Below are 230,686 nucleotides of genomic sequence, written 5' to 3' on the forward strand. Positions count from 1 at the left end.
AGCAATATTCAAAGGATGTAAGGATTGAGAAGAAATTTTCTGCCAGGGCAGATGGAGAATTGATTAAGATATATCAGATCTGGCATGGTTGGGAGATGGTGGAGATAGGACAGTTATGTGGTGAAATGGAAAGAAATCAGCACCTTGTTTAAATATCTCCCGTCTTTTTTATGTTTTCCTTCTCTTTTATCTCGCTTTTAGAATCTTTAATTTTTCATTTTAAGGCCAGCTAAAGCGCCTTAAACCCTCAACTCTCTTACCCTTAACCTTTAAAGTCTCAAACCTCTAAAAGGGGGAAGGAGGAAATGGGTTGATGGGTTAATGAGTTAATGGGTTTATCCCCTAAAAGCGGGGCAGTCATTTGGACCTTGAATCGAATGATCGCTATATAATGTGGGAATGTCTCAAACCCCTAAAAGCGGGGCAAGTTTGCTGACCCTTACCCTATTTAGCCCTTGTGTGTCAAGGGCCGAGAAGGTAAAATCCGTCCATGTCCTCAAAAAAAGCGTCCGGTCGATTTTTTGACGCTTAAATTTTGCATAATTTTTAATGTAACCATTTAAAATTATTAGTAAATTCAAAGTTCGTCCATCTATTTTGGGCTTATCTAATAATTTCAGTAGGTTGACAAAAATTGTCACTTGTTCCAGATCATGGACGAATTTTTGTGATTTGGAACAATTTTGTATTGTAAATCAATTAATAATATTTCAATATAGATAAAATTTTTAGTAGTTGTGGTTTTGCTCTGTTCACGAGTCAATTATAATAGTTGCAAAATATTTGATATTGGCTCAAAATTAGATAAAAAAATAAGAGGGGAATTAAATGCAATATGATATAGCATCAAAGGTGATATTGACACATTGCAGGAATGCTATATTGCGTAGGTTGTGTGGATTAGAGATAAAGGATTCGGAGTTAGTAGATGTGCGTCCCCAAGAGACTGCGTCGGTAAGGAGATCAGATTTTGTATTAAGGGCATCTTTTGAGGATGGGACACAGAGGCTAGTGTTATTGGAATTGATAACTCAGTGGAAGAAATACTTGCCTTTAAGGACATTGGAGACAAGATGCAGGCATATACTTGAAGAGGATTTGGAGATAGAGACAGTAATGATAGAGTTAAAGAGGTGTTATGGGATAGTGGATTATTATAGGGACAATGAGGTAGAATTTAAGTATAAAGTAGTAAAGCTATATGAGCTAGAAGCAAGAGAGGTATTAAAAGAAGGGATTGTGTGCTTGTATCCATTTGTACCTTTAATGAAGGGAGGTATAGGTTTAATAGAAGAAGCGGAGAAAGGGATATATGAGGTAGAGGAAAGCAGGCAATATAAATCAGATTTATTAACAGGGATGGCGATATTAAGTGGTTTAATATCTAGGGAAATCCCTATGGAATTAATAAAGAGGAGGAGGGATATAATGATAGAATCAGCAGCATATGAGATAATAAAAAGAGAAGGGTTTGAAGAAGGGATCCAGCAAGGAATTCAACAAGGAATTGAGCAAGGGATTCAGCAAGGGATTCAGCAAGGAATCGAGCAAGGGATTCAGCAAGGAATTGAGCAAGGGATTCAGCAAGGAATCGAGCAAGGAAAACTTGAAGGTCTTTTAGAGGCCATAAAATTTGGTTTGGAATTAAAATTTGGAAAAGAGGGTATAAAATTATATCCTGAGATTAAGAAGATTAAGGATTTAAATGTATTAGAAGCGATAATAGAAATTATTCGGCTGGCTGAAAGTGTGGAAGACGTAAAAGAAATATATCAGAAGGTTTTGAAATAACAACTCTCTTAATTCTTTTATTAAATAGATTTTTAAGATAAGGTGTTTTAGATGAAGAAGATTCCCTATGGCAAATCAGATATAGTTCAGATTTTAACTGAAAATTACTATTATGTGGATAAGACAAGATTTATCCCTTTAATAGAGCAGGCAGGGGATTACCTCTTTTTTCTTAGACCAAGGCGCTTTGGAAAATCTTTGTGGTTAGCAACACTAGAGACCTATTATGATATTTTAAACAAGGATAAACTTACTGCAATATTTAAAGATACGTGGATAAGTGAAAATTTGACTCCTGATGCAGGGAAGTATTTTATCTTGCGTTTTAATTTTGCTATGGTTGATCCAAATCCAGACAGAGTGGAAGAGTCATTTAACATTAGATGTGAGCAAAGTATTTCTTTCTTTTTAACCAGATATCAAAAGCTCCTGCCAGAGGAGTTAATAAAAAAGATAAAGTCCTATTGCAGATATGATGATATGTTAAGTGCGTTGTTATCTCCTGATTTTTATTATTTAACAGGGGAAAAGATTTATCTTTTAATAGATGAATATGACAATTTTACAAATACGATACTGTCAGAATATTCATCAAAGAGGTATCATGAGATAACGCATGGTTCAGGTTTTTTAAGGTATTTTTACAATTTGTTAAAAGGAGCTACAACAGGACCAGATGCACCAGTTGGGAGGATATTTATAACAGGTGTCTCTCCAATAACCATGGATGATGTGACTAGTGGATTTAATATAGCCACTCCAATAACTTTATATCCTCAATTTAATGAACTTGCAGGATTTACAATAGAGGAGGTAAAGGAAATTTTTGAATATTATATTGAAGAGGGTTGGTTAAATCAGCCATTGGAATTACTTTTAGAGATAGCATCAATCTGGTATAATAACTACAAATTTGAGGCTCATAGCTCTGTTTATCTATATAATCCTGATATGATTTTTTATTTTGTAAGGGAGGTAGGTACTTATAAACGCATTCCAGATATGCTAATAGATGACAATGTAAAAATAGATTATAATAAACTAAAACACCTTGTTATAATTGATAAGAGATTTAATGGGAATTTTTCTATTCTTCAAAATATTATTCAAAAAGGATATATTCCAGGAGAGGTGGCAAGTTCCTTTCCTCTGGAAGATTTACTGGAAGAAGAGAATTTTACCTCCCACTTGTTTTATTTGGGATTACTCACCTTTGAAAATGGAGGTCTCCTTAAGATACCCAATCAGACTATGTGGAAGATACTCCATGATTATATTCGTAGGGCCTATAAGGATTTAAAGATTTTTAAACCGCATATCTGGCAGCTTCAACAATATTTAAAGGAGATGGCTTATGAAGGTAGATGGGAACCGGTTTTTGAGCTATTGTCCAGAGAGATCAAAAATCAAAGTAGTATAAGAGATTTTTTAAAACATGAAGAGAGCATAAAGATATTTTTGGCCACGTATATAAATATAATGGATTATTTTATAGTACGCACAGAGACAGAATTAAATAAAGGATTTGCAGATATATATCTTGAGCCCTTTTGGGAAAGGGATGAAAATGTAAGGTATGGTTATTTAATAGAACTAAAGTATATTCCCCGTTCAGAGAAGATAACAGAAGGGCTGCTAAAAGGACTAAGAGACAGGGCCAGGGAGCAACTGGAGCAATATTCAAAGGATGTAAGGATTGAGAAGAAGTTTTCTGCCAGGGCAGATGGAGAATTGATTAAGATATATCAGATCTGGCATGGTTGGGAGATGGTGGAGTTAGGGCAGTTATGTGGAGAAATGGAAAGAAATCAGCACCTTGTTTAAATATCTCCCGTCTTTTTTATGTTTTCCTTCTCTTTTATCTCGCCTTTTTTTAGAATCTTTAATTTTTCATTTTAAGGCCAGCTAAAGCGCCTTTTTGCTCCCCTATCCCAAAAGGCAAAAAAGCTCGAGTCCCAAATCCCTAAAAAGGGGGAAGGGGTAAATGGGTTGATGGGTTAATGAGTTAATGGGTTTAACCTGTAAAAGCGGGGCGTGGTTTCTGACTCATTCGGGTGCAAATTGGAAGTCGGTGGTTCGAACAGTCTCAAACCCCTAAAAGCGGGGCAGCTTTTCTGACTCTTACCCTATTTAGTCCTTGTGTGTCAAGGGCCGAGAAGGCAAAATCCGTCCATGTCCTCAAAAAAAGCGTCCGGTCGATTTTTTGACGCTTAAATTTTGTATGATTTTTAATGTAACCCTTTAGAATTATTAATAAATCCAAAGTCCGTCCATCTATCTTGAACTTGCCCAATAATTTCAATATGTTAATCAAAAACAAAAGTTTTGCAAGATCATGGACGGATTTTTGGAGTGTTGGACAATTTTGTAACTTTTAATAGTTGTAGTTTTGGTATTTTCGGATATTGCTCAATTAATAATAGTTGCAAAATATTTGAGATTGGCTCAAAATTAGATAAAAAAATAAGAGGGGAATTAAATGCAATATGATATAGCATCAAAGGTGATATTGACACATTGCAGGAATGCTATATTGCGTAGGTTGTGTGGATTAGAGATAAAGGATTCGGAGTTAGTAGATGTGCGTCCCCAAGAGACTGCGTCGGTAAGGAGATCAGATTTTGTATTAAGGGCATCTTTTGAGGATGGGACACAGAGGCTAGTGTTATTGGAATTGATAACTCAGTGGAAGAAATACTTGCCTTTAAGGACATTGGAGACAAGATGCAGGCATATACTTGAAGAGGATTTGGAGATAGAGACAGTAATGATAGAGTTAAAGAGGTGTTATGGGATAGTGGATTATTATAGGGACAATGAGGTAGAATTTAGGTATAAAGTAGTAAAGCTATATGAGCTAGAAGCAAGAGAGGTATTAAAAGAAGGGATTGTGTGCTTGTATCCATTTGTACCTTTAATGAAGGGAGGTATAGGTTTAATAGAAGAAGCGGAAAAAGGGATATATGAGGTAGAGGAAAGCAGGCAATATAAATCAGATTTATTAACAGGGATGGCGATATTAAGTGGTTTAATATCCAGGGAAATCCCTATGGAATTAATAAAGAGGAGGAGGGATATAATGATAGAATCAGCAGCATATGAGATAATAAAAAGAGAAGGGTTTGAAGAAGGGATCCAGCAAGGAATTCAACAAGGAATTGAACAAGGGATTCAGCAAGGGATTCAGCAAGGAATCGAGCAAGGGATTCAGCAAGGAATCGAGCGAGGAAAACTTGAAGGTCTTTTGGAGGCCATAAAATTTGGTTTGGAATTAAAATTTGGAAAAGATGGTATAAAATTATATCCTGAAATTAAAAAGATTAAGGATTTAAATGTATTAGAAGCGATAATAGAAATTATTCGGCTGGCTGAAAGTGTGGAAGACGTAAAAGAAATATATCAGAAGGTTTTGAAATAACAACTCTCTTAATCCTTTTATTAAATAGATTTTTAAGATAAGGTGTTTTAGATGAAAAAGATTCCCTATGGCAAATCAGATATAGTTCAGATTTTAACTGAAAATTACTATTATGTGGATAAGACAAGATTTATCCCTTTAATAGAGCAGGCAGGGGATTACCTCTTTTTTCTTAGACCAAGGCGCTTTGGAAAATCTTTGTGGTTAGCAACACTAGAGACCTATTATGATATTTTAAACAAGGATAAACTTACTGCAATATTTAAAGATACGTGGATAAGTGAGAATTTGACTCGTGAGGCAGGGAAGTATTTTATCTTGCGTTTTAATTTTGCTATGGTTGATCCAAATCCAGACAGGGTGGAAGAGTCATTTAATTTTACATGTCTTCAAAGCATAAAAAAATTTGCCATAAGATACGAGAAATATTTGTCTGGGGAGCTAAGGGAAGACATTTTAAATCAGAAAAAGGCAGATGAAGCATTAAAGATATTGTTTTTTAGTAATTTGTATGAAACCACAAGATACAAGCTCTATGTCTTAATAGATGAATATGACAATTTTACAAATACGATACTATCAGAATATTCCTCAAAGAAGTATCATGAGATAACGCATGGTTCAGGTTTTTTAAGGTATTTTTACAATTTGTTAAAAGGAGCTACAACAGGACCAGATGCACCGGTTGGCAGGATATTTATAACAGGTGTCTCTCCAATAACCATGGATGATGTGACCAGTGGATTTAATATAGGAGATCCTATTTCCTTAGAACCTGAATTCAATGAAATGGCAGGTTTTACTTTTGAGGAAGTAAAAGAGATTTTTAAATATTACGTGGAAGCTGGATGGCTAAATCAACCCCTGGATAAGCTATTAGATATAGCTTCTCAGTGGTATAATAATTATAAGTTTGATAATAACAGTGAAGTAACTTTATACAATCCAGATATGATTTTTTATTTTGTTAGGCAAACAGGCCGTAGAAAGGGCATTCCAGATATGCTAATAGATGATAATGTAAAAATAGATTATAATAAACTAAAACACCTTGTTATAATCGATAAGAAATTTAACGGGAATTTTTCCATTCTTCAAAATATTATTCAAAAAGGATATATTTCAGGAGAGGTGGCAAGTTCCTTTCCTCTGGAAGATTTACTGGAAGAAGAGAATTTTACCTCCCACTTGTTTTATTTGGGATTACTCACCTTTGAAAATGGAGGTCTCCTTAAGATACCCAATCAGACTATGTGGAAGATACTCCATGATTATATTCGTAGGGCCTATAAGGATTTAAAGATTTTTAAACCGCATATCTGGCAGCTTCAACAATATTTAACCCGACTTTGATAGTTAAAAAGTTTAAAAATCAATTATATTAGCATGTTATAATTTTAAAAATGAGGGAATTTTACCTACAAACCTTTAGAGTGATGGAAAGAGATATTTTTTCATTTCCTCTTCAGACATTATGTGTTTCATATTTTTTATTTTAAAAATTTCAAACATCTTACTTGCCAATTTATTATGTTTGGTTTTGAGATAATATTTCTTACCATTTATGTCTGTTTCTATTGCATTTATCTCTTTTAAAGCATTTATTATACCAGCTGAAGTAATTACCATGTCCTGAGTTTTTTTATTGTATTTTAATCTATGTTCTATATGTTTTAATAAAAAATAGGCTAAAAACGAGACTATAATATGACCTTTTATCCTTTTAGGAGTGTAATGATAAATAGGCCTTATATTCAAATCAGTCTTTAATTCTCTAAAAGCACTTTCAACGTTATATATTTGCTTATGGATTTTTATCACTTTTAGTGCTGGCATATTAACATCTGAACACGCCAAAGTATAATATCCGTCATATTTTTTATCTTCTTCTATTTTCTTTAAATTTAATCTATATCTAACTTTGCCACCATCACAATATTTTTCTATATATTTTTCTTTACCTTTTATTTTATTTTTTTGAAGCTTTTTTATAACTTTATTAATTAATTTATCTCTTTCTTTTTTGTCTTTTAATGTCCTTTTATCTGAATATGTAGCTACTATTTTATGATTTAATTCAATCTCTTGATAACTTTTTGAAGTCTTTACCTTTCTTTTTTCTAGGACCTCAAATTCCTTATATGCATAGACTCCTTCTTTCTCATTATATGTTATAACTTCATATCCTTCTTTATCTAATATTTTATCTTGGATTTTAGTATTTTTGAACTTATATCCTACTATATATTCATATCCCCTTTTTTTAATCTCCTTTAAATTCAAAGAATTACTTATACCCCTATCGGCAACTACGATTATTTTTTCTAATTTATACTTCTTTTTTAGCCTATCAAGACTGTCCAACAACGTCTTACTTTCTGCTTTATTTCCTTCATATATATCAAAACTTATAGGAAATCCATCAGAATCTATCAATAATGAGAGAACTATCTGAACTTCATTATTTTTATGATCTTTACTTAAACCATATTTCCTTAATTCATCTTCTTTTTTACTCTCAAAATATAATGTAGTTACATCAAAAAAACATACTTTTAATTCCCTATCTATTAATTTTAAACTCCTGTGAAATAAATATTCTTCTAATTCCTCTTTGCATTCTTCTAACATATCTAAAGTTTTGTATAAATCCTGAAGAGATAATTCTTCATTAAGATATAAAAACATATCTTTATTATTAAAATACCCTAACTTAGATAACTCGCTTACTAACAATCTGTTTATCACCAAAGTAAAAACCGTTTTTACAAAATCAAAAGCAACTCTTCTTTTTTTTAATAGACTCGAAAAAAAATTACCCAATTTATATTTATTCCAGATTTCTTTAATAATAATATAAGAATAATTTTTAATACAAGCCTCTTGAGTGTTAATTTTATCAATAGAAGTAAAAACATTTTGGGCATAGAGTTCGAACAATTTTTCAAAAGCAGGAAACATAAGATGGAGCTTGTCGGCCCTACCGAGATTAGCCACGGTTTTATGTCTAACTTTATTATCTTCAGTTCTATAAGAATAAACAATGCGAACATATTCATAGCCTTTGACCTTAGAAACTTTAAGGAACATACTCCCCCCTTTAGTTAGACTGCATAGATATGTTAATAAATTCTTTATTTTTAGTCAATAAAAAAGTATTAATATTGTAAAGTTAGGACTACAAAATTTTTTGATAAAAAATATATGTAACTGATCTGATTAAACTTTTATAAAAAAATACCCCCAAATTCCACTAATTTCCTACTCTAACTGTCAAAGTCGGGAGATTTACTGGAAGAAGAGAATTTTACCTCCCACTTGTTTTATTTGGGATTACTCACCTTTGAAAATGGAGGTCTCCTTAAGATACCCAATCAGACTATGTGGAAGATACTCCATGATTATATTCGTAGGGCCTATAAGGATTTAAAGATTTTTAAACCGCATATCTGGCAGCTTCAACAATATTTAAAGGAGATGGCTTATGAAGGTAGATGGGAAGCGGTTTTTGAGCTATTGTCCAGAGAGATCAAAAATCAAAGTAGTATAAGAGATTTTTTAAAACATGAAGAGAGCATAAAGATATTTTTGTCCACGTATATTAATATAATGGATTATTTTATAGTACGCACAGAGACAGAATTAAATAAAGGATTTGCAGATATATATCTTGAGCCCTTTTGGGAAAGGGATGAAAATGTAAGGTATGGTTATTTAATAGAACTAAAGTATATTCCCCGTTCAGAGAAGATAACAGAAGGGCTGCTAAAAGGACTAAGAGACAGGGCCAGGGAGCAACTGGAGCAATATTCAAAGGATGTAAGGATTGAGAAGAAGTTTTCTGCCAGGGCAGATGGAGAGTTGATTAAGATATATCAGATCTGGCATGGTTGGGAGATGGTGGAGATAGGGCAGTTATGTGGTGAAATGGAAAGAAATCAGCACCTTGTTTAAATATCTCCCGTCTTTTTTATGTTTTCCTTCTCTTTTATCTCGCCTTTTAGAATCTTTAATTTTTCATTTTAAGGCCAGCTAAAGCGCCTTTTTGCTCCCCTATCCCAAAAGGCAAAAAAGCTCGAGTCCCAAATCCCTAAAAAGGGGGAAGGGGTAAATGGGTTGATGGGTTTATGAGTTAATGAGTTAATGGGTTTAACCTCTAAAAGCGGGGCGCGTTTTCAGACTCTTACCCTATTGAGCCCTTGTGTGTCAAGGGCCGAGAAGGTAAAATCCGTCCATGTCCTCAAAAAAAGCGTCCGGTCGATTTTTTGACGCTCAAATTTTGTATGATTTTCAATGTCCGTCCATCTATTTTTTGCTTATTTAATAATTTCAGTAGGTTGACAAAAATTGTCACTTATTCCAGATCATGAACGAATTTTTGTGATTTGGAACAATTTTGTATTGTAAATCAATTAATCATAGTAACCCTTTAGAATTATTAATAAATTCAAATTTCAATATAGATTAAAATTTTTAGTAGTTGTGATTTTGCTATGTTCGGGATATTGCTCAATTAATAATAGTTGCAAAATATTTGAGATTAGCTCAAAATTAGGTAAAAAAATAAGAGGGGAATTAAATGCAATATGATATAGCATGGAGGGATGGCGATACTAAGTGGTTTAATATCCAGGGGAATTCCTATGGAATTAATAAAGCGTAAAAGGGATATAATGATAGAATCAGCAGCATATGAGATAATAAAAAGAGAAGGGTTTGAAGAAGGGATCCAGCAAGGACTCGAGCAAGGGATTTAACAAGGAAAAGAAGAATGAAAAGTTTACTTCCTCAATACTTGTTTGATCATATAAAAATAGCAAAACTTCGCTTTATTTTTGAGAAAAATGGTAAAAGGAAAATCAAGGGTTATTCAGGCTCTGCCTGGAGAGGGGTTATTGGAAAGACTTTAAAGAAGATCTTTTGTTGTTTTAAAAACAAACCCTGCGATGAATGTCTGGTAAAAAACAATTGTCCCTATTATAACCTGTATGAAAGACATAGTTTGGAACCTGGATTTTCAGATCTACCCAGACCATATATCTTTTATCCTCCACCTGTTACTGATAACAGATACTTAATATTGGATGTCACTCTGTTTGCCTATGGCTGTGATTTTGTCCCTCATATTATTATGGCATGTGAGGAGGCGGGAAAGCGGGGAATTGGCTTTGAGAGGATCCGTTTTTGTCTAAAATGTGTGTTACAAAACACATTGAAAAAAGAGTGGATACCTGTATATGTACCGGGCAAAGTAAAAGAAACTTATGATACAAATTTTTTATTAATTGACTGGCTTAATACTCTTCCCTGTGTACCAAAGAATGGATCCTGGAAAGTAGAAATAAGATCTCCATTGCGACTTAGAAAAAATAAAAAATATTTGAGATATGCAGATTGGGGATGGGCATTTGTCTCTCTTGCAAGGAGATTATCTCTTTTGAATTATTTATGTGGAGGCTTTAAACTAAATTCTGAACAATGGCTTGAGATAAAAAGTTTTTTGAGCCAACCAGGAAAGGTTGAAAATGAGATATTCTGGTATGACTGGAAACGTTATTCATCCACTCAGAACAAAAAAATCCCAATGGGCGGTGTTATGGGCAGGGCCTTTGTTGATGCCCCTCAATCAACAAAAGATATATGGTGGTGCTGGTGGCATGTGGCAAATATATTTCACTTAGGAAAAGGCACAAGTATGGGGCTTGGGAAAATAGAAATCCCTCAGGAAAATTTAAATTTCCTCTAAGTAAGACAACATGTTATTAAACCTTTGCAGAAACTAAGATAATCTGCCATCCTTTATTTGCCAGTGATTCTAACAGATTTCTGGTCTTCTCTATCCTTTGATAATCAAAGTATGCAAAGGGCTCATCTAAAAGCAAAAAAGCAATATTATTTCCAAAAAATGTGGAAATTAGTGCGAGCCTCACAGCTAGAAGTAATTGAGTTTTTGCACCATCTGACAACTCATCAAAATCAAAAGTTACCCCCTCATTTGAAACTACGCTCCAGGCCCTTGAGAAATTTTCCCGTCCAGAATATATAGTGCTATCGTTATAAATAACCTGCACATATTTCCCTCTTGTTATTTCAGAGAAATATTTTGTTGTAGTTTGAGATAAAGAACTTAAATATTTTTCTTCAATCATCTTACGAAGTAATTCCATAACCTGCCTGGAACCCCGCAATATTTTCTCAATCCTATCCAGTGCTGAAAGTTTTATCATACACTCGTTTAACTCACTTCGTTTTTCCTCTAACACCTTTTTATCAGGAACATGAGTTAAAATACCTTTAAGCTCTGAGTATTCTGCTGACAATTTCTTTTCATTAGCAGTTGCCCTTTTTAATTCATTATCTAAATGGTGTTCTAAATCTTCTAATTTTTCTACCTCATAAGAATCATATTTTTTTACCAATCCAAATGGAAGGTTATTTATTTTTGAATCTATATCTTTTAGTTTTTCAAGTTCCTTTTTTATTGCTTTAGCTTCATTTTGTAAAAATTTGACCTTTTCTGATAAGGCAGATTTCTTATAGTTAAATTTTGATGTTTTTTCTGTTATATTTTTAAGATGATTCTTATTTGTATTTATTTTATCTTCAATATCATCTAAGGAAATTTCAGTAAATCCATTTTTATCTATCTCATTAAATAATTTATCTATTTCTAATCTTAACACCTGTATATTATCATCAATTTCCTGTAAATCCTTTTCCTTTACAGCAATCATGCCATTATTTTTTGAAATGTCCTTTTCTATTTGTCTAATTTTCTTATTAAAACTTTGGAGTTCTTTTTTTAATGCTTTTTCTTTTTCTTTAAGATCTTTAAATTCTTTTAACAATTTTTCTTCTATTGAGATATCCTTTTCTATTTTTACTTTATCATTTAATAATCTATTTAAATCTTGATTAATTTTATTTAAATCTATCTCACTATATTTTAGATTAATATTTTTATATTGTTCTAATTTTTTTATTACGTCTTTTAAATATTCCTTGGATTTAAAGTCCTTAAAAAATGGATCTAATCTAGACTTTATGTTTAAAATTTCCTCATTTGTAACAACTGTAGCACAGAATTTATCATGGGCCAAAACAGCCTCGCCTTCAAATAAAAACAAATCGCCCTCATTTAATAATTTATCATTTACATATATTGATCCTTTTTGAACTTGAATTGTGCCTTTAGATCCTTTGATTAGACCTTCAAATACCTCTACATCAGTAAACAATTTTTTTAGAAAATTAATGTCATAATTTAGATAATCTTTTATCTGGCTCTTTAGATTGTCTAGTTGCGATTTAATATTTTCTGCTTTTTTTATTTCATTTTCTAATTTTGCTATATCTTGTGAAATAAACGAGAGTTTTTCTTTATTTATGGAAATATTTTTTATTTTATCTTGTAAAGATGTATATTTATCATCTATCTCTTGTAAAATATTCTCTATTTCTTTTATTTTTGATGATAAATCATCCCTTGTTCTTTTTATCTCTTTGTTTTTATTTGACAGATCAATGCAAGAATTTTTTATGTCCTCTTTTAATTTTTCCAGTTTACTTAACTCTTTTTTCTTTTGTTCTAAGTTTTCCTTTTTTTTCTGAACAATCAAAAGAGATTGTAAATATTTGTCTTTTTCTTTATATTCATTTTCGAGGTTTTTAATTTTTGTATCTAATTCTTGCAATTGATTTTTTATTTGATCGATTTCTTTTAAATTTTTGTCAAGCTTCTCTTCATAATCTATTTTTCTCTTATATTCCATTAATAATTTTATTGCATCTAATGTATTTTGATCATTTTTTATTTTTTTTGTAATTTTCTCTATTTCTTTACTTAAATTATTATATCTTTCTAAATTTTTTGAATATTTTTCAAAATCATGTTCTAATGAGATAATCTCATTTTGTAAATTTTTTGCTTTTTCCATTAATTTATTTTGTATCTTTTTAAATTCACCAGCTTTAAAGCCTTTATTTTTTAAAAGTATTTTATCAGTAATTCCAATTAATTGATTGATTTTTTCAACATTTAAAATATCTTTTGTAAATTTTCTAAACTCAGCAGAATCTGCATTAATTGAAAGATCTCTCTCCTGCAAGTGGAGCAAATTTTTTACAACATAAGAAAGTAGATTAAATCCATGTTTTTGAAAAAATGCTTTTATACTATTTGGAGAGCTGAGATATGTTCCATCTTTACCTTTCAGTAACACACTATTATCCTGAGAATTTAAAATAATAGTATAAGGATTTTTATTTAACTCAAAATCCAGTTCAATCACAGGCCCTTTATTTGAACCCTTTGTTGATTTATCCATAAGAGATGCTGGATTTAAAGAAAATGCATCTGTAATTGCTGACAGTATTGTACTTTTCCCAAACTCGTTGTGTTCCTTTAACTCATAAATGGGATAACCAAATTCAAGGACAAAATCCCTATGAACTAAATAATTAATTAAATGGATACTGTTTAATTTTATCATGACAAATACTTGTTTTTTAAAAATTCTTCTATTTTTGGCTTTGTTAAATTACCCCTTATGTTTTTTAGAATAAAGACCTTAATATCATCAATTAAATCCTTTGCAAAACCCATATCCATTGATAATATCTCATCAATGGTATCTTCAATAATACCGTAAATTCCATCCCTTTCATACTCAATAACACCATCACTCAATTTAATATTTGGAGTCTCTAAGAGATTTTCTACCTTGGTTTTTAGTTCCTTAACATATCCAATAATTTCCACAAAATCACCCTTCTGTATTTTATCTTCTATCCATTTGATATCCTCTAAATCTAATATCTCTTTTTTGTAAAATCCAGGGGCATCTTTGAAAATGCGATAATCAATATTTAATTCAGATCCAATTGTCACGCATATATAACCGCTAGATGATAACCTTTTTTTTGAAAATTCATATTGTACCAAAGATCCTGAATAAGCGCATTTGTTAAATTTTTTAAAGGAGTGGTAGTGACCAAGACAGATGTAATCAAAAAACATACTTTCTAACTTATCTACTGAGATCTCGTCATGTGTTGGGACATCACTAAATGGTCCATGCACAACTCCAATGTGAAAGGCTGCATTTAATTTTGAAACATTTGGTATTTCAAAAAAACCACCATAAAATGCTATATTATCTATCACTTTTGATGGTGAGTCTGGTGATAGAAAGATTATATTTTCTCTATTTAAATATTGTCTAACATCTAGTCTGCGATATACAGAATCCATTGTGTATGCATCGTGGCCAGTTACTTCTTGTCTGTGACTCTTTCCACCACCAGGAATAATCACTGTATATATGTCATTGTAATATCCAATAATCTCAAAAAATTCTTCTACTAAATTTGACCCCACATAATTTGAGTCAAATACATCCCCTGCAATTACTATATATTTTACATCCTCATCCCTTGCATTATTATACAGTCTTTTTAAAAATTTCTTTTGCTCATCAAATAATTTATCTCCCAGATATCTATTTCTAGCTCCAATATGTATATCAGATGTATGAAAGAGTTTTAACATAAGCTCAATAACTCCCTTTATAATTTGTGCCTTTAAATACTGAATAAATCCTGTAGCTATTTTTACCAATCTTAGATTTTATCTCTGCTATTTTTATAACTTTATCAAACATTTTAATCAGCTCTTTTCCCGTTCTACTCCCTTTACGCAGGATTAAACAATCCTTTCCAGTCATATTAATTCCATGAGTGCCCCACACTTCATATTGATCTTTGACAATATTTGGAGTTCTATCAATCTTATAAATTACAGGATGCTCCTCCATATAAAAAGCCATCTCTGATATTATATCCCTTTTTTTGCCTAATATAAAAATATCTTTTTCCTGTTGCTTATAAATATCGCTAAGTTGTATAGCTAAGTTTTTCCAACCCTTTCCCCGCTTTGTTGGGTCTATCTTGGTTCCACTTATTGTTTCAATGGTAAATATAAATGGCGTTATATAAGTTAAAAATACAAAGACATAAGCAACAACAAGCCCTCTATTTATCCATTTAGTTATATATTTTTCTTTGATGTTTTTTAAAAACCATGCAACTGAGAATATAATTGCTGGAGGATAAAAAAGTGCAGGCCAATTTGCATTTACCCTTTGCTTTAAACTTAAAAACAAAAAAATCACCAGATAAATAGGTCCAAAGAAAAATAAAAATCTTGATTTTGTATCAAGTTTTCTAAAGTTTAAGATAGCCTTATATATTGAAAAATAAATAATAACTGCAAATATTGGTGTAATAATTAAAACCTGTCCACCTACATATTCAAAAAACGTTGAAATGGTTTTTAATATAGATGGATTTGAAGATATATGGTGAACAGTCTCCTGAAATGTTACCCAATTGTGTTTATAATTCCAATATATAGGGAGGGATATTAATGCAAAAGAAAAAAACAAAAACAAAAAAATTGCTGGTGCAGAGATGTTTGATCTATATTCTTTTTCATAAATAAGAAAAATGGCTATAGAAATAAAATATACAATCATCATTTGTTTACTTAAAAATGCTAGTCCAAAACTTATACCTGCAAGGGTAAAAGATAAAATTTGTCCATTTCCCTTTAAGTTTAGTCCCTTCCAAAATAAAAGGAGAAATAAGGTGCCAAAAAAGATTAAAGGTGGATCTATGGTCATGACAAATGAAAGTGCTGCATTTGCTGGAGTTAGCAGGGAAAATAAAAATGAGATCATAGCGACTCTTTCATCAAACATCTCCTTTGCCAGCATATATACTATTCCAGCAGAGGCTGTTCCAAGTAATGCTGCAAAAAATCTAACCCCAAATTCATTTATTCCAAAAAGATGTGTTGATAAATAATTTAACCAGGCAATCATGGGTGGTTTGCTATAATAGCCAATATCAAGGTGTCTTGACCAATCCCAATAATAGGCCTCATCTGGAACAAGCTCAAGAGGAACAATATAAATATAGGCAAGCCTAAATATAAATACTATTGCCAAAAATCCCCAAACACTTTTTGTTGGAAGTTCAAAGGAAAGTCTCAATTTGCAGTCTCTCTTTTTTTCTTTTTATGGATCAAATATAAGTTTCTGGAATATATAAAAATACCACTCCCCTGACCTAACATAAATACAGGATCCTGTCTCCAGGTTGCGTATAAAAAAAGCAAAATTCCTCCCAACAGGCTAATATACCAAAAGGCCTCAGGAACAACACTTTCTTTTGCCTTTTCTGAAGCAATCCACTGAACTATGAATCTTGAAGCAAATAATGCCTGGGCAAAAAATCCTATCCCCAGCCAGATTTTGTCTGAAACCATCAATTTCACCCCCAACATCTATGGTCTTAAAAATCTTTTACATCTATAAGCTCATTACTTATCTGAGAAATTTTATATCTAAATGTTCTTTTTTTAAACCACCAAATGCCAATGAGATCCATAATTCCCACCCATAACCTATTGGATATATTGTATTTACTAGCACCTTTTTTTCTTGGACGATGATTAACAGCTATTTCTGCCCATGAAAAACCCTGGTAGTGTATTATGCTCGCCAAAAAACGGTGCATGCCCTTAAAAGGAGGCAAAAACTCCACACATTCCCTCTTAAACACCTTAATTGCGCATCCAGCATCTTTTACAGTTTTTCCTGTAATCAAGTTCCTAAAAAAGTTTCCTATTTTGGATGAAATCTTTTTTATATTTGAGTCCTGTCTATTTTTTCTATAACCAGTTACAAAGTCCACCTTTTTTTGTTTCATAACATCGAGCAAAAGAAGAAAGTCATTGGGATCGTTTTGTCCATCACCGTCAATTGTCAAAAAAATCTTACCACGAGCAAATTTAAATCCAGCATATAAGGCAGCTGACTGTCCCATATTTTGTTCAAAGGAAATAAATTTATGTCTTTTATCTTTTTTAGATAATTCTTTTAATATCTCTAAACTTTTATCCTCTGATCCGTCATCAATCCATATACACTCCCATTCTTTATCAATTCTATTCATTGCCATATTTATCTCATTGTAGAGGTCTCTTATATTTTCTTCTTCATCCTTTATTGGTATTATGATTGAATAATAAACATCATTCATTTATCTCTTCCTCCAGAGAAACATCATAGAGTTCAAAATCTATCTCCATTTTATCCAGATTTACATTTACAACTTTTACATCTACTTGATCTCCAATTTGATAAATTTTACCACTTCTTTTACCCACTAATCTTTGATATGTATGGTCATAGATGTAATAATCATCTATAAGAGAAGATAATCTAACCAACCCTTCTGCCATTGCCTCTTTTATTTCCACAAAAAATCCAAAGTCCATTACAGATGATATAATACCTGTAAATCTATCTCCAATCCTGTCTTTCATAATTAACACTGTGAGCCTCTTTAAAATATCCCTTTCAGCATTAAGGGCTATTCTTTCCCTTTTACTTAAGTGTTCTCCTAGGGTTTTCATCTTTTTTGGCTTTAAAAGTCGTGAGTTTTCTAATCCCAGATAAGTCTTTAATATCCTGTGCACAATAACATCGGCATATCTTCTGATTGGTGAAGTAAAATGGCAATAACAATCTGAAGCAAGTCCAAAATGCCCAGTATTTTTAGGATCATAAGTAGCCTGCATCATGGACCTTAAAACAAGTCTATTTACCAGGAACTCAAAATCCTTACCTTTTACATCCTCAAGTAATTTTTGGATTGTTTTGCTGTCTATTTCTTCTGGGATTTTATTACTGATCTCAGTTGTCTCAAGTATGGCAAAAAGAGAAGCGAGTTTTTCCTCATCAGGTTCTGGATGTATCCTATACATGCATGGGAGTTCCATTTCTGTCAAAAAGTTTGCTACAGCTTCATTTGCAGCAATCATAAATTCTTCAATAATTTGGTGTGAAAAATATCTTTTTTTGGGTTTTACTATAAAGTTCCCAAGCTCAGCCTTATCAAGGTCCTGAAATATTACTTCAGGTTCAGGTATGTCAAAATCAATAGCACCCCTATTTGACTTTCTTTTATAAAGTAGCTCTGCGAGATTTTTGGCTATATCCAACATATTACATATATTATCGCCAATTTTCTTTCTCTCCTCTACATTTTTTTCAATAATTGCCTCTTGGACCTGGGAATAGGTGAGCCTTTTTTTACTTTTAATAACAGCACCATAAAATGTGGCCCTTTTCATCTCACCCATTTTATTGAAATCCATTTCCACAACTATTGCCAATCTATCTTCTCCAGGATTAAGACTACAGAGGTAGTTTGAGAGTTTTGGAGGGAACATTGGCTCAACAGAAGTTGGAAAATAATAAGAATTTCCCCTTTCTCTGGCTTCTAAATCAAGGGCTGAACCCCTTTTGACATAATGGGTAACATCAGCAATAGCCACATATAGCTTAAATCCACTACCAACCTGGTCTACAAAGATTGCATCGTCAAAATCCCTGGCATTTTTTCCATCAATTGTAACAAAATCCAAATGTCTTAAATCTTTTCTTTCAGCCAGATCTTTTTCAGTTATTTTTAAATTAATCTTTTCAGCCTCAAATAAGGCTTCCAGGGGGAATTCCCTTGGAATTGAATGAAAGATCTTTACAATTTCTTCTTGCACAGAAATTTTATCTGCTCCCCCAAGAATCTTGATAGCTTTTGCAAAAAATACATTTTTTTCATAAAATTCAGTTGGTCTGATTAGGGCCACCTGATTTGTATCAACAAAATTATCCTTTACCTCGCTAATATCTACTATAAAATCAAAGGGAAGCTTTGTATCACATGGGCGGGCTAAAAAGATATTTTCAGAGAGTTTTCTAATAAGATGAGCTGGAATATCTTCAATGCTTTTTTTAATAACCCTAACTACCCTGCCTTCTGGGCTTTTACCCCTTGAGTCTGGAAGCAAAGCCACAACCACCTTATCTTTGTGCCATGCATCCTTTAAATTTTCCTTTGAAATATATACATCCTTTCTCCTTTTATCATCAGGGATCAAAAAGCCATAACCATCTGAGTGTAGCTCAATCTCACCTTTAACAAGTTCCATCCTCTTAACCAGGCCATAAGCCCTGCCATATCTTATTGGAATTATTTCTCCATCTTTTTCCAGACTGGCCAAGATTTGCTGAATTTTGGTCTTTTCCTTTCTTGAAGGAGATAGTTTTTTATAGATATCTTTAAGGGTTATGGGCCTGGAATAGTTATAAAATATTTTTAATATAACTTTTTTTGTTATCTTTGATTTTGCCATTATAAATCACATCCTTCATTGATATTTATTTTATATAGCGTGTGTGCTATTAAAATAACTGTAAAATATTTGGATATTAAAGAAAAGATAAAAGAGTTCACGAGAATAACGACTTTGGTATTAATTTTTGGCGAGGAAAAACCAAATCTTTTTAAAGGGTTTATATTAGATTTACATAATAGTAAATTTTTTTCCTCCACTTAAAATGTGCAAATAGTCAGATAAAAGCCATCCAGAAATTGCAATACATTCCATGTCCAATATCTTATCTGCATTATCCTGAAAAAGTATCCTAGCCTCTGCTGGAAACTCTTCGTCTTGATCATTAAAGACCAGAAGGATTTCAAATCTAGGTACTACTAAAAATTTCATTATGAGTTCGTAAGAAAGATCCATATCAGTAATCACATGACCTCCCAGGATCTGGCCAGCCTTTTTAAGCTCATCGATCCTGTTTAAAAAACGTTTTTCTATCATCCTTTCTACATTATTGGAAAAGGCACCAGCAAAAGGAGCTGCATCTTTAAAATCTTTATAAGTTACCCAACCCTTTGACTCAGGGACATGTTCTTGAGCCATCAATAAATATTTTGCAACTACAATGCATTCGGAATACAAAGGTTGTTTACCCTTTTCATCATACATACCTGATTTATTGACCTTAATAATTTTATTGAAAAAAGGCACATAGATGGAAGTATGGTCTTTTTTTAGTCCCAAAATTTTTGCTATTTTTAAAAGATCAAGTTTGCTAATTTCTTTTAAATAGTTCTCATAATTTTTTTTAAATACAGGAGCCTTTTTTTCCATAGTAACTCCACTATTCTTTTATGAATTTCACATAGACCTTTCTTTTTCTAGGCCCATCAAATTCGGCAAAAAATATACCCTGCCAGGTACCTAAAACTAAATTTCCATCTTCAACAAAACAATTCACAGAACATCCAATTAATGATGATTTTATATGGGCATCACTATTTCCTTCAATATGTCTATAATGACTGGATAAAGGTATTAATTTTTTAAGTGTCTCTACTATATCATAAGCTACAGATGGATCTGCAGATTCATTTATTGTGATACCAGCTGTAGTATGTGGTGTATAAATGTATAAAACTCCATCTTTCCAGCTTTTTTTAGACACCAATTCTTTTATTTGACTTGTTATATCTATTAACTCTTCTCTTTTGTTGGTATTTATATTTAATATTTCCATATTTCACTCCTTTTTAAATACTTAATTTAATCATCTCCATAAAATTACAATCTTTTTATATCTTTGAGACTAACAATAAAATAATACCGCCAATAATTCCAGCTGCTATATCATCAATCATTATGCCAAATCCTCCAGAAAATTTATCTTCTATTTGTTTTATTGGAGGTGGTTTAAATACATCCAGTATCCTAAATAAAATAAAAGCAAAAAAGACATAAACAAAAGAAGGCTTTGTAATAAATGTAAGGGTGATAAACTGGCCAGCCACCTCGTCAATTACTATTGAGCTAGGATCTTTTTCCTGTAATTCATTTTCTGCATAATCTGCTGCAAACATTCCCAAAAGAGAAATTAAGATTATAATAATTATTTTAATACCAAGATTAACATATAAAAGAGGATACCCAATTATACAGGTTACCAGTGAAGCCCATGTTCCTGGTGCGAATTCTATTTTTCCTATACCAAATAACTGCGCAATGGACATAAATTTATTTTTAATCATACTCTAAACCCCTATAGCAGAAATTTTTAAAAGGTGTTTTACCAGCTCATTTAAGGGAAGACCTATTACATTTGAATAGGACCCTTTAATTTCTTTTATTAAAAAAGAACCAATACCTTGAATTGCATAACCGCCAGCCTTGTCCATGGGCTCACCAGTATCAACATATTTTTCTAAAATATTATCATCAACTTTATCCATTAACACATGTGATTTAACATAAAATTTTTGGACATTAATATGTTTATTAGTACTATCTATTATATAACACCCTGTATAAACCTGGTGCCAATTACCCATAAGTTTTTTTAATGTCAATATTGCATCTTCTTTGTCTTTTGGTTTACCTAAATACACTCCATTTATTGTTACCAATGTATCTGCAGCAACAATAACACCCTTGACCTTTTTTCTCAAAACACTTTCTGCTTTGGCCCTTGCATTTTCTAACACCAAGATTTCAGCTTTATCTCCATCTGTTTTTTCTTTTCCGTCACTGACCATTACTTCAAAATATATCCCCAACTTAGCAAGAAGGGCCTGTCTTCGTGGGGAAGCTGAGGCCAGGATTATATTTTTTAAATTTTTAAAAGGTCCTTTTATTGAGTGCATTGAGTTATTTTAAATATTATTAATTAATAATCAAGAAAAAAAATCAATTGAATTATAATACTATCTGCCTATGAAAAAGAAATATTGTATTGTAAAAACACTCAAGTTTTAAATCAGGAAATTGGTAATATTTAAACCGCATTCTCATTAACCACCTCATGCCTAGGATTTAAGTAGCATTCTTAAGGCTAGTAAAATGAGGATTCCTGCAAATATTTTTTTAAACATACCTGTTGATACATGTTCTAAGGCTCTTGCTCCAATTTGAGCACCTATTATTCCACCTATTCCTAGTAACAATCCAATTTTGTAATTAACATTTTCAAGTCTGCTATGGGCGATAAGGGCGGATAAAGAGATTATTACTATTGCCATAAAGGATGTGCCAACAGCTTGCTGCGCATCATATCCTAGAAAAAGCAAAAGCGGCACCATTAAAAATCCTCCTCCAAGCCCACTGAAACTTGCTAAAATTCCCACTACTACGCCAAGTGCTATAAATATAAAGTTTTGTATACAAGATTTTTGCATATTTTTTAAACCCCTTTAACTTTAGACAACCTGAATTTGTAAAACAACAAACTCAGGTTGTCTATATTTTTGCTTTGGCCTTTAGTTAAATTTTTATTAAAATTTCAGGATAAGATCGCTTTGGATTCTGTCTTCTCTTTCCCTCGATTTGTTTTTAGAAAAGGTTGGAGAATTAACATCCCAATCATTTACAGGTTTTGTATGAAAATAGGCTAAACCAAATTCAACATTATCTAATAGCATGTAGCGTAGTTTAATTTTATGTCCTTTTCTGTTTGCTCCATAAAAATCTTGATCATTTAAAGAACCTACTACTGCATCATTTTCTATATAAGCATATTTATAACTAAGACTAAGATCACCTTTTTTCTTTCTCTTTCTCTTTCCAATCACACCCCCTAAATAATATGCACTATCCTTGTCTGAAGGCACATCATCAGCAACATTTTCCACATAGTCAAAGATGAGTTTTATAGATATATTTTTAATTTTAAATTTCAAAAAAGAAATACCTTCCCAAAGGTCATAGTCATAAGCATAATCTAGCTCTCCCTTTTTTAAAACATAAGTATTTCCGCCTCCTTTTTTGTAGTCTCCATACCTGAGATATTTTGATGCTTCTAATCTATACCAATTATAATAACTGCCAGCTATAGTCCATTTGATGTTTTTAAAATTAACATCTCCTCCAAATTGATAAACATAAAGGTAAGCATCTTTTCCTTTATTTACTTCATTTACTACCATTTGACCTAAATGTATAAAGGGCTGAAAGGTTTTAAACTTTGAGTATTGATATCTTTCATAAGCTCCTTCTGGGTTAACATCAGGGTCCCACATTATGTCTGTATGTAGAAAGGTATTTTTAAATTTGCCTGCCCCGAGCTCTAATCCTTTTAACCATTTGGGCTTATAAACTGCATAGGCCCTATGGATATAAATACCTTTATCATTAAAATCATCTGAAAAGCTCTGATTCGTAGTAGTGGCTTCTTTGTTTTTGTCCTGATTACTGCAGAGCATAAGATGGGCTGAAAGCTCATCAGATAAAGGGGCATCGAAAAATAGCCTTGCCCTAATTCTGTATCTTTCACGATCCTTTATATCCTTTAAACTCCCATCTCTTTGTTTTTCTTTTCTGTTAAAAATACCTTCATATCTAAGTCTTAAGTCTCCAGAAACTTTGATTTTTTTTATCCATGATGGAATGTTCTTTTTTATTATATTTTGTTGAAGTGCCACTTTTTTCTCAACTTCTTTAGTCTTTGTTTTTTGCTCGTTTAAACTCTGTTTTTGTACTTCCAATTCTTTTTTGAGCTGTTCTATTTCTTTTTGTTGTTGCTTGATTATTTTAAGAAGATCATTCAATCTTTTTTCCATCTCTTCCCTACTCATATAACCGTAAGAAAAAGAAGAAAAAACAAAAGTAATAATACCTAGAAATAAAATTATTTTTTTCATTAAAAAACCTCCTTTTGTTATAGGTTTACAATAAGTTATATTTCCCCATCCTTAGTCTAATTGTGGTCATATTTGATGGTTTTTATTCGAAGATACATTGGCACTTTCCGGTAAAGCTGCTTGGCCCATTGCTCGGGAAAATGATTACTTCCAAAAAGGGATATCTCAACTCTATCTTTTTCCTGGCTGAAAGAAGTAATATCATGGAAGGTGTTACAATATGTTTCCAAAAAAGTGACAAATTTATGGGGAGTCAGTTCAAAATATGAGCGACCTTTATTGAATCTTATATTTTTCCAACCTATATCTGAGCTGTCGGGGATTTAATCCAAGGATTTTGGCAGTCTCTTTTTTGTTTCCATGGGTCTTTTGCAAGGTCTTAAGGATTATTTTTTTGTCAATTTCTTCTAAAAATTCATCTAAGGTTATTTCGCCTCTAAAAATTCTATCTATGTCTTGTTCTTTAGAACTTACTGATTTTTCGTATATTATTATAGATGATGGTGTGATATATTTGCCTGTTTCAAGGGCTACTGCCCTTTCAATCAAATTTTCTAATTCCCTTACATTCCCAGGATAATCATATGTCATAAGTTTTTTTTGTGCCTTTTTTGAAAACCCCTTAATGGGTTTATTTTGTTCTGTAGAAAATTTTTTTAAAAAATATTCAGCTAAAAGGAGTATATCTTGCTCTCTTTCTCTTAAAGGTGGTACACGTAGTATCATTCCACTTAATCTGTAAAAAAGGTCTTCTCTAAAAGTACCATTGGCAACCTCTTGTTCTATGTCTTTGTTAGTGGCTCCGATAAACCTCACATCTACTTTGATTTCATCCAGCCCTCCTAGAGGGATAAAGGTGCCATCTTGAATACATCTAAGGAGCTTAATTTGTATATTTTGTGAGATCTCACCCACTTCATCTAATAAATAAAAAGGTGCCTTTGTCTGCCTTTTGTAATAGTCCTTTTTTGGATTGCACAGCACCAGTAAATGCCCCTTTTCTATATCCAAAAAGTTCACTTTCTACCAGCTCATCAGGAACACCGCCACAGTTAATTGCAACAAATGGATATTTTTTTCTAGGACTATTTTCATGGATTGCCCGGGCAATTAATTCTTTTCCAGTCCCAGATTCCCCGGTTATCAAGACATTTATATTTGTGGGAGCAATTTTATTTATTAAATAAAAGATCTCCTGCATCTTGGGACTATTTCCAATAATCTTTCCATATTTTTTCTGGAGTTGATCCTTTAACCACAGATTTTCTTCTTCTAATCTTGATTTTTCAATGGTCTTTTTTACAACCAGCAGGAATTCTTCAATGTCAAAGGGTTTGGGAATATAGTCCTTTGCACCAAATTTCATTGCCTGTACTGCAGTTTTTGGATCGGCAAATGCAGTTATCATTAAAACTGGTAAAGAGGGAAATTCCTTTGAGATAAACTTTAATAGATCCAATCCATTTTCATTGCCAAGTTTAATATCCAAAATAACCAAATCCATTATATTTGAGAACAAAATCTCCTTAGCTTGTTTGATTGTTTTGGTAGTAAAAATCTTAAATCCTTGATTTTCTAAGGCAATTTCTAGAACATCTAAAATGCTTGGGTCATCATCTACAATTAATATCTTAGTCATAAAAAATTGGCCTCATGTCATTAAATTCATAAATAAGATGGCCCTTGCAAAAGTTTGCTGTAACCTTGCCTTTTAGTTTTTGTCCAAAACAAGGAGTGTTTTTTCCCTTTGAAATCATTGTATTATCATCAACTCTCCACTCAACGTGAGTATCAAATATGATAAAATTTGCAGGATGGTCTTTTCTAATTCCATGTATATCTAAGGAAAAGATTTCAATTGGTCTTTTGTGCATGCACCTTATAATGTCTTCAATGGATAATACATTAGTTGAAACAAGTTCAAATAATAGACAAAGGGCAGTATCCAGCCCACTAATCCCATTTGGTGCCAAGGCAAAAGGGACTTGTTTTTCAAATTGCGCGTGCGGGGCATGGTCTGTGGCAATGACATCAATTATTTTTTCTCTAACTGCCTGTCTTATTGCCTCTACATCATTCTTAGTCCTGAGTGGAGGGTTCACCTTGGCATTGGTATTATAATCTTCTAATATTGATTCATCCCATACAAGATAGTGTGGACATGTTTCTGCTGTAATCTTGATTCCTTTTTGTTTTGCCCAATATATGAGCTCTACAGACTGTTCACAACTTATATGGCATAGGTGGATTGGTATATCTAAATAACTTGATATAAGTATATCCCTTGCCACTTGAATGGCTTCAGCTATTGTAGGTTGCCCTTTGAGTCCTAATCTATCGCCAATTTCCCCTTCATTTATGCACGTATCTTTAGCAAGGTCTGGGTCTTCACAGTGGTCAAGTACCAACAGATTGGCGTTTGAAGCATATTCTACTGCCCGTCTAAAGATCTCATTATTTTTAACAGGCATACCATCGTTAGATGCAGCAATACATCCAGCCTCTTTAAGTTCGTATAAAGGAGCCAGTTCTTTGCCTTGAAGTCCCTTGGTAAGCGCAGCTACTGGATAGATGTGTGGACCATTTGGAAAATGTTTTTTTGCTTTTTCTATAATATATCTGGTTACAGGAGCTGTGTCGTTTACAGGGTCAGTATTTGCCATTGTAAATATATGGGAAAACCCACCTGCTAAAGCTGCCTTAAGACCAGAAATTATATCTTCTTTGTATTCCTGTCCTGGATCTCTTAAATGTGTGTGAATATCAATTAAAGCTGGTAAGACAATTCCTTTTTTTTCTATCTTTAATACTGAATCGGGGATTTGGTTTTTTGGCAGGATGTCAACAATTTTTCCCTCTTTTATGTATATATTTTTTTCTTCATTGTTTATCTTTGTACCTGTAATTATAAATTCTCTTTGTTTCATAATAGTGCCCTATTATTTTTAAGTGAGAAAAAGATAAAGTAAGGCCATCCTTATTGCAACTCCAGCAGATACCTGATCTAAAATAAGACTATTTTTTGAATCAGCAATATCTGAAGATATTTCAACACCCCTGTTCATAGGTCCTGGATGCATGACTTTTACATCCTCTTTTGCCAACTTGAGGTGTTGTTTTGAAAGTCCATAATGTATTGAATATTCCCTTAAAGAGGGTAGGAGTCCTGCTTCTTGTCTTTCCAGTTGTAGCCTTAGACATTCTACTGCATCTATTCCCTTTACGGCTTCATTTAGGTTGTAGAAGACCTCTACATTCCAGTTTGAGATATTTTTTGGCAATAGGGTTTTTGGACCACAAACCCTTACTTTTATGCCAAGTTTATGGTATAGTTTTATATCTGATCTTGCCACTCTGCTGTGGGCTATGTCTCCTAGTATGAGAACAGTTTTGTCTTTAAAATTTTTCCACTCCTTATACAAGGTGTAACCATCTAACAATGCCTGTGTTGGGTGTGCATGGGAGCCATCACCAGCATTCACTACAGAACAATCCACTTTTTCTGAAACAAATTTTGCAGCACCACTTTGTTTGTGTCTTATAACTATGAGGTCTGGATGCATTGCCTGAAGTGTAAGCACAGTGTCTTTTAAACTTTCTCCCTTTTCTTCACTTGATCCTTTACTCTGGAGGGAAAAGACATCTGCAGAAAGTCTTTTTGCTGCTATATCAAAAGATGTTTTTGTCCTGGTGGATGGCTCTGAAAAATATAAAATTACACTTTTTCCCTTTAAGGTAGGTATTTTTTTTATTTGCCTTAAATTTATTTCTTCAAATTTTTGGGCAAGTTCAAATATGTAGTATATTTCATCTAGTGTAAGTTCATCTACATCAAGCAGGTGTTTATGTTGCCACTCCACGAAATTTCCTCCGATTTTTTAAATTATTAATATTCAATTTTAAAACTGGTTGTGTCTTGAAGTATAATATTTTCTGGATTCAAACCCATTTTTTTATATTTATCTTTGTACATTTTTTTATATCCAAAAAGCTCGCCCTGATATTTCTTTGGAATGTATAATTTTTTTATAGACCTGTTGGTCAAGATAAAATAAGTAAAAATGATTTTATACAGGATGAATGAGCGCACCATACTACCATATGCAGGAGACCATGGACCTGCAACCACATTTTTTTCAAGGCTAAATTCATTGTGAAGACCGATTCTTATAACTGGAATGTTGTTTCTCCAGAGTCGCACAACTCCCCTTGCTATTAACTTAATAGAACGGTGTAAGTCTAGTGGTTCATAATCTTTTTTTAAAAATTTTTTTTCAAGCACTGTCCCTTTTAGCACAATACAGGGATAGATTCTTACCATGGCAGGTTTAAGCTCTATTGTCTGCTTAATATCATTCATCCATATCTGGCTTGTAAAGCCAGGAAGACCTGGAAGGAGTTGGATTCCCAAATCTAACCCTGTTTCCTTGATTAAATAACAGGCTTTTAAAGCAGTTTCTTGATTATATCCCCTGCCTGATAACATCAATATAGAATCATCAAATGATTGTATGCCAAGCTCTACTAAATCAATTCCCAATTTTTTAATTGTTGTTAGGATTTCATGATTCACATAATCGGGCCTGGTTGAGCAACGAATTCTGCTTAAAATACCTTGCTTCTTTAGCGGCAAAGTTAAGTTTAAAAATCTTTCAATCCATTTTTTAGATAGGCCAGTAAAAGTCCCTCCATAAAATGCCAGTTCTACAGGATTTGTCCTATTTTTTAAGGTCTCAAGAAGTTTTTTAAAGTCCTCAAATGTTTTTTCAATAGACTTTGTTTTAGATCCTGTTTGGAGGTTTTGTGCACAATAAATACATTTTCCAGGGCAACCCAGAAATGGTATGAAAAAAGGTACAATGGTCTTATTCTTTTTCTCTGGCTCTGGGTGTGAAAAGGACAAAATCCTCATTTTTTCCAAAAATAAAGTTAAGTTACTTGAAAAATAAAAGTTAGTTGATTATATATAATCTAACGTAGTTGTTGTATATTTGATTTAGCTTAAATAGGATCAATTTACAAGTTTTTGTTCCAAATTGTTATGTCAAAAAATGTTGTTGCGTACTATCAAATTTGTTATGAAAGAATAATAATATTTGATGATGAAGAAAAACTTGTTAAGCAAGGGTATAAATTGGGGCCTAAAGAGGGATTCAAGAGTTTGTTGAGAAAATTTTAAGCCAAGAATTCAGGTTAAAAATACAGAAGATGGCATAGAATTAGTGACAAATTTAGATAAAAGTGTGGAAGTAAAATAAAAAAGAAAAAGTAAAGATTACTTTAAGATTAAAGACCTGGCTTTTGTCATCTCCTAATTAAATGGTCTATCAGATGGCGTTTCACGCCGCTGTTGAGTTTGGAGGTTATGATTGAAAAAATTTACAAAAAATCAAAAAGGTGGTCAGAAATGTTAAGAATAGAAGAAATAAAATCAATTATTGAGAAATTGTCTAAAAAGGAAGATATATAAAGGGACTTGTACGTTCATTAATTTGGTTTTAGGAAATGTTTTAAAATTAAGAGACTTATAGGAACTAAACAACATTTTAAATTTGTGATATCTTTACGGTTATGTGGAGTGAGGTTATAAAAAAATGGAGGTAGCTTCTGCCCATATTCTAATATTGGAGGAGTGCACTATGGCGACAATAACTGTGGAAATCGATGACTCTAAGGCCATAATTCTTAAGGAAAAAGCCAAGAAACTTGGCTTGAAGCCCGAGCAATTTGTTTTGGCAACAATTGAGGACCTTATAGGGCAGCCTGATGTTGATTTTAGGGCGGCAATGGAGCGAGTATTGTCAAAAAATAAGGTACTTTACGAGCGACTTGCCTAATGCGTTATCTTTCTCTTATTGAGATTCTTCAACTTCACGAAGCGATAATATCCTCTTTTGGTGGAGCTCGTGGAATCCGAGATCTTAAAGCCCTTGAATCTGCTATAAATCAACCACGTGTAACGTTTAATGAGATAGACCTTTATCCTGACATCATTTCAAAGGCAGCTGCCCTTTGCTTCTTTATTGTAAAGAGTCATCCTTTCATTGATGGTAATAAACGGGTAGGTCACGCAGCTATGGAAACCTTTCTAGTGTTAAATGGCTATGAAATAAAGGCAACAATTGATGAACAAGAAAAGATTATTATGGACCTTGCAGGAGGAGGCATTAAACTTGAAGAATTCACAAATTGGGTCAGATCGCATATAATTCACATAACAAGCGACTAAAGGGGGACTGGCAAATCCGCTTAGCTTCTTTGCCAGCCACTTAGCCGCAACCCTTCTTTTTTTCTGGCTCTGGGTGTGAAAAGGACAAAATCCTCATTTTTTCCAAAAATAAAGTTAAAGTTACTTGAAAACTAAAGGTTAGTTGATTATATATAATCTAACGTAGTTGTTGTATATTTGATTTAGCTTAAATAGGATCAATTTACAAGTTTTTGTTCTAGGAAATTGTTATGTGAAAAATATTGTTGCGTACTATCACATTTGTTAGGAAGGAAATATAATATTTGATGATGAAGAAAAACTTGTTAAGGAAGGGTATAAATTAGGGCCTAAAGAAAATTTTAAGCCAAGAATTCAGGTTAAAAATACAGGAGATGGCATAGAATTAGTCACAAATTTAGATAAAAGTTTGGAAGTAAAATAAAAAAGAAAAAGTAAAGATTACTTTAAGATTAAAGAGTTAGCTTTTGTCATCTCCTAATTAAATGCTCTATCAGATGGCTTTTCACGCCGCTGTTGAGTTTGGAGGTTATGATTGAAAAAATTTACAAAAAATCAAAAAGGTGGTCAGAAATGTTAAGAATAGAAGAAATAAAATCAATTATTGAGAAATTGTCTAAAAATGAATTTCTTGAGTTAAAAAGTTGGATTTTAGAGAAAGATTGGCAACAATGGGATGAAGAAATTGAAAAAGATTCTAAAGAAGGTAAATTAGATTTCTTGATAAAAGAAGCTCTAGAAGAAAAACAGCAAGGGAAGCTAAGGGAATTTTAGTGCATAAAGCTACTACCCATTTTTGGAAATATTTTGATGCTCTTCCAAAAGAAGTTCAACAAAAAGCAAGAGAGCAATTTGAGCTTCTTAAAAGCAATCCTTATCATCCATCTTTACACTTCAAGAAGGTTGGAAAATTTTGGTCGGTTAGAATTAGCAATTTTTACAGAGCCTTAGCAATAAAAGATAGAGAAAATTATATTTGGGTTTGGATTGGCACACACGAAGAGTATGAAAGAATGATAAAAAATATATCGGGCGGGTGAATTTGACCGTTGGATAGAAGGAAGATAAAAAGATTTAAGGAGTTCAAAGAAAAATATGGAAGGGAAGCTTTCAAAAAGTTGAATGAATTTTTTATATAAAAATGGAGGACTAAGCTATGGAATGTATATTTTGTAAAATAGTGAGAGGCGAAATTCCCTGCGCTGAAGTTTATTCAGACGATAATATCTTGGCCTTTTTAGATATTGCTCCTATATCTAAAGGTCATACCCTTGTTATTCCCAAAGATCATTATGAAAATCTATTTGATATGCCAGAGGAATTGGGTAATCATTTTTTAAAAGTAATGAAGATTCTAGGTTTAGCCATAATGAAAACAACTGGTGCTACTGGGATAAATGTAGTTATGAATAATTATTCCTCTGCTGGTCAGGTTGTTCCCCATGCACATTGGCATCTGGTTCCAAGGATAGAGGGCGATGGATTGTTTAGACTCAAGCAAAATAAATATGATTCAGACGAGGATATGGTTACATTAGCCACAAAAATAAAGGAATATATATAGTAAAAAAGGAGAAATTTTTATGTCCAATAAGACTCTCACAAAAGCGGAAATAGTAGAAAAAATATACGAAAAAACAGGATTTAATAGGTCCGATGTAAAGGATTATGTAGAATCTCTGCTTTCAATTATGAAGAATGCTATAAAAGAAGATAAAGTATTGTTAATTAGTGGATTTGGCAAGTTTGAAAGCTACTACAAAAAGGCAAGAAAGGGCAGAAATCCACAAACAGATGAAACAATAACTCTGCCACCAAGAAATGTATGTGTTTTTAGGATTTCAAGAAGGTTTAGGGCGGAGCTCAACGAGCAAGAATAAAGGAATTTGGATAATATTTTTCTAATTTTTTGAGGGCATATTTTGCCCTTTTTAAGGATGGGAATTCACCGGCCTGAACTCGCCAGAAAATCTGGCCCTGTAATTTTATTTTTATAAGACGGGATTTTTTATACCCCATCTTTTGAAGGGCAAAATATGTCCTGTATGCATTTATTTTGCTAGTAAAAGAACCTACCTGAATAAAAAAGATTTGTCTTTGAGAATGAGGAATATTAATTACCTTTAAAAGAACTGGAGCAGTACCAGTGGCTATCATCTGAATTTTTTTCGCTGCCAGATAGGATAGATCAATTATCCTGTTCTTAACAAATGGTCCTCTATCATTTATCCTCACAACTACCTGTTTATTGTTGGATAAATTTGTGACCAATACCCTGGTGTTAAAGGGAAGAATCTTATGCGCAGCAGTTAGTGCATACATGTTATAAATTTCTCCACTGGCTGTTTTTTTCCCATGAAAATTTGGTCCATACCATGAGGCTATTCCTCTTTCTGTATAATTCTGAAATTGTTGTTGTAACTTGTGTCTGTATGGAGTAGGATAGTGGGTAACTGGTTTGGAACAACTTAATATAGTAACCAAGATGAATGCAAAAAGAATAAAGACAATACTTAGTGTTGATCTTGGCATAAAAACAGGTTTAGCCCTTTTTTCAGAAAATGCAAATCTTTTGTGGTTTTGGTCCCACAATTTTGGCAATAGAACCAGGTTAAAAAAGGGTGTTAATAATATCCTTTTTAAAATTTCAAAGAAGTGGAAGCTAGTTCTTATAGTAATTGAAGGAAGCAGGGATATTGGAAAGATTTGGAAAAAAAAGGGAATTAAATTAGATGTGCCAGTTATAGATGTGTCTCCTGAAAGATGGAGACAAGATATTCTGGGGTCAAGGAATCTGCCAACTAAAAACTCCAAAAAATTGGCTGCACTCTATGCAAGAAATATTATAATTGAATCTGGTCTTTCTCCCCCAAAGCTGGTAAATTTTGACGCTGCTGAGGCAATTTTAATTGGGCTTTGGGGAGTAAAACACTTTTTACACAAAGTTAATCAAAAGGAGAAATAAAGAGTGATAAGTTATGTAATAGATGAAATAAAAAGAGGTGATATAGAGAAAATAAGGAGGTATTTAAAAGAAAAAAACTATAAAAGTCCAATAGAAGATATATTTTGGATTGATATACCAAAGGAACTTTTAACACCTGAACAAAAAGAACATTTTGCCACTTGTGGACCATATATATTTTCTTTAGAACTGGGAAAAGAATTTATAAAATTAGAACTGCTGGTTAGATCAACTAACAAAATAAGATGCAGTTGCATTTCTTTTGCTACCAGACAACAAAGAGATTATGCTATAAATTTAGTTGATGAGATCTATTTCTCAGCAATTAATGGAAAAAAGACAAGTTAAACAATCATGAAATTAATTGAGTCTTTAAAAGAATTAAAACCAGAAGATGTTCATCTGGTTTTAAAGGTAAAGAAATTTATTTTAGATGAACTTAAATTATCTCTAAGAGACAAAAAAATAGTCCTGGCTGTATCAGGTGGAGCAGACTCAATTGCCCTGCTTGTTATTATGAATATTTTGAAAAAAATATTATGCTATAAAATAGTGGTTGCTCATCTAGATCACAGGCTCAGAGATGTGTCACAAAGAGAGATGGAATTTGTTAAACAACTTTGCAAAGAAAATAAAATCCCCTTTATTTCTGGTTCATCAAAAATAGCTATTTACAGTAGATTAAAAAAAATTGGAATTGAAGAAGCAGCCAGGATTATTAGATACCGTTTTTTGGATGGTGTACGGGAAAAAACAAGAGCTGATTTTATTTGTACAGCCCATCACTTAAATGACCTTGCAGAAGATATTTTAATGAGACTTACAAGGGGAGTTGGCTGGCCTTCATTGGGTGGCATGGATGCAATTAATTTTCAAAAAAAAATCTTCAGACCCCTGATATTTATCCCTAAAAAAAAACTTATATGTTTACTCAAAAATTATTCAATAAAATGGATGGAAGATGAGTCAAATTACGACTTAACATATAAAAGGAATAGAATCAGACACAAAATTCTGCCTTTGTTTTTACAGGAAAATCCAAATTTTTTAAATGCAGTGAAAAATTTATGGACTTTATCTAAAATTGATTATGATTTTTATAACCAGGAATTAAATAAATTGAGAAACAAAGAAATAATTAATAATGGAGAAATTTGTGTAAAAAGAAATGATTTTATTGAGCTTCCACAGGCAATTCGTTTAAGATGGTACAAAGATATATTAAACCATTTAGGTTATAATGCATCTCTTTTTGCAAATTTACTCAATTTAGATGAATCTATTGTAAATTATAAAGGACCTCGCATAATCCAATTCCCTGGTAATAAAAAAGTAGAGGTAAGAAAAAACATGGTTATCTTTCTTAAGATTAATGAGTAATTTTTTAATCATTGATTAGTGAATAAAAATTGTTGAGTAATTACTTAATAGGATCAATTATATTCCCTATGGCTCGGGAAGGATGTGGCCTTGATAGGATAAAAAGGGGTTTTTTTGCGGATGGTTTAGAAAAACAAAGTTTTTTATGTAAATAATCTTTTTAGCTTCAAAAATGTGATCGATTTGTCTTAAAAGGTCAATTTGACTTAATTTTAAATTGTTATTTATTTAGGTTAGTTAAACAGTGTTTTTTTTACAAAAAAGACAAGTTTTCCGTTTATTTCGTTTCTAAATATGTCCTGAATCTTTCTCCAAAAATACAAAAAGCTTTTAAATTGTAGACAACTTAAGTATATTTACCAAATTGATTATATATGGCATAGGTATTGCTTTAAAAAATGTGTATATGGACGATTTTTTTTACCGTACGTTCAGTAAAAAAATACTAAAATTTATACAAAGTTAAAATGTGAGTTGCATGGGTCGGAATATCAGAATAAAATAATAAACAGGCCAAATTTCAAAAAAAGATAAATGTGAGTTTTTACTCGTAATGAAAAATTTCAAATATTGAGGGTGATTTCTCCATTCAGGCATATAAAATTAAGCCTTAAAATTGTGACCAAGATCCTTGTGGCTAAGGGTAAGGGTGATAAGTAATCGCTAGAAGGATCAAGGTCAGAAAATTGGGTCATGGAAGATAGTGTTAAATTTTAAACAGTTAAGGAGGGCAAAGATGGAAAAGAGTGTAAAAAATCAAGAACTGGATAAGAGCGTTGAGGAGCTCGAAAAAGAGCAAAAATGGTGGTTTGTGGCGGAAAAAAAGCGTTCAAAACGTTTAGACTATCTGAGAAAGGCGGTTTGGAAAAAGGGAGCTATTGGAGGGAACTATAATCCTGGAATAAAGATAGACCTCGAGAGACCCATACTCTTGACAGAGGCATGGAAAGAAAACGAGCATGATCCTATCATGTTGAGAAAGGCTAAGGCCCTTGCCCATGTTTTAGATAATATCACAATCTTTATTACAGATTATGCTCAGTTAGTGGGCTATGTTGGAAGTTTACCACATACATTGCAGTGGTTTATCGAAGGGGCCAGTATGGTAAATGAAGAAGTTTACAATGAACCAGGTATTATACCTGAACCAGAAGAAGAGTCGCTAAAAATCATTGCAGAACTCAATGATTATTGGAATGGTCAGACTGCAGTGGATAAGCTCGCAAGAATTCTGGACCCAGAAGATGCTGTAAAATTTGTAAGTGGAGCAATTGGTTGGGGAGCACCTACTTCAGCTTACGGGTATTCTGGAAAAGACTATGAATATTTTATGACGGGCAAACGGGGTTTTGAAGATATTTTAGATGAAATTGATAGAAGGATAGAGGAGGCTGAGGAAAAAATCACAGGGACTCCTGGTCCAGATATTTTGCCTCTATATGACCGCATTCAAAATTGGGAGGCCATGAGGATTATTTTGGAAGCAGCTATTCGCTATGCAAATCGTTATGCCAGACTTGCCCGAATCATTGCTGAGAATTTTGAGACCGATCCAAAAAGGAAAGAAGAACTTCTACGCATTGCTGAGACCTGTGAACGTGTACCAGCAAAACCTCCTAGAACACTTCAGGAATCCTTCCAGTTTGACCACTTTGTGCAGGTAATATCAAGATTTGAGGCTGGGGAAGGGGCCTGGCCAGCACGTCCTGATTATTATCATGGACCTTATTATGACAAAGACGTAAATATTGATAAGAGATTAACAAAAGAAGAGGCCCTTGATCTTGTGGGCGAGTTTATGATTAGAACCTATGAGGTTGGGATATTTGCCCCTAGATGGGCAAGAGAAGGACTACAGGGTATTACTGGTACATGGGTCTGGACATTGGGAGGAGTCAAACCTGATGGGAGCGATGCATGTAATGATTTGACAATTGCCTTTTTACAAGCAGCTAGACTTGTGCGAGTCTCTAATCCCACCTTTGGTTTTCGCTGGCACCCCCATGTAAAAGATGAAGTAATGCGGGAATGTTTTGAGTGTATACGCCATGGATTGGGTTATCCATCAATGCGGAATGATCCCATTTTAATTGCTAATACCATGCACTGGTATAAACATCCTTTGGAAGAGGCAAGGCTATGGGTACATCAGGCTTGCATGTCTCCATGCCCTACTACCAAGCATGGTTTTCAACCTTTTCGTATGGCCTCGGCCACAGCAAATACAGCTAAAATAATAGAATATGCCCTTTTTAATGGTTATGACAATGTAGTGAAAATGCAGATGGGGCCTAAGACAGGAGATGCAAGAAAATTCAAGGATTTTGAAGAACTTTTTCAGGCCTGGGTAAAACAGATGGAATGGCTGATGAACATTTTGGTACGCACGATCAACCTAGGCAGAGTCAAGGATCCTGAATTTTACGGACGTCCTTTCCTCTCAGCTATTTCACAAAGGTCTGTTGAGACCGGTCTTGATATAATAAATCCAGAGGGAGAGAGAGGAAATGCATGGGTAACCTTCTTCACATGGGTAGAGAATATAGATAGCCTTGCAGCGGTAAAGAAACTTGTATTTGAAGAGAAGAAATATACCATGGATGAGCTTTTAACAGCACTAGAAGCCAATTGGGAAGGATATGAAGAGATGCGTCTTGATTTTGTTAAAAACGCACCTAAATGGGGCAATGATGATGACTATGTTGATGAAATTATGGTACGTTGTCTAAAAGAAGTGGCCCGTCATTCCAAAGAGATAAAGTGTCCTTCAGGGAATCCCTGGCCAGCATTACCTGAGAACGTAAGCGGTAATATCCACTATGCAAATATTGTAGGAGCCCTTCCCAATGGTCGTAGACTTGGAGATGCACTCTATGACGGTGGAATATCCCCAGGACCTGGTCTGGATAAAAAAGGTCCAACTGCAGTGCTTAAATCCTGTGCCAAAATAGACCACGTAGGACAGGGACGTGCCTTTTTGCTAAATCAACGTTTGTCACCTACTCAACTTGCAGGAGAAAAAGGATATCAATTATGGAAGGCTTATATGAAAACTTGGGCAGAGCTTGGATTAGATCATGTTCAATTTAACATGGTGGATGATGCAACTCTAAGAGCAGCACAGAAAGATCCTGAAAAATATCAGGAGGTCATAGTGAGAGTTGCTGGTTACAGCGCCCATTTTGTGGATATAAGCCGTAAAACACAGGATAACATAATTCAAAGAACCATTCAAGAATTAGGGAAATAAAAATATATTACCCCTGTCTCCTAGACAGGGGTAATATATTTTTAAAGCCACACAATTAATGAAATCTCATGCTTGGCAACAGCTCCAACATCTATTTATAAAAACAATTCTTTTCAATGTTTCCTTAGTATTTTTTGAGCTTTTTTCTTTCTTAAATCATATCTTTAATTCAGCCCATCCCAAAAATTTTAACAAATTTTACATTGACTTTTGAGAGCCTTTCAATATAATCTTCTCTAGCTTTTTTTCAATTCAGAAAGAAAGTAAGTAATTACTTACATTTTTTAATCATGCAAAATTTAAGTACAAGACAAAGGATAATTGAGGCCGCTTATACCCTGTTTTCAGAAAAGGGTTATCATGGTACCAGTACAAGGGAAATTGCCAAGGCAGCTTCGGTTTCAGAAGTAACACTTTTCAGGAAGTTTGGTAACAAAGAAACATTATTTAAAGAAGTTTTAAACAGCAAATCAATTATCCCAGATTTGCTCGATGCTGTAAAAAAAATAGAACAATCAAATTTAGAAGATGTATTATTTTCCTTGGCAAAAAAGTTTTATAATACGCTGGTATCAAAAAAGAAATTTATTATGATAACATTTTCCGAAATAAATAAATATTCAGAAAAGATTATAGATATTCATCAAAAAATAATAACTCAATTAGATGATTTTTTGGTAAATATCTTTTTAAAATATCTAGACAATAATAAAAAAAAGTCTGATTTAAAAATTTTAGTCATGGCATTTAGAGGAATGATTTTTGATTTATTTTTAACCAATGAAATCTTTTTAAGAAAGAAAAATTTAAAATCTAATATTAACGATATACTTTTATCTTATGTAAAAATAATCTTAAATTCATTGAATAAACACTATGTTTAAAAAATTCTTTTAAAAAAAAATTTAGATAAAGTGGGGGGGGTGTTTTATGGAGAAAAGATACATTTTGCCATATTTTATTATTTTTATTTTTTTATTATCTGGATGTAAACAAACAAAAAAAAATCCAGAAAAGATGCAAATGAAGCTTCCAGTGGTATCCTATATATTAATAAAAAAACAAAGAGTCACTCTGATAAAGGAATTACCAGGAAGAGTTGCCTCATATAAAAGCGCAAAAATAATCCCACAAGTAAGTGGAACTATAATGAGACGGGTCTTCAAGGAGGGTTCATATGTGAAAAAAGGGGAACTATTATATATCATTGATCCAAGACCTTATGAAGCTGCCCTTGAAAGTGCTCAGGCTGCTTTAAAGGCAGCTGAAGCCAATGTTCCTTCATTATCAAAAAAGGTTAAAAGATATTCGGTCCTTGTAAAAACAAATTCTATTAGTAAACAGGTGTATGATGATACCAAGGCTGCATTAGATAAATTAAAGGCCAATATTGAGCTATACAAAGCACAGATAAAATCTGCAAAGATCAATCTGGATTATTGTTATATCAAAGCCCCTATTGATGGTATAATAGGACGCTCATATATAACAGAAGGACAGGTTGTTTATGCATATCAACCAAATCCTTTGGCAATAATTCAACACTTTGATCCAGTTTATGTGGATGTGCCAATCTCAACAAAAGAATTATATGAACTGAAAAAAAAGAGAAAATCAAAATTATTAAGATTTTCACCAGATATGGATAAAAATGTAGAGCTTATTTTTGAGGACAATTCTATTTATCCTGAGAAGGGAGTTTTAGAATTTAATGAAGTTACAGTGGATAAGACCACAAGCTCGGTCATTTTGAGGATCAAATTCCCAAATAAAAACAAAGTATTGCTTCCACAGATGTTTGTCAGGGTGAGGATTATTGAAGGTATTATGGAAAATGGGATGCTGGTACCTGAAGAGGCGATAATGTTTGATACCAGAGGAAAGCCGTATGTCTTTGTTGTGGATAAACAAAACAGGGCAGTTACAAATCCTGTGGTAATTGATAGAAGCATAGGTAACAAGTGGCTGGTTACCTCAGGGCTGAAGGAAAATGATAGAGTTATAGTAAAGGGTCTTCAATTTATAAGACCAGGAATTCCAGTAAAAGCTGTTCCAAATACCCCTAATACCAGAAGATAATTGGATATTCCAGAGGAGGGACTAGATGTTATCTCGTTTTTTTCTAAAAAGACCGGTTTTTGCCTGGGTAATTGCCATATCACTGATGAGTTTTGGTTTGCTTGCCATTAAATTTTTACCAGTATCCAAGCATCCAGAACTAGCTCCTCCAGTAATTAGAGTTGAGGCAAGGTATCCAGGTGCATCAGCTGAAACCGTTGAGAGCACAGTTACCCAGGTTATAGAGCAGAAATTAACAGGCTTAGATGGTCTCTGGTATATAAATGCCAGGTCTACTTCAGCTGGCATATGTAGAATAGAGCTCACATTTTCTCCCAAGACCGACCCAGACATAGCTTGGACCAAGGTGCAAAACAAGGTTCAACTTGCTATGTCCCGTTTGCCCGAGACAGTGCGAAGACAGGGTGTAGATGTATATAAGTCAACGAGAAACTATTTACTCATAGTTGGCATTATCTCTACTGATGGTAGATATAATGGAAATGATTTACGGGATTATGCAAAATCAAATATTGAAAAAGTTTTATCAAGACTTCCTGGTGTGGGTGAAGTGCAGACCTTTGGGACAGAATATGCTATGAGAATCTGGTTAGATCCTGATAAGTTAATAAAATATAATCTAACTGTAGAAGATATAATTTTTGCTTTAAAAAAATACAATGTAGAAGTTTCAGCAGGGCAGATAGGCGGAGCTCCAGCAACTAAAGGGCAAAAACTAAATGCAGCAATAATAGTTCAACATTACTTAAAGACACCAGAGGAATTTGCTAAAATTCCTATAAGAATAAATAAAGACGGCTCCAGGATTTATATCAGGGATGTGGGACGTGTGGAACTTGGAACAGAGTTCTATGACGTGATAGCAAGATATAATGGAAAACCCGGTGCATTTTTAGCTATAAGAAAAATGGCTGGGGCAAATTCTCTAGAGGTTGCAGATGCAATAAAAAATAAATTAAAGGAATTGAGCAGATATTTTCCTGAGGGAGTCAAAGTTGTTTATCCTTATGATACCACTCCATTTACAAGGGCAGCTATACATGAAGTTGTAAAGACCTTGTATGAGGCAATTATACTTGTGTTCATTGTAATGTTTATATTTTTAGGAAGTTTTAGGGCAACTATAATCCCCACTATTGCTATTCCAGTAATTGTGCTGGGAACATTTGGTATAATCTGGGTCCTTGGCTTTACTATAAACATGCTTACCATGTTTGCAATGGTCCTAGCCATAGGACTTTTAGTTGATGATGCCATTGTTGTGGTAGAAAATGTAGATAGGATCATGGAAGACGAAGGCCTTTCACCAATGGAGGCTGCTGCTAAGTCAATGGATGAAATATCAGGGGCATTGATTGGTATTGGACTGGTTTTATCAGCAGTGTTTTTACCAATGGCTTTTTTTCCTGGTTCAACAGGAATAATTTACAGACAATTTTCAGTAACAATTGCCGCAGCAATGCTCTTATCTGTACTGGTAGCCCTTGTTTTGACCCCTGTATTATGTGCTACCTTTTTAAAGCCTTATCCAAAAGGGACTCCGCCTTATGAGAGGTCCTTCGTTATTTTTAGACCTTTTTTAAAAATTTTTGATAGGATTTTAAGAAAGGGCAGAGACCTATATATTTCAATGGTTAGATATACACTTGCCAGAAAGATAAGGTTTTTTATTATTTATGTGTTGGTTGTTTGTATAACAGGCTATTTATTTCTGAATATGAAAACCGGATATCTGCCAAATGAAGACCAGGGTATATTACTTGTGCAGGCAATTTTGCCTTCAGGCTCAACCCTTCAGCAAACAAAAAAGGTTATAGAAAGAATAGAAGGATATATAAATAAACAGGAGCAAAAGACTATTAAATCCTTTGGTGCAGCACTTGGTTATTCCTTTGCTGGTCAAGCACAAAATGTAGCACTTGGATTTATTCGTCTTAAGGATTGGAGTCTGAGAAAGGGGAAAGATTTATCACCTAGGGCTATAGTTAACAGGCTTATGAGGGAATTTTCTACATATAACGATGCAATGGTCTTTGCCTTTCAGCTTCCACCTATAATTGAGCTTGGTAATGCAGCGGGGTTTGATTTTGAGCTACTTGATTATGGAGGTGCAGGCTATAAAAAATTAATTAATGCCAGAAATCAATTACTTTATATGGCATCCAAAGACCCCCGGCTTATACGTGTGAGGCCAAATGGAATGGATCCTGTAGTGCAATACAAGATAGATATAGATTGGGAGAAAGCAGGGGCCTTAAATTTACCTATTACCTCAATTCACAATAATATTGCAGCAGCAATTGGGTCAGCATATGTGAACGATTTTGTAAAAAGTGGGCGGGTGAAAAAAGTATATGTCCAATTTGATGCACCATACAGGATGATGCCAAAAAACATGTTAAAAATCTATATTAGAAATCTTGAGGGGAAATTAGTCCCATTTTCAGCCATTGCAAAGGGCAGGTGGATTTATGGTGCTCAGGTATTAGAGAGATATAATGGCTTTCCCTCTATAAATATATGGGGAGAACCAGCTCCAGGCTTTAGTACTGGTGATGCAATAAAGGCCATGGAAGACCTAGTAAATAAGCTTCCTAAGGAATTTGGGTACGCATGGACTGGTCTATCTTTTCAAGAAAAGATGGCTACAAAACAAGGGCCCCTTGTGTATGGATTTGCAATCTTTGTAATATTTCTGGTCCTTGCAGCATTATATGAGAGCTGGCCAATCCCAATTGCAATATTACTTTCCATGCCCCTTGGTGTAATTGGTGGCATCCTTGCGACAAATTGGAGAGGATTTGACAATGACGTATATTTCCAGGTTGGACTTGTCACAGTACTTGGTCTTACCACCAAAAATGCAATATTGATTGTTCAATTTGCAAAAGAAAGGATCGATGCTGGTTATGAATTGATTCAAGCAGTGCTTGAAGGTGCTAAACTTAGACTTAGACCAATTCTTATGACTTCATTTGCCTTTGGTATGGGAGTACTTCCCCTTGCAATAGCATATGGTCCAGGATCTGGAGCGCAAAATGCAATAGGCACAGTAGTGATTGGTGGGACAATTTCATCCACTTTTATTGCTACAATCTTGATACCTCTATTCTTTGTAATTGTATATAAACTATTGGGACAACGCAAAAAACAAGCTTAAAATATAGTTATGTTTATTAAAAAGGAGATGATAGATGGGAAAAAATATAACTATAGTATATGTGATTTTACTTTTCATATATAGTTGTTCTTTTATTCCAAAATATAAGAGACCTGGAATGCCAGTTGAAAAGAAATTTCCAGATAAAAAAATTTTTAAAAATATCTCCTTTGGCAATGAGACCAATGTTACAGAGATAAAGTGGCAGGACTTTATTAAAGATTCAAAATTAAAGCAAATTATAAGACTTGCTCTAAAAAATAATAGAGACCTTAGACTTGCCATATTAAATGTTGAACAAGCAAGAGCCTTATATGGGATTAAGGCTGCAGAACTATATCCGTCTTTGTATGTTACATCTGGCATGGAAAAACAAAGGGTGCCAAGTGATATATCATTCACAAAAAAGGCTTATATAAAAAAGCAATACAGTGTTAATTTTGGACTTGCAGAGTGGGAGATAGATTTTTTTGGAAAGATCAGGTCTTATAAAAAGGAGGCCTTAGAAAAGTTTTTAGCAGCAAAGGAAAATCGGCGGGCAGCTCAGATAGCCCTTATAACAGAAGTATCCAGGGCCTATCTTAGGCTTTGTGCTGACAGGGAAAATTTAAGGATTGCCAATGAATTGTTAAAAACAGCGCAAAACAACCTTGACCTTGTAAAGAGTCAATATGATGTGGGTGTTGCAACTGAAATTGATCTTAACAGGGCAAGGACAAATGTTGAATCTGTAAAAGTAGCAGTAGTAAATTTAAAACAACTGGTAGAGTTGGACATAAACACCTTAAATTTTTTAGCAGGCACACATATTGATGATAATTTACTCCCTTCAGGTTTGCCTTATGAAAATCCCTTTGAAGATATAAGGCCAGGTCTGTCCTCAATGGTTTTATTAAATAGACCAGATATAATGGCGGCAGAGCACAATCTAAAGGCGTCATACGCATTAATTGGTGCTGCAAGGGCAGCATTTTTTCCGTCCATATCTTTAACCAGTGGAATTGGGACCGTGAGCGATGATTTGTCAAATCTCTTTAAAGGCTCAGCACGTACATGGAATTTGAGCTTAAAAGGAGCACTTCCTGTGTTTGATGCAAGGATCTGGGCAGCATATAAGCTCAGTAAGGTACAGAGAAAAATTGTGCTAACCCAGTATGAAAAAACAATTCAAAGGGCCTTTAAAGAAGTAATGGATAGACTTGTTACAAAAGCCACTATAGATGAGCAAATCGAGGCGCAAAAATCACTTGTTGATTCTCTTGAGAGGACCTATCAACTTGCCATAAAAAGATATAAACAGGGTATAGATAGCTATTTTTCAGTGCTTGATGCAAATAGGAATTTACTTCAGGCAAAACAGGATCTCACAACCCTGGTCATGTCAAAATACGCAAACCGCATCGCCCTTTACGCTGCACTTGGTGGTGGTGGTGGGAATTAAGACTTCTGATGCTCAAGGTGATTATTTTTTGGAAGACAACCAAACAAATCCAAAAGACTTTTGGTTAAAATTTATTATGAGAATTTATGCATTTGTGCTTAACATTTTTTGTACATCAGATATTAGAATTAACGGACCTATTATATCAAAAATGGCGAGCGAAATTTAGTTCTCGGAAAGAATACTGGAATCATTTGCGAGTGACATTTCGGATTTTGTTATTTGAGAGTTGGGAGGAATATCTGAAGTTTTTTTACTCTCCTCCATAGTAAAAAATCTTTTGAGAGAATATTTTTTGAATTTGTGGAAATAAGTTTGAGGGAATACTGCGTCCAAAAAGAGATTTTAAGAGGATATTTTTACTAAAGAGAGGGTCTATTTTATAAAATTTTCTTAAATTTTTAATAAAAGTAGTTTTTTGAATCTGAAAAAAGGAGATAAAACATCTAAAATGATCTAATTTGTCCCTCACCGAGAATTGCTGGTTGTCAACATTCTATATTGATTTATTTTTAAATATAAGTTACAGGGAGACCATGAAAAAGATAGTACTTGGAATTACAGGGGCTAGTGGTGCTATATATGGAATTAGATTTTTTGAATATTTAACTAATTTCAATATAAGTACCCACGTTATTATCTCATGTGCAGGCAAAAAGGTCTTAGCTATTGAAAACCAAATAGATGTGGATTTTTTTAAGACAAGGGGTGGGTATCTTTATTCTGAAGATGAAATTGAGGCCCCACCAGCCAGTGGTTCATGGAGACATGACGGAATGGTAATATGTCCCTGTTCCATGGCAACACTCGGAGCTATTGCTAATGGATGTGGTAATAATCTAATTCATAGGGCAGCAGATGTTACATTAAAAGAGGGAAGGAAATTAATACTTGTGATAAGGGAAATGCCATTTAATACAATTCATATAGAAAATATGTTAAAGGCAGCCAGGGCTGGAGCTACTATTTTTCCCGCCTGCCCTGGATTTTACCATAAACCAAAAACCATTTTAGATCTGGTTGACCATGTAATTTCAAGGATATTGGATCAATTAGGTATTAAAAACTCCATAACTCCCAGATGGGAGAAAAACTAAAGGAGGTGTGGTTATGAAAAAAAAGGTAATATGGCACGGACATGCCTGTTTTCAGGTGAACTCAGAAAGGGGAAATATTTTAATTGACCCCTGGTTTAATGACAATCCTGCATGTTCAAAAAAAGCAAGTGAGGTAAAAGATATCCAGGTAGTGCTCGTTACCCATGACCATTTTGACCATGTAGGAGAGGCAGTTGAAATATGCAAAAACACAGGTGCCAAGCTGGGAGCTATTGTGGAGACTGCCATGAAATTAAAAGAAATGGGTGTTAATGATAGTCAAATCATATATGGAATGGGTTTTAATCTGGGAGGCACAGTTGAAGAAAATGGAATAAAAATCACAATGGTTGAGGCCCATCACTCAACTGCTTCTGGAACTCCAGTTGGTTATATAATTCAATTTCCCGACAATTACACAATCTACCACGCAGGAGATACATCCATCTTTGCTTCAATGCAAATCTATGGAGAACTTTTCAATATAGATTTAGCCATGTTGCCAATTGGCGGAGTATTTACCATGGATCCAAGACAGGCAGCTTATGCTTGCAAACTCTTAAAATGTAAAAATGTAATTCCCATGCACTGGGGCTCTTTTCCTGTTTTAGAAACAAGTACTGAGAACTTTGAAAAGAGTGTAAAAGAATTAGGTATTGATACAAAGGTAATTTCATTAAAACCTGGAGAGGAAATAGAACTTGAATAACAAAAATCAAGGGGAGTTCTACTCCCCTGATTTTAACAAGTTAAAATTTACCTTAGATAATAACTTTAATCTTTTTTTTAAATTCTTTACACCTGATAGATGGAATTTACTTTTAAATATCATCCACCTTGCCCTAAGAGAAGATGGAGAAGATTTAACATCAATAGGCATTTTTAAAGAAAGTGACAGAGCAGATGCCTATATTATTGCCAAAGAAGATGCAATATGTTCAGCACTACCATTAATAGATATAATACTTTTGTGCCTTTCAAATAAAAACAAGGTCTTGTATTTAAAAAAAGATGGAGATAAAGTTCTAAAAGGAGAAAAAATAGCTGTCATTTCAGGATGTGCAATAGATATATTAAAAGGTGAAAGAGTAATATTAAACTTTTTGTCCCATCTATTCGGAATATCAACATATACACATAAATTTGTACAAAAATTAAAACACTCCAATACAGAGTTACTCGATACAAGAAAAACCCTACCTGGCCTTAGATATTTAGATAAATATGCTGTTTTAATAGGAGGAGGTAAAAATCATAGGATGGATCTATCTGAAATGTTAATGATTAAGGATAATCACATAGATAGAGCTGGGTCAATAAAAAAGGCAATTTTATCCCTGCGAGATAAATACAAAAATTCTTGTCCACCAATTATTGTTGAGTGTAGAAATATAGATGAAGTTAAAGAAGCTGTTAAATTAAGAGTAGATAGAATACTCCTTGACAACATGAATCCCTGTCAAATACAAGAATGTATCAAATTAATTCCTCCTTATATTGAAACAGAGATTAGTGGTGGTATTAATTTAGAAAATATAGATATATTTGCACATATTGGTGCTACCTTTATTTCTGTTGGTGCAATCACAAAAGATGCTCCCTGTATAGACCTTAGTATGAGTATACTATAAACATTACAAGAAGGAAATAGAAATATGAGCAAAGAGAACAACAGATATTACACTGATGTCCTTATAATTGGAACTGGAATTGCGGGATGTAGTGTTGCACTTACTCTTGCTAACAAAGGTTTATCAGTTACTTTGATCACCTCAGGAGATGATATAGATACTGGTAACTCCCCTCTTGCCCAGGGTGGTATTGTTTATAGAGGGCCTAATGATTCTCCTAAACTTCTACAACAGGACATCTTAACAGCAGGATGGAAATACAACTATCAAAAATCTGTAAAATATTTAAGCAATAAAGGTCCAGATATAGTTAAAGATATACTTATTAATGAGTTAAATGTCCCCTTTGAAAGGGATAAAGATTCAAATTTTAAATTAACAAAAGAGGGAGCTCATTCAGTAAATAGGATTTTATATTGCGGAGATTATACAGGAAGGGCGATAATTGACTCATTTAAAAGAAAGATTAAAGAACATCCAAACATAAAAATACTTACAAAACATACTGCAATAGACCTCATTACTTCTCACCATCACTCATTAAAATTAGAGTTTAAATACCATCTGATCAATCAATGTATAGGTGCATATATATACAACCAACAAGAAGATAGAGTTGAGACTGTAATGGCAGATTATACAGTACTTGCCACAGGCGGTGTTGGTCAGGTCTATCTACATACAACTAATGCCCCTTCCTCAATAGGCTCAGGATTGGTCATGGCCTATAGAAGCGGAGCAAAGGTGATGAATTGTGAATTTATTCAATTTCATCCCACTGCACTATATCAAAGAGGGGGTCAAAAGTTTTTAATATCAGAAGCACTTAGAGGAGAAGGTGCCAGATTTGTAAGAATCGATGGAACACCCTTTATGAAAGAATATGACCCAAGAGGGGATCTGGCTCCACGAGATATTGTGAGTAGGGCTATTGTTGAAGAGATGTTAAGAACTGGCGATGATTTTGTTTACCTGGATGCAGCGGATTTTGTAAAAAAAGACATTCCTAAACGGTTTCCCAATATTTATAAAAAATGTTTAGAAGCTGGCTATGATATTACAAAAGAGCCTATTCCTGTTGTTCCAGCTGCACATTTTTTTTGTGGAGGAATATTAGTAGATCTTGAAGGCAGGACCACATTAAACAGGTTATATGCAGTGGGTGAAGTGAGTTGTACAGGTGTTCATGGTGCAAATCGCCTTGCAAGCACATCATTGCTGGAAGGACTAGTCTGGGGACACAGTGCAGGTCTCTCAATATCAAAAAGGCTTCAGAAAAAAAATAGGTTATCAAAAAAATTAATGGGCTCTATTCCAGATTGGTCTTCTCCTGGCACTGATAAAAATGAAGATCCAGCGCTTGTGGCACAGGACTGGCTTACAATCAAACACACCATGTGGAATTATGTGGGAATTGTCAGAACAACTTCCAGGTTAAAACGGGCAAGAGAAGATCTACACAACTTAAGTAAAAGACTCTATGAATTTTATAGAAACACACCTATTAGTAAAAATCTGATTGATCTTTTTCACGGTTGCCAGTGTGCCATTATTATTACAGACTCGGCCAACAGAAACACTAAATCAGTTGGATGTCATTTCAGAGTAAACAAATAGTCTAAATTGATAGTTGCCGACTTAAAAGCTTCTTTTCTGGGAATAAGTTTGAATAATTTATTTTCCAATACAAAAATTTGAGAACACTCTATCTAGCACATCTTCTGTTGTTATTTCTCCAGTTATTTCCTGTAAGTGTTTGACTGTGTTTTCAAGGTGAGTATAGAGAATATCAATTTCAGAATGGGTAGGTATTAAATTTAAAATAGCTAATAGTTCATCTCTGGCCAATTTTAATTGTTCTGTCTGTCTTAGATTTGGAACTATTTCATTTTCTGGTGGCTCAATATTATTTCCTGTTATTTTTTCTGCAATTAAATCTACTAATTGTTTTATATTTTCTCCTGTTTTTGCACTGACATATATTAAATCTATCCCATTTTGTTTAAAAAAAATTATATCATCCTTCTTATGATTTAACCCTGAAATATCTATTTTGTTTGCAACACCAATAATCTTGTTTTTTTCTTTTAAAGATATAACTTCTTTGACCTCCCCTGGAATATCTTTAGAAATATCAAAAACCAGGAGCATTAGATCAGCTTCTTTTATTAATTCCAATCCTTTTTTTAATCCCATTATTTCAATTTCATCTTGAGATTTTCTAATGCCAGCTGTGTCTATTATCTTAACTGGTATCCCATGGATATTTATAGTCTCTTCAATAAAATCCCTTGTAGTGCCTGGAATTGATGTGACAATTGCCCTTTCTTTTCCCAGAATTGCATTTAAAATAGAAGACTTTCCTGCATTCACCTCTCCACACAAAACAACTTTAGCTCCATCCATTAGAGGAGAATATCTTTTGTTGTTTTCGATTAAATAGTCAATTTCCTCTAATATAGCACCAACATCCATCTGAATTTTTACAGGATCAAATTCCTCTATCTCTTCATCAAAGTCCATCTCTGCCACCACTTGTGCCATTATGTGTTTTAACCTGTCTTTGATTGAATCTATTTTTTGTTTTAAGGCACCACTGAGTTTTGTGCACGCAAAAAAAAGACCTTTTTCTCCTTTACAAGATATGATTTCTAATATCGCTTCTGCCTTTGATAGATCAATTTTGTTATTTAAATAGGCCCGCATTGTAAATTCACCAGGTTTAGCCAGTCTTGCACCTTTTTTTACCACTTCTTCGAGTACTGCTTTTACAACAACTGGACCTCCATGGCAGTTTATTTCAAAGACATCTTCTCCAGTGTATGAACCAGGCCCAGGCATATAGCTGATTAAAACCTCATCTAAAATAACACCTTTAGATGATTTGATATAACCGTGATATAATCTATAGGGTTTTATTTGGCTTATATTTTTGGATGATTTAAAAAGGGATGCTCCTATTGAGAGGGCTGAGGGGCCACTTATTCTGATTATTCCAATACCCCCCTGACCCAGGGGGGTAGAGATGGCACAGATTGTGTCTTTCATATATCTACTCTGTCTTCCTCCTGAATCTTTTCCTGGGTGCTATTTGTACCCTTTTTAATGGCCCTTCTCCACGGCTCTGGGTAATTATATCCTTATCATGTCTTAGTGCCATATGCACCACCCGCCTGTGATAAGAACTAAGGGGTCTTGTGCTAAATGGTCTTCCAATGGTCTTTGCCCTTTTTGCAAGTTCAATTGCCTGTTTTTTCAGGTTGTTTTCCTGTCTCTCTTTATACCCAGCGGCATCTAAATGAACATATACCCTGTCAGGCCATTTTTTAGATACCATCTTGTTTAGGATATATTCAAGGGCTGAAATTGTTTGCCCTTCTTTTCCAATAATTAGACCTGAATTTGGACAATCGCCAATAGATACATTTATGTTTTTCTCATCAATAGATACATTTACTTCAGATAAGGGAGTTAAATAGGATATTAAGTGATTAACCATCTCTTTTACCATTCTTTCTAATTTTTTTACGTCATATTTTAAAGAAGCCTCTATTTTTGCTTTCCTCCCTCCAATTCCAAAGATTCCACTGGATCCCTCTTCTATTACCTTTATTTCAAGTTCGCTTTTGTCTTTATTAAAGTATTTACATGCCTTTTCAATTGCAGATTCTATATTTTTATCTTCAAATATTTTTTTCGTCTCCATAAGCTCTCCTAATAAAAGTAACTTTTATGGTTAACTTTTCTTTAACATCCACCATTGCTGAATTATTGATAATATATTATTTGTTATAAAATAAACTACCAGGCCGGATGGAAAGTTCAAAAAAAGAAAAGTCAAAAACACTGGCATAAGTAACATAAGTTTTGCCTGGGTTGGATCCCCACCACTGGGTGTCATTTTTTGTTGTATAAACATAGTAACACCCATTAAAATAGGCGTAATATACAAGGGATCCTTAGCAGATAGATCAGCAAGCCATATTATGTGTGTAAAAGGCAGATGGTAGATAAATGGTGAATGTCTAAGCTCAATTGCCCCTAATAGCGCTTCATATAGTGCGATAAATACAGGAATTTGCAGTAACATGGGTATACAGCCACCTGCTGGATTGATCTTATAGGTCTTATATAACCTCATCAACTCTTCATTGAGTTTCTGTCTGTCATCTTTGTACTTTTCCTTTAGCTGCTGCATCAAGGGCTGAATCTTTTTCATCTGTTCCATAGATTTATAACTCTTGTGAGAAAGGGGCCAGAATAAGATCTTAATGACAATTGTCAGGATGATTATGGCTATACCATAGTTGTGGGTGTATTTATAAAAAAAGTTAAGAGCTATAACCAGGGGTTTGGCAAGTACATCCAGCCAGCCATAGTTTATAGCAGCGCTCACATGGTTTGGAAGTTTTTCTAAATATTTTGCTTTTTTTGGACCAATGTAATAGAGGTTTTTAAAAGATATACCCTTCTCTGGTGATAGATTGAACCTTGCTTCAACAGCCAATCTATACACTCCATCTTCCAGTTTTGCCTTTAAGGTATAATCACCAGTAAGGGGAACAATAGATAAAAGAAAGTAATTATCTTCAATGCCAGCCCAATAAATTGGTTCCTTAAACTCAATACCAGGTGTAAGTTTTTTCTCGCTACACTGCTTTTCAAGTTCTTTTTCCTTTGTGTAATAGACAACTTGCTTTTTATTAAATCTAGATGAATGTTCAGGTTCAGATGAAGCAGCAATACATACGCCCAAAATACCAGCCACAGGATGGTTGGATGTATTGTAAACAGCTAGCTCTTCATCAATTTTGTAACTGTTTCCATAAAATGTGAGTTTCCTTGAGATAATGATTTTATCCAATTGTGTCTTAAAAGTAAGTGTTGTTAAATCCTTTTTTGAGAGTTTTGCTGAACTACCAGAGTACTCCCAGTGAGATACCTTCCAGGTTGGATTATAGTTAAAGAGAATACCAAGGGGACCCTTTTGTATTATATCTTGGGTAATTAAATAAACATTTTTAGAATCTGGTTTTATTGAATTTTTATAACGAGTAAGCTCCCATTCTTCAAAAATCCCACCTTGTGAATTCACTTTTACAATATAATATGGAGTTTCAATAGTTATGGTCTCTCCCTTTGAATAACTATAATTAGCATCTGTTTGATCTGGTAAAGATACTATCCTGGAGCTTTTTGTTATTTCATTACCCTTTTGAATTTCTCTTTGATGTTTTGTAGAGTTGTATCTGGTATTCTCTTTTGGCGGTGGAAACAAGATATTCCAGACCAACAGCACCAATACTGTAAGTCCCAGTGCGAGCATGAGCCTTGTGTTTTCATTCATGTCCACGTCCACTACTCCTAATTTTAAATGGATTTAAGGAAAAATTCTGTGGTACTTCATCTACTCCCATGCCACCTAGGGGATGACATTTACTCAGTCTGATCATGCCAAGTAAAATTCCACGAATCAGGCCAAACCTTGAAATTGCCTGAATAAAATACTCAGAACAACTGGGATAATACCTACAACTAGAAGGAAGGTATGGGGAAATCAATCTTTGATAACACAAAATTAAGAATATTAAAAAATCTTTAATTAGTTTAATCATACATTCAGACTAGTTATTAATATGAGTTAATGCGAAATCAAGCTGTTTTTTGACTGAATCTAAGGTTAAATCTTGTTTTTTTATACCTTTTTTTGCAACTACAACTACATCTATATCTGCCTTAGATTGACCAAGTTTTGATTGTCTAAATCCTTCTCTAATAAGCCTTTTAATTCTGTTTCTACAAACTGCTTTCCCCACTTTTTTGGTCACGGCTATTCCCAGTTTTGGTCCAAGGTGGTCGGGTTGTCTTAATTTCACAAACACTATAAAATGTTGTGTTGTGATTTTTTTGCCCCTTAAATAACAATCCTGATATTCTTTGGATTTTGTGATTTTCAGCATTAAATTACACTGTGAGTCTCTTTCTTCCCTTTGCCCTGCGACGCTTTAACACTTTTCTGCCACCTTTTGTCCTTGAGCGGACCAGGAATCCATGGGTCCTCTTCATCTTAAGTCTGCTTGGTTGATAAGTCCTTTTCATAATAACACCTCCTTTTGATTTTAATTGGTTACAATATACTTAAAAAAGTAACAAGCATATTTAACCTCAAAGTGTTGAGAGGTCAAGGATTAAGGTACACTTTCATTCACTCCCGCCCAGGTATGGATATTTCTCTAGACGATTGGCCGAAACCTATTATCAAATCTTGACATGCAATTAAAAATGTGGTTTAAATATTGTTTGAGAACATCAATTATTTTTATTGATATTGTCACAAATCATAAATCATGTTTTATATTAAAATCATCAGAAAATTGGATGTAAAACATTATGAATTCTAACAAAAAATTTATAGATTTTGAAATACTTGCGGAAAATTCTCTGCTTGGAATTTGTGTGTTAAATAAAGATGGATTTATTATTTATGTTAACACAAAGCTTTGTAAATTGTCTGGGTATAGTAAAGAAGAACTTCTGAAAATGAAATTTACGGAATTATTACATCCAGAATACAGAGAGTTTTTGGTCGCTGAAGTGAACAGTAAAGCTACTCGTAGTGGTAGGCTCTCTCTTTATAAAATCAAGATAATAGATAAACATGGTGTTGAAAAATATTTAGAAGGTTATATTTATCCAGTGAATATTGGTAAAGATATATATATCTTAGGGCAGATGTTGGATGTTACAGATAAACACAAAATGGAGAGAGAGTTTAAGCGAAGAGAGGAGTCTCTGCGTAGAGTTCTAGAGAATTCAAATCTTGGGTACTTTGAAGTAGATTTGGCGGGAAATTTATTATATGCTAATGAGGCAATAGCGAAATTACTGGGATATCCCAAAGAAAAGTTAATCGGGATGAACAATAGAGAGTATACTCCGCCGGAATATGCAAAAAAAGTATTTAAAATTTTTAATAAAGTATTTAGGGAAGAAAAACCAGCTACATTTTTTGACTGGAAGATCCAGACATTCAAAGAAAAAGAACGTTTTGTAGAAACATCTGTTGATTTAATGTATAATGAAAAAGGCGAAAAAATAGGGTTTAGAGGGATAGTTAGAGATATAACACAAGAATACCTGGCAAAACAAAAGTTAGAGGAGCAAGAGAAATATTACAGGACACTATTTGAGGGCGCAGCTTCTCCCATGGTAATATTTGAGGGATATACCATAATTGACGCCAATAAGGCCTTTGAAAAATTTTCTGGCTACTCTAAAAAAGAACTTCTTGGAAAATTTGACTGGACTAAATTTGTTGATAAAAAAGACTTACCCAGGATACGAGAATATCAACAAAAACGACGTATTGATCCTTCAAGTGTGCCTATTCAATATGAGTTTACATTTATTGATAAATACAACAATAAGAAATATGTAATATCAACAGCAACTTTTTTACCAAATGGTCATTTTCTTGTATCTTTAATAGATGTGACGGAGAGGAAGCAATTGGAAGAAAAACTTAGATTTATAAGCTTTCACGATCCACTTACTGGACTTTATAATCGCTATTATTTTGAGGAAGAATTTAATAGATTGAAAAATTGTAGATGCCTTCCAGTGGTTCTGATTATTGCCGATCTTGACGGATTAAAATATGTAAATGATACCTTTGGCCACAAGGCGGGAGATGAATACATTAAGGCATGTGCCAAAATTTTGAAGTCCAGCGTCAGAAATTCTGATGTTGTAGCAAGGCTTGGGGGAGATGAATTTGGAATAATTCTACCCCAGAGTGGCGCGATAGCAGCAAAAAAGGTTATTTTAAGAATTAATGATTCAATTTGTAAATTTAATAAAGAAAAAAAATTAAAATTCCAGATAAGTTTGTCAATAGGATTCGCTGTGAGTTCAATAGAAAAATTAGATCCAAACAAATTGTTTAGGGAAGCTGATGACGCTATGTATATTGAAAAGCAAAGAAAAAAACAAAGGAAAGAATATTTATGCACGAGGTAAAACTTGGTTTTAAAATAAAAGATTATCTTACTGGAAAAGAAATAGATGCCACTACTTATGAAGACATAAGACAGGATATTGTAAAAACATTGGTGGAAGATAAATCATATCCAATGGATCAGATAAAATCAAAGGTACCAATAATTTTTAAAATAGATCAAAAAGAGTTTGGAAGAAACATTGATTTTGTTATATTCCTGGAAAATAAACCCCTTGTGATAATTTTATTCAGTGCAGGAGAAATAGAAACATACATCCGAGAAGCGGTTTCATTGTCCAGATTAATTGAAGGTGGTCCTGCACGTTTTTCAATTGTTACAGATACAAAAAAATTTATGTTAGTTTGTGCAAAGGATGGAGAAGTTATTTCTCAAGGACCTTATAAAAACTTTCCAACCTGGCAGGAAATTTTGAACCTTTTAGATAGATGTCCTGAGTTTACCTTAGATGATATACGTCTGGAAAAAGAAAAACGCATCCTTTATGCCCTGTCTCAATTAAGTTGTGAGTGCAGAGATTCCTGCCTATCTAAGTAAATACTCAAAAAATTTTTTGATATTTTCTATCTTTAATATAACTGCATATTAGCTTTAAAATTTTGAGCATCAATCATCAACTAATATTTATCCAATTTCGATTTGGTCTGATCACATCTTGATTTTATTCAGCAAAACACATAAATTCTCTTTAAAAAATAAGAGGTAAAATATGATAATCTATTCACTACCACCAGAACCAGTATTTCCAAATCCATTAATTGATGATGTAGATGATATTGTAGCAATTGGGGGAGACCTTAGTCCTGATAGATTAATAGTTGCATATAAAAATGGCATCTTTCCCTGGTATGATGAGCACTCTCCTATTCTGTGGTGGTCTCCTGATCCCAGACTTATTTTAAGGCCTGAAGAGCTCCATGTATCCAGAAGATTAAAAAGAATTATAAAACAAAAAAAATTTACCATCACAGTAAACCATGCATTTGAAGATGTTATAAATTTTTGCAGCAAAATAAAAAGAAAAGATTGTGAAGGCACATGGTTAGTGCCTGAAATGATAGAAGCTTACATAAACTTACATAAAATAGGATATTGTCACTCAGTTGAAGCATGGTGTGAGGGCAAGTTTGCTGGTGGTTTATACGGAGTGTCCATTGGGCGGGTGTTTTTTGGTGAATCTATGTTTTACAGAGTATCCAATGCATCAAAAGTGGCCTTTGTATGGTTAACTCTTATGCTAAAGAAAGCAAAATTTAAATTCATTGATTGTCAACAGGTCACATCTCACTTAATGAAATTCGGGGCAAAACCCATTAATAGACGAAGGTTCCTGATAGAATTAAAAAAGGCCCTGTGGTTAAATCCCCCTCAGGATCTCTGGTCCCCCAGAATTTTAACTGATAATGACATAGATTTTTCTCACATTAATTCCTAACACTTTGTAATAAAAGTAATTATATCATTACCAGGGAGGAGTTTTATGGAAACCAAGGGAATAGATTTCTTTAAATTGAATGAGATGTTTTCAAAGGAAGAAAGATTGGTGAGCAATTCAGTAAGGGAATTTGTAACAAAAGAAATAGAACCCTTAATAAAAGATGCTTTTCATAAAGAAGAACCACTACCTTTTAAAGAAATTGCACCTAGGATGGGTGATCTTGGGATGTTGGGTGTTTTTTTACCAGAAGAGTACGGATGTCCTGGCGGCAATTATATAGAATTTGGTCTTATTTGCCAGGAAGTAGAAAGGGTGGACAGCTCCCTTAGGAGCTTTATTGCTGTGACCTCTGGTCTTGTTATGTATCCAATATGGAAATTTGGTGATGAAGAACAGAGAAAAAAATATCTTCCAAAACTGGCTAAAGGAGAGCTAATTGGTTGTTTTGGATTAACAGAACCTAACCATGGTTCAGATCCTGCTTCAATGGAGACAACTGCTAAAAAAGATGGTAGTATGTGGGTGTTAAATGGGACAAAAACGTGGATAACTGAAGGAGACATCGCTGATATAGCCGTTGTATTTGCTAAAGATGTGGATGATGGAAAGATCAAGGGGTTTATAGTTGAGAAGGGAACACCAGGTTTTACTCAAAGAGCGATTACTCAAAAGGGATCTATGAGAGCTGGGGGAGTTGGAGAACTTGGATTTATGAATTGTAAAATTCCAGCAAGAAATTTATTACCACACACCAGGGGATTAAAAGCTCCCCTTATGTGTTTAAATCAGGCCAGATATGGAATTTCCTGGGGAGCGATTGGGGCAGCTATGGACTGCTATGAAACAGCCTTAAACTACACTAAAGAGAGAACTCAATTTGGACAACCTCTTGCAGGATATCAGCTGGTGCAGGAAAAGCTGGTTAAGATGTTTATGGAAATATCAAAGGGACAACTGGTTTCATACAGGGTGGGAAGACTTCTGGATGAAGGGAAAGGCACACCAGAGATGATCTCTTTTGCTAAAAAAAACAATGTGTGGGTGGCCAGGATGTGTGCTAGGACTGCTAGAGAATTATTAGGTGCAAATGGTATCTCTCTTGATTATTCCCCAATCAGGCATATGGCCAATATTGAAAGTGTTTATACCTATGAAGGAACCAATGACATCCACACACTGATTTTGGGGCAATATATAACTGGTATTCAATCATTTACCAGATGGGTACAAAAATAGTAATGGAGGAAGACCAAGTGAAAAATAATAGTAAACCCTATCCACTAAAGAATTTAGTGGTGCTAGAGGCTGCTCAAGCACTGGCTGGTCCTATGATTGGAACATTATTAGGAGATCTTGGAGCTAAAGTAATACATATTGAAAGACCAGGTGTTGGTGATATTGGCAGGAGATGGATACCCAAAAAAAAGGATCTAAGTTATTATTTTGCTGTTATAAATAGAAACAAGAAATCTGTTACATTAAAATTAGACCATGCTCAGGGAAGGGAGATATTTTTAAATATGGTCAAAAAGGCAGATGTATTAATTGAAAATTTTAGGCCAGGAGTGGTAAAAAAATGGGGAATTGATTATTCAAAAGTAAAAGATATAAATCCTAAAATCATCTATTGTCATGTATCAGGTTATGGTCAGGATGGACCCTATAGGGATAGGGCTGCCTTTGATCAGGTCATCCAAGGAGAGGCAGGGATAATTAGTTATACAGGTACTAAGGAAATTCCCTGTAAAGTAAATGTCCCTATTACAGATTATGTAGCTGCATTGTATGGAACATATGCTGTATTAGCCGCTCTTATTAAAAGACAAATCACAGGTAAGGGAATGGAAATTGATGTATCATTATTTGATTGTGCTGTAAATCTCATGTTAAATCTACTTAATATGAGTGTAGTTGAAGGATGGGATGATAGTGAACTCCGCATGGGATCAAAGTATTGCCTTGCAACTCCTTATGAACCTTATTTGGCTGGAGATAATAAATATGTTAATATATGCATAGCTATAGACTCTCATTGGATTAATTTTTGTAAGATATTAGAGATGGAAGATCTTGCAAGGGATCCAAGATTTGAAACAAATGACAAAAGGCTTCAAAACAGAGATGAATTAGAACGGATTATATTAAGAAAGTTGAAGGAGAGAAGTGCTAAAGAGTGGATTGAAATATTTAATAATGCAGGGATTCCCTGTGGTGCAGTAAATACCATTAAAGAGGTATTAGATCATCCTCAATTAAAACATAGAAAGACCATACAGGAGATTGAATATCCAGGCATTGGAAACATAAAAATGTTTAATAATCCTGTAAAATTTTCTGATTTTGAAATAGAGATCACACCTCCCCCACAACTTGGTGAGCACACCAGAGAAATTTTAAAAGATTTGGGATATAGCGATCATGATTTAAATAAATTTAAAGAAAATGGTGTTATATAATATAAATTAGATATAGTTCAAGAAAATCAATATGTTGAGAGATGTAGAATTTTTATATAAATGAAAGAGATGAAATTTAGTCACAAAATTGTTGACACCATTGATGCCTTGTTCTTAAAATTCATTAAGGTGATTTTATAAGATTATAAAAAGGTTTAAGATTAAATGAGAAAGGGAATATCTTAAACCTTGTGTGGACAAAACCATTTATTGTTTTAAAGCAAAGCAACAAAGAGTAAACTCTACAGTGGCCTTTTTAAATTGGTTATAAAAATTTTTAGGCAAAACTTAAGCATAAAGGAGGAGAGAAAATTATGGGTTATGAAACTATTCAGGTAACAAAGGAAGGGCAGATAGCAAAATTAACTTTAAATAGGCCTGATAAAAGAAATGCAATTAATAGGCGGATGATGGAAGAATTGGTAGAAGCTCTTTCTGATATTGCAGAAGATGATGGTGTAAGGGTATTGGTCCTTACTGGGGCAGGCAAGGCCTTTTGCGCTGGTGCTGACGTTGATCTCATGCCTGGTGGAGGTAAAGAGGAAATTACTGAACAGAGTGTTGAGAAATTAAGACGTTCTTTTCTTTTTAGAGCTGTTAAAAAGATTATCCTTACACTTCATCAAATGGAAAAACCAACTATAGCCATGATTAATGGTGTATGTGTGGGGGCAGGCTTTGATCTTGCCCTGGCCTGTGACCTCAGGACTGCAAGCCAATATGCAAAATTTATGTGTGGCTTTGTAAAAATTGGGCTTTTTCCAGGATTTGGAGCAGCCTGGCTCTATCCAAGAGCAATGGGACTAACAAAGGCTTTTGAAATGTTATTTACCGGCGATACCCTTGTCGCGCAAGAAGCTAAAGAAATTGGTATGATTAATAAACTTACAACAGCAGAAGAATTAGAGAATATTACAATGGATCTTGCCAGAAAAATAGCTGATGGTCCTCCTATAGCTATTAGACTAATGAAGGCCCAGGTTTACAAAGGATTGAGATTAGACCTGGCAACAGCCTTAGATGAAGCTGCACTCTGCGAATCCATTACCCTTGCATCAAAGGACCATCTAGAAGGAATTACAGCATTCAGGGAAAAAAGAAAGCCTGTATTTAAAGGAGAATAACAGCAAAATACAGGATAATATCTAATTTTTATCTTACTCGCATGAATCCTTTTTAGGCTCCGTTATATGGCGGGGCCTAATAGAAATAATGAAATGTTTTTTTATGAATTAAAAAAGGAAAGAAAACATGAGTATTAATGATGAATGGAATATGGTGAAGGAATTTCATATTGCTGCAAATCATCCAACAAGCGACAGACCTATCTTTCTTCCCAAAAAACGGTTGATGCGAAGAATCAAATGGATGTTAGAAGAAATAGATGAATTAAAGGATGCAAGCAATATATACGAGCAAGTAGATGCCTTAATAGATTTGATTTATTTTGCTTTAGGCACATTAGTTGAGATGGGCGTTCCTCCCAAAGACTTTTTTAAAATAGTTCATCAGACAAATATGCAAAAAATAAAGCCAGACAGTAAAGTAATAACAGGTAAAGATGGTAAGATCCTAAAACCCAAAGACTGGGTTGGTCCAGAGGAAGAGATTAAAAGGCTTATTGATACATTATCCAAAAAAAATATATGATTGAATGTACAAATACAGAGACTGTAAAAGAAAAAACAGGCCAATTATATACAAGATAAGCTATGAAATTAAAATTCCTTGTTTATTAATTTTGTGTCTTTTCTATAAGTTGGAGCGCTTTTTTGGCCAAATCTCCTATTTCAGGCTTTGATATTTGGTCATCAGCTCCAACAGACTGTCCTTTGTGGAGTATTTTATCAGTAATCATAGAGGAGAATAAAATAACTGGAATTTTATTTAGTATTGGGTCTTCTTTGATTTTTTTTGTAAGAGTAAATCCATCCATCTGGGGCATTTCAATGTCAGAAATCACAAGATTGCATTTAGAAAAAATGTCCTCTTGTCCCTGTTTTAGGTCGACAAGATAATCCCATGCCTCTTGTCCATTTTTTGCTACATGAATATCAAAATCCTTTAGATTTACAACTAGCATATTTCTTACAGTAGGCGAATCATCTGCAATAAGGACTTTGTATCTTTTTTTGGCATGTTCCTCTGTAATTATGCCTTCTTCAAGGAACATGGGTGCCATTTCTCCCACAATTTTTTCCACATCTAATGTAAAAACAATTCTATCATCAAATTTCACAACTCCTGTGATACAAGGCGTTTTACCTTCATATTCAATTTCCACAGGTGGGGCCACATCTTGCCAGCTAATTCTATGGATTCTTGTAAGACCTGAAACCAGAAATCCAATTTTCATACGATTGAATTCTGTGACAATTACCTTACCATTTGAGTCCAAGGGGATATTGTAAAGATATATGCCAAGGTCTAAGAGGGGCATTATCTTTTCTCTCAGCCTGATCAGGCCAAGAAAACATGGATGGGGTTTAGCGGGAATTCTTGTTATTTCAGGATATCTAATTATCTCTTGCACTTTAATAACGTTTATTCCAAAATATTCTTTTACTCCTTGAGATTTTTCAATATAAAATTCCACTATTTCCAATTCGTTGGTTCCGGTTTCCAGCAAAATATCTGTTGTCATTTCTCATCTCCTGAAAAAAATCTAAAATAAACTTATTACATATTTTTTAAAGCTTTTTCAGCTACTTTGCAAGTAAACTTTATTCTTTCATATATGTCCTTTTTCGCTTTGTCTCTATCCTGTTCAGGAATATTTTTAAAAGCTATTATAATTCCAAGTATAGAAGCAAAAAAAACTTCTGCAAATTCTTGAATGTTATCTATAGAAATACCTATATTCTCTAATAAATTAGCAAAGTGTTCCAAGAAAAATTTCTGATTTAGCTTGAATTGATTTAAAATTTGTTCATCCATGTTTTCATTTAAGAGAAAATGTGCTAGCATGTGTAATGTGGCTTCTTTGTCAAAAAAGAAATCCACTATTCCAATGGCAAATTCTTCTAAAGAATTAGCTCCTTCTTCAAGCCGTTTTAATTGTATAAGTCTTCCCTCATTTATGTCCTGTCCTAATACTTCAAGTAAGATAGCGTCTCTACTTGGAAAATATCTGTAAATGGACGCCGGTGAAATCCCAGCTTCTTCAGCAATATCCCTCATTCCTATTTCAGAGAAGTTTCTTGTCGAGAATAAATGAGTGGCAGCCTCTAATATTAGCTCACGTCTCTTTCTCCTTTCAGTTTCCTTTAATTCTAAAAATGTAGATTTTTTTCTCATACCATCTCTACTCCTTCTTTGAAAGGTTTAAAAATTTTTTTTCTCTTTAAACAAGATGTAAACACTTTTCAAGTGTTAAAATAGTTATTTTTCAGATACATCTACATAAAACATTGTGTAGGACAATTAGAACTGCTATCATACCAGATTTAATCTGAAAACAAGCAAAAAGACATAATTTTTCTTTCTCTGATCAGATATTTTTTATGCCTCTTGGTTAACTCCTGTAACCACTGTTTATTTTAACATATTTCTCTGTTAAGTCAGAAAATAGCATTTTATACTGGAACTCAGTGTTTTCACCAATATCTATGTGAAGAAAAATATCCTGTTTTTTTAAATAGGGCGTTAAAATTGCGTCTATATCTCCACCTGTTCCCATTCCATTTTTGAATATTTCAATATCACTTATTTTTATCAAGACCTTGTTTATGTCAACATCCACTCCACTTCTGCCAATAGCTGCTACAATCCTTCCCCAATTAGCATCTTCACCATAAAATGCTGTTTTAACCAGAGGGGAGTTGGCTATTGTTTGGGCTATTTTTTTTGCGTCTTCGTATGTTTTTGTCCCTTTTACCTCTAAATGGATAACCTTTGTTCCACCTTCAGCATCCTGCACTATTTTATATGCAGTCTCATTCATTATTTCATTTAATAATTTTTTAAAAAGCAGCTTATCTTGTTTATCTGAAATCTCCTTCCCACTAACCCCATTTGCAAGGGCTATTATGCAGTCATTGGTGGATGTGTCTCCATCAACTGAAATTCTGTTAAAGGTATTTTCAGTTGTTTCTATTAAAATATCCTGAAAAAGTTCTCTTTCAATTGAAATATCAGTAATAATAAAACAGAGCATTGTGGCCATATTTGGACATATCATACCAGCTCCCTTAGCAATTGCTGTTATAGAAAAATTTCTATTTTTAGAATAAGCTATCTTTGGAAAGGTATCGGTGGTCATTATGGCCTTTGCAACGTCAATAATATCCTTTTTACCGAGGTTTTGGTGGAGTTCCCGTGCTCCGACTTCCCAGCTCTCCATATTAAATTGTTCTCCTATAACCCCGGTAGATGCTGGTAAAAGCAAGGTAGGGTCTATTTTTAGTTGTTCTCCTACTAATTTTAGACTTTTTTCACAATTATAAATCCCAGTCTCACCGGTTCCAGCATTTGCAATACCTGCATTTATCACAATCCCCTGGGGTTTGTAATTTTTGTGTTTTAGTCTTTTTTGGCAAAGGTATATCGGCGCAGCCTTAAATTTATTAGTGGTAAATACAGCCGCTACAGTAGCTGGTTCTGAGGATAAAATTAAAGCCAGATCATCCCTATTTACATATCTGAAATTTGCCTTTGCCGTAGAAAATAAATACCCCTTCGGAGTAGAGATCATAAAGTTTTTCCTCCATGCTTATTCCTTTACCTTTTCTCAAGGTTTATCCTTCTCCTTTTATCTATTCAGCAAAAGTTCGATTCCCTTTTCGTATATCCGATTGTTTCCTATTACCTTAAGCTCCAGAGGATCGTAAAATAGTATCTCTTTTTCTGCCCACTTTTCTATTATTGGCAAATAATGCACTCTATCCTTTCTCAATTCAAAGTATCCCTTTCTCAGTATCTCTTTGCCAATATCCTCAAATTGCATAACCTCTTTATCAGTAAATCTTTCTCTTGCCATATAATCTACTATCTCTGTATAGGCAAGCCACTTCTCACGCTCCAAAAACTCTCTCAAATCTTTGCCTTTCTTATATGCCCTTATGACCTTCAAAATCCTTGGTATTACTCCACCTATATATTCCCATACAAGCTCTATATCCTCATCCTTAAAACCTTCCCTTTTAAGCCACTCTTTTGCCTGCTTTTTCTTCAAATGATCTATTTTCTTAAATTCTGATGTTTCCTTAAGTCTTGCATCATTATAAATTTTCTCTATAAACACTGTATTTGATGTAAGTATCACTACATGAGAGAGGTGTTTTTCCTTTGTCAAACTCACACAAAAATTTAAAAACTCCTTTAATAATTCACGGCTACTGTTTATATATATCTCTTGGAGCTTTTGGATTTCATCTATTATTAAAATACACCTTTTATTCTTACTTTCCTCTTCCATCTTTCTCATTAATTCTTCAAATAAATCCCTCTCTTTTTTCTCTATCTCCTGCAATACCTTGCGCTGCAGGCTAAAAAACTTCAAGGAAAATTTGCCATCTGTTTCCACCGTCTCCTTATATACATCCTCGGGAAATATAAAAGAATGTAAAAAAGTAGCATAGTTAGAAATTAACTTCCTTCTCAAATTTATATATTTCACCCAATACTTGCTTTTGCTCCACCACTCTTTTTCCGATAACAATCGTTTCTCTATTACATATTCTATCACTGTGGTCTTGCCACTTGATTTTGGACCATATACAAAGAGTATCCTCTGCGGTACATCATCAAACCAATCCACAAAAAACTCTATCTCTTCTTCTCTATCTACAAAGGGTGCTCCACGGTAGGTCTCTATCTTCATCAAAAGCTCCTTGTTCTAAGTTCTTCGTGATTTGGAATTCGTAATTTGTGATTTGTTATTAGCACCCATAAACAATATTCCACCTCTTCCCTATTCACGAATCACCAATCACTGTTCACGGTTATTAGTATATTGGTATAGTGGTATATTGGTTCACTATTCTTTCCTCTTTCTGTTCATTGTTCACTGTTCACTGTTCACTAATTACGAATCACTATTCCCTTTCCTTTACCTCTTCCCAGAGTTTATCCTTCTCTTCCTGGGACAATTTTTCAAACTCAAGCCCCCTATCCTTTGCTAAAGAAATCATTTTGTTAAAGCGATCAAGGAATTTGTTAATTGATTTTTGAAGTGCACCATTTGCCTTAATTTTATTTCTTCGACCATATTCTACCAAAGAAAATAAAAGATCTCCAAATTCTTCTTCTATCTTCTCATAATCATTTGTCTTTTTAGCCATTAAAAATTCTTCAAGTTCTTTTAGAACACTTTGTATTTGATCCTCATCTGTAAGCCACGTAAATCCCATTTTTTCGGCTTTGGAATGGATCCTATAGGCCTTAAGCAAGGGAGGAAGGGAGGAAGGTATAGAGTCCATGGGATTTTTGCCCCTGTGATTTTTCTCTTTTTGTTTTACCTTTTCCCAGTTTTTTAAAATCTCCTCTTCTGATGAAACTTTTATATCCCCAAATACATGGGGATGTCTATTTTTCATCTTTTGAGCATTTTTTGAAAAGACTTTATTTACATCAATTCCATTATCTCGATTTAAAAGATATGTGATAAAAAACAACAAAAAATAAACATCTCCAAGTTCTTCTTCAATTTCACATTTATCTTTTTTTCTAATAGCATCAACAAGTTCAAATACCTCTTCAATCAAATATTCACACAAGCTATCAGGTGTTTGTTTTTTATCCCATGGACAGCCATTTGGCCCTAACAGCTCATTTATAACATAAAAAACTTCTTTTGGATCAAACTCCATAGCTTAAGACCTCCAGATTATATAAGAACTTACTTTATTTGCTCAGGATGTCTTAATTTATACCAGATTGATCCCTTCCATACCTCTTCCATCTCTTTTGTCTTTCCCCTAAATTTTTCTTTAACATCTTTAGGGATAAGGTAGATAATTTTTTCTGTTACCATGGAGATGTAGGGAGACAATCTAGATGTAGTAATCAAAGAACTTTTTGGACTGAGGACAAGCGTCAGCATTAAGATTATCAAGCTACAAATAAGTATACCTTTAATAAAGCCAAAAACTCCTCCACCTAATCTATCCAACCACCCTAGGGATAAAGCCTTTAATAACTCTCTAATTATTGCACCAATTAGATAGAGAAGCAAAACAGAGCCAATAAATAGAGAAGCAAAGGCTATTATATCTGCAATTTGAGGGTCAGGGACTATCTTTGTAATGTAAGGTGTGAGTTTCCCATAAAAATTTATTGCAATTAAAAAAGAGCCAATTACACCAAATATTCCTATTATTTCTTTAATTATGCCCCTCATAAATCCCCTTATAAGGGTGAAAGAAAGTATAATTATAAAGATTATGTCTAATTTGTTCATAGCTTACTCTCCAAAAAATAATAATTTTATTATTTTAAAGACACCTTAAGATTACCTCTATATCCCTTCCAAACAAAAAATTAAGCTCCTCTTTGGCTCCTGTTTTTTCTTTTATAAACTCCCTGACTGATTTGTCATAAGAAATTATTCTGTTTAATTTTTCTTTTATTTTTAAATCCATCGTATTCTTATACAAAGAATATAACTTCTTTATATTGATTAAATTAACTTTTTTTTCATGTTCTTTTATTATCTCTCCCATTGCAGAGTTTTCTGGTATGATGTCAAATCTTTTTATTCTATTTTTATTATAATACTTCAAAATATCATCAGTATCCCAACACTTTAACAGGCGACACTCTGTTGGTCTATATTCATAGATTGTACATAAGTTAGTTTTATTGTCAAAATAAATACATTCTGAAGAACCATTCTTAGTCTTTATTTTTATTATTTCTTCTTCAAGGTATATAATTTTTTTATTAATATTGTCATATGCACTCTCTCCTTTTCTAAAGGTAATTAAATGAGTAAAGGGAATCTTTCCAGAATTAATATATGTTAAATCTTCAACATGAATGGTAGGAGGATTTTTTTTACAACATGTGCCACATCTTTGACACTGGGTTTGATTTACTCCTTTTTTATCCAAGTCCTTAACTCCTCTAACTCTTCTTCCCATGCTGGATCAAACTTTATTTTTAAAAATTCCATAAATACACTATCAAACAAATCCAATGCTTTTTCTACCAGATAGACTTTCTCGAAAAACAGACCATCAGGGTCTTCCTCCTGTTGGATCTTTTTTGTAATCTTTGGAGTTTTAAAGGAAGTTATGGAGAAATCTTCACTTTTTATAAAAAAACTCCACTCATCGCCGTTATATTCTATTATAATTTTGGCAAAATACACTTTTTTCCCTGTCCTAAGACCGTGTTTTGCCTCTTGAAACATGGAATTTTTTCCAGAAGACATTGCACTTTCTTTAAATTCTCCATCTCCTCCCTGCACAACAATTTTATCACCCATTGTTAATCCAAATACTTCGCCATCAGAACTCTCAAATTGCCCATTATTTTTTTCAGACTTAAACCATAACCAGGTCAAAAAGTCTTGTGCAATGGACATGGACAATTTACTGGACTTTATTTCTTCTGTAATATTTTCCATCATGGCAGATCTCCTCACTAATTCCTGTTTAAGATCAAAATAGCTTCCATGTGATATGTCTTTGGAAACATATAAAAAAGGGCTATGTTTGTTATTTCCCACTCTGATTTTATGACTGGTCTTATATCCCTTGCACTATTTACAATGTCACAAGAGACCCAGATTATTTTTTAGCTTCTTACATCTAATGAGTATATCAACAAACCTAGGACCTCCAGATCAGGGAGGATCTACGGTTACACATTCTACATTATGTTTTTTTATAAGAGAGATGGGTAAATTCTTTCTAAGATCCATCTTTTTCAACCATTACAGAAATCCAAACCTTTTTTTCAATTTTCTAGAGATCTCAAGTGTATATTCAATTGCCTTTTCCATTAATTCTTCTTCAATTCCCTGTTCAATTTCCTCTATCCTGTGATGGGGATTTTTTTTGAGGTCTGTTAAGTCAGCATTTTTCAGGCAGCATCTTGCTGGAGCAACTAAAGATTGTCTGGCAACTTGCTCTGATGAAACTCCTCCATACACCTCAATCTGTTTCATATATTGAATTAGCCTCTCTGTTAATGTATCCGGGGTTTCTTTATCCAAAAATACAGATACAGTTGGAACGATCCCCCATGAAATTATTTTTCCTTTGCCTAAAAATTTTCCAAGAGAACATGCAGCAAACTTAGTTAATATTTCCATTTGATAGGCTTCAAAAGAGAGTATATCAATATCAAAGTCAGTGAGATAATCCATATCAACGTTTATGCAAAGATGGAGTCCTCTAGGTCTTGGGAAACCAGAATATAGGTCAGTCAAATCATTCTTTGCCTGGATATCATTATAGCCAGAAAAAGAGGAAAAGGTCCATGCAATGCCAGGCTCATCAATCCATATAAATGCATTTTTATTCTTTTCTTTGAGTTTATTATATTGCCAGAGTATTTTTTTCTTAACAAAATCAAACAAAAGTTCTCTTATATCGTCGTGATAGATAATAGGTTTATTTTCTTCGTCCAAGATCCTGAACCCCAGGTTAAGTGGCCCTGTAACCTGTCCCCTGATAGCTGGATAGGTTGATAGATCCATTTCTAAAAATTTATAAAAGGTGGTGCTGTGTTCTTCTTTTATTTCAAATGAAGAAATATCATCCATTTTTAAGGAATAATCATTTAATTCTTCATAAAATTTGGTTTTATTCAAACGAACTTTTTTGTTTTCAAAATCTACTATAATGCCTGGAAAATCTCTGGAAAATTGGGCCCACATATCGTCCCTAAAATCCTTTAAAGGGAGCTGTGGCCAAAATGGTATATCCAAACTTAGTGCAAGATTAAGTGCCCTTTTTTCATCCACATGGGGCAAAATCCCCATGGAGGTAGAATTACAATAGGCAGGAAAATTATTCATACTCTCTATTCCTAAAGTGTTTGTAGAGTTTGTGAGTTTATTGAGTTCAACCCTTAACCCTTCAACCCTTTAACCCCTTAACCCATTCACCCATTAACCCATATACCCATCCACTCATTTACCCATTCACCCATCTAATGTTCCATAAACAACTGTAGTCTTAAAGCCGCCTCTAATGTTGTAAATTGTTGTAACTTTAAGTCTCTTTGTGTTCAATACTTTTTTTAAGTCTTCATATATCCTCTTTGTTGCCTCTTCCTGATATATTCCAACATCTTTAAAACTCACCATATAATATTTTAAAGACTTGAGTTCAACGCACTTGCCACCCTCTGGATAATATTCAATTATTACCCTTGCAACATCAGGAAGACCACTAAAGGGACATACTGCTATAAATTCTTTTGTTTCTGTTTTTATATATTCGTCTTTTCCGTCAAAATCAAAGGTCTCTAATAAATCCGTTCTAATGTGTTCTTGTCCTTTAAATGGAAGTTTTAATCCTTCTGCCTTAGCCATTTTTATCCCCTTTTTTGTCTTTTTTTAGTCTTCTATCAAGTGCCAGGATTAAAATAGGCCAGGCTATTGTTGCATCACATAAAACTTCTGCAAATTTTCCCCCTTTATCTTTTGGCACAAACTTTCCCCATGAAATGCCTTCTTCGTATGTACAACCTGATAGTCCCCCCCAATGAACTGGTTCTGGACATATCCTCACCCCATAGTGAAATCTTTTAATTTTCCATTTTAACTCAGGAAATTGCTGAAGACTCATTTCTAAAAATGGCCCTACTTGTTGTGCCCAGTTACGGGGAACGCCTCCTCCAATTGTGAATATGCCTATTTTTTTTGCATTTGATATCCTTTTTGTATAGTGAAATAAATCCATATAGGGATTAAATACAAATGGCAACTTCTCAGGATCAAATTTTTCTGCCAGACTTGGATTTTCAGCAAGAAAATTACATGCAATACTCAGTGCCAGCTCTGAATCTGTAAATGCAGGTATGTACACTGGTACATCCTTTTCATAGGCGCTCTTTAAAATCCCTGAGTCCTTATAATTTTCATGTAAATATCTGCCCAGTTCCCTGCAAATTAGATAAGAACATAGGTATTTTTTCTCTTTTAACCTTTTAAAAACTTCCCTAACAACAGTTTCAGAATGAATAAAATTTTTCTCAGGCTCCAATGTATCATACACCCTATTTAAACCAGCCCTGCATAGTTCTTTATCGTCCATTTCACCAAATTGATATTTATAATGCTTCATTCCAATTGCTTCAATAAATCCATGGGCCATAAGTGCACCAGTGGAGATAATAGATTGCACCCAGCCTTCATCAATCATTTTACATATTAATTTTCCCATCTTGGCAACAGTCATGGCGCCAGAAAAAGTAGCTACTACATGACACTCTGAATCCCTTACCATTGTTTCAAGAACGTCCAATGCCTCTCCTAGCTGTCTTCCTCCAAAGGCAGTTTTGGACATGGCAAGCAAAAGTTCATCAAAATTCCTTATTTTGTCTGGATCTAAGGGCTCTAAAGGAATAAGTCCTGCCTTATCTGGATCTAGATATGCATTTATATCTCTGACAAATTCATTTTGCATTTTCTCTTATCCTTGTTGGTTAGAGTTATTGTAAAACACCAAATATGCGCAGAGTATTCTATTTATAAATTTTACAACAGTTGACTCAGATACTAATTGATTGGGGATTGGTGCAAGCTCACATACATCCATTCCAACCAAAGATATATTTTGCTTAAATAAATGTATCCAGAAATCATAAAGCCAAAAAAATGGGATTCCACCAGGCTCTGGCGTACCAGTTCCAGGGACTATTGATGGGTCAACTCCATCTACATCAAAAGTCAAATATAAGGGCCTGTTATTTAAAATTTCCTTTATTTTCTTTGCAACCTTTTGTGGAGATAAATCCAATATATCCCTGGCAAAAAATGTTGTTATGTTTGAATCTTTTTTTAACCTTTCAGATTCTTGTCTACAAAGACTTCTTATTCCAAGCTGAATTATAGGAATATCAAAATCCCGTACCCGTGCCATTACTGAGCCATGGGAATACTTGCTTCCTTGAAATTCCTCCCTGAGATCACAATGGGCATCAATTTGCAGGACAAAGAGATCTTTATAATAATCATGGTAAAATTTAATAGGAGCAAGTGCAACTGAGTGGTCACCACCAATGGTTAATAAAAATTCTTTTGCAGGATCTAAGTTGGATTTAAGATAATTATAAAGGAACTCAAATACATACTTTGGTCCTGCAACTGTTGGCTCAAAATAATCTAAAGTATTAAACTTGGCCACATCTAAAAGATCTATTTCAAGTTCTTCATCCCATGTTTCGATCTCTAAAGATGCCCTAAGTATTGCCATTGGCGCTTTTTTTGTGCCTGTACCAAAAGACACGGCCCCTTCATAGGGAACAGGCAATACTATAATTTCTTTTCCCTGTCCCTCATCATCTGCATATTTTGAATACATGCTAATACCTTGCAAAACCACTCATAATTTTTCTGGTAAGCTAACTTTTTTGTTTAAAAATTACAAGGAATTGTTTGATCTTTAATATAATTTTCCTAAGCCTCCAATCTCCTATTCTTTCTCTATTTTAAGGAAAATAAATATCATTCTTCTTGCTTACCCTCTAAATCTTAACTCCAACAAACTCATCTAAAATTGTTAAACTTCTATAATTTTCTTTACCCTTAGGGCTTCTTCTATTTTTCCCCTTTTCAAACACCCGATTATATATGTTCTAGATTTTGTTTTTAGCATGTCTTTTGTTGCCTTTAGCTGGTCATCATTTAAAGTCTCATTTTTCAAAATTTTTATAAGGGAATATATCCTGTATAAATCGAGTCCTATTATTTTTGATGAGAGTTGATCTTCTCTTCCCCCATATCGTATTACCAAAGGGTATGGGCAAAGTCCAATTGGATATCTTAAAGAGACCCTAAGCCACATATCGTAATCTTCACATGCAGCAAGGTTTTCATCAAATAGACCAATTTCTCCTATTAATTCTCTATTGAACATAACACAGGAAGGACTAACCAAACACAGCTTAAGAGATGGTTCAAAGATCCAGCCTGCTTTTTTTCTGTGTATGTTTTTGGGATTTACCCTTTTCCCCTTTCTTACCCAGATTTCCTCTGTCTGGGATATCACAAATTGCCCTTGGATATGAAAAGCTAAATGGGTCTCCAATTTTTTTTCTAACCACTCGTCGTCTGAATCCAGTAGTGCTATAATCTCTCCCCTACTTTCATTTATCCCAATATTTCTTGCTGCGGAGACTCCCATATTTTTATCCAAAAAAATTGTCTTAAGCCTTAAATCATTGATTGATCTTAATACATCTTTTGTGTTATCAGAAGAGCCATCATCTACAACGATTAGTTCAAGATCTTTATATGTCTGATTTAATACAGATAAGATAGCCCTTTTTACTAAATTGGCCCTATTAAATGTGGGAATAATTACTGATACTTTCATGAGAAAATTATGAATAAATTAAAGGTCTTTCTCTTAGATTATTTTTCTAAAAAATTTTTAATTCCACCAGAGACACTGGAATTTTTTGAAGTTAATCATGAGTGTGTTAAACCTAAAGAAGTAGAAAAATTACTCAAACAAGAACCCCATCTAATAAAACTCATAGTATATCCAGATGAAATATTTAAACAAATCTTCTATAAAATCGCACCACCAAATGCATCAAATGAAATTATAAGCCATTACTCTACATATTTAAGAGAAAATATCAAACATATCAATATTATTGTAAATCAAGAACAGATAATCTGGTATCCATATGATAATTTTTTTCAGGATTTCTTTTTATCTATAAAATGGAATATTGAAATTCCAAATAATATTATAAAAATTATTGAAGAAGTAAATTCAAATAGTTACGCAAAAATCATTTTTAAGTTAAAACAATCAAAAATTACCTGGAATGAGAATGTTATATCCTTTTTTGAGATGTTTTTTATAAAGTTTAAATCAAGACACGATTTAGAAGAACTAACAGATCTAATTCTGTGCTTTTTCAATTATGATACAACTATTTTTGATTTAAAAACTTTTCTCATTAAACGTCTAGCCGCTATTAGACAATATTTAAGTTCAGCAATTTCCACATCTGAAAAAATAGACAAAATGGGTCTGGAATTTGTACTCACCTCAAAAATACCTATTCTTGATGTAAACAGAGAACAACTTGAAAGGGAATTATTTTTATTACAAGAGATATTGTGTAATTTATTTCCAGACTTCAATATCTAAAAAATTTGTTTTAATATCTCCTGTTCAGTTTCAGTGCTCCCCTCATTCTCATACAAATTCTCTCCATGAGATATTTCTTTAGGTTCTGTACCTATGATAAAAGGGAGCATATAACTTTCCTTTGTATTTGGACCTGCTAATTTTCCATTTTTTGCATCTATTCTCACCATTATAATCCCAGGGGGTTTTTTAAAATCCTCTAAAGGATAATCTTTTTCTACTTGTTTTCTATATTTAACAAAGATTGGACAGGCAGCCCTAGATCCTGTTTCATATTTGCCCATTGGAGCAGGCACATCAAAACCTACATATACACCAGTTAATAGATAAGGAGTAAATCCCATAAACCATGCGTCCTTTTGTTCATCTGTTGTACCAGTCTTTCCAGCAATGGGTCTTTTTAAGACTCTTGCCCTCCACCCTGTACCGTACTTTACAACCTGCTGCATTAAATAATCCATAATATATGCATTTTGAGGAGTTATGGCCTTTTTTATTATAGGTCTAATGGTCTCTACTTCTCTGCCAAATGAATCATTTATTTTTCTTATTATTATTGGATCTATTACTGTTCCAAGCCTTGCAAATCCAGTGTAAGCCTTACATAGATTAAACAAAGACACAGAAGCACTTCCCAAAGCAACAGATAAATTTCTTGGGAAATCTGCCTCAAGTCCCATTTTCTTTGCCCTCTGGATAATTGCATCTATGCCAATTTTCATGGCAATCCTGATAGTAACCAGATTTCTGGAATAAACTAAAGCTGTTCTAAAAAGGGTTGGACCATATATAGTCTTTTCATAATTTTCAGGCCGCCATGTAGAATTTGTGTAAACATCTCTATACACAATTGGAGCATCTAATATTATAGAAGCTGCAGTGTATCCATGATCCAGGGCAGCAGAATAAACAATTGGTTTAAATGCAGAACCTGTTTGTCTTTTTGCCTGAATTGCCCTATCAAATTGACTACGACTAAAATCATAACCACCAACAAGAGCTAGGACTTCACCTGATCTTGGATCTAAAGATACTATTGCCCCTTCAACCAAAGGCTCCTGCTCAAGATTTAAGATAATCTCACCATTGTTATCTATTTTATTTAAGGATGCATACACCACATCACCGACTTTCAATACCTTGGTTGCATCTTTTATTTTTGGGACTTCTTCTGGCGCTTTTTCAGGGTCTATTTTTCTACACCATGACATTGATTTAACAGGGATAAAACCAGTGTAGTTCCCAAATCTTACACTGGCACCTTTTTTTTCTACCTTGGTTACAACCACTTTTATCCATTTACCTGCCTTTAGATCTTCTAATAATTTTTCTGAATCTCTATTTAAAAATTTATTGATATTAGCCCTAGTTAAATGGTCAATTGGTCCCCTGAAGCCCCGTCTTTTAGTAGAAGCTATAAGTCCTGCCTGAAGGGCCTTTTCTGCTGCTATCTCATGTTTTATATCCATTGTTGTATAGACGTGAAGTCCACCGCAATAAGTTTTATCCTCTCCATATCTTTTTATCAAAAATCTCCTTACCTCTTCTAAAAAATAAGGTCCTATTTTCCAAGATGGATCTTCCATCTTTTTTAGCTCAATGGGATATTTAAGGGCATTATCGTAATCTTGTTTTGTGATCATGCCAAGCTCCAACATCCTCTTTAGCACATATATTTGTCTTATTTTTGCCCTTTTTAGATGTTTATAGGGATTGTAATAAGAAGGTGCCTTGGGAAGAGCGGCAAGTAATGCTGCTTCGGCCACACTTAGGTCTTTGGCATGTTTTCCAAAATATGTCCTGGCAGCTGCTTCAACGCCGTACGCACCTGAACCTAGATATATCTGGGTGAGATATATGGTTAATATTTCATCTTTGGTCAAATGTTTTTCAAGTCTATATGCAAGTATTGCCTCTCTGATTTTCCTTTTATAACTCTTTTTCGGACTGAGTAATATGGATTTAACCACTTGTTGAGTGATTGTAGATCCTCCTTGCACTATTTTTCCAGCCTCTATATTTTTTACAGCTGCCCTCAAGATCCCCATAAAATCAATTCCCTTGTGGTGATAAAAATCACTGTCTTCTGCAGCTATAAATGCATTTTTCACATAAGCGGGTACCTCTTTTATGGAAAATAAAAACCTGTTTTGTTTATAAAAATATCCAATGACCTTATTATTACGCGAATAAACTGTAGTGGTGAGACAGGGGCTATAGTCTGTGATCTTCTCAATTCTTGGAAGCCCTTTGGATATCCAAAAATAACCGCCAATTAAAAATCCTGTTCCCAATAACATCAATGCTAAAAGTATAATAATAACAAGCTTTATATATTTCATAAACATAAGATTTTTCTTAAACTTATACTCCATTAAAGGTTAGTTTTCCTTTTCCAAGTAAATCATGTAAATGAACCACGCCTTTAACAACCATATTGTTATCAACTACAGGAAGCACAGTAATCTCTGCCTGTTCCATGATATCCAGCATCCTTGCGCCTGTTTCTCCTTGTTTTCCAAATCTGGGATTTTTGGTCATAAACTCCTCCACTCTGCCATTTAAATCCAATATATTTTTAACCACCATGCGCCTTATATCGCCATCTGTAATAATACCTTTTAATCTATTTTTTTCATCCACCACAATCACACATCCAAGACCCCCTTTATCAAGGAGCTCAATAGCGTCTTTTAATTTTGTATTAAGATAAGCAATAGGCAAATTGTCCCTCTGCATTATCTCATTTATATCCATTGAAAGCCTTCTTCCCAGATCCCCTCCTGGATGAAATCTCTTAAAATCCTCTTTTTTAAATTCCTTCCACCTGGTCAATGAAACTGCGATTGCATCTCCAAGTGCCAGAGTAGCAGTAGTTGATGCAGTTGGAGCAAGGTTTAGGGTACAGGCCTCCCTTGGCACAAAAATAGAGAGAACAAAATCACTCATTTTTGCCAATGTAGAGTCCCTTTTTGCGGTGAGAGCAACAATCTTGAGTCCAAGGCTCTTTAATACTGGAATAATAGCATTTAGCTCATCTGTCTCCCCACTATTTGAGATTGCAAGCACCACATCTTCTTTTTGTATCATGCCCAGATCACCATGTGCTCCTTCAACAGGATGCAAGAAAAAGGCAGGTGTCCCTGTACTACTTAAAGTAGCAGCAATCTTTCTCCCAACAAGACCTGATTTCCCGATTCCAGTAACAACAATTCTCCCTTTGCAGGAGGCAAGTAATTTTAAGACACTGTAAAATTCCCTGTCTAAATTTTTCTTGACCTCTAAAATACCTTCAACTTCTATATCCAAGACTTTTTTTGCAAATTCCACCCACTCATCTGGAGAACGCCCCTTCATCTTAAGATCTCCTTGTTATAAATTGTTCTATGTTTTTAGTTCAACGTTCAATGTTCAATGTTCAACGTTTAAAAAAATTAGAACATAGAACCTAAAATCTAGAACCTAGAACATTAAACATAGAACATAGAACATAGAACATTGAACGTAGAACATAGAACCTAGAACATTGAACATAGAACATTGAACGTAGAACATTGAACATAGAACCTAGAACATTGAACTTTAAATTTATTTATCAAAAACCAATTTCCCATATTTTTTGCATAGCTCAATTGGATAATCACCAGTGAAACAGGCAAGACAGAAGTTATCTTCACCATCTACAGCCTTAAGAAGGCCATCTAGAGAAAGGTAATGTAGGGAATCAAGTCCAATGAACTTCTCAATATCTTCAACCTCATGGTTTCCAGCAATAAGTTCTCCTTTAGATGAAAAATCAATTCCATAAAAGCACGGAAATTTTATTGGGGGACAACTGACCCGCATATGAAGTTCCCTTGCTCCCAGTTCCCTTAATTTTTTTATCCTTGTCCTTATTGTAGTTCCCCTAACAATGGAATCTTCAATAATAACTATCCGTTTGTTCTTTATCATCTCTTTTACTGGGTTTAATTTCATCCTTACTCCAAAATCCCTCATGTCCTGTGAAGGTTGGATAAATGTCCTTCCCACATAATGATTTCTTATCATTGCATTTTCATAGGGGATTGAGGACTTTTGCGCATATCCCACTGCTGCATATACCCCAGAATCTGGAAAGGGCATACAAAAATCTGCTTCAACAGGCGCCTCTTCTGCCAAAGCCATTCCCATGTTCTTTCTTGCTATATATACATTTTTGCCAAATACCACAGAATCTGGTCTGGCAAAATATATAAGCTCAAATATACAGGCACGTCTGCTTGGTATCTCTTTGGTCAAAGAATAACTCTTTAGATGCCCCTTATCAATTACTATCATTTCACCAGGTTCTATCTCCCCCATATACTCAGCTTCCATAAGGTCTAATGCACAGGTCTCAGAGGATAAGACATAACTAGTACCCATCCTGCCCAAAACCAAGGGTCTAAATCCATAGGGGTCTCTTAATCCAATTAGTTTATCGTTCACCAGCATAACTAATGAGTATGCCCCTTTCACTTTAGCACATGCAGCAATTATAGCCTCTTCTATATCCTTTGAGCACATCTCACGGGCAATTAAATGGACAAATATTTCACTGTCCATTGTAGTCTGAAAGAGGGATCCTCTATCTTCAAGTTCTTTTCTTAATGAAATAGTATTCACCAGATTTCCATTATGCCCAATTGCCATGTGAATTCCTTTAAAATAAGTAATAAAGGGCTGGACATTTCTAAGTATGGATGCACCAGTAGTAGAGTAACGCACATGTCCAATGGCAATATTTCCTTTTAATTCTTTAGAAAGGTGTCTTTCATTAAACACTTCAGCAACCAGGCCCATGCCTCTCTCTTCCCTTAATTTTTTTCCATCCCAGGTAACTATTCCAGCCCCTTCCTGACCCCTGTGCTGCAGGGCATATAGTCCAAAATATGCAAGCCTTGCTGCTTCTTTGTGGTTATATATGCCAATTAATCCACAGGATTCTTTTTTCATTTATTTTTCTCCACTGTAATATTCCTGAATAGAACGGACCTGATATCCTTTACCCTGTTTAAGTTCTTTTAATGCCATAACTATTGCTTTAGCTGCTGCCACTGTGGTAGTGTACGGGATATTGTATAGCAGGGTGGCCCGCCTAAGAGAAGAAGAATCCTTTGCTGTGAGTTTTCCTGACTTGGTATTTATTATGAGATCAATTTCTCTGTTTTTGATCATATCAAGGATATTGGGGCGGCCCTCATATACCTTGTTAACAATCTTAGAGTTAATGCCATAATTGTTTAAAAATTTTGCAGTTCCCCTTGTTGCAATTAATTCAAAACCAAGATCTTTAAAACTCTTTGCAACCTCCACAATCTTAGGCTTATCTCTATCATTTACAGAAATAAATACTGCTCCCTCTTTAGGAAGGATCTGATTAGCTCCTGCCTGTGCCTTTAAAAAGGACATGCCAAAACTCAGGTCAATGCCCATAACCTCACCAGTTGATCTCATCTCTGGGCCTAAAAACACATCTACCCCTGGGAATCTATTAAATGGAAGCACCACTTCTTTAATGGAAGTAAATCCCCACCTTCTCTTTGACCATGGATCCAGTTCTTTCAAGCTATGTCCCATCATTACATATGTGGCAAATTTTGCCAGGGGCACACCAGTTGCCTTGGATACAAAGGGCACTGTCCTGGATGCCCTTGGATTTACCTCAAGGACAAAAATCTCACCATCTTTAATTGCATATTGAATATTCATAAGCCCAACAACATTTAGCTCTTTTGCAAGGGCTTCTGTCATGTAGTGTATTTGTTCTTTTATCTCATCAGACAGGGTGTGGGGCGGAATAACGCATGCAGAATCCCCTGAATGGATCCCTGCCTCTTCAATATGTTCCATAATACCAGCAACATACACATCTTTTCCATCTGAAAGGGCATCTACATCCACTTCTATTGCATCTTCCAAAAATTTATCCAGCAATATAGGGTGATCTGGACTAATTACTACGGCTTCTCTAAAATAAGACCTTAATTCAGATTCATCATAAACAATCTCCATGGCCCTTCCACCAAGCACATAAGATGGCCTTACCACAAGAGGATATCCTATATCTTTTGCAAGTTTAATGGCTTCTTCTTCTTTAGTTGCTGTTGCATTGACAGGTTGTTTTAATCCAAGTTTCTGGATTAATTCTTTAAAGCGCTCCCTATCTTCTGCCCTATCAATACTATCAGGAGAAGTTCCAAGTATATTTACCCCAGCCCTCATTAAGGGCACTGCAAGATTTAATGGGGTTTGTCCTCCAAATTGGACTATTAAGCCATAGGGTTTTTCCTGTTCAACAATATTTAAGACATCCTCAAAGGTTAAGGGTTCAAAATATAACTTGTCTGAGGTATCATAATCTGTACTAACAGTTTCTGGATTGGAATTCACCATTATTGTCTCTATGCCAAGCTCTTTTAATGCAAAGGATGCATGGACACAACAATAGTCAAACTCTATCCCCTGACCTATCCTATTTGGGCCACCACCTAAGATCATAACCTTTTTTTTGTCTGTTATTCGTGCTTCATTTTCTTTTTCATAAGTGGAATAATAATAGGGAGTATATGCCTCAAACTCAGCTGCACAAGTATCAACCAATTTGTATGTGGGATTAATATCTACAGATTTTCTTAAATTTCTTATAGACAACTCATCTAAATTTAAACAAAGACCAAGCTGTTTATCAGAAAATCCCAACTCCTTTGCCCTTTTTAACATATAAAAATCTTCTTCATCTTTAAAGGCAGGAGATTTCTTTGCCCATTTTTTTAATTTATTTTCAAAATCCACAATTTCCCTTATTTGTCTTATAAACCATGGATCAATTGAAGATTCTTTGTATATCTCTTGATCTGATAAACCACCCAATATAGCGTATCTGAGATACTGGACCCTGTTTGAATTGGGAACTCTTAATTTATTTAAAATTTCTTCTTTTGACGGGATGTTATCATCTAATTTTGAGAGGCCAATGTGGCCTGTTTCTATTGACCTAAATCCCTTTTGCAGGGCCTCTTTAAAGGTGCGGCCAATGGCCATTGTCTCGCCTACACTCCTCATTGAGGTTGTGAGCTCATCCTTTGAGCCTGGAAATTTTTCAAAAGTAAATCTGGGAATCTTTACTACAACATAGTCAATAGATGGCTCAAAAGAGGCAACAGTTTCCTTGGTGATGTCGTTTGGGAGCTCATCTAAGGTATAACCAACGGCTAATTTTGCAGCTATTTTTGCTATTGGGAAGCCTGTGGCCTTAGATGCCAGGGCAGATGACCTGGAAACCCTTGGATTCATCTCTATTACCATTAACTCTCCAGTATCTGGATGCACTGCAAACTGGACATTGGATCCACCTGTTTCAACTCCTATAACCTTCATTATATCAAAGGCTGCGTTTCGCATTATTTGATATTCCCTGTCTGTTAAGGTCTGAGCAGGGGCAACAGTTATAGAATCTCCTGTATGAATGCCCATGGGATCTAAATTCTCAATAGTACAAATAACAACACAATTGTCGTTTTTATCCCTCATAACTTCTAATTCAAATTCCTTCCAACCGAGCAAAGATTCTTCTAACATAACTTCTGAACTCATGCTGGCAGATAGTCCCTTGGCTGCTATTTGTTCGAGTTCCTCTATATTATAGGCAACTCCTCCACCAGTTCCACCCAAAGTGAAGGCTGGTCTCACAATTATTGGAAAGGGGATAAGATTTGCAATTTCCCTGACTTCATCTAAACTCCGTGCTATCCCACTTTTTGGGACTTTAAGCCCAATTTCTTCCATTGCTTCTCTAAAGAGTTCTCTACTTTCAGCTTTTTTAATTGCATTGAGTTTTGCTCCAATTAGTTCAACTCCATACATTTCTAAAATACCCATCTCAGCTATTTCAACGGCTATGTTAAGTCCTGTTTGGCCACCAAGGGTGGGAAGGAGGGCATCTGGTCTCTCCCTTTTAATTATCTCTTCCACAATATCAGGAATAATTGGCTCAATATAAGTCCTATGTGCCATATCAGGATCAGTCATAATAGTTGCAGGATTTGAGTTTATTAAAACAACTTCATAGCCCTCCTCTTTTAGGGCCTTTATGGCCTGTGTCCCTGAGTAATCAAATTCACAGGCCTGGCCAATAATGATTGGACCAGAACCAATGAGCAAAATCTTGTGTATATCTGTTCTTTTTGGCATAGACTAACCCTTTTTTAATCCATGTTTATTAGCCAGAATATAGCACACTACCTATACTTAATAGGTTTTATGCGCAAAGTGACTCGTCCGTCCCTATACTCTATTATATTTAATTGGGCAAGGAGCTTAAGTGCCCTCTCAATAATATCCCATTCCAGAAAAGTATATCTGGGAAGTCGCTCTCTAAGACTTGACAATTTATCTTTGGAGTCCAAATAATAAAGGGTAGCAAGGACATATTTTATGTTAGTGTCCAATTCTTCCATTTTATTTAGCTGTTGCCAAATAGAGTCTGGAAGCTGTAGAAGGGGAGTTAATCCTATTTTTCTTATTAGTTTTCCCATGTGTTATTACTTTTAATTATTAATTTTAAAAAATTTCTGAAAAAATTCTTGATTAGAAATTAAAATCAGTTAAAGATATTAACATATGTAAATTAAGCACCAATAGGTAAATAGCTCTTTGACTAGAATTTGTAATAGACATTTAATCAGCTAGCAAGACAAAAAAATCTCCTCAGAGGTTAAGATTATGGAGCAAAGAAATTATAAGACCATTCGCCAGTTAAAAGTAAATCAACGGGCAAAAATACTTGAAATAAGGGCTAATGGAGAGTTGGGGAGAAGAATCAGGGACATGGGAATTCTTCCAGGGGTGGAATTAATGGTAGTTGGAAGGGCTCCATTAAAAGACCCTGTTGCAATAAAGATAAATAACTTTACAATTACACTTAGGAATAATGAAGCAGATTACATTATAGTTGATACAAACTTATAATTATTAAAAAGTCATTAGTTATGAAAGATAATTTAAGACAAATAAATGAATATTGCTTTGAAATTCCAAAACAGGGAAAGATGAGGGTTCCAGCAAGGTTGTTTGGTGATAAAGAATTAATAGAAGAACTGGAGCCAAAGGTATTTGAACAAGTTGCCAATGTAGCCACATTACCTGGCATTGTAAAGGCCTCTTACGCAATGCCAGATGCCCATTGGGGTTATGGATTTCCAATAGGAGGGGTTGCAGCCTTTGACCCTGATAAAGGAGGAATAATCTCAGTTGGAGGAATTGGATATGATATCTCATGTGGAGTAAGGACATTAATTACCAATTTATCAAAGGAAGAGGTGGAAAGTAAGCTTAATTTAATTGCAACTACCCTTTTTAAAAGAATTCCTGCTGGAGTAGGCTCTGAAGGTTTTATAAAATTATCTGAATCTAAACTAGATGAAGTACTTTTAAAGGGTGCGCACTGGGCAGTAGAACAGGGATATGGATCCAAAGAAGACTTAGAATTTATTGAAGACAGTGGGATGATAAAAGGAGCCATGCCAGATAAGGTCTCTTCTACTGCCAAAAAAAGGCAAAAAAAACAGGTAGGGACCCTTGGTTCTGGAAATCACTATCTGGAAATCCAATATGTATCAAAAATATATGATGAGAAAACAGCAAAAATCTATGGTCTGAAGAAGGGACAGGTAGTTGTGACTATACACTGCGGCTCAAGGGCACTTGGCCATCAAATTGGCACAGATTACATCCATATCTTAATGAAGGCAGCTGAAAAGTATGGAATTTATTTACCAGAAAGAGAGCTTGTTTGCGCGCCAATATATTCCAAAGAAGGGCAAGATTTTTACGGCGCCATGGTGTGCGGGATAAATTGCGCCCTGGCAAATAGACAGGTCTTAACTCATCTTGTGAGAGAGTGTTTTTTTGAAGTATTTCCAGGAGCCACTTTGACCCTTTTATACGATGTTAGTCACAATACCTGCAAAATAGAGGTGCACAAGATTAATGGGCAAAGCAAAAAATTATTTGTCCATAGAAAAGGCGCTACCAGGGCATATCCCCCAGGATCTTTTGAGATTCCAGAAAAATACAGAGAGGTGGGACAGCCAGTTATAATTGGTGGAACAATGGGAACTGCATCTTATATCCTTGCTGGAAATAAAGGGCAACAAGACCCTGCATTTTATTCTGCATGTCATGGAGCTGGAAGGTCTATTAGCAGGCGCCAGGCAACCAAGAAATGGAAAGGAAAGGATATAATAAAATCCCTTGCACAACAGGGAATAATTATAATGGCTGCTAGCAAAAAGGGAGCTGCAGAAGAGGCTCCAATGGCTTATAAAGATGTAGATAAAGTAGTAAATTCTACCCATGAAGCAGGACTTGCAAGAAGGGTTGTAAAACTAAAACCTATGTGTTGTATTAAGGGATAAATGGAGGTAAAAAATAGAAAAGATTCTTTGCAGTGCATGTTTACTTGGTTTATCCTGTAGGTATGATGGTAAGTCAAGGCCAAATAATAAAGTTATTGAGCTTATAAAAGACTATATTTTAATTCCTTTTTGTCCAGAACAATTGGGCGGCTTACCCACCCCAAGAGAATGCGCTGAAATAATCGGAACAAAGGTTTTTACCAGATCAGGCAAAGATGTAACCCAAAATTTTATCCAGGGGGCAAAAGAGACTCTATATATTGCCAAGCTTCTCGGAATAAAAAGGGCTATCTTAAAACAATACAGCCCTTCCTGTGGATGTGGGAAGATATATGATGGAAGTTTCAGCAGAAAAATAATTAAGGGAGATGGTGTAACCACTAAACTTTTGAAAGAGGAAGGAATTTTTGTTATCAGTGATGAGGATTTAATAGCTGACATTACGCAAAAAAAGTGGTAATATTTGATTTAGATAAGTTTATAGTTGTGTTGTAAAGAGGAGATAATTTATTTTATTCTGCGTGGATGTTTTGTAAAAATAAAGAAACCTGCTGAGTTCAAGGTATAAAATACGATGGATGGACTAGTAATGAGTGTCTACTAAAGAGATTTAAAAAGGAGGGGATAAAAATGGAAGTCAGGCGTAATTTAATATTTAAATTGATATTAATGTTAATCTTAACAGGTGCCATTTGTGTAGGGGGACTTTCTGTTAGTTTCGCCCAAGGTCATTATTATTTTAACGGTAAAGTGATAAGTATAGAGGGACATTTCATCAATATCTCAGGAAAGACTTTTAAGATTGTCTCTGACTGTAAAGTTAGTATCCAAACCAAAAAAAATGGAATATTTTTTGAGATTCCAGCTTCATGGAAAAACATAAAAATTAGGGATTGGGTAACAGTTAAAGTTGTATATGATACTCTTTATAAAATTTTAATAGAGAGGTATAAAAAATGAAAAAAATCTGGTTAAGCTTACTAGTAATTTTGTTTTGTCTATTTCCTCTGTATAGTTTATCCTCAGTCCAGCAGGATTATTGTTCTATACCTCCTTTTATATCTGCTCAAGCACCTCCTCTTGTAATGTTAGTTATGGGAAGAAACCACAAGTTATATTATGAGGTGTATAATGATGCTTCTGATATTGATGGAGATGGTCAGTTAGATGTAGGATATAAACATAGTATAGATTACTATGGGTATTTTGATCCCTATAAATGTTACCTATATGATGGTTCTAAATTTATTCCTACAAGACATACAAATAATAAATATTGTGGTGAAGAAGATGAATGGAGCGGCAACTTTTTAAACTGGCTTTCTATGTCTCGTATGGATGTTTTAAGAAAAGCGCTTTATGGGGGATATAGAAGCACGGATACTGCTTCAGAAACGGTGTTAGAGGGTGTCTTTATTCCCCAGGATGCTCATAGTTGGGGTAAAGAGTATGTAGGTGAAGATACACGGTTATTAACCCCTTTTGACCCCCCTCAGGGTGGAAAAAGACACCTATTTTGCGTAACTTCTTTGAGCGACGGAGAGCCTCATCGGATAAGAGTCTTGCTTAATAATTCTCATAGAATATGGGAATGGGTATCAAAAGAAAGACCTGTATGTGACAACAGTTTAGGCACACCCGCACATGAATATTTTGTGCGCGTCAAAGTGTGTGATCCTTCTGTATGCATTGAGGATAACTGTAAGCAATATCCAAATGGAAATTATAAACCTATTGGTTTATTACAAAAATACGGAGAAGGCGGGAATAAGGTGTGTTCTAAAAGTCTCAACCCATGTAGTACTGATGCTGATTGTGGGGGGGAAGGACTGTGCACTAATCTAGCATCAATATATTTTGGTCTTATTACAGGAAGCTATACCAAAAATTTAAGTGGAGGTGTGTTAAGAAAACAGATCTGGAGTATTAATGATGAAATAGATCCAAATACAGGTGAATTTAATACAACGATTGGTGATAAGGGCAGTATTATTCAAACGATCAATCGCTTAAGAACAGTTGGTTTCCGCTATTCAGATTATAGTTATCAAGGTAGCTATACTTGTGGCTGGATTACCACTCGCCCTCTTCAGGAAGGTGAATGTAGAATGTGGGGTAACCCCATTGGCGAAATGATGTATGAGGCGGAAAGATATTTCGCCGGGAAGGGATCCCCTACCTCTGATTTTACCTACTCTTCTTCCCAAGATACCGGACTTGACCTTCCCAAACCCGATTGGAATGACCCTTACGCCATATTCCCCTGGTGTTCCAAGCCATCAATAATTGTTATAAGCGATATTAATCCAAGCTATGATTCAGACAAAGTGCCAGGGAGCGATTTTAACAGTTATTCTGGAGATCTCCCTGATTTAAATGTAAAAGAATTGGCAAAAACCATTGGGGATGAAGAAAGCATTACAAATACTTCACATTTTATCGGTCAAAGTGGTGGAGAAAATGATTTTATCTGTTCTGCCAAAGATATTTCTAATTTAGGAAGTGTAAGAGGGTTATGTCCTGAGGAACCAACAAAGCAGGGAAGTTACTATTCGGCTGCGCTTGCTTATTATGCTAAGACTCAATTTAAAGATAAATTAAACCGTGAAAACATAACTACTTATACAGTAGCTCTATCTTCGCCGATACCAAGAATAAAAATGCAAGTTGGTTCACATATAGTAACCCTTGTGCCAATAGGTAAATCAGTAAGTGGTTGTTTAGGTATATATAACTCTTGCGCGCACAAATGCACTTTAACTTACGACTACAATAAAGGTTTAGTTATTAGTAACTGTTCTAATAATTCTTACTGTTCCTCAAATCAAATTGTGGACTTTTATGTAACCCAAATTACGTCAACACACGGACAGTTTAGAATAAATTTTGAAGACGTAGAACAAGGTGCAGACCATGACATGGATGCGATTGTAACCTATGAATATGAGGTTATTGATAATTCGCATGTTAAAGTCAAATTGAGTTCTGATTATGCTGCAGGATGTATTGATCAAGTAATGGGGTTTGCCATTTCAGGGACCACTGAAGATGGGGTGTATTTACCAGTACGAGATAAAGATTCAGGAGCCTGTGACGGGAATACTCCTTCGGTTGTATGCAACATGCCTCTTGTTTGGGAAAAAACTTTTACGGTATCTTCCGGTTCAACGGCTACTCTTTTGAAAAATCCCTTATGGTATGCTGCAAAATGGGGAGGATTTGATGATATAAATGGCAATAATAAACCAGACTTGCAAAGTGAATGGGATCAAGACAGTGATGGTTTTCCAGACACATATTTCTTTGTCTCGGACCCGAGTCAAATAGAAACTACTTTAAACAAAGTCTTTGCTGACATTCTCAGTAAAACTGCTTCTGCTACGTCGGCTTCACTTCTTACCAAAAAAAATAAAGTAGGAAAAAATCTTATCCAAGCAGTTTTCTATCCTAAAAAACAATTTCCTTTAAATGAACTTAATTGGTTAGGATATTTGTATAATTATTGGTTCTATTTTAATCTAACTTATTCAAATATTAGAGAGGATACAATATCAAACAAGGCCCTGGATATATGTTCGTCTGGGACAGAGGGCGGTGATTTAATCTTGGATTTCTTAATAGACAATTCAACTGGGAATTTAAATATAAAAGCTTATAAAAGCACTTGTGATGGTTCAAATTCATCTCTATACACAACATATATGTCTTTGGATGAACTTACTCCTGTGTGGGAAGCAGGCTCCAAATTAGCGCAAAAAAATGCTACCACTAGAAAAATTTACACTTATGTGAATGCAACTGAGCCCAATAATCCACAGCAACTTATAGAACTAAAAGCTCTAAATTCAACTTATTCATATTTATTTGGTGATGAAGATAAAGATGAAATAATAGACAATGAAAGTAATTCTAATGGAACACTCATTTATAATCCTATATCATATGAAAATTTAATTAAATATATCTATGGTACAGATATATCTGGATTTAGATCTCGAAAAATTGATGGAACCAATACGTGGAAATTGGGAGATATCATATATTCTACCCCCAAAATAGTTGACTATGATGATTATTCAATAGTCTATGTAGGAGCAAATGATGGGATGTTGCATGCATTTAGACTGGGGAAATTAAGATATGATGGCCTTGATGCATACCAGGATATAAAACTCTGCAATGACAAGAGCAGTGAATGTAAAACAGACAAATTAGGAGAAGAGCTCTGGAGCTATATCCCTAAAAACTCCCTTCCATATTTAAGAGCATTGACCGATACCAAATATTGCCATCTGTATTATGTGGACCTTATGCCATATATAATAGAAATAGATACTAACAATGATAAAAAGATAGATAAAAAGATACTTATAGGTGGTATGAGGCTTGGAGGAGGTGTTGGCTGTTCAGGAACTAATTGTGTAAACCCACCGTTAGATACCTGTCCTTCTCCATCAAACTATAACCCAGCAACCAATAATTGTATTGGATTGTCCTCATACTTTGCTTTAGATATTACTAATAGTACTTCGCCAAAATTTTTATGGGAATTCACTGACCCTGAACTTGGTTTTACTTATTCAGGCCCAGCTTTTATAAAAAAAGATAATAATTATTATATAATGTTTGCCTCTGGACCAACTAATTACCGAGGAGAATCTGATCAAGATTTAAAACTCTTTGTCTTACAATTAAATTCCGACCCTACATTAGACAATTTTCTTACTATATCCTCTGTTACAAAAATAGATAATTCTGTTTCTTCAACACTTTCATCTTTTAATAAATCATTCGGAGGAAGGTTATTTACACAAGGAATAGATTATAACAATGATGGAAATACTGATATGGTCTTTCTTGGCACAACACGTCAATCTGGCAGTACATTTCAGGGCAATGTATTGGGAGTGAAAATAGATGATTCTGACCCAGAAAATTGGGATATTATTAAAGTATTCAATAGTTCCATAAAACCAATCACTGCAAAAATAGAATATTCAAAATGTTTTGATATGAATTATATCTATTTTGGCACAGGAAGATATTTTTATCCCAATGACGATCCTGGCCAAAACCAAAATGATCAAGAAATACTATATGGCGTTAGGATAGATGGTTGTTTAACAGGTGGTAACTGTAACATCAATAATGCCCATTCGGCGAGTGAAGCCTGTGACCATTTAGATGATAACAATGGCACTGTTTCATGGTACCAGAAATTGGATCCCAAAGAAGATCAATACTTCAAAGAAAGGATGATAGCCGATCCTACTGTAACAGATTTAGATGTTATATTTTTCTCAACCACACAGCCTACTACAGATGTATGTAGCTTTGGAGGCAGATCTAGAATGTGGCAACTAAATTGCGCAACTGGAGAAGATTTATCCAATCAAAATTGTCCTGGTTACAAAGTTGATACTAATAGAACTAAAGGAAAGCTTTTTCTACAATTATCCCAGGGTAATATTGAACAGTTCACCGTAGGTACAGGACCTACTACTTCATTTACAGGTCCAGTTACACCATGGAGACCTGGAATTACTCCTGAATCTCCAACACCCTTTATCAGTCCAGATATTTCTGGTTCAGGAAAGATATTATTATGGATAGAAAAGTAAAGTTACATGGTATAACACTAATAGAGATCCTAGTTGTTTTGAGTATTATGGCAATATTGTTATCCATTGCAGTTCCTCAATACACAAAATGGAAGAAAAAATATGATTATGAATATGATATTAAGCAACTTTATTCAATAATTAGCGATGCAAGAATGAAGAGTTACCTAGAGAAAAGAGTTTGTGGAGTATTTTTCGGAACTTCTCCATTTACAAATGTAGAGATTAAATGTGATACTGATAATGAGGGTGATATCACTGATGCAGGATCTGAAACTATTGCAACTATTAATTTAAATAAAAGCTTTGAGAGTAGTTCTTCCTATGTTAAATTTACAGATGGTATTGCCAAAAATCTTATAAATCTTCGACCACATAATACTATCACGACTTTTAAGCAAAATTGTATTTCTATTTCAGTTACACGAATAAGGATAGGGAATTGGGATGGAACAAACTGTAATTACTAAAAAAGATGGTTTCACATTAGTGGAAATAATGGTTAGTTTTTTATTATTAACAATAGTTATTTTAGGAATTCTTCAAATAATGGCTGTTTATAGTAAAATAAATGTAAAGAATACAATTAGAGATGAAGCCATTAAAGTGGCTCAAGAATGTATAGAGGATTTAAGAAATGGAGTTAACTGTCCCAGTAATATAATCAGAGAATTCAGAAATTTTTCTATTTTATATACCATTTCAGCTCCTAGTGTAAGTAGTTTTACCTCTGGAAATAATCCAGTACAAATAACTGTAACATATAGTTATCCGTCAAGTAATAGTACCCAAAATATAACTTTAAACAGTGTAATACATAGACCATGAGAAAAGATGGATTTACATTAATAGAATTATTGGTTGTTTTGGCAGTATTATCTTTGGTGTTAGCTGCTGTTTTACAGTCTTATATTAATATTTTGAAATCTTATAAAAATCAGAGTTCTATATCTAAAAGTAATATTGACAAGTTAATTACATTTGAGCTGATAAGACGAGACATTGAAAATTGTGGTTTTGGTTTAGATATAAATAATAGTCCAATCAGTTATAATGGAAGTCTTTTAGTTTTAAGATCTACGCTGTTACTCAGAAATTCCGCTACAAAATGTTTTGGTTATATAGACCCGAGCAGTATTAAATTTTTTACAATTGAAGCTTCAGATATTACAAGCAGTAACTGCAACGATACCAGCTTTTGTTATGTTGCGTTAGATTTAGATTATAATTTGAATAGTACGTGTTACAACATAACACTTAATCCAGCAAATGGTGTTTATTTACTTTTTGGGTTATTAGACTCCACCTCCTCAATTAATAGACCTTACAATGAAATTCAATATTCACTCTCAAACAGTCATGTTTTGACTACATGCGCCCCTGGCACTTTTGAACTCACTAGAAAAGAAATATTAGCAAATGGAAATTCAAGTGGAGCTCAACCTATTTTTGACTGTGTTAAGGATTTTAAGGTGGCATTTGGACTGGACACCAATGGCGACGGTGCGATTGATCAATGGACAACAACTCTTCCAGGGACTCCCTCAGATATTAGGACACAGGTAAAAGAAATAAATGTCATTATCTTATATCATGAGGGTCGAAGAGATTTAGATTTTAATTATTCCCAGGGAACTATTTATCTCAATGCCACCTCTAGCCTAGTATTGGGACAGTTTACGCCTACTGGAGATGAACTTCACTATAGATGGAAGGTTGCTAAAATTACTATTACTCCTATGAATTTCAGGAGGGAAAATAGGTGATCATAGTCAAAGAAAAAGATGGTATTGCACTTATAACCGCACTTTTATTGAGTTTGATAGTAGTGATATTTGGTGCAGCGGTTTTCACTTTAATTTTGACAAGCACCAGACATTCTGGGAATATCAAGCGATATATCTCTTCACTTGAAGCCACTAAAGGTGGGATGGAAGACTTCATTTCTACTTTGAAATCTTCTGATTGGACAAATACCTCTGATCCCAATTGGATAACTGGCCATATCTGTAAGCTAAGAAGAGATACCAATTTGTGGGCTAGTGTCTGCAATTTTTGTACTAATCTCACCCAATGCACATCCAATTCAAACCCTTCTGATATTATAAATTTTGCTGATTGGAAAAAAAATTACGGTTCATATACTGTTTATGCAAAAATAATTGACTGTAAGGGATATACCGATGGTTTTATATATAATTTTGAGCTTGTTGGGGTAGCCAACTCAACAAATGAAAGAACTTGGATACAGGTGGTTTATCAACAAATGTTTTAAAAAATATTGTGATCAATATCATTAACTAATTAATGTTGATATTAAGAAAAGGTGGAAGATGACAATAAGAGGAGAATACCCTATGTTAAAAGAAGAAGATTTTAATGTATCTAAATACCACAAAAAGGGTTTAGATAGACGTAGAACTTTAAGGATTAAATATTCAGGTTTAAAAAGATTTAATTTAGAGGGTCTGGAAAAGCCTGCAATAAAGTTTGCCGAAACAAAAGATGAATTAGAACAAGCATTTGCTCTGGTTTATCAAGTGTACTGGGAGAAGAAATATATAACAGAACCGAAAGAGCACAAATTGTATTTCTCCATATATTCTCTTTTACCCGACACAGTACACATTATTGCTAAAAAGTATTTAACAGTGATATCTACTTTGACTGAGATTTTTGATACTGAAGAATTTGGGCTGCCCATGGATTGTATTTATAAAGAAGAAGTTGATGTTCTTAGGGCTCAAAATAGAAAGATAGTTGAGTTATCTGCCTTGGCAACCCCGAGAGAATACAGGTGGAAAAATATCTTTTTATATCAAGTGCAGGTAATGTTTTGGTATTCTTTATACAAAGGAGTTGATGATATTTGTATTACAATAAATCCTAGACATGTTAGATATTATATGAATTTGTTTCCCTTTGAAAAATTTGGAGAAGAAAAAATGTATCCAAGGGTAAATGCCCCTGCAATAGCTCTGCGAGGCAAAGTAGAAGAGTCAATTGAAGATATGATAGAGATATTTAATGCATTAGATATGGAAACCCCTTTGGATTACTATTTTTACTTAATGACAGGCACAAGACCTATAAAGACCTCCTCTATTTTTAGACAAGATTTAGAAAAGATAAAGCCAAGACCCAAAAAAATTGATGCTGACACAATAGCATATTTTTTGGAAAAAGAACCAAGTATAAAGGAAAAGTTAACTCCTAAACAAAGGGAGAAATTACTAAAAGCATACAAAGGTTTAGACAAAAAAGGGGTCTTATAATGTTCAATTTAATGAAAGCTTCACTATTTTTAGTTATATCTTATGTTATTTTTTTACCTTGCTTTTGTTATGGCCATGATATTACAGGAAGAGAACTTGCCCAGAAGATATATGATAGATATATCGGAGATAATTCTATGTCAAAGGTCTCTATGATATTAGTTGATAAAAAAGGTAGGAAAAGGGAAAGAAAATTTGTGAGTATTTTTATGGAAAAAAATTCTCTTAGAAAAAATTTCATTAGATTTTTGGAACCAGAAGACATTGCTGGAACAGGATTTTTATCTATAGAAGATAAAGATGGTAAAACTACGCAATATTTATATTTACCAGCACTTAGACGAACTCGAAGAATCGTATCTTCACAAAAGGGCAGATCATTTGTTAACAGCGATTTTACTTATGAAGATATGGAAAGACGAAGGGTAGATGAATTTGACCACAGAATAGTTGGAGAGAAAAAAATTGGTGACAAGGAATGTTTTATCCTTGAATCTGTTCCTAGGCCCCATACCAATACGAAATATTCGTTGATTAGAAGTTATGTGCCTAAAGATATTTTTCTAAGTATAAAAACAGAATTTTATAACAAACGTAATGAATTATATAAAGTTTTAACAGTTAAAAAATTAGAAAAGATTCAAGGGATATGGACTCCAATGGAAATGGTTATGAAAAATTTAAAGAAAAAACATAAGACTATATTGAAAGTTCAGGAAATTAAATACAACAAACCAGGGATTGGAGATGAGTTATTTACAAAAAGAAATCTGGAAAATTGGTAATAAATTTCTTTTAATATTAATTATTTTTTTTATTTGTGGAAGGACAGGCATTGGAAGCGGTTCTCCAAAAATTAATAAATATAGTTTTTTTAAGGAGATAAAAAATAAGGTGTCATTAACTGGTATAATGGAATCAAGAATGGGACGGCAAATAAAGGACGATGATTTTGAATATAAAAAATATGCCTTTCCTCTTGTTAGAACAACTCTAAAATATGATCTCACACCAAAAGATCAGGGTTTTGTTTTTACTAAGAAGGAATCCTATCTTAAGTTTTCCCTCCAATGGAGTCTGTTGTATACAGAGGATTCTGATGTTCAACGGGATGAAGATTTTGGTCTTTATGAAGGGTTCGTTGTATTAAACAGAGGACCTGTCAGAGTTAGAATTGGTAAACAGATTATTAGATGGGGCAAGACTGATCAAGTGAGTCCTGTGGATAATTTGAATTCCCAGGATCTAAGACAATTTATAATTCTTCCATATGAAGATAGAAAAATTCCAAATTGGATGGCTGATGTTGAATTTTTTAAAAAAAATGTAAGGTTTGAAGCTGTTATTATTCCTTTTGTTGAACCAAATGAGGTCTATTTTTTTGATAGAAATTATTCTGTTTTTAAAGAGCTTAAAAAAAGTTCTGCATATTATTTAGATAAATTTCCCTTACCGCCACAGGTGAGGGAATACCTTCAAAATTACGTAGATAATCTGAATATTCAGAAAGATATCCCCCCTAAGAAAATTGAAAATTTTCAGGGTGGAGTACGCATTGGATTTAGTTTAGAAAATCTGGATTTTGCTGTTAGTTATTTAAATAGTTTTGATCCAAATCCTTATATAAAGTTTTTTCCTGTTTCTGGACTTAAAATAAAAGAAGATTTTTCTGGAGACAACTTTCTCAGTCAGCTTCCTTATTTGAGAATGGAAAATAAGGATGTGGAGGTTACGTATGTAAGACGAAATATTTATGGAGTTGAGTTTGAGGGCGGGATAGGAGATTTCGGTATAAGGGGAGAAATGGCTTATTTTGATAAGACAGTTTTTTTAACTGAAACTCTTACTTCCATTCATAGGCCTAATTTGTGGTATGTACTGGGAATAGATTATACTGGAGAAGAAGGTTTGTATTTAAATGTTCAATTATCTCACAGCTATATTTTTAATTATACAAATTCAATATTGTATTTCAAAGAAGACAATGTATCTATATTAGGTGAATTGTCCAAAGAATTTTATGGTGGAGATTGGAAATTAGGTACAAAATCTTCATATTTTCTATCAGATTATTCATATTTTATAAATCCTTATATTATATACAAAGGTATATCCAATTTTGATATAGAATTTGGTGGATTTGTTTATGGAGGTGATCTGGATACTCTCTTAGGTCAATATGATCAAAGGGATGAAATATATATAAAACTAAAATTGTATTTTTAAAAAAATGGACATATCTTTAAAATATCCAAAACTTTTTTTGTTATTATGTATTTTTGTGTTAATACTTTTTTCTTCATATCTTCCAAAGGTAAAAACAGTTAATAATGTAGATTATTTTGATTTGAAAGACAATTCTGCAAGTAAATTCTATGATAAATTTAGAGAAATTTTTGGTAGTGATGAATTTTTTGTCATAGCTTTTAAGGATGAGGAATTATTCACTCCTAAAAAACTTCTTATATTAAAAAAATTAACAAAAGAATTAGAGTCAATAAAATTGGCCAAAGATGTTATATCATTAGCTAATGTAGATGATATAAAAGGAGGTGATGATTATTTTGAAGTAAGAGATTTTTTAGAATACATACCGAATTCTACAGAGAAATGTAGGGAGTTAAAAAAAGATGCAATACAACACCCACTTTTTAGAGGCAATTTAATTTCCGAGGATGGTTCTACAACAGCAATTATAGTATTTGCATATATACGAGATGATGATCCAGATTATAGAGGAAAATTATTAAACGAGGTTGATAAAGTTTTAAATAAGTATTCTAATTATTTTGTCTTTCATAAAGCCGGCTGGACCATTACTGATTATGCTTTAAGCCAATATATGAAGAGAGATTTAAAGGTTTTTATACCAATTACTTATACTCTAGTCCTTTTTATTGTATGGATTTTTTTTAAGAAACCCTATCTGGTAGTTATAGCAGTTTTAAACATTTCTGCCTGTATGATGTCTACTATGGGTGTTTTTGGATTAACAGGGATTGCCCTTCATAATGTGACATCCATTGTTCCGCCGTTAATTATGGCCATGTCTCTTGCTGATACTGTTCACATATTCACCCACTTAGATTCCTCTCTTTTAGAAAATATGAGTAAAGTTAATGCACTTCGCTCAATTGTAAAAGGACTTTTTCTGCCCTGTTTTTTAACAACCCTTACTACATCAATTGGTTTTTTCTCTTTAATCAGTAGTGAACTATCTCCAATTAGGGATTTTGCCCTAATGTCTTCCTGTGGGATGATATTTGAGTTTTTTTATGCTTTTTTTCTTATTCCCCCAATTCTTAGATTTTCTCCTTCAAAATGGGTGTTTAGGGACTTTTCAAAAAAACAAGATTTCATAAGTAGGTCAACAGAAAAGATTTATTATTTTACCAAAAGGTATACCTTTAAGCTATTACTTTTTTTTATAATTTTATCACTCTTGTCCATTTGGGGGGCATCAAAAGTTAAGGTGGAGACTGATTTAAATAGATTTTTTATGCCCTCTACCAAAGAATATAAAGATCTAATGTTTGTTGAAAAAAATTTGTGTGGAACTGGGTCATTAGATGTTTATTTAAAAACAAATGTAGAGGGATTTAAAAATCCAAAAAAGTTGTATTATATTGAACGAGTGCAAAATTATATAAGTAAAATACCAGGAGTAGACAAGGTAATTAGTTTAAATGATTATCTAAAAGAAATGAATAAATCCTTTCACAATGAGGATGAAAAATGGTATAGAATACCTGATACTAAAAATATGGTGTCTCAATACTTGCTTTTATTTGATATATCAACTATCGATGATTTAGTAACAGAATCTTTTGATGAAACTAGGATTTCAATAAGACTTTCTGTGCACTCTTCATCAAAACAGAAGATTATTGTCAAAAAAATAGAAAAATTTCTAATAAAAAATACTCCTCCAGATATTACGGCAAAGGTTACTGGACGAGCTTTACAACAAGTCATTATAATTGATGCACTGGTTAACAGTCAAATAAAAAGTCTTCTCTATGCGGGTATTACCATTTCTATAATTATGATAATCGTTTTAAGGTCCATTACTATTGGAATTATAAGTTTAATTCCAAACATATTTCCAATATTACTTAATTTTGCAATTATGGGTATATTGGGTATAACCTTAAACACTGCAACAGCATTAATTTCAGCAGTTGCTATAGGTATTGCTGTGGACGATACAATTCATTTTTTGACAGAATATCTAAAAATGAGACGTAAACAAAAGATGTCTATTTCGAGTGCTGTTGAAATAACCTTAAAAAATAAGGGAAGGGCTATAATAAGCTCATCAATTATTTTATTTTTTGGTTTTGCAGTTTTGGTAACAAGTAAATTTCACCCAACCTTTGATTTTGGAATGCTCACATCAATCATTATGATAACAGCCCTTATTGGAGATTTACTATTTTTGCCATGTATATTAATGGTGAAGAAATCTTAAGAGAGGTTTTTTATGCAAGAAAAGTTGAATAATACATTGGTACAATTGGGTATAAATCCCAAAGAGGAATATCTAAAAAAGGCTTTTTCTAGAAATATAGGCATATTGTCTGAAAAGGATATGGAAATATTGGCTAAGTCAAGAGTTGCTATACCTGGTATGGGAGGAGTTGGTGGAATTCATCTGGTTACTTTAACGAGACTGGGAATTGGTAAATTTAATATAGCAGATTTTGATAAATTCGACATAGTTAATATCAATAGACAGTATGGAGCAAAAGTATCGAATTTTAATAAACCAAAGATTCATTGCATGGCAAAAGAGGCAAAAGACATAAATCCTTATTTGGAAATAAATCTATTTGAAAAAGGGCTATCTTCAGATATTTTAGATGATTTTTTAAATGACGTTGATGTAGTTGTAGATGGACTTGATTTTTTTGAGTTTGATATTAGGCGTGAGCTATTTAATAGGGCAAGGGAAAAAGGAATTTATGTAGTAACTGCAGCTCCTTTGGGATTTGGGTCAGCTCTCCTTGTTTTTGCACCTGATTCAGGTATGTCATTTGATGAGTATTTTGACGTATATGAAGGTATGCCAGAAATTGAAAAATATTTAAATTTTGGCCTTGGTCTTGCGCCAAAGGGGTTACATGTAAAATATATTGATAAGAGTAAAATAGATCTAAAAGCTCAAAGGGGACCATCCTCAATAGTAGCTTGTAACATCTGTGCTGCCATGGCAGGGGTAGAGGTAATTAAGATATTGTTAAATAGAGGAAAAGTAAGACCTGTACCATTTTATATACAATTTGATCCATATTGTGGAAAGTTTGTAAAAGGAAAACTCAGAAAGGGTAATAAAAACTATTTACAGAGAATGAAAAAATTATTGGTTCAAAGATTTATTTTAAAGTTAGATCTTTATGAAAACCCTTTAAAATTACCTGAAATACCCAATGATAAAGAAGTAGAATTGTTTTCAGACAAAGTAGTTAATTACCTTTTAAAGGCAGGAATAATGGCACCTTCTGGAGATAATACACAACCTTGGAAATTCAGTATAAAAAACAAAAAAATTTATGTGTATTTAGATTCTAAAAGGGATCAATCTTTTTTTAACATAGATCAAATAGCATCTATAATATCGTGTGGTGCTGTGATTGAAAATATTAAATTAGCAGCTAGTGCTTTAAAAATTAAGCCAAATTTAATACTTCTGCCAGAGAAGGATAATGCTGCTGAGTTGATGGGGATTTTGGACTTTGAAAAGATAGAAAAGACTCACAAAGATCCTCTTTGCGACTTTATTTGGTTAAGACATACAAATAGAAAATTTTATGAAAAGACAAAAATTGACCATTCAATTTTAAATAGAATAAAAGAGCAAGGAGAACAAATTGAAGATACAAAGGTAAGATTAATAACAGATCCTAAGAAAATTAAACAAGTTGGTAAATTAGTATATAATGTGGATAAGATTAGGGTAGAATTTCGCCCCCTTCATGAACACTTGATAAAGATGATAAGGTTTAATCACAGGGAAATGTACTCAACTCGTGATGGATTTCCTTTAAAAAATTTAGAGGCAGGATTTCAGGGTGAGATATTTCTAAGAATTACAAAACCATGGCCCATTATGCATTTGTTTAACAAGTTGGGAATAGGAAAATTAGTAGCATTTCACTCATACAGGAGTATAAAATCAGCTTCTGGTGTTGGACTAATAACAGTTTCAGGAGAGGATAAAATTGCCTTTTTAAGAGGTGGAATGGCCATGCAGAGAGTGTGGTTAGAGACAGTTAGAAATGACCTATCCTTCCAACCTATGACAGCAATAACTCTTTTTTGGGAAAGGTGGAAAAAAAATAAAGATAGTTTTTTAGAAAGACATAAAGAGTTATTAAATAAAATTTGGCCTGAATATGAGAGAATTTTTGAATTAGATTTAAATAGCAATGAATCCCATATTATGTTGTTTAGATTTGGATATGCAAAGGGTGAAGTAAGAGTGAGGACTCTTAGGAAAGATTTATTTAAATTTTTAATTGATTAGATATCCCATAGTAAATTGAATTTAGCGATCTTTGTTAACAGCAGGGTAATTTTTATCTAACCACTTTATTAAAGCAGTTTTGTCGTTGTTTTTCATGATTTCAGCTAAGATTACTGCTTTTTCCCCAACTCTTGCAAACCAATTAGAGTATAGCATATGTCTAGCGGCTAATTCGTAGTTCTTCTGTTTAAGAGCAGACAACATTTTTTTAAAACTAAATAGACCGGGAATAGATGTTTGTTTTGCCATTTCTACTAGAACTATTTGTCTTACATCACTTAAATCATTAAAAAATGGAATTCTCTCTTGTAAAATTAAGTAGATTATTTTGCCAGATGTATCTAGTTTTTGTATTAAGTTATTTTTAAATATAATAGAAGCAGAAGTTTGTTCTTTTTTTTCTATTATATTGTAGGAACCAGAAATTTTATTTTTTTTCATTTGAGATCGGTTAGGCCTATCGGGTGATTTAGAATACGAATCTTTGTCATCTATTTTAATTGTAGTTTTATTAGTTGAGCTATTCTTACTGTTAGTCATTACTGTTCTTTCTGTTTTTACTTTTGCACCTATAATTTGACTTATATTATCAGTATGACGATTTGTGTGAGGATTTCCGTGCTGAAGTATTTTGGGATTTTCTATGGATTTTTTTGTAGATTTTGATAAGAGTATATCCTTTTTTTCTTGAAAATTTTTCTTTTTGATTTGTTCCCGATATGAGTTTAGATTGGATAAAAAAGATAAATCAATATTGCTAAAGTGTGTTCCAAAATAAAAAGACATTAAAAACATAACACAAAATATAACTCCATAAAACAATTTGTTAGATTTAGTATTCCTTTCATCGCTATACAATTCTTTGCAAACTTCCTTGATGATTTTAGGTCCTATTTTTCTCTTATCTTTTGCAAAGCCAGTTATTAGGGCATTGTCGCAGATGATGTTTATTTTTCGTGGAATCCCCTTTGAATATTTATATATTTTTTTTATTGCTGATTTGGTAAAAATATTTTCTCCGCTATATCCAGCTTTTTTCAATCTGTAAGCAATATATTTTTCCACTTCCTTTTTATTAAGTTCTTTTAACTTTATTTTTAATTCTATCCTTTGTCTTAGTTGTCTTAGAGATTTTTGAGAGAGCTTTTTATCTAATTCAGGTTGTCCTATTAATACTATTTGAATCAATTTGTTTTTATCTGTTTCAAGGTTTGATATAAGCCTAAGTTTTTCCAAGGTAATTATTGGAAGATTTTGTGCTTCATCTAAAATAAGAACAACATTTATTCCACGTTTGTATTGCTCAATGAGATAATCGTAGAGAAGTTCCACTGCCTCTACCTCGAAACTTTCTTCATCGTGGGCCCTGTTTTCAATTTCTAGAATTTGTTTTTTATCAAAACCAAGATCTAAAAGAATGAGTTTCAGAATATTTTTAAAACTTAATTTGGTGTTAAAAATTAAAACGATCTTCAGTTTGTGTTGACTTTTAAAGTGATTTAAAAAGGTTCTTATAATGGTGGTTTTTCCCAACCCCACTTCACCTGTGATTGCCACAAATCCCTTTCTATTTCTAATGGCATATACAAGAGCAGCATATGCTTCCTTATGAGTAGGAGCAAAATAGAAAAAATACGGGTCAGGTGAGATATGGAAAGGTTCTCTTTTTAATCCGTAAAATCCAAGATACATTCGTTATTGCTTATTCTTGGCACTTAAGTTTATTTCTGTCAAAAGTTTTTGGCACTCATCCTTTTCAGGAAAGGAAGATTTATTTTTTAAAATTGTTTGAAGAAGATTTTTGGCTTTTTTAACTTCCCCGTTTTTATAATAGGCATAGGCTAGGTGATATGAAATAGTAGGATTATTAGGCAATGCATTGTGCGCATCCTCTAATTGGGCAATTCCGCTCAAAACTGCATTCTTCTTAACATAAATCCATCCCAATGTGTCGGATACATAAGGATTTTCAGGCATTTTTTCCTTAGCCATTTGTGCAAGAGACAATGCTTTATCTAAATTTTCACCATTTTCTGCCATTAACCATGCGAGATTATTAGCTGCTGGCGCAAAATCATTTTTAACTTTAACACATTTTTCATAATATTTTTTGGCATTTTGGATATCATTCTTTTTATTATAAAGGATACCTAACATCATTAGTATATTAACATTTTGAGGATCCTTTTTTTCTAGGACATGATAGTAAGAAATAGCACTATCTATATCCTTGCCCCTTATCGCTAAGTTTGCCAGCTGAATATAAGGTAATATCATATTGGGATTTTCATTAATTGCTTTGTTAAAGGCTATTTTAGCATGTTCATACTGTTTTAGAGCTAGGTAAACTTTTCCTAATGTGTAATAAACATAAGAGGTTAGTTTTTTATTTTTATAATTTTCTAATAGCTCCTTACAAAAATTAATTGCCTTTTGGTCTTCTTTTTTTATTAAATAAATCAAAGCTATTTTGGAAATAGCATCTGACGCATAGGGATTTAATTGAAGGACCTTTGTGTATTCATCTAATGCCTTGTCAAGTTTTTTTTCTTTAAAATAAGTATTGGCAAGATACAAATATCCTATAAAGCTTTTAGGTAAGAATTCTTTTACCTTTGTGAAATTTTTTTCAGCTTCGTTATATTTTTTTTCCAACAAGGCAATTCTTCCAAGATTTATGTAAATCCTAATATCAGTAGGACTAGATTCCTTTGCCTTTTCTAAATAATTTTTTGCCTCTTGATAGTTTGATTCTCTTATTAATATCTCTGACATCAATAAATTAGCCTTTAAATGTTTTGGATTTACTTTTAATGCTTGGGCCACCTCTTCCTTTGCCAATTTCAATTTACCTCGAGATAAATCAAGAAGTGCCTTTGTGAAATGCGCTTCGTCAAAATTTGGTATGTCTTTTAAAAGTGTTACCAAAATCTCTTCAGCTTCATTAACTTTACCTTTTAACAATAAAATCTTTGTTTTAATTAATCTTGCTAGAGGGTCATTTTTATTCTTAGCCAATAGTTTTTGGTATAAATCTTCTGCCTTTTTAATGTCTTTTATTTCATAATAATATTGGGCAAGGATTTTCATTGCGGTGGTGTTATTGGGAAATTTCTCAATTGCTTGTTTTAGTATTTCTTCAGCTTTTTTGCCTTTTTTTAAAGATAGATAAAAAACAGCCAAATTTATATAAGATGTTGGATTATCTTTACATTTTTCAATGGCTTCCTTTAAGATGTTTTCTCCTTTTTTAAGGTCTTTGTATTTAAATATATATATTAGAGATAATTCCTTGTAATAAAATGGATTTTTTGGATTCTTTTTAATAGCCTTCTTTAATTGCATTTCTGCATCTAATATTTTTTTACGTTGTAAATAAAAATTTGCCAAGGTCAGATTAACTGCTGGGTTATTGGGAAATCTTTTTTCAGCCTTTAATAACAAATTTTCAGCGTCTGAAAACCTTTCAGTTTTTAAATATAACATAAATAAAGGTAAGTAATTTTTAAAAATGGCATTATTGCTTTTAATAGCTTTAATGAAGAACTGTTCAGCTTTTTTTTCATTATTTTTTTTGAGATGTATATTCCCAAGAAGAATTAATATTCCTGAATCATTGGGATTTTTTTGGGATGAACTATTTAAAATCTCTTCAGCCCTCTCATATTTTTTTAATTCTATCAAACACAATGCATATAAGCGACCTATTTTTACATTATCAGGTTTTTGTTTGTATGCCCTTTCTAAAAAGGACTTTGCGTCTTTAAATCTATGACCATTTAAAAGAAGTTCCCCCATTCTAACATTAGCATTCACTTGTCTAGGATTAATTCTTATAGCCTGAATATAGTTTGCCACCGCAGTTTTAACATTGCCTTTTCTTATGGATACTTCTCCTAAATAATAATAAACTAAGCTACTTTTGGGTTTAAGTTTTAAAGCATTGAGCAGTTGAATCTTTGCTTTGTCTAATTCATTTTTTTGTAAATAAGTTTTTGCTTGCTCTACATAAGACTTAAATTTTTCATCTTTATTTGTGCACGAATTAACAAAGAATAAGCAGCTTACTAGAATTATAAAAAGTCTTTTACACATAAAACACACCTCTATTTTATTTTAATTTAATTTAAATAATTGGCTCAACACAAAAACTTAATATAAAATGATTATTTCCAGATTCGTTTAATATTTTTACTTCTGGGTCGTATTCTTCTAAAATGATAGTTATGACTTTTAAATAATTAACAAAAATATTATTATGATCTTTAACTCCCAATACATTTTTGTTTAGCTCTATATTTTCGTTAAACATTTTTGAACCATTATTTATAATTTTTAGAAGTATTCTGTTTTGGGGTTCCATGTAAGTTAAATAAACTTTAATTTTGTTGGCATTATAAAATAAAATATAATTTATGTGAAAAGTAAAAATCATTTCTATAGCCTGTTCTAATATATATTTATTACCTATAAAAGATTTTATATCACGAGAAATATTAGAAGTAAACTCTACTTCCTTAAAAAGCGATATCTTTTTGGAGCAGCTATAAATAATAGAATTTAAGATTTTATCCATATGTAATATGGACATTTTATAACTTTTACTGTCTTTAATCTGCTTATTCAATATTTTAATAAAATTTTCAATTTTTTTTAGTTCAACATTTAGACTATTAAAATGATGATTATAAAACATACTGATATCTTTCTCAGATATTTCCAATTTGTTATTAATCTTTAACACTTTTTTAACTGCTAGATCAATTAAATTAAATTTTGTATTAATAGTTTCAAATAAATTCATTATTTTATTTTTTAAAAAAAAGCACATGTAACCTATATGAAGTTGTCTACTAGATTCTTTAAGTAGCTCAACATAGATACGAGAAAAAAGTGGTGAAGAAACATATTTTGCGCCATATTCTATTTCTTCACCATTTAGAAGAGCTGAAGAAATTTCCTTAAGAGGAAGACGTACATTGATAGGCTCATAAAAACTAAGTCCAATCTTAAATGGCCATGAACCATTTCCACACCATCTAACAGTTCCGTGGGCTTCGTAGCTAGAACCATTATCCTTTATTTGAACATTAACTTTTTTATTGACTTCTAAGGGTTCATCAAAAAAAATTAAAGCTCCGTGAAGGCTTAAATTTTTTATTTTACATCTCTTCAATTGGTTATTGTCCGGTTCTTTTAAAAACCCGTCTAATTGGACAGGAATCCTCGGTTCTTTTCTTTTTTCTATCATTTACTTTATCTTAAACCATTTTTAAATTTTAAAATTAAATTATAATAATTAAATATTGAAATAACCTAAGAATATAAAGCTAAAATTTGATTGTTGAATTTATAGCAAAATTTGTGCAATAATAATTTCCTTGATTTATGAGGATAATCACAATTTTGATTTTAATTAGAAGTGAAAAATAATTCATACATGGTGAAATTAATTTCAGTTGCAAAAAAAAGAAAACTGGAGTAAAAAAGATTAAATCATAAATCAAACAATAAATTAATTTAATTATGGTAAGGAATAAATTTTTAAATAGGAAGACTTTACTAAATCATAAAAGGTGTTGAAAGATAAAAAAATAAAATATAGAAATGGGAAAATATTGCCGGTCAATTAGTTGTTTTAAGGATGTTTTGGAAAGTTATAAGATGGTGTATTGTAAGTGACTTCCACACTCAGAGAATGGCAGATAAAAAAATATTATTTTAAACAATCTATTTTCGTGAAAAAGGTAATTTTGTGTTTGCAAAAAAAATGGTTCATGAAGAGAATATAAGCTCAATTTTTAGTTGAGTGAAAGAAGAATTAGAATGAAAAAAAATCTATGATTTAAATATCTTGGCATTATATTCGCATAAACTATTATAATTACAAGGAGAATTATTATTAAATGATTAAAATTCAAAAAATAGACTTACAGCCTGTTATTGATATTATTGTTAGAAGAAAATGGTGGATTGTACTGTCTGTGTTACTCTCCCTAGTTGGTGGAATTTTGTATATAGCTACTACCCCCAAAACTTATAAATCAACTACTTTAATATTGGTTGAAGCCCAGAGGATACCTAGTAGCTATGTTAAGTCAACAATAACGGAAACTTTGCAAAATAGACTTAATACCATATCTCAACAAGTGTATAGTAGAACAAATTTAGAAAGAATAATCAATCAGTTTAAATTGAATAGACCTAGAGAAAAAGGGCGTTTTGAAAAAATAAAGGATAAAATACTAAGAAAATTTGGTTTGGGTGCAGAAAACAATAAAAATATTACATCGGACAATTTACAGTTTATAAATTTTGTTAGGAAGAAAATTGAAGTTTCGTTAAAAGGTGGTAAAAAAGCCTTTGAAATATCCTTTGAATGGTATGATCCAAAGACAGCAGCTGATGTGGCAAATGCCCTAGCCTCTCAATTTATAGAAGAAAATTTAAAGATAAGAGAGCAAATGGCCATGGGCACTACAAAATTTTTAGAAACAGAGGTGAATCGGCTAAAGCGTAGATTGGAAAAAAAAGAAAAAGAATTAGAAAAATTTAAAAAACAAAATTTAGGTATGTTGCCTAATGAATTAAATTCAAATATTTCCATATTAAACCAGTTGAAAGACGAATATAATAATTTAATGGAGGCTATAAATATAGCAAGACAAAAAGAAATAACAATACAGGAATTGCTAGATTCAGAAGAATCCAATACGAGGACAAGTTTGAAAAAAGAAAACAAAGGTAATTCTATTGAAGAACTCGAGCTTAAATTGAGGGAGTTAAAGTCAATTTATACCGAGAAACATCCAGATGTAGTTGCCTTAGAGAAAAGGATTAAAATACTGAAACAAAAAAAGGCGAGAGAAAATTACTTAGAAAAAAAGACAAAAGGACCTTTGTATTATCAATTAAAGCAAATTAGAAATTATATAAGCAATTATGAAAAACATCTTCAAAAGATAAAAGAACAGATAGCGCTCTACAAAAAAAGGATTGAGATGACACCAAGAATATCGCTTCAACTAGAGAAGATGCAAAAAGAATATTCTGTTCTAAGCAAAAGATATCAAGATTTATTGGCAAAAAAATTAAATGCGGAAATGGCTGAGGAATTAGAAAAGCGTCAAAAGGGTGAACAATTTAGAATATTGGATTTAGCTGTTCCATCTAGTGTGCCATATTCTCCTGACGTAAAAAAGGTTGCAATGTTTTCTATTTTCTTTGGGCTTTTTTTGGGTGGTGGACTTGCCTTTTTAAGAGAGAGTCTGGATCCGGCATTTTATACTCCCGAAGAAGTAGAAACTTATTTAGGAGTAAAAGTAATTGTATGTTTGCCCACCCACGAATTTAAATAAACAAGAGTATTTATTATGAGTAGATTATTCGAAGCACTTGAAAAGGCTGAAAAAGAAAGGATTGAGATAGGAGAACACAAAAAATTACATGTAAATAAACCAGATTCACATGGAGATAAACCGCAACTATCAAAAGAAATAGTGGTCTTTTCGGAACCTAATTCTGTTATAGCAGAGGAATTTAGATTTCTTAGATCTAGAATTTTAAGACCACTTAAAGGAGATCCTCCGAAAACAATATTAATCACGAGTTGTCTGCAAGGCGAGGGTAAGACCTTTGTTGCTTCAAACCTGGCCGCAACAATTGCTAAAGGATTTGATGAATATGTGTTGTTAGTAGATGCAGATTTAAGAAGACCAAGGGTCCACCAAATTTTTGGGTATGAGTATGTTAAAAAAGGTTTATCAACGCATTTAATGACAGGAGAACCTCTAAAAGATTTGTTTATTAAGACAGAGATAAAAAAGTTGACAATCCTTCCAGCAGGCGATGATTGTGATAATCCTTCGGAACTCATCTCTTCAAAAAAAATGGAAGACCTTATTAAGGAACTAAAGGATAGATATCCCGATAGATATGTCATTTTTGATTCTTCTCCCATAGAACTGACACCTGAAACATTTGTGTTAGGAAATAAAGTTGATGCTATATATTTAATTGTAAAAAGGGCAAGTACTCCCAGAGATGTGGTAAAAAATACCATAGAGAAGTTTGAGAAAGAGAGGTTTAAGGGTATTATACTAAATGGATATGAAAAAAGAAAAAGATATTACAAAAGATATGGTTCATATAGGTATACTAGTTATTAAAAGATAAAATATAATATGCGGCATGCTTAAATTTTTTAATAAATATTATCCAATAAGAAATTTAGTATTTTTTATTTTTGAGAGCATTCTAATATTTTTTAGTATTTATTCTGTGATATTAATTTTTTATAAAGGAAATTTGCCTGTTCATGAGGAGAGGTTAAATATATGGATTAGAATATCCATTATAACTTTTGTATCACAGATAGTTTTATATTATTGTTCTTTGTATGAATTTAAGTATGGATTTAGAATTGTTGAGCTTTTTCTAAGGATATTACAGGCTATTGGTATTACTTGTATAATTTTGTCTGCAATATATTTTTTATATCCTCCTGCTATATTAGAACAGGGGATATTTTTTGGTGGTATTGTATTACTTTTGTTTTTTTTAGTATCATGGAGAATTTTATATACATATTTATGTCAAACTGGATTTTGGAATGAAGACTTAATACTTATTATGGATGGAGAATTAGGACTTCATATTATAAATGAAATAAAATATAATTTGGATTCGGGATATAATATCAAATATATATTTTTGCCTCCTACAATAAAATTTAATAAAGAAGTCTTATGTGACCTTTCTTTTAAGGAAAATCAGATCTATCAAGACATAGATAGATTGTGCGAGATAGCTTTGGAAAACAAAATAAATAAAATTGTTTTTGCTTTAGAAGAAAAGAGGGGAGTGTCTCCGATTAATAAACTTTTAGAATGTAAGACCAAAGGCATAACCATTGTAGATGGTATTACATTTTTTGAGAATCTTTGTGGGAAGGTATTGGTTACCAAAGTGGTACCAAGCTGGCTTATTTTCTCAGAGGGGTTTTCTAGGCTAAAATTTAAATTATTAACAAAGAGATTGCTTGACATAATTTTATCTTTGTTTGGCCTTGTAATTTTCTCTCCAATATTTATTTTAATAGCTCTAATGGTAAAAGTTACTTCAAAAGGACCAATATTGTTTACACAAATAAGAGTGGGACAATGGGAAAAACCCTATAAAATTTATAAATTTAGGACCATGAGACAGGATGCAGAAAAAGACGGGGCAAAATGGGCTCAAAAAGATGATCCCAGGGTTACCCCTATTGGTAAATTCCTTAGGAGATTTAGATTAGATGAGATACCTCAATTTTTTAATGTGTTAAAGGGTGATATGAGTTTTGTGGGACCTAGACCAGAGCGGCCAGAGTTTGTTGAACAGTTGAAGAAAAAAATCCCTTATTATGGAGAAAGGCATTGTCTTAAACCTGGTATAACTGGGTGGGCCCAGGTAAACTACCCTTATGGAGCCTCTGAAGAAGACGCATTGAAAAAACTTGAATATGATTTGTTTTATGTTAAAAACATGACAATTTTGTTTGACATCTATATAATTTTAAAAACAATAAAAACTGTGCTTACAGGCCAGGGGGCAAGATGAATGTACCAAGGAGGGATTGTATGAATAGAGAGAGTAAATATTTTATATTTTGTCTAGTATTTTTGTGGGTATTTCCGATTATTGTTTATGCTGAAAACACGGATAAATCTAATGTTTCCGGTTTCTATTATAGGATTGGTAAGGGAGATATCCTTGAAATAAATGTATGGAAAGAAGAGGATCTAACAAGAGTGGTTAAAGTGAGAACCGATGGACGAATATCTTTGCCGCTTTTAGATGATGTTATGGCTGAAGGATTGACACCTATTGAGCTTAAAAAGAAAATAGAGAAAAGGTTGTCTCAGTTTATTACAAATCCATTTGTAACAGTTATTGTAAATGAAGAGAACAATAAGTTTTACATGGTTGGGGAAGTAAATAAGGTTGGCGAATATAATTTAACTAAAGATTTAACAATATTACAAGCAATAGCCATTGCTGGGGGTTTTACTGAGTGGGCAAATAAAGACAATATAATTTTACTAAGATATAAAAATGGCAAAGAAATAAGATATAAAATAAGTTACAAAGATATCATATCAGGTAAAGCTCCAGAACAAAATTATTTTATTCAACGAAATGATACAATAATTGTAAAATAAAAATGGAGAAGGATGATGCATAGGATATTAAGATATTTTCATGTGTTACTTTTACTATTCTTTTATGCGCAAGCTTTATATGCTCAGGTCAATGTTGATCTTTTATATAAATTAAAGATAAGTGGAGAATATGATAGTAATTTGTATTTAACACCTGAAGATGAAGATTCTGACTGGGCATTTTTAGTAAATCCATCGGTGGCACTGGATATTTCTACTAAATCGACAAAAAGTTTACTTTCTTACTCTGCATCGATTTACAATTATTTTGAAAAAACTGAAGATAATTACATTGGACACGATGCAATGTTCAACTTTTCACATGAATTAACAAAAAGGCTTATTTTTAATGTGTACAATAAATATAATGTTACGCAGAAATTATATGATGTAAATGTTAATAATGAAAATACTATATATAGTCCTTCAGGTTATACAATTAGAAGGGAACGGGAATATCATTCTAGTTATTCTGGTGCTATTATGTTAAATTATCAATTTGGAAAAAGAGATAAATGTTATGTAGGTTATAATCACTATAGGAATTGGGAGCAAGGGGAGAACACAGAAGAGGCAACGCGTTATAATCCTGTTGCTGGCGTTAATTTTGAAATTTTCGAACACACCTTTTTAAATTTAGACATATCATATATTAAGGGAGATTTTTACGGTGGTTCTGATGACTTTGATGAACTTGTTGGAACCATTAAAATTACAAGGGAAATCACAAAACATATGTCAATAAATGCGGCTTATTCACACACTTATATGGATTATTCTGGTGATACCGCTGATTATCAGGTTTATTCTCCTTCATTGGGAATTTTTTATAGGATATCAAAAGATTCAAGTCTTGATGTTAGCGCTGGATATTATGAAGAAGACAAAGAAAAGGGTGACGATGAAAAGGGACTTAATTTAGATGTGAATTATAATAAAAAATGGAAAATAAAAAAGGGTAATATAAGCTTTAAGTATTCAAGTGGATATGAAGAGACATATTTTGGAGGTGAAAATTTAGGTTTTACTATTTATCATGGCGGACAACTTACTTTTGTGTACGATTTTACAAGACATTTATCAAATTCTGCATATTTGGACTACCGGTATAATAAATATACAGATCAGGAGCCAGACAGAAAAGACAATGTATTATCTTTTAAGGATGAGTTGAATTATAAAGTTACAAAATGGATGGATGTTTCAATTTCATATTTATACCGTGTGTTGGAGTCAAATATAGACAACAATGATTATAAAGACCACAGGGCAATGATCTCCATTGTATTACATGATTCAAAAAAATTAATTAAGTAAGATTTATGGAAAAAAGATTTTTTCTACGAGGAGGGATACTTTGTATAGCATTTCTGTGTTGCTATTTTATTATTAATTTTTTTAGTCATGTGAAGGCAATACCTTTAAAAACTCCTCTTGATATGTCTTTTCCAAAAAAGATTGCAGAATGGAAATCCAGTGATAATCAAACTATGGATCCTAAGGTGGCTAGAATTCTTCATGTTGACGACTACATTTGGAGGAGATACAAAAATGAAAAAGGTGAATTTTTAGATGTATATATAAGTTATTTCTCCTATGTCGATAGAATAAAGACATACCATTCTCCTTTGAATTGTATGCCTGGATCTGGTTGGAATATATATAAAGTCGAGTCAGTCCCGATATATTTATCAAAGAATAAAAAGGTTAATGTAAGTTGTCTTTTTTTAAAAAAAGGCTCAAATGTTTTAAAAGCAATATATTGGTATCAATGTAGAGGCCGAATTTTAGATTCTGAAGTAAAAGAGAGAATATATAGAATAGCTGATTCGGTTTTAAAGAGGAGAACTGATGGGGCATTTATTAGGATTATATGTTTAACTAATGGAGTGTCTAAAAAAGAATTAAGTAGATTTTGTGTAAATGTTATTAAAATTTTATATAAAATTCTTCCTTCTTAGGTATAAAATAATATGGAATTAAGAATAAAGAATTATTTTACAATAAAGAACATAACTATAGCTATTCTATTAATATTATTTTTTATATTATATAGACCTGTTATTTTAAAATTAATAGAAAGTTGGGATGCAGATCCAAATTATTCTCACGGATTTTTCATTCCCTTAATTTCTCTTTATTTTATTTATACAAAATGGGAACTCATAAAAAAAACCACTACATTACCTTCCAATAAAGGTCTTTGGATAGTTTTATTTGGTCTAATTGTATTTATATTAGGTTGGATTTCTTCTCTAGATTTAGTGCAGGGAATTTCCATGCTAATTGTCCTATGGGGAAGCGTAATTTACTTATACGGTAAAAAAGTTGGAAAATTGATAATGTTTCCTGTTTTCTATCTTGTATTTATGATACCCCTTCCTGCCATTGTGTGGAATAGATTATCAGTTCCATTGTCTTTAATAGCATCTAGTATAGCTACCCGATTAATGGAATTTTTGGGAATGGTAGTCTACAGAGAGGGAAACATTATAACTCTTCCAAATATAACTTTACAGGTTGTTGAGGCATGCTCAGGGCTCAGATCCTTAGTTACACTAATGGCTTTAAGTGCAGCTTTAGCCTATATATCAAATCTTAATGTATTGAAAAGGATCGTGTTGTTTTTTTGTTCAATTCCCATAGCTATTATTGGGAATGTGATTAGATTAACAGTAACTGGCATACTAGCTGACAACTTTGGACCCCAAATGGCTCATGGATTTATTCATGAATTTTCAGGTTGGGTAGTGTTTATTGTAGGTTTCTTCTTTCTCGTCATGATCCAACGTATATTAAGTTAAAATTATTTGGATTTGAAATAGAACATTTATGGAATATTTCAATAAAAATTGTGCTAAATCATTTATAATCACCGTGGATGTAGAAGACTGGTTTCAGGTGGAAAATCTGCGCTCGGTCTGTCCTGTTAGTATGTGGGATAATATGAAACTTAGAGTTGAGGCAAATATAGATCGTCTTTTAGATCTATTTGATAGTCTTAATATTAAAGCTACTTTCTTTGTGCTTGGGTGGTTAGCCAAGAAACTACCAAGTTTAATAAAGAAAATTCACAATCAAGGCCATGAGATTTCCAGTCATGGTTTTTGGCACATTATTTGTTCAAAAATGGACAAATCCCAATTAATAGAAGAATTAGACATCTCCAAAAAGCTTTTAGAAGATATAATAGGGAATAGAGTTTATGGTTTTAGGGCACCCAATTTTAGTGTCACTAAAACTCTTTTACAATGTTTAAAGCATTTAGGATATGAATATGATTCAAGTTATAACTCCTTTAAATTGAATCCTAGATATGGCTCTGTGGATAAGAAAGAAATTAGAAATGATTTAGGAGGAGTTTTAGAGTTTAATATTGGATTATACGAAATACCTGTATCAAATTTTGAGATCAAGGGTATAGTGTTTCCTGCTGGTGGAGGGACATATTTTAGGATTTTTCCTTTGTTTTTATTTCAATTATTAGTTCAATTTATTTTAAAACAAAAAGGATGGTATCTTTTTTATATGCATCCATGGGAAATTGACCCTGGTCAACCAAAAATAGCAGCTTTAAGTCTAAATCACAGGTTTAGACACTATATTAATCTGGACAAAACTTTTGAACGGCTAAAAAAAATGTGTAACTACTTTAAATCGAAAGACAATATAGAATTCATCTCATGTTCAGAATTTTTAAGTAAAAAAATACTTATATAAGTTGTAAAAATACAGATAGATCAATAGCAACCTATAAGATTGTATGAAGATTTTATATCTTGCCCATAGGATACCTTATCCACCCAATAAAGGGGATAAGATAAGAACGTTCAATCAAATAAAATTTTTATCTCAGCAAAATGATGTATTTTTAGCAACTCTTTGTGACAATAGAGATGACTTAAGATATAGTGAATCCCTAAAAACATTCTGCTCAAGCTGCATGGTGGATTATGTGCCTTCCTACAAAAAAATATCATCAATCTTGTTATCTATTATAAATAAAAAACCAATTTCTGTTAAATATTTTTATTCTTCTAAATTACAAAAAAAAGTAAATAATTTATTGAAAAATAATAGATTTGATGTTGTTTTTTGTTTTTGTTCTGTTATGGCTGAGTATGTATTTAATGCAAAAAAATATTTAAAAAATAAACCATTGTTAGTTATGGATTATTGTGATTTGGATTCTCATAAATGGTATCAATATTCAAAAAATTCTATTTCACTTCTGAGTTTAATTTATAAATACGAGAGCAAGATTTTATTTGAATATGAAAAAAACATAAATAAGGAATTCAACATATCTATTTTTGTTTCAGATGTAGAAAAAAAATTATTTTTATCCAAATATAAAAATGCTAAAAATATATTTGTAATACCAAATGGCGTGGATTATAATTTTTTTTCTTACAATGCGAATAGATTACATTTACTTTCTTCTGATGTTATAAACTTTATAAATAAAAAAAAAGTAATTATATTTGTAGGTGCAATGGATTATAAGCCCAATATAGACGCAGTATTGTGGTTTGTTAATAAAGTTTTTTATAGATTAAAGAAAGAATTTAAAGACATTTGTTTTTTAGTAGTGGGAAGGAATCCAGCTGAGGATATAAAGAGATTACATAAAAAAAATTGTATTTTTGTAACCGGATTTGTAGAAGACGTCCGACCATATTATGATGTTGCTCACGTAGTTGTAGTTCCAATAATGATTGCAAGGGGAATTCAAAACAAGGTATTAGAAGCAATGTCAATGGAAAAGAGCGTGGTACTTACTAATGAAGCTAATGAAGGTATATGGGGAAAGGATAAAATACATCTTTATTTAGCAAATGATGAAGAGCAATTTTTTACCTCTATTAAATACTTATTAAAGAATGATAAAAAAAGGCAAGAAATAGGTAAAAGTGCAAGGTCTTATATTAAGGAAAATTTTTCATGGAACTCACATTTAACTAAATTGACTACATTATTTGAGAATCTAAAATGAATTACTTTTTTTTTATCTATTCTTTTATTAAGGAAAATTTTTCATGGAACTCACATTTAACTAAATTGACTACATTATTTGAGAATCTAAAATGAATTACTTTTTTTTTATCTATTCTTTATTGTTAGTGCTAAGTTCATTAATCCCAATTTTTCCAAAAAACAGCAGTTACCATATGTTTTTTATGGATATAAAACCATCTGTGCAAAATTTTTTACATATCCCCATGTTTATTTTTTGGGTGATCTTTTTAAACAATCCCAGATTTAATATTAAAACATTGCTGATTAATGAGAAAAGAAAGATTTTATTTTTTGGATTCCTATTTGGTGTTTTGCTTGAAGTTATTCAAATTCCTGTACCAGGAAGATATGGATCTCTTGAAGACATTTTGTTTAATTTATTAGGAGTTACTATTGGATGTGTTTGGTTGTTTAAATTTTTTGATAATAAGTCATTATAGGAAATTTTTTTTTTCACAAAAAATAAAACTTAAAAGGGATATTCTTATGGATGTAAAGATAATCGAGGCAACCGAGGACTTTATGACAAAGTGGGATGAATATGTATTGAACCATTCCTATTCTAATGTTTATCAGCTCTATAACTGGAAAAAAGTGATCCACGAGACCTATGGACATGAAGGATATTACATAGTTGCCATATCTAATAACATGGAAATAGTGGGAATTTTGCCAATTGTGAAAATAAATGCATATGGCTTTGTGAAAAAGTTTACATCTATTCCTTTTTCTGATTTAGGTGGCGTATTGGCGGAGAATAAAAAGATTGAAGAGCTATTAATAGAATATGCTCTTGCAAAGGCCAAGAATGAAAATGTAAGGTCTGTAACCCTGCGTCAGCAGGAAAGATTGAGATTAGATGGTGCTATAAAAAATTTTCACTATCCACATCTTATTATAAAAAAGGACAAAGTAAGACTTATATTAGAGCTGAAAAAATCCTCTGAACAACTTTTCACATCTTTCAAATCAAAGCTTAGAAGTCAGATTAGAAAGCCAATGAAAGAAGGGTTCACAGTAAAAATAGGAGGATTAGAATTAGTTGATGATTTTTATAAGGTTTTTGGTAAAAATATGAGGTGGTTGGGCTCCCCTGTTCACTCTAAAGATATGATTAAAAATACAGTGAAATATTTTTCACCTATGTGTAAAATATTTGCAGTTTATAAAGAAAAGATTCCAGTTGCGTGTAGCCTGATCTTAGAGTTTAAGGATATGGTTTACAATCCTTGGGCCTCTTCCTTAAGGGAATATAGTCGCTTAAGTCCCAATATGTTATTATATTGGTCAATGTTGGAATATTCCTGTGATAAAGGGTACAAATATTTTGATTTTGGTAGGTCTTCCGTGGGTGGGGGTACGTACAGATTCAAAAAACAGTGGGGGGCTGAGGAAAAGCAATTATTATGGTATATATGGTCAAAAAAAAGAAATAAGCACAAGATTGAACATTCTCTTTTAATAAAAGATATGTTTATTAAGATATGGAGAAAAACGCCTTTGAGCCTAACCAATATGTTAGGTCCATTTTTAAGAAGGTATATAGATCTTTAATTATCACAAAAAAAGCGGGCTTAAGCCCGCTTTTTTTGTGGCGTTACTTTTGTTTTTTTAACCTTTTTCTTCCAACTCCCACAAAACCTAGAAGTCCAGAACCTAAAAGGAACATAGTAGCAGGTTCAGGCACTTTACTTAATCTAAACTGTCCATTACCACTAATAAAGAGATCATTTGGGGGAATATTGGTGATATCATTAATGCTTACTCCTGCATATTCTGCCATTTCCTTTATTTGGTCATCAGATACATTACTTATATATGAGGCATTTGTTGTGGCATAGGCAATTATTTGATTTAAAGGAAAATTGGCCAAATCATTGCCGTTCTCATCAAAAAATACACCTGGCATTAAATAAGTCGCTTCCCATACAGTGGTCACCAATCCATTGGGTATACCCTGAGGATCAACTACACCATATCCATATTGCAAAGTAAATTGAGCAATTATATCACTACCAGGATCAGTAGTATCATTGATTCCGTAGTAAATTCCGTCACTTTGACTTGAAGCATCTCCATAGGGATAAGTGTTTTTATCGTGATCGTAGTACATAATCAATTCACCGCTCGTCATATTTAAAGGTCCTCCAAGAGTGAAACTTCCGCTGGCATGAATAAGTCCTGTTACTTCTTTTCCCTGTAAAAGAAAATTATAAGGTGAACCATTATCATGACTATTGGTTGTAAAAAATCCCCATTCTTCAAAAGTATTAGTGGTAAGATCATTTTTTACCCATGTAGCACCTGTTGAATCTAAATATTCATAAATAAATTCATCTTGTGCATCTGGTTTAAAGTGCCAATTTACGAGAAAGGCTGATGCATTTCCAATTGTCCACAAAAATAATATAGTTCCTATAAGGATTGTATAACACAACTTTTTCATTGAAATCCTCCTTATAAAAGGTTAATTTTTTTTAGTTTAATAAGTTGCAATAACAACCATTTCGAGTTTAATAAGTTGCAATAACAACCATTTCGAGTTTAATAAGTTGCAATAACAACCATTTCGGTGGATCCCTAATATCTAAATGTAAATGTCTGAATTCTACTCTCCTCATTTAAAAACCTCCTTCTAAATGTAAATGTCTGAATTCTACTCTCCTCATTTAAAAACCTCCTTCAAACTTTGGGATGACCTTTAAATTTTTTATTTTCTTTTAATTTTTAAGATTGAATTTTTAAGATTGCCCCATTATGCCTACTTTTATGCAACAACTATTCCACTTAGTTTTTTACAAAGGATAATTTTATAATTGATTTAAGCAAATCAAAGAGTATTGTCAATGTATTAATTCATTTATTAATTGAAACTTATTGGCATAAATTTTGAAAGAGTTATATAAAGGAGGTTTGATTATGTGGAGAAAGCTTTTTTTATAGTATTCTTCAGAACTTGATATAATAGAAACGATTTAATATAATGAATTTTTTTAAAAGAAGATTGTATTAAGGTTAACAATAGAGAAGTACTAAAAGAAAAATTAAAGAATAATAAGAGAGACAATATTTTGGAAAGGTAAAACTTATTTTTCTTAAACTGGACTGATAGGAGAAGGGATAGATTTTGAAAAGGCCTGTATATTTTGTGGAATAGCTTAACCGATTTTTTGGCCAAAAAATTTAAAATTAAAAGTCCATAAAAGAGTTTTGTTCTCTGTTTAAAGTGTGTTTAGAAAAATTTTTAATGTAAAATTTTATAAAAAGTTTTTTTAATGGTATGTAATTTGCATTTCGCATCTTTAAACAAAAAACGAAGGAGGTGGTAAGTATGAAGAAATACTGAACTTACAGAAATTTTAGTAAATATTTTTTGCAATTGAAAACTTTTTCAAAGTAAAAGGGAGGATTGTTATGAAAAAAAAATTTAATTTACTGTGTGTGTTTTTATTCATTTTAATGTTACAAAATAGTTATTCTTTAACAATTTCACCTGTAACTGATGCATCACAGCTTGTAAATAATATAATAGATCCATCTAGTATTTCTGTTTCCAATATATCTTTTACAGGATCTTTAAATGCTGTGGGTATTTTTTCTGATGGTTTATCCTCTGGTCTCGGGATAGACAATGGAATTATTCTTACCTCTGGTTCAGCAGCAGGTGCTGTAGGTCCTAACAATAATTCCGGATATTCAATTGCCAATCAATATCCTGGGGATAAAGACTTAACTAGTTTGGTTGCTCCATCTAGCACATTTGATGCTACAGTATTACAGTTTGATTTTAACACTTTAACCAATAATTTATATTTTAATTTTGTTTTTGCCTCTGAAGAATATGAAGAATACGTAAATAGTGGGTATAATGATGTTTTTGCTTTTTTTATAGATGGAACTAACATAGCTTTAGTACCTAATACCAATGATCCAGTTAGCATCAACACCATTAATCAAAGTATTAACTCATCTTATTATATAAGCAATGTAAATGGTGCATATAATATACAATATGATGGTTTTACCACTGTTTTAACTGCTCAGCTTCAAGGTTTATCTACAGGCAACCATCATATGAAAATTGCCATTGCTGACACTGGAGATTATGTATATGATAGTGCAGTCTTTATTGAAGCTGGAACTTTTTCAGGTAATAATGTTAATTCCGTCCCAGAACCAGCTTCATTAACTTTGATAGGTCTTGGATTTTCTGGTTTCTTTATAAGCCGCCGTAAAAAATCATAAATTAAAAATACAAATACAATTGAGGCAGGGGGATATTCTCGCATATATCCCTCTGCTTTTCAATTTTTGCGAGTGTTTATCTAGATAGATAAAAATCTTTTCTGATAGTCGGTAAAAAATTTCAGGATTATAGTATTCCGCAGAATTCTATATAATTGAGCCTTAATACAAAAACAGTTAAAAGAAAGTTAAAGTGCAAAAAAGAGGGAAGCATTTAATAACATAGATAGAAGTTTTAAAAAAAACAATAACATAAGCATTATTTAAAATTATAAGTTATTGGGATAACTATAAATTACTTAAAATAAATTGTTGCCATAGATTTTTTAATGTATTTAATTATGTCAAAACAAGATGATATCATAGTATCTTTCATTATTCCCCATAAAGGACGAGAAGAGTTGTTAAAAGAGACTTTAAGAGGTATATCCCTACAAGTGTTTGATCTAAAAAAAATAGAAGTTATAATTGTCACTCAAAACAAAAAGTTGGATTTAGATTCAGCCTCCTATCCTTTTTTCATAAAGATATTATCTGAGTCTGAAGATAAGACCATTTCTTATTTAAGGAATAAAGGGGCACAAATAGCTAGAGGCACATATTTTGCTTTTATTGATGCCGATGTGTTTCTTTCAAGCAATTGGCTAAAAGTTATGTTAGAAGAAATAAGGAGAAAAGATGTAAAAATGGTGTGCGCTCCTCAAGGTGTTAGCAATAAGCCAACTAATATTGAAAAAATAAGGGTTGCCTTAAATAGGACAAAATCTGGTAAATTTATTGATTTTACAGGCGGGTGGAATCTTTTTTTAAGAAAAGAAGATTTTTTTAAAAGCGGCGGATTTCCAGAAGATATTATCACATGTGAAGACTATTATTTTTGTGATAGGGTAAATAAATTGGGAAAGATATATTGTACCTCAAAGGCTAATTTTATACATTTAGGTGAAGATAAAAACTGGAAGGAATTATTTAAAAAAGAAATATGGCGAGCCAACGGAAATATCAAATCAATAAAGGGAAGAAAAATTACATTAAAAGAAATTCCAAGCGTAATTGTACCAATTTGGATAATATTATTTGCCATTTTATCAATAACAGGAATTTTGTCTGGAAATTTTTTGTTGTTTGTTTTTGGTATTTTTCTAGTTTTTTTGCCAGTAATTGTGTATTCAATAAGGCTGTATAGAATTTCTGCTAATATTAATTTTTTTACTATATTAAAATTTTATTTGGTCTATTTTATGGCCAGATCCATCGGAACAGTGATTGGAATTTTCTTGAAAGAATAAAAATAATGCTAAAATATTTCTTTTAATTTTAAGCCAATTCTGGTATTAGTCATTTAATCTTTGTTTAATTATTTCAATGCCAGTAAATTTTCCTTCTGGATAGATTTATGAAGAAGAAGATACCTTATGGTTTAACAGATTTTGTAAGGATACAGACAGAAAATTATTATTATATAGACAAGACCAGATTTATCTCTGAGATAGAAGAAGATGATAATTTTTTATTTTTATTGCGTCCTAGATGCTTTGGCAAAAGTTTGTGGCTTTCAGTGCTTGAGTGCTATTATGATCTAAATTATGAATCCATATTTGATAAAGTATTTAAAGGTACATATGTATATAATCATAGAACAAGATTAAAGAATAAATTTCATATATTAAAGTTGGATTTTAGTGCAATAGATGTAACAGATTATGAGAATAGCTTTAGGAACTATTTAAAAAATAAAATAAAAGATTTTTGTTTAAGATATAAATTACACATAGATTTTGACAGCTCTAATCCAATAGATATGTTAAATATATTATTTGATTATATGAAACGGGATAATCTTTTTCTCTATATAATAATAGATGAGTATGACAATTTTGTGAACAAGGTATTAATTGAATCTATTTCAGAATATAAAAAGATAATATCCACGAAGGAAGGTATATACAAGCAGTTTTTTACTACTTTAAAATCTGGAACTACAGGGAGCAATGCGCCAATAAAAAAAATGTTTATAACCGGAGTTAGTCCTTTAGCATTATACGATGTAACTAGTGGGAGTAATATATCTTCTAATATATCGTTAAAAGAGAGATATAATGACATACTAGGAATAACACCTGAGGAATTAGAGTTATTGATAGAGTATTATGGACTTAAGGTTAATAGAGAAAAGATACTAAGTCGAGCAGATGAATGGTATGGGAATTATAGATTTAATGAAGAAAAAGAATACACTATATACAATACAGATATGATCATGTATTATTTAAAACATTTAATAAATGAAGGAAAAGAACCTCAAGAATTAGTAGACGTAAATGTTCGAACAGATTATTCTAAGTTAAGATATTTATTGATAACCAGCAGTAAGTTAAATGGTAATTTTGAGGAATTAAATAATTTAATTCAAGATAATCCAGTGACCATAGGAACAATAGTTCAGGATTTTAGTGCCTTTGAAGTAGCAGATAGGGACAATTTTTTATTCTTTATGTTTTTTCTAGGATTTGTTACAATAGAGAAATACAGATTAGCTTTAAGGATGACTATTCCCCATCAAACGATAAAGAGACTAATGGGAGAATTTTTATATAAGGGATTAAAATCTGTTGATTTTAATTTCTATATTCACAAATTCAATGAATATATGTTAGATTTTGCTTATGAAAAACGCTTAGAAGCATTTTATTATTTAGCAGAAGAGATTAAGAAAAACAGTTCAATCAGGGATTATTTTACAGGAGAAGGATTTTTAAAAGGATTTATGGTGAGTACTCTTGTTCTTTGTCCATATTATGAAGTTTTAACAGAACAGGAAGTAACTAAAGGATATGTAGATATAGTATTAAATCCAATACGAGAAGAAATCCCTTATGGAGGAATAATAGAACTTAAATATATCTCTAGAAAGAGGAAGTGGAAGGAACTGTTAAATAAAAAAATAGAAGAAGGAAAAGAGCAATTAAAAAAATACACTCCCAAAAATGTCAGACAATTATTAGATAAAGAATTTATTAAGGTGCTAATAGTATATAGAGGGTGGGAAATGGTTTATTGTGAGAGAGTATTGTAGAAATTTTCAAGCTAGTATGTAAGGTTAATGTTAAATGTATAGTAGTAATAAGTAAACAAAGAGTTAATATTTAATATGGCTATTTCTGATAAAAAAAATATAAAAAAATATTACCAGAATGAAATATGTGCTCAAAAATATGTTAAAGAGCGGTTTACTTTTCCGTTAGGTAAAATTCTTCACGAAAAACAGGTCTCAGTTATTAATCGGTATATATTGTTGACTAGTTCTAAAAAGATTCTTGAGCTTGCGTGTGGTCCAGGGCGCATTACTCAAGATGTTGAGGTTCCAGCTAATGTTAAATGTGTTGCAGTGGACGCTAGTGATGAGATGTTGAAAATAGCAAAGGAAAAATTGCAAGGTAAAAAGCACTGGATTTTAAGAAAAGAAGATATTTTCCTTATGGAGCTTGGAGAGAGATTTGATTTGATTTACTCCTTTCGGTTTGTGAGACATTTTAGGAAAAGAGATCGCATAAAAATTTATGAAACAGTAAAGAAACACTTATTAGATAAAGGTATTTTTATTTTTGATGTGGTAAATAAGGAAATTTCTTTACCTCTTCGTTTAAGAGAAGGATTAGACAGATATCCTGTTTATGATAAACTCTATACCCGAGAGGAATTTTTGAAAGAAATGGCAAAGGTAGGATTTTGGGTGAAAGAATTAATACCAGTGTATCCTTATTATAATTTGCTTTTGAAAATACAAATTTATCTTGGTCCACGTTTTGATAAGTTGACTTATAGTTTACTTAGATTTATTGAAAATAATTTTACTAAAAAAAATTTAGAATGGATAGCTGTTTGTCAGTTCGCATAGCTTATTACACTGGATGGCTAATGCCCGAGATGGAGGGGATTAGTAAAGAGGTATTTACCCTCGCGAAACATTTTGATAGCACTATACTAGGTATAAGTAATTTGCAGAAGATTAAAATAGATCTAAAAAAAAGAATATTTGGCTTTTCTACAAAGTGGTATTATTGTGCTAGGATATTAGCTTTTTTAATGTCTAAGGTGCATACAATAAATCATATTTATGACAGTTTAGATAATTGGATATATCTTTCAAGTATTTTTTCAAAAAGAACTATCTTAACTGGAGTAGTAGGGAATGGTTCCTTACCTATAAAATATTATCAAAAATTAAGGTTATTAATAGTTGATAGTGAAGAACAAAGAAAAAATTTGATTCAAAAGGGGCTAGCTAGGGAAAAAGTTAAAGTTATCTATCCAGGTATTGATCTAGAACCATTTTTAAAAATATCTTTCCCTAAATATGAAAAGCCTTTTCGCATTTTATTTGCATCCTCACCCCCTACTGTGGAAGAATTAGAATCAAGAGGAGTTTTTGATCTATTGGAGGCAGCTAAAAATCTCCCTGATGTTGAATTTATTTTACTATGGCGTCCGTGGGGAGATTCCTTTGAAAAGGTTGAAGAAGTTATCAAAAAAAGCAATTTAAAAAACGTAGTTTTGTTTCGTCAGAGAATTCGTGATATGAGAAAATTTTACGAAAAATGTCATGTTGCAATAGCTCCTTTTAAAAAAAATGGAGGAAAATCATGTCCTACATTTATTATAGAGGCTTTGGCTTCAGGAAGGCCGGTAATATTGGGTCCTGGTGTAGGAATAAAAAGCTTGATACAAGATTTCAATGTTGGGCTTACTTGTGAGGAACGTGATTTAACTAATAAAATTCAAATAATGCGTGATAATTGGAAACATTTTGTCTCCGGAACTAAAGATTTTGCTAAAGAATTTTTTTCTCACCAAAGATTCGTTAATGACTACACGAAAATATATAGACAAATATTAAATGAATAAAATGAAAGTAATGTATATATCCAATTCTTCCCATATTGGAGGGGGAAATAGAAGTTTGGTTCAAATGGCTCAAAAAGTTAAAAGAAATGGACATGAAATCTTAGTCGTTGTTCCTGGAAAAGGTAAATTCTTGGAATTGATAAAGAAGGAATGTTTAAATTATATCATTTTGGATCATCAACTCTCAAACAAATATTCAAAAATTGATTTTATTTGTAAGTTCTTTAAATACTTGAGGCTTCTCTATTTCTATTCACCAGATATAATTCACGTAAACGATCTCTTTTGCTACCGTATTGTCAGTATTGCGGCAAAGATTTTAAAGATACCTTTAATCTGTCATATTCGTTATTCTGTAGACGAGAATAGCGTGAGTTATTATATGAAAGTGTTACCACATGTAATAATTTTTAATAGTTTTTATATGAAAGAGATGTTCATAAAAAAAAATCCAAATATTCCTGAAACCATTAAGAAAGAAGTAGTTTACAATTTTTTTAATCCAGATGATTATTATTGTCCCGAGATGCGGAGGGTCATAAGAAATCAATGGGGAACACATAATTGTTTTTTAGTTGGTATAATAGGCAATATATCCCCTCAAAAGGGACATGACACCTTTTTGCGTGTGGCAAAAGAACTTTTATACACTTCGCCAAATTTTCGTTTTGTGATTGTTGGAGAAGATTTAGGACCCAATAAGTGTAATGAGAAAAAAGTAAAAAGATTGATAACAGAGTTAAATATAGATGATTATATTATATGCCTTGGGTTTAAAGATAATATTGGAGAAGTTCTTGCGGCATTGGACGTATTAATTGTTCCTTCTGTTTATGAACCTTTTGGAAGAGTTGCAGTTGAGGGTTTGTTGGCTGGTTTGCCAGTAGTAGCGTCTAAAACAGGTGGTCTGATTGAGATTTTAAAGGATGCACCCTATGGATTTTTGGTTGAACCCAATAATTTTCAACAATTTGCTACAAAGATACTAGAGATTTATGAAAAAGCAGAAAAAATTCCAGTAGTTTTAAATAGGGAATATGCTATCAATAAATTTAGTGAAGATGTAAATTATAAAAAATTGATAAGCGTGTATTTTAATGTAATCAAATAATTCATTTTTTTATGTTATTACCTCATAGTGAAAAGATGAAATTATTATGAACACTTCTTCGTTAGTTAGATCAAGTGGAAAAGCCGCTTTGTGGCAAATATTAGGTGGAGGGTGGCAAACACTAGTACGTTTGGGGGCAAGTGTCTTTTTAGCAAGGGCTCTTAAACCCTCTGATTTTGGTCTCTTTGGTATGGCCTTGCTTTTTAGAGATCTTCTTGTTCATATTGGTGCCATGGGAATGGCCTCTGGCATTATAGTGAAAAAAAATGTTTCTCAAGAAGATTTAAATACATGTTTTTGGACAATGGCAGCTGTGAGGTGTTGTTTATTTTTAATTGCCTTTTTGGGAGCTCCTTTGGTTGCTCTTTTTTTTAAAGAGTCCCGTGTTGTTCCCGTAATTCAAATTGTAGCTTTTTGCTTTATAATTCAAATTTTTAGTATAATTCCAAATACACTTCTCATTAAAGAATTGCGCTTTAAAAGTTTAAATCTAATTAATGGGATAGGGGTTTTTTTAGAATCTTCTCTTGCTGTCTTTTTAGCTATAAATACTGATTTGGCTTATTGGTCCTTAGTTATTGCTTTGCTGGTTAGTAATCTTTTCATTAATTTAGCTATTTTTGCTTCTGCTATTTGGTGGCCAAGATTTAATTTCAACAAAGAGAGTTTTAATTATCTTTTTCGCTTTGGAATTCATGGCTTATTTTTTTCCATTATCAGCTATTTACGACAAAATTTGGATTATCTCCTAGTAGGTCGTCTTTTAGGCTCTTATCAATTAGGTCTGTATGAATTTGCATATCGTATCCCGCATTTGGTTTTTGATAGAATTTCAAGGCCTGTTGGCAGTGTTGTATTTCCAGCATTATCCAAAGTTCAAGATGATAACAACAAAATTTTTACTGGATATGTAAAGTCAGTTAAATTTGTTACTTTCATTGCATTTCCTATGCTTTTCGGATTGGCCGCCGTTGCAGATATTTTAGTGCCGGTTTTTTGGGGAGAGCAATGGTTGTCTATTATAAAGCCTTTACAAATCCTTTGTTTATGCGCAGCATTGAGATGTATTTTTCAGCCTATTGGATCTATTTTTTATTGTAAAAATAGACCTGATCTTCAATCTAAAATAGCTTTTATTAATTTAATTTTCACTGCTATTTCCATCAGTATCTTAGGATACTTTTATGGATTAATTGGTGTAGCTCTTGGTATGCTGGTTTCTTGTCTTCCCTCATTTATTATTTTATGGTATGCTTTTCATGTTTTGTTGGAGAAAAATTTTTTTATGTTGTTTAAAGAATTATGGCCTATTATATTTTCATCTTTGATGTGTCTATTTGGGACCTTTTGGGTAAAAAAGTTGTGCCTAATATTTCATTTAAATATACAAATTGTATCACTTATAACAATTTTTTCAGGAGCCATTATATATGTTATTTGTATATTTATTTTATTCAATTCTTTAATTAAAGAGATATTTAAAAACATAGGATTAATTTTATGAAACTTTTTTATTATAGTTCAAATATTTTTAACTTTGGTGACGCCTTGAATGAGTGGTTATGGCCTAAAATTTTTCCAGATTTGTTTGATAACGATGAGAAGATTATTTTTATTGGTATTGGTACCATATTAGACAGTCGGATTCCTGAAAATCCATTTAAAGTTGTTTTCGGCAGTGGAGTTCGTTATCCTCAAAATCCTCCTAAAATTGATTGTAAGTGGGATATAAGAGCTCTTAGGGGTAAGTTATCTGCTAAAATATTAGGTATTGATGAAAAAGTATCTATTACCGATCCAGCAATTTTGGTAAATCTTTTTTTTAAAAGTGATTTTCAAAAATGTTACAAAATATCATACATGCCCTATTTTAGAAGTGCATCCAAAGATTGGGAACTTGCCTGTAAGTTGGCAGGCGTTAAATATATAGATCCTAGGAAGTCCATAGAAGAATGTTTTTTAGATATTGCCAGATCTGAATATCTTATTAGTGAAGCTATGCATGGTGCTATTGTTGCGGATGCTTTTAGAGTGCCTTGGATCCCTGTACGCTCGTTAAATAAGTTTTATGAAGATTCAGTTCATAATTTTAAATGGAATGATTGGTGTTCATCCTTGAATTTAGCATTTAGACCAATTGATTTGCCGGTATTGTGGTATGATAAATCACGGATGATTTCTTTATGTAAAAATTATATAAAAATATTATATATTGCTTTTAAATTACATTATATTAAAAAGAAGTATTCTTTTAATTTAAGTGATAATATTATATTACAAGAAAATTTTGATAAATATTTAGATGTTATAGAACAATTCAAAAAAGATTATAAAATATAACTTTAAAAGAACTATATGGTAAATGAGAAGCTAGAATTAACTTTTAAAACTTTTCCTTATGGTTGGCATCCTTATTTAAAATGTTATTCTAGTGCTATGAATAAATTTGGAATTAGTGTGGTTCCAGGAAAAGTATTTAATAATAAAATTCTAGATGATACTAGTTTGACAGGAGTTCATTTTCACTGGACAGAGTATTTTTGGAATTCTTCTAATCTTCTTAAAAATGTCAAATCAATTTTAGGTATATTATCTTTTTTAAGAGAGGCGCGTAAGAAAAGAAAAATAATTTTATGGACAGTTCATAATCATAAAGGACATGAAGGTAAATTATTATTAGATTATATAGGATATAAAGTTATTGCTAACTTTGCAGATTTAATTATAGTTCACAGTAAATGGTCTAAAAACGTCATAAAAAAGAAATTTAATCCACCAGGCCGCATTGTTTTAATGTATCATGGAAATTTTATGAGTTATTTTAAATGTAATGAATCTAAAGAAAATTCTCAAAAACACTTTGGCTTAGATATTACGAAACCAACCATTGGAATAATAGGAACTATCAGAGGATATAAAGGTCATGATCTTGCAATAACAGCATGCCAAGAAAAGAATATTCAGTTATTTATTGCTGGCAAATGTTATGATGATAAATTTTTACAACGTTTGGTTTTATTAGACACAAATAACATCGCAATTTTTTATCCAAAAAAATTGACAGATCTTGAATATGCTTCTGCGATTAATGCTTCAGATATAATATTATTACCATATAGAAATATCACTACCAGTGGAGCTTTATTAGCTAGTTGGAGTCTTGGACGAAGTGTTATTGTTCCTGACCATCCATATTTTAGAGAAATAATTCCTAAAAATTCAGTAGTGGGTTATTTATTTAAAAATTATAAGGAGATTCCTTTTTTGTTTGAAAGGCTTCTATCTGTTCCTTTTAATAAAAGATATCATTTGTGTTTAGAAGAAGCTAAAAAATATGAATGGGATAAAGTAATTGTTGATTTAAGTAGAGAAATAAAAAACTTAGTTAAGTCCTAAAAATATAATTTTTTTCATGCGCGCATCGTAAAATAAAATTTAGTTATTTTTAATAATAATTGCACAAAATTTTTATAGCATAAGACAATATTTTTAAAGTTTAATTATGGGTAAAATATTACTATTTATTCTTTTTGTTTGTAATGCAATTTATTCCTTAGTTAATCCTTGGTTTGGAGTAACCATAGGCTATTTGTTCAATATCCTCGGTCCTCAATATATTTGGTGGTGGCATTTTCAGGGATTAAGGGCTTTTTATTTAATAGCCATTCCTACAGTCGCTGGTTTTTGTATTTCTTCTGTGCGGGGAGCTATTAATTTTGATATTATTAAAAATAAACGTGTCTTGTTTGCAAGTTTATATTTTATTTTGATTTTTCTTTCCTATTTTTGGGGACCTTATGTGGATGTTATGAATGAATGGAGATTTTTTGATCCCTACCAGGTTCTAATTAGGATGATAAAAGTTTTTGTTTTTTTCTTTGTTGGTCTTTGCTGTATATCTGATGAAAACAAAATGAAAATTTTTGCGTTGATTCTCCCCATTGTTGCTTTTTATTTAATTTATTGGGCTAATATGCAATATTTATCAGGAAGATTTTTTATAAGGTTAAAAGGGCCGGTTAATTTACTAGGTTGTGGTCTTTATTCAGATGAAAATAATTTTGCTATGCTTTTTGTTGTTAGTATTCCTTTTTTGTTTTTTTTGGGTTGGTTTTTTAAACAATGGTATTTACGTTGGAGCTTATGGTTGGCAATCCCCTTTGCTTGGCATGCTATTTTTTTAACTGGTTCTCGTGGGGGGCTTTTAGGTGCAGCTTTTGTGAGTCTTTTTGCTGGGTTACGTAGTCAAAAAAAAATTATTGGAGTTATGCTCATTCCTCTTTTTATTTTTGCGTATATTTGGCAGGGAGGAAGTGTTATTAAAGAACGGGCTGAAACTATTATTAAAAGAAGCGAAGATTCATCTCAACAGACACCTCTTGATCCAAGGATTGAAGCATGGAAAGCGGGTTTAAAAATGATTATAGCCTATCCAATTACAGGAATAGGATTGGCTTCTTTTGGACAAGCTTATTTATATTTTATGGAAGGTCGTCCTAAAGTAGCCCACAACACTTTTATACAAATCGCTGCAGAATCGGGAATTCCAGCGTGTTTTTTTTATGTGTTGTTAATGTTAAATTGTATGAGGTCCCTATTAAAAAATAGAGATTTATTTGGAAAGGGATCTTTTGGTTATTATCTTTCAGATGCTACTTTAATTTCTTTAAGTGGTTTTTTGGTTTGTGCCCTTTTTCTTACCCTTACCGGCTTTGAAATTCAATTTTATCTGATTATTTTGGCAAATACCTTGAGTTATTTAGCAAGAAAGAGATTTATAGATGAAAAAAATACATAATATAATTTTTTCTTATGATTTTTTTCCCAAAATTGGAGGGGCTCATCTATGGCTCTATGAAGTTGGAAAAAGATGGCCTGAACCAACGATGGTTATTACTTCAAATTTTCAGGAGCAATTTAAATTACAGAAGAGTTTTGATTCCTTGACTCATGGATCTATTAGAGAAATTAATCGTCTTCCTTTCAAAATAACTGGTTGGGGAATTGACTTGAATTTTTTTAAAAACTTATGGAAGATGATTCAAGTTTTTAAAAGAATTAGATCTTCTAATCCAATTGTAGTTCATTGTGTTAAAGCTATACCAGAGACAGTGTCTATTTTATTTATTAAATATGTCTTAAAACAAAAATTAAAAATAATTACTTATGCCCATGGTGAAGAATTTTTAATCGCAAAAACCAGTCGTCAGTTAAAGTGGCTAACTAAATTGGCACTGAATTGTTCTGATTTAGTAATTGCCAATAGTTATTCTACAAAAGGACTAGCGTCATCTTTTTATGATGAATCTAAAATTAAAGTGGTTCATCTTGGCGTGGATTTTGTGCGATATCAACTGTCCCATGTAAAAAGAGAAACATGGCGAAAAAATTGGGGATTTGCCAAAGATACAATAATTCTAATTACCATGGCTAGGATGGAACCTAGAAAGAATCATGGAATGGTTTTAAGAGCATTGGCTGAACTTCGTAAAGAAGGATTACCTTTGGCCTATGTGATAGGGGGCGAAGGAGAGGAAGAAGAAAGACTTAGACAGTTAAGTATGGATTTGGGGATTCAGCCCTGGGTAAAGTTTTTGGGACAGATTTCGGAAGAAGATAAAATTAAAAGTTTTTGCGCTGCAGATATTCACATTATGCCTTCTATTCATGTGGGTTCTATGATTGAAGGTTTTGGGATTGTTTTTATGGAAGCAGCGGCAGCAGGTCTTCCTTCAATTGCTGGGAATGTTGGTGGACAGCCTGAGGCAGTTATTTATGGAAAAACTGGTCTGGTGATTGATGGTCGAGATGTTGAGCAGATAAAAGGGGCGGTTAAGAGATTGGCTTTAAATTCAGAGGAGCGAATACAAATGGGGAATGAGGCACGTAAGTGGGCAAAAGAACATGATTGGTCTAATATAGTAAAAAAAATTTATGCTATTGTGAAGGATATCGGAGTTAATTGATGAAAATTTCAATTTATACATTTGTTCGCAATGGTTTATATTATGATTACCATGTAGTAGATATGTTAAGACATCATCTTGATTTTGCTGATGAGATTATAGTTAATGAGGGTTACTCTACTGATGGAACATATGAAGCTATAAAAGATATTCATCCAAAAATAAAAATTTTTCGAACTCATTGGGATGATTCCGATCCTAAAAAATTTTGGATTCAATTTAAAAATGAAGCAAGAAAAAAATGTACAGGTGATTGGTGTATTCTTTTGGATTGTGATGAGTTTATTCCTGAATGGGAATTTGAGAAGATAAAAGAGTATCTTTTATCTAATGACAAGGTTATTATACCTATGCAATATATAAATTTTTATGGAAATTATAAAGTTTATTTAAAATACAACTCAAAATTGAATCTTCCGTATAAGAAATATACTATCCACAGAAACTTACCAGATATAGAAGTCTGGGGTGATGGATCTAATGTAAGATTAAGGGATCAAGAACTATTCCCTTTTGACAAATATGATGGGCCATGGTTTACTGTGCATCATTTTGGGGCAGTTAAAAATGCAGCAAGACTACGTGAGAAATGGAATTGGCAAAGTAGATTTTATATACGTACAATCAAAAATCGAATTAAAATTCCGAAAATCTTCTTTCGTCTATTTCCTCACAAATGGGATGATTCACATTTTTTAAATGATCTTGAGATTTATGAAGGGCCCTATATAAAAGCCGTCAGGGAAAATCCTGACGAGTTTGTTAGGGATGATTTTTATTTGTATCATCTATTGAAAAGAAGAAGGAGACAAAAATGATTTCTGTTCTTTATTCATGCACAGAAGGATATTTTCCATATCTTGTGCGGAGTCTAGAGACTGTTCCTGATAAGATGAATTTAGAAATTATTATTGTTGTTGACTTCGGGCTAAAATTAAAATGTGAAGAGATGTTAAAGAAAAGAGAAATCTTACAAAAGAAGAATATAAAGATTATTGAACTTTCAAAGAAGATGCCCAATATGAAAAAAGCATATTGTTTGAATTTAGCTGCACAAAATGCTCATGGTGATTATATTTTGATCAGCGATGCAGATTTTTTATATCCAATGTGTTTTTGGGAGTTTCTTTTTAACAACATTCCTGAAGATAAAAAAATAGTTTATCACTTTTTTGTCGGTAGATTAAATAAAAAGGTTACTTTTAAAATATTGAGTGAAAACCATGAGTGGAGTGAGATTTACGAAAAGTATGAGGGAATGTCAGTTTTTTATCCACCTCCTTTTCGCTCTAAAATACTACTTAAGTTGGTTAAGTGGTTGGTAAGTTTGTTTAGATATCAGGTTGAATTTTATATAGATCGTCCTGTATATGATGAAATATTTGGCAACATAAATCCATGTTTTTATTCCAGAGATTTTTTCTTTCATGTGGGTGCTTACGATGAAGATTTCGTTGGTTGGGGAGGAGAAGATGATGATTTGGAAAGACGCACTTTAAATAAAGGGGGAATTAGTAAAAGGATTCCTATAATAGTGGCTCATCTTTGGCATCCAAGGGTCGTTGACTTTAAAAATTATATTTCTGATTCTTCAACTTACGGGGGTAGAAAACAATGAATAGAAAATAGAGGTTCACTTTTGTCAGCAATTCTCGGTGAGAAATAATGATAGTAAAAAAATAATAACAATTAATTCAATAAAAGTTTTTCACGGAAAGATAATGATACAGATTCATGATCAAAAAAAGGTATTCTTAATAATTTTTTTTGCGTTAATAATTCGTGTAGTTCTTTTGATTCTTTTCCATCATCAACCCCTAAATATCGTAGACGAACAACATTACAATAAATTAGCACTTTCTCTTTTAGATAGAGGCGAGTTTGGATGGAGTCCTGGAAAACTTACAGCAATTCGTCCACCACTTTATCCTGCTTTTCTAAGTGTAATTTACAGGGTTTTTGGAGCTAATAGTCACAATTGGGTGCGATTTATCCAGATTTTAATTTCATTGGCAAGTGGCTTTTTAGTTTATTTGCTTGCGAAAAAGCTCTTTAGACAAGAAAAGATTGCTTTGTATGCGTCTATATTTTTTCTTTTTTATCCTTCCCTTATAGTTTTCAATTACCTGATTTTGACTGAAACGCTATTTATCTTTCTTTTTTTGTTGGCTTTGTGTTTTTTTATATCCGCTATTATGGAGGAAGGATATAAGAAAAATGAAAAGTCCTTATTTGGCATGAGAAAAGTAACAATTTATTTGCTCCTTGCAGGGATCTTTTGGGGACTTGCTAGTTTGACGCGGAGCGTTACTTATCCCTTGGTTCCATTAGTCGGGTTATTTTTGTTTTTTATCTCGCCAAAGAAGCGAGAAGGTCTTATGGCCTGTGTTATCTTTGTGACAGCGGTAATACTAACCCTTACTCCATGGATGATACGCAACTACCGAGTATTTGGCCACTTTGTTGCGGTAGATACTATGGGTGGGCTTAATCTTTATATGGGAAATTATGAACACACGCCACTTCATCGCGCCTGGGCTGCAGTGGACAATCCCCCTGAAATTGCCTGGTATCGTGGACATGAAAAAGAACTTCATGGATTAAATGAAGCTGAAAAACAGCGATGGGCTATAAAAAAGGCTATAGAGTTTATGAAAAGATATCCAGCACACACAGCTGTGCGAACACTTATTAAAACAGCTAATTTTTGGCAGCTTGAGCGTGCTATTATAGCAGGAATGCAGAGAGGATATTTTCCAGGACTTAGCAATAGATTATTAGAGGTTTTCATAGTAAGTAGTATTTTGTGCGGTTACGTATTTATTTCTATCTTTGGTTTTTGTGGCTTGATATGGCGAGTTACAATAGGTAGAAAATTAAATGTTGAAGAGAAGGTAGTTAGACATGGGCTTTCATTAGAAAGAAGATTGCCAAACCCTACTAGACGTTCTTTAAGATTTATAGATTGGTTAATAATTCTAATTATTTTTTATTTTACTGCTATCCATGCTATTGTGTTTGGGCATTCTAGATATCATTTGCCTTTAATCCCTTTACTTTGTATTTATGCTGCTTTTTTTTGGTGTTATTTTAGAAGAATATATGAGGAGCATAGACAATATTTTTGGCGTGTTTTTGTGCCTGTATGTACGATTTTTGGTTGTTTTTGGATTTATGATGTTTTTATCGGGAGTAAAGATAAGATTTTGGCTTTTTTAAGTAAAGTATTTTAGTCACTTAGTGTAATTGGGTAATAGAGGATTTTTACATAAGGATGGAATTATGAAAAAGATTGATTATAAGGCCTATATTGCAATAGCGCGTCCAGATCATTGGTTTAAAAATGGTTTTATGGTATTAGGTGTGCTGCTGGCTTTTTTTATTGAGCCTACACTTTTTGAGAGGAATTGGTATTTTAATGTGTTTTTGGCTTTAGTGGTAGCTTGTTTAGTTGCCTCGAGTAATTATGTAATTAATGAAATTTTAGATGCGCCCAAAGATGCCCTGCATCCTAAGAAAAAGATGCGACCCATACCTTCCGGCAGAGTATGGCTTCCTTTAGCTTATTTTGAATGGTTATTTTTAGCAGTTGTGGGTCTTGGCTTGGCTTATTTGGTAAATTTTTCCTTTTTTTTATCTGCCCTCTGGCTCTGGATCATGGGATTTTTCTATAATGTTCCTCCATTTCGAACTAAAGATATTCCTTATGTAGATGTATTGAGTGAGTCAATTAACAATCCCATACGACTTTTTTTGGGATGGTTTGCCTTGATACCAAATAAGATCCCCCCTTTATCACTTATTATATCTTATTGGATGGCAGGGGCATTTTTTATGGCAACTAAGAGATTTGCTGAATATCGTATGATAAACGACGCATTAGGGGCTGCTAATTATCGCAAATCATTTGCACATTACAATGAGCAAAGACTATTAATTAGCATTTTTTATTATGCAATTTTTTGTGCATTTTTCTTAGGCATATTTATTGTTCGCTATCATTTAGAGCTCATTCTTTGTGTACCTCTTTTTGCAGGATTTTTTGCTTATTATTTAAAGATAGGTTTTCATGAAAACAGTCCTGTCCAGAATCCTGAGCATCTTTATAAAGAGGTTGGTCTAATGCTTTATTTAGGCATATGCTTTGTTTGTTTTGTGTTTTTGTTGTTTACGCGTATTCCAATTCTTTATAAATTATTTAAGGTAACCACCTATAATATAAATCCCTTATGGGAATTTTAAGTAATTATTGTTATTATTTTTAATAGAAAAGGAGTTTTAAATGTTAAAAAAAGTAATTTTTGTAACATGGGTTTTTATTTTTTTCTCTTGTCTTATAGCTAATGGTGAGAATAAATTTGGTTTTCCTGAAAGTACATGTAAAATTTTGATACTTACAGATCAATTACCAGGAAATATGAGTGAGAGACAGATTCGTTTTGTAGCTAACCATTATGTAGGATCTCAAAAACTGACCTTAAGTATTTCTAAACGAATACGTTTTTATACAAGACTTCTAAAAAGACCATTTGTTGTGCTGCATTACCATCTGGGTATTTGGCAGCAAAACCCTAAACATCAATTTATTATTGATGGTGAACATTGGGGAAATGATTGGGACTATGTAACTCAACATGAAGAGTGGTTTTGGCATAATGAAAAAGGAGAGAGAGTGTATTCTCGCAATGATGGTAAATATTTAATGAATATTTCAAATAAGAGTTTTAGAGAATATTGGAAACATTCTATACTCAAACAGATTAAGGCTGGTAATTATCAAGGAGTTTTTTTAGATTCTGCCAATATTGGGCTTTTGCAATGGGAGGCATCACATCTTGATCCAAGACTTGCGAGAACATCTGCAAGAAATAGAAAATTTAAAGAGTTAGGGGGTAAGAGTTGGAAAGAAACTTATAAAGAGTTTATGAAAGATTTAACTGTGTTTTTAGAAAAAAATGGATATGCTACTATCCCAAATACCTGTGGATTGTTTACTACCTGGGATGATACTGATTATTATACCACGGCATCAGGGGCCTTTATTGAAGGTGCTTTTGATACAAAAAATAGTAATGACTGGAAAATGGCAATGGATAGAACCTTACGACTCATTAAGAGAGATAAGATAGTTATATTTCAATCTTATTTAAAGAGTAATGAAGATATTAGAAAAAGAATGTATTATCTCTCATGTTATCTCCTTATAAAAGGAAATTATTGTTATTTAATGTATTTTCATAGGGGATGTCTTTCCTGGTATCCAGAGTTTGATATAAAATTAGGATGTCCTAAAAAAAAGATAATTTTATCTTTAAGAGATATACAAATAAGAGATGGCATATATAAAAGAGAGTATGAAAATGGAGAAGTCTGGGTAAATGTATCAAGAAGACCTTATAAAATAAAGTTTGGAAAAATAGTTAGACAGGTTGTTCCAATTGGAGGAGGTCCAGTGGATAGAGATGGAAATTTTCACGGTAAGCTAGAATATGAGGATGTTGAAAATTTATCAATTATGCCTTGGACAGGAATTGTTGTTTTATATAAATAAAATTAACTTAAATACAGGAGGAGTTTTTTATGTTAAATCGTATGATGATTTTTTTTATATTGTTAAATAGTTTTTTTATAGCAGCCTGCAGTGCAAATAGTGATGATATATATAAAGAAAAAGGAATTATAATTTATTATAAAAATGATTTTGATAAATCCAAAAAGGGTTTTCACAGTTCAAGGAAGGTAAGCCAAAGATTGGTAGATGATTCTATTTCAGGAAAGGCCCTTTTGAGTATATGTAAGAAAAAATGGGCAGGTCCTTCACTTGATATAGATATAAAAGGTTCAAAAGGACTTAAGATAGCTTTTATGGCAAAAGGGGAAAATTTTAAAGCAGCTACATTAAATATGTTTGATAAAAAAGCAAATGATAACACCACTCCATATGGATACAGATTTTTACCAGATGACACATGGGTGCCTGTTTTGTATTATGTAGACTTATTTAGATATAATTCCAAAAATAGTGGACACATAAGAAATGATACCCATTTTATAAATATAAGATTTTGGGGACCAGAACCCAAAGGTCATCAAGTAAAGATAATTCTGGATAATTTTGTTGTTTACAGAGGAGATGATAGAAGTGCTCCATCCAAAATTGAAGGTTTACATGCAGAAGCTAATAAAGATGGAGTGATGTTGAAATGGAAGGTGCCCCATGATAATGCTTATCCAATGGTCTATGTGATCTCGCGCTCTGATAATGGTCAGAAGTTTAAAAAAATAGCTGAGACCTATCATCCTTATTATTTTGATAGAACAGTTGAGAAAGGTGTTTATAAATATAGAGTGCTTGCATGTGATTTTCAAAATAATATTGGTGAGTGGTCCAAAGAGATAGAGATTAAAGGCAAGTTTAAATCCATTAAAAGTGAGCCAAATATATTGATAAAAGATAGGATGAATTATGGTCTCCATATAATAGAAGTCCATGAACGAGGCAAGGGAAAAGTGGAGAAAGGGCTAGTTGTAATGTATGGGGATTCTTTAACTGGACCAACCCTATATCCCAGGTTTGTCGCAGGAGCATTAGGTATTTATAGGGTTAGGGCATATGGATATGCCGGTATGGGAAGTGGTTGGGGCAAAAAAAATTTGGATAAAAAGATATTAAATAGGGTAAAACCAGAATTTATGCTTCTTATGTTTGGTACCAATGATGTGCGAGGAAGACTTAGGGAAAAAAAGGTATATATGGAATGGGTTGATAATGTAATTGCCACTGCAAAAAAAGCAGAGTCAGAAGGTGTAGTAGTAATAATAGGCACTATCCCACCACGTGGTTTTAAAGACCCTTTATCTTTGCCAGAGGCATCCTTTAATAAACTTTTAATAAAAGAGGCAAGAAAAAACAAAATTCCTGTTGCATATGTATTTAAAGAGATTCAAAATAGTGGTGATAGACACAAATTTATTTGGAAGGATGGTGTGCACTGGACATCAAAGGGCATGGAAGTGGCTGCCAAGGCATGGGCAAAGACATTTAAACAAGTTGAATTTGTTTTAAGGGATAGACCCTAGGTTTTTTTTATGTCTAATAAATTAAAGTTCATTGGTTTTGTCGTATCTTTGATATTTTTAACATTATCTCTCTATTCACTAGATATCCACAACATATGGAAGTCTTTTAAATTTGCAGATTATAGGTTTATTCCAATTGCTGTAATTTTGTTTTTATCAAGCCTTTATATAAGGGCTTTTTTATGGGCTTATATTATAAAAGAGAAAATTATGTCTAAAAACAGGCTTTTTTTACATTTAATGATGGGACTGATGGCTAATAACATATTGCCAGCTCGGCTTGGGGAATTTGTAAGGGCCTATACTGTTGGGAGTGAGACACATATAAGCAGAACAAAGATATTTTCCTCTATTATTATTGAGCGTATTTTAGATGTATTTTGGTTGCTTTGTTTTGTACTTACTGCGTTTTTTTTGGACCTTCCTTCTAGATGGCCCATGTATCTGGCAAGATTTACTTTTTGTTTACTTATATTTTTAATTATATTTTTCTTTCTTGTTCATAAGTTTAGAGATAGATATATTAAGTTTTTTTTATGGTTTGTTCCCAATAGGTTTAAATTGAAGTTTAAGAACAATATAGAATTTTATAGTGATATGATTTTTTCTGGTATATATGAGCTTAAGGGTGTAAGGATATTTGGTGTATTTTTCTTATCTTTTTTATGTTGGGTGATCTGGATTGTATTTCTCTGGATTTCACTTCTTACATTTCACGTCCATATTGGATTTGTTGAATCTTTGTTGTTAACTGGTATTATAAATTTAGGAGTAATGATACCTTCTGCCCCTGGTTATATTGGGACATTTCAATTTGTGTGTGTTAAAGGGCTTTCTTTATTTAAGATTAAACAAGATGTTGGCTTTAGTTTTTCTATTTTATTTCATGCTCTCTGGTATATGCCTACAACAGTTATAGGCATATTATCTATGTGGTATCTTGGACAGAATATTTTAAAGAAAGATTTTGAAGAAATAAAATATTTATAGAAACTAGGAGCATAAAATGTCTGGAATTGTTGGATTTTTTAGAAAAAGAACTTTAAAAAGTGTTTTAGCAAATATGTTAAAAAGTATAGAACCAAGAATTGATCCTTATGTTGAACAATATGAGAATGGAAATTTAAATATTGGTATTGGCCTAACTCATAAAAAATATTTTTTTGAAAAAAATATATGTTCTTTTAAAAAAAATGATAACAAATGGTTTTGTTTTTATGGGGAAATATATAATAATGATTTTTCAGAGATGGATGATATAGACTCATCGCTATTGGATTTAGAGGGTATTTATACAATAGTAGAAATAGATCTAAAGAAAAAAAATATAAGAATAATTTCTGATAAATTTGGCCTTAGGCCAATATATTATTATTTAGATAGAGATGGCTTTTATTTTTCCTCTCAAATAAGACCATTACTAACTATTCCAAATATAAATAAAAATATAGACTATAGGGCTTTTGCAGATTTTTACCATTTTGGGCATGTTCTAGGTAACAAGACCCTTTTTAAAAATATTAAATTGCTTCCACCAGCATCAATATTGACCTTTAATATGAAAAATATGGGGTTATCAATAAAAAATTATTGGAAATTCACAGAGTTTTTTTCAAAAGTTCATGAAGTTAATAGGAACTTAAAGGAAGAAGTAATATGGGCATTTGAAAAGAGTGTATTATCAAAGATAAATAATTTAGAAGATGTTGGTATATCTTTATCAGGAGGATTGGATTCCAGGGCAATTTTGGCTGCTATGAGAAATAGGTCCAAAGGTGTTTATTCTTATACTTTAGGTTTAATAGGTTGTCAGGACGAAAAATATTCTGAAAAAATGGCGAAAATATGCGGTACAAAACATAAATTTTTAGAAATAAAAAGAGAAGATTTATCAGATTTTGAGAACTTAGCCAATACTCTTATTTACTATAGTGACGGACTATACCATCCCCATGAATCCACTGAAAAAACAGCTCTGGATTATTTACAAAAAGCTCCTTTTAAGTTTCTTTTAAGGGGTCATGGAGGAGAATTAGCAAAGGCTTCATTGGCCTATCCTGTGCAGCTAACAAAAGAAGTTTTTGATTTTAATTCTTTTGATCAGGTAATGAAATTTATATTTAAAAGTGCAAATATTGTTGTAAGTCCCCAAGAACTATCTCTCTTTTTAACGCCTGAATTTTTGAAACACATAAAAGGAGAGGCCTATCATTCTTTAGAGGAATCAATTTCTGAGTGCAAAGATAAACTAATTTACCCTGATACTTTGATATATTATTATTTAAAGGAATGGATACGAAGACAAGTAGTAGCTTCTTTGTCTATTTTCAGAGAACATGTTGAAATTAGACTCCCATATCTTGATGGGAAATTTTTAAAGAAACTCTTTAAACTCCCAGTTTCTGAAAGATATGGTGGAGAAATTCAGGTTGAAATTATTAAACATTGCTCTCCATCTTTACTTAAAGTACCAAACTCCAATACAGGAGCTCCTCTTAATGCCAGCCCCTTGCGTGTCTTTATTACAGATAAATTTAATTCTCTTATGAAAAAATTAAGTATTCCAGGATTTCGTCATTATACTGAATTTGAAAGATGGCAAAGGGAATATTTTAAAGAGAGTATAAAACAAATACTATTTAATAAAAGGACATTAGAGCGAGGTCTGTATTTAAAAAAAGGACTAGAAGAAATCTTTAATGCTCATATAACTGGCAAGAAAAATTATGCTAGATTACTTGGCACAATAGTAGGATTAGAATTATGGTTTAGAAACTTTGTTGATTAAGGAGATTTATTTAACTTTAAGAGAATTCCTACTAACCTAACTTAAATCAAAAAACTGTTAGCCACTTTAAACATATCTTCATAAGGAACCTTATTTCTAAGACATAGAGCCATCTCTATAGACATGTTCATCTTTTGCTCTGTTTCATATAATATCTCTCTTTGTTGGAGATTTAGTCTGTATTTTATAAATTCAGCGTCGAACCCATCAATTATTAAACGAAGACCTTCTTTAAAAAAAGGAGATCGAACCTTTTCACAGTATCTCAGAGAAAAATCTACTCCTTTTCTTCTACTGAGAATGGAATAAAATAAAATGTTTTTTATTAATATTTCTGGATGAAGTCCGTGATAAATTTCAACAAAGGGTTTTTTCCCGTTATCCACATTAGCTACTAATAATTGGGCCTCTTTAAACAACTTAACATCAGATGTTGGAGGCAAGGGGAATTTGGACATGATCCTAATTAGCACTTGCTGAGGATTTTCCTTTACTGATATACCTAAAAGTCCAATACTTATAATGACAAAATTTCTTTGAAACTCTTTTAAATAGGTTTTCATCTTAAATTTGGCGTATTTTCTTATTAAATCGTCACTAAAAGATGATAAAATAAGATCTAATATATATTTTATAAAGGGCTCTGATGTATAATTGGCCTCCTTTGAAACAGCTTTTTTCCATTTTGTTCCACAAACCTTTTTTAAAGATAACCAATATGCAGCAACGGCTTCAATGGGTAATTCTACGATATCTAGTTCCTTTTCTTCAATAGAAAGGTTATTCTTCACTTCTTTGTTTTTTTTTGAAAAAAACATTAGCTGTACACCTAAATATTGAAAATTACACTGACTAGATGATTATATTTAAGCTTCTTTAATTCCAATTAAAAATTCCATTCTAATAAAATTGTTCCAAATCTCTCGTTATCAGCTCCTTTGTAATCACTCTTCATATCTACGTCATCTGTGGTCACCAAGACATAAAATGCGAGGGCAAACCTTCCTTTAACAAGATGGATTCCACTAAAAAATTGGGCTACAAAATTCTTTTTGTCCACGCTATGACTATCTCTAAAAGTATTACCATCAAAAAGTAAATTTCTCAAAAATCCAGCGGTACTAATTCCTAAGGTAATGTAAAATGACCATTTATTGTTATTCCGGGGTAGCTCTGCTTTATAGTTTAAATTAAAGCCTGCTGGATATGGATTATAAGTAAATCCCTGAGGTAAGTTATATCCAAATCTAAAATTAGTTACTAAACTTGCTTGAGTAAAAAGATTTCCAACACCCCCATAACCTCCAGCATCTAAATCACAGGAGAAGCCATGGGAAAAACCATACCTAAGTAATTTTCTCTTAACCATAAAATTTAAATTCAAAATAGGCTCTGTATGAAGTTGATGAGTCCATCCTTTGGGGTCTTTTTTATGGACAACTTTTTGAACTTGTTCTCCCAGAGATAATGGACCTACCACGCCAACTACAAGCTGCAACCCATTAAATTTATAAGAATTAAAGGAATAAAAATTAATAGTACCCACTAAGATACCTGCATAGGGAACATCAGCTTCTATTAAATCTGATCTATCGAGGTCATCTGGGGTCTGGATAATCTGTCCTAAACTAAAGGAAATCCTGTGGTATAAATCTTTTGTTCCGCCCAAATACCGTTCTATGCCGTCCAGTTTATAACCCCATTTTCCAAATTCTTCCCATGCATGAACTATCTTAGAATGAAAATGTATAGCCCAACTGCTGGAGATTTTATTATCTTCTCTAAAAAAAGCATCATTTAAAAATTCAAAGCCTACACTATTGTTTTTTGTACAATAAGCCTTTAACTCAAATGAAATTAAGCATAAAAAAAACAAAAACAAAAATTTATATTTCATTTTACCTCCTAATTTTTTAATTTTTAAACTTACCTATCAAAGTTCCTAATGTTAATTTACCAAATGACATAACGAATTAGCAATAAAAAAATCTCCTTAACACCCACCTCAGTCTCAGGAAAGATATCTAATGAGAAAGATAAGCGGGGGTTCTTTTCTTGATCTCTTATCTTATCAGCCTTCTACTCAGAGGAAAAGGTAAAATGTACTCTATTTTCCTCTCACACTCTTTTTTTCTCTTACCACTGAACTTCTTGATTCATTATTTTTGAGTAAAGTGTTTTAGGCAAAAAGACCCATTTATGCACTTTATGATCGTAAATTTTTGTGTCTGGAACTAATTTTTTATTTGGAATGCGTGGATCAAATTTTTTAGATGCTATTGCAAAACTCCACCAATTCCCTGGATAAGTAGGGATAGGAAATGAGTATAAATCAACAATAGGAAAGATTTTTTTCAGAGTACTTTGCACCTCTATTGCCATTTCTCTATGAAAACCCAATGATTCACTGTGGGTTACATAAATGCCATCAGAAGACAAACATTCAAATATATTGTTAAAAAACTCTTCACTATAAAGTGTTCTTGCCATACCAATTGCATCTGTGGAATCCACTATTATAACATCTACATCCTTTATAGACTTTATAAATTCAGAACCATCACTATAATGTATCTCAACTCTAGGATCATCTAATTTACATGAGACAAAGGATAGATATTGTCTGGCAACTTCAACCACTTTTTTATCTATTTCCACTAAATAGGCCTTTTCAACACATGAATGTTTTAATACCTCTCTCATTGTACCCCCATCACCTCCTCCAATAACTATTACCTTTCTTGGATTAGGGTGAGTGTGCATGGCAATATGCGTCAACATTTCATGATAAAAAAATTCATCTCTTTCTGTTAATTGCACAATATTATCCAGCACAAAGACTCTTCCAAAGTCTGGACTTTCAAATATCATAATTTCTTGAAATTGACTTTTGCCTTTGTATAAAATCTTTTCAACAGTATATTGATATTTTATAGGAGAGAATGGTTCATTTTCTGTAAATGTCAGCATAAATTTGCCTCCTTATTTAAATAATCTTTACCTTTGGGATGGGAAAACCATTAAATTCTGATGCATAAGACACAGTATATGCCCCTGCCGATGGAATAAGAACAAATTGCCCTGTCTTTGGATCACTGCTTATATATACATTTTTTTCTATTACATCCATTGAATCACAACTTGGACCAGCTATTGTCCATTTTTTATATTTATCAAAAAAAGATTCTTTATCATTTTTTTGTTGTACCGACAATGTTTGTTCAAAGATATAAAGATAATTAATTCCTCCTATAGCCTCCATTAGCCCATTAAATATGCCAACATCTAAATAAAGCCAGTTTTCATAATCTCTTTTTGCTGTACCTATTATTCTACAAACCATAATTCCCGCATCTCCAACAATGGCCCTTCCTGGTTCTATAAAAATTTCAATATCATTATCAAATTTTTCTGTAACATAGGAGGAGATTTTTTCCTCAACCTCCCTGATGTTTGGCGCAATCTTAGTATAACTAATTGGATACCCACCTCCAATATTGAGGATCTTTAGCTTTATCCTCTTCTCAAGACACATATCAAACAACCGCTTTGCCTTGTCTATTGCAATGTACCAATTATAAGGATTTAAACACTGAGAGCCAACATGAAATGTTACTCCTATAGGGAAAATAATTTTAGAATCATTTGCCCTTTTTATTAACTCAAAAGCTGTATCCAGTTCTAGGCCAAATTTTTTACTAAGGGGCCATTCACTCCCTTCATTTGGAACAGTAATTCTCACATATCCATAACAACCTGGTGCCCATTTTTCCAATTTTTCAAGTTCTGATAAAGAATCAAATACAAAATATTTTACTCCATACTCATAAAGGCTTTGAATAAAGTGGGGAGATTTTACTGGATTACTGGTAATTATTTTATCAGGTGGAATTTCTAATTTTTTTAATAATTCTAATTCTCCAATTGAAGCTATTTCAAATCCAAGCCCTATATGTTTTATAATTTCTAACAGTCTTATATCACTATTTGCCTTTACTGCATAAAATACCTTGCAATTTGGTATTAAACTTCCCACTAATTTTGCATTGTGTAATAATTTATCTCTGTCAATTAAGAGGAGAGGGGTGTGTAAATCAGGATTTTTGTCAATGTATGTGAGAACTTTAAAAAGGATTTTTTTAGAGATTATTCTTTTATGAAAATCAGATATATTAAATTTTCTTACCATCTTATCTCCAACTTTTTATTTATTAGACTCACTTACTCATCTGATGGATTTAGGCCACCTACAATTGTTCCATTCCATGAGTCTTTTTCCTCTTCTGGTTCTACATGAATTATTACATGGGAGTTTGGAAGGTGTTTTTGAATGTCCTTTTCTATTGCACAGCAGATATCATGACTTTTTTTGACACTCATCTCTCCAGGAACCAACAGGTGAAATTCAATAAATCTATTAGAACCAGATTTTCTGGTCTTTAACCCATGCCACTTGCCAACATCCTTTCTGTGTTTATTTATAATAGATTTTATTTTTTCTATTTCTTCTTCAGGAAGTGTATAATCCATAAGACCTGAAATTGATTTTTTTAAAAGAGAATAAGACATCTTTAAGATATTTAAACTAATAAAAATTCCCATAATAGGATCTAAAAACCATAGTTTTTCAGGATTTAAATACATTATGAAAAAAGAGATAACCAATCCTACTGTACTAATAACATCACTTAATAGATGTTTTGCATCAGCTTCTAAGGCAATTGAATCAAATTTTTTTGCACCTTTAAATAAAATAAAAGAAGTCAAAAGATTTATGGCTCCACAAATAATAGATAAAATTATTCCGTATTCAATATGTAAAATAATGAAAGGATTAATTATCCTATTAATACTGCCATACAAAATAGATGCACCAGCAAGTAGGATAAAAATCCCTTCCAATGCACTGGACAAATACTCTATCTTACCATGTCCATATAAATGTTCTTTATCACTTGGACGCTGGCTGAGAATAACAGAATAGATTAAAAAAATACTCGCAAAAAGATTGATAAATGATTCAAGGGCATCTGATAAAATACCAATACTTAAAGTAATATAATATGCACTAAATTTTATTACAATTGTTATTAGAGATGCAAATAATGAAATGAATGCAAATCTTTTCATAAAATAGCCTTAAGACTTAATAATAATGCGCAAGAAAAGACACCGCACCATAAAAGAAAATCTAGCAATTTTTCTACATCATTTATTTTCCAACCTCTTTTTCCTCCTATTTTGGGTTTTGTTTTTATTTTTCCAAAATATATGAATTTGCCGCCCATTTCACAGTCAAATATCCTACCACATGCAGCCATTGGCCATCCACTATTCGGACTTTCCATCTTTTTTGCGTCTACAATGGCCAATTTTAATTTTTCATAAAATTTAAAATCCCTTGTTTTTATAAAATAGAACAAAAATATAAAGCAAAAACTGAGCCTTGCTGGGATATATCCAAGGATGTCATCCATCTTTGCTCCAGCCCATCCAAGTTCTCTCCACTTCTTGTTTTTATACCCCCACATGGAGTCCATAGTACTAACTGTTTTATAAATCCACAAAAGTACAGGCCCTCCTAAAAGTAGATAAAAAAAGGGGGCAAAAAAACCATCATTTATATTTTCGCTCAGTGTTTCAGCAAGGCTTTTTAAAATTTCTCTCTCATCCATATTGGATGTTTCCCTGCTCACCAAAAAAGAAAGTTTTACCCTAGCCATATCTATGTTGCTCTCTTTGCAAAGATTTAAAACTTCACGACCTTTGTCAATAAGCCCGCCTAAGGACAAACCTGCATAGGCAAAATATATAGTAAAAAAAATTCCTAAAACAGGCAAAGAAGTTAAAGAAAAAACAATAAACCCAACCAGGGTGCAGGAAAAAATTACTGCAAAAATGCCTGCAATTCTTAAAGGGATTTTGTCTTGATTTCTAAATACAACCTCTAATTTATCTAAAAATTTCCCTATAAATCTAACAGGATGTGGCCAGATTTCTAAATCTTTAAAAATTAAATCCAGTAAAAAGGCCACTAAATAAAGCACATTATCCATTTAAATAACCCCATTTTTTTACCTGTCTGTATGCTTCATACACACAGATGGCAACAGCACTGGATAAATTTAAGCTCCTGGTCTTTCCCCACATTGGTATATATACGTTATGAGGGTAGGAATTTAAAAGAAAGTCAGGGAGTCCTCTTGTCTCAGGACCAAATATCAGAAATTCATCTCCTAAAAATGAATGTTCATATATTGATTTTTTTGCCCTTTTTGTGGTGAAAATCATTTTTTCGGGATCTGGCTCAACCCCCTTTAAAAAGCTCTCCCAATTTTTCCAAACAAAGAGCTCTAAATAAGGCCAATAATCTAATCCTGCTCTTTTTAGATACTTATCTTCTAAACTAAATCCCAGAGGTTCAATTAAGTGGAGAGGAGTGTTAGTGGCTACACAAAGACGTGCTATATTACCTGTATTAGGTGGAATTTCTGGCTCAAATAATACCACTTTCATAAAAATTAAGTGGAAAATCCCTAAAAATGAGGATGGGTATATATATTCAGATTTTTAAGTGATGAATTCAATATGGGCGGTCAGGGATTCGAACCCCGGACTTCCACCGTGTGAAGGTGGCACTCTAACCACTGAGTTAACCGCCCATCTCAGTTATTTATAAAAAAAATATTAGCAAAGTTCAAGTAGTAAATCATAAAAAATAGAAGAATAATCTCTCCTTAATTCACAGCCTAAGAAATCCTCATTAATGAAGCTTGCAAGATAAAAAATAGTAAAGTATAAGAACAAGAGTTAAAGGGGAAAAACTAAAGATTTTTAACACCCATAAAAAAAGGGGCCTAGATATGCCAAAGCTTGCAGTAAATGTTGACCATATAGCCACAATAAGACAAGCTAGACTCTCAAAAGAACCAGATCCAGTGCATGCAGCCTTTTTGGCAGAAATCGCTGGAGCCAACGGAATAATTGTCCATTTAAGGGAAGATAGGCGTCACATACAGGATAGAGACGTTAAACTTTTAAAAGACACAATCAGGACCAAACTTCATTTAGAAATGGCTGCAACTGATGAGATGCAAAAAATAGCCCTGGAAATAAAACCTTACATGGTCTGTTTAGTGCCAGAAAAAAGACAGGAGCTCACTACAGAGGGTGGTTTAGACGCAGCATCAAAAATAGAGTTTTTAAAAAAATTTTTAGATCCTATTAAAGAGGCTGGTATTAAGACATCTCTGTTTATTGATGCTGACCCAACACAAATTGAGGCAGCAAAAAAAATTGATACAGAATACATTGAAATACACACAGGACATTTTGCAGATGCAACAGATGATCTTAGCTCTAAAAAGGAACTTAAAAAAATATTAAAAGGTATAAAAATAGCCCAGGACCTAAAACTTAAAGTTAATTTAGGTCATGGTCTAAATTATGAGAATATATGGGCCTTTTCAAAGGTTCCTGGAATATGTGAATATTCAATTGGCCATAGCATAGTGGCCAGGGCTGCATTAGTTGGAATGGAAAGGGCCGTTAAAGATATGGTGGAAATTATAAAAACTTTTGTGGATTAGGTGTGATTGTTGGAATTGGATTTGATATAGTTGAAATTATTCGTATTCGCAAGGCCCTGGAAAGATGGGGCGAAAAATTAATCCGTCGTATTTTAACTGAACGGGAAAGAAAAATGGCACCAAAAGAAATGGATAAATATGTGGCATCCAGATTTGCTGCAAAAGAAGCTTTTGTTAAGGCCTTAGGTACAGGATTTTCACAGGGAATTTCTCCCCAACATATTGAAATAATACCTAGTTTTATAACTACTCCGCAGATAGAGCTAAATTCCAGGGCCTCTTATATTGCAATGAAGCTTGGAGTAAAAAAAATCTTTCTCTCTATATCACATGAAAAAAATGTAGCTGGTGCTATGGTAGTTTTAGAAGGCTGATACTAACGTAAGGAGGTAAAATTATGTACATCCCCCTTCCCACTCCCAAGGAAATGGGACTTTGGGACAAGATAACAATTGAAGATATTGGAATTTTCGGTGAGATATTGATGGAAAATGCATCCTGGCAAATAGTTTATGCATTGCAAGAGGAGTTTTCTAATTTAAAAAACAAAAAAATTGTTGTAATTGCTGGTCCTGGAAACAATGGAGGCGATGGTTTTGCAGTAGCAAGACATTTGAATAATCTTGGAGCAGATGTTAAAATCTACTACAAAAAAGACCTTGAATCCTACAAAAAAGATGCAGCCTATCACGTGAATTTAACCCTTAAAATGGGTGTTTTAGCTAAAAAAATCCCTGAAAATAACTTAAATTTAACAGATTATGATATAATAATAGATGCACTTCTGGGAACTGGATTCTCAGGTGATTTAAGAGATGATTATAAAAAAGTAGTGGAAGCAATAAATAATGCCAAAAAGTCCAGTTATATTTTATCAGTGGACATTCCATCTGGATTAAATGGATACACAGGAGTCCCTTCTCCTATTGCAGTGAAAGCAGATATAACAGTAACCTTTGAAGAAGCAAAGGTAGGTCTATATGTTCCAGAGGCAAAAGAGTTTGTGGGCAAATTGGTGGTGGGAAAAATTGGAATACCCAATAAAATAAAAGAACAAAATCCCCCTTCCTTTTATGGAATTTCTCATGATATTATAAAATCTCTCCCCGATATAGCACATATTGCCCATAAAGGCTCAGCTTCCCATGTCCTTGTAATTGGCGGAGCAAAAGGCCTCACAGGAGCTGTTAGTCTGTGTTCATTGGCAGCATTAAAGGCTGGTGCAGGTTTAGTTACAGCTGCAATTCCCTCTGGCTGTGGTTTAAATGTCAAACTAAACTGGCCAGAAATAATGACAAAAGAACTGGGCTCAAAGGATAGTAATGAATTTGATAAAAACTACTTTAATGAGATAAAAGATGAATTATCAAGATTCGATGCAGTTGTTATAGGTCCTGGGATGGGCAGAAATGATGGTGCAAGAGAATTTTTAAGGGTCTATTTAAATAGCGACCATCCCCCTACTGTAATAGATGCTGATGCACTCTACAATTTGTCTAAATTAGACCAAGATATTAAAATACCTCCAGAAACTATATTAACCCCACATCCAGGAGAGGCTGCATACCTTTTAAACACTAGTGCTGCCAAAATACAACAAGATAGATTCAATGCTGTAAAAAAATTGATAGATAAATATGGATGTGTATGTGTATTAAAAGGTGCTGGTACTCTTGTAGGAAACATAGATAAAAAGATATATATATCAAATATTGCATGCAAAAATTTAGCAATTGGTGGATCTGGAGATGTATTATCAGGAATTATCGGATATTTAAAGGGTATGAAAATAGATTCAAAAGACGCTGGTTGCATGGGAGTTATGTGGCATGGGCTGGCTGGAATGAATTTACAAAAAAAATATCCCTATAGAGGGAATCTAGCTCAGGATATTGCTTTTACACTTCCACTTGTAAGAACAGAAATTTAGATTTGAGTATTTTATAGTTATGTGCGTAATTTAATATGGCTGTGGATAACTATAACACATTGAATAAACTATTATTTTATCTTTATAAAAAAATATCCCCCAGAGGCAAAGGGATCTAAAATATTGGCCTTGCAATTGTTATAAATGCCTATAAAAAACATTTGCTTTCTACTGTAAGTATTTCACTTGGATTTTTACCGTCATTTGATAACAAGTCATACTTACTGCCCAAAAAATACAATTTTGTACCCATTTTAATTTAAAGCAAAATAAGATTGAACTGCACGACTTATTCGTCCTTTTATAATAATATAATAACAGGGATCAACAGAGGGATAGTCTCTTTTTCCCCTCAAGTCAAACAACGCAGTCAATAAAAATCCCACATCCATAGGTAATAGTAAGAAATTGTGTAATAACTTTCCACCGCCACGGGCGGTTTATACTTATTGATCTCTGAACAATTTATACAATTTTGTATCATATTTTTTATACTTTCTGGACTTAAATAAAAAAATATACCTAAAATTTGCATCATAAGATAATGTTTAGCTTGACAATATAGTGAATTAATGGTATAAAGTGTTTCAAATAGGAAGTATGAAGGAGGCACTGATTCTATGCGTAGATTCCATGTTAAGTTCACTGAAAAAAATCTTACGGGCAACGCCGGACTGGTATTGCTGGGCCTGTTTGCTGACAAACTGAAGCTTCCCAAGATGCTTGAGCAACACATTACTATTAAGCGGGGAGCTACCGCACAGTATAAGGTTTCCGACATTATCATGATTTTGATGATGGCAGTGTTAGCCGGGGCTAAGCATATGAGCCATGTATTTATCCTAAAATCTGATTTAGCATTGAGGTCGCTTTTTAAATGGGAAAGGTTTCCTGACTATACTACCATAAATCGGGTTTTTAAGTTGTTTAATCCCCGACATTGCAATGAGCTCTCCGATGTAGAAACAAAAGTGCGCAAAAAGGTTTGGGGTAAAAAATGGTTTAGCCGCATCACTTTAGATTTGGACTCTACAGTGCGTGGGGTGTATGGGAAACAGGAAGGTGCCGAGAAGGGTTACAACCCCAAGAAGCCAGGACAAAGGGGATATCATCCGCTACTTTGCTTTATTGCTGAGACGCGGGAATGTCTTCACAACTGGTTTAGAGCCGGAGATGCTTATTCAGCCAATGGTTGTGTAGAGTTTATGCAAGAGTGCTTTGCCAAGCTTCCAAGGAGAGTCTGGAAAATTATTGTACGTGCAGATTCCGCCTTTTTTAATGGAGAACTTTTAGACTACTTAGAAGAGGCTCATGCTTTGTACTTAATCAAGGTTAAGATGCGAGGACTCACTCAGCTTTTAGAAACTCAGAAATGGCACAAGGTTAAAAATAGACCTGGCTATGAGAAGACCGAATTCACATACAAATGTGAAAGGTGGAAGCACCCCCGCCGGTTTGTGGCCGTACGTCAAGTAATAGAGAGCAAATTTAGTTGCTTTTTTTTCAGCGTTACAAAGACTGAGTATGATTATTTTTGTTATGTAACAAATATGAACCTGAGTCCCTGGGACGTCCACAGGTATTATTGCCAACGGGGGGCCAGTGAAAACTGGATTGAGTGGTGTAAGGGACAGATGGCCTCTGGAAGCATTTTGACACAGGATTTTTGGGCCAACTCCGCCATATTCCAGACCTGTATTCTGGCTTACAATCTACTGGTTTGGATGATGTGGCTCAACGATGAAGATGGTTTTAGAGAAGAGCCCAACACAATCCGCATGTTTCTAATCCATGTTCCAGCTCGGCTGATGCATGCGGGACGACAATGGTTCCTTCGATTATCGAGGGATTATTTTTTCAAAGAACGTTGGATAAAGATAGAAAATTCCATCCGGTCATTACAATTTGCTTAATCTTTTTTTGAGAGTATCCTCCAAAATAGGATTTTGCGTAAGTCCATGTGCAGTGGTGTGCCTTTACACACCCGTAAAGAGTGCCACTGACCGCAGCTTCTACCTGAAAAAGCCTTCCAAGTCACAATGAGGGAGACATATCCTTTAACATAACAGCTCCATATCTAGGTATCTCTGTCCAGAACAATCAGTTGCTTACGATTGAACTGTAATTGCAGATTTTAGGATATAATTAAATTAATAGAATACATTTTGGCATTAATGATGCTGATAAAGATTACAATTAAAAAAAATAAAGAAGGAGGTATTTCTTATGATATCAAATGCAGATCTTGTTTGGGTGTTAGTATCAATGGCCTTTGTTATGTTAATGACTCCAGGACTTGCCCTGTTTTACGGTGGGCTTGTTCGAAACAAAAATGTATTAAATACTATTTTAATGAGCTTTATATGTATGGGAATAATTTCAGTTGAATGGTTTTTCATTGGATATTCTATGAGTTTTGGGAAAGATATATTGGGTATTATTGGGGGATTAAATCACCTTTTTTTGGCGGGTGTAGGATTAGAGCCAAGTTCCAATTATGCCACAACTATCCCTCACGCTCTATTTATGCTTTTCCAAATGATGTTTGCTATTATAACGCCAGCCCTAATATCAGGTGCAATTGTTGAAAGAATGAGGTTCTCAGCATATATTGTATTCATTATTTTTTGGGCTATTCTAGTATACAATCCCCTTTGTCACTGGGTTTGGGGCAAAGAGGGCTGGATGGCCAAGCTGGGTGTTTTAGATTTTGCAGGAGGGATGGTGGTTCATATCAGTGCTGGCATTTCAGCGCTTGTAGCTGCTTTAGTCATAGGAAAACGCAAGGGATATCCTAGCTCCCAGTTTATTCCTCACAATCTTCCTTTTGCTGTAATAGGGGCAGGGCTCCTGTGGTTTGGCTGGTTTGGATTCAACGGCGGATCAGCCTTGGGGGCAAATAAAATAGCCGTATTAGCTATAGTCAATACCCATCTTGCTGCAGCAGCCGCTGCGGTTTCATGGGTTGCTGCAGAGTGGTGTCATTTTGGAAAACCGAGCACCTTAGGGGTTATATCTGGTTTGGTTGCAGGGCTTGTAAGTATTACGCCTGCATGTGGATTTGTCCCCACCTGGAGCGCCCTTGTTATTGGATTATTTGCAGGTATTATATGTTACACTGCGGTTGTGATTAAAGTAAAAATGGGATTTGACGACTCCCTTGATGTTTTTAGTATCCATGGAATTGGAGGAATTTTCGGGTCAATCTCCGTTGGTGTTTTTGCTAGCTATGGTGCAAAGGGATTTATTTTTGGGAATTTTCATCAGTTATTGCTCCAAATTGGAGCAACCTTATTTGCTGTGATTTATTGTGGAATTTTGACCTTTTTAATCTTAAAGGCTATAGAGGCAATTATTGGTTTTAGAGTCACTGAAGAGGACGAAGTAAGAGGTCTTGACCTTAGTGAACATGGAGAAGAGGCATATAGAATTTAAGCTTGCAAGTAAACTACTTATTAAATAATAATAGAAACATTTAGCTACCCATTTATTTGGAGGAAAAGATGAAAAAAATTGAAGCAATAATAAAACCATTTAAATTAGACGACGTGAAGGAAAAACTTACTGAAATTGGAATAAAAGGTATGACTATTACAGAAGTCAAGGGATTTGGCAGACAAAAAGGTCATACTGAAATATATAGAGGAGCAGAGTATGTGGTAGATTTTTTGCCCAAAATAAAGATAGAAATCGTGGTTCCAGATGAAATGGTAGATGAAGTTATATCCACAATACTGGAATCGGCAAAAACAGGGAAAATTGGAGATGGAAAGGTCTTTGTAATTCCAATAGAGGAAGTAATAAGAATTAGAACTGGAGAAAAGGGTGAAGTAGCAGTTTAATTTTAAAAATTCATGCTGTAGGACTTGCCTTTTAGAAAAATTATAGGTATAAAAATTTTTTGGACAGCAAATTAGCCAAAAGAATTAATGATTTTTCAGTATCAATAAAAGCAAATAGCAAGAATAATGCAATGGAGGACTAAAAAAAATGGCCAGAGTTTGTGAAATATGCGGAAAAAGGACAAGGGTTGGTAATCACATAAGCCATGCTCACAACAAAAGTAAGAGGAAATTCAAACCCAATATTCAAAAAGTCAGAGCACAATTACCAAATGGAGAGGTGTGCAGAATTAAGGTATGCACAAGGTGTCTTAGAAGCGGGGCGGTTCAAAAGCCTGTTAGGGCTTAAATTTTTAACCGTCAATGTCAGTAAAGATGTCACTAAAAGTTATTTTATTTTTTTCCATCAAGCAACCTTATTTAAGATGTTTTTAATAAATTTTGCATGATTAAAAAAAATGCTAGACAAGATCATATTGAGAGGCTATCAAAAGTCAATGTAAAATTAATAAAAATTTCAGGATATGCTGAATTTAGAGATGTGATTTATGGAAAAAGCTCCAAAAATATTCCAGGAGGATGGAAAAATATATATTTAAAAATAAATTTTGTGGCTGAAGTCCATAACTAACTAAATTTTACTGTTTCTCTAACTCAAAAATATATTACCCCTACCTTTTGGGCAGGGGTAATATATTTTTATTTCCCTAATTCTTGAATGGTTCTTTGAATTATGTTATCCTGTGTTTTACGGCTTATATCCACAAAATGGGCGCTGTAACCAGCAACTCTCACTATGACCTCCTGATATTTTTCAGGATCTTTCTGTGCTGCTCTTAGAGTTGCATCATCCACCATGTTAAATTGAACATGGTCTAATCCTAGCTCTGCCCAAGTTTTCATGTAGGCCTTCCACAATTGATATCCTTTTTCTCCTGCAAGTTGAGTAGGAGACAAACGTTGATTGAGCAAAAAGGCACGTCCATGTCCTATGTGGTCTATTTTACCGCAGGATTTGAGCACTGCAGTTGGACCTTTTTTGTCCAGACCAGGTCCTGGGGATATTCCGCCGTCATAGAGTGCATCTCCAAGTCTACGACCATTGGGAAGGGCTCCTACAATATTTGCATAGTGGATATTACCGCTTACGTTCTCAGGTAATGCTGGCCAGGGATTCCCTGAAGGACACTTTATCTCTTTGGAATGACGGGCCACTTCTTTTAGACAACGTACCATAATTTCATCAACATAGTCATCATCATTGCCCCATTTAGGTGCGTTTTTAACAAAATCAAGACGCATCTCTTCATATCCTTCCCAATTGGCTTCTAGTGCTGTTAAAAGCTCATCCATGGTATATTTCTTCTCTTCAAATACAAGTTTCTTTACCGCTGCAAGGCTATCTATATTCTCTACCCATGTGAAGAAGGTTACCCATGCATTTCCTCTCTCTCCCTCTGGATTTATTATATCAAGACCGGTCTCAACAGACCTTTGTGAAATAGCTGAGAGGAAAGGACGTCCGTAAAATTCAGGATCCTTGACTCTGCCTAGGTTGATCGTGCGTACCAAAATGTTCATCAGCCATTCCATCTGTTTTACCCAGGCCTGAAAAAGTTCTTCAAAATCCTTAAATTTTCTTGCATCTCCTGTCTTAGGCCCCATCTGCATTTTCACAACATGGTCATAACCATTAAAAAGGGCATATTCTATTATTTTAGCTGTATTTGCTGTGGCCGAAGCCATACGAAAAGGTTGAAAACCATGCTTGGTAGGAGGACATGGAGACATGCAAGCCTGATGTACCCATAGCCTTGCCTCTTCCAAAGGATGTTTATACCAGTGCATGGTATTAGCAATTAAAATGGGATCATTCCGCATTGATGGATAACCCAATCCATGGCGTATACACTCAAAACATTCCCGCATTACTTCATCTTTTACATGGGGGTGCCAGCGAAAACCAAAGGTGGGATTAGAGACTCGCACAAGTCTAGCTGCTTGTAAAAAGGCAATTGTCAAATCATTACATGCATCGCTCCCATCAGGTTTGACTCCTCCCAATGTCCAGACCCATGTACCAGTAATACCCTGTAGTCCTTCTCTTGCCCATCTAGGGGCGAATGCCCCAACTTCATAGGTCCTGATCATAAACTCGCCCACAAGATCAAGGGCCTCTTCTTTTGTTAATCTCTTATCAATATTTACGTCTTTGTCATAATAAGGTCCATGATAATAATCAGGACGTGCTGGCCAGGCCCCTTCCCCAGCCTCAAATCTTGATATTACCTGCACAAAGTGGTCAAACTGGAAGGATTCCTGAAGTGTTCTGGGAGGTTTTGCTGGTACACGTTCACAGGTCTCAGCAATGCGTAGAAGTTCTTCTTTCCTTTTTGGATCGGTCTCAAAATTCTCAGCAATGATTCGGGCAAGTCTGGCATAACGATTTGCATAGCGAATAGCTGCTTCCAAAATAATCCTCATGGCCTCCCAATTTTGAATGCGGTCATATAGAGGCAAAATATCTGGACCAGGAGTCCCTGTGATTTTTTCCTCAGCCTCCTCTATCCTTCTATCAATTTCATCTAAAATATCTTCAAAACCCCGTTTGCCCGTCATAAAATATTCATAGTCTTTTCCAGAATACCCGTAAGCTGAAGTAGGTGCTCCCCAACCAATTGCTCCACTTACAAATTTTACAGCATCTTCTGGGTCCAGAATTCTTGCGAGCTTATCCACTGCAGTCTGACCATTCCAATAATCATTGAGTTCTGCAATGATTTTTAGCGACTCTTCTTCTGGTTCAGGTATAATACCTGGTTCATTGTAAACTTCTTCATTTACCATACTGGCCCCTTCGATATACCACTGTAATGTATGTGGTAAACTTCCAACATAGCCAACTAACTGAGCATGATCTGTAATAAAGATTGTAATATTATCTAAAACATGGGCAAGGGCCTTAGCCTTTCTCAACATGATAGGATCATGCTCGTTTTCTTTCCATGCCTCTGTCAAGAGTATGGGTCTCTCAAGGTCTATCTTTATTCCAGGATTGTAGTTACCTCCAATAGCTCCCTTTTTCCAAACCGCCTTTCTCAGATAGTCTAAACGTTTTGAACGCTTTTTTTCCGCCACAAACCACCATTTTTGCTCTTTTTCGAGCTCCTCAACGCTCTTATCCAGTTCTTGATTTTTTAAACTCTTTTCCATCTTTGCCCTCCTTAATGTTTAAAATTTTGCAATGCCATCCTTAAACCCTTTTTCTAACCTTGACCCTTATCACTACTACTTATCACGTTGATGCTTAGCCAAAAGGATCTTGGCCAGAATTTTCAGGCTTAGTTTTATAGGCCTGAGATGAACAAATCACCCTAAATGTTTATACAAATGCACCTTTTTCTTTTTTGAAATTTACTAATTTTCTAATTTCAATTTTCTTTTTTTTACTGAACGTACGGTAAAAAAAACATTATCATTCTTAAATTTTCTCAATATAAGGCAAGACCTGTACCACATATCTCAACTTTGTTAAATATATTTAGTATTGTTTGCAATTTAAAAGCTCATGGTGTTCTTGAGAAAAAGTGATGGAAATATTCAGAGACAAAATAAACGGAAAATTTGTCCTTTTTGTTAAAAAAACAGTGTTCAACCAAGCTAAATTATATACAAATGAAAATTAAGTCACATTGACTTTTAAAGACAAATCGACCAAATTAGCAAAAGGTTATTTGCATCAAAAGAACTTTGCCTTTTGTAAGGGTTTTGTGGAATGATTTACAGCAATTCTCGATGAGTTTGTGGAGTTAGTATTTAAGCCCGACTTTGACAGTTAGAGTAGGAAATTAGTGGAATTTGGGGGTATTTTTTTATAAAAGTTTAATCAGATCAGTTACATATATTTTTTATCAAAAAATTTTGTAGTCCTAACTTTACAATATTAATACTTTTTTATTGACTAAAAATAAAGAATTTATTAACATATCTATGCAGTCTAACTAAAGGGGGGAGTATGTTCCTTAAAGTTTCTAAGGTCAAAGGCTATGAATATGTTCGCATTGTTTATTCTTATAGAACTGAAGATAATAAAGTTAGACATAAAACCGTGGCTAATCTCGGTAGGGCCGACAAGCTCCATCTTATGTTTCCTGCTTTTGAAAAATTGTTCGAACTCTATGCCCAAAATGTTTTTACTTCTATTGATAAAATTAACACTCAAGAGGCTTGTATTAAAAATTATTCTTATATTATTATTAAAGAAATCTGGAATAAATATAAATTGGGTAATTTTTTTTCGAGTCTATTAAAAAAAAGAAGAGTTGCTTTTGATTTTGTAAAAACGGTTTTTACTTTGGTGATAAACAGATTGTTAGTAAGCGAGTTATCTAAGTTAGGGTATTTTAATAATAAAGATATGTTTTTATATCTTAATGAAGAATTATCTCTTCAGGATTTATACAAAACTTTAGATATGTTAGAAGAATGCAAAGAGGAATTAGAAGAATATTTATTTCACAGGAGTTTAAAATTAATAGATAGGGAATTAAAAGTATGTTTTTTTGATGTAACTACATTATATTTTGAGAGTAAAAAAGAAGATGAATTAAGGAAATATGGTTTAAGTAAAGATCATAAAAATAATGAAGTTCAGATAGTTCTCTCATTATTGATAGATTCTGATGGATTTCCTATAAGTTTTGATATATATGAAGGAAATAAAGCAGAAAGTAAGACGTTGTTGGACAGTCTTGATAGGCTAAAAAAGAAGTATAAATTAGAAAAAATAATCGTAGTTGCCGATAGGGGTATAAGTAATTCTTTGAATTTAAAGGAGATTAAAAAAAGGGGATATGAATATATAGTAGGATATAAGTTCAAAAATACTAAAATCCAAGATAAAATATTAGATAAAGAAGGATATGAAGTTATAACATATAATGAGAAAGAAGGAGTCTATGCATATAAGGAATTTGAGGTCCTAGAAAAAAGAAAGGTAAAGACTTCAAAAAGTTATCAAGAGATTGAATTAAATCATAAAATAGTAGCTACATATTCAGATAAAAGGACATTAAAAGACAAAAAAGAAAGAGATAAATTAATTAATAAAGTTATAAAAAAGCTTCAAAAAAATAAAATAAAAGGTAAAGAAAAATATATAGAAAAATATTGTGATGGTGGCAAAGTTAGATATAGATTAAATTTAAAGAAAATAGAAGAAGATAAAAAATATGACGGATATTATACTTTGGCGTGTTCAGATGTTAATATGCCAGCACTAAAAGTGATAAAAATCCATAAGCAAATATATAACGTTGAAAGTGCTTTTAGAGAATTAAAGACTGATTTGAATATAAGGCCTATTTATCATTACACTCCTAAAAGGATAAAAGGTCATATTATAGTCTCGTTTTTAGCCTATTTTTTATTAAAACATATAGAACATAGATTAAAATACAATAAAAAAACTCAGGACATGGTAATTACTTCAGCTGGTATAATAAATGCTTTAAAAGAGATAAATGCAATAGAAACAGACATAAATGGTAAGAAATATTATCTCAAAACCAAACATAATAAATTGGCAAGTAAGATGTTTGAAATTTTTAAAATAAAAAATATGAAACACATAATGTCTGAAGAGGAAATGAAAAAATATCTCTTTCCATCACTCTAAAGGTTTGTAGGTAAAATTCCCTCATTTTTAAAATTATAACATGCTAATATAATTGATTTTTAAACTTTTTAACTATCAAAGTCGGGTGATAGGATCATGCTCGTTTTCTTTCCATGCCTCTGTCAAGAGTATGGGTCTCTCAAGGTCTATCTTTATTCCAGGATTGTAGTTACCTCCAATAGCTCCCTTTTTCCAAACCGCCTTTCTCAGATAGTCTAAACGTTTTGAACGCTTTTTTTCCGCCACAAACCACCATTTTTGCTCTTTTTCGAGCTCCTCAACGCTCTTATCCAGTTCTTGATTTTTTAAACTCTTTTCCATCTTTGCCCTCCTTAATGTTTAAAATTTTGCAATGCCATCCTTAAACCCTTTTTCTAACCTTGACCCTTATCACTACTACTTATCACGTTGATGCTTAGCCAAAAGGATCTTGGCCAGAATTTTCAGGCTTAGTTTTATAGGCCTGAGATGAACAAATCACCCTAAATGTTTATACAAATGCACCTTTTTCTTTTTTGAAATTTACTAATTTTCTAATTTCAATTTTCTTTTTTTTACTGAACGTACGGTAAAAAAAACATTATCATTCTTAAATTTTCTCAATATAAGGCAAGACCTGTACCACATATCTCAACTTTGTTAAATATATTTAGTATTGTTTGCAATTTAAAAGCTCATGGTGTTCTTGAGAAAAAGTGATGGAAATATTCAGAGACAAAATAAACGGAAAATTTGTCCTTTTTGTTAAAAAAACAGTGTTCAACCAAGCTAAATTATATACAAATGAAAATTAAGTCACATTGACTTTTAAAGACAAATCGACCAAATTAGCAAAAGGTTATTTGCATCAAAAGAACTTTGCCTTTTGTAAGGGTTTTGTGGAATGATTTACAGCAATTCTCGATGAGTTTGTGGAGTTAGTATTTAAGAGGTAATACAAGTAAAAATGATATTTATTTTTCGCAAAGTATGGGTGTCTTGCCTCAGAGGGAATTGGAATTTTCCTCAAAGTGAGTTAGCAAGAATTAAACTTTGAGGAGGAAAGTGATGGGTAAAAAAAGAAGACATTACACCCCAGAAGAAAAAGTGATGATTTTGAAGAAAAATTTATTGGAAAACGTGCCTGTATTAGATGTATGTGATGAATATAATATACATCCTACACTTTTTTATAGATGGCAGAAGGAGTTTTTTGAAAAAGGAAGCATGGTCTTTGAAAAAGAAGAAAAGGGTCATATTTCTAGATTAGAGAAAAAGATTGCTGCTTTAGAAGACAAACTTTCTCAGAAGAATGAAGTGTTGGCTGAGCTCATGGAAGAATATGTAAGTTTAAAAAAATTTTGGGGGGAATTTAAAGGATATGTGGGTGGCACACGATATTAGAGATAATGTGGTGGATTTTGTTAATTATTGGTCCCAAAAAACTGAAATCAAAATCAGTAAATTTATAAGGTTGATTGGTATAGGTACAAGCAAGTTTTATGATTGGAAGAAAAGATATGGGAAGGTCAACGAGCATAACTTAATGGATACCACGGGATTTCTGGCAAGAAGATTAGAACATCCCAATGAAGGCTAAAGAAGGGTAACCTTCATGATGATAGATGAAGATGTGGTGGCTGTTAGTCCAAGTAGTGTATATAGGGTACTTAGTAAAGAAGGATATTTACGGAGGTGGAATAATAAATCATCGAGAAAAGGAAAGGGTTTTAAGAATGCCAAAGGCCCTCACGAACACTGGCATATAGATATATCCTATTTGAATATCAGAGGGACTTTTTATTATTTGTGTAGTATTTTAGATGGTTATAGTCGATATATCGTGCATTGGGAGATAAGGGAGAAAATGAGAGAAGCAGATGTGGAGATAATACTTCAAAGGGCAAAGGAGAAATTTCCAGACAATAGTCCTCGTATAATATCTGATAACGGTCCTCAATTTATTGCAAAAGATTTTAAGGAGTTTATCCGAGTAATGGGAATGAGTCATGTACGCACTTCTCCTTATTATCCTCAGAGCAATGGAAAAATAGAGAGATGGCATCAAAGTTTAAAGAAAGAGTGTATACGGGTCCACTGCCCTATCTCCCTCAGTGATGCCAGGAGAATAGTAGGTGATTTTGTAGAATACTACAATTCTAAACGTCTTCATAGTGCCCTAGGATACATAACGCCAAAAGATAAGCTTGAAGGAAAAGATAAAGAGATATTTGAAGAACGAGATCGTAAACTTTATGAGGCTAGAGAACGTAGAAAAGTAATGCGTCAAAAGAGAAAAAAATTATGCTTAAGGTAGAATACAAAAAAATAATAGTCCCTTCGCCAGAGGTAAAGGAAGAGTCGGCGTCCCCCCGCCGTCGGCACCTTCAGAATCAACACACGAAAAAGGGGTGCCAAGGATGCGCCAAAGGCGCACCTGAAAGGCTTGTCCTTGACAACCCTTTGATGTGTGTTACAGGGACATCTGCCTTTTATAGACCCTTTTGGAAATTAAAACTAGCTTATTTTTATCCGGGAAAATTCCATTTCACGCTGAACCAAGACAGTTTAAGGAAATCTATTTAATTGGCATAGAATTTAGTAAGTTTAAGAGAAATATTGTGGGATTTGAGTTGGAAAAGGTGCTTTACTAATTTCTTGTTAATTTTTTTCAAGTGAGCAGGGAATTTAAAAACCTCTCAAGGCCCTCTGGGTATAAATGCAAGATAGTTTCCTGTTCAATTGTTGGGCCTCCTATTTTGTTTAAAAAAAGTGCAAGTTCTCTTATCTCCTCTGTTTGATAATCTTCAGAGGGATATTTTATCTTGTGAGTCCTATATTCTTTTTTAGAAAATACCTTTTCCAGAGTCTGTATATCTGGATAAAATCTGCATCCAGGCACATTAGTTGCTATTTTTTCATAGATTTTTAATCCATCTCTATCTACATCACCAAAATGTACAATAATAGATGGTCTTATGTAATTTAAAAAATAAATCACAGAACTCACCATGGAATATCCACCAGTATAAAGTAAAATACCTTCAGAAAGCTCCATGTGCAAAAATGGAGCAAGATTTTCGGAAATAACAACCTTTATGTTATTTTGTGATTTTATAAAGGGAAGCACATAGTCTAAACACAGGGCAACTACACCTAATGATGCAGTTAATTGATAAAGGTCAATATCTTGTTTGATTACAAAATGGGAAAAAGAGCGCATAAGAACAAGATCCTGTTTTTCTAAACAATATGTGTTTAAAATACGACTTAAAAAAGAGGATTTTTCTATTCGTTTTGCCTCTCCAAATAAAGATGCTGATAAAAGTTTAACGTCTTTTATGTTGGGAAACTTCTTTAAGTGGGAAATTAAACAAAGCCCATCCCTTAAATCCTTTTCTGTACGTGGTTCATAGCCAAGATTTACAAGGTTGTCATAATCTGCACACAGGTCCTGACAATGTTTTTGAAAATATTGTTCAACAAATTCCCTGTTTTCTAAAACTACCCGCCTGCCTTTTGTTCTAATAACTCCAAGGGACACAAACTCTTCCAGATCCTTTGTAAGCCCACATTCTCCTTGTTCAAGCAGCTTTTTCATATCAAGACAGAGGCGAAGCCTATTTTGCAATCCCCTCCTCCCTATAAGTTTTATTCATCAAACTGATCAATTTTCCACATACAATTAATTAACAGCACTACTCACCCATACCACTCCCTGGGGTGTGGGCAGAAGTTGATATAAGAATCCATGGTTAAAAAGGGGTATATTGGGTAGGGCTGTTAAGAGTTGAATGCCACTTTGTTCCATTAGGCTATATACTGTTTCAATTGCTGTATGGTCTAATCTGTCTGCTTCATCCAGTGTAAGAAATGCCAGTCCTGTTTTAAATCTCTCAGTTGTATCATCTTGAGCCATGTTTTCAAGTAGTGCTGTAATAATGGCCAGATTTACTCCAAGGCTCTCTCCATTAGAAAGTCCTGTTCTTCGTTCTTTATTGTGAATATCTATAACTGTAAAGTCCAGATCAATATAATAACGATAGTCAACGATTTCTTCATATGTTGGGTCTGTTCGCAGATATCCAAGTTCTCTGGCCATTGACCTTATAAATTCCTCAAAGCTCGTATGTTTATTTTGTATGTAATTTAGTAAGGAATTGCTGGCTGCCAGATTATTTAATTTATGATAGGCCTCTCTTTTTAATACCTGCAACTTTACCTGCCTCACACGACCAAAACGCAAGTTTTCCATTCTTTTATTTATCCTGCGCACCTTCCTCTCTATCCTTGCTACCTGCTCATATACATCATTTTTAAAATTACCAACAACCTGACGTATGGAATGTTCTATTTTTTTGAGTTCTGTTCTAAGATGACTCAATTTTTCCTCTAATATCGCAAAATTTGTATATTCAGGATAAACTAAAGATATCAACTCCTCCACCCATTTTTTTAACACCCTTTGAGGGGGTATTTTTTCACCGTGCTCATTGGCAAAATCATCCATTTCTCTTTCTAACAGCACCAGCTTACTTTGAAAATCCGATCGAGTAACACCACTATCGCAAAGGGGAGGTTCATTATCTTCAAAATAGAGCGTCAATTCCTCTTTAAGGGACTTTTCAGTGTTTAACCATTTTTCTCTATCTTTCTCAAGTGTACCACAATTTTCCTGGGCAATTTTTATTTGATACTCATTTTTATTTATTTTTTTATCAATTTCTCTAATTTCCTTTTCAAGCTCTTCTACTTTTTGTTTTGCTCTAGTTAGTTCATCCTGTAATTCTTTTTCTTTTACACCTATTTCTTGCTGAAGCACCTTTAAAGGATATTCCTCTATCAATGTCTTTATCTGTCCTTTAAGCTCACTTATATTTGTTATAATTTCTGTCTTAGTTTTTTCTATTTCTTCTTTTTCATGACTTAAAGTGTTAATCCTATTTTTTAATTGTTCTATTTTCTCTATATATTCATTATATTGCTTTTTAACATTCTTTAGTTCCCTGAAAGAAGCATTATATTCTTTTTCCAATTGCTTATAATCAGAATGTATGGGGCTACTCTGTTTTATTATTAAAAGTTCTTTTTTTAGACGTGTTGCTATTTGAATATTATTTTCCAGATGTAACACACGGTTTTGAAGTTCAGATATCTCTGTCTCTAAGTTTTTTTCTTTCAAATAATCCAGCAAAGGCAACAATTTTTCTATTTTTTTTCTTTTATCCTCAATTGTGGTCATTTCTCCTGTTAAGTTTTTATCATTTTCCATTAATTTATTAATCTCTTGTTTAAGGGACTCTATCCTTTTTTGCCTGGCCTTTTTCCCTAAAATAGGCGCCTTTGGCCTTGGCTCATATCGTAATACCTTTCCTTCACTTATTAAAACACCGTCACTACACTCTATAATATTATGTGTTAGATCCAAATCTTCTCCTTCAAGGATAAAATAGAGTCTCTGATTTCCCTGACAAAGATGAAGGGCCTCATCTTTGTTTTGAATTATCCTGGCACATGTCAAAGGTCCAAGTATCATTTCCAGATATGCTGCTTGTTCCCATGATATATCCTCATATTGCTCAAATAAATATCTGCCCTTTGAGTTTTTAAATGTATCTGGCAACTCTGCCTGATAATTTTCCAGATTGTATAAAGTCTCTTTGGCTTTTTGTATATGTTCTTTTAAATTTTGTCTTTGCAAAAGGATTTTTTGTTCCTGAGCATTTAATTCTTCTTTTAAGTTCTCAAGGGAACTTAAATCAAAATTCTCTACCCCCATCATCTTGAGTTCTCTGGCCAGGGAAGCTGCCTTTTTTTGTTTAGTGTATCTTGCCTTTTTTTCAGCTAATAGTTGCAATAAAGTATCTTTTTCTCTAAAAAGCCTTTTTGTAGCGCTAAGGTTTTCAGCTTCTCTGTACAAATCTTCAAATATTTCAAATTTTCTTCCAAGTTCAGCCTCTAGTTTCTTGCGCGCCTGATTGAGCTTTTTTGCCTGGTCCATGAGGTTTTGTTTTTTCTCTACATCCCTTTGTAATTCATAAATAAATTTTTGCAGTTTATCTGCCTTTTCACTATATTTTTCGAGCTCTTTTGAACTTTTTTCCAGCTCTTTTAAAATGCAGCTCAGTTTTTTATTTATTTCTTTTTCCCTATTATCAAGCTGGGCAATTTGCGAATTAAGGGTCTGAAATCTTTTTTTGGCCCGCACAAGTCTTTGTTGTTCTTGCAAATTCATAAAGAGTTTTTCACGCTCTTCTTGAGCTATCTCCTTTTCTTGTTCAAGCTTTTGTAATTGTTTGGTTAATTTATCATAGGCTGAGCTGGCCTCATGCTCTTTCTGCTTCCATTCCCTTAATTCTGCTTCAATCCTCTTTAATTCACGTCTAACCTTAAATAACTGACTTCCGAAAAATTTATGCCCTGTTTTTTCTGTTTCTTCAAGATGTTTATACAGGTTAGAGATCTCTTCTCTTGCCTTATGGATATCCTGAATTTTTCGTTTAATCTCCTGGCGTTGTTTAAAGATCTTTTCAAGCTGTTGTAAGAAATTGGCAGTACCTTTTTTAGCTGGACATAAAATATCCTTTAATATCTTTGTCTTTTCTGTAAGGCCAGTTGAAGCTGCCGTGAAAATGGTTGAAAATTCACGTAAAACCTTGGGATTTGAAAGGTCAAAGGGTAAAATACCTTGTTGAAATAAGGCGCGGTGATAGTCTTTTGCATTGTCAAAGGGGCGTATATTACCTGTACCATCACCACGCATACGAAGTGACTTCGCTATTTCGGTGAGGTCATTTCGCAAAATATTGCCTTCTATAAAATCCTCCTGTTCTAAAGGAACATTTTCAGCAACAAAGTACTTAAATAAAACCCGTCCATCGAGCCGTTTTTCCAGACGAATGCCCATGTTTTTAATCCTTTCATGACCTTTTAATGCAAGCACAATATAACCTACATCACTGCCAAGATAATCCTCTAATGTGCGTTCTTCTCCCCTTTGGGCCGTTGGATTCAAGCGGATATATTTTTGATTTGCTATTAAAGCTATTTGAACTGCATCTAAGATGGTGGTCTTACCACTACCATTTCTACCAAAAAAGGCAGTAAAGGTCTTATGGATTTTAAATACAGCCCTGGGATAAAGACGAAAACCAAAGATAAACACCTTATCCAATAAAATTGGTGATAAAATCTTATCCCTTATACTCATACTATTTGCCTATATCCTTTAAATTTCTTCGATTATTTCCTCTGAAGATACTTCTTCTTCCTCTTCTGCCTCTGGACTCTCTTCCAGCTCAAAACCACACTCTTCAAGATACACAAGAAGTCCTTTTTTTGCATCTTCTTCTGAAAGGGTAACCAGCCTTTTTGCAAGGTTGTAAAAACGCTCTAAAGAAGGGAGCAATTTAATTCTCGTTTCTAAAAAATCCATCTTTCCTTCATCAACAATGATGAGAAAACCATATTTTGCAAGATTTTTTATGGCAGTGCAGAATCTTTGCTGGATTGTTGTGTTTTTGAGCTGGGTGGCCCTTGATGTACCTTTTGTTCCCTTTACCAGAGCTGTATAAAGGTCATTAAAATTTAAGAGTTGAAACAATTCCTGAAATAGATTTTTAACAATAAATTCAGTTTCTACCAGGCCTGATTCCAGAAATTTAAAGCCCAAAAACATACCAACAAAGGTCTCTGCCCTGGAAAATCTTCCTTTAGGAGCATTGGCTGACATTGCTTCTAAATAACAATAGCCCTTACTTTGCTCCATTATTAATCTATATCCAAGTAATTCATAAAATAGTTTTAACTCATTGATATATTCCTCTACAAAATGATAAAAACGTATATCTTGAACTACAATATTACATCCCTTTAAAAGTTTGAAATTTACTTCACGAAATAATGTTGGTTGTCTGAATAATCGTTCTAGTTCTTGCATAACAACTCCTGAAAAATATTAATATGTAGTGTAAAGAAGTTCACTTGTTGCCTTTAACATAAACACAGTCTGAATACAATGTACCACGAATTTCTCTGTACCCCTCTAAAAATGGAAAGAGATTTTCTTCAGCGAGAAAATAGATAAGACAATGATAAAAAAATGGATATTTTTCCATTTCTTTAGGCAATAATGTTTTATTTAAAAAACAAATTAAATATATTTTATTATTTTTCTCAAGCTCTTTTTTAAAAAGAGAAGTGAGCTCTCTACCCCTTTGTAATAAAGCAACAAACTCATCTCCTTGGAGTTCCGTAGGTGGTGAAATCTCAGGTAAAACAGTTGGCCTGAGTTTTCGTCTTTTTGGAATTTCTATATTTTTTTGAGGGGGCAAGAGAGTTTTGCGTAAACAAAATGGTTTTAAGGGAAACCAGGTTAAAATTTTTCCCTGCATTTCTATTAGCCTGTCTAAATGGCGCAAGTTGATACGTGCAGTGATGGCTGTTGTGCGATTAACAAACTCTGTTAGATCCAGCGCCACCTCTTCAATTTGTTCCTTTAAAAGGCGAAGTGACTCAATGGCAGAACACACCATCTCATCCATATAAGCCATTTTGTGTTCCACCGAATATCTTTCCCACTGAAGCAGTTCATTCAAAATTGTGTTATAACTTGAATAGGGTCCTAAAACCTCTGTCATTTCAGCAATTGTAGATTGCAGACCTTTTAGCTCCTGTAAAAAGATATTTAGCCCTTCCTCTTCTCCTTGTTTTACTGCCTGACGGACTTTTTCTTTAAGCCTTGCTCCTTGTTCTCGAATCTTTACAATTTTATTTATTATGGAAGAGGCCAGGTCATTAAAGGTGTGTTTTAAAAAGTCGGTGAGTTTTTCATGTTCTTCAGCACCTAATTTTGAAAGGGTTACATACAAGGTATAAAGGTGGCTCTCTATGTCTGATTGGTGTTTTAGGTCTTCTTGAACCAGATTTTTTGCTATGGCACTGGCAAGGCTTGATAGGTAGTAGTACCGTTCACTGTCATTTACCAGCAAAAAGCCTCGACGTAAAAGCCTCTCTAAGATTGATGAAGGTCGTTTATCCTTTTGTTCTGTAATATTAAGTGCTTCAGCGGCCAGCCGTTCCATCTTGTCCCAGGTAAGTGGTGTTACCCTGCCTTTTACATATTCATACATCAAGAACAGGGTGAGCATATCTTCCCTGTTTAAAGCAATCCCTTCAGGATATCTGCGCAAAAGCTCACGGCCCCATATGCGAGGGTCAACCCTTTTATTTTCAGAATCTTTAGATAAACTCATAGGTTAATCACTATAACTTTTTTTTTGGCCTTAATTTATAATTCAATACATTATCTTTCAACAAATTTGTGAAGGGCACATACTTACAAACAAATTGCCATTTCTAATTGATTTTTTTTATCTTTGAGATATTTTATATTTAAAAAATAGGCAACACATAAATCAGAGCAGAAAATTTTTGTTAATATTTATTGCGTAAAGATAAGTGTAATTTTCAATTTATTGCATTTGCTTTATAATACTTGCTATTTTTTCAAAAATTGTTACCTTTTAATCAATTAAAAATACAAACTTATAAATAAACTTCAAGGATTGGCTATATGAGATATTTTAATACTGCTGGGCCTGTGAGATGTGATGAGCATTACTGCCTTCCACCCTTGCAAAGATTGGACTTGGAAGAGGTTTTGATGTTAATTGACCAAAAAAAATATTTTGTTCTCCATGCTCCACGTCAAACAGGAAAGACAAGTTGCTTACTGGCATTGATGGAATATTTGAATAAAGAGGGAAAATATAAGGCCCTTTATATAAATGTGGAAAAGGCACAGGCTGCAAGGGAAGATGTGAGCCAAGGGATTAAAACTATTGTAAGTAGTCTTCAAAGGATGGAGGGATTTTTTTGGGGAACCAATTTTCTCTATGATTGGCAAAAAATTTTAGAAGAACGCGGTCCTCATGATGGATTGGAAACAGCTATTTCGCTTTTATGTCAAAGGGCCAAAAAACCTGTAGTGCTTATGATAGATGAAATAGACAGTTTGATTGGTGATACTTTAATATCAGTCTTGCGGCAGATAAGGTCAGGTTATGCTTTTAGGCCAAAGGGCTTTCCTCAGAGTATAATACTTTGTGGTGTTAGGGATGTAAGGGACTATCGCATACATTCAAGCCAACAAAAAGAAGTAATTACAGGTGGTAGTGCTTTTAACATCAAGGCCAAATCCCTTCATCTCGGGGATTTTAATAAGAGGGAAATAAGTATCCTTTATTCTCAACACACAGAAGAAACAGGCCAGGAATTTGAAGATGGGGTGATTGATTATGTGTGGGAGTTAACAGAAGGTCAGCCATGGCTTGTGAATGCACTGGGCTATGTGGCCTGTTTTGAAATTAAACAGAGTAGAGATAGGTCCAAAAAAATAACAAAAGACATAATAGAAGAGGCAAAAGAGAAGATAATAATAGAAAGATACACCCATATTGACCAGCTTGCTGATAAATTGAGGGAAGAGCGGGTAAAAAAGGTAATTGAGTGTATTTTAATTGGGGAAGAAGAGCCAGAGGATATCCCTATTGATGATATTTTGTATGTAAGAGACTTAGGTCTTATAAAGACCCATCCCAGTCTTAGGATATCCAATAAAATATATCAAGAGGTGATACCAAGGGAACTTACATTTTCTACCCAGCTTACCATCACCCAGGAGGCTGCGTGGTATGTAAGGGAAGATGGCTCTCTTGACATGGATAAACTCATGCGTGCTTTTCAGGAGTTTTTCAGAGAACACAGTGAATCCTGGATTGAGAGATTTGACTACAAAGAGGCAGGCCCTCAGCTTCTTATGCAGGCATTTTTACAGAGGATAGTAAATAGCGGAGGAAGGATTTACAGAGAATATGGCCTTGGAACAAGACGTACAGACCTATTAGTTGTATGGCCAACAAAAGATAATAATGTGCAAAAAATAGTAATAGAGTTAAAAGTATTACATAAGAGTTTAGACAAGGTAGTAGCACAAGGGCTTAAGCAGATTATAGATTACATGGACAAATGCAGTGCCCTTGAAGGACATTTAGTTATTTTTGACAAAAGAGAAGGTATATCCTGGGATGAAAAGATATTTGAGATGGAAAAGAGAGTGGATGGTAAAAAAATTAAAATATGGGGAATGTAGAAAAATTAAAAATATCAGGAGGAAATTATGGACTTTTTAGAGGTCAAAGAGATGATAGCAGATTTAGGGCTATCAATAGTAGATGAGGTCCCAGAAGAGGAATTGGTGGTAATTGAAGATGAAACAAGAGGAATTAAAGGTATGATTGTGGATTGTGAAGGAGAGATATTAATCATTGAGCAGCTAATTGGTAAATTTTCTGAAAAGCATTACAGATGGTTTTTAGAGCAGAGCAGGTTTTTACCCTTTGGTGCCTTTGTATTGGATAGTGAATCCAATACTATCTTGTTCAGAAATACCTTAAGGTTAGATACATTAGATTTAGAGGAATTTGAATCAACAATTAATTCTCTGGAGATATTTTTTGCTGAACAGGGTGATGCATTAATTAGAATGTCCAGGGAAAATTAGGAGGGAAAATATGGGAATACTTAGTCGTTTTTTTAAAATAGGACAAGCAGAGGCCCATCATCTGGTGGATAAATTAGAGGACCCAATAAAATTAACAGAGCAAGGCATAAGGGACTTAAAAAAGAACCTCTCTGAAGCAACATCGGCCTTAGCAGAGGTAAAGGCATCAATGATTAGGTTCCAGAGAGAAGCTGAAAATGAGAAAAAGAGGGCGGTGGAATATGTAAAAAAGGCAGAGATTTTACTCTCTAGGGCAGCAAAAGGAGAGATTGAGCAATCTGAGGCAGAGAAATTATCTGCTGAACTTTTAGACAAGGCAGAGAGATTTGATGCAAATGCAAAAAGGCTTGAGCAGGAAGCAGAGGCCCAGAGAAAAATGGCAGATAATTTAAATATAAAGGTGCGACAGCTAAAATCTCAGATAGCCAAGTATGAAGCAGAATTAAAGGCTTTAAAGGCAAGGGCTGCAACTGCCAAGGCTGTTAAAAAGGTAAATAAGCAAATGGCAAAGGTAGATGCAAGTTCCACAATATCTATGTTGGAGAGGATGAAACAAAAGGTTGAAGAAGAAGAATCTTTGGCCGAGGCATATGGAGATATTGCAGCTGAAGAGACATCTTTAGAGGATAAAGTGGATAGTTTAATCAAGGAAGATAAATCTGCATCTTTAAAAAAATTAGAAGAACTCAAGAAAAAGGTAGGGCTTGCATAAAAAAACCTTAGAGTATGTATATCCCCTGAGTGTTGAGGGGAATAAATAGGGGATATTAGTGATCAATGTGAGTGATCTGTGTGAGTGGACAACAAATGAAAGAGAGTCGGGCCCTCGTGATGGGCCCATATAATATGCTTTAGCCTTCAGCCATTTTTTTAAACATCTCATATCTCTTTTTCACCATCTCTTCCATTTCCTTCCAGTATTGTTCTGCAAGTTCTGGGTGGGTGCGTTTTAGGAGTTGATATCTATTTTCGCCTTCAAGGAACTCTTTCAATGAGCCATCTGGCTCTTTAGAATCCAGGATAAATGGATTTTTGCCTTGCTTTGCAAGCATAGGATTATACCTATAAAGTGGCCAGTACCCTGATTGCACAGCCAGTTTTTCTTCTTCCTGGGATTTGCCCATGCCTTTAAAAATACCGTGGTTAATACAAGGGGCATAGCATAAAATAAGTGAAGGACCATTATAGGCTTCGGCCTCTAACAATGCCTTTATTAGCTGGTTTTTATTGGCACCCATGGATACAGAGGCAACATATACATAGCCGTAGGTCATGGCCATTCTTCCAAGGTCCTTCTTTGGTGTGGTCTTTCCTGCAGCTGCAAATTTAGCAATGGATCCAAGTGGGGTGGCCTTGGATGATTGCCCACCTGTATTTGAATATACTTCTGTATCTAATACTAAGATATTTATGTCTTCACCTGAAGCAATTACGTGATCTACACCACCATATCCTATGTCATAGGCCCAACCATCTCCACCAAATATCCAGAAAGACTTTTTCACAAGTAAGTCTTCCATATCCCATATTTGATTTAATATGGGATGAACCACTAGCATAGGAAGTTCTTCTTTGATCCTTTCAGCATATTCCCTGGATTTTTCTGCATCATCTTTATTATCAAGCCATCCAATAAAGGCCTCTTTGAGTTCTTGAGAGATATCCAGATTAAGCGCTTCTTTAATGAGTTCAGCTAGTTTTTCTCTTCTTTGTTTTACACCAAGGAGCATTCCAAACCCATATTCAGCCGCATCTTCAAATAATGAATTACCCCATGTTGGACCATGTCCATTTTTATTTGTGCAATATGGAATAGATGGTGCAGTGCCACCCCAAATAGAACTACAACCTGTTGCATTGGCAATGTACATTCTGTCTCCAAAGAGTTGTGTGATGAGTTTTACATAGGGTGTTTCTCCACAACCAGCACAGGCACCTGAGAACTCCAAAAGTGGCTGTTGAAATTGAGAACCCTTTACACTTGTCTTGGGCATTAAGTAGTCTTTGGGCTCTAAAGATACTGCAAATTCCCAATTAGGAGCTTCTCTGTCTTTTTGTGTGAATATTGGTTTCATTACCAATGCCTTTTCCTTTGCAGGACATACGTATGCACAACTTCCACACCCTGTACAATCAAGTGGGCTTACCTGTATGCGGAAATGATATCCTTTGAGTTCTTTACCCTTGGCATCAATAGTCACAAACTCTTCTGGGGCCTTTTGTTTTTCCTCATCTGTTAGAAGGAATGGACGAATAGCCGCATGGGGGCACACAAAGGAGCACTGATTACACTGAATACAATTTTCAGGGATCCATTCTGGGACATTTATTGCGATACCTCTTTTTTCATATTTGGATGTTCCCAGAGGAAATACACCATCTGGTGAAAATTTGCTAACAGGAAGGGTATCTCCTTTTAAGGCTGCAATTGGTCTTAATATCTCTTTAATAAATTCAGGCTCCTCCTTCTCTTCCACAGCTTCATCTTGAAGTTCTGCCCATGATTCTGGGTACTTGATTTCAACTATCTTATCTATAGCCTTATCCACTGCCTCTATATTCATATTTACAATCTTTTCACCTTTCTTGCCATAGGTCTTTTTAATGGAATCCTTTAAAAGAGAAATGGCTTCATCAATTGGAAGCACCTTAGAGAGCTTGAAAAATCCAGTCTGCATAATCATATTTATTCTACCACCAAGTCCCACTTCCTCTGCAATTTTAACAGCATCTATATTGTAGAATTTGATTTTCTTCTGGGCTATTGTCTTTTTTAGAGAATTGGGAAGATTTTTCTCCATCTCTTCAACACTGTTCCATGGGGAATTTAAAAGGAAGGTACCTCCTTCTTTTATCCCTTCCAATACATCGTACAGATACACATATGAAGGTTGATGACATGCAATATAATCTGCATTTGTTATTAAGTAAGTGGATTTTATTGGTTCTTTTCCAAATCTCAAATGAGAGACTGTATAACCACCTGATTTTTTTGCATCATATGCAAAATATCCCTGTGCATAAAGGGGAGTGTTATCTCCAATAATCTTGATTGCACTCTTATTAGCACCAACGGTTCCATCAGCCCCAAGTCCCCAGAATTTACACTGTACAGTTCCAGGGGGTGTGGTGTCTTCTATTTCATCCTGGTATTCCAGGGATAGTCTTGTGACGTCGTCCTCAATACCCACTGTGAAGTGATTTTTAGGACCTGCTTTTTTCATATTGTCAAACACTGCCTTGGCCATTGCAGGTGTGAAATCCTTGGAGCCTAAACCATATCTTCCTCCAAGAATAAGAGGCATCTCGCCTTTTTCCATAAATACTGTGCATACATCCTCATATAAGGGTTCTCCAAGGGAACCAGGCTCTTTGGTCCTATCAAGCACAGTGATTGTCTCAACGCTATTTGGCAGGGCCATTAAAAAGGCATCTTTTACAAAGGGTCTATATAGTCTGACTTTAACAAGGCCAACCCTTTCTCCCTTGTCCACCAAGTGACATACCACTTCTTCTAAGGTTTCACAACCAGAACCCATTGCCACCACAACTCTATCTGCTGCTTCATGGCCAACATAGTCAAAGAGATTGTATCTTCTGCCAGTTAGTGCCCAGACCTTTTTCATGTTTTGCTCAACTATCCCAGGAAGTTCATTGTAATATAGATTGCATGCTTCTCTATTCTGGAAAAAGATATCGGGATTTTGGCTTGTCCCTCTTAAGTGGGGATGTTCAGGATTCATTGCCCTAGCCCTGAAATCCTCGATAGCTTCGGAGTTTACAATAGAGGCTATATCTTCATAATCAATTACGTGTACTTTCTGGATTTCATGGGATGTCCTGAACCCATCAAAAAAGTGTAAAAAGGGAATATTTGAATCAATTGCAGCTAGATGGGCTACCAGCCCAAGATCCATGACCTCTTGAACAGATGACGAACACAGGAGCCCAAAACCCGTTTGTCTAACTGCCATCACATCTGAATGATCACCAAAGATTGAGAGGGCATGTGTGGCTATAGACCTTGCAGTAACATGAAACACCCCTGGGAGGAGCTCACCAGCTATTTTATACATATTTGGTATCATTAAGAGAAGTCCCTGGGATGCAGTAAATGTAGATGTTAATGCACCTGCAACCAATGAGCCGTGAACAGCTGCAGCGGCCCCTGCTTCTGATTGCATTTCTTTAATAAGAACCTTTTGCCCAAAGATGTTCTTCCTGCCCTGGGCAGCCCATTCATCACATATCTCGCCAATAGGCGATGATGGTGTAATTGGGTAAATAGCCGCAACATCAGAGAGTGCATAAGCAACATGAGCTGCTGCCGTATTACCATCAATAGTTAGCATTTTTTTTGTCATAATAAAACTCCCTTTTTATCTTTTATTTTTTTGTAATAAATCTTTTTAATGATATTTACCCTTAGGGTCAACGTCAAATAAAAATTGCCAATGATTTTCGGTGAGGCGTAGACCCTTGAGACGATTATACAAAAAATTTGAAGAGTTGGAAAATTGTATTTTTTTGCAGATGATTGGGAAGCTTTTAAGAAGGTACTGCTGCGAGAGCGTCATGTAATAGGGAAAAAAAGGACAGTGATAATAAAAAGAGATAATAACAATACAAGCCATCATTTGGGACGAATGACAGGTACAACAAAAGTTGTATAAAAAAAATGGTTGATGCATCAATGAAATTTTGGCACGTATTAAGTAATCCTTAAAATTTTTGCCCAATGTCAGCAAAGATTTTTTTTCTATCTTTAGATGAACACTCTAAAGGCTTAGAGGTAACAATCCATTACCTTTAATATAACTGTCAAAGGCATAGCAAATTACCCCAGAGTTGATTAGTATATGTTAAAAATTATTTGAAAACTGCATGGCGAATTTAATAATTATATCTTTTATTACTTTCTTCCTCGCCCTTTTTATCTCAGAGATAGATGCATTTTTAGATAGAGGTTCACATTCTGATATATTCTTTGAATCCCAGATAAGTTTTTCTTGTCTATTATATAAATAACATCTTACAGTCATACACAGGTCAGATTTCTCTGTCTCTTCATAAATATTTTCCACATCTGTTTCTAAAGAATAATTTACTATATCTATGATTAATTGTGCGTTAGTTCTCTCTTGGTCTACAAACTTTATCTTGTTAGATCTTTTTGAAAATTCATCAATGAGTTGTGTCCTAAATTCTGTGGGGATTTGGGGATTAGTAGTGGGATTTTTTATTTTTGATATATTTATAAGGGTAATATTTTCAGGTAGAGTAATCTGGGACGTGGATATTAAATGATATCCACATCCCAAAATATTTACAAAAAATATAAGAAGTATAAGTTTCTTTAAAAATCTTCTAAACCACAACATTGACCAATTTTCCAGGAATTACGATTATTTTTTTGATCTTTTTATCACCAATATGTCTTTTCACATTTTCATTTTCAATGGCCACTTTTTCTATCTCCTCTTTTGAATAATTCGCTGGAACAATTATTCTTGCCCTCAATTTTCCATTTACCTGAACCACAATTAGAACTTCATCTTTTACCAGTGCCTTTTCATCAATTGTTGGCCACGTACATTTTGCAAGGTGGGTGGTATATCCCATCTGCTCCCACAATTCTTCACATATATGGGGAGCCATTGGATAGAGAGTTGTTAACACAGTTGACCAGACAGATGAAAGTACTTTTTTATCTCCTTCTCCAGAGCCCAGTTTGTCCATTTTATCCTGTATTTCATTGACAAGTTCCATTATTGAGGCAATGGCTGTATTAAATTGATACTTTTCCTCTAAGTCATTGGTGATCTTTTTCAAAGTAGCATGTTCTTTATATCGAAGTTCTTTTGCCTCCTTTGAAAGTTTATCTGTTATCCTGGCAGCTGGACCAATAGGAATGAGTCTTGGTTTAAGTTTCTTTGACAGGTTCCATAAGCGATGTAAAAATCTATGGGCACCTTCAATTCCAGAATCACTCCACTCAAGCTCTTTTTCAGGGGGTGCAGCAAATAGAATAAATAATCTCGTTGTATCTGCACCATATTTTTGCACCATATGGTCAGGATCTACTACATTGCCCTTGGATTTACTCATTTTTGCCCCGTCCTTTAACACCATTCCCTGGGCAAGTAATCTTTGAAAGGGCTCATGAAAATCAAAGTATCCAAGGTCTCTTAATGCCTTGACAAAGAACCTTGAATATAAAAGGTGCAATATTGCATGTTCTATCCCACCAATATATTGATCACAGGGCATCCAGTATTTTAATGCCTCCTCATTAAATGGAGCACTATCTATTTTTGCATCAGTGTATCTAATAAAATACCAACTGGATTCAACAAAGGTATCCATTGTATCTGTTTCTCTTTTAGCTGGCCCTCCACATTTAGGACAGGTTGTATTCACAAATTCTTCGGAATCTGGAAGGGGTGATCTACCATCAGGATGGGTCTTTATATCAAGGGGCAAAACAACAGGAAGGTCTTTTTCTGGGACCAATTGGATCCCGCATTTGTCGCAATATATCACTGGAATAGGTGTTCCCCAATATCTTTGCCTGGAGATATTCCAATCCCTGATCCTGTAGTTCACACTCTTTTTAGCAATTCCCTTTGTCTCTAAATATTCAACAATCTTTTGTTTTGCCTCTTCATTAAAAAGTCCTGTAAAATCGCCAGAGTTTATTAAATATCCTTGTTCTGTATATGCGGCTTCAAGATCTTCTTCCTTCAATTCTTTATCTTTTGGTGTAATTACCACCTTTATTTTTTGATTATATTTTTTTGCAAATTCAAAATCCCTTTGATCATGGGCAGGCACAGCCATAACTGCGCCTGTTCCGTATTCCATAAGGACAAAATTTGCCACAAATATTGGCATTTTTTCATTAGTAACAGGATTAATACAATATTTACCTGTAAACACCCCTTCTTTTTCTAAGTCTTCAATATTTCTCTTTTTTGTGTCTATTTTTTTTGTCTTTTCAATAAATTTTAAGACCTCCTCTTTTTTGTCAGAGTCTTTAATAAGGTCTGGAATGAGTGGATGTTCAGGAGCAAGACTCATAAATGTTGCCCCAAACAAGGTATCTGGCCTGGTAGTAAAAACAGTTATTTTTTTATCTGACCCGTAGATTTGAAAATCTATCTCAGCACCCACGCTTTTGCCTATCCAGTTCCTTTGCATGGTAATGACCCTATCTGGCCATCCCCCTTCCAGTTTTTCAAGGTCCTTTAACAACTCTTCTGCATAATCAGTTATCTTCAAAAACCATTGAGCCAGCTCTTTTTGTTCTACAACTGACGAACACCTCCAGCAAAGCCCATCTTCTACTTGTTCATTTGCAAGCACTGTATGACAGGAAGGACACCAGTTTACGGGTGCTTTTTTTCTGTATACCAGTCCTTTTTTATAGAGTTGTATAAAAAATAGTTGTTCCCATTTATAATATTCAGGAAGGCAAGTAGCTAATTCCCGATCCCAATCAAGGGAATACCCGAGCCTTTTTAATTGGAACTTCATCTCATCAATATTTGAAAAGGTCCACTTGGCAGGATGAACTCCGTGTTTCACAGCTGCATTTTCAGCAGGGAGACCAAAGGCATCCCACCCCATGGGATGAAGGACATTATATCCCCGCATCCACTTATATCTGGCAATACAGTCGCCTATTGTATATACCCTTACATGTCCCATGTGAATCTTTCCAGAAGGGTATGGAAACATCTCAAGGACATAATATTTTGGTTTGTCTGATTTATGGGTTACATTAAAATATCTGTTTTTGTTCCAGATCTCCTGCCATTTTTTTTCTACCTCTTCAGGAACATATTTGTCCATTGCTGGTCTCCTCACGATTTTGCAATTTGTTTTCAAGGGTCTTTGCCACTGCATCTAAAATCCCATTAACAAACCTTTTTGAATTCTCATCTCCAAATGTTTTGCTAAGCTCAACAGCTTCATTTATAGCCACTTTAGTTGGAACATCTTCTCTATACATCATTTCAAATATTGCCAGTCTGAGTATTGTGAGTTCAACTTTGGCAATTCTACTTAATTTCCAGTTTTTTGAATGTTCTTCAATTATTTTATCTAATTCAGAAATATGGTCCAAAGTACCTTTTACAAGCTCTTTGGCAAACTGAGTGGCCCTTTCATTTATTGGCTCTTTTTCATCTGCGCTAAAATGGTCTATCATTTTTAAGTAGTTATTAATATCTTCTTGTTTAAAAAAATTAGAACTATATAAAATCTGAAAAGCTATTTTTCGTCCAACTCTCCTTGGGCCTTTTTTCCTTTTTTTAATGTTCTCCATATTAGAGGGTTCCATTCGGGTTTTTTGGGTTTATTGAGTTTATTGGGTTTATGGGTGAATAGGTTTATTGGGTTTGTTAGGTTCAACGCTTAACCCTTTAACCCTCTAACCCTCAACCCTTTAACCCTCAAACCCCTTTAATTGATTTATAACCTGCACAGTCTCTAAAGCGGCCTGCGCAGCCTCTGCACCTTTATTTCCTGCCTTACTCCCTGCCCGCTCGATTGCTTGCTCCAATGTATCTGTGGTGAGCACTCCAAAGGTTACAGGAATATTTGATTCTAGTGCTACATGGGCAATGCCCTTAGCCACTTCTGATGCCACGTAATCAAAATGAGGGGTTGCTCCCCGTATAACTGCTCCAAGGCAAATTACCGCATCTACCTTCTTGGACATAGCAACCCTTTTTGCAACAACAGGCATCTCAAAGGCACCAGGCACCTTTATTAAAATGATATCCTCTTCCAAAACCCCATGTCTTACTAAAAAATCAATTGCACCACTCACAAGCCTAGACACAATAAAATCATTAAATCTACTTGCAACTAAGGCAAACTTTAATCCTTTTCCTATTAATTTTCCTTCAATGGTTTTGATATTGTTCATTTTGTAACCTCTTGAGAAATTTTATTTAAGGATTCTTCGTCTAATAGGTGCCCCATTTTCTCTTTTTTGGTTTTAAGATATTTTCTATTCTCTTCACATACTGGTCCGATAATAGGAACCCTTTCTACTACTTCAAGGCCGTGTCCTTCAAGTCCAACTATTTTTTTGGGATTGTTGGTGAGCAGTCTCATCTTTGTAACACCCAAATCCACCAGGATTTGAGCCCCAATTCCATAATCCCTCAAATCAGGTTTAAATCCAAGGATCAAGTTGGCTTCAACTGTATCTTTACCCATATCCTGTAATTGATATGCCTTTATTTTATTTCCAAGACCAATCCCTCTACCTTCTTGCCTCATATAAAGGAGCACTCCTTTTCCTTCCTGTTCTATCATTTGTAAAGCCTTATGTAATTGAGGCCCGCAATCACAACGAAGAGAACCAAAGACATCTCCAGTTAAACACTGACTGTGAACCCTCACTAAAACAGGTTCTCCTTCTTTTATTTCACCTTTTACAAGGGCTAGATGGACATAATCGTCAATATCGCTTTCATAGGCGATAGCCTTAAATTCTCCAAATTTTGTAGGCAGCCTTGCCTCTGCAATCCTTCTCACCAGGGAATCAAATTTTGATCTATATCTAATTAGGTCCTCAATTGTAGCTATTTTTAAATTGTGTTTTTTTGCAAATTCAATGAGATCAGGCATCCTGGCCATGTTGCCATCATCCCTCATAATTTCGCAAATAACAGCAGCAGGTTTTAAACCTGCCAGACGGCATAAATCAACACTTCCTTCAGTCTGTCCTGCCCGAACCAACACTCCTCCTCTTCTTGCCCTTAGGGGGAATACATGACCAGGGGTGGAAATATCTTCTGGGGTTACGTCGTCTTTTACTGCAGTCAAAATAGTTGTTGCCCTATCATAGGCAGATATACCTGTTGTCACACCCCTTGCAGCTTCAATTGAAACAGTAAATGCTGTCCCAAATCTGGATTCATTTCGTCTTGGCTGGAGATCTAACTTTAATTTGTCAACTAGCTCTGGAGCCATGGCCAGACAAATAAGACCCCTTCCATATTTGGCCATAAAATTGATTGCCTGGGGTGTTACTTTTTCTGCAGCAATGGTTAAATCACCTTCATTTTCTCTGTCTTCATCATCTACCAAAATTATCATCCTGCCCTTTCTAATTTCATTTATTGCTTCTTCTGTTGAACACAATACTGATTGCGCGTCTTGATTTTTTGTCATGGTTCTTATCCTTAAATTAAAAATTATTTTTGGGATTAAAGTGTATCTCCAAATTTTTTACAGACTTGATATAAAAAAGCAAATTAAAATCCATGTTCCCGCAAAAAATCAATAGTTAATCCTTTTTTTTCACTATTTTTTTTCCATGGAGAAACCATTTTTTCTATATATTTTCCCACTATGTCAAATTCAGTATTAACCTTTGTCCCTACTCTCCACTGGGAAATAGTGGTTTTAATTTTGGTCTCTGGTATTATGTTTATCTCAATAAAATTTGAGCCACACTGATTTATGGTCAAGCTAATGCCATCAAGGGCAATGGAGCCTTTTTCTACCACATATTTTGAAAATTCTTCTGGAAAATTTAATGTATATTTTGTGGATTTACCTACCTCTTTTATCTCTTTAACAACAGACAAACAATCTACATGTCCTGATACCAGATGGCCGCCAAGACGGTCAATTAGCCTAATAGCCCTTTCTAGGTTCACCTTGGTTCCTGTGGTGATATTCCTTAAATTGGTCCTTTTTAGGGTCTCTTCAGAAGCATATACAGAAAAAATCTCACCATCATTTCTCTCAACAGTTAAGCATGCCCCATTTACAGCTATGCTCTCTCCTATCTCTATATTTTCAAATTGAGGATTAGGGGAAATAGAGATCCTCAAATCCCTGCCCAATATCTCTGTTTTTATTATTGTCCCAATGGCCTGAATAAGACCTGTAAACACCTAAATATCTCCTTTTGGAATTAAGTGAATCAAAAGGTCTGTATCTATTTTTCTATAATCTATTATATCAAATTTGTGCGCATCTTTGATTTTAGAGATTGTGTTTCCAGAAAAAGAACTCTTAGCTCTATCATCACCTAAAATAATAGGAGCTATAAAGAGAAAAATTTCATCTGCGAGTTTGTTTTTAACAAGGCTTTGTGCGAGCCTACCTCCGCCTTCACACAAGACATAATAGCAGTTTAAATCTGAGAAGAGTTTAGATAATTCTTGATAAAGATTTATATATCCATTTTTTTTCTCTGTATGTATAATTTTTACCCCTTTTTTCTGCAGTCCCTTTATTTTTTCATAATCAGATTCTGTAGTTATAAAAATAGTTTTTTTAGGCCTGGATTTTATCAAATAATATTCTGAATCAGGATCAGGTAATCTAGAGGTTATAATAGCTGCAAAGGGATCTTTTTTCTCCTTTGCCTCAATCCTAGGAGTGAGCTTTGGATTATCATTAAAAAAGGTATTGCCGCCAATTAAGATGCAGTCGACTTTGGCTCGTAAGTTGTGCACAAATTTTCTGGATTTTTGAGAGCTGATCCACTTTGAATCACCATTTTCTGTTGCAATCTTTCCATCCAGAGTTTGGGCAAGTTTTAAAAAAATATATGGTCTTTTTTTCTTATTCCAAACAATAAAATCCCTTATCAAATTTTTGCACTGGATTTCATTAAACCCTATATCCACTATTACGCCTTTTGATTTTAAAAATTCAGCACCCCCACCCTCTACATTTGGGTTTGGATCCAGCGTGCCAATGTTAACCCTTTTAATATTGTGTTCTAAAATGGCGTGTGTACAAGGGGGAGTCTTGCCATAATGGTTACAGGGCTCTAAAGTAACCCATAATGTAGAATCTTTAATGTCACATCCCTTTGATAGAGCGTCTTTAATAGCAGCTACTTCTGCATGGTCTTCGCCGTATCTTCTGTGATATCCCTGGCCAAGGATGGTATTTCCTTTTGTTATAACTGCGCCAACACAGGGATTGGGGGCAGTATATCCCATGCCTTTTTTGGCAAGGGATATTGCGAGCTCCATAAATTTACTCTTTTTTGGATTTTCATGAATATGTGTCATTTTTTATCGCTGGTTAAAGTTGGGGAGTTGAAGTTGTTAGTTAGTAGTAATTAATAGTTATTTGTTATTTAGGGTAAATCTAGTTTGTATAAATTGATTTTTGCTTCTTCTAACATGGCTTTAGATAGTTCATCTGGATAACCTTCAAGGTAATAGATATTTTTAACATTGCAATTAATAAGCATTTTTGTACAAATTAGACATGGATGATGGGTACAATATAGATCACAACCTTTAAGTGAGATTCCATGGACGGCAGCCTGAATAATAACATTTTGCTCTGCATGTAGTCCCCTACACAACTCATGTCTTTCACCTGATGGAATCTTTAATTTTTCTCTTAGACATCCAATATCAAGGCAATGTGCAATTCCAGATGGTGCTCCATTGTATCCTGTAGCAAGTATTCTGTTATCCTTAACAGCAACAGCTCCAACTTTTCTGCGAATACAAGTGGACCTTTCAGCGACCATTTGAGCAATTTTCGCAAAATAGATATGCCAGTCAATCCTCTTATCTTTCATTATAACTACACATACCCCCTTTCACTCCAATAACCACGAATAACTATCAAATAACTATTAATAACTACTGACACTACTCACAACTATCAATCACTACCTCTAACTACCTAATATTAGATGTCTGCAGGACGCTGATAGCTAATTAGCTACCCTGCTTTGTTGAAAATTCATGGAAAATATTTATAAAAATCCTTTCTCTGCAAAATTCTCATAACCTCTATTTTTTCCCCATGAATTTCGATTCCTATTCTGTAATCTCCTATCCTAATTCTATATCTACCTTTGCTCCCCTTTAGTCGTTTCAAACCTGGAATTTTTTCAATTTTTTCAACACATGGCAAGTCTTCAAATACTAATTGGTAAATTTTATCGTAAATTTTCAACTTTTTTAGTTTCTTTAAATCTTTCAAAAATAATTTTCTATAACTTACTTCCATTATTCTGGTTCAGACAAAAATCTCAACGCTTGTTCTTTTGATAATAATGGTGTGTCTTTAGCTTCATCCATAGCTTTATTCAAACAATAATCTTCAATATTTTCTATAATTTCCTCCACTGATTGAGGAAATTCTGGAAAGATCTTTTTCCATATATCAATAGGAATGAATATTCCTTTTAATTTACCGCGTGTATCTGTAAGATATTCTATGTCAATCATTTAACTCTATCTCCACTTTTGGAAATTTCTTACTACACAACAACCACTAAATAACTAAAATTACTATCCCCCCTATTCCCCATCATATCTTTTGAACAAAATACAGGCATTTGTACCCCCAAAACCAAAGGAATTACAAAGGACATAATTAATTTTTTTATTCCTTGCCCCTTCAGGGACATAATCAAGGTCACATTCAGGATCTGGATTTTCTAAATTAATAGTGGGTGGTATCTTTTCGTGGTAAATGGAAAGCACGCTGAACACTGCCTCAGCTCCTCCTGCTGCGCCCAACATATGCCCAATCATGGATTTATTTGCTGTTATAGGTATGTTGTATGCGTGTTTTCCAAAGACCTTTTTTATTGCTCGTGTCTCGCATATATCATTTAATGGAGTGGAGGTGCCGTGGGCGTTTATATGATCAACCTCCTCTGGGGCAATATCAGCTTCTTTTAAGGCGGCCTTCATGGCCGAGGCCATTCCTTCTCCGCTTTCATCAGGAGCAGTTATATGATATGCATCTGCAGATGCTCCAAATCCAACTATTTCCGCGTAAATTTTGGCACCCCTTTGTTTTGCGTGTTCTAACTCTTCTAAAAGAATCAACCCACATCCTTCTGAAATAACAAATCCATCCCTATCTCTGTCAAAAGGCCTGGATGCCTTTTCTGGTTCATCATTTCTTGTGGATAGTGCCTTCATAGCATTAAATCCAGACACAGCCATGGGAGTTATAGTTGCTTCAACACCCCCACAGATCATGGCCTTTGCCCTACCAAGTTTAATATCAGAATATGCATATCCAATACTGTGACAACCAGAGGCACAAGCAGATGTTGTGACCATATTAGGGCCTTTTGCCTTGGTTAATATTGCTATTTGTCCTGCTGCAATATTGGATATTAGTTTTGGAATATAAAAAGGTGAGACCCTGGATGGACCTTTTTTTAAAAGTTTTTCATGGAATTCTTCTAATGTTTCTATTCCACCTAGTCCACAACCCAAAACAATTCCTATGTGATTACAGTTTTTTTCATGGACCTCAAATTTTGCATCATTAAGAAGCATCTTTGCAGCAGCAACTGCATAATGATTAAACCTATCCATCCTTTTTACTTGCTTTTTAGGGATGAATTTTTCAGGCGCAAAGTCCTTGACCTCTCCAGCTATTTTGGTATCATATTGAGAACAATCAAATCTTGTGATATAGGAGATACCTGATTCACCTTTAATGAGTCTCTGCCAGGATGTTTCAACGTCATTGCCCAACGGCGTAATTGCTGCCACCCCTGTTACAACCACACGTGTATTTTTCATAACCTCACCTCTTATATTATGTTCGGGTTGAGGACTGATGTTTACCTAAAGGGGGCAATACCCCCTTTTTTATTTTCATTTTTTCACCTTTGATTCAATGTAGTCAATCACATCCTGTACTGTTCTTAATTGTTGAGCTTCTTCATCGTCAATTTCCAGATCAAATTCATCTTCCATTGCCATTATGAGTTCTGTTAGATCTAACGAGTCAGCTCCTAAATCATCTACAAATGAGGCTTCTGGTACAATCTGTTCTGGATCAACATCCAATTGCTCAGATACTATTTCTTTGATTTTTTCCAGTAGTTCAGACATGTATTTCTCCTCCTGTTTTTTTTCTTTTTTATTTTTTAAAGGTACAATCCTCCGTTTATAGAAAACACCTGCCCTGTAATGTAATTAGCCTCTTCTGAGGATAACCATGCAACTAAAGATGCCACGTCTTCTGGGGTGCCAAATCTCTTTAAGGGGATTTTGGATAGGTAGGCTTCTTTGGTCTTTTGGTCAAGTTCCTTTGTCATTTCTGTGGTAATAAACCCTGGTGCAATGGCGTTTACTAAAATGCCCCTGGGAGCAAGCTCTAGCGCAACTGCCTTGGTAAGTCCTATAATTCCTGCTTTAGAAGCGCAATAATTGGCCTGTCCTGGATTTCCTGAGAGGGCAACAACAGAAGTTATATTGATAATCCTGCCATATCTCTGCCTGACCATTATTTTGGCAGCTTCTTGAGTGCAGTAAAAAGTACCATTTAAATTAACCCCTATTACCTTATTCCATTGCTCCTCCTTCATCCTTAGGATTAGACCATCATTTGTTATGCCCGCATTATTCACCAGTACATTCAAGAAAACCTTGTTTTTTATATTACTTTTAAAGAAATCTTCAACTTCCTCCTTTTTGCTCACATCTACCTTAAAAGCCCTGGCTTCTCCACCTAGAGTTTGAATTTGAGCAACCACTTCATTTGCAAGATCATCCCTCGAGACATAAGTAAAATAGACAACAAAGCCTTTTTCAGCCAATTTAATGGAAATGGCCTTACCTATTCCCCTTGAGCCTCCCGTGACAATGGCAGCCTTTGGTAAATTATTTTTATCTTTTCCCATAGAGTGCCCTTTATTTCATTAAAATTTTAAAATAACACTGGCAACTGTAAAACCTGCGCCAAAAGTAGCGAGCAAAACCAGATCACCCTTTTTAATCCTTCCATATGAATAGGCCTCGCTAAGTGCCAAAATAATTGACGCAGCAGAGGTGTTTCCATATTTATCCACATTAATAAAAACTTTTTCCATTGGTATATTCATCTTCTTTGCTATGGCCTCAATTATCCTGTAATTAGCCTGATGAGGGATAAAAAGATCAACGTCTTGAGAGGTAAAATTATTTTTTTTAAGTATATGTTCACTGATTTCTGTCATGTTTCTAACTGCATGTTTGAAAACCTCTCTTCCCTTCATTCGGGCAAAATATTTTTCGCTGACCCTTTGGCCCAGCGCAAAAGGCTCAGCAGATCCCCCTTCTAATCCAACCATGAGCAAATGACCCAGTTCCCCTATAGTTTTTAACTCAATATCTATTACTTGGGAAATTATTTGCGGACATCCATCTAAATGGCCTGTGACAATGGCAGCACCTGCTCCATCCCCAAATAAGACACAGGTATTTCTGTCTTTAAAATTCATTCTAGAGGAACATACTTCGCTGCCCACCACAAGGACTTTTGCTTCAGGTTTGTTGGCAACAATACCTCTCGCAAGTTCAAGTCCATAGGTAAATCCAGAACATCCAGCTGCTATATCTATGGCCATTTCACATTTTTTTGAGCCTAATTTAGCCTGAAGCAGACAGGCAGTGGCAGGAGCACAATAATCTGATGTAAATGTTCCCACTATTACATGGGTTATGTCAATAGGATCTAGTTTGGCATTTTCTAAGGCATTTTTGGATGCATTATAGGCCAGATCAGAACAAGCAACTCCTTTTTTTGCTATCCTCCTAGCCTTTATTCCAGTCCTGGTGGTAATCCATTCATCAGAAGTATCCACCATTTGTTCCAGTTGTTTATTGGTTAAAATATTCTCTGGTACGAAATGTCCCAATCCTAAGATAATCATATTATTTTTGTTCTTTAATGACTCCATATCCTTCTGTTTCTTTTTTGGTTGTTTCCTTTGGAGTGATTGTAGTAGTAGAAAGTAAATTTTTCAATCTATAGAATCTTGTTATCTCAGGATGTATTTCCAGCTGTTCCTTAATTTTTTCTACAATATTCATCTTTGCAAAGGCTGCTCCCATTTTAGTAGCCTGGGTAATGGATTTTTCAGTTGAACTCCCATGACATACTATCACACATCCCTTTAATCCAAGGAGAGGAGCACCACCATACTCCTCATAATCAAACCTCCGGATGAGCCTTTTAAAGGCTGGTCTCGCCAGAAATCCTCCGAGTCTTGTTAATATACCTTTCTTAACTTCTTTTTTTAAAACATCGCTAAAAGACTTTGCCAGACCTTCACATAATTTTAAAGCTATATTTCCAACAAAACCATCACAAACAGCAATATTAACTTTATTTGTAAAAATATCTCTACCTTCAATGTTGCCAATAAAATTTAAAGAGGTTTTTTTTAACAATTGGTATGCTTCATTGACCTGTATATTCCCTTTTCCCTGTTCTTCACCAATATTTAATAATCCAACACAAGGAGACTTTACATTGAGAATGTTTTTGGCAAATATATCGGCCATTATTGCAAACTGTACTAAGTGTCTTGGTTTAGAATCAATATTTGCTCCCACATCAATAAGGATCAAAGGCTCTTTTTCCCTGGGGATTATTGTTGCCAGTCCAGGCCTATCAATACCCTTTATTCTTCCGATTGAAAACATTCCACAAGCCAATGTAACACCTGTGTGTCCAGCCGAGAGGACACCATCAGCCATCTTTTCTTTAACTAAATTACATGCTACTTGAATTGATGTGTTTTTCTTACGCCTTAAAATATATGATGGCTTATCGTTCATATCCGCAACATTTTCTGCATGTACCACCTCAATGTCAATATCTTCTGTTTGATGCTTTTCCAGTTCTTCTCTTATATCCATGTCTCTGCCAACAAGAATAAGAGAAATGTCCTTTTCCCTCGCTGCTTTTAAAACACCTGGAATAACAACAGAGGGGCCATGGTCACCCCCCATAACATCAATTGCCAGACGCGGCTTTGTGTCATTAATCTTCTTCATCTTTTCCTAAATAGGACCTTCCTGCATATCTTCCGCAAGATGGGCACACGCGATGTGGCAGAGTAGGGTAGCCACATTCACACTCAATCACATTTGGAACAGGTACCCTGTGATGGGATCTACGCATTCCCTTTCTTGATTTTGATGTACGTTTTTTTGGAACTGCCATTGTTTTTACCCCTTGTTATTTTTATTTTTTTAAATATTGCCAGTCTAGGATCTCCTAAATCCTTTCCACAATTGCAAGAATATAAATTTAAATTGATACCACACCTAGGACAAAGCCCTTTACAATCCTCTTTACATAAAATTTTTTGGGGAATGTTCAATACAAATCTTTCCCACAATAGACCTTTTAAATCTAAAAAAAGCTCCCCTTTTTGCTCCACAATAAAGGAAATATCTAAGGAATCATCTTCTTTTGGTTTTTCAATTATTCTGAATAAATCCTCAATTTTTATCTCAGCTTTTTCTAAACATCTATCACATAAGGTTTCTATTGTACCAACAAAAAGCCCTTTTATTATGCAACAATCACCCTCTCTTTGAATGAAGAGCTCCACGTGGATATCTTTTTTGATTTCATAAAAAAGTTTATATTCTTTAATTTGATCTAACCAGATGTTTTGATCATCTATGGTTAGTTTTAATCCCTTTGAAGGGATATCCCTGAGTCTAATAAAATAAATCTGTTCCATAAAAACCTCGTATGCAAAGGTAGTAAATCTATTTCTACCGCATGAGTTTGTCAAGGACAATATCACAAGGGCAGCAATTCTCGGTGAGGGACAAATTAGATCATTTTAGATGTTTTATCTCCTTCTTTCAGATTCAAAAAACTATCTATGATTTTTTGATGTCTTTATTTTAAATTATTGAAACATTGAAAAATAATGGCATATCTTCTTGTGATCCAAAACTGCTCTCCTTAATCATTGAGAATAAACTTCAATCTTACTTCAAAAATGTTCAATGTCCAAGATGTCAATCAAATATGCGTCATAATAAAGCGGTGAATATCAGTAAATATGTCACCAAAAGTTATTTTATTTTTGATCATCAATCAACCTTTTTAAAAAAAATCTGTAGTTCCTGAGCAATATATTTTTACCTATCCCCTGTGCCTCATACCAATGAATTTCAGCCAGACACAATTTTCCATCTTTTAATTTTACTTTAGCGATTCCTTTCAATTTTCTCCATCGTCCTTTCCCATAAGTTCTTTCTAACCGTTTTAATTCCCGGATAGACTTTCCAGTAGCTATGGTTTCTCTGTTTGTAATCTGGGTTAATATTTCAAAGTACAATTTTTACTTATTTCCTAGTGAATTTGAAAATTATTGTGACTCTCTTTTTACCAATTATCTCATTTGTTGTCTATATGAGCAACCCTAAACTTGAAAATTATCCATCAATTTTGTCAAAAAAATTAAATTATATTTCTCACCGAGAATTGCTGATTTTTTCACAATCTCTTTGACATTAGGGGTAGTTTAAGTTATATTTTTTACATTTAAAACCATCCTTAAAAGGACAAAGATATGTTTTGGACGGGATTCTTTTATGAGTAAGGCAGAATACACGACTATTCGGGTAAATAGATTATGTCAAGCCCACAAAAAAATGATTATTTCTAATAAACTTGTAAGGATATATAAAGGAAACTAGTATGGAAAGTAATTTAAGTAAAAAAAAGAAAACAATAGAAAAAGAATTATTAGATTTACCTGTAGAAGAATTGTTAGAAGTAGAACAGATAATAATGAAAATTGTTAGACAAAAGATAAGAGATCAAAAGAGAGATGAATGGAAAAAAGATTTTTTGGAAATTTCAGAATGGACTCATTTGAAAGATAATGAAGTTAAGGTTGATAAATGGACAATAGAGAAATTTTAGTAGATACCAGTGTTATAATTGATTTTTTACGTAAGAAAAACAAGAGGAAGAGTCTGTTATGGGAAATTAAAGAAGAAGATTTTAATTGTATTATTTCCAGTATAACAGTTTTTGAATTATATACTGGTGCTGTAACGTCAAGACATATAAAGGATTTAGAAAAGATATTAAAATTGTTGGAGATTGTATCTCTAACAAGAGAGATAGCTGAACAATCTGCAGAAATATATAAAAGATTGAGAAGAAAAAACCAGTTAATAGAATTTAGAGATATTTTTATGGGGGCAACATCTATGGTGCTAAATATACCATTAATAACTTTTAATGAAGAGCATTTTAAAAGGATAAAAGGGATAAAAATATTTAATAAAGACATCTAACGAATAAGGTTAGATTGTGAGAGCGAGCGTAAGAGAGCGAACCACAATCTGAACCGTTTGTTGGACAAGCCCGGTTAAATATAGAAAATATCTTTTTGTGGCTATGGAGTGTTGATCAAGGAAAGTGGTGGTAAGGGGCAAACGAATAAGGTTAGATTGTGAGAGCGAGCGTAAGAGAGCGAACCACAATCTGAACCGTTTGTTGGACAAGCCCGGTTAAATATAGAAAATATCTTTTTGTGGCTATGGAGTGTTGATCAAGGAAAGTGGTGGTAAGGGGCATTGGTTGGATTAACCAATGCTATGGGAAGTTGATTTGTTGTTGCGATTGTCATTTTTTTTAATATCCAGGCAATTTTCAGGTAAAAAATTCTGTTTTTAGGGTATAACTATCCTTTGCCGGGGATTTTAAAAGATCTCCGGTTTTTTGAATCATATATGGTTTGAGCTTACATAATCATCCTCCCAGCCCCTTTCATGTACAATAACCAGGTTGCGATGGTAATAATCCAGGTATCATTGTTTTTATAATCTTCATGCTATTTCCACAGAGGGGGCAGACTATTGACGGTTTTGGTTTTCGTTTCCATTTGGTGAATGGATTAATACGGAGTATCAACTGTAAAAAACAGATTAATTTCTTGCTGCATGAGTGAAGAAAGCCATAACTTCTGCTTCTTCTAAAGCCTTTAGGCAATACATGGAGCATAATGAGATAGAGGAAGTATTCACCTGAAACGGTTCTGGTTTTATATTGCCTGGTTTTGGCATGGAAGTATCTGAAGGTGACCTTTCCGTTTTTGCATTTTAAGATGTCCTTTTCCCGAATAACTCCTCTGTAAAGATAATTGCCAAGATAGACAATGGCCTTTTCAGCGTTTCCGACGTTTTTACAGTGGACGATCCATTTTTTGGAGCAATTTTTGGGGAGTCTAAGTTTTGCATCTACAATGGCGTGCAGGAGTTTAGCCCTAAACACGGTTCCAAGAGCCTTTTGGTTAAAGAGGTATTTAGTGGATTTTGTTCGCCACAGCCCTGTTTTTGTATTGATGCTGGCTGCAGGCATGATTACATGGATGTGGGGATGATAGTTAAGGTTGCGGGAATGGGTATGAAGTACGGCAATAAAGCCTGCTGCACCGCCAAGTTTTTTATCGTTTTTTACAAAAGTCTTCAAGGTTTCCTGGACAGATTCAAACATCAGGGAATAGAAGGTTTTTTGATTTTTCCATGCCAGGTTTCTGAGCTGAGTGGGAAGAGTAAATGTAATCAGCCAGTAAGTAGCGGGAAGTTTTTTGCTCAACTGATTTTCTATCCATTGCTGGTTTTCATGGTTCTGGCAGTGAGGACAACTTCTGTGTCCACATGAATGTGGAATATAAACGGTGTGGGAGCAGTTATCATTTGAGCACCGTGCTAACATGAGAGGGCCATGTTTATCCCTGCAATGTTCCATGACATGTAGGGCCTTTTTATGGTCCGGCAGGACGAAATTTTTATACTTTACAAAAAAAGAATCTTTGAATTGGGTTATGATAGAAGAAAGGTAAATCATTGCACATCTCCCCATCTGATTTCAAGGTGATTGCTGAGGAAGTTTGCAGCCTTTTGAGCATTGGTTCCGGTTTTGTTGGTAAGGTGTGTGTATTTTGAGGTTGTGAGGATGCTGACATGCCCCAGGATTTTCTGTAATTCTACAAGGTCAACTCCGGCCTCCAGCATATGTGTCGCATAACTGTGGCGAAGAGAGTGACATGAAATTTTTTTTCTAATTTCTAGTTCTGTGACAACTACTTTCATGGCAGTCTGGATGCCACTTCTATCCAGTGGTTTGTCAACAAGATGGGCGTTTTTACGACCTCTTTTGCGATTTGGGAATATAAAGCGTGGATGTTTGTGAACTCTCCAAAAATTTCTGAGTACCTGTAAGGTTTTCCGTGGCAATGGGACTAATCTATCTTTTCTGCCCTTGGCATCACGAATATGAACCCTCATGTTTGTATAGTCGATATCTCCGAGGTGAAGCTCAATTCCCTCACCCAACCGCAATCCCAATGAATAGAGTGTGAAAAAGAAAACTTTGTAACTCAAACTTCTGGTAGCTGTTATTAATCGTTGAAGTTCTTCTATAGTCAGAATATCAGGAATTCTGGATGTTTTTGGCGGTTTAATCAAAGGGATATTTTCCCATGTTTTTTTCAGCACATAGGAATAAAAAAATTTGAGACCATAGAGATCGAGCTTGACGGCACTCCAGGAGTGGCTTGCCCGAAGATCGTTGAAGTAATCCAGAAGCTGGTCAGAGGATAGGTCGGATATTTTACAATCAACCTAAAATTTGCATCATAAGATAATGTTTAGCTTGACAATATAGTGAATTAATGGTATAAAGTGTTTCAAATAGGAAGTATGAAGGAGGCACTGATTCTATGCGTAGATTCCATGTTAAGTTCACTGAAAAAAATCTTACGGGCAACGCCGGACTGGTATTGCTGGGCCTGTTTGCTGACAAACTGAAGCTTCCCAAGATGCTTGAGCAACACATTACTATTAAGCGGGGAGCTACCGCACAGTATAAGGTTTCCGACATTATCATGATTTTGATGATGGCAGTGTTAGCTGGGGCTAAGCATATGAGCCATGTATTTATCCTAAGATCTGATTTAGCATTGAGGTCGCTTTTTAAATGGGAAAGGTTTCCTGACTATACTACCATAAATCGGGTTTTTAAGTTGTTTAATCCCCGACATTGCAATGAGCTCTCCGATGTAGAAACAAAAGTGCGCAAAAAGGTTTGGGGTAAAAAATGGTTTAGCCGCATCACTTTAGATTTGGACTCTACAGTGCGTGGGGTGTATGGGAAACAGGAAGGTGCCGAGAAGGGTTACAACCCCAAGAAGCCAGGACAAAGGGGATATCATCCGCTCCTTTGCTTTATTGCTGAGACGCGGGAATGTCTTCACAACTGGTTTAGAGCCGGAGATGCTTATTCAGCCAATGGTTGTGTAGAGTTTATGCAAGAGTGCTTTGCCAAGCTTCCAAGGAGAGTCTGGAAAATTATTGTACGTGCAGATTCCGCCTTTTTTAATGGAGAACTTTTAGACTACTTAGAAGAGGCTCATGCTTTGTACTTAATCAAGGTTAAGATGCGAGGACTCACTCAGCTTTTAGAAGCTCAGAAATGGCACAAGGTTAAAAATAGACCTGGCTATGAGAAGACCGAATTCACATACAAATGTGAGAGGTGGAAACACCCCCGCCGGTTTGTGGCCGTACGTCAAGTAATAGAGAGCAAATTTAGTTGCTTTTTTTTCAGCGTTACAAAGACTGAGTATGATTATTTTTGTTATGTAACAAATATGAACCTGAGTCCCTGGGACGTCCACAGGTATTATTGCCAACGGGGGGCCAGTGAAAACTGGATTGAGTGGTGTAAGGGACAGATGGCCTCTGGAAGCATTTTGACACAGGATTTTTGGGCCAACTCCGCCATATTCCAGACCTGTATTCTGGCTTACAATCTACTGGTTTGGATGATGTGGCTCAACGATGAAGATGGTTTTAGAGAAGAGCCCAACACAATCCGCATGTTTCTAATCCATGTTCCAGCTCGGCTGATGCATGCGGGACGACAATGGTTCCTTCGATTATCGAGGGATTATTTTTTCAAAGAACGTTGGATAAAGATAGAAAATTCCATCCGGTCATTACAATTTGCTTAATCTTTTTTTGAGAGTATCCTCCAAAATAGGATTTTGCGTAAGTCCATGTGCAGTGGTGTGCCTTTACACACCCGTAAAGAGTGCCACTGACCGCAGCTTCTACCTGAAAAAGCCTTCCAAGTCACAATGAGGGAGACATATCCTTTAACATAACAGCTCCATATCTAGGTATCTCTGTCCAGAACAATCAGTTGCTTACGATTGAACTGTAATTGCAGATTTTAGGATCAAAGTAATTTCCGATTCGCCTAAGTGCCCTAGAATATGCCTCAATTGTTTTTGGCTGAAATCCGCTTAATTTCAGTAACTTAACATGTTTTTGATAATAAGCATTGAATTTGGGGTCAGTGGGCATGTTTGTGTTCATTATAACCTCCTAATTTAAGAGCCTCTTCTTGGCTCAATACTAGCTAACCTTTTATCACATAAACTTTATATTGCAATCATTAATTATCCGAAGTATAATTACCTAAAATTGCTTGCCGCTTTAGCGGCTTCGTCCAACAAGGCGCTCAAGCTGACCGCCAATTCGCTGCGCTCATTGGTGGCACCTTAGCTTTAACGTTAGATTGATTTATAAAAGACAGAATTATCTTTCAATAATTATAGTCTACTTAAAATTATGCCCTATATTTCAATATTTTTCGGAATAATTATTCGTATGTTTTATAATGAACATGAGCCTCCCCATTTTCACGCATATTATCAAGGACTGGATGGAATTTTTGACTTAGAAGGAAATTTAATTAAAGGAAATATTGAAAAATCTAAGACTGCTTTAAAATTAATAAAAGAATGGGCAGAACTTCATAAAAAGGAGTTAGAAGAAAATTGGAAAAGAATCAAAAAAGGTGAATCATTAAGAAAAATAGAACCTTTAAAATAATATTAATGGAGAAAAAAGATGTTGGAGAGATTGAAATATTTACCAAAGATTATAGATGCTAAATATGTTGGTAATTTTACGATAGATGTAGAATTTGATAATGGAGAGAGAAAGAGAATAAACTGTCACAAATATTTAAAGGGAAAAATTTTTGAAGAATTGAAAGACGAAGAAAAGTTTAAAGAATTTTTTATAGATGGATATACAGTATGTTGGCCTAATGGAGCAGATATAGCTCCTGAGACTTTATATCTTGAAGGAGAAAATTTCTAACAAACCACTCCAGCAGACGGGCAAATGGCCCGCCGCTGAGTTTGGTTGTTAGCGCGATAAACATATTTATTACTCCCTCCCCTCGCTCAGCAGTTCTCGGTGAGTTTGTAAACGTAGAATTTATAAATATCTACTATAACTAAATAAAGTCATAAAATCAAATTATTTCTCACCGAGAATTGCTGCTCTTCGCTCATTATACTTGACAGACTCAATTTATTTCTATATCGTATATACAAGATAGCAAAATAAAAATTTGTTATCATTTTTCAGATAAATAAAGGAGATAAATAAATGAGACCAGTATGACAACTCAAATGATTATAAGACTTGATTTTTCCTTAAACTGGACTTTCCCCTTTTTTAGGTCAAAATACAACAAAAAAACTGTAATATCAAGATGTTATCTGGATATTTTTTGTAAGACCCCACCTTTTATTTTGTAGCCAAATACAGAAAGTATTTCAGCCTGGAGGGGAGTTGGTTCCTCTATTATCCTTATAGGCTTTCTTTTACCTGAATGCCAACAAAGGCAACTATGTAAGGATCTCATTGAATCCATTATTTTATCGAGAGTGTTCACCTAAAGATAGATAAAAATCTTTGCTGATATTGGGCAAAAATTTCAGGATCAGTTAATGCATGCCATAATTTCATTGATGCATGAACCATTTCTTCCTTTTTAGATACAACTTTCGTCCTACGTGTCATTCGTCCAAGATGATGTCTTGTATTGCTATTATCTCTTTCTATTGTTACTGTTCCTCTTTTTCCTATTATATGGCGCTCTCGCGGCAATACCTTCTTAAAAGCTTCCCAATCATCTGTATAAAAAACACAGTCCTTCAATTGTTCAAGTTTTTTGTATAACCGTCTGAAGGTTGAAGCATCACGATTGCCAATAACCCAGGCAATAGTTCGCCCTCTGCTACGATCCAACGCCTTGATAATCCATATTTTGTTTTTTTTGACTGGATAAAATGCCACATCTCATCAAATTCTATTTCTTTTATCTCATTAGATATAACTGGTTCTGGAAGTGATTCGGCTTCCTCTTTTATCCATCGGTAAGTCAATGAACGAGAAACTCCAAATAATTTAGCTAAAAAGCCAAATGATGCTTTACCAAGAGAATAAAGAATAACTGCAAGAGCTTTTTTTACTTTCAGAGATTCTTTTCTCCTTGCATCTCCTATCACAAAAGTTCGTGAACAGTTCTTGCAGAGATACCGCTGTTTTTTACGAACAAAACCATTTTTGACGACTTGCGTTGAATTACAATGCTTGCATACAACCATTTTCTCCCTCCCATTATTTTGGTTGGGATAACTTATATTATATTTCTATCTAAATGTAAACACTCTCAAACAGATTACAGACAACAGATCACTCACACAGATCACAGATAACCTATGATCTATGAATTTATCATGCACCTGAATTGATGACATGTTATCCTCTCTTAAGTTTTTTATACGCTTTCCAAATACACAAGCTCCCAGCCGTGATAAACAATGATAACCTTTTTCAGCTTCTTTCCCTTTGCTATCCAATGTTTTACCTTCTCATCCTGCTCTGATTCATCTAACTGGCTCTTTGCTTCATCTATTAGTTTTGTAATTTTGAGATTGTGTGAAGTGGTATTTTGGCTTCTTTTTAAGTATTTCAGTTCTATTAATGCAAAGTATTCTACATAGGGGTTTCTTGGATATAGTGCTATGTCTGCAAATCTTTTGTTTAGCTCTGGCTCACTTATTACAAAGTAGTAATCGCACAGGTTAAGGTAGGTAAGGTGTATGGCTTTGATTGTCTGTTCCCCTTTTATGTAGTCCCTTATGCTTGTGGATTCTTTTATCTTTTCCCCTAAAAATCTGAATACTTCCAGGTTTCCATTTAAGGCAAATTCTGCTAATTTGTCTGAAAATTTGTTTAAATTTATTTTAAATATGTTTCCGCTCTCCAGTATCTTCTTTATGTATTCTGCTGTTATTTCCTTTATTGTGTTATTTGGAAGTCTTAGCTCAAGTTTTAATTTTTTATCTTCTATTGTCAAAAGCCCGAGATAATACATAAGGGATATGAAGTTGTCTTCGTCTATGAGTTCAAATGCGCTGAATGCATCCTTTATCTTTGATGTTGTGATTGTCTCTCCATTTATGACTTTTTCCAAGACATTGAAGTTGCCATTTAGCTTTTTTCCTGTGTAAACTAACCACTTCAGCTTGCCATAATCTGTCCTTATGTTCAGGTCTGCAAGTTCTGAAGGTGGTTCTCCTGTATAAACAAAGCTTTTTACATAATGCCAGATCATATCTGAATTATAAATCTTTTCTTTTGATTTTGCTGAAAATCTGTAGTTGTTATACCAGCTATTAAGAAGTTCAAAATCTGGCTCTATCTCGTAATATTCAAGTATCTCAGCTACTTCTTCTTTTGTAAATCCAAGCATTGAGTTAAGATTGGGATTGTTTGTTGCAAAATCTCCTATGTTAAATCCACTTGTTACATCAAACATCACCATAGGAGTTACTCCAGTAATAAAGAGCCTCTTTAGTGGCCCTCCTTTCATGTCTGTTGCGCTTTTAAGTATCTTAAAGAAGTGTTTGAATATTGATTCCTGCCCTTTTACAAGCTGTTCATATTCTGCCTTTTCTTTGCTCAGCAACTCATTTGCAAAGTTGTCATATTCGTCTATCAGGCAGTAAATTCTCAAATCATATTTGTCTCCTAAGCTGAGTAAATACTTTAATTTTTCAATGCCATCCCTTATATCATTAAGTTTGTCTTCTGTTATCTTATATGCTCTTATAAACCTATCTATTGCAATGTTTACGGTGCTATTGAAACTTTCTTTATAGTTGTGACTATCAACTTCACTAAAGTTAAACCTCAAAATCTTAAATTTATTTGCAAGTTCAGTTTTGTTTTCTAATATCCATGTATCTTTAAAGATTTCTTCAAATTCATCTTTGCAGTTTTCGTCATAATAGTAATGAAGCATTGAGATAAAGAGGGATTTGCCAAATCTTCGAGGACGGATGATGAAAAGGTATCTTGGCAGATCCTCAATTATTGGGATAAACCTTGTCTTATCAACATAATAGTAATTATCAAGCATTATTTCCTTAAATTCGCTTAATCCATAAGGGATCTTTTTCTTTTTCATAACTTGCTCCTGTTTTGTATTTTTTACCTTTTAGACATAACCACATCTTTTCCATAGTTGATGGTAATGGGTTTTTGTACACCTTTTGTTACTTTCTCTACCTTGAGCTTTAGATAAGGGCTCATCTCCACTACAGTGATCTTTCTGTCTCCATTTGTATCTGCATAGCCATCAAGGGCTTTCAGCACAAAATAGGTGAAGTGGCCATGTCCTCTGTATCCTTCATTTGCAAGTACTACAGTGATCTTTCTGTCTCCATTTGTATCTGCATAGCCATCAAGGGCTTTCAGCACAAAATAGGTGAAGTGGCCATGTCCTCTGTATCCTTCATTTGCAAGTTGCTGGGATGTTGCTGCAGATAGCACATGTATGCCTGAGCCTATGGAAAATCCCATAAGCCTTGATTCATAAAGGTCTGCAATTGTCCAGTCCACTGCTCCTGCATGGCATGTGTCAAGGATCATCACCAACGCTCTTCAAGAGCCTCTAATAACATCTCCTGGGCATCTAATAGTAATCCCTATTGAATACCTTGTTGAATACCTTTTTGTATCCATCTTTCTGCTATTGTTGGCATATCCAACTCCTTTAATAAGGGGTTTATTTGTTCTTCTGGATAGTCCTTAGCCATTACTATGTAGTCTATTATAAAAGACACCGCTTCTCTATCAATCTTTATTAAACGAAATAACAAAGGACGAAATTTATCCAGTTCATCAAATATGTTCTTTAATGCATATAGTGCTGAATACAACCTCGCATTCCTATTTAGCTTCTCTAAGAATTCTTGATCTTTATAGGTAGATAGGTCAATTAAGATATATTTAAACTGTAGCAAATATTCCTTTATGTCTGAGGATACATTAAAATAGTCGATGCTTAAAAAAAGCCTTTTATTAAATTTTATTCTAAAATTTTTTCCATACTCACTTTAGATTAAGCTCAAGATTCATTCATCGGCTCTTAATTTTGATATTTTTTTGTAAAAAAAGGACGAAAAATAAAAAGAAACAAAAAAAAGGCAAGCTGATCCATCAGCTTTTTGAAGTTATAAGCTGCTGCTGCCAACAGTAAATTGATTGTATCTCCTATTGTCCCTTTTAGAAAGTTTCTGGCTAAACGAAAATCTGATTTTAGATGGCCTATTACTGGTTCTATCGCCGCCCTTCGTCTAAATCTCTTACGCATCTTGGATTTTTGATAGGGTGTTGCTTTCTTTTTAGGACTCTTTGGGATAATAATTTTTGTTGAGCCTATTTTGCTTTTACCTTTAAATCCCCTATCACAAATGGCCACCTCTGGTCTTTTTCCTACTATCTCCTCTGTTTGACACAATACTTTTGGCAATGTATGACCATCATATTGATTTCTTTCAAAATTTACTGCAGCAACTATTACTCCACTATTTTTTGTCATTGCTATAGCTGCCTTTGAACCGAATTCATATTTCTTATGTTCTTTACCTTTGCTTATGCAATAGACTCCTGGTTCATGAAGACTATAAATTTTATTTTTATCTTTTTTCTTTTGAGAATGCACTTTTTCAAATAGTTCTATTTGTTTTACATACTTGGGATAAACATCTTCTGGCAATTTACGTTTTATTTCTCTAATCAATATCCCAGCTATAGTCTTAATCCTTTTTCTGGCTTTTTTAACTTTTTTCTTATCCTTTGACCTCTTGTTAAATCTTATTTTTTTTAACAACTCAGGTAACTCTCTTCTAAAACTTCTACGTAAAACTATTCCTTCTTCTTTAGCTATTTTTCTACATTTGGAAATAATTTTACACATTAACTTTGTATCTGTTGGAAATGTAATATTTTTCTCTTGAACTGTAGTATCTACAACTATCTCTTTTTCTTGAATTTTGTCTTTATGTAATTGAGCAGATATTTCAAATATTTTCTTTACACCATCTTCTCCTATGCGTTTTCGGAAATGTGTAAGCTCTGATGGAGCACATGGAGGAGACCATCTAAATCTACTTTCTCCACAAAAAGCTTGAAAATATGGATTCTGTGTCCACATCTGCACTACTTTTGCATCACTTAAATTATACAAGTGTTTTAACATTAAAAGTCCAACCATCAATCTAGTAGATTTGGCAGGACGACCCCGCTTACTATATTTACTCGCAAATGCTTTATCAAATTCTTTCCATGGAATTTTTTTAGATAAAATTATCAAAGGATCATCAGGATTAATAAAATCTAATAAATCTCCACATATCAAATGTGGTATTCTACGCTTTGGCATACATGTCTGCATATAATTTCCCTTCCATTTTTTTATTCTTTTCTACCACCTTTTTACCTGTTTTAAACATTTTCTGGTCGTTTATATTACATTATAACAAACATTTTGTAAAGTATTTTCAGTAAATTATATATTTTTTAAGCATCGACTAAAATAGTCCACAAAATTCTCTGGCAAATCCCATTTCTGTTTTCCATGGTAAAGTATTATTGGAATTATTGGCTTAAGCTCTCTTTGGTTGCGCATGTCTTCTTTAGGTGTATGGGTGTCAGTGATCAGTGTGAGTGATCAGTATAAAAACAGATTACAGACAACAGATCACCCACACAGATCACAGATAACCTATGATCTATGAATTTATCATGCACCTGAATTGATGACATGTTATCCTCTCTTAAGTTTTTATACGCTTTCCAAATACGCAAGCTCGCAGCCGTAATAAACAATGATAATCTTTTTTAACTTTTTTCCCTTTGATATCCAATATCTTACCTTCTCATCCTGCTCTGATTCATCTAACTGGCTCTTTGCTTCATCTATTAGTTTTGTGATTTGTAGCTTGGGTGAAGCATGTTCTCGGGTCCTTTTTAAGTATTTCAGTTCTATTAATGCAAAGTATTCTACATAGGGGTTTCTTGGATATAGTGCTATGTCTGCAAATCTTTTGTTTAGCTCTGGCTCACTTATTACAAAGTAGTAATCGCACAGGTTAAGGTAGGTAAGGTGTATGGCTTTGATTGTCTGTTCCCCTTTTATGTAGTCCCTTATGCTTGTGGATTCTTTTATCTTTTCCCCTAAAAATCTGAATACTTCCAGGTTTCCATTTAAGGCAAATTCTGCTAATTTGTCTGAAAATTTGTTTAAATTTATTTTAAATATGTTTCCGCTCTCCAGTATCTTCTTTATGTATTCTGCTGTTATTTCCTTTATTGTGTTATTTGGAAGTCTTAGCTCAAGTTTTAATTTTTTATCTTCTATTGTCAAAAGCCCGAGATAATACATAAGGGATATGAAGTTGTCTTCGTCTATGAGTTCAAATGCGCTGAATGCATCCTTTATCTTTGATGTTGTGATTGTCTCTCCATTTATGACTTTTTCCAAGACATTGAAGTTGCCATTTAGCTTTTTTCCTGTGTAAACTAACCACTTCAGCTTGCCATAATCTGTCCTTATGTTCAGGTCTGCAAGTTCTTTTGGAGGCTTTCCTGTGTAAACCCAGCTCTTTACATAGTGCCATATCATGTCTGAATTATATATCCTCTCTTCCGCATCTTCTGAAAATCTGTAGTTGTTATACCAGCTGTCCAGAAGTTCAAAATCTGGTTCTATCTCGTAATATTCAAGTATCTGGGCTACATCTTCTTTAGTAAATCCGAGCATTGAGTTAAGATTGGGATTGTTTGTTGCAAAATCTCCTATGTTAAATCCACTTGTTACATCAAACATCACCATAGGAGTTACTCCAGTAATAAAGAGCCTCTTTAGTGGCCCTCCTTTCATGTCTGTTGCGCTTTTAAGTATCTTAAAGAAGTGTTTGAATATTGATTCCTGTCCTTTTACAAGCTGTTCATATTCTGCCTTTTCTTTGCTCAGCAACTCATTTGCAAAGTTGTCATATTCGTCTATCAGGCAGTAGATGTTTAATTCTATTTCTTGTCTGAATAATTCGCTTAATTTTTCTAATGGATTGGATGTCTTAAACTTAATATTAAGTCTGTAATTTTTTACAAATTCATCAATAACTACATCTATGTGATGATAAAAACTTTCTTCATATCTTGTTGCATCAACTTCGCTAAAGTTAAACCTGAGTATCTTGAATCTTCCCTGAAGCTCTGTCCTGTTCTTTAATATCAATGTGTCTTTAAAGATCTCTTCAAATTCATCTTTGCAGTTTTCGTCATAATAATAATGAAGCATTGAGATATAGAGGGATTTGCCAAATCTTCGAGGACGGATGATGAACAAAAAATCTGAATAATCTTCAATTATTGAGATGTATCTTGTCTTATCCACATAGTAATAGTTCATCAATTTTATATCCCTGAACTCACTCTTACCATAAGGAATCTTTTTCTTTTTCATAACTTGCTCCTGTTGTGTATTTTTTACCTCTTAGACATAACCACATCTTTTCCATAGTTGATGGTAATGGGTTTTTGTGCACCTTTTGTTACTTGAAGTGGCCATGTCCTCTGTAGCCTTCATTTGCAAACTGCTGGGATGTTGCTGCAGATAGCACCTGTATGCCTGAGCCCATGGAAAATCCCATAAGCCTTGATTCATAAAGATCTGCAATTGTCCAATCCACTGCTCCTGCATAGGCATGTGTCAAGGATCATCACCAACGCTCTTCAAGCAATTCTAATAGCATCTCCTGGGCCTCTAATAGTAATCCCTGTTGAATACCTTGTTGAATACCTTGCTGAATACCTTTTTGTATCCATCTTTCTGCTATTGTTGGCATAGCTAACTCCTTTAATAATGGATTTATTTGTTCTTCTGGATAGTCCTTAGCCATTACTATGTAGTCTATTATAAAAGACACTGCTTCTCTATCAATCTTTAGAAATAACAAAGGACGAAATTTATCCAGTTCATCAAATATATTTTTTAATGCATATAGTGCTGAATACAACCTCGCATTCCTATTTAACTTCTCTAAGAATTCTTGATCTTTATAGGTAGATAGGTCAATTAAGATATATTTAAACTGTAGCAAATATTCCTTTATGTCTGAGGAAACATTAAAATAGTCCACAAAATTCTCTGGCAAATCCCACTTTTGTTTTCCATGATAAAGTATTATTGGAATTATTGGCTTAAGCTCTCTTTGGTTGCGCATGTCTTCTTTAGGTGTATGGGTGTCAGTGATCAGTGTGAGTGATCAGTATAAAAACAGATTACAGACAACAGATCACCCACACAGATCACAGATAACCTATGATCTATGAATTTATCATGCACCTGAATTGATGACATGTTATCCTCTCTTAAGTTTTTTATACACTTTCTAAATATACAAGCTCCCAGCCGTGATAAACAATGATAATCTTTTTTAGCTTTTTTCCCTTTGCTATCCAATGTTTTACCTTCTCATCCTGCTCTGATTCATCTAACTGGCTCTTTGCTTCATCTATTAGTTTTGTGATTTGTAGCTTGGGTGAAGCATGTTCTTGGGTCCTTTTTAAGTATTTCAGTTCTATTAATGCAAAGTATTCTACATAGGGGTTTCTTGGATATAGTGCTATGTCTGCAAATCTTTTGTTTAGCTCTGGCTCACTTATTACAAAGTAGTAATCGCACAGGTTAAGGTAGGTAAGGTGTATGGCTTTGATTGTCTGTTCCCCTTTTATGTAGTCCCTTATGCTTGTGGATTCTTTTATCTTTTCCCCTAAGAATCTGAATACTTCCAGGTTTCCATTTAAGGCAAATTCTGCTAATTTGTCTGAAAATTTGTTTAAATTTATCTTAAATATGTTTCCGCTCTCCAGTATCTTCTTTATGTATTCTGCTGTTATTTCCTTTATTGTGTTATTTGGAAGTCTTAGTTCAAGTTTTAATTTTTTATCTTCTATTGTCAAAAGCCCGAGATAATACATAAGAGATATGAAGTTGTCTTCGTCTATGAGTTCAAATGCACTGAATGCATCTTTTATCTTTGATGTTGTGATTGTCTCTCCATTTATGACTTTTTCCAAGACATTGAAGTTGCCATTTAGCTTTTTTCCTGTGTAAACGAGCCACCTAAGCTTCCCATAATCTGTCCTTATGTTCAGGTCTCCAAGTTCTTTTGGTGGCTTTCCTGTGTAAACCCAGCTCTTTACATAGTGCCATATCATGTCTGAATTATATATCCTCTCTTCCGCATCTTCTGAAAATCTGTAGTTGTTATACCAGCTATTAAGAAGTTCAAAATCTGGCTCTATCTCGTAATATTCAAGTATCTCAGCTACTTCTTCTTTAGTAAATCCAAGCATTGAGTTAAGATTGGGATTGTTTGTTGCAAAATCTCCTATGTTAAATCCACTTGTTACATCAAACATTACCATTGGGGTTACTCCCGTAATAAAGAGCCTCTTTAGTGGCCCTCCTTTCATGTCTGTTGCGCTTTTCAGAATCTTAAAGAAGTGTTTAAATATTGACTCCTGTCCCTTTACAAGCTGTTCATATTCTGCTTTTTCTTTGCTAAGCAGTTCATTTGCAAAGTTGTCATATTCGTCTATCAGGCAGTAGATGTTTAATTCATTGTCTTCTGTTTTCAGAAATAGCTCGTTTAGTTTATCAAGCGGTTCTTCTTCTTTTAGTTCTACACTCAGATTATAGCTTTTTACAAATTCTGAAATTACTGTGTCTATGTAGCTGTTAAATGAATCTCTATATCTTGTGGGATCGATTACACTAAAGTTAAACCTGAGTATCTTGAATCCTCCCTGAAGCTCTGTCCTGTTCTTTAATATCCATGTGTCTTTAAAGATCTCTTCAAATTCATCTTTGCAGTTTTCGTCATAATAGTAATGAAGCATTGAGATAAAGAGGGATTTGCCAAATCTTCGAGGACGGATGAAGAAAAGGTATCTTGGTAGATCCTCAATTATTGGGATAAACCTTGTCTTATCAACATAATAGTAATTATCAAGCTTTATTTCCTTAAATTCGCTTAATCCATAAGGAATCTTTTTCTTTTTCATAACTTGCTCCTGAGCATTTCTTATCTTTTAGACATAACCACATCTTTTCTATAATGTTAGAGTCAATTAAAAATCCCCACTTTTTTTAGAATGAATTTTAGATTTAGTTAAGTCCTTTATTCTAGAACTTTAGCAGAGGTAAGAACAGGATCTCACAACCTTGCTCTCTAAATAGGCAACCCCCCTCGCCCTTTACGCTGCGCTTAATGGAGTGGGGATTAAGACCTCTGATTCTCAGACTTTTTCAATTGTATAGCCAGATTTATTGCCATTTTGAGACTGGTGGTTTTTGCTTTTTTCTTCCCTACTAGATCATAAGCAGTTCCATGATCTACTGAGGTCCTTACAATTGGCAGACCTAGGGTAATATTTACAGATTCATTGAAATGAACAAGTTTTAAAGGAGCTAATCCTTGATCGTGATACATGGCCAATACAGCTGAAAATTCTCCTTTATAGGCCCTATAAAATATAGTGTCACCAGGATATGGACCCTGGACATTTATTCCTTTTTCTCTTGCAGCTTCTATTGCTGGCTTTATTATCTCTACTTCTTCTGTGCCAATCTTACCTCCCTCACCTGCATGGGGATTTAGACCACAAACGCCAATAGGGTTTTTATCCTCTCCTATTTTTGTAAGCAAATCATGAGTCAACATAAGGCACCTTAATATTTTATCTCTGGTAATCAAATATGGAACCCTTTTTAAGGGAGGATGGGTGGTTACAAGTGAGACCCTGAGTTTAGGGCCAGCAAGATGCATGCACACATCTTCTTTTGACAGACCAAATCTATTTGCAAAAAACTCTGTATGACCAGGGAAATCAAAACCAGCATCTATTAAAGACTTTTTGTTTATTGGACAGGTTACAACAGCAAATGAACTATTTTCCTTTAAAATTTCAGTGGCTATTTCCAATATCCTGCCACTTATATAACCGCTTTCTTTAGATGGAACTTTTGGAGTAAAAGGAAAATCATCTAAACCTTTGGAATAAAGACTCACTCTTACATTTTTTGCTTCATCAATGTGTTTTATTTTGCTCCAGAATTTTTCTATAGAAAAAAGATTACAGTAGTATTTAAGACAAATCTCAGGCCCTATTATAAGGAAATTTTCATTAAAGAAATTATAATTAGATAAGACCCTGCATATTAGCTCAGGGCCTATACCATTTGGGTCTCCCATTGTAATTATTATCATGAAACTATTCCTTAAGTTATAAAAAAAGACTCTTTCCCTTGGACACTGTATTTTTCTTAAGCATGTTAAAACGTTCAAAAAAGTCCTTTAAAATTATTTTATGATCAAAGGCCATTTTAGGGAGATTATTTAAAGGATAAAAGTTCAAATCTTTTGCATCATCTCCAGCCCTGGGAGTTTGTCCTTTTGGAAACCTGGCAATAAACACTGTGGTTATTGTATGATTTCTTGGATCCCTATCTGGCGATGAATATACCCCAAAGACAGATTCTATTTCAATCTCAAGACCTGTTTCCTCTTTTATTTCTCTTAGAGCAGCCTCTTCAAGAGTTTCTCCAACATCTACAAATCCGCCAGGTAAGGCATAACCAAAAGGAGGATTTTTCCTCTTAATTAAAAGGACTTCTTTATTATCTGTGTAAATTATTACATCCACAGTTGGGAGTGGATTTTTGTAAACTTCTATATTTTTCCCACATCTGGGACAAATTATGACATCCTTCATATTTACATCTCCAAAGGTATAGATTATTCTTATAAATTCATTTTATCTTAAATAGAGTCTTGCTTTTTTTCAATTAAAAATTAAGGACAATTAATATTATGAAAATTTACCTGGTTGGCGGTTGTGTAAGGGATAAACTTTTGGGAAAAAAATGTAAAGACAGGGATTTTGTGGTGTTTGACTCTACTGAAGTAGAATTTTTTAAGAGATTTCCCAGGGCAAAAAAGGTGGGTAAAAAAATACCTGTGTATTTAGTTGGAAGAGACGAATACACTATATCTGAATATGACAATATTATGGACGATTTGATGTCCAGGGACCTGACAATCAATGCAATGGCTGAAGATGAAGACCAAAGACTCTATCACCATCCCTTGGCCCTAGAGGACCTTGCAAACAAAATTTTGAGGGTTATATCCCTTGAAAATTTTAAAAAAGATCCATTAAGGGTGCTCAGACTAGCCAGGTTTTATGCCCAGTTTCCTGATTTTTCCATTGATCAATATTCATATGAAGTCCTCAAAATAGTTGGTAGAGATGAAAACCTTATGAAAAAAGTATCAAAAGAAAGGGTTGCTCAGGAAGTGCTTAAGGCCTTATGTGCTGAGAAACCATCTAATTTTTTCGCCCTGCTAATGGAAACTGGAGCAACTGGTTATTGGTTTTCTGAACTTGTCTATCTAAATAAAAATAAAGATTGGATGAAAATATTAGACATATGCAATGAAAATAAAATATGTAGTTGGATGGCCCTAGCTTATGGTTTTGGTGAAAACTATGATGATTTAGATAAGGCTTTGAAAATATTTAAAGGCATGAGCAATAAAATTGGTCTTTCAAAAAAGCTTATATCTAGCGGCATAATTTTTTTAAAAAATTATCTAAAAGCTAAAGATTTTTTTTCTGCAACTCCACAAGAGGTTAGGGATTTATTATATATACTGGATAGACAGGAATTGGTAGAACCTTTTTTTTATGTTATGGAAAAAATAACAAAAAATAACTATATGGATAAAGTAAATCTTCTATTAATGAAAATGAAAAAAATTAAACTTCCAGATAAATATAAAGGACTTGGTGTTAAATCCGGAGAAATTTTAAAAAATATGCAGATTAAAGAGATTGAAAAATGGTTAAATTAATAGCAGATAAAGAGAGTTATCTGGATGATTTTTTGCGGCAAAATACAAATAAAGGACTTAGATGGATAAAGCACATTATTAATGATAAAAGAGTACTCATCAATGGCATTGTTTGTAAAAAAAGGAAAAATATAATTAAGACTGGAGATGTGATTGAAATTTTAGAACAAAATATCTCCTTTGATATAAAACCTCTTGTTATTAAAGGAAATGATTTAATCTTTGGAACATTAAAACCCCCTTTTGTCCATTCAGTCAGAGGTAAAAACAACCCAAATATGGAAGATATATTAGAGAAATTTTATAATAAAAAGGTTTTTTTGCTTAATAGATTGGACTTTTTAACCAGTGGAATCTTGCTCTTTGGATTTTCAGAAAAATCCAGAGAGATCTATTTTGCCCTGCAAAATAGAGGAGCTATAGAAAAAAAATATATTGCCATTGTTTATGGAAAAGTAGAAAATAGTGTTATAGTAAATAATAAAATTGATCAATGTAAAAGAAAAAAAGTGGTTGTGTTCAAAGAACCAGACAATGATATTAATAGACATACTAAAATTATTCCAAAAAAAATTTTTAAAAAGGAAAATAAAACCCTTGTTGAAGTAACAATTAAAAAAGGTAAGAGACATCAAATTAGAGCACATTTGTCTTATATTGGTCATCCAATTGTTGGTGATCCTTTATATGGAAGAGATAAATTTCTTAACTCAAGAATGTATTTACACAATTTTATGGTTAAATGCAGTGACTTTAAAATAAAAATAAAAAAGGAATTCTAACTTAGGATAAAAATTTTATGAAAAAATATCTATATAGACCAAATACAGACCTATTTATTAGAATAGATAAATTTTTGCACCAAAAATTAAGTCATCTTGGTTATTCCAGACAGGGAGTAAAAGAATTAATTGAAAAAGGACAGGTGTTTGTAAATAGAAAAAAAGTAATAAAACCTTCACAAAAGATTTCCAACAAAGATGTAGTAGAAGTACTTATATGTGAAAATAATGAGATTAAACCTGTACAAGGAAATTTAAAGATTCTTTATGAAGATGATTATCTAGTTGTAATAGATAAACCTAAAGGTCTTGTTACACATCCAGCACCTTCTTGTAAAGAACCAACACTTGTAAATTATCTTTTATATAAATTTCCCCGAATAAAAGAATTAGATAGTGAGAGGCCAGGAATTGTCCACAGATTGGATAGGGATACTACAGGACTCATGGTGGTTGCTTTGCAAAAAAAAGCACAAGAGCTCCTTCAAGGACTATTTTCAAAAAGAAAAATAGAAAAAAAATACCTGGCTTTAGTTATGGGGGTGTTGGAGAAAAAACAAGAAGAATTAAGATTTTTTATGGATAGAGATCATAGATCAAAGACAAAGATGAGGGTATATTCTGATGAAGGAAGAGAGTCTATAACAAGATACAGGGTTATTTATGAATTTAAAGATTATAACCTGAGCTTGGTTGAGGTTGAGATATTAACAGGCAGGACACACCAAATAAGGGTGCATTTTTCCCATATTGGGCATCCAGTGTTGGGAGACCCTTTGTATTCAAAGGGCAAAAAAATTGAAAATAAGATAATTAGCAGGCTGGTAAAAAGACAGATGTTGCATTCATGGAACCTAAGTTTTAAACATCCGATTTTAAATAGGGAACTTAAATTTGTATCAAAGGTGCCAAAGGACTTTTTCAGGGTGCTTTTATATGTATCAAAAAAAAGGCCAATGGTTGTGGGGGTCACAGGTGGAGTTGGTTGCGGAAAATCAATGGTAGCTAAATTATTAACAAAAGGTGGTGTTCCCTATTGGAGCGCTGATAAAGCTGTTGAGACTTTGTATAGAAAAGGGAATTCTGGTTATGAAATGATTAAAAGGAGTTTTGGTCTTGAGTTTGTGGATGAACAAAATGGAATTGTTAATAAGAAGAAATTATTTATGAATATGAGTCAGGATGAAAATTTTAGAACACAAGTAGAGCAAATAATCCATCCCATTGTATTTGAGGACATGATGGAGTTTATATCAAAAAATAAAACAAAGAATATGGTTATACTGGAAATTCCACTTTTAATTGAGGCTGGATGGCACAAAGATCCTGGGAAGCGAGTATTTGACCTTATTGTTGGGGTGTTTTGCTCAAATGAGATTCGTATAAAAAGGCTTGAAGAGATTAGGGGATGGAATAAGACACAGGTAAGAGAAGTAGATAAGTGGCAGCTTCCCCAAAAGGAAAAATTAAGACATTGTGATATAATTATAGATAATTCTTCTACCCTTGAGAAAACCCACAAAAAAGTTGCCTATTTACGGAGATTATTAAGGGAAATAAGGGTATCAAAAGTAAAAGCAAAAATTTTTGAATTAGAACATCTGGATATAGTTTAATTCACAGGAGAGAATCTCTTATTTTTGAGTTTCTTTTCCTTGAATTTTTTTTAATGGTAAACTAAACTTTTAGAAGAATTGTCACGGGATGTAGCTCAGTCTGGCAGAGCGCAGCGTTCGGGACGCTGAGGCCGTGGGTTCGAATCCCACCATCCCGATTTTTGAAAGAGTTATTTTATTTTTTTGCACAATTTTTTGTGTACAAGAATAATTCTGGAATCTTTTCAATAAAGATTAAAGGGGGCGTGGTGTGAACATAGTTTTTGAACCTAAGGATGCGTTGATTTTAGTGGATATACAAGTAGATTTTTGCCCTGGTGGAAAGCTTCCTATTGAAAAAGGAGATAAAGTTGTTCCTGTTTTAAATCCAATCATAGAACAGGCAGAAAAACAAGATATCTATATTTTTTATTCTAGAGATTTTCATCCAAGATTGCATCCCAGTTTTAAGGAAAATGGCGGTCCTTGGCCAACTCATTGTGTCCAGGACACAGAAGGTGCTAAATTTCATCCTGATTTAAAGATAGCGAAAAAGGCCATTATTGTGACAAAAGGCACTAGATTTGACAAAGATCAATATTCTGCCTTTGATGATACAGGTCTTGCATCTATTTTCAACAAATTAGGCATAAAAAGGGTGTTTGTGGCAGGATTGGCACTTGATGTTTGTGTTAAAGAAACAGCCCTTGATTCTATAAAAAATGGTTTTCAAACTTTTCTAATAAAACAGGGCTCTATGCCAGTTTCAAAGGAATCAGGAGAACAAGCCCTAGTAGAGATGAAAAATAAAGGTGTTATTATAATTTAACTGGATGTGGAGAACAAAATGAATAATAGATGGCCCCTATTTGTGGATCTCTATGAACTTACCATGGCTCAAGCATATTTTTTTGAACATTTGGATGATGAGGCGGTTTTTAGCACATTTGTTAGAAAATTACCTAAAAACAGAAATTTTTTAATAGCCTGTGGCCTAGTTGATGTGTTAAATTTTTTAGAAAACTTTAAATTTTCATCAGATGAGATAGACTTTTTAAAATCTTTAGGTCTTTTTAAGGATGAATTTTTGGATTTTCTTAAGGAACTTCAATTTACAGGTGATGTCTATGGATTAAGAGAAGGGACTGTTTTTTTTGAAAATGAACCTATTTTAGAAATAAAGGCCCCTATAATTCAATGTCAATTACTGGAGACATATATCTTAAATCAGATACAGTTTCAAACGATGATTGCATCAAAGGGAGTGAGAATATGCAGTGTATCCCAAGATAGAAATGTTGTTGATTTTGGTTCAAGGCGTGCCCATGGATTAGATGCTGGTCTAAAAGCAGCAAGGGCCTTTTATATTTCTGGGATGAGTGCTACCAGTAATGTTTTGGCTGGAAAGATTTATAACATACCTGTTACTGGCACAATGGCGCACAGTTATATCCAGGTTCATTCAACTGAATTTGATGCCTTTGAAGCCTTTTCTTCATTATATCCCAATACTGTTTTGTTAATAGATACATATGACGTGTATCAAGGAATAGAAAATGTGATTAAACTCTCAAAAAAATTAGGGGATAAATTTTTTATAACTGGAATTAGGATAGATTCTGGGGACATTATAACTACGTCCAAAGAAATTAGAAAAATACTTGATAGGGCAGGGCTATATAAGGTCAAAATAATAGTCAGTGGAAGTTTAGATGAATATAAAATTTACGAAATTGTAAAAGAAAATGCACCAATAGATGGATTTGGAGTAGGAACAAAGGCAATAGTATCTGAAGATGCCCCTTATTTAGATATTGTATATAAATTAACTGAATATAAAGGAGAGGGAAAATTCAAAAAATCAAAAGGAAAATCCACAATTCCTTTCCAAAAACAGGTATATAGATTTATTAGTGAAGGAAGATATAGTGAAGATATTATTTCAATGTATAAGGAAATTCTCCCTGGAAATCCCTTAATTATTAAGCTCATGGAAGATGGAAAAATTGTAAAGGGAGCAGTGGAAGATTTAAATACTATAAGAGAGAGAGTTAAAAAAGAACTTAGTATGCTGCCAGATGATTTAAAGAAAATAGAAAAATCCGAGATGGTATATCCTGTTAAGTTTAGCCCTAGCCTGGAAAAAATAAAAACAACTCTGAAAGAAAATCATGGGTAATAAGAGTAGACAAGAGGACAAAGTAAAGAGATTTGAGACCTTTGATCATGGAGCTGATATTGGGATTAGGGGATATGGAAAAAGTGTTGAAGAGACATTTGTAAATGGAGCCAAAGCGCTTTTTTATTACATGTATCAAGTAAGTGAACCAGTTGAAGAAAATTTAGATATAAAAGAAATAACTTTTGAACTGGAAGAGAATGATTTAACATCTCTATTTATAAGGTTTTTAAATACGTTAATTGCAGAATCAGATATAAATTCTCTTGCTTTTTTTGATTTTTCATTAAAGATTGAAGGCTTAAAATTAAAGGGTAAAGCAAGAGGTTATCCCATAAAAACAGGTGAGATAGGTGTTGAAGTAAAAGGGGCAACTTATTGCGAGGCCAAGGTAGAACAAAAAAATGGAATTTGGGTTGCCCAGTGTGTTATTGATGTGTAATGTGATTTAGAAATTGTTCAATAATCTTCAATGCCCATGTTTACTTTTTCATTGACTTGACTAAATATTTTCTAAAAGATATCTATTTACTATTAATCAGATGCATTAAATGGAGGAGGTTTTTTTATCTATGGCTAAAAAAAAGGGAAATTATTTACAGGGTGCTGAAAAAACTGAGCAAGGTCTAAAATTTAAAGGTATAATTTTAGAACCAATTGTTGAAAAATGTGAAGGATGTGAAAGGATTGTTGAATTTGAAGGGGAGCGTTATTGTGCAAGCTATCCAAGGCCCAAGGCAAAATGGAGAAATGGTGCATGTAATTTTGCAACTCATGTGAAGGCTGAAATTGATAAGAGTGGGCAGGTTAAATTAAACCCATTGAAGGCCTCAAAGCGTGCAGCACGGGGAAGATAATTTTTAAAAAGGTCCCTTATTTGGGACCTTTTTTTTCTATAATCTAAAATTTTATAAAAGGGATATATGGAAAATATTTTAAATTATTTGGACAATCAAAAACAAAGGGTAATTGAGCTACAAAAAAATTTGGTCTCACGGCCAGCATTAGCTCCTGAAAATGGGGGGGAAGGGGAAATAAAAAAAGCAGAATACCTGCTTTCTTATTTGAAAAAATATTCATCCCTTATTATAAAAGAACTTCCAGCTGAGGATAAAAGGGTACCGTCAAAAAAAAGGCCAAATATTGCAGCTATTTTATCAGGCAAAGAGACAGATAGAACCATTTGGATAGTGTCCCACCTAGATATTGTGCCCCCAGGTGATTTATCCTTATGGGAAAGTGATCCATATGTCTTGCGTCAACAAGGTGACTATATATATGGAAGAGGAGTAGAAGATAATCATCAAGGCATAGTATCTTCAATACTTGCCCTTGAGGCCTTTATTAATACTTCTACCAAGCCTAGAGTAAATATGGGGGTTTTGCTGGTTGCAGATGAAGAGACTGGAAATAAATATGGCCTTGAGTTTTTATTTGAACATCACAAAGATCTATTTACTCAAAAAGATTGTTTTTTAGTACCAGATTTTGGTTCAAAAGATTCAGATTTAATTGAAATAGCCGAAAAGGGAGTTCTCTGGTTAAAAATAGAGGTGTTAGGAAAACAGTGTCATGGTTCTACACCTGAGAAGGGAATAAACTCCCTTGTAGCAACTGCTGATCTCATTATGAGGCTAAGAAGACTTTATAAAATATTTGACAGTCAAGACCCTTTATTTTCCCCTCCAATCTCCACATTTGAACCAACCAAAAAAGAAGCCAATGTGCCTAATATAAATACCATACCAGGAAAAGACGTGTTTTATCTGGACTGCAGAATTCTGCCATCATATGAACTTTCTCAAGTAATAGAAGTAATTAAAAAAATTTCTCGTGAAACAGAGAAAGATTATGGTGTTCAGATAAACCTTGAAACAATTCATGGTTTAAGCTCCCCGCCAACTGATAGAGAAAATGAATTTGTGAAAAAATTGGCAGATGCAGTTTTTGATGAATATAACATAAGTCCCAAATTTATGGGTGTAGGGGGAGGAACAGTGGCTGTTTATCCCAGAAAAAATAATATCCCTGCTGCTGTTTGGGCAACAATCTTTGGGACGGCACACCAGCCTAATGAATGTTCTTCTATAAAAAATACCCTAAAAGATGCCAAGGTAATGGCAAGGCTTTTGCTGTAATGTTTTTATGGAAATAAACATTCTTGCCAAAAGTTATTTAGCTAGAATAAGCGAGAGTTTTATTTACAACAAATGGGAATTGTCGAGTACGACTATCCTTATTTTGGAAATTATATTAATTGTAGTTCTTCTATGCATCTTTTTTTATCTTATACAAAGAAGATATCAACAAAAAAAAGAGTTGGAACTAAAAAATCCTTTTACAATAAAAAATAGAGAAGAAATAAGAAGGATTTTTGACCAGACTTTAAATGAACGAAGTAAATTCGAGGTCAGCTTTTCAAAAAAACATAAATTTTTTTCCAATTGTAGTCCTGTTGAACTAAAGAAAGATTCTATTATCTTGGAACTTCCCGCAAATATTGTCCCTACAAAAGAATGGAATAAGAGACCTGTTTATGTCTACTTTAGTATTTCAGGTAGAAGACCAGGAGTTAAAAATTATTATTATTTTGAATCTGAAATGCTATATTTTTTTTCAAAGTCTAATTACCATTTTATAGTGGTTAAATTACCTGATATACTGGAAATAAAACAAAAGAGAAGGCACTTTAGGATTGAAGCTCGTAATAATGATTTTGAAAAGGTTGTTATATATTTTTTTTACAACCAAGATAAAATAAATAGTGTCTATGACTTGCCAGAACCTGTTTTTGAATATAAAAAATCTAACAAAAACGAAAAAGATATTTCCTATCCAATATCAATCGTCAATATTTCTGCTGGGGGAATCAGGCTGAAAATTACTCGTCAATTCAAAAGAGAAATTGGTTTTGATGTTGATAATCCTCCTCTTATTCTAATTTTTTTATCATTTTTTATTGAAAAAAGAAAAATAAATATTTTCCTTCTATGCCAGGTAAAAAATCACAATGAAGATTACATAACTAAAGACATTGAAATAGGACTCCAATTTATCAAAGAGGGTTTTATTGACCCTAAGAAAAACAACATTATTAACTGGAAAGAAATTAAAGAAGATGAAGGACAGGAATATATAGCTAGATGGGTGTTTTTAAAGAATTTATCTTTAATTAGAAAGGGATTACAATAATTAAAATCACGATGCAATATTTTTATTGTAGGTCTTTTTTCTATGGTTAAAGGTAGTTATAACATTTATGTGATGAAAAAAGGAGGTAAATATCTGTGGAAGATGGATCTGAAGGAAAATTCTGGAATACAATAAAGAGTATATTTACAGGAAGTAGAGAGATCCAATCTATTGAACAATTAATTAAAGAAGCAGAAGAAAATAACCTAGTTCCCAAGGACATTGCTTATATGTTAAAGAGTCTTTTAAGGCTTGGAGATAAGAAAGTCTACGAAATTATGATTCCAAGAACAGATATTGATTGCATGGAAGAAAATGCTACAATTACAGAAGTTGCGGATATAATAATAAAAAATGGACATTCCAGAATTCCAATATACAGGAAAAACAAAGATCAAATAATCGGAATAATTCATGCTAAAGACCTGCTCCCTATCCTTATAAACAAAAAAAATGGTACACTAAAAGAGATTTTAAGACCACCTTTATTTGTGCCAGAAACAAAAAATGTAAAGGATATGTTACTAGAATTTCAGTCAAAAAAACAACATCTTGCCATAGCAATTGATGAATATGGTGGCACTTCAGGTCTGATTACTCTGGAAGATATATTAGAAGAGATAGTTGGGGAAATTGAGGACGAATACGATACACCTAAAGAGGAAGAGATCCAGATGTTAGAAGATTCTTCTTGTCTGGTCTCAGGAAGGACATCCCTAGAAGACCTAAAAGAGCAAGTGGGGATAGATTTAGAATCTGAGTTTGTTGAAACCATTGGCGGATATTTGACTGAACTGATAGGAAGAATTCCAAAGGTGGGGGAAATCATAAAAGTTAAAGGATATAATTTTCAAATAAAAGAAGCAGATGAGAGACGTATTGGCTCAATATTAATATATCCCATAGAAAAGGCACAAGATGCCTCTTGCAATTTTGAGCACCCATCACAAGAATGACTAAAAATGTTTTATCTATTATGCATAATTGCGACTTATCTAGGTTTTGGAAATCCCTTTTTACAAATTGGTTTTTTGGTAATTTTATATCCCATTTTATTTGTTCATATTAGCAATGAATCCAATAAATTAAAAGATTCAATAAAGACATCCTGGTTTACAGGTGCCATTGTCTATTCATTATGCCTCTATTGGGTGGCATATCCGGTTTATACTTTTTCTAATGTTCCTATATTGATTGCTTTAGCCTGCCCAATTTTACTTGGATTGTATCTTGGAATCTACTCAGGGATATTCGGAGGAATCTTGTTTTTTATAAAAACAAGTAATTGGTTTATTAAGGGAATAATTGCAGGTCTTAGTTGGTCTTCTCTGGAATATATAAGGGCATATTTTTTAACTGGGTTTCCATGGCTGAATATAACTCAGGCACTCTCACATTATACCAAATTTATTCAACCTATAAAAATAATGGGAGAGACTTTATTTGCGGGAATTATTATTGTTGTAGCTGTATGGCTATATGAATTAAAAAATAGAAAAATAATTCCTCCTATTGTTGCAATATTAACTATTTTATTAATATATTTATGGGGATTTTTCTTGTATAATAAGAATATAGTTCCCACCAAAAAAATAAAATGTATAATAGTTCAGGCAAATATTAATCAATATGAAAAATGGGATAAAAAATATCAAGAAGGTACTTTAAAAAAATATATAAAATTAACAAACAAAGCTCTGGGAACTAGTAATGATAAAAATACACTGGTAATTTGGCCAGAAACAGCAATGCCATTTTATATTCAAGAAAGAAACTATTTGAGTTATAAATTGTTAAATTATACTAGACAGAAAAAAATAATTTTAATAACTGGAGCACCTGCTTATAAAATAGACAGGGTTAAAGTAAGATGGTATAATAGAGCTTATTTAATATACAATGGAAAAATTGTAGATTATTACGACAAGGTGCACCTGGTCCCTTTTGGGGAATACATCCCATTTGGTAATGTTTTTGGATTTCTGGGTAAGATAGTAGAAGGTCCAGGGGATTTTAGCAGGGGAAAAGATTTAAAACCTCTTAAATTTAAAGACCTTGCCATTGGGACTTTAATTTGCTATGAAATAATTTTTCCAGATTTGGTTTCCAAGTTGGATATAAACAATGCCCATATAATTGTAAATATAAGTAACGATGCCTGGTTTGGAAATTCATCAGGCCCTTATCAGCATTTGAATCAGGCAGTTCTCAAGGCCATTGAGACTGGTAAGTTCATAATTAGGGCTACTAACAGCGGTATTTCTGCTATAATTTCACCGAGAGGTGAGATCGTAAAAAAACTCCCATTAAATAAAGAAGGATTTTTAAAAGGCAAAGTGTCTTTGTTTCAAGGTCATACTTTTTATGTTAAATATCATAGTCTATTTAAAGTTTTAACTATTTTATTATGTGTAATTTCATTAACCATAAAATTAAAAAAATGTGGGTCAAAAGATGGAAGAAAAACTAATACAACTTCCTGAACTAAAAAGGCAAAAAGATTTAATTTTAGAAAAATACTCCACTTTAAGGGGGCGTCTTTGACGTAGAACCTTTAAGGTTAGAATTAAAAGAAATAGATAAAAAATTATCAAGGCCAGAATTATGGTCAAATCCTGAAGAAACCAAGTCCCTTATGCAAAAAAAATCCAGGCTAGAGTCGGAATTGAATGCAATAGATGAACTCGAGCAGGCAAAATCTAATATGGAAGAGTGGTTTGAACTTGCAGAAGATGATCAAAGTAAAGAGATCTTACAGGTTGCAGAAGAGCAATTAAATCACTTTAAGAAAGTATTGGATGATTTTGAATTAAAAACACTTTTGTCAAATGAACAAGATAAAAATAACGCAATTTTAGAAATACACCCTGGGGCTGGAGGTACAGAGGCCCAGGATTGGGCCCAGATGCTGCTTAGGATGTATAAAAGGTGGGCTGAAGATAAGGGATTTAAGGTTCAAGAATTAGACATACTCCCTGGTGATGAGGCGGGAATTAAGAGCGCCACAATATCTATTGAAGGGCCTTATGCCTATGGGCTTTTAAAAGGGGAAAAGGGGATACACAGGTTGATCAGAATATCTCCTTTTGATGCATCAGGCAGGAGACATACCTCCTTTGCATCTGTAGATGTCTATCCAGAAGCAAATAAAGAGATAAAAATTGAAATAAAGGAAGAGGATTTGAGGATAGATGTGTTCAGAGCTGGGGGACCTGGTGGACAATCGGTAAATAAGACCAGTTCTGCTGTAAGAATAACCCACATTCCAACAGGAATAGTGGTTCAGTGTCAAAACGAAAAATCACAATTCAGAAATAAAGAAATAGCACTTAAAATACTTAAAGCAAGACTTTATGAGCGGGAATTAAAAAAAATAGAACAAGAGAGACAAAAGGAATATTCTCAAAAAAGTGCTATTGCCTGGGGTTCACAAATCAGGACATACACATTACAGCCCTATCGACTTGTAAAAGATCACAGGACCAATGTGGAAGAGGGTAATGTAGAGAGTGTCCTGGATGGAGATTTAGATAAATTTATAAGGAGTTATTTGCTGTATATCCATGGACAAAAAAGAAGGTAGTGTAAATAAAATAGAAGAAGAATTAAAGTTCATCCAGAAGACACTGGATGAAATTATATCGAAAAATGGCCTAAGCTCAAAACATGGGGTGGTAATTTTTCGTCCTGCCTGTGGAAGCTCTATAGAAGAAATAAAGGGAATATTGGAGAAAAACCTGTTGTACGAGTGGAATGTCTTATCTTTAAATGGGGATATTACGCCTACCCTGATCTCACTTTTTGAAAATTTGGAAAAACTTAAAGCTTTTGCTCAAAAAGACCCCCTCACTGGTTTGCTGAATAGAAAACAGTTAAATGAGATTATTACCATAGAAACAGAAAGATGTTATAGAACAAGACAGCCCCTGTGTATTTTATTTATAGACTTAGACGATTTTAAAAAAATTAATGATACTATGGGACATGATGTTGGAGATAAAGTGCTTATTGAAGTTGCTAATACCTTAAAAAAACAGTGTAGAAAAAGCGATTCTATTGGAAGATATGGAGGAGAAGAGTTTGTGATAGTGCTTCCCTCTACTTCGCTGGTTCAAGGAGAAATAACTGGTGAGAGAATAAGAAATTCAATTAAAAATATAGAATTTGTAAGCAAAGAACATGGTGTTTTTAGAGTAACATGCTCCATTGGACTTTGCTGTTATAAGGGTAGAAAAAAAATAGAACCCGAACTTTTGTTAAAACAAGCTGACAAGGCCTTATATGAGGCAAAAAATAAAGGAAAAGATAAATTAGTGTCAGCAGGAATTGTGGACATTGACCTTACGTCTGTAGAAAATATGGTTCGGGTTAATTCAGAGGAAAAAAATTTTTTATTTGGAAAAACTAAATAATAACAAATATTAAGAGATATGAAAGATTCAAAAAAAAGTTTGAGCATATCAATATTAAGCGGAAAAGGGGGGGTAGGGAAAACCAATATTGCATTAAATCTAGCGTACGCCTTAAATAATATGAAAGCTCCTACCCTTTTAATTGACTGTGATCTTGGCCTGGCCAACCTTGATATCCTTCTTGGAATAACTCCTGAAAAGAATTTAGAATATTTGCTTGGCCAGGATACCAAGGTAGAAGATGTATTAATTACACTTGAAGAAGGACTGGAGTTTTTACCAGCTGCCTCAGGGGTTCCAGAACTTGTGGAATGGGATAATGATATTCAAACCATTATTTTTAAAAAATTAAACACTTCTTTAAGTAAATATCACTTCTTAATCTTAGATTTAGGGGCCGGTATAAATTCCACAGTAATAAACTTAGCAGCTATTAGTAGATTTAAAATCATAATAATTACCCCTGAACCAACATCTTTAACAGATGGGTATGCATTAATTAAGGTTTTAAAAAACAAACACAATATCAAAGACTTTTTTATTATAGTAAACATGGTTAAAAATCAAAAAGAAGGAACAACAACTTTTCAAAGATTAAAAATGGCTTGTAAAAATTTTCTTGGCATCAAAATAAACCTTCTTGGAGTAATAAATGAAGATCCTGCGGTTCCAATGGCTGTTGTAAATCAAGTTCCTTTATTTAAGTTTAAAAGAGATTCAAGCGCGTCTAAGAACATAGAGGAGATTGCCATGAAGGTAAAAAAGTATCGTGAATTATTAGTCCCCGAACTTACCCTCCCTTTCAATTTAGATATATTAAAGAAAAATTAATTAATACTAAATATAGTACTTGACCAACTCAATATAATTTTGCATAAAATACATTAACGTATTGAATTCATAATTAAACACAAAAACAAAGGGGGAGAAAATGAATAAAAGTGAATTAATAAAGGCACTTGCAAGAAAGAAGGACCTATCAATAGAAGATGCAACAATTATCGTAAATACTTTTTTTGATTCAATAAAAGAGGCTTTAAAGCAAGGACGGAGAGTTGAAATTAGAGGGTTTTGTAGTTTTAAAATTAAAGAGTATGATGGGTATGTTGGCAGAAACCCCAGTACAGGTGAACAGGTGGAAGTTAAGCCAAAAAGGCTCCCCTTTTTCAGGGTGGGTAGAGAATTAAGGGAGTTCCTAAACTCCTGAGCAAATATAATTAAAGTTAAATAACGAGAAAAAAATTTATTAATAGAGGAGAGATGATGGAGTTTAATGGGCAAATTACCTTCTACAAAATGCATGGAAGTGGAAATGATTTTATTTTAATATATATGGATGGGTGCCCTGAATTGATGGATTTGAACATGGAAAAGTGGGCAACACAGTTATGCATGAGAAAATTTTGTGTAGGTGCAGATGGATTGATCTTTTTAACTAAAAAAAGAATGTCTTACCCCGAGGCATCATTTAGGTGGCATTTTTACAATTCTGATGGTTCAAGAGCTGAGATGTGTGGAAATGGATCTAGATGTGCAGCCAGGCTTGCATTTAAACTGGGAATAGCACCCAAAAAACATGTTTTTGAGACAGATGCAGGATTAATAGAGGCTGAGGTCTTTGAAGATAAAAAAAGCGTCAAGGTTCAACTAACCAATCCAAAAGATTTTCAGAAAGATATAGATTTAGAAATAGCTGACCAGTTTTATAAAGTACATTTTGTAAATACAGGCGTTCCTCATGTGGTGTTATTTTTTGAACATTTAAGTGAGATAAATGTTCCGGTTTTGGGGTCAAAAATAAGATTTCATGAAAAATTTCAGCCCCAGGGAACTAACGTCAATTTTGTTTCAATATCAAATGATGGTGTTTTACACATAAGAACTTATGAAAGAGGGGTTGAGGCCGAGACTTATGCGTGTGGTACTGGTGCAGCTGCTTCTGCTTTTATTGCCTACAAATTGGGACTTTTACAAAAAAAAGAAATTCCAGTAATTACCGCAGGTGGTGAGAAATTGTTAATTACTATAGGAAGTAAAGACACCCTCTATCTAACAGGAGGAGCCACCCTTGTTTATGAAGGCAAATTAAATCTTGCAGAAATAGGGTTGTAAAATTTTAAAGCCAGGCCAAAAGAGGTATAAGCCTGGCTTTCGCAAAAGGAGGAAGGTATTTATTTTTTCTTTTAGCAATTTTGGTGCCATGTAATTTTTTATATATTTAAGGATTTTTTAATTTAAATTGGTTAAAAATTTTTAACCGGTTTTTAAGCGACTTTTTTTGAAAATATTTAAAAAACAAGAAATTTTTGGATAAGAATTCATATATTGTTTAGATGATAAATGTTCAAATAATTGAACTCCTCATTTTTTTGTGTGGCTGACTTATCCTTTCAACAAAAGGAAGGAAATTAACAAAAACTGGCTTATCCTTCTACCCGCAAGAAAGATTAAAATGATAACCAGTTTAGATGGGTTGAGAAGGTTTAAAGAGATGATCTTACAACCTACATTGGTTTAAACAAACCAATACTTCTGATGCCTTTTTAATGTCTTTAATTTTAATTCTCTCTTCCTTGGTGTGACAAAGATAAAGCTCACCAGGTCCCCAAACTACTACATCAAATTTTTCTTTTAAATTTAATGCATCTGTCCATGATTTTATAGTTGTATATCTCACTGGTAATTTAGCATCAATCAATGCCTGTTCAAGATAGTGGGTTACTTTCCCACTTATACATCCTTCATATACATGATCTATTTCATATTCACCAAAATTCTTTAAAAATTTAAATTTGTCTACATAATTAGAAAATTTTTCCTCTGGTTTTAAAAAAAACTCAAACTTTATTACGCAATGATCAGGAATTACATATTCTTCTGAACCTCCACTAATTTTTAACGGATTAATATTTAAATTTAGTCCTTTAAGTTTATTGTACAATTCCCACGCCTTATCTATAGCATTAACTCCTTTTTCAGGCAGGGATCCGTGAGCTTGTTTTCCCTGTACTCTCACAGTAAGTTCAAAATTCCCCCAATGTTTAGATGCTATTTTTAAATCACTTGGTTCCATTATAATAGCATATTTACCTTGGTCCCAACAATTAATAAATTCTTTAGATCCAAGCCCGTCCTCTTCTTCATCACATAAAAAAACAAGGGTATAATCTAGATTGTTCTCAGCAGCCAGAAGCATAGCTGCCACACTGCCCTTGGCATCACACACCCCTGTACCATAGGCATACTCTCCATCATCACTATATTTTTCTCTTATGGGAACTGTATCTAAGTGGGTGGCTACAATTATATCTGAGTTAGACTTAGTGGCAATATAATTTTTTCCCACAACCACATCATATCCTAAATTTTTTAAATAGTCTCTAACAAAAATAATAATTTTATCTTCTTTTTTGCTAGGAGATTCTATCTCCACTAGTTCTCGCAACAAATTAATGATCTTCTCATTTTCAGCCATTTTCCTTTTTCTCCAATTTTTTTAAAGCCCAATTTTTTGTAAAAATTGATAGCGTCATAATTAGTCCTGCCAACCCATAGTTCGACTGCTTTTCTTCCTTGTTTAATGCCGTAGTTTAAGACTTTTTCTAATAATTTATCTCCTACTCCTTTTCTTTTAAATTCCTTTAATACAAAAATTTCGTGAATCTCTAAAATTTTTTCTCCTTTTAAATTTATCCAATTTGCATCTGCGGCAACAAATCCAACAATTTTATCTCCTTCTTCAGCTACAAAAAATCCTTCTTTATCTCTATTATAAAGCCATTTAAAGTATTTTCTAATCTCTTTTTTAGTATGATATTTGTAATCATCAAAATCTTCATAAGCTTTCATATATGTTTCAACAAAATTTTCTATATCCTCAAATTTTACCTGTCTTATTAACATATTCTTATTATTCATTTAAAACTACTGTACAATCTACAGCTATAGGGATACCGTGGTCATTAAAACAAATGGGATTTATGTCTATTTCCTGGATATTACTATTTTTTACTCCAAGATTAGATACTTTTACAATAATATCACTAAGGGCATTTTTATCCACTTCTACCAGGGACCTTACATTTTCAAGAATCTTTTTACATTTAATATCCTGGAGCATCATCTTTGCTTCTTTGAAACTTACTGGAGCCAATCTAAAAGTCACATCTCTTAAGATTTCTGTAAAAATTCCTCCCAGGCCAAACATAACACATGGTCCCATAATCTGGTCTCTAATAAAACCAATTACCACCTCTCGCTGGTTATTCACCATTTCCTGAACTAGAATTTCTGCTTCAGGAAACTTATCTTTTATGAAATTAAAAGCATTTTCTGCTTCCTCTTCTGATTTTACATTTAAAAACACAACATTATGTTCTGACTTATGGACAAGACCAGTCAAACATGGCTTTAACACAACTGGATAACCGATTTCTTTTATTGCTTTTTTGACCTCGGTAAAATCTTTTGCCAGGATTTCCTTACAAACTAAAATACCTTGTTCTCTTAATATGTTTTTGCTCTCATATTCTGATAATATTTTTTGTTTTTTCATTTAATTGTCCTTAAATTTTATAGTTGTACTTATATAATATTAGTCCTAATATTCCTGTAATCCCACAGTGCTTTCATGCATACAACAGGTCTTTTCATACCTAATAACACAGGAATATTATTATCTTGTAAATATTTTATTGGGGGGTCTTCTGGACCTGTTAAAGAAGCAAAAATAATTGGTTTGTTTATACTTTTTTTCAATTTTATGAGTTTATTACAAATTTCTATGCAATATTGTTCAGTAGATTCTATTAATTGTTCTGGTATCTCCTTTATTTTATTTTTGACACTATTCATTTTATCCCTTATGTGAATAGGTCCAAATAAACCATAAATAATAATGCCTCCTATATCTTCTCTTTCAAATATAATTTTGGGCAATTTATACATAAACAATTCATAATCAAAGCTCATTGTCACATCAATTGGATTTTTCACTGCTGAGATAGAGGGTGTAATTTTTGATATAATTTTTTGAGTCTCTTCGGATAATTGAGGAACATTTAGTCCTAGACGTTCACAATGGTCAGCTAAACATGCTCCTGGCCCTCCTGAGTTTGTTATAATACATATTTTGTTGTCTTCAAGATATGGCTGAGTTGAGAGAACAAGTCCCATATCAAAGAGTCCAATTACAGAGTCTGCCCTGATAATGCCCGCCTGTTTAAAGAGTCCATCATATAATTCATCTCTACCTGACAGAGCTGCTGTATGGGATATTGATGCCCTTGCTCCTGCCTTTGTTCCCCCAGGATAAAGAGCTATAACCGGTTTTTTGGGTGTAATAGTTTTTGCCACTTTCAAAAAATCTCTAACCCTTTTAATCCCTTCTATATAGAGGGCAATTGCATGGGTTTGAGGGTCTTGACCAAGATATTCTAAAGAATCAACAACGTCTATATTAGCTTGATTACCAATGCTTATTGCCTTACTGATTCCAAGACCTATTTTTGAAAAATAGTGAAGGGTTTGAGTTACAAAACTCCCACTCTGGGATATTATTCCTAGGTGTCCAGGTTTGTTTTTAATTGCAAAAAAGGTTGTATTTAGGCCCTTTTCAGGATTTACTCCTCCAATGCAATTAGGTCCCAAATATCTGATCTGATATTGGCTGGCTATCCTGTCTATTTCTTTTTGAAGTTCGTGTCCCTTATCTCCCATTTCTGAATAACCTGCAGTAATTATAATTGCGTGTCTTATACCCTTTTTGCCTGCTTCAATAAGTAATTTTGGTACAGAAGTATTGGGCACCATAACAACAAGCAAATCCACTTTTTCTGGGAGGTCTTTTATAGATTTATATGCTTTAAGCCCTAATATTTTACTTTCCCTGGGATGGATTGGATATATTTTCCCTTTAAAGGTTGCTATTAAGGAAAGTAGGTGTAGGGTCCCGGTTTTTGAATAATCAGAAGATGCACCAACAAAAGCGATTGAATGAGGATTTAAAATTTTATCTAAAGGATGGTTTATTTTTTTATTGTTTTTCATAGAAAATCCTTTTATTTCAAATGTTCAATAAAAGAGAAAACAAGCCAAATTGAGCTACCTTGAAAATATTAATAAATCATTTGGGCAATAAAATCAATATAGCCAATCATATTCTCGGGAATCCATAGAAATAGAATTTTTTTGGTAAATTTAAGAAAAGATTACCAGATAAAGAAAAAAGGTTTATCTAATCCAATCCAAAATAAAGCTGCCCCTTTTGTAAATCTATAAAGCCAAATACATTGACGAAATTATTGACACAATTGGTTAAATTGAATAATATCCTTTTTAGAAAATGGTGTATTATTATCAATTGGAAAAATATTTTTCAGTTCAATATGAGAAATCATATTTAGATAGTTGAACACTTATTAATTGACATTTTACTGAATTTTTTGGGGGTGATTAACATGGAGAATAATAAAAAAGAGTTATTTGATCCCTCAAATCTCTCATGCGAAGAGTTAAAAAAAATTGCATTCGCTTTTAATCAAATGGAGGTAATGACCGGTATTGTAGATACAGAGGGTAACATTGTATTTGCCAATCAATCAGCTCTCCATAATGTAGGTGCCAGTTTTAAACAAGTGAAAGGTATGCCTTTTCGATGCTCCCCATGGAGAAGTCATAGTGAAGAGGCTAAAAAGATAACTGATGAAATGATAGCTAAGGCCTTGAAGGGTGAGAGAATTTCTGTGGAAGATACAATAGTGGATCGGAATGGAAAAAAGATTCCCGTGATTTTTTCTATTTCGCCACTTTTTGACACTGAAGGAAAAATAGTAGGTCTCATCCCTGAAGGAAAAATTATATCTGAATTAAAATGCCTTCAAAAGAAACTTGAAAAGGAAAGATGGCAGACACGTCAATGGCTCGATTCACTGGATACAAATGTTGTAATGTGCGATACAGAGGGAAAAATCAAAAACTGTAACCGCGCATTTTTAAGAACACTTCAGAAGGATCCAGAAGATGTTGTGGGGCAAAAAATCTATGAACTTCCCTGGTTCCGTTTATCAAAAAAGGATCAAAAGCGGATAAAATCTTGTATTTCTCAAGCCTGTAAGGGAGTTAAGAGTACCTTAGAGGCAAATGTTTCTATCCATAATGGAGATAAGCAACGTTTTATCATTAATTTAAGCCCAATATTTAGTCCTGAAGGGGAAATAAAATTTTTGTCAATAGAGGCAAAAGATATTTCTGAACAAGTAAAGTTGCGTGAGCTTATGCTCCAGACCGAAAAAGACTATTCTACTAGATTACGGAAAGAGGTAGAAGATGCAACCAGGGCACTTAGAGAGACTGAGCAGTTTAATAAAAATTTAGTTGATTCAGCGCCTCTTGGAATTATGCATTTAACTGATGATGGAAAAGTGGTTTTTGTGAATCCAGAGTTAGAAAAAAAATTAACAGAAGCAGGTATAGATAAAAGTCAAATTAAGGGAAAAAGGTTAAGTGAGCTCAATCTTTTTCCTGCCAATGCATCCTGGGAAAAGATTAGAATGCTTTATTACAAGGGCCACGAGTTCAGACATGAAAGATTAATTTTACGAAGACAAGGCAAAGAACCTTTACTTTTTGAGATTAGCACAGCTCCACTAAAAGGCCCTGGCGGGAAAGGGAGAGGTAATATAGTGATAATGAATGATGTTACCGAAAAGACACGTCTTGAGCAGGAACTATTCAAGACAAGAATGCAGTCAGAAAAACTGGCCTCCTTAGGACAACTAATAGCAGGAGTGGCTCACGAGATAAATAATCCATTGACAAGTATAATTGGTTGTGCAGAATTTCTTATAGAGAATTGTAATCTTAAGGGAACAGCATTGGAGGCTGCAGGAGTAATTGCTGCTGAAGCTAAAAGATCTGGTGAGATTGTCAAAAACCTTTTGGCTTTTGCTCGTCAGTCTTCACCGAAAAAAAAGCCTTCAGATATCAATGAACTGATTAGGTCAGTGGTAGGAATACGAATGTACGGCTTAAAAGACATTGGGGTCAAAATTAAACTCAAATTAAGTGATAACTTGCCCCCAGTGGAAGTGGATAGCAACCAGATTCAACAGGTAATTTTAAATTTAATGAATAATGCAATTGACGCTATATGTGAATCAGGGATCGGAGACACTGTTTTGGTACGTTCCTTTCAAGATGGGAAGGAGGTAAAAATTTCAGTTGAAGATAATGGACCAGGAATACCTCACGAGATTCATGAGAAAATCTTTGATCCCTTTTTTACTACCAAAGAACTGGGAAAGGGAACAGGACTGGGATTATCAATTTCCTATGGAATAATAAAACAGCATAGAGGAGATATAATCTATAATCCAGTGTTGCCTCACGGAACACAATTTGTTGTTTCTCTTCCCTATTCTCAATCCCCAATAGAAGAGACTATGCCTCAAGAACAAATGCCTGATTTAAGACCTTACACAATACTTGTGGTAGACGATGAAAAAAGTATTTGTATTAGCGTGTCAAATTATCTCAAAGAGCTAGTCAGACGGGTAGATATGGCATTCACTGCAACTGAGGCATTAGAAAAACTCCGCAGACACCAATATGATATTCTTTTAGTAGATTTGAAAATGCCTGAAATGGATGGTTTAGAATTTTATAAGATATTAGTTCAGGATTATAGTCAATTGGTTAAAGGATTTGTTCTTATGACAGGATTTCAAAGTGAAGCTGTAAAAAAATTCAAAAGAGAGACAGGTAGTCCTGTTTTGAGTAAGCCCTTTGAAAGAAAGGAGCTTATTGACGCTTTAGCCAGGGTTATTAAGTCCAATGAAAACAATAGAAATATTTTTAAAGGGTTCGTGCAATGAGAGTTTTAGTAATAGACGACGAAGAAACTATTTTAAAAACTTTTAAGTTTAGGTTATCGGCCTGGGGCCATGAGGTTTTGGTGGCCAATGAGGGTAACAAGGGGCTTGATATTCTCCGAAGTATCCATTGCGATGTAGTAATAATAGATCTCAAGATGCCTGGTATTTCAGGTGAAGAGCTTGTTCCTGTGGTACATGAGGAGTTCCCAGACACTGAGATTGTTGTAATTACAGGTTATGCCACTATTGATTCTGCAGTTAATATGATGAAAAGTGGAGCATCTGAATTCTTTACTAAACCATTAGATTTTGAACAAATACGAATTGTGCTTGAAAAAATCAAAAAAAGATTAGAGTTGAGAGAGGAAAATATTCGGCTCCGTGATAAAGTAAAAGAGTTGCGTTCCCATGTTTCTGGTCAGTATAGGTTTCACAACCTCATTGGCAAAAGTAAGGTTATGCAGGAGATATTTAATCTAATAGCTGCAGTTGCGCCCTTAGATTCTACTGTGACTATTTACGGCGAAACTGGCACAGGCAAAGAAGAAGTGGCAAAGGCTATCCACTATAATAGCCCCCGTGCCTCAGGTCCTCTGGTTATTGTTGATTGTGGTATCCTTTCTGAAACACTCCTGGAATCAGAGCTTTTTGGTCACGAGAAAGGGGCCTTTACTGGCGCTATTAAATCTAAACGGGGAAAATTTGAATTGGCACATGGAGGTACTATCTTTTTGGAT

Annotated in this window: 215 protein-coding genes, 2 tRNA genes and 1 pseudogene (2 of these 218 running past the window's edge); 118 read left to right on the top strand and 100 right to left on the bottom strand. The window is 33.6% G+C overall.

Annotated features, from left to right (window positions below; all coding sequences use genetic code 11):
- From ACYQ1E_RS07820 to ACYQ1E_RS07840, 5 genes are all read left to right on the top strand, one after another.
- Nucleotides 1-152: the final stretch of a PD-(D/E)XK nuclease domain-containing protein gene (locus ACYQ1E_RS07820; protein ID WP_459877501.1), read on the top strand. It extends 193 nt beyond the left edge of the window; 152 of the gene's 345 nt are visible here — the last part of the coding sequence; its start codon lies off the left edge, out of view; it ends in the stop codon at nt 150-152.
- A gap of 676 nt (nt 153-828) precedes the next feature.
- Nucleotides 829-1,791 carry a hypothetical protein gene (locus tag ACYQ1E_RS07825; RefSeq protein WP_459877504.1) on the top strand — a complete coding sequence of 321 codons (963 nt, stop codon included), beginning with the start codon at nt 829-831 and terminating at the stop codon, nt 1,789-1,791.
- A 51-nt stretch (nt 1,792-1,842) separates the two neighbouring features.
- Complete coding sequence (locus ACYQ1E_RS07830) at nt 1,843-3,615, top strand: AAA family ATPase (protein WP_459877507.1); 1,773 nt, start codon at nt 1,843-1,845, stop codon at nt 3,613-3,615.
- A gap of 655 nt (nt 3,616-4,270) precedes the next feature.
- Complete coding sequence (locus ACYQ1E_RS07835; protein ID WP_459877509.1) at nt 4,271-5,209, top strand: hypothetical protein; 939 nt, start codon at nt 4,271-4,273, stop codon at nt 5,207-5,209.
- A 51-nt stretch (nt 5,210-5,260) separates the two neighbouring features.
- Nucleotides 5,261-6,562 (top strand): AAA family ATPase, encoded by a 1,302-nt coding sequence (locus ACYQ1E_RS07840; protein WP_459877512.1) that lies wholly within the window; start codon nt 5,261-5,263, stop codon nt 6,560-6,562.
- Between the two features lie 75 nt (nt 6,563-6,637).
- Here ACYQ1E_RS07840 and ACYQ1E_RS07845 read toward each other — a convergent pair whose 3' ends face one another.
- On the bottom strand, nt 6,638-8,299 hold the full coding sequence (locus tag ACYQ1E_RS07845) for an IS1634 family transposase (RefSeq protein ID WP_459874985.1): 1,662 nt from the start codon (nt 8,297-8,299) through the stop codon (nt 6,638-6,640).
- Nucleotides 8,300-8,527: 228 nt separating this feature from the next.
- Here ACYQ1E_RS07845 and ACYQ1E_RS07850 point away from each other — a divergent pair, with 228 nt between their 5' ends.
- The 3 genes from ACYQ1E_RS07850 (at nt 8,528) to cas6 (ending at nt 10,955) form a co-directional block, all read left to right on the top strand.
- Nucleotides 8,528-9,163, top strand: coding sequence for a PD-(D/E)XK nuclease domain-containing protein (locus tag ACYQ1E_RS07850; RefSeq protein ID WP_459877515.1), 636 nt, complete (start codon nt 8,528-8,530; stop codon nt 9,161-9,163).
- Between the two features lie 650 nt (nt 9,164-9,813).
- The gene (locus ACYQ1E_RS07855) at nt 9,814-9,966 is read left to right on the top strand and encodes a hypothetical protein (RefSeq protein ID WP_459877518.1); all 153 of its coding nucleotides are present in this window, start codon (nt 9,814-9,816) and stop codon (nt 9,964-9,966) included.
- A gap of 14 nt (nt 9,967-9,980) precedes the next feature.
- Nucleotides 9,981-10,955: a CRISPR system precrRNA processing endoribonuclease RAMP protein Cas6 gene (cas6, locus tag ACYQ1E_RS07860; protein ID WP_459877521.1), complete on the top strand. Its 975-nt coding sequence runs from the start codon at nt 9,981-9,983 to the stop codon at nt 10,953-10,955.
- A gap of 16 nt (nt 10,956-10,971) precedes the next feature.
- On the opposite strand, the gene ACYQ1E_RS07865 is transcribed toward cas6, so the two are convergent.
- The 17 genes from ACYQ1E_RS07865 to ACYQ1E_RS07945 form a co-directional block, all read right to left on the bottom strand.
- Nucleotides 10,972-13,701, bottom strand: a complete 2,730-nt coding sequence (locus ACYQ1E_RS07865; protein WP_459877524.1) for an AAA family ATPase — start codon at nt 13,699-13,701, stop codon at nt 10,972-10,974.
- On the bottom strand, nt 13,698-14,828 hold the full coding sequence (locus ACYQ1E_RS07870; RefSeq protein WP_459877527.1) for a metallophosphoesterase family protein: 1,131 nt from the start codon (nt 14,826-14,828) through the stop codon (nt 13,698-13,700). Before ACYQ1E_RS07870 ends, ACYQ1E_RS07865 begins: the two co-directional genes overlap by 4 nt.
- Nucleotides 14,764-16,263, bottom strand: coding sequence for an ArnT family glycosyltransferase (locus tag ACYQ1E_RS07875; protein ID WP_459877530.1), 1,500 nt, complete (start codon nt 16,261-16,263; stop codon nt 14,764-14,766). The genes ACYQ1E_RS07870 and ACYQ1E_RS07875 overlap by 65 nt, the downstream gene beginning before the upstream one ends.
- Nucleotides 16,260-16,538, bottom strand: coding sequence for a lipid-A-disaccharide synthase N-terminal domain-containing protein (locus tag ACYQ1E_RS07880; protein ID WP_459877533.1), 279 nt, complete (start codon nt 16,536-16,538; stop codon nt 16,260-16,262). The genes ACYQ1E_RS07875 and ACYQ1E_RS07880 overlap by 4 nt, the downstream gene beginning before the upstream one ends.
- 26 nt (nt 16,539-16,564) lie before the next feature.
- A complete protein-coding gene (locus ACYQ1E_RS07885; RefSeq protein WP_459877536.1) occupies nt 16,565-17,314 on the bottom strand; it encodes a glycosyltransferase family 2 protein in 750 nt (249 codons plus the stop codon).
- Nucleotides 17,307-19,472 (bottom strand): ribonuclease R, encoded by a 2,166-nt coding sequence (gene rnr, locus ACYQ1E_RS07890; RefSeq protein WP_459877539.1) that lies wholly within the window; start codon nt 19,470-19,472, stop codon nt 17,307-17,309. Before rnr ends, ACYQ1E_RS07885 begins: the two co-directional genes overlap by 8 nt.
- A 171-nt stretch (nt 19,473-19,643) precedes the next feature.
- Nucleotides 19,644-20,282, bottom strand: coding sequence for a DUF3786 domain-containing protein (locus ACYQ1E_RS07895; protein ID WP_459877542.1), 639 nt, complete (start codon nt 20,280-20,282; stop codon nt 19,644-19,646).
- 10 nt (nt 20,283-20,292) lie between these two features.
- Entirely contained in the window at nt 20,293-20,688 is a 396-nt protein-coding gene (locus tag ACYQ1E_RS07900; RefSeq protein ID WP_459877545.1) for a secondary thiamine-phosphate synthase enzyme YjbQ, read from the bottom strand.
- Nucleotides 20,689-20,743: 55 nt separating this feature from the next.
- Nucleotides 20,744-21,196, bottom strand: a complete 453-nt coding sequence (locus ACYQ1E_RS07905) for a phosphatidylglycerophosphatase A family protein (protein WP_459877548.1) — start codon at nt 21,194-21,196, stop codon at nt 20,744-20,746.
- Between the two features lie 3 nt (nt 21,197-21,199).
- Nucleotides 21,200-21,808: a Maf family protein gene (locus tag ACYQ1E_RS07910; RefSeq protein ID WP_459877551.1), complete on the bottom strand. Its 609-nt coding sequence runs from the start codon at nt 21,806-21,808 to the stop codon at nt 21,200-21,202.
- A 162-nt stretch (nt 21,809-21,970) separates the two neighbouring features.
- Complete coding sequence (locus tag ACYQ1E_RS07915; RefSeq protein ID WP_459877554.1) at nt 21,971-22,339, bottom strand: sulfite exporter TauE/SafE family protein; 369 nt, start codon at nt 22,337-22,339, stop codon at nt 21,971-21,973.
- A gap of 96 nt (nt 22,340-22,435) precedes the next feature.
- Nucleotides 22,436-23,800, bottom strand: a complete 1,365-nt coding sequence (locus tag ACYQ1E_RS07920) for a putative porin (RefSeq protein ID WP_459877557.1) — start codon at nt 23,798-23,800, stop codon at nt 22,436-22,438.
- Nucleotides 23,801-24,076: 276 nt separating this feature from the next.
- Nucleotides 24,077-24,811, bottom strand: a complete 735-nt coding sequence (locus ACYQ1E_RS07925; protein WP_459877559.1) for an AAA-type ATPase lid domain-containing protein — start codon at nt 24,809-24,811, stop codon at nt 24,077-24,079.
- Entirely contained in the window at nt 24,717-25,439 is a 723-nt protein-coding gene (locus ACYQ1E_RS07930) for a sigma-54-dependent transcriptional regulator (RefSeq protein WP_459877561.1), read from the bottom strand. The genes ACYQ1E_RS07925 and ACYQ1E_RS07930 overlap by 95 nt, the downstream gene beginning before the upstream one ends.
- Entirely contained in the window at nt 25,432-26,727 is a 1,296-nt protein-coding gene (locus tag ACYQ1E_RS07935) for a dihydroorotase (protein WP_459877564.1), read from the bottom strand. The genes ACYQ1E_RS07930 and ACYQ1E_RS07935 overlap by 8 nt, the downstream gene beginning before the upstream one ends.
- An 18-nt stretch (nt 26,728-26,745) precedes the next feature.
- Nucleotides 26,746-27,660: an aspartate carbamoyltransferase catalytic subunit gene (locus tag ACYQ1E_RS07940; RefSeq protein WP_459877567.1), complete on the bottom strand. Its 915-nt coding sequence runs from the start codon at nt 27,658-27,660 to the stop codon at nt 26,746-26,748.
- A 26-nt stretch (nt 27,661-27,686) separates the two neighbouring features.
- Nucleotides 27,687-28,703, bottom strand: coding sequence for an elongator complex protein 3 (locus ACYQ1E_RS07945; protein WP_459877570.1), 1,017 nt, complete (start codon nt 28,701-28,703; stop codon nt 27,687-27,689).
- A 736-nt stretch (nt 28,704-29,439) separates the two neighbouring features.
- Here ACYQ1E_RS07945 and ACYQ1E_RS07950 point away from each other — a divergent pair.
- From ACYQ1E_RS07950 to ACYQ1E_RS07975, 6 genes are all read left to right on the top strand, one after another.
- The gene (locus ACYQ1E_RS07950) at nt 29,440-29,637 is read left to right on the top strand and encodes a hypothetical protein (protein WP_459877573.1); all 198 of its coding nucleotides are present in this window, start codon (nt 29,440-29,442) and stop codon (nt 29,635-29,637) included.
- Complete coding sequence (locus ACYQ1E_RS07955; protein ID WP_459877576.1) at nt 29,637-30,029, top strand: type II toxin-antitoxin system death-on-curing family toxin; 393 nt, start codon at nt 29,637-29,639, stop codon at nt 30,027-30,029. Before ACYQ1E_RS07950 ends, ACYQ1E_RS07955 begins: the two co-directional genes overlap by 1 nt.
- 531 nt (nt 30,030-30,560) lie before the next feature.
- Nucleotides 30,561-30,803 carry a hypothetical protein gene (locus ACYQ1E_RS07960; protein ID WP_459877578.1) on the top strand — a complete coding sequence of 81 codons (243 nt, stop codon included), beginning with the start codon at nt 30,561-30,563 and terminating at the stop codon, nt 30,801-30,803.
- Entirely contained in the window at nt 30,803-31,069 is a 267-nt protein-coding gene (locus ACYQ1E_RS07965) for a type II toxin-antitoxin system RelE family toxin (RefSeq protein ID WP_459877581.1), read from the top strand. Before ACYQ1E_RS07960 ends, ACYQ1E_RS07965 begins: the two co-directional genes overlap by 1 nt.
- Nucleotides 31,070-31,185: 116 nt before the next feature.
- Nucleotides 31,186-31,593, top strand: a complete 408-nt coding sequence (locus ACYQ1E_RS07970) for an HIT family protein (protein WP_459877584.1) — start codon at nt 31,186-31,188, stop codon at nt 31,591-31,593.
- A 19-nt stretch (nt 31,594-31,612) separates the two neighbouring features.
- Nucleotides 31,613-31,909, top strand: a complete 297-nt coding sequence (locus ACYQ1E_RS07975; RefSeq protein ID WP_459877587.1) for an integration host factor subunit alpha — start codon at nt 31,613-31,615, stop codon at nt 31,907-31,909.
- Here the strand turns inward: ACYQ1E_RS07975 and ACYQ1E_RS07980 are convergent.
- Nucleotides 31,893-32,561, bottom strand: a complete 669-nt coding sequence (locus ACYQ1E_RS07980) for a septal ring lytic transglycosylase RlpA family protein (protein WP_459877590.1) — start codon at nt 32,559-32,561, stop codon at nt 31,893-31,895. The genes ACYQ1E_RS07975 and ACYQ1E_RS07980 overlap by 17 nt on opposite strands.
- On the opposite strand from ACYQ1E_RS07980, the gene ACYQ1E_RS07985 reads away from it, so the two are divergent.
- The 12 genes from ACYQ1E_RS07985 (at nt 32,488) to nadB (ending at nt 48,649) form a co-directional block, all read left to right on the top strand.
- Nucleotides 32,488-32,994 carry a hypothetical protein gene (locus tag ACYQ1E_RS07985; RefSeq protein ID WP_459878516.1) on the top strand — a complete coding sequence of 169 codons (507 nt, stop codon included), beginning with the start codon at nt 32,488-32,490 and terminating at the stop codon, nt 32,992-32,994. The two genes, ACYQ1E_RS07980 and ACYQ1E_RS07985, sit on opposite strands and share 74 nt — an antisense overlap.
- Nucleotides 32,995-32,997: 3 nt before the next feature.
- Nucleotides 32,998-33,342 (top strand): hypothetical protein, encoded by a 345-nt coding sequence (locus tag ACYQ1E_RS07990; protein WP_459877593.1) that lies wholly within the window; start codon nt 32,998-33,000, stop codon nt 33,340-33,342.
- A 6-nt stretch (nt 33,343-33,348) separates the two neighbouring features.
- Nucleotides 33,349-34,374, top strand: coding sequence for a tRNA lysidine(34) synthetase TilS (gene tilS, locus ACYQ1E_RS07995; RefSeq protein ID WP_459877596.1), 1,026 nt, complete (start codon nt 33,349-33,351; stop codon nt 34,372-34,374).
- A 736-nt stretch (nt 34,375-35,110) separates the two neighbouring features.
- Nucleotides 35,111-37,624, top strand: a complete 2,514-nt coding sequence (locus ACYQ1E_RS08000; protein ID WP_459877599.1) for a pyruvate formate lyase family protein — start codon at nt 35,111-35,113, stop codon at nt 37,622-37,624.
- 290 nt (nt 37,625-37,914) lie between these two features.
- Nucleotides 37,915-38,508, top strand: coding sequence for a TetR/AcrR family transcriptional regulator (locus ACYQ1E_RS08005; protein ID WP_459877602.1), 594 nt, complete (start codon nt 37,915-37,917; stop codon nt 38,506-38,508).
- 46 nt (nt 38,509-38,554) lie between these two features.
- Nucleotides 38,555-39,703, top strand: coding sequence for an efflux RND transporter periplasmic adaptor subunit (locus ACYQ1E_RS08010; protein WP_459877605.1), 1,149 nt, complete (start codon nt 38,555-38,557; stop codon nt 39,701-39,703).
- 25 nt (nt 39,704-39,728) lie between these two features.
- Entirely contained in the window at nt 39,729-42,863 is a 3,135-nt protein-coding gene (locus tag ACYQ1E_RS08015) for an efflux RND transporter permease subunit (protein WP_459877608.1), read from the top strand.
- A 34-nt stretch (nt 42,864-42,897) separates the two neighbouring features.
- On the top strand, nt 42,898-44,304 hold the full coding sequence (locus ACYQ1E_RS08020; RefSeq protein ID WP_459877611.1) for an efflux transporter outer membrane subunit: 1,407 nt from the start codon (nt 42,898-42,900) through the stop codon (nt 44,302-44,304).
- 536 nt (nt 44,305-44,840) lie between these two features.
- Entirely contained in the window at nt 44,841-45,401 is a 561-nt protein-coding gene (locus tag ACYQ1E_RS08025; protein ID WP_459877614.1) for a UbiX family flavin prenyltransferase, read from the top strand.
- 13 nt (nt 45,402-45,414) lie between these two features.
- Nucleotides 45,415-46,110, top strand: a complete 696-nt coding sequence (locus ACYQ1E_RS08030) for a metal-dependent hydrolase (protein ID WP_459877616.1) — start codon at nt 45,415-45,417, stop codon at nt 46,108-46,110.
- Entirely contained in the window at nt 46,103-47,032 is a 930-nt protein-coding gene (gene nadC, locus ACYQ1E_RS08035; RefSeq protein WP_459877619.1) for a carboxylating nicotinate-nucleotide diphosphorylase, read from the top strand. The genes ACYQ1E_RS08030 and nadC overlap by 8 nt, the downstream gene beginning before the upstream one ends.
- A 24-nt stretch (nt 47,033-47,056) precedes the next feature.
- A complete protein-coding gene (nadB, locus tag ACYQ1E_RS08040) occupies nt 47,057-48,649 on the top strand; it encodes an L-aspartate oxidase (protein ID WP_459877622.1) in 1,593 nt (530 codons plus the stop codon).
- Between the two features lie 57 nt (nt 48,650-48,706).
- On the opposite strand, the gene mnmE is transcribed toward nadB, so the two are convergent.
- From mnmE to rpmH, 6 genes are read right to left on the bottom strand one after another with little or no spacing between them, the layout of a single operon-like run.
- Complete coding sequence (mnmE, locus tag ACYQ1E_RS08045; protein WP_459877625.1) at nt 48,707-50,080, bottom strand: tRNA uridine-5-carboxymethylaminomethyl(34) synthesis GTPase MnmE; 1,374 nt, start codon at nt 50,078-50,080, stop codon at nt 48,707-48,709.
- Nucleotides 50,081-50,084: 4 nt separating this feature from the next.
- Entirely contained in the window at nt 50,085-50,738 is a 654-nt protein-coding gene (gene jag / locus ACYQ1E_RS08050) for an RNA-binding cell elongation regulator Jag/EloR (RefSeq protein ID WP_459877628.1), read from the bottom strand.
- A gap of 30 nt (nt 50,739-50,768) precedes the next feature.
- Complete coding sequence (gene yidC / locus ACYQ1E_RS08055) at nt 50,769-52,379, bottom strand: membrane protein insertase YidC (RefSeq protein ID WP_459877631.1); 1,611 nt, start codon at nt 52,377-52,379, stop codon at nt 50,769-50,771.
- On the bottom strand, nt 52,372-52,647 hold the full coding sequence (yidD, locus tag ACYQ1E_RS08060) for a membrane protein insertion efficiency factor YidD (protein WP_459877634.1): 276 nt from the start codon (nt 52,645-52,647) through the stop codon (nt 52,372-52,374). The genes yidC and yidD overlap by 8 nt, the downstream gene beginning before the upstream one ends.
- 9 nt (nt 52,648-52,656) lie before the next feature.
- Nucleotides 52,657-52,992 carry a ribonuclease P protein component gene (gene rnpA / locus ACYQ1E_RS08065; protein ID WP_459877637.1) on the bottom strand — a complete coding sequence of 112 codons (336 nt, stop codon included), beginning with the start codon at nt 52,990-52,992 and terminating at the stop codon, nt 52,657-52,659.
- A 4-nt stretch (nt 52,993-52,996) separates the two neighbouring features.
- Entirely contained in the window at nt 52,997-53,131 is a 135-nt protein-coding gene (gene rpmH / locus ACYQ1E_RS08070) for a 50S ribosomal protein L34 (RefSeq protein ID WP_459877640.1), read from the bottom strand.
- Nucleotides 53,132-53,422: 291 nt separating this feature from the next.
- On the opposite strand from rpmH, the gene ACYQ1E_RS08075 reads away from it, so the two are divergent.
- The 7 genes from ACYQ1E_RS08075 (at nt 53,423) to ACYQ1E_RS08105 (ending at nt 60,594) form a co-directional block, all read left to right on the top strand.
- A complete protein-coding gene (locus ACYQ1E_RS08075; RefSeq protein ID WP_459877643.1) occupies nt 53,423-55,051 on the top strand; it encodes a sensor domain-containing diguanylate cyclase in 1,629 nt (542 codons plus the stop codon).
- On the top strand, nt 55,039-55,587 hold the full coding sequence (locus ACYQ1E_RS08080) for a type I restriction enzyme HsdR N-terminal domain-containing protein (RefSeq protein WP_459877646.1): 549 nt from the start codon (nt 55,039-55,041) through the stop codon (nt 55,585-55,587). Before ACYQ1E_RS08075 ends, ACYQ1E_RS08080 begins: the two co-directional genes overlap by 13 nt.
- Nucleotides 55,588-55,759: 172 nt before the next feature.
- Nucleotides 55,760-56,485: a leucyl/phenylalanyl-tRNA--protein transferase gene (aat, locus tag ACYQ1E_RS08085; protein ID WP_459877649.1), complete on the top strand. Its 726-nt coding sequence runs from the start codon at nt 55,760-55,762 to the stop codon at nt 56,483-56,485.
- A 45-nt stretch (nt 56,486-56,530) separates the two neighbouring features.
- Nucleotides 56,531-57,724: an acyl-CoA dehydrogenase gene (locus ACYQ1E_RS08090; protein WP_459877652.1), complete on the top strand. Its 1,194-nt coding sequence runs from the start codon at nt 56,531-56,533 to the stop codon at nt 57,722-57,724.
- 17 nt (nt 57,725-57,741) lie between these two features.
- Complete coding sequence (locus tag ACYQ1E_RS08095) at nt 57,742-58,944, top strand: CaiB/BaiF CoA transferase family protein (RefSeq protein ID WP_459877655.1); 1,203 nt, start codon at nt 57,742-57,744, stop codon at nt 58,942-58,944.
- A gap of 314 nt (nt 58,945-59,258) precedes the next feature.
- Nucleotides 59,259-60,068, top strand: a complete 810-nt coding sequence (locus ACYQ1E_RS08100) for an enoyl-CoA hydratase/isomerase family protein (RefSeq protein ID WP_459877658.1) — start codon at nt 59,259-59,261, stop codon at nt 60,066-60,068.
- 127 nt (nt 60,069-60,195) lie between these two features.
- Nucleotides 60,196-60,594 carry a pyrophosphohydrolase domain-containing protein gene (locus ACYQ1E_RS08105; RefSeq protein ID WP_459877661.1) on the top strand — a complete coding sequence of 133 codons (399 nt, stop codon included), beginning with the start codon at nt 60,196-60,198 and terminating at the stop codon, nt 60,592-60,594.
- Nucleotides 60,595-60,679: 85 nt separating this feature from the next.
- Here the strand turns inward: ACYQ1E_RS08105 and ACYQ1E_RS08110 are convergent, their stop codons facing one another.
- From ACYQ1E_RS08110 to ACYQ1E_RS08170, 13 genes are all read right to left on the bottom strand, one after another.
- Nucleotides 60,680-61,588, bottom strand: a complete 909-nt coding sequence (locus ACYQ1E_RS08110) for a chemotaxis protein (protein ID WP_459877663.1) — start codon at nt 61,586-61,588, stop codon at nt 60,680-60,682.
- A 35-nt stretch (nt 61,589-61,623) separates the two neighbouring features.
- The gene (locus tag ACYQ1E_RS08115) at nt 61,624-62,241 is read right to left on the bottom strand and encodes a TetR/AcrR family transcriptional regulator (protein WP_459877666.1); all 618 of its coding nucleotides are present in this window, start codon (nt 62,239-62,241) and stop codon (nt 61,624-61,626) included.
- Between the two features lie 217 nt (nt 62,242-62,458).
- The gene (argJ, locus tag ACYQ1E_RS08120) at nt 62,459-63,637 is read right to left on the bottom strand and encodes a bifunctional glutamate N-acetyltransferase/amino-acid acetyltransferase ArgJ (RefSeq protein WP_459877669.1); all 1,179 of its coding nucleotides are present in this window, start codon (nt 63,635-63,637) and stop codon (nt 62,459-62,461) included.
- A gap of 57 nt (nt 63,638-63,694) precedes the next feature.
- Complete coding sequence (locus ACYQ1E_RS08125) at nt 63,695-64,765, bottom strand: ATP-binding protein (protein ID WP_459877672.1); 1,071 nt, start codon at nt 64,763-64,765, stop codon at nt 63,695-63,697.
- A 214-nt stretch (nt 64,766-64,979) separates the two neighbouring features.
- Nucleotides 64,980-65,753 (bottom strand): nucleoside triphosphate pyrophosphohydrolase, encoded by a 774-nt coding sequence (gene mazG / locus ACYQ1E_RS08130; RefSeq protein ID WP_459877675.1) that lies wholly within the window; start codon nt 65,751-65,753, stop codon nt 64,980-64,982.
- 29 nt (nt 65,754-65,782) lie between these two features.
- Entirely contained in the window at nt 65,783-66,343 is a 561-nt protein-coding gene (locus ACYQ1E_RS08135; RefSeq protein WP_459877678.1) for a CvpA family protein, read from the bottom strand.
- 34 nt (nt 66,344-66,377) lie between these two features.
- Nucleotides 66,378-66,995 (bottom strand): YkgJ family cysteine cluster protein, encoded by a 618-nt coding sequence (locus tag ACYQ1E_RS08140; RefSeq protein WP_459877681.1) that lies wholly within the window; start codon nt 66,993-66,995, stop codon nt 66,378-66,380.
- A complete protein-coding gene (locus ACYQ1E_RS08145) occupies nt 66,977-67,516 on the bottom strand; it encodes a hypothetical protein (RefSeq protein ID WP_459877684.1) in 540 nt (179 codons plus the stop codon). Before ACYQ1E_RS08145 ends, ACYQ1E_RS08140 begins: the two co-directional genes overlap by 19 nt.
- Nucleotides 67,517-67,822: 306 nt before the next feature.
- Nucleotides 67,823-68,911, bottom strand: a complete 1,089-nt coding sequence (locus tag ACYQ1E_RS08150) for a uroporphyrinogen decarboxylase/cobalamine-independent methonine synthase family protein (RefSeq protein ID WP_459877687.1) — start codon at nt 68,909-68,911, stop codon at nt 67,823-67,825.
- Nucleotides 68,912-69,037: 126 nt separating this feature from the next.
- Nucleotides 69,038-69,430: a preQ(1) synthase gene (queF, locus tag ACYQ1E_RS08155; RefSeq protein ID WP_459877690.1), complete on the bottom strand. Its 393-nt coding sequence runs from the start codon at nt 69,428-69,430 to the stop codon at nt 69,038-69,040.
- Complete coding sequence (locus tag ACYQ1E_RS08160) at nt 69,423-70,526, bottom strand: deoxyhypusine synthase family protein (RefSeq protein WP_459877693.1); 1,104 nt, start codon at nt 70,524-70,526, stop codon at nt 69,423-69,425. The genes queF and ACYQ1E_RS08160 overlap by 8 nt, the downstream gene beginning before the upstream one ends.
- A gap of 6 nt (nt 70,527-70,532) precedes the next feature.
- Nucleotides 70,533-71,423: an agmatinase gene (gene speB, locus ACYQ1E_RS08165; RefSeq protein ID WP_459877696.1), complete on the bottom strand. Its 891-nt coding sequence runs from the start codon at nt 71,421-71,423 to the stop codon at nt 70,533-70,535.
- Nucleotides 71,424-71,621: 198 nt separating this feature from the next.
- Nucleotides 71,622-72,437 (bottom strand): glycosyltransferase family 2 protein, encoded by an 816-nt coding sequence (locus ACYQ1E_RS08170; protein WP_459877699.1) that lies wholly within the window; start codon nt 72,435-72,437, stop codon nt 71,622-71,624.
- 9 nt (nt 72,438-72,446) lie between these two features.
- On the opposite strand from ACYQ1E_RS08170, the gene ACYQ1E_RS08175 reads away from it, so the two are divergent.
- On the top strand, nt 72,447-73,229 hold the full coding sequence (locus ACYQ1E_RS08175) for a hypothetical protein (RefSeq protein ID WP_459877702.1): 783 nt from the start codon (nt 72,447-72,449) through the stop codon (nt 73,227-73,229).
- Here ACYQ1E_RS08175 and ACYQ1E_RS08180 read toward each other — a convergent pair.
- From ACYQ1E_RS08180 to ACYQ1E_RS08200, 5 genes are all read right to left on the bottom strand, one after another.
- A complete protein-coding gene (locus tag ACYQ1E_RS08180) occupies nt 73,226-75,604 on the bottom strand; it encodes a penicillin-binding protein 1A (protein ID WP_459877705.1) in 2,379 nt (792 codons plus the stop codon). The genes ACYQ1E_RS08175 and ACYQ1E_RS08180 overlap by 4 nt on opposite strands.
- Nucleotides 75,594-76,586 carry a KpsF/GutQ family sugar-phosphate isomerase gene (locus tag ACYQ1E_RS08185; protein ID WP_459877708.1) on the bottom strand — a complete coding sequence of 331 codons (993 nt, stop codon included), beginning with the start codon at nt 76,584-76,586 and terminating at the stop codon, nt 75,594-75,596. Before ACYQ1E_RS08185 ends, ACYQ1E_RS08180 begins: the two co-directional genes overlap by 11 nt.
- Before the next feature lie 231 nt (nt 76,587-76,817).
- On the bottom strand, nt 76,818-78,206 hold the full coding sequence (gene purF, locus ACYQ1E_RS08190; protein ID WP_459877711.1) for an amidophosphoribosyltransferase: 1,389 nt from the start codon (nt 78,204-78,206) through the stop codon (nt 76,818-76,820).
- Nucleotides 78,207-81,443, bottom strand: a complete 3,237-nt coding sequence (gene carB / locus ACYQ1E_RS08195; protein ID WP_459877714.1) for a carbamoyl-phosphate synthase large subunit — start codon at nt 81,441-81,443, stop codon at nt 78,207-78,209. It lies immediately after the preceding gene.
- 47 nt (nt 81,444-81,490) lie between these two features.
- Nucleotides 81,491-81,787, bottom strand: coding sequence for a hypothetical protein (locus tag ACYQ1E_RS08200; RefSeq protein WP_459877717.1), 297 nt, complete (start codon nt 81,785-81,787; stop codon nt 81,491-81,493).
- Between the two features lie 187 nt (nt 81,788-81,974).
- Between ACYQ1E_RS08200 and ACYQ1E_RS08205 the strand changes: the two genes are divergently transcribed.
- The 14 genes from ACYQ1E_RS08205 (at nt 81,975) to ACYQ1E_RS08270 (ending at nt 99,090) form a co-directional block, all read left to right on the top strand.
- Complete coding sequence (locus ACYQ1E_RS08205) at nt 81,975-82,220, top strand: FeoA family protein (RefSeq protein ID WP_459877720.1); 246 nt, start codon at nt 81,975-81,977, stop codon at nt 82,218-82,220.
- Between the two features lie 20 nt (nt 82,221-82,240).
- The gene (locus ACYQ1E_RS08210) at nt 82,241-83,668 is read left to right on the top strand and encodes an RtcB family protein (RefSeq protein WP_459877723.1); all 1,428 of its coding nucleotides are present in this window, start codon (nt 82,241-82,243) and stop codon (nt 83,666-83,668) included.
- A 22-nt stretch (nt 83,669-83,690) separates the two neighbouring features.
- A complete protein-coding gene (locus ACYQ1E_RS08215) occupies nt 83,691-84,128 on the top strand; it encodes a 2-thiouracil desulfurase family protein (RefSeq protein ID WP_459878498.1) in 438 nt (145 codons plus the stop codon).
- A 170-nt stretch (nt 84,129-84,298) separates the two neighbouring features.
- Nucleotides 84,299-84,628, top strand: a complete 330-nt coding sequence (locus tag ACYQ1E_RS08220; RefSeq protein ID WP_459877726.1) for a hypothetical protein — start codon at nt 84,299-84,301, stop codon at nt 84,626-84,628.
- On the top strand, nt 84,625-89,289 hold the full coding sequence (locus ACYQ1E_RS08225) for a pilus assembly protein (protein WP_459877729.1): 4,665 nt from the start codon (nt 84,625-84,627) through the stop codon (nt 89,287-89,289). Before ACYQ1E_RS08220 ends, ACYQ1E_RS08225 begins: the two co-directional genes overlap by 4 nt.
- Nucleotides 89,274-89,759, top strand: a complete 486-nt coding sequence (locus ACYQ1E_RS08230) for a pilus assembly FimT family protein (RefSeq protein ID WP_459877732.1) — start codon at nt 89,274-89,276, stop codon at nt 89,757-89,759. The genes ACYQ1E_RS08225 and ACYQ1E_RS08230 overlap by 16 nt, the downstream gene beginning before the upstream one ends.
- Nucleotides 89,737-90,117 (top strand): type IV pilus modification PilV family protein, encoded by a 381-nt coding sequence (locus tag ACYQ1E_RS08235; RefSeq protein WP_459877735.1) that lies wholly within the window; start codon nt 89,737-89,739, stop codon nt 90,115-90,117. The genes ACYQ1E_RS08230 and ACYQ1E_RS08235 overlap by 23 nt, the downstream gene beginning before the upstream one ends.
- The gene (locus ACYQ1E_RS08240; protein WP_459877738.1) at nt 90,114-91,055 is read left to right on the top strand and encodes a PilW family protein; all 942 of its coding nucleotides are present in this window, start codon (nt 90,114-90,116) and stop codon (nt 91,053-91,055) included. The genes ACYQ1E_RS08235 and ACYQ1E_RS08240 overlap by 4 nt, the downstream gene beginning before the upstream one ends.
- Complete coding sequence (locus ACYQ1E_RS08245; RefSeq protein WP_459877740.1) at nt 91,052-91,564, top strand: pilus assembly PilX N-terminal domain-containing protein; 513 nt, start codon at nt 91,052-91,054, stop codon at nt 91,562-91,564. The genes ACYQ1E_RS08240 and ACYQ1E_RS08245 overlap by 4 nt, the downstream gene beginning before the upstream one ends.
- 82 nt (nt 91,565-91,646) lie before the next feature.
- Entirely contained in the window at nt 91,647-92,564 is a 918-nt protein-coding gene (locus ACYQ1E_RS08250; protein WP_459877743.1) for an N-acyl amino acid synthase FeeM domain-containing protein, read from the top strand.
- Complete coding sequence (locus ACYQ1E_RS08255) at nt 92,564-93,349, top strand: outer membrane lipoprotein-sorting protein (RefSeq protein ID WP_459877746.1); 786 nt, start codon at nt 92,564-92,566, stop codon at nt 93,347-93,349. Before ACYQ1E_RS08250 ends, ACYQ1E_RS08255 begins: the two co-directional genes overlap by 1 nt.
- A complete protein-coding gene (locus ACYQ1E_RS08260; protein WP_459877749.1) occupies nt 93,312-94,790 on the top strand; it encodes a DUF1302 family protein in 1,479 nt (492 codons plus the stop codon). The genes ACYQ1E_RS08255 and ACYQ1E_RS08260 overlap by 38 nt, the downstream gene beginning before the upstream one ends.
- 4 nt (nt 94,791-94,794) lie before the next feature.
- Entirely contained in the window at nt 94,795-97,035 is a 2,241-nt protein-coding gene (locus tag ACYQ1E_RS08265) for an efflux RND transporter permease subunit (RefSeq protein WP_459877752.1), read from the top strand.
- Nucleotides 97,036-97,047: 12 nt separating this feature from the next.
- Complete coding sequence (locus ACYQ1E_RS08270; protein ID WP_459877755.1) at nt 97,048-99,090, top strand: ThiF family adenylyltransferase; 2,043 nt, start codon at nt 97,048-97,050, stop codon at nt 99,088-99,090.
- A 21-nt stretch (nt 99,091-99,111) separates the two neighbouring features.
- Here the strand turns inward: ACYQ1E_RS08270 and ACYQ1E_RS08275 are convergent, their stop codons facing one another.
- From ACYQ1E_RS08275 to ACYQ1E_RS08285, 3 genes are read right to left on the bottom strand one after another with little or no spacing between them, the layout of a single operon-like run.
- Nucleotides 99,112-100,782 carry an AAA family ATPase gene (locus ACYQ1E_RS08275; protein ID WP_459877758.1) on the bottom strand — a complete coding sequence of 557 codons (1,671 nt, stop codon included), beginning with the start codon at nt 100,780-100,782 and terminating at the stop codon, nt 99,112-99,114.
- 3 nt (nt 100,783-100,785) lie between these two features.
- Complete coding sequence (locus ACYQ1E_RS08280) at nt 100,786-103,185, bottom strand: tetratricopeptide repeat protein (protein ID WP_459877760.1); 2,400 nt, start codon at nt 103,183-103,185, stop codon at nt 100,786-100,788.
- A gap of 31 nt (nt 103,186-103,216) precedes the next feature.
- Nucleotides 103,217-104,341 carry a PilZ domain-containing protein gene (locus tag ACYQ1E_RS08285; protein WP_459877763.1) on the bottom strand — a complete coding sequence of 375 codons (1,125 nt, stop codon included), beginning with the start codon at nt 104,339-104,341 and terminating at the stop codon, nt 103,217-103,219.
- A gap of 655 nt (nt 104,342-104,996) precedes the next feature.
- Between ACYQ1E_RS08285 and ACYQ1E_RS08290 the strand changes: the two genes are divergently transcribed.
- The 11 genes from ACYQ1E_RS08290 (at nt 104,997) to ACYQ1E_RS08340 (ending at nt 115,865) form a co-directional block, all read left to right on the top strand.
- The gene (locus tag ACYQ1E_RS08290; RefSeq protein WP_459877766.1) at nt 104,997-106,448 is read left to right on the top strand and encodes a GumC family protein; all 1,452 of its coding nucleotides are present in this window, start codon (nt 104,997-104,999) and stop codon (nt 106,446-106,448) included.
- 15 nt (nt 106,449-106,463) lie between these two features.
- Nucleotides 106,464-107,258, top strand: a complete 795-nt coding sequence (locus ACYQ1E_RS08295) for a polysaccharide biosynthesis tyrosine autokinase (RefSeq protein WP_459877769.1) — start codon at nt 106,464-106,466, stop codon at nt 107,256-107,258.
- A 22-nt stretch (nt 107,259-107,280) separates the two neighbouring features.
- Entirely contained in the window at nt 107,281-108,690 is a 1,410-nt protein-coding gene (locus tag ACYQ1E_RS08300; protein WP_459877772.1) for a TIGR03013 family XrtA/PEP-CTERM system glycosyltransferase, read from the top strand.
- A gap of 20 nt (nt 108,691-108,710) precedes the next feature.
- Nucleotides 108,711-109,292, top strand: a complete 582-nt coding sequence (locus ACYQ1E_RS08305; protein WP_459877775.1) for a polysaccharide biosynthesis/export family protein — start codon at nt 108,711-108,713, stop codon at nt 109,290-109,292.
- Nucleotides 109,293-109,307: 15 nt separating this feature from the next.
- Nucleotides 109,308-110,609: an outer membrane beta-barrel protein gene (locus tag ACYQ1E_RS08310; RefSeq protein WP_459877778.1), complete on the top strand. Its 1,302-nt coding sequence runs from the start codon at nt 109,308-109,310 to the stop codon at nt 110,607-110,609.
- 5 nt (nt 110,610-110,614) lie between these two features.
- Complete coding sequence (locus ACYQ1E_RS08315) at nt 110,615-111,253, top strand: exosortase C-terminal domain/associated protein EpsI (RefSeq protein WP_459877780.1); 639 nt, start codon at nt 110,615-110,617, stop codon at nt 111,251-111,253.
- Nucleotides 111,254-111,265: 12 nt separating this feature from the next.
- Entirely contained in the window at nt 111,266-112,096 is an 831-nt protein-coding gene (locus ACYQ1E_RS08320) for an exosortase/archaeosortase family protein (RefSeq protein ID WP_459877783.1), read from the top strand.
- A 28-nt stretch (nt 112,097-112,124) separates the two neighbouring features.
- On the top strand, nt 112,125-113,012 hold the full coding sequence (locus ACYQ1E_RS08325) for a polysaccharide deacetylase family protein (RefSeq protein ID WP_459877786.1): 888 nt from the start codon (nt 112,125-112,127) through the stop codon (nt 113,010-113,012).
- Nucleotides 113,013-113,055: 43 nt separating this feature from the next.
- Nucleotides 113,056-114,288 (top strand): TIGR03087 family PEP-CTERM/XrtA system glycosyltransferase, encoded by a 1,233-nt coding sequence (locus ACYQ1E_RS08330; protein ID WP_459877789.1) that lies wholly within the window; start codon nt 113,056-113,058, stop codon nt 114,286-114,288.
- Between the two features lie 91 nt (nt 114,289-114,379).
- Nucleotides 114,380-114,751: a VanZ family protein gene (locus ACYQ1E_RS08335; RefSeq protein WP_488193114.1), complete on the top strand. Its 372-nt coding sequence runs from the start codon at nt 114,380-114,382 to the stop codon at nt 114,749-114,751.
- 46 nt (nt 114,752-114,797) lie between these two features.
- Complete coding sequence (locus tag ACYQ1E_RS08340) at nt 114,798-115,865, top strand: FemAB family XrtA/PEP-CTERM system-associated protein (protein ID WP_459877795.1); 1,068 nt, start codon at nt 114,798-114,800, stop codon at nt 115,863-115,865.
- Nucleotides 115,866-115,908: 43 nt separating this feature from the next.
- Here the strand turns inward: ACYQ1E_RS08340 and ACYQ1E_RS08345 are convergent, their stop codons facing one another.
- Entirely contained in the window at nt 115,909-116,757 is an 849-nt protein-coding gene (locus ACYQ1E_RS08345) for a PEP-CTERM sorting domain-containing protein (protein WP_459877798.1), read from the bottom strand.
- A gap of 968 nt (nt 116,758-117,725) precedes the next feature.
- On the opposite strand from ACYQ1E_RS08345, the gene ACYQ1E_RS08350 reads away from it, so the two are divergent.
- The 19 genes from ACYQ1E_RS08350 to ACYQ1E_RS08440 all read left to right on the top strand — a co-directional run bounded on the left by ACYQ1E_RS08350 (nt 117,726) and on the right by ACYQ1E_RS08440 (nt 140,406).
- Nucleotides 117,726-118,556 (top strand): choice-of-anchor L domain-containing protein, encoded by an 831-nt coding sequence (locus ACYQ1E_RS08350; protein WP_459877801.1) that lies wholly within the window; start codon nt 117,726-117,728, stop codon nt 118,554-118,556.
- Between the two features lie 341 nt (nt 118,557-118,897).
- On the top strand, nt 118,898-119,845 hold the full coding sequence (locus tag ACYQ1E_RS08355) for a glycosyltransferase family 2 protein (RefSeq protein ID WP_459877804.1): 948 nt from the start codon (nt 118,898-118,900) through the stop codon (nt 119,843-119,845).
- A 107-nt stretch (nt 119,846-119,952) separates the two neighbouring features.
- On the top strand, nt 119,953-121,632 hold the full coding sequence (locus ACYQ1E_RS08360) for an AAA family ATPase (protein WP_459877807.1): 1,680 nt from the start codon (nt 119,953-119,955) through the stop codon (nt 121,630-121,632).
- A gap of 75 nt (nt 121,633-121,707) precedes the next feature.
- Nucleotides 121,708-122,454 (top strand): class I SAM-dependent DNA methyltransferase, encoded by a 747-nt coding sequence (locus ACYQ1E_RS08365; RefSeq protein WP_459877810.1) that lies wholly within the window; start codon nt 121,708-121,710, stop codon nt 122,452-122,454.
- A gap of 197 nt (nt 122,455-122,651) precedes the next feature.
- Nucleotides 122,652-123,461: a glycosyltransferase gene (locus tag ACYQ1E_RS08370; RefSeq protein ID WP_459877812.1), complete on the top strand. Its 810-nt coding sequence runs from the start codon at nt 122,652-122,654 to the stop codon at nt 123,459-123,461.
- 10 nt (nt 123,462-123,471) lie between these two features.
- Complete coding sequence (locus ACYQ1E_RS08375) at nt 123,472-124,572, top strand: glycosyltransferase family 4 protein (protein WP_459878501.1); 1,101 nt, start codon at nt 123,472-123,474, stop codon at nt 124,570-124,572.
- A 46-nt stretch (nt 124,573-124,618) separates the two neighbouring features.
- On the top strand, nt 124,619-126,076 hold the full coding sequence (locus ACYQ1E_RS08380; protein WP_459877815.1) for a lipopolysaccharide biosynthesis protein: 1,458 nt from the start codon (nt 124,619-124,621) through the stop codon (nt 126,074-126,076).
- Nucleotides 126,073-126,912, top strand: a complete 840-nt coding sequence (locus tag ACYQ1E_RS08385; RefSeq protein ID WP_459877818.1) for a polysaccharide pyruvyl transferase family protein — start codon at nt 126,073-126,075, stop codon at nt 126,910-126,912. Before ACYQ1E_RS08380 ends, ACYQ1E_RS08385 begins: the two co-directional genes overlap by 4 nt.
- A gap of 15 nt (nt 126,913-126,927) precedes the next feature.
- On the top strand, nt 126,928-127,968 hold the full coding sequence (locus ACYQ1E_RS08390; protein ID WP_459877821.1) for a glycosyltransferase: 1,041 nt from the start codon (nt 126,928-126,930) through the stop codon (nt 127,966-127,968).
- Nucleotides 127,969-128,074: 106 nt separating this feature from the next.
- Entirely contained in the window at nt 128,075-129,370 is a 1,296-nt protein-coding gene (locus tag ACYQ1E_RS08395; RefSeq protein ID WP_459877823.1) for an O-antigen ligase family protein, read from the top strand.
- Nucleotides 129,354-130,538: a glycosyltransferase family 4 protein gene (locus tag ACYQ1E_RS08400; RefSeq protein ID WP_459877826.1), complete on the top strand. Its 1,185-nt coding sequence runs from the start codon at nt 129,354-129,356 to the stop codon at nt 130,536-130,538. The genes ACYQ1E_RS08395 and ACYQ1E_RS08400 overlap by 17 nt, the downstream gene beginning before the upstream one ends.
- Nucleotides 130,538-131,356 carry a glycosyltransferase gene (locus tag ACYQ1E_RS08405; protein WP_459877829.1) on the top strand — a complete coding sequence of 273 codons (819 nt, stop codon included), beginning with the start codon at nt 130,538-130,540 and terminating at the stop codon, nt 131,354-131,356. The genes ACYQ1E_RS08400 and ACYQ1E_RS08405 overlap by 1 nt, the downstream gene beginning before the upstream one ends.
- Nucleotides 131,353-132,156 carry a glycosyltransferase gene (locus ACYQ1E_RS08410; RefSeq protein WP_459877832.1) on the top strand — a complete coding sequence of 268 codons (804 nt, stop codon included), beginning with the start codon at nt 131,353-131,355 and terminating at the stop codon, nt 132,154-132,156. The genes ACYQ1E_RS08405 and ACYQ1E_RS08410 overlap by 4 nt, the downstream gene beginning before the upstream one ends.
- Before the next feature lie 103 nt (nt 132,157-132,259).
- Entirely contained in the window at nt 132,260-133,771 is a 1,512-nt protein-coding gene (locus ACYQ1E_RS08415; protein WP_459877835.1) for an ArnT family glycosyltransferase, read from the top strand.
- 49 nt (nt 133,772-133,820) lie between these two features.
- Nucleotides 133,821-134,780 carry a UbiA prenyltransferase family protein gene (locus ACYQ1E_RS08420; RefSeq protein ID WP_459877837.1) on the top strand — a complete coding sequence of 320 codons (960 nt, stop codon included), beginning with the start codon at nt 133,821-133,823 and terminating at the stop codon, nt 134,778-134,780.
- Between the two features lie 40 nt (nt 134,781-134,820).
- Nucleotides 134,821-136,089 carry a putative glycoside hydrolase gene (locus ACYQ1E_RS08425; RefSeq protein ID WP_459877839.1) on the top strand — a complete coding sequence of 423 codons (1,269 nt, stop codon included), beginning with the start codon at nt 134,821-134,823 and terminating at the stop codon, nt 136,087-136,089.
- A 29-nt stretch (nt 136,090-136,118) separates the two neighbouring features.
- Nucleotides 136,119-137,618: an SGNH/GDSL hydrolase family protein gene (locus tag ACYQ1E_RS08430; protein ID WP_459877842.1), complete on the top strand. Its 1,500-nt coding sequence runs from the start codon at nt 136,119-136,121 to the stop codon at nt 137,616-137,618.
- Between the two features lie 9 nt (nt 137,619-137,627).
- Nucleotides 137,628-138,608, top strand: a complete 981-nt coding sequence (locus ACYQ1E_RS08435) for a lysylphosphatidylglycerol synthase transmembrane domain-containing protein (protein ID WP_459877845.1) — start codon at nt 137,628-137,630, stop codon at nt 138,606-138,608.
- A gap of 16 nt (nt 138,609-138,624) precedes the next feature.
- Nucleotides 138,625-140,406 (top strand): asparagine synthase-related protein, encoded by a 1,782-nt coding sequence (locus tag ACYQ1E_RS08440; protein WP_459877848.1) that lies wholly within the window; start codon nt 138,625-138,627, stop codon nt 140,404-140,406.
- 41 nt (nt 140,407-140,447) lie between these two features.
- Here ACYQ1E_RS08440 and ACYQ1E_RS08445 read toward each other — a convergent pair whose 3' ends face one another.
- From ACYQ1E_RS08445 to ACYQ1E_RS08480, 8 genes are all read right to left on the bottom strand, one after another.
- A complete protein-coding gene (locus ACYQ1E_RS08445; RefSeq protein ID WP_459877851.1) occupies nt 140,448-141,224 on the bottom strand; it encodes a MotA/TolQ/ExbB proton channel family protein in 777 nt (258 codons plus the stop codon).
- 68 nt (nt 141,225-141,292) lie between these two features.
- Entirely contained in the window at nt 141,293-142,303 is a 1,011-nt protein-coding gene (locus tag ACYQ1E_RS08450) for a lipid A deacylase LpxR family protein (RefSeq protein WP_459877854.1), read from the bottom strand.
- Between the two features lie 239 nt (nt 142,304-142,542).
- Nucleotides 142,543-143,376 (bottom strand): polyamine aminopropyltransferase, encoded by an 834-nt coding sequence (speE, locus tag ACYQ1E_RS08455; RefSeq protein ID WP_459877857.1) that lies wholly within the window; start codon nt 143,374-143,376, stop codon nt 142,543-142,545.
- 16 nt (nt 143,377-143,392) lie between these two features.
- The gene (locus ACYQ1E_RS08460) at nt 143,393-144,595 is read right to left on the bottom strand and encodes a type III PLP-dependent enzyme (protein ID WP_459877860.1); all 1,203 of its coding nucleotides are present in this window, start codon (nt 144,593-144,595) and stop codon (nt 143,393-143,395) included.
- Nucleotides 144,596-144,627: 32 nt separating this feature from the next.
- Nucleotides 144,628-145,536 carry a cation diffusion facilitator family transporter gene (locus tag ACYQ1E_RS08465; RefSeq protein ID WP_459877863.1) on the bottom strand — a complete coding sequence of 303 codons (909 nt, stop codon included), beginning with the start codon at nt 145,534-145,536 and terminating at the stop codon, nt 144,628-144,630.
- A complete protein-coding gene (cbiB, locus tag ACYQ1E_RS08470; protein ID WP_459877866.1) occupies nt 145,533-146,462 on the bottom strand; it encodes an adenosylcobinamide-phosphate synthase CbiB in 930 nt (309 codons plus the stop codon). Before cbiB ends, ACYQ1E_RS08465 begins: the two co-directional genes overlap by 4 nt.
- On the bottom strand, nt 146,455-146,922 hold the full coding sequence (locus ACYQ1E_RS08475) for a tRNA (cytidine(34)-2'-O)-methyltransferase (protein WP_459877869.1): 468 nt from the start codon (nt 146,920-146,922) through the stop codon (nt 146,455-146,457). The genes cbiB and ACYQ1E_RS08475 overlap by 8 nt, the downstream gene beginning before the upstream one ends.
- 73 nt (nt 146,923-146,995) lie before the next feature.
- Nucleotides 146,996-147,068 (bottom strand) — tRNA-Val (locus tag ACYQ1E_RS08480).
- A 201-nt stretch (nt 147,069-147,269) separates the two neighbouring features.
- Between ACYQ1E_RS08480 and ACYQ1E_RS08485 the strand changes: the two genes are divergently transcribed.
- From ACYQ1E_RS08485 to ACYQ1E_RS08520, 8 genes are all read left to right on the top strand, one after another.
- Complete coding sequence (locus ACYQ1E_RS08485) at nt 147,270-147,995, top strand: pyridoxine 5'-phosphate synthase (protein ID WP_459877872.1); 726 nt, start codon at nt 147,270-147,272, stop codon at nt 147,993-147,995.
- A 2-nt stretch (nt 147,996-147,997) separates the two neighbouring features.
- Nucleotides 147,998-148,369, top strand: coding sequence for a holo-ACP synthase (gene acpS, locus ACYQ1E_RS08490; RefSeq protein ID WP_459877875.1), 372 nt, complete (start codon nt 147,998-148,000; stop codon nt 148,367-148,369).
- Between the two features lie 23 nt (nt 148,370-148,392).
- Nucleotides 148,393-149,925 (top strand): NAD(P)H-hydrate dehydratase, encoded by a 1,533-nt coding sequence (locus ACYQ1E_RS08495; RefSeq protein WP_459877878.1) that lies wholly within the window; start codon nt 148,393-148,395, stop codon nt 149,923-149,925.
- A 620-nt stretch (nt 149,926-150,545) separates the two neighbouring features.
- The gene (locus tag ACYQ1E_RS08500) at nt 150,546-151,838 is read left to right on the top strand and encodes an IS1380 family transposase (RefSeq protein ID WP_459874960.1); all 1,293 of its coding nucleotides are present in this window, start codon (nt 150,546-150,548) and stop codon (nt 151,836-151,838) included.
- 313 nt (nt 151,839-152,151) lie between these two features.
- On the top strand, nt 152,152-153,360 hold the full coding sequence (locus tag ACYQ1E_RS08505) for an ammonium transporter (protein ID WP_459877881.1): 1,209 nt from the start codon (nt 152,152-152,154) through the stop codon (nt 153,358-153,360).
- A 68-nt stretch (nt 153,361-153,428) separates the two neighbouring features.
- Nucleotides 153,429-153,767 carry a P-II family nitrogen regulator gene (locus ACYQ1E_RS08510; protein WP_459877884.1) on the top strand — a complete coding sequence of 113 codons (339 nt, stop codon included), beginning with the start codon at nt 153,429-153,431 and terminating at the stop codon, nt 153,765-153,767.
- A 148-nt stretch (nt 153,768-153,915) separates the two neighbouring features.
- The gene (gene rpmB / locus ACYQ1E_RS08515) at nt 153,916-154,116 is read left to right on the top strand and encodes a 50S ribosomal protein L28 (RefSeq protein ID WP_459877887.1); all 201 of its coding nucleotides are present in this window, start codon (nt 153,916-153,918) and stop codon (nt 154,114-154,116) included.
- A gap of 96 nt (nt 154,117-154,212) precedes the next feature.
- On the top strand, nt 154,213-154,398 hold the full coding sequence (locus ACYQ1E_RS08520; protein WP_459877890.1) for a hypothetical protein: 186 nt from the start codon (nt 154,213-154,215) through the stop codon (nt 154,396-154,398).
- Between the two features lie 68 nt (nt 154,399-154,466).
- Here the strand turns inward: ACYQ1E_RS08520 and ACYQ1E_RS08525 are convergent, their stop codons facing one another.
- Nucleotides 154,467-156,980 carry a pyruvate formate lyase family protein gene (locus ACYQ1E_RS08525; protein ID WP_459877893.1) on the bottom strand — a complete coding sequence of 838 codons (2,514 nt, stop codon included), beginning with the start codon at nt 156,978-156,980 and terminating at the stop codon, nt 154,467-154,469.
- An 802-nt stretch (nt 156,981-157,782) separates the two neighbouring features.
- Between ACYQ1E_RS08525 and ACYQ1E_RS08530 the strand changes: the two genes are divergently transcribed.
- Nucleotides 157,783-159,444, top strand: a complete 1,662-nt coding sequence (locus ACYQ1E_RS08530; protein WP_459874985.1) for an IS1634 family transposase — start codon at nt 157,783-157,785, stop codon at nt 159,442-159,444.
- 75 nt (nt 159,445-159,519) lie between these two features.
- Here the strand turns inward: ACYQ1E_RS08530 and ACYQ1E_RS08535 are convergent, their stop codons facing one another.
- Nucleotides 159,520-159,765, bottom strand: coding sequence for a hypothetical protein (locus tag ACYQ1E_RS08535; protein ID WP_459877896.1), 246 nt, complete (start codon nt 159,763-159,765; stop codon nt 159,520-159,522).
- Nucleotides 159,766-160,491: 726 nt separating this feature from the next.
- Between ACYQ1E_RS08535 and ACYQ1E_RS08540 the strand changes: the two genes are divergently transcribed.
- Genes ACYQ1E_RS08540 through ACYQ1E_RS08550 form a run of 3 tightly spaced genes read left to right on the top strand, consistent with a single transcriptional unit; the run spans nt 160,492 to nt 161,740 of the window.
- Nucleotides 160,492-160,827: a transposase gene (locus ACYQ1E_RS08540; protein ID WP_459877899.1), complete on the top strand. Its 336-nt coding sequence runs from the start codon at nt 160,492-160,494 to the stop codon at nt 160,825-160,827.
- The gene (locus tag ACYQ1E_RS08545; RefSeq protein WP_459877902.1) at nt 160,811-161,023 is read left to right on the top strand and encodes a hypothetical protein; all 213 of its coding nucleotides are present in this window, start codon (nt 160,811-160,813) and stop codon (nt 161,021-161,023) included. Before ACYQ1E_RS08540 ends, ACYQ1E_RS08545 begins: the two co-directional genes overlap by 17 nt.
- Before the next feature lie 15 nt (nt 161,024-161,038).
- Entirely contained in the window at nt 161,039-161,740 is a 702-nt protein-coding gene (locus ACYQ1E_RS08550; protein WP_459877905.1) for a transposase, read from the top strand.
- Nucleotides 161,741-162,094: 354 nt separating this feature from the next.
- On the opposite strand, the gene ACYQ1E_RS08555 is transcribed toward ACYQ1E_RS08550, so the two are convergent.
- Genes ACYQ1E_RS08555 through ACYQ1E_RS08570 form a run of 4 tightly spaced genes read right to left on the bottom strand, consistent with a single transcriptional unit; the run spans nt 162,095 to nt 168,614 of the window.
- Nucleotides 162,095-163,054, bottom strand: coding sequence for a Wadjet anti-phage system protein JetD domain-containing protein (locus ACYQ1E_RS08555; protein ID WP_459877908.1), 960 nt, complete (start codon nt 163,052-163,054; stop codon nt 162,095-162,097).
- 54 nt (nt 163,055-163,108) lie between these two features.
- Complete coding sequence (locus tag ACYQ1E_RS08560; RefSeq protein WP_459877911.1) at nt 163,109-166,633, bottom strand: AAA family ATPase; 3,525 nt, start codon at nt 166,631-166,633, stop codon at nt 163,109-163,111.
- A gap of 18 nt (nt 166,634-166,651) precedes the next feature.
- The gene (locus tag ACYQ1E_RS08565; RefSeq protein WP_459877914.1) at nt 166,652-167,362 is read right to left on the bottom strand and encodes a chromosome partition protein MukE; all 711 of its coding nucleotides are present in this window, start codon (nt 167,360-167,362) and stop codon (nt 166,652-166,654) included.
- A 40-nt stretch (nt 167,363-167,402) separates the two neighbouring features.
- Nucleotides 167,403-168,614 carry a hypothetical protein gene (locus ACYQ1E_RS08570; RefSeq protein ID WP_459877917.1) on the bottom strand — a complete coding sequence of 404 codons (1,212 nt, stop codon included), beginning with the start codon at nt 168,612-168,614 and terminating at the stop codon, nt 167,403-167,405.
- 383 nt (nt 168,615-168,997) lie between these two features.
- Here ACYQ1E_RS08570 and ACYQ1E_RS08575 point away from each other — a divergent pair, with 383 nt between their 5' ends.
- Genes ACYQ1E_RS08575 through ACYQ1E_RS08585 form a run of 3 tightly spaced genes read left to right on the top strand, consistent with a single transcriptional unit; the run spans nt 168,998 to nt 171,698 of the window.
- Complete coding sequence (locus ACYQ1E_RS08575; protein ID WP_459877920.1) at nt 168,998-170,575, top strand: AAA family ATPase; 1,578 nt, start codon at nt 168,998-169,000, stop codon at nt 170,573-170,575.
- A gap of 27 nt (nt 170,576-170,602) precedes the next feature.
- Entirely contained in the window at nt 170,603-170,986 is a 384-nt protein-coding gene (locus ACYQ1E_RS08580) for a hypothetical protein (protein WP_459877923.1), read from the top strand.
- 10 nt (nt 170,987-170,996) lie between these two features.
- Nucleotides 170,997-171,698: a PspA/IM30 family protein gene (locus ACYQ1E_RS08585; RefSeq protein WP_459877926.1), complete on the top strand. Its 702-nt coding sequence runs from the start codon at nt 170,997-170,999 to the stop codon at nt 171,696-171,698.
- Between the two features lie 139 nt (nt 171,699-171,837).
- Here ACYQ1E_RS08585 and nifJ read toward each other — a convergent pair whose 3' ends face one another.
- The gene (gene nifJ / locus ACYQ1E_RS08590) at nt 171,838-175,350 is read right to left on the bottom strand and encodes a pyruvate:ferredoxin (flavodoxin) oxidoreductase (RefSeq protein ID WP_459877929.1); all 3,513 of its coding nucleotides are present in this window, start codon (nt 175,348-175,350) and stop codon (nt 171,838-171,840) included.
- Nucleotides 175,351-175,503: 153 nt separating this feature from the next.
- On the opposite strand from nifJ, the gene ACYQ1E_RS08595 reads away from it, so the two are divergent.
- Entirely contained in the window at nt 175,504-175,659 is a 156-nt protein-coding gene (locus ACYQ1E_RS08595; protein ID WP_459877931.1) for an IS1 family transposase, read from the top strand.
- A 189-nt stretch (nt 175,660-175,848) separates the two neighbouring features.
- On the opposite strand, the gene lptE is transcribed toward ACYQ1E_RS08595, so the two are convergent.
- From lptE to ACYQ1E_RS08685, 18 genes and pseudogenes are all read right to left on the bottom strand, one after another.
- A complete protein-coding gene (gene lptE, locus ACYQ1E_RS08600) occupies nt 175,849-176,367 on the bottom strand; it encodes an LPS assembly lipoprotein LptE (RefSeq protein WP_459877934.1) in 519 nt (172 codons plus the stop codon).
- Nucleotides 176,354-178,840, bottom strand: a complete 2,487-nt coding sequence (gene leuS, locus ACYQ1E_RS08605) for a leucine--tRNA ligase (protein ID WP_459877937.1) — start codon at nt 178,838-178,840, stop codon at nt 176,354-176,356. Before leuS ends, lptE begins: the two co-directional genes overlap by 14 nt.
- Nucleotides 178,821-179,315: a transcription antitermination factor NusB gene (gene nusB, locus ACYQ1E_RS08610; RefSeq protein ID WP_459877940.1), complete on the bottom strand. Its 495-nt coding sequence runs from the start codon at nt 179,313-179,315 to the stop codon at nt 178,821-178,823. The genes leuS and nusB overlap by 20 nt, the downstream gene beginning before the upstream one ends.
- Before the next feature lie 120 nt (nt 179,316-179,435).
- Complete coding sequence (gene ribH / locus ACYQ1E_RS08615; protein WP_459877943.1) at nt 179,436-179,921, bottom strand: 6,7-dimethyl-8-ribityllumazine synthase; 486 nt, start codon at nt 179,919-179,921, stop codon at nt 179,436-179,438.
- Nucleotides 179,918-181,177, bottom strand: coding sequence for a bifunctional 3,4-dihydroxy-2-butanone-4-phosphate synthase/GTP cyclohydrolase II (locus tag ACYQ1E_RS08620; protein ID WP_459877946.1), 1,260 nt, complete (start codon nt 181,175-181,177; stop codon nt 179,918-179,920). The genes ribH and ACYQ1E_RS08620 overlap by 4 nt, the downstream gene beginning before the upstream one ends.
- Nucleotides 181,178-181,260: 83 nt before the next feature.
- Nucleotides 181,261-181,908: a riboflavin synthase gene (locus tag ACYQ1E_RS08625; RefSeq protein ID WP_459877949.1), complete on the bottom strand. Its 648-nt coding sequence runs from the start codon at nt 181,906-181,908 to the stop codon at nt 181,261-181,263.
- Nucleotides 181,909-183,042, bottom strand: coding sequence for a bifunctional diaminohydroxyphosphoribosylaminopyrimidine deaminase/5-amino-6-(5-phosphoribosylamino)uracil reductase RibD (gene ribD / locus ACYQ1E_RS08630; protein WP_459877952.1), 1,134 nt, complete (start codon nt 183,040-183,042; stop codon nt 181,909-181,911).
- A 68-nt stretch (nt 183,043-183,110) separates the two neighbouring features.
- Nucleotides 183,111-183,566: a deoxycytidylate deaminase gene (locus ACYQ1E_RS08635; protein ID WP_459877955.1), complete on the bottom strand. Its 456-nt coding sequence runs from the start codon at nt 183,564-183,566 to the stop codon at nt 183,111-183,113.
- Nucleotides 183,567-183,733: 167 nt separating this feature from the next.
- Complete coding sequence (locus ACYQ1E_RS08640) at nt 183,734-184,003, bottom strand: type II toxin-antitoxin system RelE family toxin (RefSeq protein WP_459877958.1); 270 nt, start codon at nt 184,001-184,003, stop codon at nt 183,734-183,736.
- Entirely contained in the window at nt 184,003-184,224 is a 222-nt protein-coding gene (locus tag ACYQ1E_RS08645) for a hypothetical protein (protein WP_459877961.1), read from the bottom strand. The genes ACYQ1E_RS08640 and ACYQ1E_RS08645 overlap by 1 nt, the downstream gene beginning before the upstream one ends.
- Before the next feature lie 72 nt (nt 184,225-184,296).
- Entirely contained in the window at nt 184,297-185,544 is a 1,248-nt protein-coding gene (gene fabF / locus ACYQ1E_RS08650; RefSeq protein WP_459877964.1) for a beta-ketoacyl-ACP synthase II, read from the bottom strand.
- 75 nt (nt 185,545-185,619) lie between these two features.
- Nucleotides 185,620-185,859 carry an acyl carrier protein gene (gene acpP, locus ACYQ1E_RS08655; protein WP_459877967.1) on the bottom strand — a complete coding sequence of 80 codons (240 nt, stop codon included), beginning with the start codon at nt 185,857-185,859 and terminating at the stop codon, nt 185,620-185,622.
- Between the two features lie 35 nt (nt 185,860-185,894).
- A complete protein-coding gene (fabG, locus tag ACYQ1E_RS08660) occupies nt 185,895-186,650 on the bottom strand; it encodes a 3-oxoacyl-[acyl-carrier-protein] reductase (protein WP_459877970.1) in 756 nt (251 codons plus the stop codon).
- 18 nt (nt 186,651-186,668) lie between these two features.
- On the bottom strand, nt 186,669-187,688 hold the full coding sequence (locus ACYQ1E_RS08665) for a beta-ketoacyl-ACP synthase III (RefSeq protein WP_459877973.1): 1,020 nt from the start codon (nt 187,686-187,688) through the stop codon (nt 186,669-186,671).
- 73 nt (nt 187,689-187,761) lie between these two features.
- A pseudogene (gene plsX, locus ACYQ1E_RS08670) lies at nt 187,762-188,790 on the bottom strand (phosphate acyltransferase PlsX); the annotation flags it as partial.
- Complete coding sequence (rpmF, locus tag ACYQ1E_RS08675; protein ID WP_459877975.1) at nt 188,777-188,959, bottom strand: 50S ribosomal protein L32; 183 nt, start codon at nt 188,957-188,959, stop codon at nt 188,777-188,779. The pseudogene plsX and the gene rpmF, both read right to left, overlap by 14 nt.
- A complete protein-coding gene (locus ACYQ1E_RS08680; protein WP_459877978.1) occupies nt 188,910-189,488 on the bottom strand; it encodes a YceD family protein in 579 nt (192 codons plus the stop codon). Before ACYQ1E_RS08680 ends, rpmF begins: the two co-directional genes overlap by 50 nt.
- Before the next feature lie 348 nt (nt 189,489-189,836).
- Nucleotides 189,837-190,097: a hypothetical protein gene (locus ACYQ1E_RS08685; RefSeq protein WP_459877981.1), complete on the bottom strand. Its 261-nt coding sequence runs from the start codon at nt 190,095-190,097 to the stop codon at nt 189,837-189,839.
- Nucleotides 190,098-190,459: 362 nt separating this feature from the next.
- Here ACYQ1E_RS08685 and ACYQ1E_RS08690 point away from each other — a divergent pair, with 362 nt between their 5' ends.
- A complete protein-coding gene (locus ACYQ1E_RS08690) occupies nt 190,460-190,687 on the top strand; it encodes a hypothetical protein (RefSeq protein WP_459877984.1) in 228 nt (75 codons plus the stop codon).
- Nucleotides 190,666-191,067 carry a type II toxin-antitoxin system VapC family toxin gene (locus tag ACYQ1E_RS08695; RefSeq protein WP_459877987.1) on the top strand — a complete coding sequence of 134 codons (402 nt, stop codon included), beginning with the start codon at nt 190,666-190,668 and terminating at the stop codon, nt 191,065-191,067. Before ACYQ1E_RS08690 ends, ACYQ1E_RS08695 begins: the two co-directional genes overlap by 22 nt.
- A 475-nt stretch (nt 191,068-191,542) precedes the next feature.
- Here the strand turns inward: ACYQ1E_RS08695 and ACYQ1E_RS08700 are convergent, their stop codons facing one another.
- Together ACYQ1E_RS08700 and ACYQ1E_RS08705 are read right to left on the bottom strand one after the other, a co-directional pair.
- A complete protein-coding gene (locus ACYQ1E_RS08700) occupies nt 191,543-192,622 on the bottom strand; it encodes an IS91 family transposase (protein WP_459877990.1) in 1,080 nt (359 codons plus the stop codon).
- On the bottom strand, nt 192,619-193,242 hold the full coding sequence (locus ACYQ1E_RS08705) for a tyrosine-type recombinase/integrase (protein WP_459877993.1): 624 nt from the start codon (nt 193,240-193,242) through the stop codon (nt 192,619-192,621). The genes ACYQ1E_RS08700 and ACYQ1E_RS08705 overlap by 4 nt, the downstream gene beginning before the upstream one ends.
- A gap of 254 nt (nt 193,243-193,496) precedes the next feature.
- Between ACYQ1E_RS08705 and ACYQ1E_RS08710 the strand changes: the two genes are divergently transcribed.
- Complete coding sequence (locus ACYQ1E_RS08710) at nt 193,497-194,789, top strand: IS1380 family transposase (protein ID WP_459874805.1); 1,293 nt, start codon at nt 193,497-193,499, stop codon at nt 194,787-194,789.
- Nucleotides 194,790-194,976: 187 nt separating this feature from the next.
- Here ACYQ1E_RS08710 and ACYQ1E_RS08715 read toward each other — a convergent pair whose 3' ends face one another.
- A complete protein-coding gene (locus ACYQ1E_RS08715; protein WP_459877995.1) occupies nt 194,977-195,156 on the bottom strand; it encodes a hypothetical protein in 180 nt (59 codons plus the stop codon).
- 255 nt (nt 195,157-195,411) lie between these two features.
- Here ACYQ1E_RS08715 and ACYQ1E_RS08720 point away from each other — a divergent pair, with 255 nt between their 5' ends.
- The gene (locus ACYQ1E_RS08720; protein ID WP_459877998.1) at nt 195,412-195,675 is read left to right on the top strand and encodes a DUF4160 domain-containing protein; all 264 of its coding nucleotides are present in this window, start codon (nt 195,412-195,414) and stop codon (nt 195,673-195,675) included.
- A gap of 18 nt (nt 195,676-195,693) precedes the next feature.
- Nucleotides 195,694-195,948: a DUF2442 domain-containing protein gene (locus ACYQ1E_RS08725; protein WP_459878000.1), complete on the top strand. Its 255-nt coding sequence runs from the start codon at nt 195,694-195,696 to the stop codon at nt 195,946-195,948.
- 579 nt (nt 195,949-196,527) lie between these two features.
- Here the strand turns inward: ACYQ1E_RS08725 and ACYQ1E_RS08730 are convergent.
- The 13 genes from ACYQ1E_RS08730 to ACYQ1E_RS08790 form a co-directional block, all read right to left on the bottom strand.
- On the bottom strand, nt 196,528-196,887 hold the full coding sequence (locus ACYQ1E_RS08730) for an IS1 family transposase (protein WP_459874973.1): 360 nt from the start codon (nt 196,885-196,887) through the stop codon (nt 196,528-196,530).
- On the bottom strand, nt 196,794-197,246 hold the full coding sequence (locus ACYQ1E_RS08735; protein WP_459874971.1) for an IS1/IS1595 family N-terminal zinc-binding domain-containing protein: 453 nt from the start codon (nt 197,244-197,246) through the stop codon (nt 196,794-196,796). The genes ACYQ1E_RS08730 and ACYQ1E_RS08735 overlap by 94 nt, the downstream gene beginning before the upstream one ends.
- Nucleotides 197,247-197,419: 173 nt before the next feature.
- Nucleotides 197,420-199,114 (bottom strand): AAA family ATPase, encoded by a 1,695-nt coding sequence (locus tag ACYQ1E_RS08740; protein ID WP_459878002.1) that lies wholly within the window; start codon nt 199,112-199,114, stop codon nt 197,420-197,422.
- A gap of 23 nt (nt 199,115-199,137) precedes the next feature.
- Nucleotides 199,138-199,578 (bottom strand): hypothetical protein, encoded by a 441-nt coding sequence (locus tag ACYQ1E_RS08745; protein ID WP_459878004.1) that lies wholly within the window; start codon nt 199,576-199,578, stop codon nt 199,138-199,140.
- Between the two features lie 56 nt (nt 199,579-199,634).
- Complete coding sequence (locus tag ACYQ1E_RS08750) at nt 199,635-199,952, bottom strand: RpnC/YadD family protein (RefSeq protein WP_459878007.1); 318 nt, start codon at nt 199,950-199,952, stop codon at nt 199,635-199,637.
- 125 nt (nt 199,953-200,077) lie between these two features.
- A complete protein-coding gene (locus tag ACYQ1E_RS08755; RefSeq protein WP_459876375.1) occupies nt 200,078-201,373 on the bottom strand; it encodes an IS5 family transposase in 1,296 nt (431 codons plus the stop codon).
- Between the two features lie 126 nt (nt 201,374-201,499).
- A complete protein-coding gene (locus ACYQ1E_RS08760) occupies nt 201,500-201,619 on the bottom strand; it encodes an Rpn family recombination-promoting nuclease/putative transposase (protein WP_459878009.1) in 120 nt (39 codons plus the stop codon).
- A gap of 156 nt (nt 201,620-201,775) precedes the next feature.
- Nucleotides 201,776-203,458 (bottom strand): AAA family ATPase, encoded by a 1,683-nt coding sequence (locus ACYQ1E_RS08765; protein WP_459878012.1) that lies wholly within the window; start codon nt 203,456-203,458, stop codon nt 201,776-201,778.
- Nucleotides 203,459-203,546: 88 nt separating this feature from the next.
- The gene (locus tag ACYQ1E_RS08770; RefSeq protein ID WP_459878015.1) at nt 203,547-203,708 is read right to left on the bottom strand and encodes a hypothetical protein; all 162 of its coding nucleotides are present in this window, start codon (nt 203,706-203,708) and stop codon (nt 203,547-203,549) included.
- Between the two features lie 6 nt (nt 203,709-203,714).
- A complete protein-coding gene (locus ACYQ1E_RS08775) occupies nt 203,715-204,218 on the bottom strand; it encodes an Rpn family recombination-promoting nuclease/putative transposase (protein WP_459878018.1) in 504 nt (167 codons plus the stop codon).
- A 157-nt stretch (nt 204,219-204,375) separates the two neighbouring features.
- Nucleotides 204,376-206,064 carry an AAA family ATPase gene (locus ACYQ1E_RS08780; RefSeq protein ID WP_459878021.1) on the bottom strand — a complete coding sequence of 563 codons (1,689 nt, stop codon included), beginning with the start codon at nt 206,062-206,064 and terminating at the stop codon, nt 204,376-204,378.
- A 218-nt stretch (nt 206,065-206,282) separates the two neighbouring features.
- The gene (pdxA, locus tag ACYQ1E_RS08785; protein ID WP_459878024.1) at nt 206,283-207,269 is read right to left on the bottom strand and encodes a 4-hydroxythreonine-4-phosphate dehydrogenase PdxA; all 987 of its coding nucleotides are present in this window, start codon (nt 207,267-207,269) and stop codon (nt 206,283-206,285) included.
- A gap of 16 nt (nt 207,270-207,285) precedes the next feature.
- Nucleotides 207,286-207,774: an NUDIX domain-containing protein gene (locus ACYQ1E_RS08790; RefSeq protein ID WP_459878027.1), complete on the bottom strand. Its 489-nt coding sequence runs from the start codon at nt 207,772-207,774 to the stop codon at nt 207,286-207,288.
- 98 nt (nt 207,775-207,872) lie between these two features.
- On the opposite strand from ACYQ1E_RS08790, the gene ACYQ1E_RS08795 reads away from it, so the two are divergent.
- The 17 genes from ACYQ1E_RS08795 (at nt 207,873) to dapF (ending at nt 223,188) form a co-directional block, all read left to right on the top strand.
- On the top strand, nt 207,873-208,916 hold the full coding sequence (locus ACYQ1E_RS08795) for a tRNA nucleotidyltransferase/poly(A) polymerase-related protein (protein ID WP_459878030.1): 1,044 nt from the start codon (nt 207,873-207,875) through the stop codon (nt 208,914-208,916).
- Nucleotides 208,904-209,698 carry a pseudouridine synthase gene (locus ACYQ1E_RS08800; protein WP_459878033.1) on the top strand — a complete coding sequence of 265 codons (795 nt, stop codon included), beginning with the start codon at nt 208,904-208,906 and terminating at the stop codon, nt 209,696-209,698. The genes ACYQ1E_RS08795 and ACYQ1E_RS08800 overlap by 13 nt, the downstream gene beginning before the upstream one ends.
- 17 nt (nt 209,699-209,715) lie before the next feature.
- A complete protein-coding gene (gene coaE, locus ACYQ1E_RS08805; protein ID WP_459878036.1) occupies nt 209,716-211,314 on the top strand; it encodes a dephospho-CoA kinase in 1,599 nt (532 codons plus the stop codon).
- A gap of 84 nt (nt 211,315-211,398) precedes the next feature.
- Nucleotides 211,399-211,472 (top strand) — tRNA-Pro (locus ACYQ1E_RS08810).
- A gap of 92 nt (nt 211,473-211,564) precedes the next feature.
- Complete coding sequence (locus ACYQ1E_RS08815) at nt 211,565-212,122, top strand: nicotinamidase (protein WP_459878038.1); 558 nt, start codon at nt 211,565-211,567, stop codon at nt 212,120-212,122.
- Between the two features lie 18 nt (nt 212,123-212,140).
- The gene (locus ACYQ1E_RS08820; protein WP_459878041.1) at nt 212,141-213,472 is read left to right on the top strand and encodes a nicotinate phosphoribosyltransferase; all 1,332 of its coding nucleotides are present in this window, start codon (nt 212,141-212,143) and stop codon (nt 213,470-213,472) included.
- Nucleotides 213,465-213,914, top strand: a complete 450-nt coding sequence (locus ACYQ1E_RS08825) for an archease (protein ID WP_459878044.1) — start codon at nt 213,465-213,467, stop codon at nt 213,912-213,914. Before ACYQ1E_RS08820 ends, ACYQ1E_RS08825 begins: the two co-directional genes overlap by 8 nt.
- A 130-nt stretch (nt 213,915-214,044) precedes the next feature.
- On the top strand, nt 214,045-214,329 hold the full coding sequence (locus tag ACYQ1E_RS08830) for a PxxKW family cysteine-rich protein (RefSeq protein WP_459878047.1): 285 nt from the start codon (nt 214,045-214,047) through the stop codon (nt 214,327-214,329).
- 66 nt (nt 214,330-214,395) lie between these two features.
- Nucleotides 214,396-215,610: a M20 family metallo-hydrolase gene (locus tag ACYQ1E_RS08835; RefSeq protein ID WP_459878050.1), complete on the top strand. Its 1,215-nt coding sequence runs from the start codon at nt 214,396-214,398 to the stop codon at nt 215,608-215,610.
- A gap of 7 nt (nt 215,611-215,617) precedes the next feature.
- Nucleotides 215,618-216,664 (top strand): AC76 family protein, encoded by a 1,047-nt coding sequence (locus ACYQ1E_RS08840; protein WP_459878053.1) that lies wholly within the window; start codon nt 215,618-215,620, stop codon nt 216,662-216,664.
- A 95-nt stretch (nt 216,665-216,759) separates the two neighbouring features.
- Nucleotides 216,760-217,620 carry a hemolysin family protein gene (locus ACYQ1E_RS08845; RefSeq protein WP_459878056.1) on the top strand — a complete coding sequence of 287 codons (861 nt, stop codon included), beginning with the start codon at nt 216,760-216,762 and terminating at the stop codon, nt 217,618-217,620.
- A gap of 6 nt (nt 217,621-217,626) precedes the next feature.
- A complete protein-coding gene (gene lnt / locus ACYQ1E_RS08850; protein ID WP_459878058.1) occupies nt 217,627-219,147 on the top strand; it encodes an apolipoprotein N-acyltransferase in 1,521 nt (506 codons plus the stop codon).
- Nucleotides 219,119-220,247 (top strand): peptide chain release factor 2 gene (gene prfB, locus ACYQ1E_RS08855; protein ID WP_459878061.1). Its coding sequence is split into 2 segments (ribosomal slippage): nt 219,119-219,205 and nt 219,207-220,247, totalling 1,128 coding nucleotides; the frame shifts between segments, so codons are not numbered across the junction. The genes lnt and prfB overlap by 29 nt, the downstream gene beginning before the upstream one ends.
- Nucleotides 220,228-221,076: a GGDEF domain-containing protein gene (locus tag ACYQ1E_RS08860; RefSeq protein ID WP_459878064.1), complete on the top strand. Its 849-nt coding sequence runs from the start codon at nt 220,228-220,230 to the stop codon at nt 221,074-221,076. The genes prfB and ACYQ1E_RS08860 overlap by 20 nt, the downstream gene beginning before the upstream one ends.
- Before the next feature lie 18 nt (nt 221,077-221,094).
- Entirely contained in the window at nt 221,095-221,907 is an 813-nt protein-coding gene (locus ACYQ1E_RS08865; protein ID WP_459878067.1) for a MinD/ParA family protein, read from the top strand.
- A 100-nt stretch (nt 221,908-222,007) separates the two neighbouring features.
- A complete protein-coding gene (locus tag ACYQ1E_RS08870) occupies nt 222,008-222,283 on the top strand; it encodes an HU family DNA-binding protein (RefSeq protein WP_459878070.1) in 276 nt (91 codons plus the stop codon).
- Nucleotides 222,284-222,336: 53 nt separating this feature from the next.
- Nucleotides 222,337-223,188, top strand: a complete 852-nt coding sequence (gene dapF / locus ACYQ1E_RS08875) for a diaminopimelate epimerase (RefSeq protein ID WP_459878073.1) — start codon at nt 222,337-222,339, stop codon at nt 223,186-223,188.
- A 385-nt stretch (nt 223,189-223,573) separates the two neighbouring features.
- Here dapF and ACYQ1E_RS08880 read toward each other — a convergent pair whose 3' ends face one another.
- Genes ACYQ1E_RS08880 through ACYQ1E_RS08895 form a run of 4 tightly spaced genes read right to left on the bottom strand, consistent with a single transcriptional unit; the run spans nt 223,574 to nt 227,124 of the window.
- Nucleotides 223,574-224,551: a M20/M25/M40 family metallo-hydrolase gene (locus ACYQ1E_RS08880; RefSeq protein WP_459878076.1), complete on the bottom strand. Its 978-nt coding sequence runs from the start codon at nt 224,549-224,551 to the stop codon at nt 223,574-223,576.
- A complete protein-coding gene (locus ACYQ1E_RS08885) occupies nt 224,509-224,994 on the bottom strand; it encodes a GNAT family N-acetyltransferase (RefSeq protein ID WP_459878079.1) in 486 nt (161 codons plus the stop codon). Before ACYQ1E_RS08885 ends, ACYQ1E_RS08880 begins: the two co-directional genes overlap by 43 nt.
- Nucleotides 224,987-225,631 carry an acetate--CoA ligase family protein gene (locus ACYQ1E_RS08890; RefSeq protein ID WP_459878082.1) on the bottom strand — a complete coding sequence of 215 codons (645 nt, stop codon included), beginning with the start codon at nt 225,629-225,631 and terminating at the stop codon, nt 224,987-224,989. The genes ACYQ1E_RS08885 and ACYQ1E_RS08890 overlap by 8 nt, the downstream gene beginning before the upstream one ends.
- A gap of 29 nt (nt 225,632-225,660) precedes the next feature.
- Nucleotides 225,661-227,124, bottom strand: a complete 1,464-nt coding sequence (locus ACYQ1E_RS08895) for an acetate--CoA ligase family protein (RefSeq protein ID WP_459878085.1) — start codon at nt 227,122-227,124, stop codon at nt 225,661-225,663.
- A 410-nt stretch (nt 227,125-227,534) separates the two neighbouring features.
- On the opposite strand from ACYQ1E_RS08895, the gene ACYQ1E_RS08900 reads away from it, so the two are divergent.
- The gene (locus ACYQ1E_RS08900) at nt 227,535-229,949 is read left to right on the top strand and encodes a PAS domain-containing hybrid sensor histidine kinase/response regulator (RefSeq protein ID WP_459878088.1); all 2,415 of its coding nucleotides are present in this window, start codon (nt 227,535-227,537) and stop codon (nt 229,947-229,949) included.
- Nucleotides 229,946-230,686, top strand: the 5' portion of a protein-coding gene (locus ACYQ1E_RS08905; protein WP_459878091.1) for a sigma-54-dependent transcriptional regulator. Its footprint extends 657 nt past the window's final position; only the first 741 of its 1,398 coding nucleotides appear in the window; it begins with the start codon at nt 229,946-229,948; its stop codon lies off the right edge, out of view. Before ACYQ1E_RS08900 ends, ACYQ1E_RS08905 begins: the two co-directional genes overlap by 4 nt.

The organism is Desulfothermus naphthae, from assembly GCF_054657475.1.

Coding starts and splice junctions, on each gene's coding strand:
- ACYQ1E_RS08700 (WP_459877990.1), bottom strand. CDS start 192,622: ATGATTTACCTTTCTTCTATCATAACCCAATTCAAAGATTCTTTTTTT.
- ACYQ1E_RS08585 (WP_459877926.1), top strand. CDS start 170,997: ATGGGAATACTTAGTCGTTTTTTTAAAATAGGACAAGCAGAGGCCCAT.
- ACYQ1E_RS08205 (WP_459877720.1), top strand. CDS start 81,975: ATGGAGCAAAGAAATTATAAGACCATTCGCCAGTTAAAAGTAAATCAA.
- ACYQ1E_RS07885 (WP_459877536.1), bottom strand. CDS start 17,314: ATGAATGATGTTTATTATTCAATCATAATACCAATAAAGGATGAAGAA.
- ACYQ1E_RS08500 (WP_459874960.1), top strand. CDS start 150,546: ATGCGTAGATTCCATGTTAAGTTCACTGAAAAAAATCTTACGGGCAAC.
- ACYQ1E_RS08125 (WP_459877672.1), bottom strand. CDS start 64,765: ATGAAGATAGAGACCTACCGTGGAGCACCCTTTGTAGATAGAGAAGAA.
- ACYQ1E_RS08800 (WP_459878033.1), top strand. CDS start 208,904: ATGGTTAAATTAATAGCAGATAAAGAGAGTTATCTGGATGATTTTTTG.
- ACYQ1E_RS08320 (WP_459877783.1), top strand. CDS start 111,266: ATGGAATTAAGAATAAAGAATTATTTTACAATAAAGAACATAACTATA.
- ACYQ1E_RS08740 (WP_459878002.1), bottom strand. CDS start 199,114: ATGAAAAAGAAAAAGATCCCTTATGGATTAAGCGAATTTAAGGAAATA.
- ACYQ1E_RS07900 (WP_459877545.1), bottom strand. CDS start 20,688: ATGGAAATATTAAATATAAATACCAACAAAAGAGAAGAGTTAATAGAT.
- ACYQ1E_RS08485 (WP_459877872.1), top strand. CDS start 147,270: ATGCCAAAGCTTGCAGTAAATGTTGACCATATAGCCACAATAAGACAA.
- ACYQ1E_RS08725 (WP_459878000.1), top strand. CDS start 195,694: ATGTTGGAGAGATTGAAATATTTACCAAAGATTATAGATGCTAAATAT.
- ACYQ1E_RS07855 (WP_459877518.1), top strand. CDS start 9,814: ATGGCGATACTAAGTGGTTTAATATCCAGGGGAATTCCTATGGAATTA.
- ACYQ1E_RS08220 (WP_459877726.1), top strand. CDS start 84,299: ATGGAAGTCAGGCGTAATTTAATATTTAAATTGATATTAATGTTAATC.
- nusB (WP_459877940.1), bottom strand. CDS start 179,315: ATGGAGAACATTAAAAAAAGGAAAAAAGGCCCAAGGAGAGTTGGACGA.
- ACYQ1E_RS08410 (WP_459877832.1), top strand. CDS start 131,353: ATGATTTCTGTTCTTTATTCATGCACAGAAGGATATTTTCCATATCTT.
- ribH (WP_459877943.1), bottom strand. CDS start 179,921: ATGAACAATATCAAAACCATTGAAGGAAAATTAATAGGAAAAGGATTA.
- ACYQ1E_RS08890 (WP_459878082.1), bottom strand. CDS start 225,631: ATGAAAAAACAAAAAATATTATCAGAATATGAGAGCAAAAACATATTA.
- ACYQ1E_RS08425 (WP_459877839.1), top strand. CDS start 134,821: ATGTTAAAAAAAGTAATTTTTGTAACATGGGTTTTTATTTTTTTCTCT.
- ACYQ1E_RS08860 (WP_459878064.1), top strand. CDS start 220,228: ATGGACAAAAAAGAAGGTAGTGTAAATAAAATAGAAGAAGAATTAAAG.
- ACYQ1E_RS08390 (WP_459877821.1), top strand. CDS start 126,928: ATGGTAAATGAGAAGCTAGAATTAACTTTTAAAACTTTTCCTTATGGT.
- ACYQ1E_RS08445 (WP_459877851.1), bottom strand. CDS start 141,224: ATGTTTTTTTCAAAAAAAAACAAAGAAGTGAAGAATAACCTTTCTATT.
- ACYQ1E_RS08015 (WP_459877608.1), top strand. CDS start 39,729: ATGTTATCTCGTTTTTTTCTAAAAAGACCGGTTTTTGCCTGGGTAATT.
- ACYQ1E_RS07840 (WP_459877512.1), top strand. CDS start 5,261: ATGAAAAAGATTCCCTATGGCAAATCAGATATAGTTCAGATTTTAACT.
- ACYQ1E_RS08710 (WP_459874805.1), top strand. CDS start 193,497: ATGCGTAGATTCCATGTTAAGTTCACTGAAAAAAATCTTACGGGCAAC.
- ACYQ1E_RS08420 (WP_459877837.1), top strand. CDS start 133,821: ATGAAAAAGATTGATTATAAGGCCTATATTGCAATAGCGCGTCCAGAT.
- ACYQ1E_RS08560 (WP_459877911.1), bottom strand. CDS start 166,633: ATGAGTATAAGGGATAAGATTTTATCACCAATTTTATTGGATAAGGTG.
- lptE (WP_459877934.1), bottom strand. CDS start 176,367: ATGTTGTGGTTTAGAAGATTTTTAAAGAAACTTATACTTCTTATATTT.
- ACYQ1E_RS08870 (WP_459878070.1), top strand. CDS start 222,008: ATGAATAAAAGTGAATTAATAAAGGCACTTGCAAGAAAGAAGGACCTA.
- ACYQ1E_RS08400 (WP_459877826.1), top strand. CDS start 129,354: ATGAAAAAAATACATAATATAATTTTTTCTTATGATTTTTTTCCCAAA.
- fabG (WP_459877970.1), bottom strand. CDS start 186,650: ATGGGAAAAGATAAAAATAATTTACCAAAGGCTGCCATTGTCACGGGA.
- ACYQ1E_RS08895 (WP_459878085.1), bottom strand. CDS start 227,124: ATGAAAAACAATAAAAAAATAAACCATCCTTTAGATAAAATTTTAAAT.
- ACYQ1E_RS08290 (WP_459877766.1), top strand. CDS start 104,997: ATGATTAAAATTCAAAAAATAGACTTACAGCCTGTTATTGATATTATT.
- tilS (WP_459877596.1), top strand. CDS start 33,349: ATGAAATTAATTGAGTCTTTAAAAGAATTAAAACCAGAAGATGTTCAT.
- ACYQ1E_RS08745 (WP_459878004.1), bottom strand. CDS start 199,578: ATGATCCTTGACACATGCCATGCAGGAGCAGTGGACTGGACAATTGCA.
- ACYQ1E_RS08025 (WP_459877614.1), top strand. CDS start 44,841: ATGAAAAAGATAGTACTTGGAATTACAGGGGCTAGTGGTGCTATATAT.
- ACYQ1E_RS08185 (WP_459877708.1), bottom strand. CDS start 76,586: ATGAAGGGGCGTTCTCCAGATGAGTGGGTGGAATTTGCAAAAAAAGTC.
- ACYQ1E_RS08540 (WP_459877899.1), top strand. CDS start 160,492: ATGGGTAAAAAAAGAAGACATTACACCCCAGAAGAAAAAGTGATGATT.
- ACYQ1E_RS08825 (WP_459878044.1), top strand. CDS start 213,465: ATGGGTAATAAGAGTAGACAAGAGGACAAAGTAAAGAGATTTGAGACC.
- ACYQ1E_RS07920 (WP_459877557.1), bottom strand. CDS start 23,800: ATGAAAAAAATAATTTTATTTCTAGGTATTATTACTTTTGTTTTTTCT.
- ACYQ1E_RS08620 (WP_459877946.1), bottom strand. CDS start 181,177: ATGACAAAAAATCAAGACGCGCAATCAGTATTGTGTTCAACAGAAGAA.
- ACYQ1E_RS08450 (WP_459877854.1), bottom strand. CDS start 142,303: ATGAAATATAAATTTTTGTTTTTGTTTTTTTTATGCTTAATTTCATTT.
- ACYQ1E_RS08100 (WP_459877658.1), top strand. CDS start 59,259: ATGGGTTATGAAACTATTCAGGTAACAAAGGAAGGGCAGATAGCAAAA.
- ACYQ1E_RS08250 (WP_459877743.1), top strand. CDS start 91,647: ATGTTAAAAGAAGAAGATTTTAATGTATCTAAATACCACAAAAAGGGT.
- ACYQ1E_RS08355 (WP_459877804.1), top strand. CDS start 118,898: ATGTCAAAACAAGATGATATCATAGTATCTTTCATTATTCCCCATAAA.
- ACYQ1E_RS08430 (WP_459877842.1), top strand. CDS start 136,119: ATGTTAAATCGTATGATGATTTTTTTTATATTGTTAAATAGTTTTTTT.
- nifJ (WP_459877929.1), bottom strand. CDS start 175,350: ATGACAAAAAAAATGCTAACTATTGATGGTAATACGGCAGCAGCTCAT.
- ACYQ1E_RS07835 (WP_459877509.1), top strand. CDS start 4,271: ATGCAATATGATATAGCATCAAAGGTGATATTGACACATTGCAGGAAT.
- ACYQ1E_RS08090 (WP_459877652.1), top strand. CDS start 56,531: ATGGAAACCAAGGGAATAGATTTCTTTAAATTGAATGAGATGTTTTCA.
- ACYQ1E_RS07930 (WP_459877561.1), bottom strand. CDS start 25,439: ATGACTAAGATATTAATTGTAGATGATGACCCAAGCATTTTAGATGTT.
- ACYQ1E_RS08170 (WP_459877699.1), bottom strand. CDS start 72,437: ATGAAAGTATCAGTAATTATTCCCACATTTAATAGGGCCAATTTAGTA.
- ACYQ1E_RS08440 (WP_459877848.1), top strand. CDS start 138,625: ATGTCTGGAATTGTTGGATTTTTTAGAAAAAGAACTTTAAAAAGTGTT.
- rpmF (WP_459877975.1), bottom strand. CDS start 188,959: ATGGCAGTTCCAAAAAAACGTACATCAAAATCAAGAAAGGGAATGCGT.
- ACYQ1E_RS07865 (WP_459877524.1), bottom strand. CDS start 13,701: ATGATAAAATTAAACAGTATCCATTTAATTAATTATTTAGTTCATAGG.
- ACYQ1E_RS08900 (WP_459878088.1), top strand. CDS start 227,535: ATGGAGAATAATAAAAAAGAGTTATTTGATCCCTCAAATCTCTCATGC.
- ACYQ1E_RS07830 (WP_459877507.1), top strand. CDS start 1,843: ATGAAGAAGATTCCCTATGGCAAATCAGATATAGTTCAGATTTTAACT.
- ACYQ1E_RS08820 (WP_459878041.1), top strand. CDS start 212,141: ATGAATAATAGATGGCCCCTATTTGTGGATCTCTATGAACTTACCATG.
- acpP (WP_459877967.1), bottom strand. CDS start 185,859: ATGTCTGAACTACTGGAAAAAATCAAAGAAATAGTATCTGAGCAATTG.
- ACYQ1E_RS07970 (WP_459877584.1), top strand. CDS start 31,186: ATGGAATGTATATTTTGTAAAATAGTGAGAGGCGAAATTCCCTGCGCT.
- ACYQ1E_RS07910 (WP_459877551.1), bottom strand. CDS start 21,808: ATGCACTCAATAAAAGGACCTTTTAAAAATTTAAAAAATATAATCCTG.
- ACYQ1E_RS08385 (WP_459877818.1), top strand. CDS start 126,073: ATGAAACTTTTTTATTATAGTTCAAATATTTTTAACTTTGGTGACGCC.
- ACYQ1E_RS08525 (WP_459877893.1), bottom strand. CDS start 156,980: ATGGAAAAGAGTTTAAAAAATCAAGAACTGGATAAGAGCGTTGAGGAG.
- ACYQ1E_RS08110 (WP_459877663.1), bottom strand. CDS start 61,588: ATGACAACAGATATTTTGCTGGAAACCGGAACCAACGAATTGGAAATA.
- ACYQ1E_RS08865 (WP_459878067.1), top strand. CDS start 221,095: ATGAAAGATTCAAAAAAAAGTTTGAGCATATCAATATTAAGCGGAAAA.
- ACYQ1E_RS08145 (WP_459877684.1), bottom strand. CDS start 67,516: ATGATGGAAAATATTACAGAAGAAATAAAGTCCAGTAAATTGTCCATG.
- ACYQ1E_RS08405 (WP_459877829.1), top strand. CDS start 130,538: ATGAAAATTTCAATTTATACATTTGTTCGCAATGGTTTATATTATGAT.
- ACYQ1E_RS07895 (WP_459877542.1), bottom strand. CDS start 20,282: ATGGAAAAAAAGGCTCCTGTATTTAAAAAAAATTATGAGAACTATTTA.
- ACYQ1E_RS08375 (WP_459878501.1), top strand. CDS start 123,472: ATGTATATATCCAATTCTTCCCATATTGGAGGGGGAAATAGAAGTTTG.
- ACYQ1E_RS07935 (WP_459877564.1), bottom strand. CDS start 26,727: ATGAAACAAAGAGAATTTATAATTACAGGTACAAAGATAAACAATGAA.
- ACYQ1E_RS08225 (WP_459877729.1), top strand. CDS start 84,625: ATGAAAAAAATCTGGTTAAGCTTACTAGTAATTTTGTTTTGTCTATTT.
- ACYQ1E_RS08760 (WP_459878009.1), bottom strand. CDS start 201,619: ATGCGCAACCAAAGAGAGCTTAAGCCAATAATTCCAATAATACTTTAC.
- ACYQ1E_RS07845 (WP_459874985.1), bottom strand. CDS start 8,299: ATGTTCCTTAAAGTTTCTAAGGTCAAAGGCTATGAATATGTTCGCATT.
- ACYQ1E_RS08680 (WP_459877978.1), bottom strand. CDS start 189,488: ATGGAACAGATTTATTTTATTAGACTCAGGGATATCCCTTCAAAGGGA.
- rnpA (WP_459877637.1), bottom strand. CDS start 52,992: ATGCTGAAAATCACAAAATCCAAAGAATATCAGGATTGTTATTTAAGG.
- ACYQ1E_RS08535 (WP_459877896.1), bottom strand. CDS start 159,765: ATGGAAAAGAGTTTAAAAAATCAAGAACTGGATAAGAGCGTTGAGGAG.
- ribD (WP_459877952.1), bottom strand. CDS start 183,042: ATGACACATATTCATGAAAATCCAAAAAAGAGTAAATTTATGGAGCTC.
- ACYQ1E_RS08260 (WP_459877749.1), top strand. CDS start 93,312: ATGAGTTATTTACAAAAAGAAATCTGGAAAATTGGTAATAAATTTCTT.
- ACYQ1E_RS08325 (WP_459877786.1), top strand. CDS start 112,125: ATGGAATATTTCAATAAAAATTGTGCTAAATCATTTATAATCACCGTG.
- ACYQ1E_RS08080 (WP_459877646.1), top strand. CDS start 55,039: ATGCACGAGGTAAAACTTGGTTTTAAAATAAAAGATTATCTTACTGGA.
- ACYQ1E_RS08005 (WP_459877602.1), top strand. CDS start 37,915: ATGCAAAATTTAAGTACAAGACAAAGGATAATTGAGGCCGCTTATACC.
- ACYQ1E_RS08575 (WP_459877920.1), top strand. CDS start 168,998: ATGAGATATTTTAATACTGCTGGGCCTGTGAGATGTGATGAGCATTAC.
- queF (WP_459877690.1), bottom strand. CDS start 69,430: ATGGCTAAGGCAGAAGGATTAAAACTTCCATTTAAAGGACAAGAACAC.
- ACYQ1E_RS08305 (WP_459877775.1), top strand. CDS start 108,711: ATGAATAGAGAGAGTAAATATTTTATATTTTGTCTAGTATTTTTGTGG.
- coaE (WP_459878036.1), top strand. CDS start 209,716: ATGAAAAAATATCTATATAGACCAAATACAGACCTATTTATTAGAATA.
- ACYQ1E_RS08255 (WP_459877746.1), top strand. CDS start 92,564: ATGTTCAATTTAATGAAAGCTTCACTATTTTTAGTTATATCTTATGTT.
- ACYQ1E_RS08030 (WP_459877616.1), top strand. CDS start 45,415: ATGAAAAAAAAGGTAATATGGCACGGACATGCCTGTTTTCAGGTGAAC.
- ACYQ1E_RS08830 (WP_459878047.1), top strand. CDS start 214,045: ATGGCTAAAAAAAAGGGAAATTATTTACAGGGTGCTGAAAAAACTGAG.
- ACYQ1E_RS08460 (WP_459877860.1), bottom strand. CDS start 144,595: ATGGTAAGAAAATTTAATATATCTGATTTTCATAAAAGAATAATCTCT.
- ACYQ1E_RS08335 (WP_488193114.1), top strand. CDS start 114,380: ATGAATTACTTTTTTTTTATCTATTCTTTATTGTTAGTGCTAAGTTCA.
- ACYQ1E_RS08330 (WP_459877789.1), top strand. CDS start 113,056: ATGAAGATTTTATATCTTGCCCATAGGATACCTTATCCACCCAATAAA.
- ACYQ1E_RS08020 (WP_459877611.1), top strand. CDS start 42,898: ATGGGAAAAAATATAACTATAGTATATGTGATTTTACTTTTCATATAT.
- aat (WP_459877649.1), top strand. CDS start 55,760: ATGATAATCTATTCACTACCACCAGAACCAGTATTTCCAAATCCATTA.
- ACYQ1E_RS07915 (WP_459877554.1), bottom strand. CDS start 22,339: ATGCAAAAATCTTGTATACAAAACTTTATATTTATAGCACTTGGCGTA.
- ACYQ1E_RS08270 (WP_459877755.1), top strand. CDS start 97,048: ATGCAAGAAAAGTTGAATAATACATTGGTACAATTGGGTATAAATCCC.
- ACYQ1E_RS08475 (WP_459877869.1), bottom strand. CDS start 146,922: ATGAAAGTGGTATTATTTGAGCCAGAAATTCCACCTAATACAGGTAAT.
- ACYQ1E_RS08885 (WP_459878079.1), bottom strand. CDS start 224,994: ATGAATAATAAGAATATGTTAATAAGACAGGTAAAATTTGAGGATATA.
- ACYQ1E_RS08365 (WP_459877810.1), top strand. CDS start 121,708: ATGGCTATTTCTGATAAAAAAAATATAAAAAAATATTACCAGAATGAA.
- lnt (WP_459878058.1), top strand. CDS start 217,627: ATGTTTTATCTATTATGCATAATTGCGACTTATCTAGGTTTTGGAAAT.
- ACYQ1E_RS08720 (WP_459877998.1), top strand. CDS start 195,412: ATGCCCTATATTTCAATATTTTTCGGAATAATTATTCGTATGTTTTAT.
- rpmH (WP_459877640.1), bottom strand. CDS start 53,131: ATGAAAAGGACTTATCAACCAAGCAGACTTAAGATGAAGAGGACCCAT.
- ACYQ1E_RS08345 (WP_459877798.1), bottom strand. CDS start 116,757: ATGAAAAAGTTGTGTTATACAATCCTTATAGGAACTATATTATTTTTG.
- ACYQ1E_RS08380 (WP_459877815.1), top strand. CDS start 124,619: ATGAACACTTCTTCGTTAGTTAGATCAAGTGGAAAAGCCGCTTTGTGG.
- ACYQ1E_RS08510 (WP_459877884.1), top strand. CDS start 153,429: ATGAAAAAAATTGAAGCAATAATAAAACCATTTAAATTAGACGACGTG.
- ACYQ1E_RS08755 (WP_459876375.1), bottom strand. CDS start 201,373: ATGCCAAAGCGTAGAATACCACATTTGATATGTGGAGATTTATTAGAT.
- ACYQ1E_RS07960 (WP_459877578.1), top strand. CDS start 30,561: ATGATTGAAAAAATTTACAAAAAATCAAAAAGGTGGTCAGAAATGTTA.
- ACYQ1E_RS08350 (WP_459877801.1), top strand. CDS start 117,726: ATGAAAAAAAAATTTAATTTACTGTGTGTGTTTTTATTCATTTTAATG.
- ACYQ1E_RS08580 (WP_459877923.1), top strand. CDS start 170,603: ATGGACTTTTTAGAGGTCAAAGAGATGATAGCAGATTTAGGGCTATCA.
- pdxA (WP_459878024.1), bottom strand. CDS start 207,269: ATGATAATAATTACAATGGGAGACCCAAATGGTATAGGCCCTGAGCTA.
- ACYQ1E_RS08175 (WP_459877702.1), top strand. CDS start 72,447: ATGAATAAATTAAAGGTCTTTCTCTTAGATTATTTTTCTAAAAAATTT.
- argJ (WP_459877669.1), bottom strand. CDS start 63,637: ATGATCTCTACTCCGAAGGGGTATTTATTTTCTACGGCAAAGGCAAAT.
- ACYQ1E_RS08395 (WP_459877823.1), top strand. CDS start 128,075: ATGGGTAAAATATTACTATTTATTCTTTTTGTTTGTAATGCAATTTAT.
- ACYQ1E_RS07825 (WP_459877504.1), top strand. CDS start 829: ATGCAATATGATATAGCATCAAAGGTGATATTGACACATTGCAGGAAT.
- ACYQ1E_RS08530 (WP_459874985.1), top strand. CDS start 157,783: ATGTTCCTTAAAGTTTCTAAGGTCAAAGGCTATGAATATGTTCGCATT.
- ACYQ1E_RS08075 (WP_459877643.1), top strand. CDS start 53,423: ATGAATTCTAACAAAAAATTTATAGATTTTGAAATACTTGCGGAAAAT.
- rpmB (WP_459877887.1), top strand. CDS start 153,916: ATGGCCAGAGTTTGTGAAATATGCGGAAAAAGGACAAGGGTTGGTAAT.
- ACYQ1E_RS08640 (WP_459877958.1), bottom strand. CDS start 184,003: ATGGAAGTAAGTTATAGAAAATTATTTTTGAAAGATTTAAAGAAACTA.
- ACYQ1E_RS08735 (WP_459874971.1), bottom strand. CDS start 197,246: ATGGTTGTATGCAAGCATTGTAATTCAACGCAAGTCGTCAAAAATGGT.
- ACYQ1E_RS08645 (WP_459877961.1), bottom strand. CDS start 184,224: ATGATTGACATAGAATATCTTACAGATACACGCGGTAAATTAAAAGGA.
- dapF (WP_459878073.1), top strand. CDS start 222,337: ATGATGGAGTTTAATGGGCAAATTACCTTCTACAAAATGCATGGAAGT.
- ACYQ1E_RS08880 (WP_459878076.1), bottom strand. CDS start 224,551: ATGGCTGAAAATGAGAAGATCATTAATTTGTTGCGAGAACTAGTGGAG.
- ACYQ1E_RS08520 (WP_459877890.1), top strand. CDS start 154,213: ATGATTAAAAAAAATGCTAGACAAGATCATATTGAGAGGCTATCAAAA.
- ACYQ1E_RS08415 (WP_459877835.1), top strand. CDS start 132,260: ATGATACAGATTCATGATCAAAAAAAGGTATTCTTAATAATTTTTTTT.
- mazG (WP_459877675.1), bottom strand. CDS start 65,753: ATGGAGTTTGATCCAAAAGAAGTTTTTTATGTTATAAATGAGCTGTTA.
- mnmE (WP_459877625.1), bottom strand. CDS start 50,080: ATGAAAGACACAATCTGTGCCATCTCTACCCCCCTGGGTCAGGGGGGT.
- ACYQ1E_RS08300 (WP_459877772.1), top strand. CDS start 107,281: ATGCTTAAATTTTTTAATAAATATTATCCAATAAGAAATTTAGTATTT.
- ACYQ1E_RS08795 (WP_459878030.1), top strand. CDS start 207,873: ATGAAAATTTACCTGGTTGGCGGTTGTGTAAGGGATAAACTTTTGGGA.
- fabF (WP_459877964.1), bottom strand. CDS start 185,544: ATGAAAAATACACGTGTGGTTGTAACAGGGGTGGCAGCAATTACGCCG.
- ACYQ1E_RS08765 (WP_459878012.1), bottom strand. CDS start 203,458: ATGAAAAAGAAAAAGATTCCTTATGGTAAGAGTGAGTTCAGGGATATA.
- ACYQ1E_RS07955 (WP_459877576.1), top strand. CDS start 29,637: ATGCGTTATCTTTCTCTTATTGAGATTCTTCAACTTCACGAAGCGATA.
- ACYQ1E_RS08285 (WP_459877763.1), bottom strand. CDS start 104,341: ATGATAGAAAAAAGAAAAGAACCGAGGATTCCTGTCCAATTAGACGGG.
- ACYQ1E_RS08495 (WP_459877878.1), top strand. CDS start 148,393: ATGTACATCCCCCTTCCCACTCCCAAGGAAATGGGACTTTGGGACAAG.
- ACYQ1E_RS08295 (WP_459877769.1), top strand. CDS start 106,464: ATGAGTAGATTATTCGAAGCACTTGAAAAGGCTGAAAAAGAAAGGATT.
- ACYQ1E_RS08240 (WP_459877738.1), top strand. CDS start 90,114: ATGAGAAAAGATGGATTTACATTAATAGAATTATTGGTTGTTTTGGCA.
- ACYQ1E_RS08835 (WP_459878050.1), top strand. CDS start 214,396: ATGGAAAATATTTTAAATTATTTGGACAATCAAAAACAAAGGGTAATT.
- ACYQ1E_RS07880 (WP_459877533.1), bottom strand. CDS start 16,538: ATGGTTTCAGACAAAATCTGGCTGGGGATAGGATTTTTTGCCCAGGCA.
- ACYQ1E_RS07975 (WP_459877587.1), top strand. CDS start 31,613: ATGTCCAATAAGACTCTCACAAAAGCGGAAATAGTAGAAAAAATATAC.
- cbiB (WP_459877866.1), bottom strand. CDS start 146,462: ATGGATAATGTGCTTTATTTAGTGGCCTTTTTACTGGATTTAATTTTT.
- ACYQ1E_RS07950 (WP_459877573.1), top strand. CDS start 29,440: ATGGCGACAATAACTGTGGAAATCGATGACTCTAAGGCCATAATTCTT.
- ACYQ1E_RS08505 (WP_459877881.1), top strand. CDS start 152,152: ATGATATCAAATGCAGATCTTGTTTGGGTGTTAGTATCAATGGCCTTT.
- ACYQ1E_RS08690 (WP_459877984.1), top strand. CDS start 190,460: ATGGAAAGTAATTTAAGTAAAAAAAAGAAAACAATAGAAAAAGAATTA.
- ACYQ1E_RS08360 (WP_459877807.1), top strand. CDS start 119,953: ATGAAGAAGAAGATACCTTATGGTTTAACAGATTTTGTAAGGATACAG.
- ACYQ1E_RS08280 (WP_459877760.1), bottom strand. CDS start 103,185: ATGTGTAAAAGACTTTTTATAATTCTAGTAAGCTGCTTATTCTTTGTT.
- speE (WP_459877857.1), bottom strand. CDS start 143,376: ATGCTGACATTTACAGAAAATGAACCATTCTCTCCTATAAAATATCAA.
- ACYQ1E_RS08340 (WP_459877795.1), top strand. CDS start 114,798: ATGGATGTAAAGATAATCGAGGCAACCGAGGACTTTATGACAAAGTGG.
- carB (WP_459877714.1), bottom strand. CDS start 81,443: ATGCCAAAAAGAACAGATATACACAAGATTTTGCTCATTGGTTCTGGT.
- ACYQ1E_RS08150 (WP_459877687.1), bottom strand. CDS start 68,911: ATGAATAATTTTCCTGCCTATTGTAATTCTACCTCCATGGGGATTTTG.
- ACYQ1E_RS08550 (WP_459877905.1), top strand. CDS start 161,039: ATGATGATAGATGAAGATGTGGTGGCTGTTAGTCCAAGTAGTGTATAT.
- ACYQ1E_RS08315 (WP_459877780.1), top strand. CDS start 110,615: ATGGAAAAAAGATTTTTTCTACGAGGAGGGATACTTTGTATAGCATTT.
- ACYQ1E_RS08435 (WP_459877845.1), top strand. CDS start 137,628: ATGTCTAATAAATTAAAGTTCATTGGTTTTGTCGTATCTTTGATATTT.
- ACYQ1E_RS08010 (WP_459877605.1), top strand. CDS start 38,555: ATGGAGAAAAGATACATTTTGCCATATTTTATTATTTTTATTTTTTTA.
- ACYQ1E_RS08235 (WP_459877735.1), top strand. CDS start 89,737: ATGGAACAAACTGTAATTACTAAAAAAGATGGTTTCACATTAGTGGAA.
- nadB (WP_459877622.1), top strand. CDS start 47,057: ATGAGCAAAGAGAACAACAGATATTACACTGATGTCCTTATAATTGGA.
- ACYQ1E_RS08275 (WP_459877758.1), bottom strand. CDS start 100,782: ATGTATCTTGGATTTTACGGATTAAAAAGAGAACCTTTCCATATCTCA.
- ACYQ1E_RS08695 (WP_459877987.1), top strand. CDS start 190,666: ATGGACAATAGAGAAATTTTAGTAGATACCAGTGTTATAATTGATTTT.
- ACYQ1E_RS08230 (WP_459877732.1), top strand. CDS start 89,274: ATGGATAGAAAAGTAAAGTTACATGGTATAACACTAATAGAGATCCTA.
- ACYQ1E_RS08665 (WP_459877973.1), bottom strand. CDS start 187,688: ATGGAGTCATTAAAGAACAAAAATAATATGATTATCTTAGGATTGGGA.
- speB (WP_459877696.1), bottom strand. CDS start 71,423: ATGTATTCAAAATATGCAGATGATGAGGGACAGGGAAAAGAAATTATA.
- ACYQ1E_RS08000 (WP_459877599.1), top strand. CDS start 35,111: ATGGAAAAGAGTGTAAAAAATCAAGAACTGGATAAGAGCGTTGAGGAG.
- ACYQ1E_RS08565 (WP_459877914.1), bottom strand. CDS start 167,362: ATGCAAGAACTAGAACGATTATTCAGACAACCAACATTATTTCGTGAA.
- ACYQ1E_RS08115 (WP_459877666.1), bottom strand. CDS start 62,241: ATGAGAAAAAAATCTACATTTTTAGAATTAAAGGAAACTGAAAGGAGA.
- ACYQ1E_RS08780 (WP_459878021.1), bottom strand. CDS start 206,064: ATGAAAAAGAAAAAGATTCCTTATGGATTAAGCGAATTTAAGGAAATA.
- leuS (WP_459877937.1), bottom strand. CDS start 178,840: ATGGACAAATATGTTCCTGAAGAGGTAGAAAAAAAATGGCAGGAGATC.
- jag (WP_459877628.1), bottom strand. CDS start 50,738: ATGGAGACGAAAAAAATATTTGAAGATAAAAATATAGAATCTGCAATT.
- ACYQ1E_RS08135 (WP_459877678.1), bottom strand. CDS start 66,343: ATGAACAAATTAGACATAATCTTTATAATTATACTTTCTTTCACCCTT.
- ACYQ1E_RS08840 (WP_459878053.1), top strand. CDS start 215,618: ATGGAAATAAACATTCTTGCCAAAAGTTATTTAGCTAGAATAAGCGAG.
- ACYQ1E_RS08210 (WP_459877723.1), top strand. CDS start 82,241: ATGAAAGATAATTTAAGACAAATAAATGAATATTGCTTTGAAATTCCA.
- cas6 (WP_459877521.1), top strand. CDS start 9,981: ATGAAAAGTTTACTTCCTCAATACTTGTTTGATCATATAAAAATAGCA.
- ACYQ1E_RS08200 (WP_459877717.1), bottom strand. CDS start 81,787: ATGGGAAAACTAATAAGAAAAATAGGATTAACTCCCCTTCTACAGCTT.
- purF (WP_459877711.1), bottom strand. CDS start 78,206: ATGAAAAAAGAATCCTGTGGATTAATTGGCATATATAACCACAAAGAA.
- yidD (WP_459877634.1), bottom strand. CDS start 52,647: ATGATTAAACTAATTAAAGATTTTTTAATATTCTTAATTTTGTGTTAT.
- ACYQ1E_RS08180 (WP_459877705.1), bottom strand. CDS start 75,604: ATGGAGTATAAGTTTAAGAAAAATCTTATGTTTATGAAATATATAAAG.
- ACYQ1E_RS08790 (WP_459878027.1), bottom strand. CDS start 207,774: ATGAAGGATGTCATAATTTGTCCCAGATGTGGGAAAAATATAGAAGTT.
- ACYQ1E_RS08105 (WP_459877661.1), top strand. CDS start 60,196: ATGAGTATTAATGATGAATGGAATATGGTGAAGGAATTTCATATTGCT.
- ACYQ1E_RS08715 (WP_459877995.1), bottom strand. CDS start 195,156: ATGAACACAAACATGCCCACTGACCCCAAATTCAATGCTTATTATCAA.
- ACYQ1E_RS07980 (WP_459877590.1), bottom strand. CDS start 32,561: ATGCCAAGATCAACACTAAGTATTGTCTTTATTCTTTTTGCATTCATC.
- ACYQ1E_RS08635 (WP_459877955.1), bottom strand. CDS start 183,566: ATGAAAGATAAGAGGATTGACTGGCATATCTATTTTGCGAAAATTGCT.
- ACYQ1E_RS08775 (WP_459878018.1), bottom strand. CDS start 204,218: ATGCGCAACCAAAGAGAGCTTAAGCCAATAATTCCAATAATACTTTAT.
- ACYQ1E_RS08265 (WP_459877752.1), top strand. CDS start 94,795: ATGGACATATCTTTAAAATATCCAAAACTTTTTTTGTTATTATGTATT.
- rnr (WP_459877539.1), bottom strand. CDS start 19,472: ATGGCAAAATCAAAGATAACAAAAAAAGTTATATTAAAAATATTTTAT.
- ACYQ1E_RS08310 (WP_459877778.1), top strand. CDS start 109,308: ATGCATAGGATATTAAGATATTTTCATGTGTTACTTTTACTATTCTTT.
- ACYQ1E_RS08160 (WP_459877693.1), bottom strand. CDS start 70,526: ATGCAAAATGAATTTGTCAGAGATATAAATGCATATCTAGATCCAGAT.
- ACYQ1E_RS08465 (WP_459877863.1), bottom strand. CDS start 145,536: ATGAAAAGATTTGCATTCATTTCATTATTTGCATCTCTAATAACAATT.
- yidC (WP_459877631.1), bottom strand. CDS start 52,379: ATGAATGAAAACACAAGGCTCATGCTCGCACTGGGACTTACAGTATTG.
- ACYQ1E_RS07905 (WP_459877548.1), bottom strand. CDS start 21,196: ATGATTAAAAATAAATTTATGTCCATTGCGCAGTTATTTGGTATAGGA.